Origin of the sequence: Saccharopolyspora oryzae, from assembly GCF_027853915.1 — a bacterium.
GTDB classification, from domain to species: Bacteria; Actinomycetota; Actinomycetes; order Mycobacteriales; family Pseudonocardiaceae; genus Saccharopolyspora; species Saccharopolyspora oryzae.
Window position 1 is genome coordinate 1 of record NZ_JAQGLA010000011.1, and the last position, 168177, is coordinate 168177.

The window sequence follows — 168177 nt, forward strand, 5'->3', positions numbered from 1 at the left end:
CGCCGGGCCAGCCCGGCGAGATCGGCCTGGACCTGAACGCCACCTCGGTGACGCTCCCGGTCGTCGGCGGCCTGCCCGCGGTGACCTCGGCCGGGACGGCCAAGCCGACCGTCCGCCCGGGCCACGTCCCGCCGCGGCCGGACGTCCAGCTCAACCGGGACTGACCGGAACCGTGCCGGTGGCGCGCGCCACCGGCACGGCCGGATCACGGTGCCACGTCGGCGTACTCGGTGCCGATCTTCAACGCGTCGATCTCGTTGACCACGTCGTCGCCCTCGGCGCCGTAGACGCCCCACTTCGGGTGGTTCTCGCTGTCGAAGGTGCGGCACGCCCAGCGGTGGGATCCGTCGGTGAACGTCTGCTGCTCACCGTCGAACCAGAACTCCACCCAGCCGCCGGTGGTCTCGTCGGACAGGTGCAGGCCGAGGACGATGCTGTGCCACTCGCCCGCTGCGATCGGGCGCTCCCAGATGATGCGGGTCTCGTCGGGTTGGCGTTGCAGCAGCGACAGCTTGCCGTCGATGACCTTGAGGACGACCGGGTAGTTCTGGACGTGGCTGCCGTAGGACTTCCACTGGAAGGTGGCGTTGTTGTCGACGGTGCTGGACAGCTTGCTGCGCCAGCCCAGGTAGTAGGTGGAGCCGTTCTCGAAGTCGTACTCCTGGCCGTCGACGCTGATGCCGCGGCTCTCGCACCGCCGGAGCCCGGCGGGCTTGTCGTAGCGCCAGATCGCGCCCTGCTCCGGGTCGTCGACCGCCGTGACGCTGCCCGGATCGGCGCATTCGGAACCGATGTGCGCGAAGACGCCGGTGCCGTGCGAGGCATCGCCGTCCCACATGACCGCCGCGGACGCCGGAGGCGCCGACGCGAGCAGGAACGCCGCCGCCACCAGGGCCACGGCGGGAGTTCTCCCGACCATGATCGTTCCCTTCCGGCGGCGGAAGGCCAGATCTACCGGAACTCCAGGTCCGGCGTCCAGAGGTGTCACCCGAATCGCGCTGGCCAGGACCCGTGAGCACTTTGGGTCGCTATAACAACCCAAAGTGCTCACGGGCGCCCATCAGGCCTAACCCGTGACGAGGCTGAGGCCGTAGGCGTTGAGCGCTTCCTGGACCGGCTGGAAGTAGGTCGTACCTCCGCTGGAGCAGTTGCCGGAGCCGCCCGAGGTCGTGCCCTGGGCCTGGTTGCCGCTGATGAACGAGCCGCCCGAGTCACCCGGCTCCGCGCAGACGTTGGTCTGGGTCAGCCCGTAGACCGTGCCCTCGGCGTAGCGCACGGTCTGGTTCATCGCCTGCACGGTTCCGCAGTGCCAGCCGGTGGTCGAACCCGAGCGGCAGATCGACGAACCGGTCGGCGCCACCGACGCGCCGGAGACCACGCGGCCGTAGCCGTTGTACATGTTCACCAGCCCGCGCGGCGTCCAGTTGGAGTTGGCCGAGACCCAGGCGTAGTCGTCACCGGGGAACGACGAGCCCTGGAAGGTGCCCATCGAAACCTGGTTGTAGCCGGAGACCGCGGTCCCCGGACGGCCGCAGTGCCCGGCGGTGACCATGCCCGCAGCGCCGGAGGAGGTCCGCACCGGGAAGCCGACCGAGCATCGCCCGCCACCCATGTAGTAGGCGTCCCCGCCGATGAGGTCGTAGAGCGGCCGCGGCGCTTCGGCGACCTCTTCCACCCGCACCGAGTCGTCGAGGCTCCGCGCCTCGGCCAGGAAGTCCTCGGTGGCGGCGTCGCGCTGCGTGCGGTCGACCGACACCACGACGGAGTTCGACCGCACGTCCACGCGCCAGCCCGTGACCGACCGCGGCGCGGACGCGTCCATGCTGTCCAAAGTGGACTTCGTGGCGTCGAGGTCCCGCTCGCTGTTGGACACCACCACGGCGTCCGCGCCGGCGGCGCGCGCGGCTTCCGCCGCACGTCCGTCGGTCACCGCCGCGACGAGCTTGCCGCGCGCCGCGTCGAAGTAGGAACCGGCGAAGGCCCCGCCCGTGCTGCCGCGCACGGCCTGGTCCAGCCGGATCGCCTCCGCTTCCCGCGCCAGCCGGTCGTGCGCCTGCTGCTCGGTCAGCCCGAAGTCCCGCTGCATCGCGGCGAGCAGTTCCGGGGACACCTGTTGCTCCGCGGGTGCGGCGGTGGAGGGCACCGCCAGGGCGGCGAGCGTGCCCGCCGCCAGCACCGCTGCACCCAACAACCGGGTGGTTCTGCCTCGACTCATGGTCGACTCCCTCGATCCGTTTCTGGGCAGGGATCACCCGCGCACGACCGATCGGGCCGCGATGCGCGGGAGCTGGAGCCCCGGCGTCCACCGCCGGGGACGAACGCCCGCCCGAAGAGCAGGGCGGGTGGAGCAGAGGAAGGAATGAGCCCGAACCGACCGCAGACCGCGACGATTCGTGCGAAGGACATTTAAAGAGACCGTCGCCGCAGCGGACACCACCTTTCGGGGCATCCTTGACACCTGAATCCCGCTGCAGGACGGGCTTTTCGGCGCGGAACCGCCAGCAGCAGCACTGGCCGATGGGCCGAGCGGGGCGAAGGCGGTTCGTCGCTTCGAGCCGGGAGCGGAGCCGGCGCGGGGCGGTCTCTACCATCGGCGGCGTGCGCTTCGTGCTTGCTTCCGCGTCCCCCGCCCGCCTCTCGGTCCTGCGCTCCGCCGGCATCGAGCCGCTGGTGCGGGTTTCCGGCGTCGACGAGGACGCGGTGACCGCTTCGCTGGGCGACCCCTCGCCGACCGAGCTGGTCACGGCGCTGGCGCAAGCCAAGGCCGACGCGGTCGCCGCCGAGATCGGCGCCGAGGAGCCGGACGCGGTGGTCGTCGGCTGCGACTCGATGCTGCTGATGGCGCACGGCGAGATCGTCGGCAAGCCCGGCACGCCCGAGGCGGCCGCCAAGCGCTGGGCGCAGAACGCGGGCAGCAGCGGTGAACTGCTGACCGGGCACGCGATCGTCCGGCTCCAGGGCGGCGAGGTCATCGCGCGCGCCAACGGGCACCTGGGCACCACCGTGCGGTTCGGGGAGCCCAGCGAGGCCGAGCTGGAGGCCTACGTCGCGACCGGCGAGCCGCTGCACGTCGCGGGCGGGTTCACCCTCGAAGGCTTCGGCGGCTGGTTCGTCGAGGGTGTCGACGGCGATCCGTCGAGCGTGCTCGGGATCAGCCTGCCGCTGACCCGCAAGCTGCTCGCCGAGGTCGGCGTCAGCGTCGTGACGTTGTGGAGCACCCCGACTGCGGAGTGAGATCGGGCATCCGGCGCCCGAGTGAATACGAACACAATTCGGTTACCCCTGGATGGGTTTCGCCGCGCGGCTGGTTACAAATGTTCGCGATGGACACCCTCCGACGGCTGTATCTGACTTCTCGCCTGCACGTCGATCTTCGACGGCAGGCCAGCTCCGTCTGTCTGTGATCGAGCGCGGCACGGCCGCTTCCTGAGATCCGCGCGCCCTCGTCTCGCGCGCGCCGCTCGAATCCGAACTGCCTTCGAACCCCACTCCGCGAATCCGGGAGACCCCTGTGTCCACCTCCGCTGGGCGATCGCGCCTGCGCTTCAACCCCAAGCTGTTCGCCGTGGCCGTCGTCGCGTCGCTGGTGCTCGGCGCTCTGCTCGGCTACATCGCCAAGCAGACCGGCGCCGAGTGGCTCACCACGACGCTGGACACCATCGGCACGACCTTCACCAAGCTGCTCACCTTCACCGTGCTGCCGCTGATCTTCACCGCGATCGTGGTGGGCATCAACAGCCTCCGCGGTCTCGGCGGCGGCCGGACCGCGGCGCGCCTGGGCGGCAAGACCGCGCTGTGGTTCGCCATCACCTCGCTGATCGCGGTGGTGATCGGCCTGGCCGTCGGCTCGGTGTTCCAGCCCGGCAAGGGCCTGGTCATCGAACCCGACCCGGAGAAGCTGCAGTCCATCGGCGAGAAGACCCACGGCTCCTGGCTGGACCTGGTCAACGGTCTGGTGCCCAGCAACCTGATCAGCGCCTTCTCCGAGGGCGAGACGCTGCAGGTCGTGTTCATCGCGCTGATCATCGGCGCCGCCACCTACAGCCTCGGCGAGAAGGCCGCGCCGTTCGTCGAGTTCAACAAGGCCGCCTTCGAGGTCATCCAGCGCGTGCTCGGCTGGATCATCAAGCTCGCCCCGATCGGCACCCTCGGCCTGATCGGCAACGCCGTGGCCAGCTACGGCAACGAGTTCTTCGCGCCGCTGCTGAAGCTGATCGGCTCCACCTACGTGGCCTGCGCGCTGGTGCTGTTCGTGGTCTACCCGCTGCTGCTGGGCCTGGTCGCCAAGGTCAGCCCGGTGCGCTTCTTCGCCAAGTCCTGGAACGTGCTGCAGTTCGCGTTCGTCTCCCGCTCCTCCAGCGCGAGCCTGCCGCTGACCCGGCAGACCACCGAGGACCTGGGCGTTCCGGCGTCCTACGCGAACTTTGCGGTGCCGCTGGCCACGACCACCAAGATGGACGGCTGCGCCGCGATCTACCCGGCGGTCGGTTCGATCTTCATCGCGAACCTCTTCGGCATCAGCCTCGGCCCGGTGCAGTACCTGACGATCGTCGCGGTCGCGGTGTTCGGCTCGATCGCCACCGCCGGCGTCACCGGCTGGTTCACCATGCTGACGCTGACCACCGCCGCGCTGGGCTTCCCGCCCGAGGTGGTCGCCACCGGCATCGCCATCGCCTACGCGGTGGACCCGATCATGGACATGATGCGCACCGCCACCAACGTCGCGGGCCAGATCGTGGTGCCGACCGTGGTCGCCCGCAGCGAGGGCCTGCTCGACGACGAGGTGCTGGCCAAGCCGAGCACCCCGCTGGTCGAGAGCAAGGCCGCCGACGAGACCGAGCTCGTCAACGCCTGATCCGCTCCGCTCGGAGGGCCCCGTCGACACCGGTCGGCGGGGCCCTCCGACGTTTCGCGGAACAGAGCCGGAACCCTCCGCTCACCCGGCTCGAACGGGGGTCCGCCGACCGTAGGATGGGGGCGTGGAGAAGGGACGGCGGGGCAAGGACCTCCGCATCGGCGACCCCGAGCGCGAAGGCGCGATGCGGCTGCTCGGCGAGCACTTCGCCGTCGGACGCCTCGACGTCGGCGAGTACGACGAGCGCTGCCGCCAGGTCGCCGCGGCCCGGTTCAGCTCCGAGATCGAGGCGCTGTTCGAAGATCTGCCCGATCCCCGGCCGATCCGCGTGCCCCAGACGCCCGAGCCCCGCCCGGTGGGGATGAAGGTCGCGCTCGCGGTCGGCGTGGCGGTGCTGGCCGTGCTGCTGCTCGTCGTCGCCCGGCAGGCCGCGCTGATCGTGCTGATCCCGCTGATCGCCGTCCTCTGGTTCACCTGGCGCCGCTGAAGATCACTCGGTTCATCTACCAGGACCGCGCCGCCTCCGACCACGCTTCGTTACGGTGATGGCATGCACAGCTCGCGGATCACCGGAGCTCGGCGGTTGAGCGCGCTGCTCGCCGCCAGCACGCTCGCCCTCACCGGGTGCAGCCTCTGGCAGTCGCAACCGACCGCGGACACCGCGGCCCCACCACCGATGCCGCTGCCCACGACGAGCACCCAGCCCCCACCGCCACCACGGCCCTACGAGCTCGGGCTCGACGGCGTCGCGGCGTGCACGCTGCTCACCACCGCCCAACGCAACCAGCTCGGCTTCGACCGCGACCCGATGCCCGACTCCGAGGCGGGTTTCGGCAACGCGGCGACCTGCAGCTACCGCAACACCACCGCCAAGGTGGGCGCCCGGCTGGCGCTGATCACCACCGAGGGCATGAGCGTGTGGACCGACGACACCGCGCAGGTGGAGGCCACCCAGGTGGTCGTCGGCGGATTCCCGGCGCTGGTCATCAAGACGCCCGGGCTCGACCTGTCCTGCAACGTGGCGGTGGACGTCGCCGAGGGCCAGCACCTCGACGTCCTGTACCGCGACGACGGCGGGCAACCGCCGTCACCGGTGGACCAGCTGTGCGCCGGAGCCCAGCGGGTCGCGGAGGACGCGGTGGTCACCCTGTCCTCGCCGGAGACCTCGGAACCCACGCAGACCAGGCAGACCACCCAGCCGCGTTGATCACGCAGTGCGATCAGTTGCCCAATGCAAAGAGTGATACTCACCGCTTATGGAGCACTCCCCAGCGTGACGATTGGTGACTACAGTGTCCGCTGGACGTTTAGTAGCTTGAGCGCTCGGGCGTTCCGCTCACCGGCCAGGTGCCCGCACAACACCTGACCCGGCGCGCGGCCCCGCACAACCGCGCGTTCGAGCACGAGGGCCTGCACCCGCGATCAGGGCCCTTACCTGTGGGAGGGAAAACGTGCCGCTAACTGCTCCGTGGGGCGACAGCTCGACCGAAGCCCTGCCGGGAGTGTCCGGCGGCTCGATGCAGGTCGAGCCCGCCGCCATCCCCCGGCTGGTCAACGCGCTGCAGGAATCGCTGGACGCGGTGGGCCTGCAGATCGAGCACGCCATCACCGAACTGCGCATCCGACCGTGGGCCGGCGACCCGGTCAGCGCCGACGCCGCCGAGGAGTTCAACAAGCGCTCCCTCGGCGGCGGCGACGACGCGCTGACCGCGTTGTGCGGTTACCGCGACCAGCTGCAGGCCGCCGCCGAGTCCTTGGAGCGTGCCAACCGCCAGTACTCGACCATCGACGGCGAGACCGCGATGGGCATCGGAGGCTGCTGACCAGCGATGAGCGACCACCGGTGGCAGGGGTACCGACACCCCGAGCTGTACGCGCAGATCAACGAAGGCCCGGGAGCCGACGGCTCGACCAGCAGCGTCCGGCGCTGGAGCGAGCTGACCCGCGCGCTCGGCGACATCGACGCCGGGCTGGCTTCCGTGCTGACCTCGGCGATGGCCGGGTGGAGCGGAGCCGCCGCCGACAGCGCCCACGACGGGCTGCGGCCGCTGGGCAACTGGGCCGCGCTGGCCCAGGAGGCCACGAGCGTGATGCGCGAGCGGGCCGAGGAGCAGGCGGAGTTCATCGCCAAAGCCCGCCGCGACATGCCGCCGCCGGTGCAGGTCAGCGCGGAGGAACCGAGCGGCGCGGAAACCCTGCTGACGCACCTCTTCGGCGGGCAGACCGACTACGAGGTCCAGGAGGCCAAGCAGCACGCGGCCGAGCAGCGCGCGTTCGACGTGATGCGCACCTACGAGGCGTCGACGCAGACCAACACGACGTCGCTGGCCTCGTTCACCCCGCCGCCGCAGGTCGTCGTGGACGTCCCGCCGAGCGGGGGTTCCCACGTCTCCGCCGGTCAGCAGAACGTGACCATCAGCTGGGGTCCGGCGAACGTGCCCGCACCGCGCGGATCGACGAGCGCGACGCAGCGCACCGGCCAGCCGATCACCACCAGGTCCGGCACCACCTCGACGCGGGGCGGTGAAGGCCGGTCCGCCGGTGCGGGGCGGCCGACCGGCAACGAGCGTTCCGGCGGTGGTGGACGCGGAAAGCGGGAGCAGCGCGACGAAACCGTGGACCAGAAGGTCACGGAGAAGGTCGGCAACCGCGGCGGGTTCTTCGACCTGGCGGAGTCGCCGTCGCGACCGGTGATCGGCGGCGAACCCGGACAATGACGTTCCCCGCGACCGCCCGGCAGCTGGTCCTGTCGGCGCTGGAGTTCGACGTGCTCGTCGAGCACCTCGAGCTCGAAACCATGCCGCTGGTGCTCAAAGTCCCGTCCCCCGGCCGCACCCACACCGAACGCGCCGAGCTCGTCGACTCGGCGTGGCGCTCGCTGCACGGGCGCGGTCTCGGGCGGCCGACCGACGTCGACGCCGACCTGGAGCGGATGCTGCGCCTGCTGGCCCACCCGGACCGCGAGGTCGACGGGCGGCTCTGGCTGGACCGCAGCGTGCGGGTGCTCGCCGCGGCGAAGGGCGACGAAGCGGTCCTGGTCGTCAAGGACGGGGATCAGCTGACCTTCCGCTCGGCGTCGGCGAGCGGTTTGCCGCGCGAAGCGATCTCGGTTCTGCCTGCGCTGCCACCAGGTCCCGGGCGCTCGGTCTCGCTGCGCAGCAGCGACTTGGATTCCGCGGCGGAAGAAGCCGGCAACAACGTCGAGCAGCTGACCAGTGCTCTGCAACGTCGAGGCCTCCGCCCGGACGACGCGGAAGCCCTGACGGGCATGGTTTCCGGCGTCGGCGCTCGCGGTCAGTTCGGCGCAGCGGCCCGAGACCGCTTCGGCCGCCGGGTCCGTGCAGATCGGGTCGTCGGCTTCTTCGACACGACCCACGGCCGCTACGCCCAGCTGCGCCGGGAATCCCCGTCCGGCGACGTCTGGAGCACGATCGCCCCGGTCGACGCCCGCCGCCTGACGGCCCACCTCGAAGAACTCCTCACCGAAGCGACCACCGACCGCTGAGCCCGCCGCGAACCGCAGTTTCAATTGAAACTGCGATCCGCCGTGCCTGGGTTCCGCAGTTTCAATTGAAACTGTGGTTCAGTACCACCCGCACCGAACCCCGGAACCACGACCCGACGACCCACCGCAGGACACCGGGGTCAGGTCCCGAACCGCCAGGTGCCCCGGGCCGTGTCCGGTGGGTGCTCCGTGACGGGCGCAAATTCAATGGAAATCGGAGGTCCGATTTCCATTGAATTTGCGTTGGCCCGCAACGAGATCCGGCGCCGATGCGCCGGGGAGCGGCACATCGACGCCGGGGTCAGGAGCGGTGGAGGAGGGTCAGACCAGCGGTTCTTCGATGCGCTTGCGGGCCTCCGGGGCCGCCGAGCGCTTCGCGTCCGCCGCCTGGTCGTCGGGCTGGGTCTGCGAGTCGCGCTCCGCCTCGACGCGCTGGGTGTAGACCTCGACCTCGCGCGCCACCTGCTCCTCGTCCCAGCCGAGGACGTCGGCCATCAGGCGGGCCACCGGCTCGGCGCAGTCGACACCGCGGTGCGGGTACTCGATCGAGATGCGGGTGCGCCGGGTGAGCACGTCCTCCAGGTGCAGGGCACCCTCCGCGGTGCACGCGTAAACCGCCTCGGCCTGCAGGTAGTTCGGCGCGGCCGGGATCGGCTTGAGCAGCTCCGGGCGGTCGGCGGCCAGCGCCAGCACGTCGTGGATCTCCGAGCCGTAGCGGTCCAGCAGGTGCCGGATCCGGTACGGGTGCACGCCGTGCTCAGCGGCGAGCTGGTCGGCCTGGTTGATCAGCGCGTGGTAGCCGTCGGCGCCGAGCAGCGGGACCTGGTCGGTGCACGAGGGGGCCATCCGGCCGGCGATGTCCGGGGACACGGCGTCGACCGCGTCGGCGGCCATCACCCGGTACGTCGTGTACTTGCCGCCGGCGATCGCGACCAGCCCCGGGGCGACCCGCGCCACCGCGTGCTCGCGGGACAGCTTCGAGGTCTCCTCGCTCTCCCCGGCCAGCAGCGGGCGCAGACCCGCGTAGACGCCCTCGATGTCCTCGTGCTTCAGCGGAGTCGCCAGCACCGTGTTGACGTGCTCGAGGATGTAGTCGATGTCGGCCTTCGTCGCGGCCGGGTGCGCCAGGTCGAGGTTCCAGTCGGTGTCGGTGGTGCCGACGATCCAGTGGTTGCCCCACGGGATGACGAACAGCACCGACTTCTCGGTCTGCAGGATGATCCCGGACTCGGCGACGATGCGGTCGCGCGGGACGACGATGTGCACGCCCTTGCTGGCGCGCACCCGGAACCGGCCGCGGCCGCCCGACAGGTGCTGCAGCTCGTCGGTCCAGACGCCGGTCGCGTTGATCACGGCCTGCGCGCGGACCTCGGTCTCGGCACCGGTCTCGACGTCGCGGACCCGCACACCGGCGATCCGGTCGGCTTCCCGGATGAACCCGTTGACCTGCGTGGAGGTCATGACCACCGCGCCGTAGCGGGCCGCGGTGCGGGCGACCGTCATGGTGTGGCGGGCGTCGTCGGCCTGCGCGTCGTAGTAGCGGATGCCGCCGATCAGCGCGCTGCGCTTCAACGCGGGCACCATCCGGAGCGCACCGGCGCGGGAGAGGTGCTTCTGGCCCGGGACCGAGCGGGCGCCGCCCATGGTGTCGTAGAGGAACAGACCGGCCGCGGTGTACGGGCGCTCCACGAACCGCTTGGTCAGCGGGTACAGGAACGGCACCGGCTTCACCAGGTGCGGCGCGATCCGGGTGAGCATCAGCTCGCGCTCCCGGAGGGCCTCGCGGACCAGCGAGAACTCCAGCTGCTCCAGGTAGCGCAGGCCGCCGTGGAACAGCTTGCTGGAGCGGCTCGACGTGCCGGCGGCGAGGTCGCGGGCCTCGACCAGCGCGACCTTGAGGCCGCGGGTCGCGGCGTCCAGCGCGGCGCCGGCACCGGTCACCCCGCCACCGATCACCACCACGTCGAACTCGTCGGCGCCCAACCGCCGCCAGTTCTCGGCCCGCTCGGCCGGTCCCAACGTGCCCTTCAGCCGGTTCTCGGTCTTGTCTTCGGACACCGCGTCCTCCTCGCTCGAATCGCGTCCCACCAGGTCTTTCAGCGGCGGCGGAAGCCGCGCGCGGGGTGGGACTCAGCTTGCTCCGCTGCGTGCACTCGCAGGCCTTCGCTCGAGGACTACCCCGGGCCGGGAAGGCGATCGCGGGGCACTGCCCGCGCCACCGCGCAAGTCACTTGCAACGCACTTTCCAACGCCCACCGCCGACGCGGGAACCGGACCTTGACGAATGGTCATCATGCCCGACCAGCACGGTCCGTGCCCGGTGCGACACCACGCGCATTTCCTGCCTGCTCGACCAGCGCACCGCGGTCCCGCAGCACCTCGATGTCGGCGCTGCTGGTCTTGGAATCGACGATGACGATGTCGAAGTCCTCGACCGGCGCGACCGCGTGCAACGCCCGCCGCTCGAACTTGGTGTGGTCCACGTAGAGCACCCGGCGCTGCGCGGAGGCGAGCATCGCCTTCTTGATCTGCACCATCTCCTGCTGGGGGTAGCAGCAGATCCCGTCGGTGACCGCGGAGACCGACATGATCGCCAGGTCCACCCGCAGGTTGCGCAGCGCGTCCAGCGCCATGCCGCCGACGAAGGCGTCCGCCCACGGCAGGTAGTCGCCGCCCACGCAGATCAGGCTGATGCCCGGCGCGTTGCGCAGCTCGTCGAACACGCCCCGGTGGTTGGTGACCACGGTCAGCGGCGCCCGCTCGGGCAGCAGCCGGGCCAGGTAGACACCGGTCGTCGAGTCGTCCAGCACCAGCGCCTGGCCGGGTTCGACCAGCTCGACGACGGCGCGGGCGAGCTCTTCCTTCTCCGCCTGGTTCTGCGGCAGCCGGTATTCCGACGCCGCTTCGTAGAGCAGTGACGACGCGGCGGAGACGTTGCCCCGGTTGCGGTGCACCAGGCCCTGCGACTCCAGGTCGGCGAGGTCGCGGTAGACGGTCATCGCGCTGGCACCGATGGTCGCGACCAGGTCGTCGATGCGCAGGGTGCCCTCGGCCATCACCAGCTCGGTGATCTTGCGCCTGCGGTCCTGCTGCTTCTCGGACGGACGCCGAGCGGACATCGTCGTCCTCCCTCTCGCTCCCACACCAAGCAACTCGATAAAAACACCATCAGAGGTGCCTTGCAACGTTGTTTTCCCCAAGTCTAATGTTACCGCAGAGTACGGAGCGGCGTCGGGTCGCGCTGCTGCCAGAACCGGGGCCGATCAGCACCCGCGCGGTCGATCCAAGGCGTTGGGCGGGACGGAGCAACCCGGTACCCACGACTGGCAGCATGCATGGACACGTGTTCACATGCGGCAGTACCGTCCCGACTCGCTCCATGTCGGACAGTCACGAAATCCCGCCTGTGCCAACGGCGGCATGAAGAGGGGACGTCAAGGATGACGACCAGTCTCGGGGAGATCTTCCTCTGGGAGTTGATGGGGACAGCGGTACTGACGTTGATGGGCTGCGGCGTCGTGGCCAACAACGTGCTGCGCAAATCAGCCGGGCACAACGGCGGTTGGTTGCTGATCAACTTCGGTTGGGGGTTCGCGGTCTTCGCCGGCGCGAGCATCGCTGAACCCACCGGCGCGCACATCAACCCGGCAGTCACCCTGGGGTTGGCGATCAACGGCCAGACGCCCTGGTCGGAGGTGCCGGTCTACATCATCGCGCAGATCATCGGCGGCACGCTGGGCGGCATCCTGTGCTGGGCCGTCTACAAGCTGCAGTTCGACACCCACGACGACCCCGCCAACACGCTGGGCATCTTCTCCACCGCGCCGACCGTGCGGAACTACCCGTGGAACCTCGTCACCGAGATCATCGGCACCTTCGTCCTGGTCTTCTGGATCATCCTCAGCCCGCAGGCGGGACCCTCCGGCGCGGACGGCGTGCCCACCTTCGGCAACTCGGCGCTCGGCTACGCCGCGGTCGCCTTCATCGTGATCGGCATCGGCAACTCGCTCGGCGGCCCGACCGGCTACGCCATCAACCCGGCGCGCGACCTCGGTCCGCGCATCGCCTACGCGATCCTGCCGATCCGCGGCAAGGGCTCGGCCGACTGGGCCTACTCCTGGGTGCCGATCGCCGGCCCGATCATCGGCGGTGTGCTGGCGGGTGCGTTGGCCCTCGCACTGCCCATCGCCAGCTGACCAGATTCGTCCACATAGGAAGGTAGAAGGACAGATGGCTTCTTATGTCGCCGCCATCGACCAGGGCACGACCTCGACCCGGTGCATGATCTTCGACCACTCCGGCCGCGTCGTCGCCGTCGACCAGGTCGAGCACCGCCAGATCTTCCCGAAGGCCGGCTGGGTCGAGCACGACCCGATCGAGATCTGGACCAACACCCGGCAGGTCTGCGCCGGTGCGCTGGCCAAGGCCGACCTGGTGTCCTCCGACGTCGTCGCCGTCGGCATCACCAACCAGCGCGAAACCACCGTGGTGTGGGAGAAGGCCACCGGCAAGCCGGTGTACAACGCGATCGTCTGGCAGGACACCCGCACCGACGAGATCGTCAACGCCCTCGCCGCAGGCGAGGACGGGCAGAACCGGTACCAGCGCAAGACCGGTCTGCCGCTGGCGACCTACTTCTCCGGTCCCAAGGTGAAGTGGATCCTGGACAACGTCGAAGGCACCCGCGAGCGCGCTGAGCGCGGCGAGCTGCTGTTCGGCAACATGGACACCTGGATCCTGTGGAACTGCACCGGCGGCCCGGACGGCGGTCTGCACGTCACCGACCCGACCAACGCCTCCCGCACGATGCTGATGGACCTCGAGCGGCTGGACTGGGACGCCGACATCTGCGCCGAGCTCGGCGTGCCGATGGCGATGCTGCCGGAGATCCGCTCCTCCTCCGAGGTGTACGGGAAGTTCCGCGAGCGCGGCGTTTTCGCGGGCATCCCGATCGCCGGCATCCTCGGCGACCAGCAGGCGGCCACCTTCGGCCAGGCCTGCCTGTCGCCCGGCGAGGCCAAGAACACCTACGGCACCGGCAACTTCGTGCTGCTCAACACCGGAACCGAGCGAGTGATCAGCGAGAACGGGCTGCTCACCACGGTCGGCTACAAGATCGGCAGCAACGACACGGTGTACTGCCTGGAGGGTTCGATCGCGGTCACCGGTTCGCTGGTGCAGTGGCTGCGGGACAACCTCGGCATCATCTCCGACGCCCCGGAGATCGAGCAGGTCGCCAGCACCGTCGAGGACAACGGCGGCGCCTACTTCGTGCCCGCTTTCTCCGGTCTTTTCGCACCGCACTGGCGTTCCGACGCCCGTGGCGCGATCGTCGGCCTGACCCGCTACGTCAACCGCGGCCACCTGGCCCGCGCGGTGCTGGAGGCGACCGCGTTCCAGACCCGCGAGGTGATCGAGGCGATGAACGCCGACTCCGGTGTTCCGCTGAAGTCGCTGAAGGTCGACGGCGGCATGGTGAAGAACGAGCTGCTGATGCAGTTCCAGGCCGACGTCCTCGGCGTGCCGGTGATCCGACCGGTGGTCGCGGAGACCACGGCGCTGGGCGCGGCCTACGCGGCCGGCCTCGCGGTGGGCTTCTGGACCAGCGAGGAGGACATCCGCTCGAACTGGGCCAAGGACAAGCAGTGGGACCCGCAGATGCCGGCCGAGCTCCGCGAGAAGGAGTACAAGAACTGGCAGAAGGCGGTCTCCAAGACCCTGAACTGGGTCGAGTGAGAAACCTTCTCGCCTGACGGCGAATCAAACGACGGCGCGGCCCGTACCTCTGCTCGAGGTGCGGGCCGCGTCTTCTTCGGTCTGCTGCGCGAAGTTCCCGACGTGGTTCCCTCCGGGGTGGATCGGAGGGAACCACGCTTCGGGAGGGGCGGAGCGCCCTGCCCCAGCGCTGCTCGCCCTCGGCAGCGCCGGACGGCGAGCCGAGGGGTGCTCGCCACCAGGAGGTCGGTCGCCGCCGCGAGATCGCTGCCCTTCGATCTCGTCCCTGCCGGTAAGACGTCCGGCCGACCCCGGGGTTGCTTCCCGGATCCGGAAATCTCGGCGGAACCGTTCTCGATCTCGTTTCGTCCTACCTCCAGCTCGACACCCGCAACCGGAATCGCCGTCGAGCTCTGGGGTTTCTCTTGCTGGCGTTTTCCCACTGCGCGCGCGAAAATCCGGTTCGCCCGATTTTCGTCCATAGTGGACTTCAATGTGGCGCCCGGGCTCGAACCGCTGGCGGTGGCCACCTCGACGTCCGGGCAGATCGCCCACCTCGACCAGACCCAGGAAGGCTACGTCCTCCGGGTCCGCGAAGCCGCTTCCGGCGACGAGGTCTGGAGCAGCACGCCGTGGAAGGCGCCCGACCTGACCAAGTCCCAGCTGGCAGGTGATCCGGAGTCGTGGGGCAGCGATAGGCCGATGACCGTGCCCCGGGTCATACTTCGCCGTGCTGGCCTACGGCGAGAAGCGCGCGGACCAGCTGCACGAGGCCGAAGAAGGCGTCTCGGTGTCCTTCTACCCGGCCGACAGCTCCGGTGACTCGGTCGCCCCGGTCTCCTCCGCCGACCTGATCTCGGTCGGCGACGACGGCACCGCCTACGGCTGGGCCGAAGGCGATGACGACGACTCCCCCAAGACCCCGGTCTCGGTCACCGCGCAGGGCAGCACCGCGCTGCCCCCGGAGACCCGGATCCCGGCCGCGGTGCTCGGCGACACGGGCGTCTTCGCCTCCGACCCCGGCCAGGACGCCGCCGGCTTGGTCGTCATCTCCAAGAACGGCTGATCGGTCGAGGTCGGGCGGCATCCCCGCTCGACCTCGCCGTGCTCAGCTGAAATCGCCGACGTGGTCGGCTGCCCACTCGGGGAAGGTCCGGGCCGGGCGCCCCGTCACCTGCTGCACGGTCGGCACCGGTGGGGCCGGGTTCTGCCCCGCTGTCGCCCGGTAACCGACCAGGGTGTCCGCAATTGCTTCCGGCGTCCCCTGGGCGACCATGCGGGCCTTCGCCTGCTCCGGGGTTTCCTCCTCGAAGCGGACGTCCCGGCCGATCGCGTCCCCGATCGCGCGCACCTGGTCGGCGAGGCTGATCAGCTCCGGTCCGGTCAGCGGGTAGGCCTTCCCGGCGTGCCCGTCCTCCAGCAGTGCGGTGACCGCGACCGCGGCGATGTCGTCCTCGTGGATGGGCGCCTGCAGCGCCCCGGGGAACGGTTCCCGGACCGCGCCCTCCGAACGGATCGACTCCGCCCAGGCCAGCGCGTTGGTCGCGAACGCACCCGGCCGCACGAACGTCCACTCGAAGCCGTTGTCCTCGATCGCCTGCTCGATCAGCCGGTGGCGCTGACCGATCGCGTTCTCCTCGCCGAACTCCACCGCCAACGACGACAGCAGCACGACCCGCCGGACACCAGCGGCCTTGGCCTGCTCGACGAACGTGGCGGTGCTTTCCGGAACCGGGAACAGGAAGACCCGGTCGACCCCGTCGAGCGCCTCGCGCAGCGGCTCCGCATCGCCGAGCCCGCCGCCGAACACCTCCACCCCGGCCGGCAGCCCGGCGGTTTCCGGATTCCTGGTCAGCGCGCGCACTTCCGCGCCGGAGGCCAGGAGCCGATCGACCACGCGGCGCCCGACGTTCCCGGTCGCACCCGTCACCAACACCGTCATCAAGTTCTCCTCAACCGATCGGATCAGGGCGACCACGCTAGGACCTCGAGCGCGCTGGAGGTCAAGCGCCCGGCAGCGACATGCCGTCCGGCAGCAGCCCGGCCTCGACCAGTTCCGCCCACACCGCGGACGGCACCGGCCGGTCGAAAAGCGCTGCGTTGCGGTGGACTTCGCCGGCCGACCTGGCTCCGACGACGACGCTGGCCACGGCCGGGTGCGCGCGGGTGAAGGCCATCGCCACCTGCGGCAGGCTGGCGCCGTGCCGGTGGACCACGTCCGCGATCCGTGCGACTTTCGCGCGCAGCTCCGGGGAGGCGGGCGCGTAGTCGAACATCGCCTCCGGGCCGAGCTCGTCGGTGGCCAGGACACCGCCGTTGAACACCCCGGCTGCCAGCACGGAAACGTTGCGGCGCAGGCACGTCGGCAGCATGGTGCCGGCGGCGGACTGCTCGAGCAGCGTGTAGCGCCCGGCGAGCATCACCGCGTCCAAGTCGGTCTCGGTCGCGAACCGCTCCAGCATCCGCCACTGGTTCATCCCGACGCCGATCGCACCGACCACGCCTTGGGTTCGCAGCTCGTGCAACGCCGGGTACGCCTCGTCGACCGCCTGCGCCCAGTGGTCGTCGGGGTCGTGGATCAGCACCAGGTCCACGCGGTCCAGGCCGAGCCGCCGCAGGCTGGTCTCCAGCGATCGCCGCACCCCGTCGGCGCTGAAGTCCCACACCCGCTCTCGGTCCGCGGGCACGTCGAAACCCGCCGGATCGCGGGTATTCGCGGTTCGCGGGCTCGGCACCAGCAGCCTGCCGACCTTGGTGGACACGACCAGCTCCGACCGCGGCTGCCCGGCCAACGCGGTGCCGAGACGGCGTTCGGCCAGGCCGAGCCCGTAGTGCGGTGCGGTGTCGAAGTAGCGGATCCCCGCGTCCCACGCCGCGTCCACCGCGCCGAGCGCCGTTTCCTCGTCGACCGCGCGGTAGAGGTTCCCGATGACCGCGCCGCCGAATCCGAGCGGGGACACCTCGACGTCCGAGCCGCCGAGCTTCACAGCAGCTCCCACACCTGCCGGAGACCGGTGTCCGCACCGGAGTAGTCGTCCTCGACCGCCAGCAGCTCCGACATCCGCGCCTGCCAGGCCACGTTGGCCGGGTGGTCGCGCAGCGCCCGCCGCATCGCCTGGTAGTCCTCGACCTCCACGACGTGGAACAGGTCCTGGCCGTCGCGCCAGATCCGCCAGCTGTGCACGCCGGCTTCGCGCAGCGCCGCGTCCAGCTCGGCCGGGATGACCGCGTGCACCTGCTCGTACTCGGCTTCCCGGCCCGGTGCCAGCTTGGTGCGCAAGGCGATTCGCTGCATCCGCTCCCCTTCCCTCACCCGCCGGCCCACACCGGCCCGTCGGGGTAGCTGTGCTCGCGCAGCGCCTCCGGGCGCAGCTGCGCGGAGAAGCCCGGACGCCGCGGCGCCTGGTAGTGCCCGTCCCGGATCACCACCGGGTCCACGAAGTGCTCGTGCAGGTGGTCGACGTACTCGACGACGCGGCCATCGGTGGAACCGGACACCGCGACGAAGTCGAACATCGCCAGGTGCTGCACCAGTTCGCACAGCCCGACCCCACCCGCGTGCGGGCACACCGGGACCCCGAACTTCGCCGCCAGCAGCAGGATCGCCAGGTTCTCGTTGACCCCGGCCACCCGCGCCGCATCGAGCTGCAGGAAGGACAACGCCTTGGCCTGCAGGAACTGCTTGAACACCACGCGGTTGGCGACGTGCTCCCCGGTGGCCACCCGGACCGGTGCGACAGCCGAAGCGATCGTGGCGTGTCCCAGCACGTCATCCGGGCTGGTCGGCTCCTCCACCCACCACAAGCCGAAGGGCGCGAGCTCGCAGATCCAGCTGATCGCAGTGGACACGTCCCAGCGCTGGTTGGCGTCGACGGCGATGCGGACGTCCGGGCCGACCTCTTCGCGCGCGATCCGCATCCGCCGCACGTCGTCGTCGAGGTCCGCGCCCACCTTCAGCTTCAGCAGCGGGAAACCCCGGTCCACCGCTTCGCGGCAGAGCCTCCGGAGCTTCTCGTCCGAGTAGCCCAACCAGCCCGGGCTCGTGGTGTACGCCGGATAGCCGTCGCGGAGGAGTTCCGCGGTTCGCTCCGCGCGGCCGGGCTCCGCACCGCGGAGGATGTCCAGCGCTTCCTCGCGGGTCAGCGCATCGGTCAGGTAGCGGAAGTCGACCAGGTCGACGATCTGCTCCGGGGACAGCTCGGCGAGCAGCTGCCACAGCGGTTTCCCGGCCCGCTTGGCCTTCAGGTCCCAAAGCGCGTTGATCACGGCGCCGATCGCCATGTGCGCCACGCCCTTCTCCGGGCCGAGCCAGCGGAGTTGGGAGTCGTGCACGAGTTCCCGCCACACCGAGCCGAGATCGTCCAGCACCTCGCCCAGCTGACGACCGACCACGAACGGCTCCAGCGCCCGGATCGCCGCCACCTGCACGTCGTTGCCCCGGCCGATGGTGAACGCGAACCCGTGGCCTTCGAGCCCGTCGTCGGCGTCGGTCTCGATCACCGCGTAGGCCGCCGAGTAGTCGGGGTCCGGGTTCATCGCGTCCGAACCGTCCAGCTCCCGCGAAGTCGGGAACCGGACGTCGCAGGTCCGCAGACCGGTGATCAGCGCAGTCATCGGGCCACCTCGCTTCCGCGCCAACCACCAGGTATAGCGGTCCGCGCAGGTGATGCCAAGATCACCGGGACCGCTCAGGTGAAGGTCTCCAGGAAGGTGTGCCGGGCGTCGGACGTGATGTGGGCCGACCAGAGCGCCTGCAGCGGTACCTCGATCGGCGGGGTGAGCTCGATGACCCGGACCTTCCCGTTCGCCGCCGGGCCCGGGGCAGCGGTCACGAACGCGACGTGCTCGGTTCCGAGGACCGCGGTGACCGGCGGGGTGCCCTGGATGGCGTTGCGGTGGGTGCGCGGTTCGAAGCCCGCTTTCCGGCAGCTCTCGATGAGCAGATCGGTGTACCCGGAGCGGCCCGGGTGGCCCCACACGACGATCTGCTCGTCGGCCAGTTCGGACAGCTCGACCACGTCCCGGTCGGCGAGGCGGTGCTCCGCGGCAACGGCGACCTGCAACCGCTGGTGGACCAGGGTGGCGCGGTTGAGGCCGTGAGCGGGTGCCATGGCCCGGCACAGCCCGAGGTCGAGTTCCCCGGCGAGCAGCTGCTTCTCGAGCTCGGCGGGGTAGCGCTGGTTGACGTCGGTGGCGAGGTCCGGGTGCTCCGCGTGCGCCTCGCGCAGCAACGCCGTGACTTCGTCGCCGGTGACGGCCGGGGTGTGCCCGATGCGCAGCACCTCAGATTCACCGCGACCGATCCGCCGCGCGCGCTTCAACGCGGAGCGGGCCACGCCGTCCAAAACTCGGGCGTCGGAGATCAGCGCCTCCCCGGCCGGCAGCACGGCCACCCCGGTGGTGGTGCGCTCGAGCAGGTCGACGCCGACTTCGCGTTCGAGCGCGCGGATCGAGGTGGACAGCGCCTGCTGGGACAGGTGCAAGCGCGCCGCGGCGCGGGTGAAGCTGCCCTCCTCCGCCACCGCGACGAGATGTCCCAGCTTGTGCAGGTCCAAGCCCACGTCACGCCCTGCTTTCCACGCCCGATCCGGCGCCGCGGCAGTTGACGACCAACGTCACGACCAACGCCGCAGCCATGCCCACCACAGCACCACCCAGACCGATCAGCGGAGCGCTGAACGGCAGTGCCAGCACCACGACCGCACCCGCCACGACGAACCCGAAGTTCCGCATCGCGCCGGTCCCCGCGAGACGGTGCAGCAGGCCCAGCGCGACCAGCACCAGCGCGGCCGGCACCGCGATCGCGAACGCCGCCGACTGGTCGCTGATGTGCGAGTGGTGCCCTGCCGTGTCCACCGCGACTTCGAGGCCCGAGCCCAGCGCGGCGATCGCGGCGAACACCACGAAATGACCGTAACCCCAGGTCAGCGCGACGCGCAGACTGTGGAGCCGCGGTTCGCCCGCGGCGAAGTAGGTCCACCACACGACGAAGACCAGCACGAGACCACCAGCGGCGATCATGATCAACGCCGGCGAGAGCCCGAACTCGGCGAACGCGGACTGCACCGCGGTGAGCGCACCGAGGATGACCTCGCCGAGCACGATGATGGTGAACAGGCCGTACCGCTCGGCGATGTGCTCCGGGTGCCAGCGAGTGGGCCGGTTCGATTCCGCCCACACCGGAACGGCCAGCTCGGCGAGCACCATCACCACGAAGGTGACGTACACCCACGTCCCCGGCGCCCACAGCCGCGCGATCCACCCCAGCTGGACCACCGCGATCCCAATCGCGAAGCGCCGCGCGGTGGCCCGGCCGGCCGGGTCCTCGACGGCGGCCCGCACCCAGTGGCAGATCATCGAGATCCGCATCAGCACGTAGCCGATGGTCACGACGGTGAAGTCGTAGTCCTGGAACGCGGCGGGCACCCCGGCCGCCAGCACGAGCACCCCGGACATCTGCAGCAGCGTGAGCACCCGGTAGAGCACGTCGTCGGTGTCGTAGGCCGAGGCGAACCAGGTGAAGTTCACCCACGCCCACCAGATCGCGAAGAACACCGCCGCGTACCCGGCGAGCCCACCGCCGAGATGTCCCTCGTCCAGGGTGTGGTGCAGCTGCGCTGCGGCCTGCCCCACCGCCACCACGAAGCACAGGTCGAAGAACAGCTCGAGCGGGGTCGAGACGCGGTGCTCCTCCTCCGGGTCGCGCCCCCGCATCGCCTGCCAGCCGATCCTCGCCAGGTTGACCACCGCTATCTCCTCCACACCGGCAACCAGAGCTGCCCCGATCATGCTCCGCTGCTTCGGCGCGGCAGGCGGCCGCCCCTCCTGACCACCTGCCGCACCGGAGGCGGTCACCTGGTGGTGTAGCCGCCGTTCGGGAACATCGTCTGCCCGGTGAACCACCATCCGTCGGTGGCCAGGAACCGGATCACCGGCACGATGTCCTCGATGTGGGTGAGCTGGTTGCCCATGCCCTGGGACTTGTGGAACTCGACCCGCTCCGGGGTCTCCTGCGGGTAGAAGAACGGCGTGTCCATCGGACCGGGCGCCACCACGTTCACCGAGATGCGGCGGTCGGCGAACTCCTTGGCCGCGGCGCGAGTGAAGTGCTCCAGCGGAGACTTGCCCCCGGCGTAGGTGGAGTAGCCGTCGGTGAACGCCGCGAGCAGCGAGGTGCCCAGGCTGATGATCTTGCCGTCGTCGTTGAGCCGGCGCCCGGCCTCCTGGATGAAGAAGTACGCCGCCTTCGCGTTGATCGCGAACATGCGGTCGAAGTCGTCCTCGGTGGTCTCCAGGATCGGCTTGCGCAGCACCATCCCGGTCGTGTTCACCGCGACGTCGACCCCGCCGAAGGTGTCCACCGCCGTGTCGAACAGCCGCCGCACCTCGCTGACCTGCGTCAGGTCGCCCTGCACCGAGATCGCCTCGGATCCGGCTTCCCGCACCGCGTTGACGGTCTTCTCCGCCTCGGCCGCGGAGGAGTCGCTGTTGTAGTGCACGACGACCTTCGCACCCTCGTCCGCGAACGTCGTCGACAGCAGGCCGCCGAGGTTCTTGCCCCCGCCGCCGATGACCGCGACCTTGCCCCGCAGGCTCCGCTCCGCCATGGTTCTCCCGTTCCTTCCGGCATCGCTGCTGGTCGTCGACCTCGTCGAGGTCGCATCCCGACCGTAGGAAGCGGGAGCGGGCCGCGGGAAACAGAACATCCGGGTACCACCACAAGCACCGTGGATATGCCCAGCTCGGGCGGTTCGCGCGGGTTCGAGCGCACCACCCGCCGGAGTGATCCGGCAGGTGGTGCGCGGAGGGACTACAGCATTCCCTCGACGATCTCGACGGCCCGCGCCAGACCACCGGCTTCTTCGATCTCGCGCCGCATGTCCGCCAGCCGGTTCCGGATCCCCTCGTCCGAGGTGACCTTCTCCAACGCAACGCGCAGCTGCTCAGGTGTGGCGGTGGCACCGTCCAGCTGAACGCCCAGGCCGAGTTCCTCGATCCGGGCCGCGTTCATGAACTGGTCGGCGGCCTGCGGAACCGCGATCAGCGGCACGCCGTGGCTCAGGCCCTCCATCGTGCCGCCCATGCCTGCGTGCGTGATGAACGCGCTGGCCTGGGACAGCATCCGGAGCTGCGGAATCCACCGGTGCACTTCGAAGTTCGCCGGGACCGCGCCGAGCTCGGCCGGATCGATCGCCGTCCCGACCGCCAGCACCACGTGCCAGTCGAGATCGGCGAAGGCGACCAGGCATCGCCGGTAGAAGTCCAAGCGGTCGTTGTAGGCCGAACCCAGCGAGATCACCAGGACCGGCCGGTCGTCCGGCGCCTGCCAACTCCCCTGGGACGCCCGTTCGGTCAGCATCGGGCCGACGAACGCGTACGAGTCCGCCGCCTGGTCCCCGAAGTACTGGAAGCTCCGCGGGATCGTCACGATGCAACGACGCGGATGCAGGAGGTCGTGGTTGGTCAAGGCCACGCCCTGCTCCGCGAAGTACTCGTCGTAGGCCTCCTCCACCGCTGTCGTCTCCGGGGTCGGCGTCAGGTCCAGGACCGACTCCAGCCCTTCGGTGTAGACGTGGGTCGGGCACAGCTGGAGCGCGGGCACGCCCCACTTCTCGGCGAGGACGAGGAAATCTCCGAGGTCGTAGACCACGAGATCCGGCCGATCCCCCGCGAACGCCTCTTCGAGCTGCGGCACGACGGACCTGGTCTCCTCGAGGAACATCCAGCGCGCTTCGGTCCCCTCCGACGGCCACTCCTGCCGGGACGCGTTCGGCGACCCCGGCAGCATCGAGTCGTAGCGGACCGGTGTCGCCCCGGCCTCGGCCACCTGGTCGGCGAACGGCTCGGTCACCGCGTAGCTGACGCGGTGACCGCGGTTCACCAGCTCGGTGATCAGCCCGAGGGTCGGGTTGATGTGACCGTGAGCGGGAATGGTGAAGAACGCGATGTGCGCGGGCCGGGTGCGGTACGCGTTCTGGGCAGAGTTCGTCATCTGCTGGGACTCCTGATCGAAAACAGCCTCGATGCAACGAGGAACGGGAAAACAGGTCGCTGAGCGCGCCCGGAAACCGAGCCCCACCTCACTGCGACCGCGAACGCCCGAAGACGACTCGCGATGTGCGGGCAAGGGACTGCCGGGATCAGCGGGCGGAACGCACCGCCCCGCCGAATCGATGCGGGCGCGTGGAAGGGCACGACGAAGCAGGCGACACGAAGTCGCCGCACCATGCCCTCATCGGGAGCTCGATCAGATGTAGAGCTGCAACTGCACCATGCGGGTCAGGCTAGCCCAGCCCGCTCGCCGTGTCGCACCATTTTCCGGCGGGCGACCGGCGGCCGAGCCGTTCGCCCGCGACGAAACCGCCCGCGGCAAGCTGATTCGCGCCTACCGTGCAGCTATGGACGTCGACCTCATCGCGCCCGGCCTGTACTTCCTGCGCCCCGAGTTCGGCCAGGCGTACCTCTGGCTCGAAGGACGCTCCGCGACCCTCGTCGACACCGGGATCGCCGGATCCGGCCCGGCCATCACCGCACTGCTGGCCGAGCTCGACGTCGAGCTGGAGCGGATCGTCATCACCCACGGCCACGAGGACCACGTGGGATCCGCTGCGGAGCTCCGCGCGGCCACCGGCGCACCGGTGCTGGCGCACGCCGGGGACGTGGCCGTCATCCAGGGTGAACGGCCGCGCCCCGACCCGGTGCTGCTCGACTGGGAACGACCGCTGTTCGACAGCATCGCCCCGAACGTTCCCCCGCACCCGCCCTGCCCGGTGGACCAGGAGATCGCCGAAGGCGACGTGCTCGACTTCGGCGGCGGAGCCCGCGTGCTGTCGATCCCCGGCCACACCGACGGAAGCATCGCTCTGCACTTGTCAAAGAGCAAAACCCTGTTCACCGGGGACACGATCGCCAACGTCGGCGAGGTCATGCTCGGCACGTTCAACCTGGACCGGGCGAAGACGATCGCATCGTTCCGCCGCCTCGCCGAACTGGACACCGAAGTCGCCTGCTTCGGCCACGGCGACCCGATCACCCGCAACGCCGGAGCAGAACTCCGCACAACAGCAGCGGAACTCACCAACTGACCACTCGCGTCGGTCCCGGCTGACGACAGTGGACGTGGACCTTCATCGGGTGCCCGCCGTAGCCCTGCGTCTTCAACCACGACTCGTCCCCGACGTGAAACAGCAGTTGCAGCGGCGCACCTGGACGCAATGCTCGGTGGAAGTGCCCGAGTACTGCAGGAATCTCGTCGTCGGGAACGTGGATCAACGATTGCCAAGCGAGCGCACCACCCACCGAGGCGGCGGGCAGGTCCAGAGCAGTCATCGAGCCCACTTCGAACCGCAGACCCGGGTGGTTGCGGCGGGCCACCTCGATCATCCCGGGCGAGAGATCGATGCCGAAGGCATCGACACCGAGCTCGTTGAGGTGAGCTGCGACCTCCCCGGACCGCAACCGACGTCGACCACCGGTCCACCGCCGGCAGCTCGCACGCTTTCGGCGAACAACGCCGAAGCCGCGCGCAGGTACTGGTTTCCGGCGCTGGCACCGCGCACCCGATCAACGTAGCTGACCCCGACCTGGCGGCCGGGCGAACCTCGGGTCAGGCCACCAGTTCGAGGAGGTCGTCGAGCGCGTCCTGGACCATCTTCCTGGTGTGGCGGAGTTCCTGGGAGTCCAGCGTGTCCAGGAGGGCCAGCAGGGCGCGCTCGGTGGCTGGTCGTGGTCGGCCGAGCTTGTCGCGGCTCTTGATCAAGCCCAGTTCGGCCAGCGCCGCACCGCGCGGTTCGTTGATGGCGCGGAACATCTTCTGCGCTTCCTGGTAGGTGCGGACCGCTTCGCCGTACCAGCAAGCCCGGAACAGGATGTTGCCGCGCATCTTCCGGTTGTAGGCCAGGGCGCTGGACAGATCCATCCGGCGGCAGATCTGCTCGCCCCGCGACAGCAGGTGCAACGCTTCGTCGTGCTCCCCGCGCAACGACAGCACGTCGGCCATCCCCCGCAACGCCCAGGCGAGACCGCGCTCGTCGCCGCCCTCCTCGGCGATCTGCGCGGCTTCGGCGAAGCGCTCCCACGCCGCGTCCAGATCGCCCGCGTTGCGGTCGAGCTGGGCGAGCCCCTCGAGCGCCCACACCGTGTGCCGGCACTCGCCGCGCTTGCGGGCTTCGGCGAGCAGCTCCACGTGGAGCTCGCGGGCCTTCTCGTAGTCACCGCGGATCCGCAGCGTTTCGGCGATTCCGGCGACCGAGTACCCGAGCGCCACCACATCGCCCGCCTTAGTGGCCATGTCACGAGCGAGCTCGAGCCAGCGCAGCGAAGCCGTCATCTGTCCACATTGGCGGGCCAGCGTGCCGCCGTTCCACAGCGCCCACGCCATCGAACCCGGCGCGTCCGCCTTCCTGGCCGCCCGGTAGCTGGCGCGCCAGGCCACGTTCGCCTCGGCGATCTCGCCCACTCGTCGGCACGCCTCGGATTCCAGCAACTTCGCCTGGGCGAGCGCCAGATCGTCGCCTTCCTCCATCGCGCGAGCGACTTCCTCACGCGCCTCGGCCAACGCCTGCACGTAGTTCGTGTTCACCGACATGCTCCGGAACTTCCCCTGGAACTCCGGCGCGAACGCCTGGCTGCTCATCTCGGCCACCTCGCATCTCGAACCGCGTTGGTGCCAAGACGCACCAATCTCGCTGAGGGCCGGTTCTCCCCGTCGATCCCCTGAGAACGGGGAGGAACCGGCCTGTTGAACCCCCGACGCCATCCAAGTTATGGCGCGACGAGGGGCCAGCGGATCAGCCGATGTGTCAGGCGAAGTCGACCGATCGGCCAGGAAGGCGAGGGGCCTTCTCGTACTTTCGGCCGAGATCTAAAGGATCAGGAACGGTCCGAACGGCCCGGACGTTGTTCATCCGGCAGTCGGCACGCCGGGGTACCGCCGGGCAGCCGGTAGCGGTTCGCGGCGATCGCCCGGTAAGCCCACCCGGCCAGCGTCCGCAACACCGGCGCGGACAGCGCGAAACCGGCCACCGGCCAGGGCGCGCGGCAGCTCTTGAGCAGCTCGGCGACGGCGTCCGCACCGCCGAAGACCCGGCCGGACGGCGCCACCCACAGCACCTCGTGGCGCGCCCGGTCCGGGGTGGTCCGGTAGGCGGCGAGGTCGGCCTCCTGCCACGTCAGCACGCGCATCCGCACCGGCAGCCGCTCGGCCAGCCGCACGCTGCGCGTGCAGAAGCCGCAGTCGCCGTCGTAGATCAGCACCGGAGGTTCGATCATGACCACTCCTCCCGGCCGGGAACCCGGCGAGCCGCAGGCTGGGAGGCCTGCGAGGTCAGTCCAGGTCGTCGTGGCGCATCAGCAGCCGGCCGGCCTCGGTGAGCGAGCCGGACAGCGACGGGTACACCGAGAACGTGTTGGCCAGGTTGTCCACGGTCACCTGGTTCTGCACGGCGAGCGCGATCGGCAGGATCAGCTCGCTGGCGTTCGGCGCCACCACGACGCCGCCCACCACCACACCGGTCTGCGGCCGGCAGAAGACCTTGAGGAAACCGCGGCGCAGGCCCTCCATCTTCGCGCGCGGGTTGGTGGCCAGCGGCATCATCACGGTCCGCGCCGGCACCTCGCCGCTGTCGATCGCCTGCTGGCTGATGCCGACGGTGGCGATCTCCGGGTGGGTGAAGACGTTCGCGGCGACCGTCTTGAGCTTGATCGGGGTGACGCCTTCGCCCAGCGCGTGCCACATCGCGATCCGGCCCTGCATGCCCGCCACCGAGGCCAGCAGCAGCAGGCCCGTGCAGTCGCCCGCCGCGTAAACGCCCGGCACGGACGTCCGCGACACCCGGTCGACCGGGATGTAGCCGCCGCGGTCGGGCTCGACGCCGATCCGGTCCAGCCCGATGTCGGTGGTGTTGGGGACCGACCCGACGGTCATCAGCGCGTGGCTGGCCTCGACCTGGCGCCCGTCGGCCAGGTGGATCAGCACGCCGGAGTCGGTGCGCTCCACCTTCTCGGCGCGGGCGTGCTTGACGACCTCGGTGCCGCGCTCGGCGAACACCTCTTCGAGCACCGCCGCGGCGTCGGCGTCCTCGTGCGGCAGCACGCGGTCGCGGCTGGAGATCATGGTGACCTTGACGCCCATCTCGGTGTAGGCGGAGGCGAACTCCACACCGGTGACGCCGGAACCGATCACCGCCAGGTGCTCGGGAAGTTCGGGCAGGTCGAACAGCTGCCGCCAGGTGAGGATCCGCTCCCCGTCCGGCTCCGCTCCCTTGAGGACGCGCGGCGTGGCGCCGGTGGCGATCAGCACGACGTCGGCGGTCAGCTCCTCGTAGCCGCCGTCGGCGAGGTCGACGCCGACCTGGTGCACGGCCATGCCCTTGGCCGGGTTGGTGAAGCGGGCTCGACCGGGCAGGATCTTCACACCTTCGCGGCGGACCCGGGAGCGGATGTCGGCGGACTGCGCGAGCGCGAGGCCCTTCACCCGGCCGTGCACGACTGCCACGTCGACGTCGGAGTCCTCGGTCTTCGCGCGGATGCCGAGCTCGCGGGCATCGCGGTACGCCGAACGCGCGCCCGCGGAGGCGATGAAGGTCTTCGACGGCACGCAGTCGTAGAGCACGCAAGCCCCGCCCAGGCCTTCGGGCTCGACCAGCGTGACCTCCGCCCCGTTCGACGCGGCGACCAATGCCGCCTCGTAGCCCGCCGGGCCGCCTCCCATGATCACGATGCGGGTCACTTCGCGTTCCTCCCCGATGCCTGCCTGTGGGCGCCACGCTCACCGTACGCTGCGAGTAGCCCGGTCAATTCGGGTGGTGTCGCCCGAATTGGCCGTCGTGGCGCGCCCCACAGCGCCACCATGACCGAGCGTCACCGCTCCGGCGCGTCGGCGGTGCGAGCCGTGACGACGACCGGTTCGGTCTGCACCCACTTTTGTGACGCGTCCGCTCCGCCGCTTGAGCTGTCGATCGCTACCCTGTTGGGCGTGCCTCTGTACGCCGCGTACGGGTCCAACATGGATCCGGCCCAGATGACGAAGCGCGCCCCTCACTCGCCGCTGGCGGGGACGGGCTGGCTGATGGACTGGCGGTTGACCTTCGGCGGGGAGGACTACGGCTGGGAAGGCGCCCTCGCCACCATCGTCGAACACCCCGGGGAGCAGGTCTTCACGGTGCTCTACGACGTCAGCCCGGAGGACGAGCGGCAGCTCGACAACTGGGAAGGCGCCGAGCTGGGCATGCACAAGAAGCTCCGGCTGCGGGTGCAGACGCTGGACGGTCCGGTGCTGGCCTGGCTGTACGTGCTCGACGCCTACGAAGGCGGGCTGCCGTCCGCGCGCTACCTCGGTGTGATGGCCGATGCTGCCGAAGCCGCCGGTGCGCCCGAGGACTACGTCGAGAAGCTGCGAAAACGGCCGTGCCACAACGTCGGGCCCGGCTCTCCACGTGATATCTGACCCGAACATCACGCCGCACGTGTGATAATCACTCCGGTTGCACACGTGGTCGCTCGTCGCTGCGCACGTGCCGGGTGAGATCTGCCCGCGGCACCGGGCGGCGACGGGCTCTGAGGTGAGGGGTTCGGCGTGGCCGAGGCGGGCGGCACACCGGTCAGCCAGCAGGGGCGGCGCGAGGAGATCCGCCAGGAGGTGCTGGCCAGCGGGTTCGTGCGGATCGAGGAACTCGCCGCCAAGCACGGCGTCAGCGGCATGACGATCCACCGCGATCTGGACGTGCTGGAGCAGCAGGGTTGGCTGCGCAAGGTCCGGGGCGGTGCGACTTCGACGCCGACGGCGCTGCTGGAGACCTCGGTGCGGGCGCGGATCGCCGACGCCGCCGAGGACAAGGCGCGCATCGCCGAGCACGCCGTGCGACTCGTCACCCCCGGTCAGGTCGTGGCCTTGGACGACAGCACCAGCGCGCTGGCGGTCGCGGAGCGGTTGCCTGCGCTGGCCCCGCTGACCGTCGTGACGAACTTCCTGTCGGTGATCAACCTGCTCAGCGGCGAGCCCGGCCTGCACCTGATCGGGCTCGGCGGCGACTACCAGCCGTCCTACGACGCCTTCCTCGGGCTGCACACCGCCAAGTTGGCCCGCACCATGCGCTCGGACGTGCTGTTCATGTCCACCACCGCCGTCGTCGACGGGCACTGCCTGCACCGCTCACAGGAGACGATCCAGGTCAAGCGCGCCCTGATGGAGACCACGGGCAAGCGCGTGCTGCTGCTGGACCACTCCAAGTTCGACCGGCGCGCGGTGCACGAGCTGGCGCCGCTGACCGAGTTCGACCTGGTCATCGTGGACGCCGGAACACCGGCCCCGCTGCTCGACGAGCTGCGGGCGGCGGGAGTCGCGCTGGAGGTCGCCGAAGGCTGACCACCCGCGTTCAGCCTGGTGCCGTGCCGTAGATGCGGTTCAGCGCATCGAGCGTGGCGGTGATCCGTTCGCGGAGTTCAGCAGGGGCGAGGATCTCGGCGTCGGCACCGAGTTTCAGCAGTTCGGGGAGGGCCTGGTCGATGGACTCGATGGGGATCGTCACCCGGGTCCAGCCGTCGGTACCGGGGCCTTCCGCGGTTCGTCGACCGCTACGTCGCCGTGTGGAACGAGTCCGACCCGTTGGCTCGGCGCACCGCCGTCTCCGCCCTCTGGGCCGAGGACGGCGTCGAGGTGATCGAGTCGGCGCAGCACCGGGGTCGCGACGAGATCGAAGCCCGGATCACCGCCGCCCACGACGAGTTCGTGCGGGGTGCCGGTTTCGTCTTCCGGTCCGCAGGCGACGCGACCGGTCATCACGACACGATCACCTTCACCACGCACATGGTGCCGGCCGGGGGCGGCGACATCGCCTGGACCGGTCGTGCCTTCGTCGTCCTCGGCCCGGACGGGCTGATCCGTTCCGACCACCAGTTCACCGTGCCGACCGGAGACACCCGGTCCACTGTGGAGGACTTCCTGCGCCGGCTCGCGGAAGGCGATCCGGACCGGATCGCCGAGGTGTTCGCCGAGCAGGTCGACTGGGTGCTGGACTGGCCGGCCGAAGGCCATCCGGCGGTGCCCTGGATCCGCCCCCGCTCGACCCGGGCCGACGTCGCCGACCACTTCCGCACGATTGCCGAGTTCCACGTGCCTGGAGAGGCGGCCGGATCCGCGGCACGGATCCTCGTGGAAGGCAACGAGGCGGTAGTGCTCGGCGACATCCGCCAGACGGCGAAGGCCACCGGCAAGGCGTACACCGCGCTCTGCGCACTGCACCTGGTCGTCGAGGACGGCCTGATCACGCGTTATGCCGTCTACGAGGACAGCCTCACCGTCGCGGAAGCCCTCTCCTGCTCCTGATCACGCCGCGAGCCAGCCGCGGGTTCGGAGTTCGGCGAGGAATCGCTGGTAGCTGGCGTCCAGCGGGGAGACCTCCGAGCGCACCGGCTCGACCAGTTCGCCCTCCGGGACCATCGCGGCTGCCGCTGTGCTCAGGTCCGGGTGGATCGAACCGCTGGCCGCTAGCAGAGCTGCCCCGAGCGCGGTGCCAGCACCTTGGACGCGCAGGACCGGGCGGTCCAGGATCGACGCCCTGATCTGGCACCAGGCGAGGCTGCGCGCGCCGCCACCAGCAGTACGCACCGGACCTGCTGCCGGCGCACCGAGTTCGGCCACCCGCTCCAGCGCGAGCCGTTCGCAGAAGGCGACACCCTCGAGGCGGGAGCGGTATTCGTCCACCCGGTCCTCCGGCGTGCCGAGCACGAACTGGGTGGCCTGACGCGCCAGGAACGGGAACCGCTCACCTTCGCCGCGCAGCGGGTAGTTAACCACGCTCGCCGGGCCGCGTTCGGTGGCCGCTTCGTCCAGTCCCGCCAGCTCCGCGGTGTCCACATCGGACAGCGCGGAGCCGCCGATGTTGGCCGCGCCGCCGGGCAGCCACACTCCGTCCGGGTGCAGGTGGCTGTACACCGCACCGGCCGGGTCGTGCACGAGCTCCTTCGACACGCCCTTGAGCACCAGCGTCGTGCCCAGCACGGTCACGAACTGCCCGACGTCGACGGCCCCGCACGCCAGCTGGCCTGCGCAACCGTCGGTCATCCCGGCGCGCACCTCGCAGCCCTGCGGCAGACCGGTCTCCGCCGCAGCTGCCGCGTCGACCACGCCGAGGACCGCTGTCGGACGCACGACCTCCGGGAGCAGCCGGGACGGCACCTCCAGCGCGTCGAAGACCTCGGTCGCCCATTCCCCGGCCACTGCGTCGTAGCCGCTCTTCAGGGCATGGCTGGTGTCGGTCGCGACCGGGCGCCCGACCAGCTTCCGCGCGATGACGTCCGGGGTGTGGCAGACCAGCGCGGTCCCCTCCGGGAGGTGCCGCGCCAGCCAGCCGATCCTGGCCAGGCCCGATCCGGCCGACGGGGTGATGCCGGTCCGCTCCCAGCGCGGTGCGCCGACCTCGACCGCGGTTCGGGCCTCGGTCTCGGCGCGCCGGTCGTCGTACATCAGCGCCGGACCGAGCGGATCGCCGTTGCCGTCGACCGCGACCACGGTGCCCGAAGTCGCCGAGATCGCCAGCGAGGTGATCTCGGAGCTGCGCGCGCCCAGCGCGGCCGTGCACTCGGCCAGGCAGTCCCGAACCGCGGGCCACCAGGCGCTCGCGTCCTGCTCGGAACGGCCGCCGGACGAGCGCACCGGCTGCGGCAACGGGCGGGAAGCCGCGGCCACCACCGCGCCGGCCTGGTCGTGGACCTGCACCCGAACGTTCGCGGTCGCGATGTCGACCCCTGCGACGAGCTCTCCCATCAACACCCCTCCCCGGAGCGTGCACCGCTGGTCATCCGGCGGCCTGCAGCTTCTCCAACGCCTCCGGCAGTTCGGCCATCGAGAACACCGCGATGTCCGGCTCGGCGAGCAGCTCGGGCGTCGGGTTCGGAGGGGCCTCGCCGCTCACCACCCACACCGTCCGCAGGCCGACCCGCTGGGCACCGCGCACGTCGGTGTCCAGCCGGTTGCCGACGTGCACCGCGTTCTCCGGTCCGACACCGGCTTCGCGCAGCGCGTGCTGGAAGATCCGCGGGTCCGGCTTCTCCGCGCCGCCGACCTCCGAGATCGCCCAGATGTCCACGAAGTCGGACACGCCGTCGCGGCTCAGGGCGTCCACGACCACCGCGCGCTGGTTGGCGACGATCGCGATCTTGTAGCGGCCGGCGAGCTTCTGGAGCGTCGGCAGCACGTCGTCGTGCAGGGCCGACACCGGGTACTCCCAGTACTGCTCGGCGCGCTCGGACAGGCGCTGGCGGTCCTGCGCGGTCAGGAACCGCTCGGCGACCGCGGTCCGCAGCGAACCGCCCTGGGCCTGGCGGCGCTCGTCGTAGACCTGCTGGAACTCCGCCTCGTCGATCTCGCGGCCGTCCACGGCAGCGAGATCGCGCGCGGCGCGCAGCAGGGCGTCGCGGTAAGCGCTGTCGTCGTAGACCGGGCCGCCGTCGTCGAGCAGCACCAGGTCGATGCGGCCGGTTCCGGACTCGGTGGGTTGAAGCGGCACGTCGCGTCCTTCCGGTGGCGGTCCACTCCCGGGACCGCGGTGTCACATCCCACGGCCAACATAACACCCATCTTGAAATTTTTAACACTCGATGCTGTGATGTTCTCGGGTCGAGCACTGGCGCCGACCCGCCAAGCGGGATCTGGAGGGAACACCCGTGATCACCATCGGCATCGACGCCGGCACCTCGGTGGTGAAGAGCGTCGCCTACGCCGCGGACGGAACCGAGCTGGCGGTCGCCCGCCGCCCGACCCGAGTCGAGCATCCCCGCCCCGGCTGGGCCGAGCAGGACATGCTCGAGGTCTGGGGTGCGGTCGCCGACACCGTCGCCGAGCTCATCGCCGCGACGGGTTCTGACGTCGCGGCGCTCGCGCTCACCGCGCAGGGCGACGGGTGCTGGCTGGTCGACGACGCCGGCCGACCGACCGGTCCCGCGCTGCTCTGGAACGACGCCCGCGCCTCCGAGATCGCCGCCGACTGGGCCGGGTCCGGAGTCCTCGCCGAACTGTTCAAGATCAACGGATCGGTCGGCTTCGGCGGTCTGCCGCACGCGCAGCTGCGCTGGCTCGCCGAGCACGAGCCCGACCGGATCGAGCGCTCCGCGAAGGTGCTGACCTGCGGCGGCTGGCTGTTCCACTGCCTGACCGGACGTCTGGCCTGGGACGTCTCCGAAGCCTCCAACCCGTTCCTCGACGCGCGGACCGGGCAGTACTCCCCCACCGTGCTCACCGAGCTCGGGCTGAACTGGGCGCAGCCGCTGCTCCCCGACGTGGTCGACGGCCAGGAGCGGATCGCGCCGCTGCACGACGCTGCGGCCGAACGCCTCGGCGTCCCGGCGGGCACGCCGGTGGTGCTCGGGGCCTACGACGTGATCTCCACCGCCATCGGTGCCGGTGTCACCGAACCCGGTCAGGCGTGCACGATCCTCGGCACCACGATCTGCACCGAGGTGATCAGCGACGACCCGCGGCTCGAACGCACGCCGGTCGGCATGTCGCTGCGCACGCCGACACCGGGGCGCTGGATGCTCGCCAGCGCCACGCTGTCGGGCACCGAGGTGGTGGAGTGGGCCTGCCGGATGCTCGGACTGCCCAACCCGGAGAACCTCACTGACCTGGCAGAACAGGCCGAACCCGGCAGCAAGGGCCTGCTGATGCTGCCCTACCTCTCGCTGGCAGGGGAACGCGCGCCCTTCTACGACCCGGCGGCGCGCGGCAGCCTGCACGGCCTGAGCCTGGAGCACGGTCCGGCCGAGATCGCCCGGGCCTGCCTGGAAGGGCTCGCCATGGCGATCCGGGACTGCCTGCGGGCCTCCGCCGCGCAGCCCACCGAGCTCCGGCTCACCGGCGGCGGTTCGGCGAACCGGCTGTGGCGCCAGGTGATCGCCGACGTGACCGGCCTGCCGGTCGTGCGCACCACCGACGAGCAGGCCGGGGCCCGCGGCGCGACGGTGACCGCGCAGTCGCTGCTGACCGGCCGCAGCATCACCGAAGTGGCCGCCGAGCTGGTCGGGACGTCGGAGCCGCTGCAGCCGATCGAGGCCAACCGCGCTGTCTACGACGATGCCTACGCGCGGTTCATCGCGGCTCGCGAGGCAGCCCAGGCGGCCAACTGGTTCCAGCGCTGAGAGCGTCATCGCGCACCACCGATCCCAGCGCTCAGCGCGCTGTTCGGCTTTGGCCAGGCCAACCCGAGCAGCGCGCTCGCGCGTCGGGTGCCGCGACGGTCCCGGCGGCGGGCTACCCGCTCGGCCACCAGCTCCCGGAAGTGCTCCGCGTGCTCGCCGAGCTGCCCGAGCGCCTGCTCCAGGCAGTCCAAGGCCTGCCGCTGGTCACCGGTGCACAGCAGCTCGGTGATCGCGAAGTCCAGGGCTTGGGTACGCAGGCCGTCCAGCTCGACGACATCGCACTCCCGGACCCACGCCTGGTGGACCGTCAGGTCTGGCTGCGACCGCACCTCGCGGTCGTAGGGGATGGTCACGTCCACGACCTCGTCGGCCGGGCCGCAGCCGTGCATCGCGACCGCGGTCGGACCGGACAGCACCGAGTACGGCCCGGCGCGCAGCAGCGCAGCCGCTGCCCGGGTCATCGGATCGTGCGCGCGGGCTGCCGGGACCACCACACCGTGCCAGGGCTGCACCCACTCGCCGTCGTCCAGCGCCGCGGACAGCTCGTCCGGGCCGAGCAATCGTTCGGCATCAGCCCTGGTCATCGCACCGTGCCGGGCTGAGGGAGGCCATTCCGCAGTGCTGGTCGGGATTCGCTCTTCGAGGCAGATGATGTTCGTCGTCATACCTATACAGAGGAGCGAACCCCGCCCACAGATACAGCTGCGAGTGGATACACCTCGATCAGGTGGAACCGCCGAGCAGCTAGTCCTGCAGCGTCAGCAGCGCCGTGTGGACCATCGCCCGGACCCCCACCAGCAAGGCCCGCTCGTCCAGCGCGAACGTCGGTTGGTGCAGGTCCTTGACCCGTCCGGAACCGGAGTGCACGCCCAGCCGCGCGAACGAACCCGGCACGTGCTCCAGGTACCAGCCGAAGTCCTCACCGCCCGAGGACTGCGGGGTGCTCGCGAGCGCTTGCTCGCCCAGCCCGGCCTCGATGCCCGCGCGGAACAGCTCGGTGCTCTCCGCGTCATTGACCACCGGCGGCACGCCGCGGCGGTGGTGGAGGTCGAAACCGACACCGAGCGGCGAAAGCAGGCTGTGCACCAGCTCGTGCACCAGCGGCTCCAGCTTCGCCCAGGTGTCGCGGTCGCCGGTGCGCAGCGTGCCGGTGAGCACCCCGTCCTGCGGGATGGCGTTCGGCGCCTCCCCCGCGTGCACCGCGCCCCAGGTCAGGACCGTTCCGGTGCGCGGGTCGACGCGGCGCGACAGCAGCGTCGGCAGGCCGGTGATGACGGTGCCCAGCGCGTGCACCAGGTCCGCGGTCAGGTGCGGCCGCGAAGTGTGCCCGCCCGGCGAGGTCAGGCGGAGTTCCAGCAGGTCGCTGGCCGAGGTGATGGCGCCGACGCGGGTGCCGATCTGCCCGACCGGGAGCCGGGGGTCGCAGTGCAGGCCGAAGATCCGGTCCACCCCGTCGAGAGCTCCGGCGGCCAGCACGTCCAGGGCGCCGCCGGGCATCACCTCCTCGGCGGGCTGGAAGATCATCCGCACTCGACCGGGGAGTTCCGGCGCGGCGGCCAGCGCCAGCGCAGCACCCAGCGCGACCGTGGTGTGCGCGTCGTGACCGCAAGCGTGCGCGACTCCGTCCACAGTGGAGGCGTACGGCAGTCCGGTGGCCTCGGTCAGCGGCAGCGCGTCGATGTCCGCGCGCAGCGCCACCGTGCGCGTGCCGGGGCGGTGCTCGCCGATGTCGCAGACCAGCCCGGTGCCCACCGGCAGCACCTCCGGCTTCAGGCCGGCGCGGGTGAGGCGTTCGGCCAGGAAGGCCGTGGTCTCGTGCTCGGCGCGGGAGAGCTCGGGGTAGGCGTGGATGTGCCGCCGCCAGGCGACCACCCGCTGCGCGTTCTCGGCCAACCAGGAGTCCAGCCAGGACGGCCCGCGACCTGCACCCAGGTCCACCACCCCGGCCCCGACGCTGGTGTCCACGCTGGACATGGTGCTGCCGATCGGGGTGGACGGCTCGCCCACGCCCGGCGCGAGGAGCGTGCCCGGCGCAGCGGAACGCTCCGCCGCGAGCCAGTCCGCTTCTTCCACCGCCGAACCGCCGTTCGAGCGCCGGCCCGGTTCCGAGCCACGAGAATCCACCACGGTCACGCCATTCCTCCAGTGTGTAGCGGGGTGCCCGAACCCGGTCCGCAGCACGGGCGAGGAGCGGTCAAGCACCGCTCACGCCACGCCTTCGGCGTCCTGCTCGGCACCCGCACCCGGGCCGCGGCTGGTGACGCCGCCTCCCGACGTGCAGAACTCTTCCGACGAACTCCCAGCGGAGCGCTCGCGCAACGCCGCCAGGAGGCGGTTCCGCTGCGCACCGTCCACTGCGGCGGCCACCGCCGTCCAAGCCATCGCCAACGCCCCGTCGAGCACCGCCCGGTCGGCGGTCGGGGTCGCGCAGGCCGCGGCGAACTCCGCCTGGTGGTTGACCGCGTCGCCGCAGTCGATCGCGATCATCGGGTGGATCGCGGGCAGGAACCTGGTCACGTTGCCCATGTCGGTGCTGCCGATGACATGGCCCTGCTCTGCACCTCGGTCGAGCGGTTCCCGCCCGAGCTCGGTGATCGCGCGGCGGTAGGCCTCCGACAACCAGCCGTCGGGGTCCAACTCGGCGTAGATCGGGGAGATCTGCACGACCTCGTGCGTGCAACCGGTCGCCGTCGCGCCCGCCTCGAAGCAGGCCCGGATGCGGTTCTCCAGGCGCTGCAGGGAACGCGCTTCGGCAGCGCGCAAGTTGTAGACCGCCGCGGTGCGCGCGGGAACGATGTTCGGCGCCGCGCCACCTGCGGTAACGATACCGTGCACCATCTGGTGCGGCTCGAGGTGCTGGCGCAGCAGGCCGATCGCGACCTGCGCGACGGTCAGCGCGTCGGCCGCGTTGAGGCCCAGCTGCGGGGCCGAAGCGGCGTGCGCCTCGCGGCCGGTGTAGCGCACTTCGAGATCGTTGATGGCCAGCGAGGTCGGGCGGCAGACCTCCGCCGGACCCGGGTGCACCATCATCGCCATCGCCACGTCGTCGAAGGCGCCGCGCTCCAGCATCAGCACCTTGCCGCCGCCGGTCTCCTCGGCGGGGGTGCCGATCAGGCGGACCGAGATGCCCAGGTCATCGGCGACGTCGGCCAGCGCCAGGGCGGCACCGACCGCGGCCGCGGCGATGACGTTGTGCCCGCAGGCGTGCCCGACCTCGGGCAGCGCGTCGTACTCGGCGCAGACCGCGACGGCCAGCTCACCGCTGCCGGACTCGGCGACCAGCGCGGTGTCCAGGCCGGCCACCGGCGTGCTGACCACGAAGCCGTGGCGGGCGAGCAGGTCCGCGACCTTGGCGGCGCTGCGGTGCTCGGCGAAGGAGAGCTCCGGCTCGGCGTGGATGCTGCGGGAGAGTTCGACCAGCTCGCGCTCGTGGCGTTGCACCGAGGCGCGGCAGCGAGCGCGCGCGGCGGCGGCACGATCGTGATCACGGTGCGGAGCGGGAACTGTACTCATTTGGCCCTATCCTGCACCATCGCGATGGTCTAGCGGGCGCCAACCGGCGAACACCGAGCCCACCGGTACGCCCCCTGCGACGAACGGGCGGTCTCGATTCAGCGCGACCGAAGAATTGTTTTCAACGCGCATTGATTTCACGTTCAACCGAGCGGAAACACCCACCACCAGCGCATTCCGCCGGATTGGTGATCGTCGGACCAGAGCCGATGGTTGAACGGGCAACCAGAACGGAGTTCGCCGAACGGGTGCGGACAAGGGTGTGGGTTGGCACCGGTCGGGGGGCTTCCCGGTGCCAACCCACGTCTGAGGGGGCTCTCGCCCCGGACCCGCACGTCGGACGCTTGTCGCTTCCTGGGGCTTGCGCCTACGCACGTAGTCAGTTGTGAAAATCCCACAGGTTCGGCGCCAGGTCTAGTCCATGGCGAGAATTGGCAGTGAAATTATTTCGCAAAGGGGTCGGTCACCCGGTTCGCCCGGGAACTCACGACTTTTTCCACGTGACGAACAAGACCGGCTTCTTGCGCAGGCGGCGCGACAGCAGCACCGCACCGATCAGCACGAGACCGCCGATGCCGATCGCCATGCGCTGGCGGGTGTCGACGCCCGGGTCTTCAGCCGGCGGAGCGGGCGGCTGGTCTTGCGCCAGCACGACCACCTGCGGAGGCGCGACGGCCTCTCCCGCCGAGGCCACCGCAGTCGGAGCCAGGAACAGGGACAGCGCGATCGCGAGGCCAGCGAGCACGCGGCCGGTCCGCCACATGATGGCTCCACATCCTTCTGCGCCGCGTCGGACTACCGACACTTTCGTGGTCACCCGTACAGGACCATTTGATCATAGTCGGCGCGGAGTGTGACCAGACGCGTTCAAGATGTGCCGGATCGGATCAGCGGACCCGGCGCTCCCGCTCGATCCGGTCCCCCATCTCGTCCACCACCAGGGTGTCCCGGCGGATGCTGTCCGCGCGGTAGGCCGCCCGGCCCACCAGCTGCGCCATCACCGGCGCGGTGAGCATCTGGAACAGCCCGACCAGGATCAGGCCCGAGGCGTAGATGAAGTCCAGCTGCACCGCGGTGCCGATCAGGATCAGGATCAGGCCCAGCGTCTGCGGTTTGGTGGCGGCCTGGAGGCGGGCCAGCACGTCGGGGAAGCTCAGCAGCCCGATGGCGCCGAGCAGGCAGGACAGCGCACCGCCGATGAGGCACACCGCCGAGAAGACGTCCAGCAGGCTCATCGGTACGGCTCCTTCTTCTCGACCAACCGGGCAGCGCTGACCGACCCGATGAAGGCCAGCAGCGCGAAGGCGGCCAGCAGCGCGATGTTCGAACCGTCCTGCAACCAGCCCATGCCGACGCACGTCCCCGCGATGATCATCGTGACGAACACGTCGACCGACACGATCCGGTCCAGCGTGCTGCGGCCCAGGATCAACCGCACCAGGACCAGCAACCCGGCCACGCACAGCAGGCCGAAGGTCACCAGGAAGACCCAGGTCATGCTCGGTCCCGCCTCTCCGCGATCTTCAGTGATGGTTGCGTTCGGGAGTGATCTCGCGTTGTGGGGGTTTCTTGTGGCTGGGTTGCATCACGGTCCCCTGAGGTGCGGTCGAGCAGAACTCCGGTTGACACAAGAGATGTCATGCGCGTCCCTCTGTTCCGCTGACCAGCGCCACGTCGTTCGCCGAGCCGACCGCCCGCACCACCCGGCGCTCCAGGGCCAGCACTTCCCGGCGCACCGACTCGGCGTCCTCGACCTGCATGCCGAGCGCGTAGACGTAGCAGATCCGGTTGACCCGGTCGATCTGCAGCACGAACTTGCCCGGCGCCAGCGACAGCGCGTTGGCCACCATCGCGATGATGTGGTCGGAGTCGGTCCGCAGCGTCACCGCCACGATCCCCGCCGTCGCCCGCGGCCCGCGGGTCACCGCCTGCCAAGACACCCGCGCGGTGGAGATCACCAGGTCCCAGGCCAGGTAGCCGACCAGCGCCAGCAGGCTCAGCGGGCGCACCGACATGTTGGTGTTGATGGTCGGCGTCGGGAACAGCGTCGCGACGAACACCGCCACCACCAGGCCGAAGAACAGCGTGCCCAGGTCGAAGGTGCCCCACAGCATCACCCAGACCACGGTCAGCCAGGCCACCAGCGGCAACCGCCGCACCAACCCGCCGCGCCGTGCGATCCGCTCACTCACCGGCGGCACCTCCCAACACCGCGCTCCGGTAGGTCTCGCCGTGCATCAGGTCCGTCGCGGCCCGCCCGCTGACCTCCGCCAGCGGACCCGCGACCAGCGCGATCACCACGCTGGCGGCCACCAGCACCCCGCTGGCCACCACCATCGGGCGGTTCGAGTCGGCGGTGCCGACCACCAGCTCGTCGGTCGGGTCCGGGTCCTGCTCGGGAGCTTTGACCTGGCCCCAAAACGCCCGCGTCCACACCCGCGCCATCGCGTACAGGGTGAGCAGGCTGGTCAGCACCGCGCCGCCGGTCACCACGTAGGCGGGCCAGGTCGCGGCGCCGACACCGGCCTGCAGCAGCGCCAGCTTGGCGACGAAGCCGGAGAACGGCGGCACCCCGGCCAGGCTCAGCGCGGGCAGCGCGAACAGCACCGCGATCAGCGGCGCGGCCTTGGCCAGCCCGCCCATCCGGGTCAGCGCCACGGTGCCGGTGTGGCGCGTGATCAGACCGCTGACCAGGAACAACGTCGCCTGCACGGTGATGTGGTGCACTACGTAGAGGATCACGCCGGTCAGGCCGATCACGTCGTAGACGCCGAGCCCGAACAGCATGTAGCCGATGTGGCTGACCAGCAGGAACGACAGCAGCCGGTTCAGGTCGTTCTGGGCCAGCGCGCCGAGCGCGCCGACGATCATGGTGATCAGCGCGATGCCGAGCATCAGGTTCCAGCTCTCGGCGTGGCTGAACACCAGCGTCTGGGTGCGGATCAGCGCGTAGATGCCGACCTTGGTGAGCAGCCCGGCGAACACCGCGGTGACCGGCGCGGGCGCGGTCGGGTAGCTGTCCGGCAGCCAGAAGTGCAGCGGCACCATCGCCGCCTTCACCCCGAAGACGATCACCACCAGCAGCGCCAGGGCGCTCTGCAGGCCCTCCGGCAGCTCGTGCACCTTCTCGCCGAGGTCGGCCAGGTTCACCGTGCCGGTCGAGGCGTAGACCAGCGCAATCATCGTGATGAACAGCAGCGAGGACGCCAGGCTGACGATCACGTAGGTCATGCCCGCGCGGATGCGGGTGGCGGTGGTGCGCCGGGTGATCAGCACGTACGACGAGCTGAGCATGATCTCGAAGGCGACGAACAGGTTGAACAGGTCGCCGGTGAGGTAGGCCAGCGAGACACCGGCGCACAGCACCAGGTACATCGGGTGGAACGTGGTGCTGGAGCGCTCCCGGCCGTAGTCGGTGATGCGCTGGCCGATCGAGTAGATCAGCACCGCGAAGGTCACCACCGAGGAGACCAGCAGCAGCAGCGCCGAGAGCCGGTCGGCGACCAGCGTGATGCCCATCGGGGCCGGCCAGGCGCCCATCTGCAGGACGACCGGGCCGGAGGTGTCGGCGACGTGGAGCAGCACCGCCGCGTCCGCGATGATCGCGCCGAGCACCAGGATCCCCAGCGCGCGCTGGAAGTCCGCGAAGCGCCCGAGCGCCAACGACAGACCGGCCGCGAGCAGGGGGAGCAGTACGGGCAGGGCGACGAGAACCGTCACTGAGTGGCCTCCTTCGCCAGGTCCTCGGCGCTGTCCTCTTCGGACTCGGCCAGCCGGCGCTCCAGCCGCTGGATGCGCCGGTCCTCGATGTCGTCGCGGACCTCGTCGTGGCCGAGCAGCGTCCACGAGCGGTAGGCCAGGGCCAGCAGGAACGTGGTCAGCGCGAAGGTGATCACGATCGCGGTCAGCGCCATCGCCTGCGGCAGCGGGTCGGCCATCTGCGCCGGATCGGTGGTGCCGATCATCGCGGCCCCGGCAGGCGGCCCGCCCGCGGTCTGCAGCAGCAGGTTCGAGCCGTGCCCGAGGATCACGATGCCCAGCAGGATGCGCATCAGCGAGCGCTGCATCAGCAGGTAGAAGCCGACCGAGTACAGCACCGCGAGGACCACGGCCATGGTCAGGTTGATCGTCATCGCTGCCCCCGCTCCGCCGCGTCGACGTCGGCCTCGATGCCCGAGCCCAAGGTCCGCAGCAGGTCCAGCACGACGCCGACGATCAGCAGGAACACCCCGCTGTCCAGCAGCACGCTGGTGACGAACTTGATCTCGCCGAGCGGCGGCACCGCGAACTTGTAGATCGCCGTCTCCAGCAGCTCGCCGCCGAACAGCAGCGGTAGGAACGCGGAGGCGGTGGCGATGGTCAGGCCCAGGCCGATCAGCACCGGCGGCCGCATCGAGACGATCGCGCTGTCGTCCATCCGGCCACCGGCGAGGTAGCGCAGCACGAACGCCTGCCCGGCGACCAGGCCGCCGCTGAACCCGCCGCCGGCCCGGTCGTGCCCGGCGAACAGCAGGTAGATCGACAGCACCAGCACGGTCGGGAAGGCGATGCGGGCGACGAGCTCGAGCAGCATGGTGCGCTGCTTGCCGTCGCGGCAGAAACCGGACAGCAGCCAGCGTTCGGTCGGCGCGTCCCAGGTCGTCCAGGACGGGCGCTTCACCGGCGTCGTCGTCATTCGCGCACCTCCTCCGGCTGCTTGATCGTGGTCTTGGCGGTGATCGGCGGTACTCGCGTGCTGCGTTTCCGCCGCTCGTGGCGGGAGGCCAGGATCAGGCTGGCCACGCCGGTGGCGGCCACCGCGAGCACCGAGATCTCGCCGACGGTGTCGAAGGCGCGGAAGTCGACGATGATCGCGTTGACCACGTTGGTCGCGCCCGCGCCCTTCTCGGCGTTGGCGATGAACTCGGCGCTGGCCTCCGGTGGCGCGTGGCGCGCGCCGCTGAAGATCACCGCGGCCAGCGAGATGAAGATCCCGGCGGCACCGGCGATGATCGCCCGCGGCGCCCGCAGCGCTGTGGTGTCGGACTGGGTGAAGCGCACCGGCAGGCGGCGCAGCACGAACACGAACGCCACCAGGGTCAGCGTCTCCACCAGGAACTGCGCCAGCGCCAGGTCCGGGCCGCCGTCCACGATGAACAGACCACCGATGCCGTAGCCGACGACGCCGACCAGCAGCACCGCGGTCAGCCGCCGGCGGGAGCGCAGCACCGCGATCGCCGCGACGATCACCACGATGGCCAGCGGGATCTGCAGCAGGTCGTCGTAGCTGCGCAGGTCGTCCGGCAGGTCGGTGCGCAGCAGCAACGCCGAGCCCGGGACCGCCAGGACGGTCAGCAGGATGATGCCCAGGTAGGTCGGCAGCGAACCGACCTGCAGGCGACCGGTGACGCCGACCGCCACCCGCTCCAGCAGCGCCATGATCCGCTCGTAGCCCCGCTGCGCGTCCAGCGGCCGCGGCAGCCGATTGCGCATCGCCGTCAGCTGAACCCGGCTGAGGTGCAGCGCGACACCGCCGGCGACGGCGATCGCGGACAGCAGCAGCGGCAGGTTGAAGCCGTGCCAGAGCGCCAGGTGGTACGGGTCGACGACGGGCGTGAACGCCTCGGCGTAGGAGCTGGCCAGCGTGTCGGCCACCGGGTAGCCGAGGCCGAGCACGACGCCCACCACCGCGGGGACCGCGGCCGGCAGCACCGCCTGCAAGCCGGGCTTCTTGGCCTTGGTCGCCGGCACTCCCGGCTTGTCGGCGAACGCGCCGAACAGCATCCGCAGGCTGTAGGCGACGGTCAGCATCGAGCCGAGCACCAGCACCACGTCCACCAGCAGGTCCGGTCGACCGCCGGTGAGGAAGGCGCTGAACGCGGCTTCCTTGCCGATGAAGCCGAGCATCGGCGGAAGTCCGGCCATCGAGGCGACGCCGAGGACGGCGATCATCGCCAGCCACGGCATCCGGCGCCCCAGCCCGGACAGCTCGCGGATGTCGCGGGTGCCCGCCTGGTGGTCGATGATGCCGACGACCAGGAACAACGTCGCTTTGAACATGCCGTGCGCGAGCAGCATCGCGGCACCGGCCATCGCCCCGGTGTGGGTACCGGCGCCGAACAGCACCATCAGGAACCCGAGCTGGCTGACCGTGCCGTAGGCCAGCAGCTTCTTCAGGTCGTACTCGTGCAGCGCGCGCCAGCCGCCGAGCAGCATCGTGGCCAGGCCGAACAGGATCGCGGGCAAGTACCACTGCGGCACGCCCAGGAACACCGGCGCGAGCCGGGCCACCAGGAACACACCGGCTTTGACCATCGACGCGGCGTGCAGGTACGCGCTGATCGGGGTGGGCGCGACCATCGCTGCGGGCAGCCAGTTGTGGAACGGGATCTGCGCGGACTTGGTGAACGCGCCGACCAGGATCAGCACCGCGGCGACCGCGGTGGCGGTGCCGCCCGGCGGGTGCTCGACCAGCTCGGAGATCCGGTAGGTGCCCGCGGTCTCGCCCAGCACCACGAAGCCGAGCAGCATGACCAGCCCGCCCAGGCTGGTGATCATCAGCGCCTGCAGCGCCGACCGGCGCGATTCGCGGCTGAGCCCGGCCTGCCCGACCAGCAAGAACGAGCAGATCGTGGTCAGTTCCCAGAAGACGTAGACGGTGATCAGGTCGTCGGAGAAGATCAGCCCGAGCATCGCCCCGGCGAAGGCCAGCAGCAGCGGCGCGGAACGCCGGGCGTCGCCGCCACCGCGGGTGAAGTAGGAGTCGGCGTAGACCAGCACCACCGCGCCGAGACCGGCCACCAGGACGGTCATCAGCAGCGACAGCGCGTCCAGCCGGAAGGCGAACTGCAGGCCTATCAGCGGTGCCCACTCGACGGTCTCGCTGATCGTCTGCCCGGACAACACCGGTCCTGCCTGCGACAACACCCAAAACAGAGCCGCAGCCGGGGGAACGGCTGCGGTCAGGAATGCGGCTCGGGTGCTGCGCCGGGCGAGGAACGGTAGCGCCAGGGCCACCAGCAGGTGCACGACGACGAAAGCGAGCAAGGGCACCTCCTCGACGCCGATTGGTCGTGGTCAGCTCGACCCGCCGACACCCGATCACCGGGGATTGTTCGCCACCGTCATCGCGGACGCACCACAAGCGGATATGCTGCTCGTTCCGGCGCGCGACGCTGCGAGTATCGGCGTTGAGAAGGCTCGGGCCAGCGAGGTCCGATCGGCGTCCAACTTATCCGAAACACACGAGTCCGAGCCAATCCGCGATCTTGCGACCGGTAGCAGATCGACACCGGTTTTTCCGTTGCGGCGGAATGACCTTGGCCGCGCTGACCACGCCTTTCGGGCGACTTCGCAGGTGGGATTACTCACGTTGTGTAACGCCGATACGACCGATTCGCGCTGATCACCCGGGAGGCAAGGGGGCGTCCCAGCTGAGCAACGATCGGCGGTTTCGCCCTCGCGCGGTCGGTTCGCTGTGGAGAATGTCCTCCGTGCCCGCGAACGACAACGACATCCTCACCGGTGCCGGCCGGCTGATCGGCGACCGGTACCGCCTGGACCGCAAGCTCGGTGGCGGTGCGATGGGCACCGTGTGGGCCGGTACCGACGAACTCCTGCGCCGCCCGGTGGCGGTCAAGGAGGTCAAGCTGCCGCCGGGGATGCCCGACGAAGAGGCCGCCGAGATGCGCGAGCGCGCGCTCCGGGAGGCCCGGGCCATCGCCGTGCTCTCGCACCCCAACGTGGTGACCCTCTACGACGTCGCCCGCGAGCACGGCGAGCCGTTCGTGGTCATGGAACTCGTGCCGTCGCAGAGCCTCGCGGCGATCCTCGGCGAGCACGGCGAGCTCGACGACCACCAGATCGCGATGATCGCCGAAGGCTGCGCGGCCGGGCTGGACGCCGCGCACCGGGCAGGCATCGTGCACCGCGACGTCAAGCCGGGCAACGTGCTGATCGGCGACGACGGCCGGATCAAGGTCAGCGACTTCGGCATCTCCCGCAACATCGCCGAGCACACCATCACCAGCACCGGAATCCTGCTCGGCACCCCGGCGTACATCGCGCCCGAGGTCGCGGCGGGCGAGGGGGTCACCGCGTCGGCCGATCTGTGGGGACTGGGCGCGACGCTGTTCGCCGCTGCCGAGGGGCGCTCGCCCTACGACGTCGGCGACGACCCGCTGGCCACCGTGACCGAGGTGGTGCGCGGCCCCGTGCCGCGGGTGAGCCGCCCCGGTCCGATCGGCGAGATCATCACCGCGCTGATGGTCAAGGACCCGACGCGGCGGATGCCGCTGACCGAGGTGCGCCGCCGGGTGCAGCACCTGCTGCCGGAGCCGGGAGCGCGTCCGTTCGCGATGCTGCTGGACCCGGAAGCACCGACGGTGCGCGTCCGCACGCTGGTCCCGGCGACGCCGTCGAACCCGGTGGTTCCGCCTCCCCCGCAGACCAAGCACCCCACGCTCAACTCCCAGGCCGGGCAGCTGGCGAGAGATCCCGGGCTGCCGCCGTTCGAGCTGAAGGACCCGCCGCCGCCCCGCCGCTCGCCGTGGGCCGCGGTGGCGCTGACCGCGGCCGCCGTCGTGCTCTTCGCCGGTGCGGTGGGCGGTGGCTTCGCCGCCAGCCGGGTGATCATGGGTCGCGACGTCCTGCCGCACTCCGGCACCCCGCAGGGCGTGGCGACGGAAACCCACGTGGCCGACCAGATGGACCTGGTCGGGCGCGCCGACAACGCCAAGCACACCGCCGCGCCCAACGGCGGCGAGTTCAGCATCCTCACGCCCAACGCCCAGGGGTGGCGGCGGTTCCACAGCGAGCGCACCGACATCGCCAACAGCCTCGTGGTGTCGAACGTGTCCCCGGACGGACGCATCGAGATCGCCGTGCAGCGCTACGGCAACTACTTCAACTCGGGCTACACAGTCGACGACTACCTGAGCCAGCTACCGAAGACCGCGGGCGAAGGCGGCCAAGTCGCCGCGGAGCAACCGGTCGACAACAGCACGGGCAAGCGGCTGAGCTACACGACGACGGTGGCACCGACGCTCGGCACGCAGGGGGCCACGGCCGAGCGCTTCTCGCTCGCCGACCTGACGCGACGCGGCAACGACCTGTGGATCGTCCGGGTCACCGGCCCGGCCGGGACCTACGTGGAGAACCAGAAGATCCTCGACCAGATCTCCCCGAGCCTGCAGACCAGCAGCTCCTGACGCGGGAAAGCCCCGGACGATTCCCGGAGCAGCTACTAAGCTGCGCGGCTGTGACGTCTAGTACTGCTCCCGACCCGTCCGCCGCCGCTTCGGCCGCCGCCGCGAAGCTCGCCGAGGCCACCGGCGTCGACCGCCACGACCTGGTCGTCGTGCTCGGCTCCGGCTGGCAGCCCGCCGCTGAGGAGATCGGCGCTCCCGCCGCCGAGATCGGCATGGCCGAACTGCCGGGCTTCGCCGCGCCGGGCGCGATCGGGCACAGCGGCAAGATCAGGTCCGTGCCGGTGGGCGACAAGCGCGCGTTGGTGATGCTCGGCCGCACGCACCTCTACGAGGGCAAGGGCATCGACCCGGTGGCGCACGGCGTGCGCACCGCGATCGCCGCCGGTTGCCGCACGGTGGTGCTGACCAACGCGGCCGGTGGGCTGCGCGAGGGCATGCAGGTCGGGCAGCCGGTGCTGATCAGCGACCACATCAACATGACCGCGCGATCGCCGCTGGTCGGCGCGAACTTCGTGGACCTCACCGACCTGTACTCGCCGCGGCTGCGGGACCTGGCGCGCAGCATCGATCCGACGCTGGAGGAAGGCGTCTACGCGGGTCTGCCGGGTCCGCACTTCGAGACCCCGGCCGAGATCCGGATGCTGAGCACCCTCGGCGTCGACCTGGTCGGCATGTCGACGGTGCTGGAGGCGATCGCGGCGCGCGCCGAGGGCGCCGAGGTCTTCGGCCTGTCCCTGGTGACGAACCTGGCGGCGGGCCTGAGCGGCGAACCGCTGAACCACGAAGAGGTCCTGGAAGCGGGCCGCGCATCCGCGAGCCGCATGGGCAAGCTTCTTCGCTCCGTCGTCGAAGCGTCCTGATGTCGTGAGTGCGTAACAGTGTTCGAACACTGTTACGCACTCACGACCCCTTTGCTGGGCACACCTGGGTGTATCGGAGGCCGCGTGAGCGAATCGGTGGTTGGGTCCGGGACTGATGTGCGGGCGGCGGCTCGGCGGTGGATCGCCGAGGACGTCGACCCGCGCGCGCAAGCGGAGTTGCAGCAGCTGGTCGACGCCGATTCGCCGGAGCTCGCGGACCGGATGTCCGGGATGCCGCGGTTCGGCACCGCCGGTCTGCGCGCCGAGGTCCGCGCCGGGGCGAACGGCATGAACCGCGCGGTGGTCGTGCGCACCACCGCCGGGGTCGCCGAATGGCTGGCCCGGCACGGCTGCGGCGGTGGCGTCGTGGTCGTCGGCCGGGATGCCCGGCACGGGTCGGAGGACTTCGCCACCGATGCCGCCGGGGTGCTGGCAGCAGCGGGTTTCGACGTGCGGCTGCTGCCCGAACCGCTGCCGACGCCGGTGGTCGCGCACGCCGTGCGCGCGTTGGACGCGGTCGCCGGCATCCAGATCACCGCCTCGCACAACCCGCCGCAGGACAACGGGTACAAGCTGTACCTGCGCGGCGGCATCCACCTGGTGAACCCCACCGACGGCGAGATCGAGGCCGCGGTGGCCGCGACGCCGGCGGCGAATTCGGTGCCCCGGGCGCAGACCTGGACGATCCACGAGTCCGCGTTGGACGACTACCTGGACCGGGTCGCGACCTTGCCGCGCGGCAGTGCCCGCGGCCTGCGCATCGCGGCGACCGCGCTGCACGGTGTCGGCGCACGACCGCTCCGGGAAGCGTTGCGCCGCGCGGGTTTCGCGGACGTGCACCTCGTCGCGTCCCAGGCCGAACCGGATCCGGACTTCCCCACCGTCGGGTTCCCGAACCCCGAGGAGCCCGGGACGACGGACGCGCTGCTGGAGCTGGCCGCCGAGGTCGACGCGGACCTGGCGATCGCGCTGGACCCGGATGCCGACCGGTGCGCGCTGGGCGTGTTGGTGGACGGCACCTGGCGGATGCTCCGCGGCGACGAGACCGGCGTCCTGCTGGCCTGGCACATCTTGTCCACTTTGGATCGCACGGCGACGCCGGATCCGCTGGTGGCCACGACGATCGTGTCCGCGACCATGCTGCGCTCCATCGCCGCGGAGTTCGGCGTCCGCTACGACGAGACGCTGACCGGGTTCAAGTGGCTGGTGCGCGCCGGGGACGGCGCGGGGACAGGACTGGTCTACGCGTACGAGGAAGCGCTGGGCCACTGCGTCGACCCGGATTTCGTGCGCGACAAGGACGGCATCTCCACCGCGGTGCTGGCCAGCGACCTGGCCGCCACGCTGAAGGCCACCGGACGCAGCCTCCCGCAGCTGCTCGACGAGCTGTCCACCGCGCACGGCCTGCACCGGACCGGGCAGATCTCCGTCCGCGTCTCGGACCTGGACATGATCCCGCAGATCATGCAGCGCCTCCGCGAAACGCCGCCGACCCGGCTCGCTGAGACCACTGTGGACGTCCAGGACCTGCTGCCGGACACCGATGCCTTGATGATCACCGGCGCCGGAGGTCTGCGCGTGGTCATCCGGCCGTCCGGGACCGAACCGAAGCTCAAGTGCTACTTGCAGGTCGTCGAGCAGGTCGATGCGCTGCCCGCCGCCAAGCAGCGCGCCGCGGACCGGCTCGCCGCGCTGGAGCAGGCCGTTTCCGAACTCGTGCGAGGAGGCTGAATGCCCCGCCTGCTGATCGTGCACCACACGCCGTCGCCGGGCATGCAGGCGATGTTCGAGAAGGTCGTCGAGGGCGCGACGACCGACGAGATCGAGGGCGTCGAGGTGGTGCGCCGCGCGGCGCTGAGCGCCACCGCCTCCGACGTGCTCGAGGCGGACGGCTACCTGCTGGGCACCCCGGCGAACCTCGGCTACATCAGCGGCGCGCTCAAGCACTTCTTCGACACGATCTACTACCCGTGCCTGGACTCGACCGCGGGTCGCCCGTTCGGCTACTACGTGCACGGCAACGAGGGGGTCGAAGGCGCACAGCGCGCGATCCGCTCGATCACGACCGGACTCGCCTGGCAGCAGGTCGCCGAGCCGGTCACCGTGCTTGGCGCGCCCGAGAAGTCCGATTTGGCGGCCTGCTGGGAGCTCGGCGCCACCGTCGCCGCCGGGCTCATGGACTGATCGGCCCTCGTGAGCACTTCGGGGTGCTCTAACGCCCCGAAGTACTCACGACCCATGAGCAGCTTTCGCTTGCGGGACAGCAGAAGAACCCCAGTTGATCTTGGTCCGGGAGGGCCTTGTAACCTGATCGTGTCGTCGGGGCGCGCCCCTTGACGACAGGGGCGCCCTGGGCAAAGCCCGCCTTCCCTCATCAACGTGCGATGTTCGGGGCGCCCTCCCTCCTCGCACTCGGTAACCGGCCGAATCCCGCTCAACTGCCCCGTTCGGCCCACACCGGTGCATCCATGCAGGGACTCCGACAGCATTTGCATGGCCGGAGGGGTTACGCTGCGACAGTGAGTGAGGAAACGATCCGACTCGAACTCGACGATTCCGGCGTCTCGGTGGATCTTCCACAGCCCCCTGGTTCACACGATCAGGTTCAGGGCGTCCCCTACCGACCTGTCGAGTTCCGCGACAACGACCTACCGGCCGCTTTGGAGCGTTCCGCCAAGTGGCTACGCGAAGCCCAGGAATGGCTGGGTGAACCCGTCGACGTGATCGCAGTCCACCTGGATTACGACGACGGCGAAGGCGCCCCGTACTACAACCTGAAGTTGCTCTGCAACGAAGAGGACCTGGCGGGCGCGCCGATCGCAATGCGCAAGCTGCAAGGCGGCCCCGTCGGCTGACCACCACCCCAACCGAAGCACGAACTCGGTGGCCCGGCCGGAAATCCCGACCGGGCCACCGCTCGCCCGGCGAGCACCGGGGTTCTGGAGCGTTTCAGAAACCGCTCCCCCGGCGCGCACGCGGACTCAAGCCTTCGGCTTCGCCCAGGACTCCAGGAGAGCGGCGACATCGGGGAGCTCTCGCTGGTCCCGGCCGACCTCCCGGACCAGGTCCAGGGCCGCGTCGTCGCCGGCTTCCACCCACCAGCCGTTGAGATCGCACATCGCCACTGCGGCCACCCAGGCCAACCGCCAGTTGCCCTCGACCAGCGGTCGGGTGCGGACGATCGAGTCCAGCAGCGCGGCGGACTTCAACCACAACGTCTCGTAGGCGGGAACGCCGAACATCTCGGCGTGCGGGCGGTACGCCGCCGCGTCCAGCAGGCCGCCGTCCCGCACCATCAGGTCGCCGTCGGTCACCGCCGTGGCGAGCAGGAGCAGGTCCGACGTGTCGAGGTAAACGATCACGCCGTCAATGGTCGATCATGCGCTGCCGAGCTTGTCCAGCAAGCCCTGGTAGCGAGGCAGCACCCGCTGCACGACCTCGTCGAGCTGCTGCTCCTTCTGCTGCCGCGCCCAGCGCTCGGCCAGCGCACTGCGCACGACCTCCTGCTTGGACCGGCCTTCAGCCGCCGCCAGCTCGGCGAGCCGCTGGTTCTCTTCCTCGGTGAGGCGCAGGGTCATGGCCATGCGCTAGATGGTATCGCGCTGATACCACTCGTTGAAGGCGATAGTTTCTGGCAATGGCTAGACCGCGAGCGCACGACGACGCCCTGCGCACCCGGTTGCTGGACCGGGCGGGCGAGCTGCTGTCCGCGCACGGCCCCGAAGGGCTGGGCCTGCGACGGCTGGCCGCGGACGTCGACACCTCCACCACCGCGGTGTACTCGCTGTTCGGCGGCAAGCCCGGACTCGTCCGGGAGCTGTACGTGGAGGGCTTCCGGCGGCTCGGCGACCGGATGGAGCAGGTGCCGCGCACCGGCTCCCCGGTGGAGGACCTGTGCGCGCTCGGGCTGGCCTACCGGGAGAGCGCGCTGGCCAACCCGCACTTCTACTCGATCATGTTCGGCCGGGCGGTGCCCGACTTCGTCCCGGACGAGGAGGCCGCGGCCACCGCGCTGCGCAGCATGGGGCCGCTGCAGGAGACCGTCGCGCGGGGCATCGAGCAGGGCGAGCTCGTCGACACCGATCCTGACGAGATCACCTTCGCCGCCTGGTCGCTGGTGCACGGCCTGATCTCGCTGGAGCTGCTCGGATCCGCGGTGGCCGGGAACGCCAGCAGCGCCCGCTACGAACGGGCGCTGCGGAACGGGATGGCCGGCTGGATGCGCTGACCCCGGAGCGACGGGGGGTTCCTCCGGGGCCAGCGCGTCGTGTCCGATCTGGCGGGTCTCACCACACCGACCACGACAGCTCGCGGTGTCAGCCGAGCGCGTTGTGGATGGCGGTCATCAGCTCGCCCTCCGGGGTGTCACCGTCCATCGACCAGACCATCGCACCGCCGAGACCCTGCTGCTTCAGGTACTCGACCTTGCGGGTGATCTCGGTGGCGTCGTCGAACGTCCAGAACGTGGTGCCGTCGAAGAGCCAGGCGAATCCGGCCTTGTCGTCGCGGTGCAGGGTGAACTGGCCGGCCTTGGCCTTGAGCACCTTGTAGTCCTCGATGCCCGCCTCGTAGGTGGCCGGGGCGGGGCCGGTCGAGTTCTGGAACAGCCCGTTGTTCTCGTTGGTCACGCCCGTCCAGCCGCGCCCGTAGAACGGCACGCCGAGCACCATCTTGTCGGCGGGCGCCCCGGCATCGCGCCAGGCCTTGACGGTCTGGTCGATGCTCCACTTCTCCGGCGACGGGTCGCCGTCCGGGCTGAGGATCGCCGACTGGTGGTTGGTCGTCGGGTCGTAGGCGCCGTGCAGGTCGTAGCCCTGGATGGTGCCGAAGGTCAGCAGGTCGAAGACCTTGGGCACCTCGTAGCCCGCCTCGATCTTGGCCGGGTCGGCGGGCAGGAAGGCGCTGATGTCGTAGTTCTTGCCGAGCTCCTGGCCGGCGGCGTCGAGCTGCGTGCGCCACTCCTGCAGCAGCGCGGTGTAGTTCTGCTTGTCGGCCGGGTCGACGACGTTGCCGGGGCCGCCTTCGGACGCGGGCCACTCCCAGTCCAGGTCGACGCCGTCGAAGATCCCGGCGGCCACGCCCTCACCGCCCTGCGGCTCGCCGATCTGCGGCAGGTTGCCGCGGAACCACATGTCGATGCAGGACTTCACGTGCGCGGCGCGCGATTCGGGGGTCGCCGCCGCGGCGTGGAAGTTCTTCGACCAGGTCCAGCCGCCGAAGGAGATGTAGACCTTGAGGTTCGGGTACTTCTCCTTGAGCTGCTTGAGCTGGTTGAGGTTGCCCGCCAGCGGCTGGTCGTAGGCGTCGGCCTGGCCGTTGACGCTCTGCTCAGCGGTGAAGCGGCGCTGGTAGTCGGCCCAGGCGTCGCCCTCGCCCGCCTGGTTGACCTGGAAGCACTGGCCGGAGGCGTCGAGGTTGCCGAAGGCGTAGTTGAGGTGGGTCAGCTGGCCTGCGGCGCCGGAGGTGTCGAGGTTCTTGACGAAGTAGTTGCGGTCGTAGATCGACCACTGGGTGAAGTAGCCGACCTTGCGGGCGGCGGCCTGCGGTTGGGGGTCGGCGGGGGTGTCGGTGGCACCGGCCGGGGAGGCCAGGACCGGCAGTCCCAGCGCGAGGACCGCGGCGAGCAGCACCGGGAGCCGGAACGGGAACCGTCGTCTTCGACTGGACATGGCGACTCCTGCTTCATCGGGGGGATCGCTCCATGTGTGGTATAGACCATATTCCGATCAGGTCTAGACCAGCCATCGCCCGTCCAGCCGAACCCGCTTGCTCCCCGAAAAGCGCCCTTCACCGTTCACACCGCCGCGTGCTGCGCCCAGAAATGCGAAAGGATCCCGATTTCGGGGAAATCGGGATCCTGCTGCGGTGGAAATGTGGGAACGGGTCAGACCGCGCCGTACTCGCGGTCCCCCGCATCGCCGAGGCCCGGGACGATGTAGCCCGACTCGTTCAAGCGCTCGTCGACGCTCGCGGTCACGATGCGCACCGGAAGACCGGAGTCCTCCAGCTTCCGGACGCCTTCCGGGGCCGCCAGGGTGCAGATCGCCGTGACGTCGGTGGCGCCGCGCTCGACCAGGATCCGGATCGTGTGGACCATCGAGCCGCCGGTGGCCAGCATCGGGTCGAGCACCAGCACCGGACGGCCGGACAGGTCGGCGGGCAGCGACTCCAGGTACGGCGTCGGCTGCAGGGTGGTCTCATCGCGCGCCAGGCCGACGAAGCCCATCTGCGCCTCCGGGATCAGCCGGTGCGCCTGGTCGGCCATGCCCAGCCCAGCCCGCAGCACCGGCACCAGCAACGGCGGGTTCGCCAGCCGGTAGCCGTCGGTGCGCGCCACCGGCGTGTGGATCGGCTCCACCGCCACCTCGGCATTCCGCGTCGCCTCGTAGATGAGCATCAGGGTGAGCTCTTGCAACGCGGCGCGGAACGCGGCGCTGTTGGTGCGCGCGTCACGCATGGTGGACAGCCTTGCCTTCGCCAGGGGGTGGTCCACGACCCGAACATCCATGACCGACAACAGTAACGGCCACCCACCGCATCCACGTCGCAGCTGCTCGACAACGTGTCGCCGATCGCAACCACCCGCTGCGCAAAGTCAAGCACCGATCACCAGGCGCCACACCTCCGCCGTCCCGAGGTCCGCAGTTTCAATTGAAACTGCGGACCCCACCCACGGCGGATCACAGTTTCAATTGAAACTGCAGACCCACCCGGACACGGCACCGGCGTGTCAGACACCGACACACCGGGCTTGTGGACAGGTCGTCCGGGTTGTGGAGAACTTCCGCAATTTCCATGGAAATCGGAGGTCTGATTTCCATTGAAATTGCGTTGATCTTGGTCAGCGGGGGGTGGTGGCGAGGCCCCGGACCAGGAGGTCGAGGCCGAATTCGAAGCGGTCTTCGTCGGTGCCGTCCATCAGGACCGGGAGGAGGGCCGTGATCGTCGGGAAGCGCTCCGGCGGGAGCTGGGCGAAGTACTGGCCGACCTGGGCGAAGCGCTCGTCGCGTTCGGCGTCGGTGAGGCCGAAGTCCGCGGTGCGCTCCATCGCCACCGCCGTGCCGTAGAGGGCGAGGATGTCCACGGCGAAGGCCACCGTGCGGTCCGGCATCCCGGCCGAGCGCAGGACCGCCATCATCGTTTCGCTGACGACCAGCGCGTTCGGACCGGTCGGCGCTGGCGTGCGCATGACGACCTGGGCGATGCCGGGGTGGGCGCTGAGCACCGCGACCTGCTGGCGGATCAGCTCCTTGATCTGCTCCTGCCACTTCTCCGGGTCGGGTTCCGGCAACGCGATCTCGCCGATGACCAGGTCGAGCATCAGCTCGTGCAGCTCGTCCTTGTTGCGGACGTAGGCGTACAGAGAGGCCGCGCCGGTGCCGAGCCGCTGCGCGACCTTGCGCATGCTGACCGCGTCGAGCCCTTCGGTGTCGAGCAGGTCGAGCGCGGTGCGCACGATCAGCTCCAGGCTCAACGGCTGCTTCACCGGCCGCTCGCGCACAACGCGCTGCCGCCAGGGCGGGACGGGCACGGACATCGGTCTCCACTTCTCCGGTCGCTGCTACGAACACCGTACTTGACGCGAACACCGTTCGAGCGTAGAACAGCGTTCGTCACACGAACACTGTTCGCGAAGAGGGGTCACCGAGATGTCCGAACGCACTCCCGTCCTGATCGTCGGCGCCGGCTTGGCCGGTCTGTCGACCGCCGTCTTCCTCGGCCTGCACGGCACTCCGTCGCTGGTGGTCGAGCGCCACCCGACGACCTCCACCCAGCCGAAAGCACGAGGCCAGCAGCACCACGTGATGGAGGCGTTGAACTACGCGGGCCTGGCCGATGCCATGGTCGGAGCATCGCCGCGGGACACGGGGTTCCAACTGCGAATAGCGGAAAGCGCGAGCGGCCCGGTGTTCCGCGAGATCTTGCACGACACGTTCATCCCGCTCGACGAGCTGACGCCCTGCCGCTCAGCGGATGCCAGCCAGGCCAGCGCGGAGCGCATCCTCGCCGAGCGCGCCCGCGAACTGGGCGCCGAGATCCGCTTCTCCACCGCGCTGGAGTCGTTCGAGCAGGACGAATCCGGGGTGCGCGCAGTGCTCTCCGACGCCGGCGGAACCCACGCGGTGCACGCGGACTACCTCGTCGCCGCCGATGGCCACCGCAGCCCGATCCGCGAGCGGCTCGGCATCGGCACGCATGGCCGCGGCGCCCTGTGGCACTCGGTCCTCTGGCTGATCCGCGCCGACCTGGCGCCCGTCGTGGGTGACCGCCAGGTCCTGTACAACCTGCAGAACCCGCAGCTGTCCGGAGGCATGGGCTTCCTGGTCAGCACCGACCGGCCGGACGAGTTCGTGGCCGGGGTCGGCTACGACCCGCAGCGCGAAGACCTGGCCGATTTCCCGGAAGAGCGCGCGCTGGACCAGATCCGGATGGTCATCGGCAAGCCCGACGTGGAGCTGGAGATCCTCAACGCCGACACCACGACCGCCGGCATGCACGTCGCGGACCGGTTCTCCAGCGGCCGGGTGCACTTGGTCGGCGATGCCGCCCACACCATGCCGCCGCAGGGCGGGATGGGCGGCAACACTGCGGTGATGGACGGCTTCTACCTGGCGTGGAAGCTCGCCGCCGTGCTCCGCGGCGAAGCCGGTCCGGGCCTGCTGGACAGCCACGACGTCGAACGGCGCCCGGTGGGCGAGCTGATCGCGAAGAACCAGTACATGAACGCCATCGTGCGCAGCATGCCGCACCTGATGCGGCCGGACGACACCCCGCCGATCGAGGACGCCGCCGTGCTGATGTTCGGCTACCGCCACAACAGCGCGGTCGTCGCGGAACCCGGCGACGAGGGCGAACTCCTGGAGGAGCCGCGCAATCCGACCGGCCGACCGGGCTCGCGAGCTCCGCACGTCCGACTGTCCACACCGGACGGAGAGCGGTCCACGATCGACCTGTTCGGCCGGGAGTTCGTCCTGCTGACCGAATCCGAGACCTGGGCCGAGTCGGCCGAGAAGCTGGCCGAGGACCTCGGAATCCGCCTGCGCGCGCAACTGCTCGGCGGCGAGGTGACCGGCGACTGGACCGGCAAGTACGGCGTCACCGCCGACGGAGCCGTCCTGGTCCGCCCGGACCGCTTCATCGCCTGGCGCGCCAAGGGCGCCGGCTCGGCCGCCGATCTGGAGAACGCCCTCCGCGCGGTCCTCGACCGCTGAGAACAGGGTGCGCGGTTCCAGCTGGAACCGCGCACCCGCACCATCAGCTCGCGGCCAGTTCGCCGAGCAGCTTCCAGGTCCGGCGCTCGTCCTCGGCCGAACCGATCGAGGTCTGGACGTAGATGAGCTCGGTCGCGCCCGCCTCGAAGTACTCGGCGACCTGCTTCGCGATCATCTCCTCGTCCCCGATCGCGACGAGGTCGACGGGGTTGTCGATCCCTTCGCGATCCAGCGCCGCGCGGTAGGACGGGATGTTCCCGTAGGGAGCGATGAGTTCCTCGGCGCGAGCTCGGGCACCTGCGACGTCGGCGGTCACCACGCCGGGGACGATCACGGCGATCCTGGGGTCCGGCCGCCCGGCGGCTTCGGCGTAGCGGCGCAGGGTCGGGACGGTGTACTCGGCCAGCGTCCGCGGCCCAGACAGGATCGGCAGCGCACCGTCGGCGAGTTCGGCGGCCGCGCGCAGGGTCAGATCACCGGCCGCCGCCACCAGCACCGGCACCCGCGGCCGGGCTCCGAGCACGCTCGCGGGCATCGCCGTTCTGGCGACCAGCGTGTCCCCGACCAGGTCCACCGACCCCGATTCGAACAGGTCGCGCAGCGCCGCCAGGAATTCGCGGAGGTGCCGGACCCTCGGGTGCGGGATAATCCCGTAGGCGTGCTCGACGAACGACTTGATCGACATCCCGACGCCGAGGGTGAAGCGGCCGTGGCCGGCGGCCTGCGCCGTTTGGGCCTGCATCGAGAGGGCTATCGGATGCCGCGGGTAGATCGGCACCACCGCGGTGCCGACGTCGATGCCGGGGACCTCCCTCGCGGCGAGGGCGGCCACCGTGGTCGCGTCGAAGTCGAACCGCTGGGTGAACCAGGCTGCGTGCAGCCCGGCGTCGGCGAGCTCTTCCACCTGGCCGATCAGGGCGTCCACGGAGTTCGCTTCGCTGGAGACCCCGGTGGTCTCGCTGTGCAGTGCAACGCCGATGCGCATGAAGTGCTCCCATCATTCGCGGAGCACAAAGCTTAACCGAGTTAAAAAATTTACCAAGTAATCATCCGTGCTAGCCTCGGTGACGTGGCAGAACGAGTCGGTCTCCGGGAGCGGAAGAAGCAGCGAACCCGGGCCGCGATCGCGGACGCGGCGATCGCGATGTTCCTCGAATCCGGCTTCGACGAGGTCTCCTGCGCTGACGTCGCCGCGCGGGCCGAGGTGTCGAAACCGACCCTGTTCAAGTACTTCCCGGCGAAGGAAGACCTGGTGCTGCACCGCATCGCCGACCACGAGGGCGAAGCGGCGGCGGCGGTCCGGGAACGGGCCGCGGGCGAAGATCCGCTCGCCGCGCTGCGGCGGCACCACCTGGCAGCGCTCGCCGCGCGCGATCCGATCACCGGCCTGAACGACAGTCCGGAAGTCCGGGGCCTGCACCAGTTGATCGAGAGCACGCCCGCCCTGTCTGCCCGCATGCTCGGTTTCGCCGAACGCCGCGCCGAAGCGCTGGCGGACGCGCTGGTCGAAGCAGGTGCGCCGGCGGGAATCGCGACTCGCATCGCGGCGCACCAAGTGGTGACGGCACAGCGCGTGCTCGCGGAGGAGAACGTCCGCCAGCTCTCGAGCGGCCGCTCCCCCGACGAGCTCTACCCCGAGGCCGTCGCCGCCGCCGAGTGCGCCTTCGACATGCTGCGCACCGGCCTCGACGGGATCTGCGGCGACCTCCGGGCGGAAGGTGCAGGGCGCCTTCCGCCGAAATGATCAGCGCCCTGCACCTGAGCAGGTCGTCACGGGTGGAGGACGACCTTGGTGTAGCCCTCGATCCGCTGGTCGAACTTGCGGTAGGCGTCCGGGGCGTCGGAGAGGGACAGCTCGTGGGAGACCACGAAGCTCGGCTTGGCCCTACCCGCGATGATCATGTCGCGCAGCTGCCGGTTGTAGCGCTTGACGTTGCACTGACCGGTGCCGATGACCTGGCCCTTCTCGAACATCCGGCCGACCGAGACCAGCAGCATGCCCTTCTTCGCCTCGTCCGTCGGACCGCCGGGGTCGGAGGGCACGTACAGGCCCGGCACGCCCAGCCGCCCGGTCGGGCGGACCGTGTCGATCAGCGAGTTCAGCACCACGGCCGGTTCTTCCTTCTCGCCGGAGCCGACCTGCGCCTGGTAGCCGACCGCGTCGACACCCTTGTCCGTGCCCTCCCCGTCGGTCTGATCCTTGATCATCTGGACCGGGTCGCCCTTCGAGAAGTCGATCGGGATGGCGCCCATCTCCTCGGCCTTGGCCAGCCGCTCCGGAACGCGGTCGACGCTGAACACCCGCGCGGCCCCGCGCAGCAGCGCCGAGTAGGCGGCCATCAGCCCGACCGGCCCGGCCCCGTACACCACGACGCTCTCGCCCGGCGCGACCTGCGCGAGCTCGCAGCCGTGGTAGCCGGTGGGGAAGATGTCGGCGAGCAGCACGAAGTCGGCCTCGTGGCTGCCGTCGGCGGGCAGCTTCAAGCAGTTGAAGTCGGCGAAGGGAACCCGCAGGTACTCGGCCTGCCCACCGGTGTAGGGACCCATCGCGACGTAGCCGTAGGCCCCGCCGGCGAAACCGGGGTTCACGGTCAGGCAGAACCCGGTGTTGCCGGCCATGCAGTTCTTGCAGAACCCGCAGGCGACGTTGAACGGCATCACCACGCGGTCACCGCGGTTCAGGCTCGTCACCCCGGAGCCGAGCTCCTCGATGATGCCCATGTTCTCGTGCCCGAACACGATGCCCGGCTCGGCGGCCGTGCGGCCCTCGTACATGTGCAGGTCGGAGCCGCAGATGGCGGTCGAGGTGACCCGCACGATCACGTCGTTGGGGTGCTGGATCGATGGCCGGTCCACTTCGTCGACGGCCACCGAGAACGGCTCCTGGTACACGACTGCCTTCATGGCAGACCACCTCCGGGTGAAGACGCGCGTTTCCCCCTGTCCGTGCCGCCTCGGGACTACCCCGTACCGGGCCAAACAAGACACGGATGGCGGTCACCCGAACGAGGGCACTCGAAAATCGGCCACCCGGCGGCGTCGACCAGATCCACACCGCGCGAGGAATCGACGCACAGCTGCCGCTCGGCCATTCGGGGGCCAACGCTGGTGTTTCGCCGCAGCGGACGGTCAGGATGGGGGTCCGCCGCCGACGGACTGAAGGGAGTCGTTGTGCGGCGTCGTTCTTTTCTTCGGGCTGCCGTGATCGGTGGCGGGGTTGCCGCTTTCACCGGTGGGTTGTGGACCGGGGCCGCTGTGGGCGGGCCGGTCCGGCGGGTTGCCGAAAGTCCCTACGGGCCGCTGCTGGGCGCCGATGACAACGGGATCGAGCTGCCGGAAGGCTTCACCAGCCGGGTCATCGCGCACTCCTCCGACAAGGTCGCGGGCACCGACTACACCTGGCACGACGCACCCGACGGCGGGGCGTGCTTCGTCGACGGGGACGGCTGGATCTACGTGTCGAACTCCGAGGTCGAGCCCGGCGGCGGGGTCGGGGCGATCAAGTTCGACGCCGGCGGCAACGTCGTCGACGCCTACCGGATCCTCGAGGACACCCGGCGGAACTGCTCGGGCGGCGCAACTCCTTGGAACACCTGGCTCTCCTGCGAGGAGGTCAGCTACGGGTACGTCTTCGAGACCGACCCGTGGGGGCGCAACGAGGCCGTTCGGCGGGATGCGATGGGCAGCTTCAACCACGAGGCTGCGGCGTGCGACCCGGTGCGCAAGGTCATCTACCTGACCGAGGACGAGCCCGACGGCTGCTTCTACCGGTTCCGGCCCAACAACTGGGGCGACCTGGGCGCGGGCGGACTGCTGGAACTCCTCGTCGCCGGGGACGAGACCTCGGGCAAGGCCAGCTGGGTGGAGGTGCCGAACCCGACGCCGTCCGAGGGCGACACCCCGACGCGCGAGCAGGTCGACGGCGCGAAGCACTTCGACGGCGGCGAGGGCTGCTACTACGCCGCCGACCGGTGCTGGTTCACCACGACCGGCGACACCCGCGTGTGGCAGTTCAACGTCGCCGACGACACCTTCGGGCTCGCCTACGACGGCGGCGGGGACCTGGGCGCCGTCGACAACATGACCGGCAGCTCGTTCGGCGACCTCTACGTCGCCGAGGACGGCGACAACATGGAGATCTGCATCATCACGCCGGACGACGTGGTGGCGCCGATGCTTCGGGTGAACGGGCACGACTCGTCCGGGCTCACCGGGCCGGCGTTCAACCCGGCAGGCGACCGGATGTACTTCTCCTCGCAGTACGGCCCTTCGGGCGAGTTCTCCGACGGCTACACCTACGAGATCAGCGGACCGTTCCGGAAATAGCGGCCGTGCGAGTGCTTTTCGGTCCTGCTGCGCCGAAAAGCACTCGCGGTCCCGGTGATCGCCCGGCCACGGCCCACCTTGCTCCGCCTGATACCGGTCAGGCGCTGGCTCGTGAGTACTTTGGGGCGTCCTGGCACCCCAAAGTACTCACGTGACCTGACCAGGGAAAACCTGGCCCAGGTGGAGATCGACCGGGCACTGAGGATGCTCGTCGACGTTCCACCGCAGCCGATGTCGACCCACGTACTCGACGACCTGCTCCTGCGGCCACTGCACTTCTTCCGGCCGCAGCTCGTGATCCGCAATTTCCGTCGAAACCGCAGTTTCAATTGAAACTGCGGGAAGCACCGGCCCTGGAGGACGGGACTGAGGCCGGCAAGTGTGCTCTCAGCGACACGAAAGACCGCGCCGGCGGGACCCTCCGCTCAGCCGGGCTCAGTGGGCCGGGGTCTTGGCTGCTGTTCGGCGATGTGGCTGAGGTTGCGCCACAGGAGCGTGTAGCGCCAGAAGAGGCGGCGGCGGAGCACTGATCCTGGGAGGGTTTTCGCTGCTGCTGCGCGGATTTCCGACAGGGTGTCCGTCGGGTCTTTGACCGGCATGCCCTTGTCGTGGGGTTTGCCCGCGCGCCCCCGCGCGGCCTTGTAGGCGCCGACCGCTGCGTTCGCCGGGAGCGTCAGCGCGTCCAGGGCGAAGTCCGCCCGGGTCGCCTTCCGGTAGTGGCCGACGACGGCGAGGACCCCACCTGGCCGCACCAGCTCGGACAGCCTGGTCAGCACCAGGTCCAAAGGCATGTGGTGGACGCTCGAAATGGCCGTCACCGCGTCGTACCCGGACGGATCGAGCTCCAGCTCGGGATCGAGCAGGTCACCGCACAACCACCGGACGTTCATCGCAGTCGATGCGCTGCTGGCGTGCTCGATCATCTCGGCCGAGCGGTCCACCGCGTCGACGTGCTCCGCCCGCTCCGCGAGCTGCCGGACCAGCGCACCGGTTCCGCATCCGACGTCGAGGACCTTCGCGCTCCGCGGTGGCAACTGCCGCAGCAACCACGGGTGGTAGTGCGCGTTGTGGTCCCACAGCAGCGCTTTCGGTAGCTGGATCACCTGGACCTCCGAGCCCCAGCGAACCCCGGTGCGGTACCGGGGTCGTGAGTGCGGATGGTGGTAAGAACGCGGTTACGCACTCACGACCCGTTCTACCAGGATCAGCTTCAGCCGAGGGCGTCGAGCGGGACGGGGAAGACGCGAACCCGTTGAACGCGCCTTCCCGCTCCGCGCTCGCCCGCGTCAGTCCGCGGCGTAGAGGTCGGGGTTGTCGGAGAGCGCGGCCACCATCGCGGCGCGCGATCCCACGCCGAGCTTGGTGAAAATCCGTCGCATGTGGGCGGAAACCGTGTAGAGGCTGATGTCCAGGACGGCGGCGATGGCTCGGTTGGTGTAGCCCAGACCGACCATCCGCGCGATCTCCCGCTCCCGCGGGCTGAGCAGTTCGTCGACCTTCGGCGCAACCGGCACCAGGAGGCAGCGCACGCCGAGATCGGTGATGTCCAGCAGCGGTTTTCGCACGCCCCGGTTCGGTCCGGCGATCTCGCCGACGCGGCGCACCAGCGCCCGCACCAGGTGTTGGACCAGTTCGTCGGAGTGCAGGTCAGGACTGCGCCGGGTCGGCTCCGGCAGTTCGCGTCCGACGTGCGGAATCGGCGTTGCAGTCGCGTCTTTCGTCAATGCAACCGGCCTCCCCAGAACCAGTTCGGGCGGCGGGTCGCGCCGCCTCGGAGTGGCCCCGCGCCCCCACGCCGGGCCGATGCGGCGTCCACCGCGCGTACCAGCAAAGCCAACATCGTCCATCCGCGCATCGTCGATTCGTGTGACACGCGGGCTGACTAATCCTTCAAATCGGCATCAGAACGTGTGACTACCACCCGAATGCCGCTTGAACTGGACTGTTCGCACGCGCTCACCGACGACCGGCCGACAACTCCGCCGGCCGCGGTGCAGGACAGGAGGACCCACCATGAGTCGCTACCGAGCGGTCGACGGGGAGCTGGAGGACGAGCTGGCCCGCGAGCTTGAGGACGAGCTGGAAGGCGAGTTCGAGGACGAGTTCGAAGACGAGGACTTCGCCCGGGAGCTCGAGGACGAGATGGAGGACGAGTTCGAAGACGAGCTCGAGGACGAGCTGGAAGGCCTGGTCCAGGAGCTGGAGGACGAGCTCGAGTTCGAATTCGAGGACGAGGACGAGTTCGAGGACGAAGACGAGGACGAGCTGGAAGCGGAGTTCGAGCAGCTGGTCCGCGAGCTGGAAGCGGAGTTCGAGGACGAGTACGAGTCCTTCGCCAACCCGGTCAGCCGGGTCTACTCGGACGCCGAAACCATGGCCAAGCTCGCCTTCGAGGCCGAGCGCGCCGAGTCCGAGGCCGAGGTCGAGGGATTCCTGGGCGCACTGGCACCGATTGCGATGAGCCTGGCGCCGAAGGTCGCGCCGCTGGCCAAGAAGTTCGCCCCGAAGATCATCAAGGGCGTCAAGTCGGTCGGCAAGAAGTTGTGGCGCAGCCCGGTGACCCGCCGCGCGGTCCGCCAGGTACCCAAGATCGCCGGCCGCACGGTCCGGGACATGGGCCGCCGCTACGCGCGGGGCCAGAAGGTCACCGGCAAGCACATCGCGCGCTCGCTGGCCGGGCACACCGCCAACGCCGTCGGCCGCAGCAAGGCCGTGCGCGGGCGCCGGCGTCCGACCAAGCGCCGCGTGACCGCGCCGAAGAACCGCCGCGCCATCCAGGCCCGGCGCGCAGCCCAGATGCGGAAGGCCCGCGTCGCCAGGGGCCGGGCGAAGGCGCCGCGCCGGAGCAAGGGCCGTGGCCGCCGGCGTTGAGCTGCGGTCGGCCGCGGCGCGCACCCGGCGGCCGGCGCAGCCGATCGACCGCGGAACCGCGCGCCTGCTGGCGACCTGGGTGCGCACCCAGGCCATCAGCAGCGAACGCCACCTCGCCGCGCTCCGGCCGTTCAGCTGGTCGGAGTTCGGCGACCCGGCCACCGGCCCCAGCCGAGCGCACCTGGCCGCGGTCAACGAGACCATGGCCGGTCTCCGCGAACCCCTCCACGAAGCCACCCGCGACCTGCGCCGCGTCGCCGAACAGGCGGCCCGGCAACCGGATTCGCAGCGGGTGCGGACCGTGCTGCGGGCGAAGTCCAAGACCTACCGGCTGGTGCGCGACACCGAGCGGATCTGGGACTTCTACCTGGAGCTGTTCAACCAGCGGCAGAGCTCGTTCGCCCCGTGGCTGGTCGCCGCGGACCGGATCGCGCTCGACTGCTACCAGTACGCCTACCTGGGGATCGGGAAGTGGCGCTCGATCCCGACCCCGCCGCCGTTCTGCTACCTGGAACCCAGCCACGGGCCGGCCACCTCGCGCCGCGGCATCCCGCTGCAGCGGCTGAGCCACCGGATCAACCCGTTCCCGCTGATCCAGCTGCCGTTCCACCGGCTGATCAACCCGTGGACGCTCGGCGCCGTGCTGCACGAGGTCAGCCACAACCTGCAGAACGACCTCGGGCTGGCCAAGGCGGTGCCGATGCAGGTCGCGGCGCGGGTGACCGAGACCGGGGTGCCGCCGGCGAGCGTGTCGCAGTGGGTGCGGTGGAACCGGGAGACCTTCGCCGACCTGGCCGGGCTGCTGCTGGGCGGGCCGATGATCGTGGGCTCGCTGTTCGACGTGATCGCCCGGGATCCGCGCGCCGCCTCGAAGTTCCGCGCGCGGGACCCGCACCCCTCGTCCTACCTGCGCGGGAAGCTGAACATCGAGCTGCTGCGGCGGATGGGTTTCCCGAAGCGGGCCGAGCAGCACGAGCGCGCGTGGCACGCGATGTACCCGCGGCCGAAGCTGATCGGCGCACCGCCCGCGCTGCTGGCCACCGCGAACAAGGCGGTCCCGGCCGTGGTGCAGGCGATGTGCTTCACCTCGTACCCGACGCTGGGCGACCGGAAGCTGGCGCAGGTCCTGCGGTTCGAGCCGAAGGAGCAGCGGATGGTCGAGGAGGTCGCTGAGCGGCTCGCCTGCGGGGTGTCCCCCGGCGTCGCGCCGGAGCGGTTCCTGATCGGCGCCGTCCGGTACGCGCTGGAGCAGCGGATGGCGCCGCCGAAGCGCTTGGCGAGCTTCTTCGTGGAAGAGCTGGGGAGGCGGGCGCGGTGACCTTGCGCGGCGAATTCCCAGTGCTGGCCCGGAAGTTCCGGCAGCTCGCGGCGGCGTGGCGTGCGCTGGAGGTGAGCGTGGTCGAGGACCTGCCGAGCGGTGAGCGCCCGGCCGCCTCCGACCGGCTCGCCGAAGTCGTCACCGACGGCACCGCGGACCTGCAGCCGGCGCTGCGTGCCATGGACGCAATTTCAATGGAAATCGGACGTCCGATTTCCATTGAAATTGCGGACTCCTTGCACGCCGCCGCGTTGGCGCTGCTGCGCACGCAGCGGCGGCTCGACGACGAGTTCCGGTGCCACCGCGCGGCCACCGAGCTGGCGCGGGCCGTGCAGGGGCGCGGCCCGCGCTGGATCGGCTGGGCCCGCAGCATCCGGTCCGGTGTGGACGGATGCGTGGATTCGTTGCGCAGCACGGAGAACACCATGCTGCGGTGTTGGCGCGAAACCGCCGAACTCGCGATGCGGTTCGGCATCGAGGAAGGCAGCGAGGGCAGGCGATGACCATCAACGACGACCGCCAGCGCGACGCGGAAGAGGACCGGGGCGCCGCACTCCCCCAAGCCCAGGACATCGACAGCGCATATCCGCTGGTCACACGGCATGAACCACCTTGCCCGCCGTGGTGGGCGCATCCGGGGAAGGTGGCGAACAAGGCGATCAGCGACGTGCTCGGCTGGAAGTGGCGCAACGGCGACACCAAGGCCTTCACCGCCGCGCTGACCGGCAGCTTCGAGCTCAAGCGCGTCGAAGGGCACACCGAAGCGCGGTGGACGCCGCGCGGCTACGCGGTGCAGGCCGACCTGGGTGCGGTCACCGGTGGCCAGGCCTCGCTGGCCGCCCGCGCGCGCAGTGCCATCAAGGACGCGACCGAGCTGCTGGACTCGCTGAAACCGCTGCGCCCGGGCGCTGATCCGGACAACTGCGAAGGATTCCGCAGCCTGGTCCGGCACGACCTGGAGGAGATCCGCAAGGAGCTCGAGTGCGCTCTGCTCCGCGTGCCGCGCGTCGACCAGCTCTTCCTGCTGCTGCTCGGCAGCCCCTCCGCCGCGGTGGACCCGGACCGGGTGCGCGGTCACCTCGGGATGCTGCGCGACGAGTTCGGCATGGTCGGCGGCCTGGTCAACACCATCGAGGAAGAACGCATCCAGACCTCGTTCATCACGCTGGTCGACTGGGTGCTGTCGCTGTACCGGGGCTGGCTGGACTCGCGGGACCGCATCGACCCGTTCGCGCAGCCGGAGAACGGCCAGCCGTTCTTCGGGCCGGCCGTGACCGCGTTGTCCCAGCTGCTGTCGGCGACCGCGGTGCAGGTCGAGGAGCTCGTCGGGGCGCTGAAGTCGGTGCACATCCACCGCGGCGACCGGGAGGTCCTGCGGATCCCCGATCCCGAGGGCGGCTCGATGGCGCTGGGCGGTCTGCTGCGCTGGGTGCACGACTTCGCCTGCTTCGAAGGCCGCACGCTGATCGAATCGGCGGGCAAGGACGGCGTGGACAGCGCATTCCTGCAGGTGGTGACGCGGTTGACGCGGATCGTCGGCGCCCTGCCGCGGCGCGACGAGGGCGGCACCGAGGACGTGCACGGCAACTACCGCGCGACGCTGCCTGCCGGGTTCTTCAGCTCCCGCGTGCAGCGCGCGATCGACGAGCTGCACGACCACCTCCAGGAGATCGTGCGCGTCGCCAAGCCGATCCGGCACGGCGCGATGCCCGAAGACCCGCCTGGTCCACCAGCGCCGCCGAACCCCGGACCGATGCCCCCGCCGGACGCGGGCCCGACACCACCCCCGGCTCCCGCACCACCGCCGGGCGCCGGGCAGCCGACGCCGGTGGTCAGCGCCTCGGTGGAACCGGTCGTCGCGGAGCCCGATGCCGCGACCAAGCGGCGGACACGCAAGCCGCGACCCGAGCCCAAGCCCGCCCCGCGGCCGGAATAGCGGTCCGCCCGCGCCCCGCACGGAGGAATGATGGCCACCGAAAAGCAGTACCGGGAACTGTTCGACCGGGTCGCCGCGCTGCGCAGGGAAGTCGCCGGCAACCTGTCGAACGAGCTCGGCAGCAACCCGCAGGTCGGCGAGGCGCTGCTGAAGCAGATCGACGACATGCTCTTCGCCGTTGAGACCGAGGACCAGAGCGAACCCCGACCACCGGACGGCGGTCTCGCGCAGCTGGTCGGCATCGGCGGCGAGTCGGCCGGGGACATGGGCTCGACCCGCATGCCGCACGGCATCGAGAACTACGACGAGACCATCGCGTCCGAGCGCATCATCGCCGTCGCCGACATGTACTACCTGTACCAGCACGAGCGGATGGGCATGTTCCGCGTGGTGCAGAAGCTGCGGGAGCTGTTCGAGCGCGGCGCGATCCGGTTGTTCGACGGGGAAGGCGCGTTCGGGCTGTACCGGTTCGACCGGCGGGACGTGCTGCGCTACACCAAGCGCGACCGGATCAACGCCTACCGCCGGGTGCTCGGCTACGGCCGCGGCCTGGGGTCGGGCCACTCGCGGCCGAACACCGACTTCCACCGGCTGTTCACCCAGTTCAACAACCAGACCGCGCTGTTCTGGCGGGACAAGCGGGTTTCCGACGTGATCCGGGAGCGCGCGCACGACCCGTCGTTCGGCAGCATGGCGGTGGTGCGGCGCAGCGGGCTGGACCTGCGCAACAACCTGAAGTTCACCTCCTACGGCCACCTGAACGTGCTGCGGGTGGAGGTCATGCAGCTGCTGGACGAGTGCTTCCGGATCCTCGACGCCGAGGACGTGAAGGACCTGTTCGGCGCGGCCAACGCGTGGGACGTGATGGACGAGGTGCTGGTCCGCTACTTCGGCGAGCAGCTGGTCACCTCGCCGCGCCAGCGGATGGCGGTGACCGGCCGGAAGGTCCTGCGCTGGCTGGCGGCTCCGCACATCCTGGAGACGACCCGCTCGGAGTTCGAGGCGCTGCTGCTGGAGATCGCCGAACCGTCGGAGGAATGGCTCACCTCGGCCCAGTCCCTCCGCCTGGCCGACCGCAGCAGCTCCAAGCAGCTCCTCCCCTGGGACCGCCAGCAAACGGCAGGAGTCACCACCCCCAACCGAGGAGACCGCCAACCAGCAACAACCCGCCGCGCCCGCAGGTGACCGAGGGATCCGCAAATTCCATTGAAATCGAACCTCGAAATTCAATGGAATTTGCGGATCCCCCAGTCCCGTGAGCACTTTGGGTCGCTATGACAGCCCCAAAGTGCTCACGGGAGGATCAGCACGCGGATCGTGAAGGCGTCCACCAGCACCGCCACTGCGAAGGTCAACAGCAGCAGCCAGGACTGCCGAGTACCGGTCCGATGCGCGACAACCACGGGTGGGACCCGCAGGTGTCGCGAATCGCCTCGGCCAACCACCTCCGCTGCTCAGCACCGAGCAGCGGCAGCAGCGCGGCGAAGTCGGTCTCGTCCTTCGCCCGGGTGTTCTTCGCCTTGTAGAACAGCAAGATCTCGGGCGCGAGGTAGGGGATGCCGCCCTCGCCGATGCGGCCGATCGACCGGACGCTGCGGCGCACCCGCGGGTTGCGCCGCGACGTCCAGCACTCACCTTCGGACTCGTCGACCATGATCTGGATCCGCCACGGCTGATCAGCGGCCGGGCGGCACCAGACGTCGCAGACCCCGGCAGGCAGAACCTCCCCGGCGCGCCAAGGGCGCAGCGCTCCCGGCGGATCGGCGGCCCACAACTCCCACCCGCGCAGGACCTCCTGAACAGCCAGGTGATCGCGTCGGAGCACCAGCACGTCGATGTCGCCGTGCTCGCACAGCGAATGCCCCAGCGCGAGCTCGACGGCGAAGCCACCGGCCAGCCACCACGGCGCCGGGAATTCGGCGAACAACTCGTGCACATCGGCCGGTGCAGCCGGCTCCCAATCACCCCACGGGGTGTGCGTGCGAGCCACCTCCCCAGCATGCCGCAGCTGTGATCCGCACCATCGTGGGTTGACCTTCAAACCGGTTTGAGGCCATAGCGTCCTCGCTGAGCCCGGACGGGTGAGAAGCACGAGCTTGGGAGATGGGCATGACCTCTTACGTCGTTCAGCGCAACGGCCGGGAAGCCACCGCCGAGGAGTTGGCGCCGCTGGCCTTCGCCGGCTTCGCCCACATGACCGCGATGCAGGTGCGGGACGGCGGGGTGCGAGGCCTCGACCTGCACCTCGAGCGGCTGCGCACCGCCTCGCTGGCGATGTTCGGGCAGGCGCTGCCCGACGACCAGGTGCGGTCCTACCTGCGAACGGCCGTCGGCGGTTCGCCCGCCGACCATTCGTTGCTCGCCAACGTGTTCTCGGGAGCGGGCGAGTTCACCGCGGCCGACCACCCGCTCAACGTCCTGGTCCGCACCTCCCCGGCCACCAGCGGACCCACCGGGCCGCTGTCGCTGGCGGCGGTCGAGCACGAGCGGATGCTCCCGGAGCTGAAGCACGTGGGCGAGGTGGCCAAGACCTACTACCTGCGGCAAGCCGTGGCGCGGGGTTTCGACGACGCGGCCTTCGTCGACCGCCGCGGCCGGTTCAGCGAAGCGTCGATCTGGAACCTGGCGTTCTGGGACGGCGAAGCGGTGGTGTGGCCCGAAGCCGAGATGCTGGGCGGCATCACGATGACCATCCTCCGCAGGCAGCTGGAGCAACTCGGCGTTCCCCAGCGCACCGCGGAGATCACGCCCGATGGCCTCCCGGGTCTGGCCGGAGCGGTGGTCATGAACTCCTGGACGCCGGGCGTCGCGGTGCACCGGATCGACACCACGCCCATCACCGCGGCACCGGAGTTCGTGGAGCTGCTGCACGAGGCGTACGCGGCCGAACCCCTCGTCGCGCCGTGAATCAGGACTTCTCGAGGTATGCGGCGAGGTTGCTGCGGCTGCGCTGGAGTTCGGCGATCCGCTCCTCGGCGATCGCCAGCTCCCGGTCCATGATGGCCCGCACGTCCACGCACCACTCGAACTCCGGCAGCTCACCGCGGACGCACGGCAGCACCGCGCGGATCACCTCGGTGGACAGCCCGGCGTCCAGCAACGCGCGAATCTGCCGCACGACGACCACCGCGTCCTCGTCGTACTCGCGATAACCGTTCGCACCCCGGCGCGGTTCGAGAAGTCCCTGCGCCTCGTAGTACCGCAACAGCGGCGCGCTCACCCCGCTGACCTGCGCCAGCTCCCCGATCAGCACGTGCACCACCCCGTTCGGTCCCGGACCAGTATGCCGAGTCGGCCGATCAGCTGGCGTGATCGCTCCAGGCCCGGCGGTTCGGGAGGCGTGCCGCTTAGACTCCCGGTATGGCACAGTCGCCGACTTCGTCCGAGCTCGCCGATGCGGTCCGGGATGACCGGTCGCTGCGGCGGTTCCTGCACGGCTTGCCCGGTGTCGACCAGGTCGGGCTGGAGCAGCGGGCCGCCGGGCTCGGCACCCGGAGCATCAAGAAGGACGCCAAACTCCAGGCGATCGACACCGCGATCTCGATGGTCGACCTGACCACGCTCGAAGGCGCGGACACCGACGGCAAGGTCCGCGCGCTGTGCGCCAAGGCGCGCCGCCCGGACCCGGCGCGACCGGACACCCCGCAGGTCGCCGCCGTCTGCGTCTACTCCGACCTGGCCGCGACCGCAGTGCGGGCGTTGGAAGGCACCGGCATCCACGTCGCCTCGGTCGCCACCGCGTTCCCGGCGGGCCGCGTGGCGCAGGCCATCAAGCTGGCCGACGTGGAGCACGCGGTGGCCGCCGGAGCCGACGAGATCGACATGGTGATCGACCGCGGCGCGTTCCTGTCCGGCCGGTACGGGCAGGTCTTCGAGGAGATCAAGGCCGTCAAGGCCGCCTGCGGAGACGCGCACCTGAAGGTCATCCTCGAGACCGGCGAGCTGGCCACCTACGACAACGTGCGGCGGGCGTCCTGGCTGGCGCTGCTGGCCGGCGGCGACTTCATCAAGACCTCCACCGGCAAGGTCTCCCCGGCCGCGACCCTGCCCGTGACGCACCTGATGCTGCAGGCGGTCCGCGACTGGCGCGACACCACCGGCGAGCTGCGCGGCGTCAAACCGGCGGGCGGGATCCGCAACACCAAGGACGCGATCCGCTACCTGGTGGCCGTGCACGAGGTCGCCGGTCCGGAATGGCTCACCCCCGAGCTGTTCCGCTTCGGCGCGTCCAGCCTGCTCAACGACCTGTTGATGCAGCGGCGCACCCAGCTCGACGGCCACTACAGCGGCCCCGACTACGTGGCGGTGGACTGATGATCGAAACCCCGTGGGAGTACGCGCCCGCCCCCGAGTCGCGGGACATCGCGAACCTCAAGCCCAGCTACCGGATGTTCGTCGACGGCGAGTTCGTCGACGGCGGCGGTGAGCCGCTCAAGAGCATCAACCCGGCCACCGAGGAGGTGCTCGCCGAGGTCGCCGGCGCTGATCAGTCCGATGTGGACAAGGCGGTGCGGGCGGCGCGGCGGGCCTTCGACCAGAGCTGGTCGACGATGCCGGGCACCGAGCGCGCCAAGTACCTGTTCCGGATCGCCCGGTTGATCCAGGAGCGCGGCCGCGAACTCGCGGTGCTGGAAACCCTGGACAACGGCAAGCCGATCAAGGAGTCCCGGGACTCCGACATCCCGACGGCCGCCGCGCACTTCTTCCACCACGCCGGCTGGGCCGACAAGCTCTCCCACGCCGGTTACGGCCCCGACCCGCGCCCGCTCGGCGTGGCCGGGCAGGTCATCCCGTGGAACTTCCCGCTGCTGATGCTGGCCTGGAAGATCGCCCCGGCGCTGGCCTGCGGCAACACTGTGGTGCTCAAGCCCGCCGAAACCACTCCGCTGAGCGCCCTGGTGTTCGCCGAGATCTGCCAGCAGGCCGGGCTGCCGCCGGGTGTGGTGAACATCGTCCCCGGCGCCGGGGACATCGGTGCCGCGCTGGTCGCCCACGACGGCGTCGACAAGGTGGCGTTCACCGGATCCACCGAGGTCGGCAAGCAGATCCAGCGCACCGTCGCCGGTACCGGCAAGAAGCTGACGCTGGAGCTCGGCGGCAAGGCCGCCAACATCGTGTTCGACGACGCGCCGCTGGACCAGGCCGTCGAGGGCATCGTGAACGGGATCTTCTTCAACCAGGGCCACGTCTGCTGCGCGGGCTCGCGGCTGCTGGTGCAGGAGTCGATCGCCGACGAGCTGCTGGAGAAGCTGCAGGCGCGGGTGCAGACGCTGCGCGTGGGCGACCCGCTGGACAAGAACACCGACGTCGGCGCGATCAACTCGGCCGAGCAGCTGGCCAAGATCACCGAACTGGCCGACAGCGGCGACGCCGAGGGCGCGCAGCGCTGGACCAGCTCGTGCCCGCTGCCGGAACGCGGGTTCTTCTTCTCCCCCACGGTGTTCTCCGACGTGCAGCAGTCGATGCGGATCGCCCGCGAGGAGATCTTCGGCCCGGTGCTGTCGGTGCTGACGTTCCGCACCCCGGCCGAGGCCGTCGCCAAGGCGAACAACACCCCGTACGGCCTGTCCGCCGGGATCTGGACCGACAAGGGCTCGCGGATCCTGTGGGCGGCGCAGCAGCTGCGGGCCGGGGTGGTGTGGGCGAACACCTTCAACCGCTTCGACCCGACCGCCCCGTTCGGCGGCTACCAGGAATCCGGATTCGGCCGGGAAGGCGGCCGGGCCGGTTTGGAGGCGTACCTCGATGTCTGACACCTCGGAGCGGCTTGCCGTGGCCAAGACCTACAAGCTCTACATCGGCGGATCCTTCCCGCGCTCGGAGTCCGGCCGGGTGTACCCGGTGCGCAGCGCGGACGGCGAGTTCCTCGCCAACGCCGCGCACGCGTCCCGCAAGGACGTCCGCGACGCGGTCGCCGCCGCGCGCAAGGCGTTCCCCGGCTGGTCCGGCGCGACGGCCTACAACCGGGGCCAAGTGCTGTTCCGGATCGCCGAGGTGATGGAGGGCCGGCGCGACCAGTTCGCCGCCGAAGTCGCCGCCGCGGAAGGCGTTTCGGCCGATCAGGCGCAGTCCATCGTGGACACGGCGATCGACCGGGTGGTCTGGTACGCGGGCTGGACGGACAAGATCTCGATGGTCCTCGGCGCGGCGAATCCCGTGGCGGGACCGTACTTCTCGTTCAGCGTCCCGGAACCGACCGGCGTGGTCGGCGTGCTCGCGCCGCAGGAATCCGCGCTGCTCGGCCTGATCAGCGTGGTGGCGCCGGTGCTCGCGGCCGGCAACACCTGCGTGGTGGTGGCCAGCGCGGACCGACCGCTGCCCGCGGTGACCCTCGCCGAGGTGCTGGCCACCTCGGACGTCCCCGGCGGCGTGGTCAACGTCCTGACCGGTCAGGCGGCCGAGCTCGGCCCGTGGCTGGCCTCGCACGCCGACGTCAACGCCCTGGACCCGACCGGCGCCCCGGCGGACCTGCGCGCGGAACTCGGGCGCGCGGCGGCGGAAACGGTGAAGCGGGTGCTCCCGGTCCGCGGCGAGCCGGACTGGACCCGCGAGCCGGACATCCAGCGCCTCCGCGCCTTTACCGAGGTCAAAACCGTCTGGCACCCCGTCGGCACCTGACCCCGGCTCCTGGACTTCCGCAAATTCAATGGAAATCGGACGTCCGATTTCCATTGAATTTGCGGAAGTTCTCCACAACACCCACGACCTGTCCACACCCTCCGGCGTGTCCGGCACCCGGCACACCTCGTGGGACCACAGTTTCAATTGAAACTGTGTTCAGTCGTGACTGAAACATCTAGCCGCGGTGGACATCGCTGGGTTCGGCGGAGTCAGCTGACCTTCGGGTAGACCACTCGACCTCGACGGGCCGCACGGACCATGAAGGCGATGGCCCCTGCGAGCGCCAGCGCACCGAGGACGCCTGCGCCCCAGCGCGGCAGCTCGTACAGCGGGGTCACGTCGTCGAAGAACTGGCCGGCGAGGTACTGGGCCAGGATGCCCAGCCCGAACGCCGCGATCGCCGCAAACCCGAAGGCCTTGTTCGCCGCCTTCGCCGTGTACGCCTTGAACACCAGCAAAGTCCCGGCAACGAACAGCACCAGCAGGGACAGCAGGGCCACGGTGTCCTTCAGCGTGTAGGCGATCGAGTCGGTTCGCTCAAACAGCGCGTCCAGCAGGAAGTCCGAGCCGAACATGGTCAGCGCTGCCGTCGCCAGCACGCTGATCGCGATTCCCAGCGTGGACGACTTGCCCGCGCCGTCCAGCTGCTCGGCGACCTGCGCGGCGTACTCGCGGGGCTTCCCGAAGGCTTCGGCCGGGTCCTCCCCGGTCTCCCGGACGTGCGCCTCGACCTCGGCCAGCACCTCTCCGACGTACTCCCCGGAGATCTCGTGCATCCGCAGCGCGAGCAGCAGCTCGTCGCGGTACTTCTCGTCAAGCGCCATCACGACTGCACCCCTCGTTCCACAACGGAGATCGAGTTCTTCGCGAACTCGACCCACTTGGGCCCCTGTTCGGCGAGCACCGCGCGCCCTTCGTCGGTCAGCGCGAAGAACTTCCGACCGGGCCCGCCTTCCCCAGCCCGCCACTCAGCGCTCAGCAACCCATCGGCCGCAAGCCGGTTGAGCAGCGGATAGAGCGTCCCTGCCTTCATCCCCGGCAAACCGGCCTCGGCGAGCCGCTGCAGCAACGTGTACCCGTACCCCTCGCCGCCCTCGGCCAGCAGTGCCAGCACAGCGAGGTCGAGCACGCCGCGCAGCCACTGCGCCTGCCGCCCGGAGACCGTCCTGTCCGCCATGCCAACACTGTAGCGCCAACTAGTAGGCGCCACAAACTAGTCGGCGACATGGACCCCAGGTCCGATCAACACGCCCCTGCCCAAAAGAGCTAACCCGCACCGAGGCTCCCCTCGGGCGCACGCAGCCTCGGGACCTGCAGTTTCAATTGAAACTGTGATCCGCCGTGCCTGGGATTTACAGTTTCAATTGAAACTGCGGTTCTGTACCAGACCTCACCTGGCGACGGAGCAGCAGTTGATGTCACCTGGAAGTGAGCGGTTGGGCGATCAGCGGATTTGCCAGTCGAGGCGGCCGTCTTCGGTGATCGTCGGGTAGCTGTGGCCCGCCGGGACTCCTTCGGCCAGGGCTCGGCGGACGTCGGACAGCATCGCCGCGACACCCTTCCACTCGGGGCGGAGAACCTGGGCCGCTTCCTGCTCCCACTCCAGGACGCAGCCGTGCAGCGGCCCTGGGCGCAGGTCCACCACCAGTTCGTCGGCGAAACCGTCGCCGGCGATCGGGATCCAGGCAGGGTGGAAGCTCGAACCCGGCGAGCCCGCGTAGTAGTCGCAGGCCGGGCGCTCCCACTGAGCGGCCCAGTGTTTGCGGTGATCGCGCCACGCCTGGAGAGCTTCGGCCGCGCTGTAGGGCGTGTAGAACGGCGGCAGGACGTCAGCGAGCACGTCCGCGTCGGTACCCCCGCAGGACAGCCACAGCTCGCGGAGTTCGGCCGGGATCTCGACGGCGAACTCCCCCTCCAGCTCGGCCAGGTCCGGGGGCACGGGCGGGCGCAACGACGCTGCGGTGACCGGCGCGTGCTCCGACAACCAGCGCACGATCTCGGTCCACAGCTCCGTGACGTCCATTCCGATCATGATCGCCCGGCGGACGTCGGAGGGGTACCGCCAAAGGTGACCTCGAGCCCCGCTGCGCCGAACAGCCCAACCGCGTTGGGACGCATCCACCACACCGACGACTGATCGTTACGAATTGTTCCGTCGACCGTTGCACTCCCCGGGCTCGATACGGTGACAGCTGGACCGGGGAACACGCAGCGAACGGACAACCCGTAGGCTTCCGCGAGGTCTGGTTCGGTGACCGGAGGTAGAGAGATGGCGCACGACATCGTCCCCATCGAGCTCGGGCTGCCGCAGGGCGACGTCGTCACCCTGTGGGCGCCGCGCTGGCGCGAGGACGGCGAGGAGTGGGAAGCGTTCCTCGGACACGAGGACGACCTCTACGCGTTCCCCGACGCCGCGCACCTGGCAGCGTTCGTGCGCACCGCGAAGGAGCACGACCTCGACGACCACCCGGCGTGGCACGTGGTGCCCCAGCTCGCCGCCGAGGACCTGAACCCGGACGAGGACCACCAGTACGACCTGGTGGGCGTCCCGGAGCTGGTGGCCGAGCCGCTGGACACCTGGACCGTCGGCGAACTCGCCGACATCGTCGAGATCGCCCGCTCGCTGGCCGACGTCTGCGAGCTGGACGCGGTGCACGAGGTGCTGGACTCGGCCGACGGCTTCGCCATCCTCGACCAGGGCACCTTCGCCTTCTCCGGCAAGGACGGGCAGCGCCGCTGGACCGAGCTGTGCAAGGTCGTCGTGGAGCGCTGGGACGAGGTCCTGGACGCCATCGACGCCGTCGTCACCACCCCGGAGGTGCCGGCCGACGCGGTCGCCGCCGCCGAGACCGAGCTCGCCGAGTCCTTGGAAGCCGACACCGAGGAGGAGGCGGACACCTCCGACGAGTCCGACGTGGACGAGATCGAAGAGGTCGAGCTCGGCTTCTGGAGCGAGGTCGGCATCGACCCGATCCGCATCATCACCAGCACCGGCGAGCACTACTCGCTGCGCTGCTACCTCGACGACGACCCGGTCTTCCTGGGCAGCGGCGGGAAGATCGACGTGTTCCCGAGCGCCCGCGCGCTGGCCCGGTTCGTCGCCGACGACGACGCGGTGTCCGGCACCGACCTGGAGCGGGTCTCGACCTGGTCGCAGGTGCGGGACAAGGCCACCGCCGGTGAGCTCGAGGTCGAAGTCGACGACGACAACACCTACGTGCTGACCGGCCTGGACGCCGACCTCGGCAGCGGTCCGTCCGATGTGGACCCGACGCAGCTGGACCTGGCCGAGGAACTGCTGATGGACGCGGCGGCCTGGGCCGGCGACACCAGCGTCGAGCAGGCGCTGCAGCCGTCGGAGCGGCTCGGCTGGCTGGTCTCGTTCATCCTGCGCCCCAGCCCGAACCGGCTGCCCCCGAGCGGCCCGTTCGACACCGAGGTCGAATCCTGGCGCAAACTGGTCGAAGACCTGGAGGAGCGTTTCCGCTCGCACTGACCCGAACTCGAGAAAGCGCGCACTTCTTCATCGGAGGTGCGCGCTTTTTCGGTTTCCGGGTTCGAACGGGGATCAGGCGGCGGCCAGGAGTTCGCCGGGGGCGGCGAGGCGGCGCTGGGCCGGTTCGCCGCGGCAGACCTGGGTGTAGGCCTCGCGCAGGCCCTTCCGGGCGCGGTAGGTCAGCGCTGCCGCGCTGTTCCGGCTGATCCCGAAGTACCTGCCGACCTCCGCCGGGGTCTGCTTCTCCACCTCCACGCACCACAGCACGTGGCGCCAGCGGCGCGGGAGCCGGGAGAAGGCCTGCTTGACCAGGTTGCGCTCCAGCTCCGCCACCGCGGGATCGACGAACGGCAGGGTTTCGTCCAGGTGGGAGCCGTCGAGCTCGGCGGCCAGGAAGACGCGCCGATCACGGCTGCTGGCCGCGGCCGCGAGGTTCCGGATGGTGGTGAGCAGGTAGGCGCGGAAGGCGGTGACCGGTCCAGCACCGCGCTGGAGGACGTCGAGGATGTTGGCGAACGCCTCGGACACCAGGTCGTCCACATCGGCGGGGGTCGCCGCGACCTGCTTGGCCATGGTCCGCGCTGCGGCGCGGTGCCGGGCGTAGAGCTCGGCGAACGCTGCGGACGAGCCGGATCGAACCGCTTCGAGCAGTGTTCCGTCGTCGCCCGCGTACATGGTTCCCCTCAGCCTTTGCACCGGTGAGGGGCGCCGCCAAGGGGGTGGTCAACGCCCCTCACCGAATACGCCCCCGCTGCGAAAGATGTTCGCGAAACCGCTGGCATAGGACAAGATGGAATATTTCAGATAGTGATTCCTCCCAGGTGGGAAGGATTTCCGCGCTCGAAAGTCACCCGACCGTGGGAAAGTCGCCGACGACCGCGACCGTCCTGGAGATCTCCCCGGCAGCCGTGCGCAACGGGTTCTCGAAGGAATCGGTGGCGGTGAGCTTGCGCGCCGGGAACGAAATCGCCAGCGTCATCGGCGAGGCGGTGCCCACGACCGGCGCGGCCATGCACGCCGTGCCGAGCGAGTACTCCTCCGAATCGGTGACGACCGCGTTCTCCGGACCGTCAATCAATTCGTGGGTCCGGGTGATCGTGCGCGGGGTGAGGTCCGCCGGCGGGTAGCGGTCGAGGTGGTCCGCGCGCTCTTCCCGGCTCAGCCCGGACAGCAGGCACTTCCCGATCGCGGTGGCGTGCGCGGCTTCCTTGAAAGCGGCCCAGGTGTCCACCCGCGGGTTGCGCGGGCTGTCGACGATGTCGGCCACGACCACGTCACCCTCGTGGTAGTGGGCCAGGTAGACCGCCGCGTTCAAGTCGTCGCGGAGCTCGGTCATCACCGAGCGGATCCGGCTGCGCAGGACCTGGTCCTGCGCAGCCGAATGCAGCCCGGCGACCTGGGAACCGACGATGAACGCGCCGTCGTCCAGCTTCTCGAGGTAGCCCTCGTGGGCCAGGGTGCGCAGCAGGTGGTACGTGGTCGGCAGCGCAGCGCGATCCCGGTCCGCCTGGACAGGTTCTTCGCCGTGGTGCCGGACGGCTGCTCGCTCACGGCCTCCAACAACCGAAGCGCGCGCTGCACCGACGTGATCAGCGTTGGCTCGCCACCCCGTGCCACCGTGTCCCTCCCCGGGAGTCCCCGGCGCCGCTGTCCTCGCGCCTACCACGAATCGCGTTCAGGACTGGCAGTATCCAATGCCGCCGATCCGAACGCAGCACCTTATGCGCAAAAAGCGATGCAGCAATTAGTCCAGCAGTGCTGCGTAGCCCGGCTTGATCACGTCGTTGATCAGCTCGAGGCGCTCGTCGAAGCCGAGGAACGACGACTTCATCGCGTTCACCGTGAACCACTGCATGTCCTCCCAGCCGTAGCCGAAGGCCTCGTGCAGCGCGGCGAACTCGCCCGACATCGAGCAGTGGCTCATCAGCCGGTTGTCGGTGTTCACCGTGACGCGGAAGCGCAGCTTCGCCAGCAGCCCGATGGGGTGCTCGGCCATCGACTCGGCCGCCCCGGTCTGCAGGTTCGACGACGGGCACATCTCCAGCGGGATCCGCCGGTCCCGGACGTAGGACGCCAGACGGCCCAGGTGCACCGAGCCGTCCTCGTCGACCTTGATGTCGTCGACGATGCGGACGCCGTGCCCGAGCCGTTCCGCGCCGCAGTGCTGGATGGCTTCCCAGATCGACGGAAGCCCGAACGCCTCACCAGCGTGAATCGTGAAATGCGCGTTCTGCTGGCGCAGGTATTCGAACGCGTCCAGGTTCCGGGTGGGCGGGAATCCCGCCTCCGGTCCGGCGATGTCGAAACCGACGACTTCCGCGTCCCGGTACCGGACCGCGAGCTCGGCGATTTCCAGCGACCGCGCATTCTGCCGCATGGCGCACAGCAAGGTACCGATTCGGATACGTTTTCCGGCGGCGGCTACGCGGCGTTCACCTTCCCGGAATCCGTCCTGGACGGCCTGCACGATCTGGTCGAGCGTCAGCCCGCCGTCCTGGAAGAGCTCCGGGGCGTAGCGCACCTCGGCGTAGACCACGCCGTCCTCGGCCAGGTCCTCGACGCACTCGGCCGCGACCCGGATCAGCGCCTCCTCCGTCTGCATCACCGCGACGGTGTGCGCGAAGGTCTCCAGGTACCGCTCCAGCGAGCCCGAATCCGCCGCAGCTTCGAACCATCGTCCCAGTTCAGCGGCGTTGTCGTGGGGCAGCTCGGAATACCCGGCAGCATGCGCCAGATCGATCACGGTCTGGGGCCGCAGGCCACCGTCGAGGTGGTCGTGCAGCAGTACCTTGGGCGCCTGCCGGATGGAGTTCAGGTTCACCGGAGTCGACATGCATCCACGTTACAGGGCGCCGATGGCCGCACCACGGACAGCTACCAGCGACAACCCCGCGAAAACTTCGGGAACAGCGGGTTTCCGGGGCGCACCGAACCGGACAACCGTCCCGCAAAACTCACTCGGACGGATCCCGAATACAACGCTTATCGCAGTGAACGGCGAGTCGGCTGGACTTTTCGGCGGAACAATGCTGCTCCAAATGGATCCATGCCCCGTCGGGTAATCACGCAATGTATCGGGGGGCGCCTGGGAACGCTGGAACAGAGTGGCTAGGCTCGGCGAGTCCTCATCCCCCCTCGACGAAGGACGCCCCTAGCCGTGACCGAGAACATGTCGTTCGACCGCATGCGCAACATGCTCACGCGTGCGGCTGAGATCCGCGAGAGCGAACAACAGCAGATCTTCGACGCACTGGACGAGATCCACGCCCGGCTCTCCCCGCTGGAGTCGCTGGGTTCCGTGCGGAAACGCCTGAGCGAGCTGCCGGACCGCACCGAAGTCAGCGTGCTGGCCGAACGACTCGACGAAGCGCTGGCCAAGCTCGAGGCGCACGACGGCTCGCTGCTCGAGCTGAAGGGCTCCGTCGACGGTCTGGTCGACAAGCTCGCCAAGCCCTTCGCCCAGCTGGACGGTCGGCTCGACGGAGTCGGCGGGCGGATGGACGGCGTGGTCGGCCGGATGGACGGCCTGGAGGACAAGCTCGGCCACATCCACAAGCGCCTGGACGAGCTGGGGCTGCACCTGGACAAGCAGGACGGCCGCCTCGAGTCGCTGCCCGCGACGGTGCACGGCCCGGTCCGCGAGCGCATCGACTCGCTGGAGACCAGCCTGCGCGGCCGCTTCGCCGAGATCGACGAGGGCGTCCACGAGCACCTCGACGGCACCCGCGAGGCCCTGCAGCGCGCGGTCACCGAGTCCACCGGCAACGCGCAGAACGCGCTGTCCGACGCCGTGGCCGGCACCCGCGACCAGATCGACGCCAAGCTGGACCAGCTCGCGGCCCGCCCGGCGGTGGACCCGACCGACAAGCTGGACAAGCTGGCCGACCGCCTGGGGCAGCTCACCGACCGGCTGGACCAGGTCACCGCGCGCCTCGACCAGGTCGAGGACAACGTCAACACCCGCATCGACACCGTCGAGCAGGGCTTCACCAACCGCCTCGACACCGTCGAGGAAGGCGTCAAGACGGGTCTGGGCGACCTCGGCGGCACGCTGTCGAAGAACCTCACGCAGCTGTCGGGCACGCTCGCGTCCCGCCCGGACAGCGACTCGCTGAACGCCCTGGTCCGCGAGGCCAACGAGGAGAGCGAGCGGCGCCACGCCGGGCAGCTCGACGAGGCCATGGCCACCTTCGCCGAGCTGATCCTCGGCGGCAGCGCGCCGTCGGCCCCGCCGCCGCCCACCACGCTCCCCCGCCAGCAGCGCCGCGGCCGCTCCAAGAGCGCCAAGCGCGACACCACGGACAAGGCTCTGACCGACGGCGAAGAGGACTTCACCGCCGAGAGCGCCTGATTCCAGGCTCTGCGCGGCGGCGCGGGTAGTGCCCGAGCCGCCGCGCATCAGCTGAGTCAGCTGTTCGCAGCCACTCGATCCAGGATCAGCGGCGTCGACGTCCGGTCGGCGCCGCTGATTTCGTATGCGCCGGCCAGTGCCTCTCTGGCGCCCGCGACGGTTTCGGGCCGGTCGGTGTGCAGTTCCAGCAGCGGCTGGCCAGCGCTGATCCGATCGCCCGGCTTGGCCAGGCACAGCACCCCGGCGGTGTGCTCGACGTCGTCCTCCTTGCGGGCCCGTCCCGCACCCAGCCGCCATGCCGCGATGCCCACCGCGAACGCGTCGAGCTCGGCGAGCACACCGCCCTCCGGCGCGGTGATCACGTCGACGTGCCGCGCGCGTGGCAGTTCCGCTTCGGGATCTCCGCCCTGGGCCCGGATCATCCGGCACCACGAGTCGTAGGCACGACCATCCGACAAGACCTCCGCGGGGTCCACATCGGACAGTCCAGCGTGGTCGAGCATCTCGCGGGCCAGAGCGAGGGTCAGCTCCACGACGTCCGGTGGACCACCACCGCGCAGAACGTCCACTGCCTCGGCCACTTCCAGCGCATTGCCGACCGCGCGCCCCAACGGGACGGACATGTCGGTGATCAGCGCGCTGGTCCGCAACCCGTTCGCGGCACCGATCTCCACGAGCGCGGTGGCCAGGTCCCGCGCCTGGCCGGGTTCCTTCATGAAGGCGCCGGAGCCGCACTTGACGTCCAGCACCAGCGACTGCACGCCCTCGGCGATCTTCTTGCTCATGATGGAGCTGGCGATCAGCGGGATCGACTCGACCGTGCCCGTCACGTCCCGCAGGGCGTAGAGCTTCCGGTCGGCCGGCGCCAAACCCTCCGTCGCCGCGCACACCACCGCGCCGACGTCGTCGAGCTGCGCGCGGATCTCCTCGTCCGAGAGCTGCGCCCGCCACCCGGGGATCGACTCCAGCTTGTCGAGCGTGCCGCCGGTGTGCCCCAAACCGCGCCCGGACAGCTGCGGCACGGCGGCACCGCACGCGGCGACCAGCGGGGTCAGCGGCAGGGTGATCTTGTCCCCGACGCCACCGGTGGAATGCTTGTCCACAGTGGGTTTTCGCACCCCGTCGAGCGCTAACACCTCACCGGAAGCGACCATCGCGGCGGTCCAGCGCGCGGTCTCCGCCGCCGTCATGCCGCGCAACAGGATGGCCATCGCCAACGACGCCATCTGCTCGTCGGCGACCTGGCCGCGCGTGTAGGCGTCGACCACCCAGTCGATCTGCTCATCGCTGAGCCGCCCACCATCGCGCTTCGCCCGGATCACATCAACCGCGGAATGCATCCCAGCCACCTCCAGCTCGAAGAAACCCCTCGCATGTATAGAGGCGCGAACCCCTCCCACAGATACATCCCGAACGAGTGATCTCCCCAGAAGTCCTGGTCAGAGCGGCAAATTCTGCCGCGCCTACAACTCGAAGGCGTCGGGGAGGACTTCGGTCATCGGGAGGATTCCTCGCGGGGTGTCGACCAGGCAGTCCGGGCCGCCCAGCTCCTGGAGGACCTGGCGGCAGCGGCCGCAGGGCATCAGGAGGTCCCCGGTGCCGCTCCGGCAGGCCACCGCGACGAAGCGGCCTCCTCCGGTCAGGCGGAGCTGACCGGCCATCGTGCACTCCGCGCACAGGGTGACGCCGTAGGAACCGTTCTCAACGTTGCAGCCGGTCACGACCCTGCCGTCGTCGCACAGGGCCGCCGCACCCACCTGCAGGTTCGAGTACGGGCAGTACGCCATCGATGCGGCCTTCACCGCCTCCGCGCGCAGCAATTCCCAGTCCACTGCGGTCACTAGTCCGCCCCTCTGCGGTACTGCAAGCCGTTCGCCGCAGGTGGTCGCAGCCGCTGCGATGCTGCGCCCAGCACCACCAGCGTCACCAGGTGCGGGGTGTAGGCGGTGAGCTCCTCGGGCAGCGAATCGGTGTACCAGTACACCGAGTACATCACCGCCGCGGCGACCAGCGCGATACCGGCGGCGAACCAGCTGCGCCGCCACACCTGCACCGCCGCGACCACCACGAGCAGCAGCGTCGCACCGTAGAACAGCGCGTGCACGCTGGTCTCGCCGCTGCGCAGCTGCAGGCCGTCGGAGTAGCCGAAGAGCGCCGCGCCGCCGAGCAGACCGCCCGGGCGCCAGTTGCCGAAGATCATCGCGGCCAGGCCGATGTAGCCGCGGTTGTTGGTCTGGCCCTCCAGGTAACCAGCCTGGCCGGGGTTGAGGATCAGCGCCGCACCACCGATCCCGGCCAGCGCGCCGGAGATGATGACCGCCAGGTACTTGTAGCGGTAGACGTTGACGCCCAGGGATTCGGCCGCGACCGGGTTCTCCCCGCAGGAGCGCAGGCGCAGGCCGAACGGCGAGCGCCACAGCAGCAGGTAGCTGGCGGGCACCAGCAGGTACGCCAGCATCGTCAGCGGCGAGACCTCGGTGACCAGACCGCCGAGGATGCCCGCGAGGTCCGAGATGCCCACCCGCTGCATGTCTTCGAGCTGTTCCAGCCAGGTGCCCAGCGGTTGCGCGGAGTAGGTGTCGAACTTCGGCACCATGGGCGATTCCCGCGGGTTCCGCGAGATCGGCTCGAACACCAGCGTCGACAGGTACTTCGCGATGCCCGCGCCGAGCAGGTTGATCGCCACACCGGACACGATGTGGTTGACGCCGAAGGACACCGTCGCGATCGCGTGCACCAGGCCGCCCAGCGCGCCGAACACGGCCGCCGCGACGAGCCCGGCGAGCGGTCCCCACTGGTAGCCGGCCCAGGCGCCGCCCCAGGTGCCGAGGATCATCATGCCCTCGAGGCCGATGTTGATGACCCCGGCGCGCTCGGCCCACAGGCCGCCCAGCGCGGCCAGCAGGATCGGGATGCCCAGGCGCACCGCGGACTGCACGGTGCCCGACGAGGTCAGCTGCGGCACGCCGGTCTGGTACGAGGCGATCGCCACCGCCGTGAACGCGACGACCACCCAGAGCACGACGCGCGCCCAGCCGGGCATCGGGCGTCGAGCCGCCTTGTGCGAAGTCTTCTCCGGTTCGGTGCTCAGCGCGGTCGTCATGCCCGCTCACCTCCGGTGGCGACCGGCTCGCCGGTCCCCAGCGCGCGGCCGACCCGCCGCTGCTCGGCGGCGAGTTCGCGGCGGCGCACCAGCTCGTAGGCCACGACCACGGACAGCACGATGGTGCCCTGCAAGATGGTCACGATCTCCTTCGGCACCCCGATGTTGTCCAGCGTCAGCGAGCTCTTGTCCAGGAAGGCCCACAGCAGCGCGCCGAACGCGATGCCGATCGGGTGGTTGCGGCCCAGCAGCGCGATGGCCAGGCCGGCGAACCCGTAGCCGATCGGGAAGTTGACGGTGAAGGTGTGGTCGCGGCTCAGGATCTCCGGCAGCCCGGCCACCCCGGCGATGGCACCGGAGATCAGCATCGCCGACATGATCATGCGCTTGGAGTCGACGCCGCCGGCCCGCGCGGCGGTCGGCGACAGGCCCGATGCGCGCAGCTGGAAGCCGTAGCGGGTGCGGTCGACGAGCACCGCGTACCCGACGCCCACCGCCACCGACAGCAGCACCAGCCCGAACACCGTCCCGGCACCGCCCAGCGGAATCCCCGGCACCCAGCCGGATTCCGGGATGATCGCGGTGCCCTGCATGTTGCCGCGCATCTCGCCGAAGTCCTGCACGAGGTAGGCGATGAGCCCGATGGACAGGGTGTTGAGCATGATCGTGGAGATCACCTCGGACACCCCGCGGTAGACCTTCAGCACGGCCGCGATCCCGCACCACAGCGCACCGGTGACCGCGCCGACCACGACGACCAGCAGCGCGTGCAGCCCGAACGGCAGGCTGACCGCGCCGCCGACGATCGCCGCCACGCAGGCGCCCAGCCGGTACTGGCCCTCGATGCCGATGTTGAGCAGGTTCATCTGGAACCCGATCGCGGCGGCGATGGCGACCAGGTAGTAGCTGCCCGCGGTGTTGACCACGTCCACCGCAGTCGTCCCGCGGCCGACCTGGGTGACCATCTCCAGCAGCGTGTCGACCGGGTTCGCGCCCGAGAACACCAGCACCGCGCTGCACAGCACGGTCGCGAAGACGATCGCCAACGCCGCGGGGAGCAGGCGTGTCCGCCAGTTGTTCATGCGCATTCCGCCTCTCCGCGATTCACAGTGGTGGTTGCCTCCGAAAGCGACCTCACGTTTCGCGGTTTCCTGTGGCTGAGTCGCGTCACGTTCCCCTGAGGTGCGGTTGGGCACGAACCCACTCCTGCGGCAGTTCCGCCTTTCCGTGGTTCCCCTGAGGTGCGGTCGGGCACAGAGCGACTCATGCGACCTCACCGTCCCTGGCGCCGGTCATCGCGGCGCCGAGTTCTTCCGGGGTCACCGAGGTCGGGTCCGCTTCGGCGACCAGACGGCCGCCGAACATCACCCGGATGGTGTCGGACAGGCCGATCAGCTCGTCCAGGTCGGCGGAGATCAGCAGCACCGCCAGTCCTTCCGCGCGGGCGGCGCGCAGGTGGTCCCAGATGACGGCCTGGGCGCCGACGTCCACGCCGCGGGTCGGGTGCGCCGCGATCAGCAGCACCGGGTCACCGGAGAGCTCCCGGCCCACCACGAACTTCTGCTGGTTGCCGCCGGAGAGCGCGGCCGCGTCGACCTCGATGCCCGGGGTTCGGACGTCGAACTGCTCGACGATGCGCACCGAGTCGGTCCTCGCGCCCTGCCGGTCCAGCCACTTGCCGCGGGCGACCGGGCGGCGGGTCTGGTGACCGAGGATGCGGTTGTACCAGAGCGGTTCGTCGAGCAGCAGGCCCTGCCGGTGCCGGTCCTCGGGCACGTAACCGATGCCCGCTTCGCGGCGGGCCAGCGTGGGCAGGCCGGTCAGGTCGCGCTCGCCGAGGGCGATCCGGCCCGAGTCGACCGGGCGCATGCCCATGATCGCCTCGACCAGTTCGGTCTGGCCGTTGCCCTCCACCCCGGCGATGCCGACGACCTCACCGGCCCGCACCACCAAGTCCACGTCGGACAGCACCGCCCGGTCCTGCTCCGATGCGGACAGTCCGGAGAGGACGAGCACTTCGCGATCGGTCACCGTGGACTCGCCGCGCTCGGGCACCGGGAGCTCGCTGCCGACCATCATCTCGGCCAGCCGCTGGCTGGTGACCTCGCCGGTGGGCACGGTGCCGACGGTGGTGCCGCGGCGCAGGACCGTGATCGTGTCGGCGATCGCGCGCACCTCGTCGAGCTTGTGCGAGATGAACAGGAACGTGAAGCCCTGCTCGCGCATGGTGCGCAGGGTCGCGAACAGCTCGTCGACCTCCTGCGGCACGAGCACCGCGGTGGGCTCGTCCAGGATGATGATCCGCGCGCCGCGGTAGAGGACCTTGAGGATCTCGACGCGCTGCCGGTCGGCGACGCCGAGGCGTTCGACCAGCACGTCCGGGCGAACTTCGAAACCCGCCCGGGAAGCCAGTTCCCGCACCTCGCGGCGGGCTTTCGCGCCGATGCCGTGCGCGCCCTCCGCGCCGAGCACGATGTTCTCCAGCACGGTCAGGTTGTCGGCCAGCATGAAGTGCTGGTGCACCATGCCGATCCCGGCGCGGATCGCCTCGGCCGGGGTGCGCAGCCGCACCTCCTCGCCGCGGACCCGGATCGTGCCGGAGTCCGGGGCCTGCATGCCGTAGAGGATCTTCATCAGGGTCGACTTGCCGGCCCCGTTCTCGCCGCACAGCGCGTGGACCTCGCCGGCGCGCACCGACAGGTTCACGTCGGAGTTGGCGACCACGCCGGGGAAGGCCTTCGTGATGCCGGTCAGCTCGACGGCCGGCGGATCACCGGATTCCGGTTCGGTGGCGGTGTTCATGGCGCTCCAGGGGACGTCGTCTCGCAGCGGCGAAGCGAACGGACGCTCAACAATGGACGGTTTCGGCCCCGGCGCAACCTCGTTGGCGCGAAACCGCCACCGCCCGGGTGAAACCTCCGCGCGGCGGTTCCGCGCGGGACCCGCGCGGAACCGCCGTCGAACGTCACGGCTTGTCGGAGACCTTGATGTCGCCGTTGGCGATGGCGTTGCGGTAGGCGTCCACCACCGGCACCAGGTCGTCGACCTTGCCGCCGGACTTGGAGTAGCCGACGCCGTCGATGGCCAGGTCGAACTTCTTCGGCAACGAGCCCAGGTCGTCGCGGGCGACCGCGGAGATGTAGTCGTACACCGCGAGGTCGACGCGCTTGAGCATGGACGAGATGATCACGTCCTTGGACTCGGCCACGGTCGGCTGGTTGTACTGGTCGGAGTCCACGCCGATCGCCATCGCCCCGGACTGCTTGACCGACGAGAACACGCCCTTACCGGAGGCGCCCGCGGCGTGGTAGATCACGTCCGCGCCCTCCTCCAGCTGGCCGGTCGCGATCTCGGCGCCCTTGTTCGGGTCCTGGAAACCGCTGAAGTCGCCCGCCGGGGTCAGGTACTTGCTGTCGATCTTGATCGACGGCGCGGCGGCCTTGGCGCCCGCCTCGAACCCGGCCTGGAACTTCTGGATCAGCGGGGTCCGCACCCCGCCGACGAAACCGACCTGGCAGTTCTTCGACCGGTGCGCGGCGATCACGCCGACCAGGAACGAGCCCTGCTCCTCGGCGAAGACCAGCGGGGTGACGTTGGGAACGCCGTCGACCTGCTCGTCGATGATCGCGAACTTGGTGCCGGCGTACTCCGGCGCGACGGCCTTGATGGCGTCCGCGTAGGCGTAGCCGACGGCGATCACCGGGATGTAGCCCTCGCGCGCCAGCTGCCGCAGGCGGGTCTGCTTGGCGTCCTCGGACTCACCGGCACCGGCGTCGAGCTCCTTGACGTCGGAGAAGCCCATCTCGGACTTCGCCCGGTCCAGCCCGGCCACCGAGGCGTCGTTGAACGAGGCGTCGCCGCGCCCGCCGATGTCGAAGGCCAGCCCGACCCGCATGTCCTTGGCGTTCGGCGGGGCCGGCGGCGGCTGCGGCGGGTTCGGCGCCGGGGCTCCGGCCGGCGGCGCGGTGAGCTGACATCCCTGACCGCTGGCGTTGTTCCCGCCACCCCCTCCGCTGTCCTTCGCGCAGCCGGAGAGCGCGAGCGCTCCGGTGAGCAGCACGGCCACCGCGGTGGCCGTTCGTGAACGTCCGGCACCCGAGCGCCTCCATGTCGGCGTCCGCCGCATGCCGTTCCCCTTTCCTGTTGGTCCCACCGCGACGCCCCCAACCGCGCCCCTCCGGCATGCCGGAGAGATCCGGTTCCGGTAGAACTCCACTCGATGGTGTCGTCCTCGGTGGATTGTTCTTCCGGTTCGCGGCGCACGCCATTCGGTGACGTGGCTCTCGAAATTAAGTCTTGACGCCACCGAGTGGACATTGCTCGCGTGTCACGAAATGATTTCTACATCGATCAACCGGACCGGCCGGCTTGTCTGGTCGATCACAGAGAGCGCGGGCGAGTAGGCCTGGGTGTTTGGTCGGGTCTAGCATCCGATGCGTCAAGGCCCCTGTTCGTGGCCGGTGACGGGCGTGCACCCAATACCCATTGGGACCAACTGCGACTCGGGAGCCGGTCGCTCCTGTTCCCGAACGGGGCCGTCAGTCCACCAGCGAGGTTGGAGGCCTTCCACCATGGCCAGCACCACCGCCTCCGCGGCCGACGCACCGGAACGCGCCACCGAGGTGCGCGCCAAGGGGCGTCTCTACCGCGGCGATCTGGGCATGTGGTCGTGGGTCGCCCACCGGATCACGGGCGTACTCACCTTCTTCTTCTTGTTCGTGCACGTTCTGGACACCGCCCTGGTGCGGGTCTCGCCCAACGCGTACGACACGGTCATCGAGACTTACAAGCACCCGGTGATGATCCTCTTCGAGCTGGGTCTGCTGGCGGCCGTGATCTTCCACGCGTTCAACGGCATCCGCGTGATGCTCGTCGACTTCTGGTCCAAGGGCACCAAGTACCAGAAGCCGATGCTGTGGACCGTCCTGGTGCTGTGGCTCGTCCTGATCGTCCCGGCCGCGATCAGCCTGCTCAGCCGCGCCGTCAACGAGTTCTTCGGGGGTTGAGGGCAATGACCGTCACCGACGCACCGCTTTCCGTGGAGAAGCCGCGCTCCTCCTCCCGGCCCGCCGCCCGCCGCAACAACTTCGAGCTCTACAGCTGGTTGTTCATGCGGCTGTCGGGCGTGGTCCTGCTGTTCCTGGTCCTGGGCCACCTGCTGATCATGCTGTTCCTGGACGGCGGCGTGCAGCGGATCAACTTCGCCTTCGTCGCGGGTCGCTGGGCGTCCCCGTTCTGGCAGATGTGGGACCTGACGATGCTCTGGCTGGCCGGCCTGCACGGCGGCAACGGTCTGCGTACCGTCATCAACGACTACTCGCGCAAGGACGGCACGCGCTTCTGGCTGAAGATGCTGCTGTACGTCTCGGTCTTGCTGACCGTGGGTCTGGGCACCTTCGTCCTCTTCACCTTCGACCCGAACATCGGCTAGCCGCAGACGACCACATCGCGGCGAGGTCGTCGCCCGACCACGGACCTCGCCGCCGCCCGAGGAGGCGACCATGCAAATCCACAAGTACGACGTGGTCATCGTCGGCGCAGGAGGCGCCGGGATGCGCGCGGCGATCGAGTCCGGGCAGCGCGCCCGCACCGCCGTGCTGACGAAGCTCTACCCCACCCGTTCGCACACGGGCGCCGCCCAGGGCGGCATGTGCGCGGCGCTGGCCAACGTCGAAGAGGACAACTGGGAGTGGCACACCTTCGACACGATCAAGGGCGGTGACTACCTGGTCGACCAGGACGCCGCCGAGATCATGGCGAAGGAGGCCATCGACGCGGTCCTGGACCTCGAGAAGATGGGTCTGCCGTTCAACCGGACCCCCGAGGGCAAGATCGACCAGCGCCGGTTCGGCGGCCACACCCGCGACCACGGCAAGGCGCCGGTCCGCCGCGCCTGCTACGCCGCGGACCGCACCGGCCACATGATCCTGCAGACGCTGTACCAGAACTGCGTCAAGCACGGCGTGGAGTTCTACAACGAGTTCTACGTCCTGGACGTGATGCTCAGCGAGGGCCCGGACGGGCAGCAGGTCTGCACCGGCGCCATCGCCTACGAGCTGGCCACCGGCGAGATCCACGTCTTCCACGCCAAGGCGGTCATCTTCGCGACCGGCGGCTTCGGCAAGGTCTTCAAGACCACGTCGAACGCGCACACCCTGACCGGTGACGGCATGGGCATCGTCTACCGCAAGGGCCTGCCGCTGGAGGACATGGAGTTCTACCAGTTCCACCCGACCGGTCTGGCCGGCCTGGGCATCCTCATCACCGAGGGCGTCCGCGGCGAGGGCGGCATCCTCCGCAACGCCGACGGCGAGCGGTTCATGGAGCGCTACGCCCCGACCATCAAGGACCTCGCGCCGCGCGACATCGTCGCCCGGTCGATGGCCCTGGAGGTGCTGGAAGGCCGCGGTGCGGGTCCGAACAAGGACTACGTGCTGCTGGACGTCACGCACCTCGGCGAAGAGCTGCTCGAGGCGAAGCTGCCGGACATCATGGAGTTCTCCCGCACCTACCTGGGCGTGGAGCCGACCGAGGAGCCGGTGCCGGTCTACCCGACCGCGCACTACGCGATGGGCGGCATCCCCACCAACGTGGAGGGCGAGGTCCTCCGGGACAACGACAACGTCATCCCCGGCCTCTACGCCGCCGGTGAGTGCGCCTGCGTCTCGGTGCACGGCTCGAACCGCCTGGGCACCAACTCGCTGCTGGACATCAACGTGTTCGGCCGCCGGTCCGGCATCGCCGCCGCGGAGTACGCGAAGGCCCACGAGCACGTCGAGATGCCGGAGAACCCGACCAAGCTCGTCGAGGGCATGGTCGACCACCTGCGCACCGCGCACGGCGGCGAGCGGGTCGCCACGATCCGCACCGAGCTGCAGCAGACGATGGACGCCAACGCGTCGGTGTACCGCACCGAGGAGACGCTGAAGACGGCGCTGTCGGACGTGCAGGCGCTCAAGGAGCGCTACGGCCGGATCTCCGTGCACGACAAGGGCAAGCGGTACAACTCCGACCTGCTGGAGGCCATCGAGCTGGGCTTCCTGCTCGACCTGGCCGAGGCCCTGGTCAACGCCGCGCTGGCCCGCAAGGAGTCCCGCGGCGGGCACGCCCGCGAGGACTACACCGCCCGCGACGACGTCAACTTCATGCGGCACAGCATGCAGTACAAGGTGCTGCCGGAGAAGGAGGACCCGGACGCCCCGCTGGGGCTGACCGGTTTCCAGTCCGACATCCGGCTGGACTACAAGCCCGTCGTCGTCACCCGGTACCAGCCGATGGAGCGTAAGTACTGATGACCGCCGCCACCACGAACAACGAGACGACCCAGCTCCCGGACGACGCACCGCCGATCCCGGACGACGCCACGATGGTGACCGTCAAGATCCTGCGGTACAACCCGGAGACCGACGAGGAACCGCACTTCGAGGCGTACCGGATCCCGGCGCTGCCCTCGGACCGCGTGCTGAACCTGCTGCACTACATCAAGTGGTACGTCGACGGCTCGCTGACCTTCCGCCGGTCCTGCGCGCACGGCGTGTGCGGGTCCGACGCGATGCGGATCAACGGCGTCAACCGGCTGGCCTGCAAGGTCCTGATGAAGGACCTGCTGGTCAAGGGCGGCGAGACGACCCTGACCATCGAGCCGATCAAGGGCCTTCCGCTGGAGAAGGACCTGGTCGTCGACATGGAGCCGTTCTTCGAGGCCTACCGGTCGGTCAAGCCGTACCTGATGACCTCGGGCAACGAGCCGACCCGCGAGCGGGTGCAGTCGGTGGCCGAGCGGGCCCGGTTCGACGACACCACCAAGTGCATCCTGTGCGCGGCGTGCACCACGTCGTGCCCGGTGTACTGGTCGGACGGGAACTACTTCGGCCCGGCGGCGATCGTCAACGCGCACCGCTTCATCTTCGACAGCCGTGACGAGGGTGCCGAGGAGCGCCTCGACATCCTCAACGACGTCGACGGGGTGTGGCGCTGCCGCACGACCTTTAACTGCACGGACGCCTGCCCGCGCGGCATCCAGGTCACCAAGGCGATCCAGGAGGTCAAGCGCGCGCTGATGTTCCGGCGCCGCTGACCTTCCCGGCAAGAGCGGAACCGGCGCTCACCCCTCGGGGTGGGCGCCGGTTTTTCGTGCTCGGCGGACCGGTCTGCAGCTGGTCAGGACCCGTGAGTCTTTTGGGCTGTCCTGGCGTCCCAAAAGACTCACGGGTGCTGATCAGGTGGAACGGAGCGTCAGGCCTTGGTGTTCTGGTCGGTCGTCTTGCGGGTGGCCCGGAACGCGCGCCAGCCGATGACGCCGATGATCGTGCCCAGGACCAGGGAGACCACCGCGATCACCAGGTGGACGATCAGGTAGCTCGTCGGGGAGCCGTCCGCCCAGGACCGGTCGCTGTTCCAGATGTTGCGCACGAAGTTGGGCCACAGCAGGTAGGACCACACGCCGAAGGCCAGCAGGAACAGCGCAACACGTCGGGAAATCGTCACGGGGCCAGTATCCGCTGTAACCGGCCTCACCCACCGGTCCGGGTGGACTCTGCCCGGACGCGGGCGTTCCGGATTGGCTAGCCTGCTGCGTGTGCCTCGACGTGCCCGCGGTTCGGTAAGCCTGCTTCGCACCAAGATCGCCATCTGCGCTCTCGGCGTGGCGCTCCCGCTCATGGGTGGCACCGCGCACGCGCAGGACGGTTGCCCCGCTGCCGCGGCGCCTCCGCCGCCGGTGGACACCTCCGAGGTACCCGCGCCCGGCCAGCCCGTCCCGGAGCCCGTGCCGGTGCCTGAGACGCCCGTGGGCGGCGACCAGATGAGCGGGTGCGGGTTCGTCGCCCCGCCCGGCGCGCCGGCTCCGCCGCCGGAGGTCTCGGCGGCCAGCTGGGTGCTCGCCGACCTGGACTCCGGCGAGGTGCTGGCCGCGCACGACCCGCACGCCCGGCACCGCCCGGCGTCCACCATCAAGGTCCTCACCGCGCTGACCGCGATCCGCGAACTCCGCCTGGACGACACGATCGTGGTCACCCAGGAGGACGCGAACCAGGAGGGCAGCCGGGTCGGCCTCGAGCCCGGCGTCACCTACTCGGTCCAGCAGGTGCTGACCGGCCTCATCCTGCGGTCCGGCAACGACGCCGCGCACGCGCTCGCGATGAAGATGGGCGGCGTGGAGACCACCGTCCAGAAGATGAACGCGTTGGCGGAATCGTTGGGCGCCTTGGACACCCGCACCGCGACACCGTCCGGTTTGGACGGTCCGGGCATGAGCACGTCGGCCTACGACCTGGCGACCATCTTCCGGGTCGCGATGCAGGAGCCCGCCTTCGCCGCGATCGCCGGCACCCACCAGGCCTTCCTGCCGGGCGCGCCGGGCGGTCCACCGCTGGAGGTGTGGAGCGACAACCAGGTGCTGCGCGCCTACCCCGGCGGGATCGGCGGCAAGACCGGGTTCACCGACGACGCCCGGCACACCTTCATCGGCGCCGCCGAGCGCGACGGGCGACGGCTGGTCGCGGTGCTGATGCGCGGTGAGAACGAGCCGATCAGGCAGTCCGCGCAGACCATGCACCTGCTGGACTACGGATTCGCCCTGGGCGATGCGAGCGCCGTCGGCGAGCTGGTGACCACTTCCCCGGGCGCACCCACCGAGACCCGGGCGGACGGCCAGCCGGTGCAGGCCCAGCCGGAAGCCGCCTCGATTTTCGGCACGGTCGGCGGACCGCTGGCGCTGCTGGCCGCGGCGGTCGTCGCCATCGCCGCCGCGATCGTCGTGCAGCGCCGCCGGGCTGCCATCGCCCGCCGTCGGCGCCGCGGCGGCGACGACCACCCCTGATCCGAAAGGCCCTACCGGTCGGCCGCCGGCCGTGGTCTTATTAGTTAACGGACCCGTACCGTTAATCAATTGGAGCGGACGATGGGCGTTCTCGTGGTGGGGGCAGGTCCGACCGGACTGGCGCTGGCGTGCGGCTTGCGCGCGCACGACGTCCCGGTTCGAGTCGTCGATCGAGCCGCCGGACCCGCGACGACCTCGCGGGCGAACATCCTGCACGCACGTGGCGTCGAGGTGCTGAACCGGCTCGGCGCTCTCGGCGACCTGCCCGACCGCGCGCACCGGGCCATGCAGATCACCATGCACGCCGGGGACAAGACCCTCGCCACCATCAGGTTCGGCGAGGTCGAGGGCGAACAGCTCTCCGCGCTCGTGGTGTCGCAGGCCGAGGTGGAGGCCGAGCTGCGGCGGCGGTTGACCGAGCTCGGCGGCACCGTCGAGTGGGACCGCGAGCTCACCGACCTGGTGCCAGACGCCGGCGGAGTGACCGCGACGATCTCCGGCGAAACGACCCGCGCGGACTACGTCGTGGGCTGCGACGGCGCGCACAGCGCGGTCCGCAAGCTCACCGGCATCGGCTTCCCCGGCGCGCAGCTGGTGGACCAGTGGCTGCTCGCGGACGTGGACGCCGACTGGGACCTGGACCGGCGCGGCTCGTCGAGCTGGTTCGCCCGGGACGGGATGTTCATCGCGATGCCGATGCGGAGCGGGACCGACGACCGGTGGCGGCTGATGGCCGACGTCGAGCACGCCGAGGACGACGTCCTCACCCAGCTGCGCCGCCTGCTCCCCGAGCGCACCGGCCGGACCGACGCGCGGCTGCGCGGGGCCACCTGGACCTCGGCCTTCCGGATCCACCGCCGGCTGGCCGACAGCTACCGCTGCGGGCGGGTCCTGCTGGCCGGGGACGCCGCGCACATCCACAGCCCGTTCGGCGGTCAGGGCATGAACACCGGCATCGGTGATGCCGAGAACCTGGCGTGGAAGCTCGCGCTGGTGCTGCAGGGCCGTGCGGCTGCTGCGCTGCTGGACACCTACCAGGCCGAACGACGGCCGCTGGCCGAGAGCGTCCTGCGCGGTACCACGGCGAACACCAAGCTCATGCTGGCCGAGGGCGTCGTCGGCAGATCGGTGCGCAACCTGTTCACGCGGGTGGCCAGGCTCGGACCGTTCCAGCGGCGCGGGACGTGGCTGGCGTCCCAGCTGTGGGTGAACTACCGCAACGGCCCGCTCGGCTCCCGGCGCGGACCTCGCCCGCGTCCCGGCGACCGAGTGCCGGACCTGGTGTGCCGGGACGGCAGCGGACGGCGGACCCGCTTGCACTCCGAGCTCGGTGGCCGCTGGGCGGTGCTTTCCAGCCAGGAAATCCCGACCCCGATCGGCCATGCCGTCGTGCACCTGGTGCCCGAGAACCCGCGTCGCGAGATCTGGTTGGTGCGCCCGGACGCCCACCTCGCGTGGCGCGGGACCAGCGCGGCAGAGCTCTCGCGCTGGCTCGGGACGACCTTGCGAACCGGGAGGGCCGCATGACCGGAACGCGCGGGCGACCCCGCAACCCCGAAGCGGACCGGGCGATCCTCCGGGCCGCGCTGGACCTGTTCGTCGAAGGCGGCGTCGAGGGCACCAGCATCGAGCAGATCGCCAAGCGGGCCGGGGTCGGCAAGCTCACCGTCTACCGGCGGTGGGACTCCAAGGAGGCGGTGCTGGCCGCCGCGATCGAGTCCGCCCGCGACGAGATCCCCGAAACCGCACCGACCGACGTCGCCGACGTGCCGGTGGCGACGCTGATCCGGCAACTCCTGCCCGGTCTCGCCGAGGCGATCGCCGAACCGCGGCTGCGCGCGATGATCGCCCGCGTCTTCGGGGCGAGCGTCAGCCACCCGGAGCTGATGGCGACCTACTGGGAGAACTACGTCCTGCCCCGGCGGCGGATCACCCGGGCGCTGCTGGAGCGCGCGCAGGCCGAGGGAACGCTCGCCGCCGACGCCGACCTGGACGTGCTGATCGACATGATGGTCGGCGCGGTGCTGTTCCGGCTGGTCCAGCCCGAACCGCTCGATGCCGCGGGGGCCCGCGCCTACCTCGAATCGGTGTACCGCAGCGCCGGACTCCTCGGCGGTCCGGAGTAGCTGTCGGACCTGGCCCCTACTGTCCGGAGGCATCCGAAGGACGAGGAGCGACGATGGCGACGTTCGTGCTGGTGCCCGGTTTCTGGCTCGGAGCCTGGGCTTGGGAGGACGTGACGCGGGAACTGCGGGCGGCGGGGCACGACGTGCACCCGGTGACGCTGCCCGGGCTCGCGGACCGCGTTGACGAAGCCACCCCGGAGGTGGACGTCGAGACCCACATCGCCGACCTGGTGCGGCTCGTCGAGGGCGACGACCTGCGCGAGGTCGTGCTGGTCGGGCACAGCGGCGCGAACGTGCCCGTCACGGCCCTCGGCGACCGCATCCCGGAGCGGATCGCGCGCGTGGTCTACGTCGACGCCGGGCCGATGCCGGCCGGGGCATCCGTGCTCGACTCCAATCCGCCGGAAGTCCAGGACGCGTGGCGCAAGAGCGTCGCGTCCGACGGCGACGGCTGGCGCCTGCCGCTCCCCGACTTCGGCCCGGAGGACCTCGCCGGGCTCGACGACGGGCAGCTGGCCCGCATGCGCGCCATGAGCACCCCGCAGCCGTTCGGCACCCTCACGCAGCCGCTGCGGCGGCCCGACGTCCTCCCGGACGTGCCGCGCTCGGTGATCGCGACGACCTTCACCCCGGAGGACGTGCGAGCCATGGTCGACAGCGGCGATCCGAAGTACGCGGTGATGGCCGGAGTCGACGTGCACCACCTGCCGACCGGCCACTGGCCGATGTTCTCCCGCCCCACCGACCTCGCCGCGCTGCTCGCCGACCTCGCCACCTGATCCGGCACGCCCCGGCATGTCGTCTCCCGACACGCCGAAACATGGGGACAGCTCCGGGCTCCTGTGGAGAACTACCTCAATTTCAATGGAAATCGGACCTCCGATTTCCATTGAATTTGCGGATCAACGGCGGCGGCGCCAGGCCCAGCCGGCGAGCGCGCCCAGGCTCACCAGGCCCGCCGTGGTGCGGGCGCCGATGCGGTTGCCGCGGACCTGGACGATCGGGCGGATGATCGCCGGGCCCGGCGGGGGCGGTGGCGCCAGTTCCATGTTCTCCGGGGCGCAGGCCGTCCAGGCGGTGACGAACAGGATGAACCGCGAGGTCAGGTTGGCGAACACCAGCAGACCGAGGATCGGGCCGAACGCCGCCCCGGCCGGGGAGGTGGTGACGCTGTTCAGGTAGATCACCGCGACCTGCTTGAGGACCTCGAAGCCGATCGCGGCGAACAGCGCGCCCCACACCGCGCTGCGCAGCGTGACCGGTTTGCGCGGCAGCCTGGCCAGCACCCACAGGAACACCAGCCAGCTCGCCGCCAGCGACAGCAGCGTGGTCAGCCCCTGCAGCACGAGCAGGGCCACCGCGGTGTGCTCTATCCCGACCAGTTCGAACAGCCGCAGCCCGAGACCGCCGAGCGCGCTGATCCCGATCGAGACCGCCATCGCCGCGCCGAGACCGATCAGCGACAGCAGGTCCGAGACCATCCGCCGCAGCATCGGCTGCTGGTCCGGCACCTGCGTCCACTGCGCCGTGAGCGCCTCGCGGAGGTTGGTCATCCACCCCAGCCCGGAGTACAGCGCGGTGAGCAGACCGATCACCCCGACCGCCCCGGCCTGCCGGATCGCCTGGTCGACGACGCCGGTCAGCATCTGGCTCATCGCCGGGCTGGGCACGGCCGTGGTGATCGAGGCCTGCAGCCGCCCGAGCAGCTCCGGGTTGCCCGCCAGCACGAAACCGGCGACCGCGAAGGCGATCATCAGCAGGGGCACCATGGCGAGCACGCTGAAGTAGGTGATCGCCGCGGCGTAGTAGTCGCCGTACTGCTTCTGGTACCGCTCGAACGCCCGGATCAGCCGGTCCAGCCACCCGTGCTTGCGGCGCAGCAGCGCCAGCCGCCCCGGTTTCTCCTCCTGCTGCCCGGTCACGGTGCACCTCCCGCCGCAACGGCTTCCCCCGAACGGTGGCAGGCTACCCGGAGTTGATCAGATCAGCCCATCGGTCGAAGGAAGCCCACTCGATCGAAGACGGTGCGCAGCGTTTCGCCCGCCACCTCGCGGGCGTGCTCGGCGCCGCGGTGCAGGACCTTGTCCAGCTCCGCCGGGTCGTCGAGGTAGCCCTGGACCTTGTCCTGGAACGGCGTCACGAACTCGACCACGACCTCGCCGAGGTCCTTCTTCAGGTCGCCGTAACCCTTGCCCTCGTAGGCGGTTTCGAGCTCCGGGACGTCGCGCCCGGTCAGCGCCGAGTAGATCGCCAGCAGGTTGCTGATGCCCGGCTTGTTCTCGACGTCGTAGCGGATCTCGCGCTCCAGGTCGGTGACCGCGGAGCGGATCTTCTTCGCCGAGCGCTTCGGCGACTCCATCAGCTCGACGACCCCGGCGGGCACCGACTTGCTCATCTTGGAGGTCGGGTCCTGCAGGTCGTAGATCTTCGCGGTGCCCTTGGGGATGTGCGCGGCCGGGACCGTGAAGGTGTTGCCGTAGCGGGAGTTGAACCGCTGCGCCAAGTTGCGGGTGAGCTCCAGGTGCTGGCGCTGGTCCTCGCCGACCGGGACCGCATCGGCCTGGTAGAGCAGGATGTCCGCGGCCTGCAGCACCGGGTAGGTGAACAGCCCGACGCTGACGTGCTCGGCTTCCTGCCGGGCGGACTTGTCCTTGAACTGGGTCATCCGGCCGGCCTCGCCGAAGCCGGTCAGGCACTCCATCACCCAGCTGAGCTGGGCGTGCTCCGGGACGTGGCTCTGCACGAACAGCGTGGAGCGGTCCGGGTCGATGCCGAGGGCCAGCAGCTGGGCGGCGGAGAGCCGGGTGCGCTGGCGCAGCTGCTCCGGGTCCTGCTCGACGGTGATGGCGTGCAGGTCGACGACGCAGTAGAAGGCGTCGTACTCGTCCTGCATGACGACCCACTCCCGCAGGGCGCCCAGGTAGTTGCCGAGGTGGAACGAGTCGGCGGTCGGCTGGATGCCGGACAACACCCGCGGCCGGGCCGCGGACTGGCTGTTCTGGGGTGCGGTGTCGCTGCTCACGTGCTGATTCTCGCAAGCCGCGCGCCGCCGGTGGGAACGACCTCCGGCAGCACTCGCGGGGGTGCCGGTTTTGCCTGGACCGACCGGGCGCCGGGACGCTGGTTCCGGGCTGAACCGACCGTCGCCCGGGAGGCTCAGGAGGTCTTGCGCTGGTTCTCGGGCGTGACCTTCTTCTTGCGGAACACCCCCGCGACCATGCCGGCCACACCGAGCCCGACTGCGGTGAGGCCGACCGGCGTGGCCAACGAGTCCATCGGTCCGCTCACGGCCATCGCCCGCGGGTCGGCAGCGGCCGCCGTGGCGGTCACCAGCGACGCCGCTCCGGCGGCAGCGCAGAGCACGGAGACTCGCGTGGCCACGCGAGATATTCGGCTACGCACGAGCGCGCCTCCCTAACGACAGTTGACCCGATCGGGTCAGCATTCGTCCGAGTCTGGTGGCGGACCGTACCGGTCGGCCGTTACGCGCGTGGTCGCTTTGCGTAAACCGACCACGACGGAATGATCATATTTTCCCGAGAAATGCGCCTGAATTCGGGTCTGTTGATCTTTGAACGACGCAGGTGGACGGCCGGTTTCCCAGCGTTCACAGCCACTCGATCCGGTTAAAGCCGTGAGATGGGACACACTCGAACGGGTCAGGACTGGCTGATGCCCAGCTGCACCCGCCCCGCGCGGCCGTAGGTGGTGGTCCGCTGCCGCGCCGGACGACCCGCCCGACCAGCCAGTTCGTGCAGCTCCTCGACGCTGCGCTCCGAACCGTGCTCGGACCCGGCCATCCGGCTGATCGTCTCCTCCATCAACGTCCCGCCGACGTCGTTGGCCCCGCCGTTGAGCACCTCGGTCGTCCCGGTGTCGCCGAGCTTGACCCAGGAGCACTGGACGTTGTCGATGCGACCGTGCAGCAGCACGCGCGCCATCGCGTGCACCGCGCGGTTGTCCCGGTGCGTGGGGCCCGGGCGGGCCAGCCCGGCCAGGTAGATCGGCGCGTTGCGGTGCACGAACGGCAGCGGCACGAACTCGGTGAGCCCGGCGTTGCCGTGCTCGGCCGCGGTGTCCTGCACCCCGGCCAGCGTCCGGAAGTGGCCCAGCCAGTGCTCGGGCGTGTCGACGTGGCCGTACATCATCGTCGACGAGGACGGGATGCCCAGCCGGTGCGCGGTGCTGACGACCTCGATCCACTCGGCGGCCGGCAGCTTGCCCTTGGTCAGCACCCAGCGCACCTCGTCGTCGAGGATCTCCGCCGCGGTGCCCGGGATGCTGCCCAGCCCGGCTTCCTTCAGCTCGGCCAGCCAGTCCGCGACGCCCACCCCGGCCTTGGCCGCGGCGCTGACGATCTCCATCGGGCTGAACGCGTGGACGTGCATCTCCGGCACCCGCTGCTTGATCGCCCGCACCAGGTCGGCGTAGCCGGACACCGGCAGCCGCGGATCGATGCCGCCCTGCATGCAGATCTCGGTGGCGCCGGCCCGCCACGCCTCGTCGGCGCGGTCGGCGACCTCCTCCGGCGAGAGCCGGTAGGCGTCGGCGTCGCGCTCGCGCTGCGCGAAGGCGCAGAACCGGCAGCCGACGTAGCAGATGTTCGAGAAGTTGATGTTGCGGTTGACCACGTAGGTGATGTCGTCCCCGACGACCTCCCGGCGCAGCTCGTCGGCGATCCGCGCGAGCTCGTCCAGAGCGGCTCCGTCGCAGGTCATCAAGGCCATTGCCGCATCGTGGTTCGCTTCGTCGAGCAGTGCCGCGGGGTCCGACCCGGCCAGCTCGAGCCCAGCCCGCACGTCGGCGTCGAGCCGCTCCGGGGCGGCGTCGGCGGGCACCTGCGCGCGCAGCTCGTCCCAGTCGCCGTAGACGGTGTCGAAGTCGCCGCGGCGGTCCTCGGTGCGACCCGAGGTGTCGATGCTGCGGTGCAGGTCGGTGCGGCCGATGGACTCGAACCCGCCGTCCGGCTCCTGCCACTCGCGGCCGACGATCTCCGCGTCCGGCAGCCGCAGGCCGTCCTCGGCGGCCAGCGCCGCGACGTGCCCGGCCACCCGCAGGTCCAGCCACTGCGTGCTGTCGCCCGCGAGCCCGGCGCGCACGTAGCGCGGGTAGGCGGTGAGCCGTTCGCGCAGCTCGAACCCGGCTTCCGCGGTGGTCGCGGCGAGGTCGTCCAGCTGGGGCCAGGGGTGCTCGGGGCTGACGTGGTCCGGGGTCACCGGGGAAACCCCGCCCCAGTCGTCGATCCCGGCGCGCAGCATCAGCAGCTGCTGGTCGCCGACCAGGTTCGGCGGCGCCTGCACGCTGACCCCGGAGGGCATGAGCAGCCGCGCGACGGCGACGGTGGCGGCCAGGTCCTGCAGATCGGCGTCGGGCACGTCGCGCATCGCGGTGTCCGGCTTGGCCCGGAAGTTCTGCACGATGATCTCCTGCAGGTGCCCGTACTGCCGGGCGACGCTGCGCAGCGCGAGCAGCGATTCAGCGCGTTCGGTGCGGTTCTCGCCGATGCCGATGAGGATTCCGCTGGTGAACGGCACCGCCACGCGCCCGGCGTCCTCCAGCGCTCGCAGCCGGACCGCGGGTTCCTTGTCCGGGCTGCCGAAGTGCGGTCCGCCCTTGTCCCGCCACAGCCGCTCTGCGGTGGTCTCCAGCATCATGCCCATGCTGGCCGCCACCGGCTTGAGCCTGGTCAGCTCGGACCAGGACAGCACGCCGGGGTTGAGGTGCGGCAGCAGCCCGGTCTCCTCCAGCACCGCGATCGCGCAGGACCGCACGTAGTCCACAGTGGAGGAATAACCGCGCGACTCGAGCCACTCCGCGGCCGCCGACCAGCGCTCCTCCGGCCGGTCGCCCAAGGTGAACAGCGCTTCCGTGCACCCGGCCGCGGCGCCCTGCCGGGCGATCTCGACGACCTCCTCGCGCTCCAGGAACGCCGACTCGACGCGGTGCGGCACGGTGGCGAAGGTGCAGTAGTGGCAGCGGTCCCGGCACAGCCGGGTCAGCGGGATGAACACGTTGCGGGCGTGGGTGACCACGCCGGGCCGCCCCTCGGCGACCAGGTGCGCGTCCCGCGCGCGGCCCGCTGCGGCCAGCAGTTTCTCCAGGTCGTCGCCCCGGGCGTGCAGCAGCACGGCGGCTTCGGCGGCGTCCAGCGAAACGCCGTCGGTGGCTCGGCGGAGAGCTCGGCGCATGGCCGATTCGCTCGGGGTGGGCTCCGGCTGGGCGAGTTGCAGATCTACGACCGACACCAGGCGACTCTATGGCCGATGCGGGGCGTCGCGCAGCCGCCGAAGACGTGGCCCAGCGCTCACTTTCGGCAAGGCAATTACTCCGTTTCGCCCTATCAGGGGTCGTCAGAACAGGCGCAGAATCCGACGGATACCTGGGTGGATCACACACTCTGTCTCCATAGGAGGGACACGTGTCACGCAAAGGACTGAGTGGCAGAACTGCGCGCATCGCCGGTTCCGCCCTCGCGCTGGCCCTGTTGGTGCCGGCCGGAATCGTCAGCGCGGCTGCCCCCGCGCCGGCGACCACCGCCGCGCCCGCGCACTTCGTCGTGGTCGGACCGACCGGTGACGGCCTGCGGCAGACCGAGGACTCGGTCCGCGCGGTCGGCGGCGCGGTCGTGCAGAGCTGGCCGCAGATCGGGGTCGTGGTGGCGACCTCCACCGATCCCGGATTCGCCGCCGCCGTGCGAAACCAGCCCGGCGTCGAACAGGCCGGGAACAGCCGCAACCTCGCCGAGCAGCTCCCGCCGGCGCAGTCGATGCGGCTGGAATCGCTCGAAGGCACCACCAGCGCCACCACCTTCGCCGCGCAGGCCGACCAGGAACCGCTGGAAGCCGAGCAGTGGGACATGCGGCAGATCAAGGCCGACCAGGCGAACGCGATCTCCCAGGGCAGCAAGGACGTCACCGTCGGCGTGCTGGACTACGGCATCGACCCGACGCACCCCGACCTCAGCCCGAACCTGGACCTGTCCAAGTCGGTGAGCTGCGCCAACGAGGGCGTTCCGGACACCCGCCAGGAGGCCTGGCAGCCGAAGGACGAGACGCAGGCCCACGGCTCGCACGTGGCGGGCACCATCGCCGCGGCGCGCAACGGCGTCGGCATCGCCGGTGTCGCACCGGACGTCTCGCTGGCGTCGGTGCGGGTGATCGACGACGGCGGCTTCATCTACCCCGAGTACGCGATCTGCGGTTTCATCTGGGCCGCCGAGAACGACATCGACGTCACCAACAACTCCTACTTCGTCGACCCCTGGTACCTGTGGTGCGACTCCGACCCGGACCAGAAGGCCGCGGCCGAGGCGGTGCGCCGGGCGGTCGACTACGCCAACGGCAAGGACGTCGTGACCGTGACGTCGGCGGGCAACAGCAACTGGGACCTGTCCAAGCCGATCCGCGACACCAACAGCCCGAACAACGGCGGCCCGACGCAGGACCGCATGACCGGCAACGACTGCCACGTCCTGCCGGGCGAGCTGCCGGGCGTGGTGTCGGTGTCCGCGGTGGGCTCCGACGCGGTGAAGTCGTACTACTCCAACTACGGGCTGGGTTCCATCACGGTGACCGCCCCGGGCGGTGACAAGAACCAGATCCCGGACACCCCGTCGCAGAACGGCCGGGTGCTCTCCAGCGTGCCCGGCGGCGGCTGGGGCTGGATGCAGGGCACGTCGATGGCCGGTCCGCACGCGGTCGGCGTGGTCGCGCTGCTGCGCAGCAGCCACCCGGAGTGGAACGCCCAGCAGACGATGGGCGCGCTGGCCAACCAGGCGGACGCCCTGAAGTGCCCGACGAACTACGACCCGGACGGCGACGGCAAGCCGGACGCGGTCTGCGCGGGCGGCAAGAGCGGAGCGGGCTTCTACGGCGCAGGCCTGATCGACGCCCTCGACGCGGTCCGGTGACCCCCGGGGACCGCAGTTTCAATTGAAACTGCGGATCTCCCCCACGGCGGATCACAGTTTCAATGGAAACTGCGGATCTCGGACCCCCGAACAGGTGATGAGCGAAGGGCCCCTCCGACCCGGTCGGCCGGAGGGGCCCTTCGCCGCTCTGGGTTGCCGGACCGAACCCGGGGACCGACGCTCGGTGCCAGTGGAAACCGGTGGGAGCGAGGTCGGCCGTGGGCGATTCGGAGAGGTTCGTGATCGTGGGCGCCGGGATGGCCGGGGCCAAGGGCGCTGAGGCGCTGCGGGAGCTGGGGTTCGACGGGCGGATCTCGCTGTTCGGCGACGAACCGCACCGCCCCTACGAGCGACCGCCGCTGTCCAAGGACTACCTGCTGGGCAACGCCGGGTTCGACGCCGCCTACGTGCACGACGAGAACTGGTACGCCGACAACCGGGTGGACCTGCAGCTCGGGATGACGGTGCAGCGCATCGACCGGTCGCTGCGCCAGGTCGAGCTCACCGACGGCACCCGCATCGAGTTCGACAAGCTCCTGCTCGCCACCGGCGCGCACCCCCGGTCCCTGCCGGTGCCCGGCGTCGACGCCGAAGGCGTGCTGTACCTGCGCCGGGTCGAGGACTCCGACCGCATCAAGCAGACCTTGGCCGAGATCGATCGGCTCGTCGTGATCGGCGCGGGCTGGATCGGCCTGGAGGTCACCGCCGCGGCCCGCGCCGCCGACGTGGCCGTGACCGTCGTCGAGACCACCGAACTGCCGCTGCTGCGGGTGCTCGGCTCCGAGGTCGCCCAGGTGTTCGCGGACCTGCACCGCGCGCACGACGTCGACTTCCGCTTCGGCTCCGCGGTCGACGAGATCCTCGTGACCGACGGCCGCGCGACCGGTGTCCGCCTGACCGACGGCACCGACCTCCCCGCCGAAGCGGTGCTGGTCGCCGTTGGTGCGGCCCCGGACGTCGCGCTGGCCCAGCAAGCCGGCCTGCGAGTGGACAACGGCGTCCTGGTGGACGCCTCGCTGCGCACCCCGGACCCGAACATCGTGGCGGCCGGCGACGTGGCCAACGCCTTCAACCCGTTGCTGGGCAAGCAGATCCGCGTGGAGCACTGGGCGAACGCGCTGAACCAGCCGGCGACGGCAGCGGCCTCGATGCTGGGCCGGGACGCGGAGTACTCGGAACTCCCCTACTTCTTCACAGATCAGTACGACCTGGGAATGGAGTACCTCGGCTACGCCGAACCGGGCGACTACGACCAGGTGGTCTTCCGGGGCGACGTGCCGAACCGGGAGTTCATCGCCTTCTGGCTCGACGGTGGCCGGGTCCTGGCGGCGATGAACGTCAACATCTGGGACGTCCAGGACCAGCTGAAAACCCTGATCACCTCGGGAACGACGGTCGACGCGAAAGCGCTGGCCAACCCCAGCACTCCGCTGAACGACCTGATCGCCCGCTGACGTCGTCCAGCGCTCGGGTCAGGTGGCGAGGGAGCGGTTCACGAAGGTGGCGATGAGGTCGTTCTCGTCGAAGTCCGCCAGGACTTCGGGGACCGTCAGGTGTTCCAGGATCAGGCCCGTCATCGCGTAGTAGAGCAGGACCGTGGTCATGTCGTCGCCGGGGATGCCGGACGCGCGGTGGCCTTCGACGTTCATGTTCAGGTTGTCGCGGAGGGTTTTCGTCAGCGCCGCTTGGAGTTCCGGGCGGCGGGTGGCTTCCAGGCGGAGTTCCAGCAGCGCGAGCCAACCGGTGCGGTCGCGGGAGATGTGGTGGTAGAGCGCGCGCATCAGCTCGGTGAGCAGTTCCGGTGACGGCGGCAGCTGGGCTGATTCGACGCCCGCCGGGTCGAGCGTCAGCCGGTGGTGGATGTGCGCGCCGACCTGGTTGAGCAGGTCATCGCGGTTGGCGAAGTAGTTCGACGCGGTGCCCTTGGGCACGCCCGCCTCGGCGTCTACCGCGCGGAAGGTCAGGCCCCGCGCGCCGTCGCGCGCCAGCACCTCGATCGCCGCGTCGACCAGCGCGATCCGCCGCTCCTGGTTCTGCACCATCGCTCCTCCAGAAATTGCCGGTTGACAACCACTACGGCCATAGTACTACATTTGAAGCACTACATACGCAGTGGTTTCTCGGAAGGAACAGATGCGAAAGCTCACCTACTTGATCGCCTCGACCATCGACGGCTTCATCACCGGCCCGGACAACACCGCTCCGGACTTCTTCCTGCACGAGGGCGACCACGCCCAACCGACCCGCGACGAGTTCCCGGAGATCATGCCGACGCAGCTCCGCCCGCTGCTCGGCCTCGAAGACGCGCCGAACAAGCACTTCGACACGGTCCTGCAGGGGCGCAGCACCTGGGAGGTCGGCGTGCGCGACGGCATGACGAACGCCTACCAGCACCTGCGCAACATCGTGTTCTCCCGCACGATCACCGAAAGTCCCGATCCCACGGTGGAATTCGTCGCCACCGACCCGCTCGAGCACGTGCGGAAGCTCAAACAGGAGGACGGGATGGGCATCTGGCTCTGCGGTGGCGGAAAGCTCGCGGCAACGCTGCGTCCGGAGATCGACGAGCTGTTCGTCAAGCTGCACCCGGTCGTCGCCGGGGCCGGAATCCCGCTGTTCGACGGGGAATTCGGCCCCGAGCAGTTCGACCTGACCGACACCCAGGTCTTCGACAGCGGCGTCGTCCACCTGACCTACGCCAAGCGCTGAACCCCGGAGGAAGCACCTTGCGAAAGCTCACCTACTGCGCCGCCATGACGATCGACGGCTTCATCGCCGCCCCGGACCGCTCGGACCCGAGCACCACCGGGCTCATGGCGCCGACACCCGAGTACATCCCGGCACTGCTAGCCGAATTCCCGGAAATCATCCCGACCCACCTGCGCGAACCGCTCGGCATCGCCGACGTCGAAGCGAAGCACTTCGACACGGTCGTCGAAGGCCGCAACTCCTACGAGATCGGCCTGCAAGCGGGAGTGACCAACGCGTACGCGCACCTGGCGCACTACGTGTTCTCGCGAACGATGGCCGAAAGCCCGGACCCCGGAGTGCAACTCGTCGCGACGGACCCGCTCGAGAAGGTCCGCGAGCTGAAAGCCGAACCGGGCAAGAAGATCTGGCTGGTCGGCGGCGCGAAGCTGGCGGCAACCCTGCGCCCGGAGATCGACGAACTGATCATCAAGCTCAACCCGGTCGTCGCCGGAGCCGGAATCCCCCTGTTCGACGGCGAATTCAGCCCGGACCACTTCGACCTGACCAGCGCCGACCCCAAACCAGGAGGAGTCGTCCACCTGACCTACCAGAAACGATGACGGCCCCACCGCCCGAGCCGCAGCAGATCAGCGGCTCGGGCGCACGAACTCAGACGTCGAAGGTCACTGTGACCGGGGCGTGGTCGGACCAGCGCTGGTCGTAGGTCTCGGCTCGTTCGACCACCGCCGACGTCGCCTTCTCCACCAGGCCAGGGGTGGCCACGTGGAGGTCGATGCGCCAGCCCGAGTCGTTGTCGAAGGCCTTGCCCCGGTAGGACCACCAGGAGTACGGGCCGGGGCCTTCCGGGTGGAGGTGGCGGACCACGTCGGCGTAGCCGCCCTCGTAGAGGCTGGTCAGCCAGGCCCTCTCCTCCGGGAGGAAGCCCGCCGCCTTGCGGTTGGCCTTCCAGTTCTTCAGGTCGACCTCCTGGTGGGCGATGTTCCAGTCACCGCACGCCAGCACCTCGCGCCCCTCGGCCGCGGCGCGCTCGCGGAGGCCGTCCAGGTACGCGCGGAACTCCTTCATGAAGCGTTCCTTCTCGTCCTGGCGCTCGGTGCCCACCTCGCCGCTGGGCAGGTAGAGGCTGCCGATCACCAGCCCCGGCAGGTCGATCTCCGCGTACCGGCCGCTCTCGTCGAACTCCGCGGAGCCGAAACCGATGCGCACCGCTTCGGGCTCGGTGCGGCTGTAGATCGCGACGCCGGCGCGGCCCTTCGCCGCGGCCGGGGCGAGCAGGGTGTGCCACCCCTCGGGTTCGCGGACGGCGGCGGTGAGCTGGTCGGGCTCCGCGCGCGTCTCCTGCATGCAGATGACGTCGGCTTCGGCGGCGGCCAGCCACTCCACGAAGCCCTTCTTGGAAGCGGCGCGCAGGCCGTTGACGTTGACGGTCGACACAGTCAGCACGTCTGCGAGCGTAACCACCACCCCTGACGATCACCCCATGTGGTCGCACCGACTCCGGCCACCCCAAGGAGCGCGCGTTTCCGCTGGTCAGGGGCCGTGAGTACTTTGGGGTGCTATAGCGACACAAAGTGCTCACGGGTCTTGACCAGGGACGACTCGACCTCAGCCGGGCTCACCGATGCGGGCGGGTGCGGCGGCGGTCGCGGCGGCGGGTCTGCCGAGGTGCCGCCGGGCGCTGCCAGAGCCACATGCAGACGCGGGCTCCGCCGAGGCTCGAGCGGTCGACGGCGAGGCGGCCTCCGGTCGACTCCGCGACCCGGCGCGCGATGTCGAGGCCCAGCCCGGTCGAACCGGCGCTGCTGCGACCGCGCTGCACGGCCTCGGACAGCTCCGCCACGCCCGGCCCCGCGTCCTCCACGATCACGCCGACCACGCCATCGTTGCGCTGCAACGACACCACGAACTGGGTGGCCTCCGGGGTGTGCCGGAAGACGTTGCCCACCACGGCGTCCACCGCCGCCGCCAGCTCCGCGCTCGGCACCGGAACCAGGACGGACCCGTCCGCACCGCGCAAGCCCCACGGCCGTTGCTGGTCCTCGGCCAGCGCCGACCAGAACTCGAGCCGTTCGCGCAGCAGCGCCGCGACGTCGCAGTCCGCGTCCTCCCCCGGACCTGCGCGGCGGGCGCTGGTGATGACCAGGTCCACCTCGCGCTCCAGCCGGTCGATGGCGATCCGGGTCTGCTCGGCGGCTTGATCGCGGCCCAGCGCTTCGGCGTTCAAGCGAAGCGCGGTCAGCGGGGTGCGCAGCCGGTGCGACAGGTCCGCCGCCATCTCCCGCTCCGCGGCGAGCAGCTGGCGCACGCGGTCGGCCATGGTGTTGAAGGCCCGCCCGGCCGCCACCAGCTCCGGCGGACCGCTCGGATCCACCCGGACGCCGAGATCTCCCGCCCCCAACGCCGAGGAAGCATCGGCCAGCCGGATCGTCGCGCGCACCATCCGCGCCGCCAACCGGTCCGCGACCAGCAGAGAACCGAGCACCAGCAACAACCCGACCGCGCCGAGGATCAGCCAGGACCGCAGCACCCCGCGGGTCTGATCGGCCTCCGGGACGAAGACCTCCGCGATCGCCGTGCGCCCGCCGTCGAGCGCGATCGGCTGCACGAACGCCGCCCCGCCCGGCACCTCGAGGGTCGAGGTCCGCGCATCGGCCAACGCCAGCCGAACCTCCCCGGCCCGGCTGGTCCCGATCACGCCGCCGTCCGGCAGGTGCACCGCGAGACGCCCCAGCTGGCCTGCTCCGGTGCTGGCCACCGCCTTGCCGATCAGCCCGTGGTCGTCGGTGGTCGCCAACACCGGCGCCAGCGCGACGGCCTGCCGCTCGGCGTTGGAGATCGCCTGGTCCCGGGCCATCTCGCGGACCACCAGGCCGAGCGGGATGAGGAACGCCAGCGCGACCATCGAGGTCACCGCCAGCGCCACCAGGACGACCGTGCGCCTCATTCCGGTTCCACGAGCTTGACCCCGACACCGCGCACCGTGTGCAGGTACCGGGGTTCGGCCGCGCTCTCCCCCAACTTCCGGCGCAGCCAGGACAGGTGGACGTCGATCGTCTGGTCGTCGCCGTAGGACTGACGCCACACCTGGGACAGCAGCTCGCGGCGCGGCACCACCCGTCCCGGCCGCGAGGCGAGGTAGGTCAGCAGGTCGAACTCCCGGCGGGTCAGCTCCAGCTCGACGTCGTCGAGCACGACCACCCGGCTCTCCGGGTCGATGCGCAGCCCGCCGACGGTGATCAGCTGCGCCGGCTGCGCACCGCGGGCACGGCGCAGCACGGCTTCGATGCGGGCGTTGAGGTGTTCGCTGGAGAACGGCTTGACCAGGTAGTCGTCGGCGCCGGCGCGCAGCAGGCGGACGATCTCGGTCTCGTCGTCGCGGGCGGTCGCGACGATGGTCGGCACGTCGGAGACGCCGCGGATCATCTTGAGGGTCTCGCCGCCGTCGAGGTCGGGCAGCCCGAGGTCGAGGATGATGACGTCCGGCGGGTGTTCGGACACTTCGCGCAGCGAGTCGAGGGCTGTGCCGACGCTGCGGACCACCCAGTCGCGCGCGGTCAGGTCCCGGATCAGCGCAGCGCGCACCACCGGATCGTCCTCGACAACCAGCACCACAGCCATGGCGGGCACCATAACGGGACGGTGAGAGACATTCGTGTTTCGGTGGACCTCCCCACCCCGCCGGCAGCGGTGCGGGTTCGGCTGGTTGCGCGGAGTCGGCGCGGACGTGGATGATTGCGCTCCCGTGCGCATCCATCGAGCATTCACCTACGCAGGCGTGTGGCTGGCGGCGACCGCTGCTGCCGTCACGGTGACCTGGCTCGGCGTGCGCGACGTCATCCACGGCGCGGTGTTCGACCGACCGGATCCGCCACCGGTGGCCCGCGCCGTCACCGCGACATCGACGGAGCCGCCGCCTCCTCCCGAGCCACCGCCACCGCCGCCGCCCAGCGAGCCGCCGCCGACCACCACCCCAGAACCCACCACAGTGGACACTCCGACGCCCGAAGCCACCACGGCGACCGAGGAACCGGACGGCGCCGAAGACGTGCGCACCTACGACGTCGCCGGCGGCACGGTGGTGCTCGAAGTGCTCCCCGAACGCGCAACGCTGATCTCGGCCACCCCGCGCGCGGGGTACACGGTGCAGACCTGGGAACAGCCCGGCTGGCTGCGCGTCGAGTTCACCACCGACGGCGCAGCGTCCTCGCTGATCGCCACCTGGCACGACGGCCCGACGTCGGTCCAGACGTTCGAGAACTGAACCGCTACTGCGAACGCAGGGTATTTGCTCGATTTCTCCAGGTTACGGGCCGGTAGGTGCGTCCGATCCGGGCAAGCCGCTCGACCTGGGCACGGATTCCACTACTATCCCCTCGCGTAACGTTCCACAGCTGGATCACGACTAGCTGTCGTAGTGTTCCCCCCTCAGGAGGTCTCGCGTGGCCCCGGACAGCGCCACGAGCAGCGGTCCCACTGCGCGCCGCCTCGTGCTCGGCAGTCAGCTGCGCCGGTTGCGCGAAGCGAGCGGGATCTCCCGCGAGGACGCCGGGTACGCCATCCGCGGCTCCGGTTCGAAGATCAGCAGGCTCGAGCTCGGCCGGGTCGGCTTCAAGGAACGCGACGTCGCCGACCTGCTGACCCTGTACGGCGTCAGCGACGGCGTCGAACGCGAGTCCTTTTTGGACCTGGTCCGCCGCTCCAACGAACCGGGCTGGTGGCACCGCTACAACGACCTGATGCCGTCCTGGTTCCAGGACTACGTCGGCCTCGAGGAGTCGGCCTCCCGGATCCAGACCTACGAGATCCAGTTCGTGCCGGGCCTGCTGCAGACCGAGCGCTACGCCCGCGCGGTGGCCACCCAGGGGCGTCCGGAGTTCACCGAGGACGAGCTGGACCGCCGGGTGCGGCTGCGGATGCAGCGGCAGAAGCTGTTCAGCCAGCCGAAGGGGCCGCGGGTGTGGGCGGTGATCGACGAGTCGGTGCTGCACCGGCCGATCGGTGGCCGCGAGGTGCTGCGCGAGCAGATCGAGTTCCTGCTCGAGGCGACCAGCCTGTCGTCGGTGACGCTGCAGATCCTGCCGTTCGAGCTCGGCCGGTCGGGCGCGGAGGGCGCGTTCACCATCCTGCGCTTCGCCGAGCCGGAACTGCCGGACATCGTCTACCTCGAGCACCTCTGCGGCGCGCTCTACCTGGACAAACCGGACGACGTCGAGGTCTACAGCAAGGCCAGCCACCGGCTCGCGGTCGACGCCCAGACGCCGGAGCAGACCCGCAAGACCCTCAAGGCCGCCCTGCAGCAGGCCTGAGCGGGACCGCCCGCCCGGACGGGCGCTGACCACTTTTTGCCGTTTTCAGCACTGAGCGACGTCCGCCCACACACCGCTCCGCCTTCGCGCCGAACCTACGGCGATCATCAAAACGCGCTGCTCACAGCGGTTCTGCGCGCCCGAATCGCGACTTCCGGGCGGAGCCCAACGACGCCGCGTTCGCCCGGTTACGGCCCCGATGTCGACCATGATCAACATCACACCAGCGTGCACGTGCATTTAATCGTGCATCTGCACCTGCTAACTTGAGTGCACGATCAACTGCACGTGCAGATGGTCGTGCAGCGTTAGTTCGGGGGAAAGTGGGGTTCGGATGCCGAACATCCAGAACGGCATGCCTGCCAAGCAGGTTCCCAACGCGACGTGGCGCAAGAGCCGTCACAGCGGCGCGGTGGGCAACTGCGTGGAGCTTGCACCGGTCGACGGCGGAGTGGCGGTTCGGAACTCCCGCTTCCCCGAAGGGCCTGCACTGGTCTACAGCCGGGACGAGCTCGCCGCCTTCCTCCACGGAGCCAAGGACGGCGAGTTCGACGACCTGATCGCCTGAAGGGCGAAGGCCTCGCGCCGAGCGGGGTCGCAGCCCTCACGACGGATATCGGTGGCGCCATGTACGACATTACGAACGGCCTGAGAGCACTGGTCGCGCGCGACTTCCAGTTCGCGCATCCGCGTGATGCCGACGGTGGTCTGGTCGCCGTGGTCGGCATCCGGGTGCACCGCGGCGTCTTCGACATCCTGCAGCTGTTCGGCGAGACCGACGCCGACGCGGCCCGAGTGCCCGGGGACGAGGCGGACGTGCTGTTCCCGAGCAAGGTCCTGTGGCGCACCACCGGCCCGGCCCACGACGTGATCAACGAGCTGCTGGCGCTCAGCGACCCGGCCCCGGACATGGGATCACCCGCCGCGGGCTGCTGGATGCCGACCCACGCCGGCCGTTCGGCCTGGCTGGCCGCCTCCGCCTGAGCCCAGCACCCCCAGGACCCCGCCCCGACCCCGGCGCCGAGCCCCTCCGCGGACTCGAAGCACCGGGAACCCCGAAGAGATCGAGTTCCCGCGCCACCCCCGACATGGCGCGGGAACTCGGTCGGGGCGGAAGATCCGGAAACCGCTGGCCAGAGCCGCTCTTCGAACAGCGGCGACTATCGCCAGCGGGTTCCAGGGATTATTAATAGCGATTCGGCCGCGCAGTTCAGTCCACTTTGTACATCGGGTTGGGGAGCTTGACGCCCAGTTCGGCGTGGCCGCCGTCGAGGTCGGAGTTCTGGTCGCCGACGTTCAGCACGATCCGGTAGCCCTGGCGTTCGATGTCGGCCCGCGCTCCGCTCTTGTACGGCACCACCGACGGGTCGTGGTCGTCGGCCGGCCGCAGGTAGAGGGCTCCGAACTCCGAGTAGCCCTCCTCGCGGAGGTCCTGCTCGGTGGCCGTGCGCATCTCCGGGGCTTCCCGGCGGCCGGTGACGAAGAAGACCGCGACGCCGTTGGAGTTGGCGAACCGCACCAGGTCGCGCGTCGCGGCGATCGCGGTGGGCTGGCGGGACAGCACGTACTCGTCGAACGCGGCCTTGTCGTAGCCGAAGTCGTGGTCGGTCTCGTAGCCGTAGGTGGACAGGCTCGTCTCGTCGATGTCGAGCACGATCGCGGGCTTGTCCACGCCCTGCTTCAGCCGCTGGGCCAGGTAGTGCTGGCCGCGCTCGTCCTCGCGGGCGATGTCGGCGTCCCAGCGACCGGACTCGTGGTAGTCCACAATGGACTTCTTGAGGTCGGCCAGGTTCGGGAGCGGGTCGGCCGGTCCGGCGCCCTGCGCCGTGGCGCAACCGGAGACGAGCGCGCCCAGCAGGGCGATTGCGGCGAACGATCTGATGCGCACGTGCGGAACCTCCTGGTGAGAAACCACGTCAGCAGCCTCGGAGAACCCGGTGTCGATTTCGTGCGAAATCGACAGTCCTCCGCTGCGAGCCGGAGTTTCGCACGCTCGGCACGCCTGCGCCGGGGCCTTGCCGAACTCGGCGGTTTCACGCCGCGCCAGTTGTGCCCAAAACTGCTCCCTGGCCGGTTTTGGGCACAACTGTCACCCGATCACGCGGCGCCGCGGGTCTCCTCCGCGCCGCAGAGGCGCTCGACCAAGCGCTCGCCGAAGGTGCGGTCGGTCTTCAGGACCACGCGCACGGTCGCGCTGGCGTCCGCCGGGAAACCGCGGTACTGGCCGCGGAGGTCGGCGACCGTCGTGCCTCGGGCCGGTCCGTCGCCGGTTTCGACGTCGACCGGGACGATCGGGGCCAGCAGCGGCTCGACGTCGCCCACCGCGATCGCCGCGGCCAGCGGGTCGTGGCAGGCGGCCTTGCGCTCGCCGAAGGCGTTCTTCGCGTAGAAGTCCAGGTACAGGTCCAGGATCGCGGCGGTGAAGGTCGTGACCGGGGAGCCGAAGTCGGCCAGCCGCTGCCGCTGCTCCTCGGTGATCGCCTCGGTCATGGTGGCGTCGAGCGGGACCAGCGTCACCGGCCAGCCGGCCCGCAGCACGATCCGCGCCGCTTCGGGGTCGTTGCTGATGTTCGCCTCGGCGGCCGGGGTGACGTTGCCCGGGTGCATCATCGCGCCGCCCATGATCGTGACGTGCTTGACCAGGCGGGGCAGTTCCGGTTCCAGCTCCAGCGCGGCGGCCAGGTTCGTCAGCGGACCGACCGCGAGCAGGTGCACGGCGCCGGGGTTCTCCCGCGCCGTGCGCACGATCAGCTCGGCCGCCGGTTCGCCGATCGGCGCGACCGCCGGGACCGGCAGGTGCGTGTTGCCCAGGCCGTCCTCGCCGTGCACGTCCGGGGCGAGGTGCCGGTTGCCGCGCAGGTTGTGGGGCGCTCCGATGGCCACCGGGATGTCCGGGCGGCCGGCCAGCTCCAGCACCCGCAGCGTGTTCAGCGCCGCCGTTTCCGGATCGGTGTTGCCGAAAACCGTTGTCACCGCCCCGATCCGCACGCTCGGATCGGCCAGCAGGTACAGCAGTGCCAGCGCGTCGTCGATGCCGGTGTCGCAGTCGACGATCAGGATTTCCTCGGACGCCATCGGTTGCGCGCCTTTCTGCTCTCGGTGCTCATCGGGATTGGCGCACCGGGATGCCGGGTGCGCCGCTGGGCAGCGCGTACTTCGCCGCGATCAGCGGAGTTCGCTCGACCGACACGACCTGGGTGATCAGCACGACCGGGGTGTCCGGTGACCGCCCGAAGACCTCGCCGCGGCGTCGACCGAGCACGGTCGCGGTCACCGAGCTGGCCCCGCTGAGCGGCAAGCCCGGATCGAGGGCGGAGGCCGCGTGCAGCATCGTGCGAGCTCCGCCTGCCGCCAGCGCCTCGGGAAGTGCCTGGTCGACGGCGGCCAGCGCCTCGTCGGGCACGCACCACTCCTCCACCAGGCAGCTCGGCACGCCGTCGACGGCGACCAGGCTCTCCCAGAAGCGGACTTCGCAGCGCGCCGGGACCAGCAGGTGCTGCATGACCAGGTCGGTCGGTTCCTCCACCGCCCTGACCAGTGACCGGACCTCGACGTCGTCGGCGCCGAGCAGTTGCTCGATCGGTTGCAGCCGTTCGAAGCCGCGCCGGGCCGGGCGGTCGTTGACGGTGCGCCCCACGCCGCGCCGGACGGTGATCACGCCGTCCTCCTGCAGCAGGATCAGCGCTTCGCGCAGTGCCGGCCGGCTCACCCCGAGGTCGGTGGCGAGCTCGGGTTCGGAGGGCAGCGTCGAGCCCGGCGGGTAGGTACCCCGCCGGATCGCCTCGACGATCCGCTCGTAGAGGTCCACGACCGGTCGTCGTTGCGGGCGCCTGGCCACCATGCCGAACTCCCTCGCTGTTGTCAGACAAGCTAGGAGGGCTGGAGCCGCACGTCAAACCTTCTATGTGCCAAATCACCACGAACGCCGTCGACTTGTCAGACAGGGTGTGCGCAACCGGACGAATCTTCGGCCTCGACCGATGAGATTCCGGTCCGGAGCTGGTCCAACTGGACGGACTGGCCTCGCGAGGTGCGCGCGAACGGAGTATGCAGTACCTCCGAGTGGTCGTCCCAAGCCCGGAAGCAGGCCGACGAGCTCGGCCGATGAGAACAGGAGCTAGCGATGAGCCGCGTCCGAGTACTCGTCGGCACCCGCAAGGGTGCGTTCATCCTGACCGCAGACGGCAAGCGGCAGGACTGGGAGATCAGCGGGCCGCACTTCGGCGGCTGGGAGACCTACCACCTCAAGGGCTCCCCCGCCGACCCCGACCGGCTCTACGCCGCGCCGTCGCTGGGCTGGTTCGGCCAGCAGGTCCAGCGCTCCGACGACGGCGGCCGGACCTGGCAGCCGGTCGACAACCACTTCTCCTACGAGGGCACGACCGGCACCCACCAGTGGTACGACGGCAGCCAGCAGCCGTGGAAGTTCACCCGCATCTGGCACCTCGAACCGTCCCCCACCGACCCGGACACCGCCTACGCCGGGGCCGAGGACGCCGCCCTGTTCCGCACCACCGACGGCGGGCAGAGCTGGCACGAGCTGCCCGGCCTGCGCCAGCACGGATCGGCGTCCGGCTGGCAGCCCGGCGCCGGCGGCATGTGCCTGCACACGATCATCCAGGCCCCGGACGACGAGAACCGCTTCTACACCGCCATCTCCGCGGCGGGCGCCTTCCGCACCGACGACGGCGGCCAGACCTGGAAACCGATCAACCGCGGCCTGCACTCGCAGGGCATCCCGGCACCGGAGGCCGAGGTCGGCCACTGCGTGCACCGCCTGGCGCTGCACCGGAACCGGCCGAACGTGCTGTTCATGCAGAAGCACTGGGACGTGATGCGCAGCGACGACGCGGGCGAGTCCTGGTACGAGATCAGCGGCGATCTGCCCACCGACTTCGGCTTCCCGATCGACGTGCACGCGCACGAACCGGACACCGTCTACGTGGTGCCGATCAAGAGCGACGAGCAGCACTACCCGCCGGAGGGCAAGCTGCGCGTGTACCGCAGCCGGACCGGCGGCGGCGAGTGGGAGCCGCTGACCACCGGACTGCCCCAAAGTCATTGCTACGTCAACGTTCTGCGCGATGCGATGGCGGTCGACTCGCTCGACGAGTGCGGCGTCTACTTCGGCACCACCGGCGGTCAGGTGTACGCGTCGGCCGACGCCGGGGACAGCTGGCAGCCGATCGTCCGCGACCTGCCCGCGGTGCTCTCGGTGGAGGTGCAGACGTTGCCATGATCCGCGTCCGATTGCCCAACCACCTGCGAACGCTGGCCAGGATCGAGGACCGCGAGGTCGTCCTGGAAGTCGACGGCGAACCGACGCAGCGCGCGGTGCTCGACGCGCTGGAAGCGCGGTTCCCGGTGCTGCGCGGCACCGTCCGCGATCACGAGACCAAGCAGCGCCGGGCGTTCATCCGGTTCTTCGCCTGCGAGCAGGACCTCTCGCACGAATCGCCGGACGCCCCGCTCCCGCCCCAGGTCACCGCCGGAGCGGAGCCCTACCTGATCGTCGGGGCGATGGCCGGCGGCTGATCCGGCTACGCATAGCGCGCACAGTTAACCGAAAGTGTGGTCGGCCAGCACGTCCCGGCGTGTTGGCCGTGCGCTCGACGGCGCCGGTGGAAGGTTTGCCGCGTCTCAGCGGCCGGGCCGCGAAAGCTCTGGCCCGCAGCCGTTTCGAGACCGAATGGCAGGCAGTCAGATCGGAGTTTCCGAAGTGCGTAACACGATTCGTTTCCTCCTGGCCGGAGCAGCTGCGACCGGGGTGCTCGCGATGGGCGCCGGCCCGGCGCTCGCCGCGAAGGACAAGAAGTCCGACGACGACTCGGTCGTCACCTCCGCGTCCCAGGGCGGCAACGGCGGCCAGGGCGGCAACGGCGGTTTCGGCGCGAACGTCTGCCCGGCGATCGGCATCCTGGCCAAGGGCCAGGCCGAGTGCGGCGCGGGCAACGGCGGCGCGGCCAACGGCGGCGACGCGGAGTCGTACGCCGAGGACGACGGCCAGGACACCGAAGAGGAGTGAGCCGGTCAGCGGCACGAGATCCAGGAACGGAGCAAGAGTGATCACTTCTTTCCGCCTGCTCGGCAGCGCCGCCGTGCTCGGTCTCGGCGTGCTCGCCCCGAACGTTCTCACCATCCCCGCAGCAGTCGCCGACACCTCCGCCGACGCCACCCGCGGCACCGCGGGCGAGTCCGGAGAGGAAGGCAGCGGGACCAGCCTGTGCCGACCGATCTCGCTCACCGGCGGCTCGCTGGTCGCGCAGTGCTCGGCCGGGCCGAACGGTGCGAGCGCGGACGGTTCCGAGTCCGCCACCGCCGCGGGCGACGACGAGGGCTGAATCCTCGAGCACCAGCGCGAAAACGGGTCGGCTCCCGCTGCGGGAGCCGACCCATTTCGTTGCGGCGGCCAGGAGGGAGCAAATCTCCTGGCGCAGCGCTCACTTGTGGCGCTTGTACACCTTGTCGTGACTGTCGTCCTCGGCGTACGAATCCGCGTCTCCACCGTTCGCGCTGCCACCGTTGCCCGCGCCGCACTCCGCCGTAGCCGGAGCCAGCACACCGATCGCCGGGCAGATGTTGACGCCGAAACCACCGTTGCCGCCAGTTCCCCCGGCGCCACCCTCAGAAGCCGCGGTGACCGTGGAGTCGTCGTCGGACGACTCCTTGTCCTTCGCCGCGAACGCCGGGGACGCTCCCATGGCGAGCACGCCGGCCACGGAGAGGCCGGCGAACAAGGCACGCACAGTACTGCGCACTGCAGACTCCAATCAGGATTGGGAACCACTGCTGTCCGGCGCCCCGCACCGAAATCCGCGGAAGACGCCGTGATCAACGCGGGAACCCTCCCACCGGAACCTGCTGCGCTCCCCCAACGACATGCCGTCCGCGCTCCCGATCACCCGTAGGTGCGAACCAAATCCATTGCCGTCGCAACGAAAACCCGGAGAACTTCAGGAAAAATGAAATGTGCCGACCCGCGGAACGGATCGGCACACTTCATCAACTGCGCATCACGGCGATGGTCGCCTCAAGGTCGCGTCAGTCGTTACCTGCGACGGAGGAGGCGTCGCCGCCGACACCGTTGCCGCCGTTACCGGCCGAAGCGTTCCCGCCGTCACCGCTCGACAGGACGCTCAGACCGCTGAGCACGTTCACACCCAGACCACCGTTACCACCGGTGCCGTTACCACCGGCTGCTTCGGACGTCGCGTTGTCGCCGTTGTCCTTTCCGTGCCCACCACTGGCGAACGCAGGCGAGCCGATGGCCAGCGCAGCGGCGCAAGCAGCGGTGACACCGATAAGACGAAGCGAAGTACGCATCCTTTGACTCCCATCCATGATCGGATCATCGCCAGGTCGGCAGTATTTCCCGGAATTTTCCGGTATTTGGGGGTGCGCCGACCGGCAGGACATACGTTGCCATCCATTCCTCGAGTTCCGCATTTCCAGCCACACCAAAGAGGACCTCCGTCCCCCCATGCGGCCAATCGATCACCCTGCGTCGTTCATGCGGCATATTCACGAGAGCGCGGATGGACTGATCAGATGATGAAAGCGTCCTGCCGCAATAAGGATCACGAAGTAAGATCCCGCTCCCGATCACGGGATGATCAAGAACCGGACACCGCCGAATCTCGTCCAGGCAAGGGACTTTCCCGCGGATCGACGCGCCCACCGGTGAACACCGAGGTCGACGATGTTCGCCGTGCGCGACGAGCGGTCCGGCTCTAGCGTTCATCAGCGATCCCGCACAGAAGTCCTGCAGGAGGCAGATCATGGGAATTCGCCGCGAGGCAGCGGTTCTGCTGGCCGCGTTGGGAACGCTGGCCGCCGGCAGCTCGGTCGTCGCCGCGACGGCCTGGGCCGGGCCGCCGCTGAACGTGGAGGTCGGTGAGGCGCAGTGCCTGCACGCCGACTCGCCGCTCATCCCCGCCCCGCTGAAGGGGGCCTATCCGATGGTCACGTTGAAGATGAGCAGCACGGCCAAGGAGAACGAGCGGACCGACTACTCGGTCGCGGTGAACGGCACCGAGCGCGCATTCGGCACGGTCGCCGGTGGCGGAACGGCCGTCAACAGCATCAGCGTGGACAACGGCAAGCCCTCCCGGGTCGTCGTCACCAGCGGGAAGTCCATCGTCCTCGACCGGATGGTGACCGGCCGCTGCTGATCGGGCCGACGGCGAACGAGAATCGGGGAGCAGACCACCGGTCTGCTCCCCGATTCCCTTTGTGACCGGGCAATTCCTGTTTTCCCTCCGAGCTGATGCCCGCTCGGACTGGAGGTGGTGGCTCCACCGAAACGAATCCGGTGAAGCCACCGAGAACGCGACGCAGGCAGCTCGCCGGGCCGAGTCACGCCCAGCACCCGAACCCGCCTTGGCTCCGAACCCGTGGAGTGCGCGAGGGGGGCCACGAGATCGGCGACTTTCACGCCACATTCCTTGCCTGCAACGGCAAGTCTTGAATCCGCTCCGACAGCGGGATCAGAAGTCGAAGAACGCTCCGGTGCGGGCCTTGAGCTCGCAGGGGTTGGGAGCCGAGAGCTTGATCTCCACCGGCTTTCCGCGCCAGTTCCCCTTCGCCTCGGCGTTGACGTCCCGGCGGTCCTTGGTGCAGTTGTTCCCCGCCCGGGCGTCCAGGCGCTGGAGGTTGCCGTTGACGAGCTGGAGCTGGTTGCACGCCGCGGCCGCCTGCGGGTGGTTCCCGCCGACCGGATCGCAGTTCAGCGTCACCGTCCTGGTCTGCTGGTTGGATTCGGTGACCGTCAACGTGAAGGCGCTCTGCTCCGCGCTGTTGTCCGTTGCTGCCGCAGCGGCTCCGGGGACCAGCACTGCCACCGCGCACGCAACACCCGCTGCGGCCCGGCCGAGCAACCGAATATCGGACATTTCGCGTCATCCTCCGTCCGAGCGGAAAAACAAACCCGTGTCTTCTTTACCGCACGGCAGACGATCTCTCCTGGCGAGCAAGGGATGATCACTGATCGGGCGGACCCGAACAGGTAATCGCAACGCACCGCTGAGCACGAAGCTGATCTGCGCGCTCGCGCGTAATCCCGCAGAACGTCGATCTCCACTATCCGGCGGCAACATCGACATCCGGCGCGACGGCCGGTGATCACGAGTAACCCGATGGCGGCATGCCCTCAGGAATCCGACAGGATTACCCGGCTCCAGCTCGAACGGAGTGCGGGAGCGCAAGTCGAATCCGCGCGGCATCCGGCTAACCCACAGTGATCTCACGGCCCACCTGCACGGTGATCGAGCGCCGATCGCCTGACCCGGCATCTCGGCGCCGCTGAGGATCAACTGCGGAACGCCAGCGGCTCGCCCCTGACGGCGGTAATCATCGACGAACGATGCCAGGGCAATTCGAGTTCTCGATCACCGCATGAGGTGAGGGCGAACAATTCCGGGTTGCACGCCGCTCTCCGGCAGCTAATGTTCCGGGTGTTCCCGCCGACCGCGGGATATCCCAGAAATCCCTACCAGGACCCGCGCTTTCACATGCTCGCGCATTGGCGCGCGGATTGATCCGGCACTACTCACCATTTGCAGGAAAGGTATTTCTGATATGCGTTCTGTCAAGCGCGTCATTGCCGCTACCGCTCTCGGCCTGCCGATCATGTTCGGCGCCCCGGCAATGGCGTTCGCCGGTGGTCACGAGAACAGCGACGACCAGAGCCAGGTCCAGGACCAGGACGCCTCCACCGAGCAGTCGAACTCCAACGTCTCGCCGATCTACCAGTTCCACGTGGGCAGCAAGGGTGAGCAGAACGCCGTGAACGCGGTCGACCAGGACAACAACGCCTCCACCGAGGAGAACGCCGGCGCGTCCCAGAGCGACGAGGACTGAAGTCGCACCACCGCTGATCAAGCCCAGCGGTGAAAGATGCTCGGCCCGGCGACGTCGTCGCCGGGCCGAGCATCTTTTCCGGAGCTAGTCGTGCGGGCCCGTCACTCCTCGTCCTGGAAGGCGCCCTCGTCCTGCTCCGTGTCGTTGGTGTTGCCCTGCTGGGTCCAGGTCATCGCGTTCTGCTCGCCCTTGCCGTTGTTGACCTGGGTGACCGGCGAGACGTTGATGTTGTTCTGGACCGTGTGGTTCTGCGCGTCCTGCGACTGGAGCTGCTTCACGATCTCCGAAGCCTTCGGCGGCTTCGACGGCCCCTTACCGTTGGCGGCCAGCGCCGGGCTCGCGATCCCCAGCACCAGTGGCAGTCCCAGCGCCGCCACGGTGAGCGCGCGCTTAGCAGTACGCATCAAATGCTTCCCTTCATTGCACTTCCGAGTTCCCGGAGCGGAGCCGCGAGAACGCGCAACTCGAGGTCCGGGCTGCCCAACCGGCGAAACGGGCAGCCGGAACCTATCGGGAAACACCGCGCACGCCCGGGCAACGACACCAGCGATCACCCCAACCGGTGATCGCGGACGTGGCGAAGCCCGTTGGTCCGGCACGACCGCGCCGGACCAACGGGCTTCAGAGCCGTTCAGGGGCGGATTTCGGGAGCGCCCCGGGAAATTCAGAACCTGAAGCTGAACACCGCGTTGGGCGTGTCGGAGTTGCCGCCGGTGTCCAGCGGCCGCTGACCGAGCATCAGCTCCGGCCCGCGGTAGTACTGGTCGGCGACGACCGCGAGGCCGGGCCGGCTCTGCGGCGTGATGACGAAGCCACCGTGCGGGCTGCGCACCAGGTCCCACTTCTGGCCCTGCTTCCACACCGCGCACGGCGCGGTGAAGACCGGCCCGTTGGCCTGCATGGTGGACTCCGCGCACTCGTTAGTCGCCCGGTTGCGGAAGACGGTCGAGCCGTCCTGCTGCTGTTCGAGCGTCCACGAGCCCCACGGCCCGGTCGCCTCGGTGGTGGTCTCGATGTTCTGGCCCGCGCCCGGGGAAACCCAGTGCGTCCCGTTGCCGACGTTGGTGATTTCCGTGGAGTTTCCCCAGTCGGCTTGCGCCGAGGCGGGTAGAGCGGGTGCCATCGCGAGCGTAGCCATGGCACCAAGGGCACCCAGCGTCCAGCGAGCGCGCATCATAACTACTCCTCCATGCAAGGAAATTTCAGATGTGGACGTCCTTTTCGTCCGCCCAAATAGATCTCTACCAGCGTCGGCGGAAAATCTCGCACCGAGTCACTACAACGGGTGGCAGTGAAGTGCGAGCGGTGATCGAATTCCCCACGACGCTCGGATTATTCCAATCTGGACAGACCCGAAGCGAAGGTGGCTACCGTCCCGAACCCCTTGCAGGCAGCAGGAAACATGACGAAATGTTGAGGGCGCGGCTACCCTTTCCAGATGATCGTCCTCTTTGGACATTGGCAACCGAGGAAAGTTAGACGCTCCCGCGTGAACGTGAATTCCTTGCCATTCTTTTCACTCCCCGTTTCATTCAGGAGCCGCACTGGGAGAATCCCGCGCCATGTTCATCAATGTGCGTGATCGCTGAAGATGTCGGCTAACGGAACCGGGCTTGAATTCGATGAACAGTGCCACTGGCCGACCGCCGAAGATCGTCCACAGGGGACGCTGCGGTCCCAGCCCGAAAGGCAGAAGCCCCGGCTGGGGTCAGCCGGGGCTTCGTCTGGTGCGCGATACTGGGATTGAACCAGTGACCTCTACCGTGTCAAGGTAGCGCTCTCCCACTGAGCTAATCGCGCGGAGCGGTGTTCGTCCGCGTGCCCCCAAAGCTTAGCGGAGGCCCGATCGCGGCTTCACACCACCCCGTTGTTGTCAGGGTGCGCAGGCACTACCCGGCGCGGGCAGCAGGTACTGCTGGGCGGCCCACCGCCCGTCACCGAGGTCGCGGAAGCCGTCCACGACGTTCGGCAGCGCGTTCACCTGATCGCCCTGCCGGAGGGTGTCGACCTGGTGCTCCGCCGGCCCGGGCCCGGAGCGGACGTTGAGCACGTCGGCGGCGACGTGGAACGAGCAGTGCTGGGGCGGGTCGGGAGCACTGCCGACCTCGTGGGTGCTCGTCAAGTAGAGCGCGCCGATCGCACCGGCGCCGATGAGCAGCAGTGAACGGGGCACGAAGAACACGGCGAACCTCCTGGTCGGGCGCGGCAACCCCAGCTTCGGCGCCGCGGCCCGGCAGCGGGAACCCGGAGCACCCGTCAGCACGCCCCGTTCAACACCTCGGGTGTCGCCCACAGGTGCTCGTGCGCGCCCCGTGACGTCCCAGGGAAAGCAGAACGCCGCCCCCTCGTGGGGAGCGGCGTCCTCAGACCTCGCGGAGGAAGATCAGCTGTTGGCCATCTTCTTCTGCAGGTTCTCGTCCAGCGTCGCGAGGAACTCCTCGGTGGTCTGGAACTGCTGGTCGCCGCCGACGAGCAGCGCCAGGTCCTTGGTCATCTTGCCGCTCTCGACGGTCTCGATGACGACCTGCTCCAGCTTCTCGGCGAAGCCGATGACCTCGGGGGTCGAGTCCAGCTTGCCGCGGTGCTGCAGGCCGCGGGTCCAGGCGAAGATCGACGCGATCGGGTTCGTCGAGGTCGGCTTGCCCTGCTGGTGCTGGCGGTAGTGGCGGGTGACCGTGCCGTGCGCGGCCTCGGCCTCGACCTTGCCGTCGGCGGTCATCAGCACGGAGGTCATCAGGCCCAGCGAGCCGAAGCCCTGCGCCACGGTGTCGGACTGGACGTCACCGTCGTAGTTCTTGCAGGCCCAGACGTAGCCGCCCTCCCACTTCAGGGCGCTGGCGACCATGTCGTCGATCAGGCGGTGCTCGTAGGTGATGCCCTTGGCGTCGAACTCGGCCTTGTACTCGGCGTCGAAGATCTCCTGGAACACGTCCTTGAACATGCCGTCGTAGGCCTTCAGGATCGTGTTCTTGGTCGACATGTAGACCGGGAAGCCGCGCTCGAGGCCGTAGCGGAACGACGCCCGCGCGAACTCCTCGATGGACTTGCGGTAGTTGTACATGCCCATCGCGACGCCGCCGTCCTCACCGAACTTGGCGACCTCGAACTCGATCGGCTCGCTGCCGTCCTCCGGCGTGTAGGTCATCGTGACGGTGCCCGGGCCGGGGACCTTGAAGTCGCTGGCCTTGTACTGGTCGCCGTGCGCGTGACGGCCGATGACGATCGGCTTGGTCCAGGTGGGGACGTAGCGCGGGATGTTGGAGATGACGATCGGCTCGCGGAAGATGACGCCGCCGAGGATGTTGCGGATCGTCCCGTTCGGGCTCCGCCACATCTTCTTGAGGCCGAACTCGTCGACGCGCGCCTCGTCCGGGGTGATGGTGGCGCACTTGACGCCGACGCCGTGCTTGGCGATGGCGTTCGCGGCGTCGACCGTGACCTGGTCGTCGGTGGCGTCCCGGTGCTCGATGCCCAGGTCGTAGTAGTCGAGGTTGATGTCCAGGTACGGGTGGACCAGCTTGTCCTTGATGAAGGACCAGATGATCCGGGTCATCTCATCGCCGTCGAGCTCGGCTACGGTGCCCTGAACCTTGATCTTACCCATGTGGCGGGGTGCTCCTCTCGCGAGAATGCAAGCGGTACGAGCGTACTGCTATCGCGTTCGATTGTGCCCTCTACCCTGCATCGACCACCAGCCGTTCCGACGCGCGATGCGCCACTGTTCGGCGCGTCGACCTCGTGTCGTGATCTTCTTCTAGGCTCGACCCGACACAGGTGATCATTCGACCGGACGATCTTGGAGGGGGCTCGTGTCGACCGGACCTACCCACGCGATGAGCGGTTTGGCCTTGTGGGCGGGCGTCACCGCCCTGGCCGACACGCACGCGCTCGGGCAATTATCCCCGAAGACCTGGGTGGTGGGGGCCACGCTGTGCTCCGGCGCTGCGCTGCTGCCCGACATCGACCACCCGAAGTCGACGGTGGCCAACACCTTCGGCGCGGTGTCGCGCGGCATATCGGCCGTGTTCAGCGGCATCAGCGGGTTCCTCTACCGCCTCACCCACACCAAGCGCGACGGCAAGCGCGAGGGCACGCACCGCGCTTTCACGCACACCGTGGTGTTCGCGGTGCTCGCCGGGCTGATCACCACCGCCATCGCGCAGACCGGCAACGACACCGCGATCGGCATCCTGATGTTCTTCTTCGCGGCGCTCGCGGTCCGCGGCCTCATGCACGTCAAGTCCTCGCGGATGGACGCGCTGGTGATCGCGGGGGCCTCGCTCCTGCTCACCGTCGCCTGCTGGGCGTGGGCGGGCGACCAGCCGACCAACCCGGCGGCGTTCGGGGTCGCGGTGATGCTCGGCTGCGTCGCGCACTTCCTCGGCGATGCGATCACCGAGCAGGGCTGCCCGATGCTGTGGCCGGTGCCGCTGGCCGGCCAGACCTGGTACCCGATCGCCCCGCCGAAGGCGATGCGGATGACCACCGGCGGCAAGGTCGAGATGGCCCTGGTCGGCCCCGCCCTGACCATCGCGGCCGTGGTGCTGAGCTCGGTGGTGCTCTACCGGATCGGTGCGGCGCCGTGGATCGCCCAGCTCGACCTGCCACCCGAGATCATGGCCTGGATCAACCCGTAGCCGATCCATCCGGCACGGCAGTGCAAAAACTCCGAATCGATCTCGGATCACCTCGGAAACGACATTTCACCCATCTCGTCACCGAGGCCCGATAGGGTACAAGAGCGGCACCACCCCCCGGTGCCGCTCCTAGCCCCGGAGGGACGATGCGAGCTCGGAAGAAGTTCGTGGCAGCAGCGCTGTTAGTGCCGCTGCTGACCGGCTTGGCGGCGTGCGGCCAAGCCCAGGAAGCGACGCAAGGCCTGGACCGGGCCAGCGAGCAGCTCCAGGACGCGAAGCAGGGCTTCGACACCTGCTTCCACGCCCTCAACGCCGCGAGCTTCATGCCCAACTTCGCGGATCCGGAGAAGGCCAAGGCCGATGCCCAGGCCAAGGTCGACGAGCTCCGCCAGCTCGCCGACAAGACCGCCGACCAGACGCTGCGGCAGAACCTGCTCGACGTGCAGCAGTCCGTCCAGCAGGTCGCCGACGGCGAGATCAGCATGGACTCCAGCAACGACTGGACGACCGCCCAGCTGGAGAAGTACCAGCAGGTCGTGACGACCTGCTCCCGACAGGGCGGCTGAGCTCCGCTGCGAAGTGTGGCCCCGGTCACTTAGTCTGGGCCTGCGGAGGTGATGGGCATGAGAGCAGCCGTGGGTGACCAACTGCACGTGCACAGCAAGCACGTCGACGAGGCCGATCAGGTCGCCGAGATCCTGGAGGTTCGCGGCCAGGACGGGGCGCCACCGTACTTCGTGCGCTTCAAGGACGGGCACGAGAGCCTGGTGTACCCGGGCGGCGACTGCGAGATCGAGGCCCACGTGCCCCGCCAGGGGCGCTGACCCGCAGCTACCGCCGCGGCCGGCGCGGCCCTCCCACCCCGGGCCGGCCGCAGGCGGGGCCCTCACTCCCAGGGCTGGTCGAGCACCGACGCCACCTCAGCCCGGAACAGCGGCTCGGGGTCGATGCCCATCGCGGTGAACTGGCCCTCGACCTCGAGGCTGACCAGCCCGTGCATCCGCGTCCACGCCTGCAACCCCCGCTGCACCACCGCGGGCGGCATGGCTTCCGCACCGCGCATCGCCCGCCACTCGACCAGTTGCCGGTCCAGCTCGGTGCGCGCCGCGGGCAGGTCCGCCGGGGCGAGCTCGGCCAGCGCGTCCAGCAGCGGCTGGATGGCCCGGTCGGCGAGGGCGAGCGTGAGCTCCGGCGCGCTGAACCCGGGGACCGGGGTGCCGAACAGCAGCAGGTAGCGGTGCGGCTGCTGCACGCCCCACGCTCGGAACGCCGCGGCCAGCTCGCGGAACCTGCTCGCCGGGGCTTTCCGCCGGTGCTCGTGCGCCGCGTCGCGGATCGCGTCGCCGAGGTCGCGGTAGGCGTCCACCACCAGGTCGGTCAGCAGCGCGTCCCGGTTCTCGAAGTACCGGTACAGCGCGGGTCCGGTGATGCCCATCCGCTTGGCGATCGCGTTCACCGATATCCCGGCAGGCCCCGACTCGGCGAGCTGCTCGAGCGCGACCCGCTTGGCCTCGTTGCGGGTCTGCTCCCGGAACCGCTCGCGCGGGCTGCGCGGCGCTGCGTCCATCCCGGTTCTCCCCTTCCCTTGACAGCCCCACCGTAACAGCCTCATATTTGTGTTAGAACTTGTAACTAACATTTGAACTTCTAGCGGAGGTAGTCATGGCGATGCCCGACAGCGGCGTCGAGGTCGTGTTCACCGAGCTGGGCGGCACCGAGGTCGTCGCCACCCGCTCCAGCGCGCTCCAGGCGCCGGGCCCGCACCGCGTGCTGGTACGCACCGAAGCCGCCGGAGTCGCCTTCGCCGAGGTCCAGATGCTGCGCGGGCGCTACCCCGCGCAGCCGAAGAACCCGTTCGTCCCCGGTTACGACCTGGTCGGCGAGGTCGTGGCGGTCGGCCCCGAGGTGACGGCGTGGCGGGTCGGGCAGCGCGTGGCGGCGCTGCCGGTGACCGGCGCGTGGGCCGAGTACGTCGAGCTCCGCGACCAGGACCTGGTCGCCGTGCCGGACGAGCTGGACGCCGCGGAGGCCGTCGCGGTGGTGCTCAACGGGGTCACCGCCCAGCAGCTGCTGCGGGCTGGAAACGTCCGGAGTGGACAGACGGTCCTGGTGCACGGCGTCGGTGGCGGTGTCGGGATCCTGCTCGCGCAGCTCGCGGTGAACGCCGGGCTGCGGGTGATCGGGACGGCGTCGGCCAGCAGGCACGCCGCGCTCGCCGACCTCGGCATCGAGCTGGTCGACCACCGCACCGCCGACGTCCGCAGCGAGATCGCCGAACTCGCGCCCGGCGGGGTGGACGCGATCTTCGACCCGCTCGGCCCGACGAGCCTGGACGAGTCGTGGCGGATGCTCGCGCCCGGCGGCACCCTGGTCAGCTACGGCAGCTCCCGGACGCTGCACGACTCCGGGCCGTGGTGGAAGCCCTACCTGAAGGTCGTCGGCAAGCTCGCCAAGTGGCGCCTGCTGCGGCTGATCGGCAGCACCGGCGACCGGCGGGCCCGGCTGTACTACATCAAGTCCGACGCCCGGTTCCGCGCCGACCTGGCCGAACTGTTCGGGATGGTCGCGAGTGGACGGTTGCGCCCGCTGATCGCCGCGCGGTTCCCGCTGGAATCCGCGGCCCAGGCCCTGGACCTGCACATCTCCGGCCGGGAGACCGGGCGCATCGTGCTCGTCCCCGGACTTTCCGCCGAATAGAGCACAACTCCCTCGCGCGAAACGGCTACGCCCCGTACCCTCCCTCGTCGCGCCACGCGATGGGCAGCCCGGGGCAGGCTCTAAGGTGGTCGCGATGAGGGGTGCTTGGCAAGGAGGCGGTGAGGAAGTGTTGTACGACCAGGAGGCGGGGGCACCGGGCGATCTGTCCGCGGTTTTCGGCACCGGAGTGTCCGTTTCGCTGCCACCTGGCGAGATCCTCACCGAGCAATCGGCCTTGTCCGGCAACCCCACGCCGCTGTGCTGGATCAGCGATGAGCCGCCGGCGCCGCAGCTGGTCGCCACGTTGCGCGCAGAGCACCCGCAGAGCGGGTTGTGGCCGTTGCTGCTGTGCGACAGCGACGAGGTCTACGGCGAGCGCTGCACCGTCGGCGTCGTGCCGCCGGAACCGCTGGAGCACATCGACCGGTGGCGGGTCGTCGACGTGATGGCCCGGATCTGGGACGGCCTGGTGCAGGCCGACGACGAGCTCGGCCCCGCCTACGACCTGGAAGTCCTGGCGCCGTTCGACTACCACTGCCCCGGCCCCGCGCGCGCCGGGAACCTGCTGGCGGACCCGGACATCCTGGCCACCCAGCAGCTGCCGAAGTTCATCGACGACGACATCCGCCTAGCGCTGATCCCGGTGCGCCGGGGCGCGGACGTGCTGACCGCCCTGGGCTGGTCCGGCGCGTCCAACCACGTCTCGCGCACCGCGGGTCTGTCCGCGATGGCGCGCAGCTGGGAAGAGCGCTTCGGCGCCCGGATCCTGCGCCTGGGACCGGACCGCCTCGACCTCAGCGTCGCCGCACCGCCCCAGGACGACGACCACGCCGCGGCGGTCGCGGCGGAGCACTGGACGTTCTGCCCGGACCGGATCCTCCAGGAGACCGGCACCATCGCGGCCTACGCCCAGGAGATCCGCGGCCGCCGCACCTGGTCCTTCTGGTGGGAGTGACGGGTCAGGCCTCCGGCGGCAGGTGGACGGTCATGATCAGCCGGCAGGTCCCGGTTCCCGCACCGCGGTAGGAGTGCGGGACGTCGCCGTCGAACGTGGCGGTCTGCCCGGCGTCGACGGCGTGCTCCACGCCGTCGACGACCAGGGTCATCCGACCTTCGACGACGCTGACGGTTTCCACGACCCCGGCCTGGTGGGGGCTGCTGGGGTACTCCTCGTCCGGTTCCAGCTGCCAGCGCCAGATCTCGACCGGCGCCGCCCCGGACGTCGTCAGCACGAGCCGGGCCTCGCCGCCCCGCTCCCCCGTCCACAATGGATTCGCGGTGTCGGCGGCCACGACGCGGACCCGCCCCTCGGGCGATCCCTGCACCAGGGCGGACACCGAGATGCCGAGCGTGTCCGCCAGCCGGACCAGGGTGGCCAGGTTCGGATTCCCCTGGGCCTTCTCCAGCCCCACCAGAGCACCCTTGCTGACCTGGGCCCGCCGACTGAGCTCGTCCAGGGAGAGGCCGGCGCGCATCCGGGCAGCCCGGACGTTGTGCGCCACTGCCCGCAGCGCCGCGGCCGTCTCGGCCATCTGATCACCATCCTCGCAACCAGGTCATTCTAATGCACCGTTCGGTCGGCACATTGACACCAGTCGGTCGGTCTGATGTACAGTTCGGTCGTTCGAATGCCCTGGTGCTCCGGCCGAGGTCCGAGCGGCCCGCGTACGCGATGCACCTCGCAAGCAAGGAACGGAAAACCCGCCCATGCCCGTCTTCCGCCTCGACCCCGCCGTCGCGGACGGCTTCCCCGACGCCCGGATCGCCTTGGTGACCGCCGATGGCCTGCGCGGCCACGAGCCCTGGCCCGCCACCGCCACCGCCTTGGCCGCGCTGGAGGACCAGCTCGCCGACGGCACCTGGTCCCCCGCCGACGAGACCGACCCCCGGATCGAGTCCTGGCACACCGCCTACCGGTCCTTCGGCACCAATCCCCGCCGCATCCGGCCCAGCGTCGACGCGCTCGGCCGCCGCCTCGCCAAGAAGGGGACGTTGCCGCGCATCAACCCGGCCGTCGACTCCTACAACGCCGTCTCGGTCCGCCACGGACTCCCGGCAGGCGCCTTCGACCTGGACCACGTCACCGGTGATGCCGTCATCCGCCACGCGGACGGAACCGAGTCGTTCACGCCGCTCGGCGAACCCGACACCGTCGAGCACCCCAAGCCCGGCGAGATCATCTACGCGGACACCACCGGAGTGCTGACCCGCCACTGGAACCACCGCGACGCCCACCGCACCCGCGTCACCGAGGACTCCAAGCACGTCGTCTTCGTCCTGGAGACCCTCGATGCGCCCCGGGACGGCCACCTCCTGGACGCCGCGGCGGAGGAGTTGCGGAGCTTGCTCGCGCCGCACGCCGAACTGACCGCCGTGCACCACATCAGCCCGGCACAACCGCAGCTCACCGTTTGAGTGCTTGCCTGAAGCACTCGCTTTGCGTGGCGGCGCCGGTGGCGGAACCTCAGCGCCCGCCTGGACTGCGGGTGCCAACCCTTCTGTATGCCAGCGAGCGCCTGGTCAGCGGACCACTCGGCGGAGCCAGATGGCCAGGAGTTCGACGAGCATCACCACGGCGAAGGTCAGGACGAGAACCGTTGTGACCACGCCGAATTCGAGCACTCGCGAGGCGTTGAGCAGGTAGTAGCCGATGCCGCCCGCGCCGACCAGGCCCAGCAGCGTCGCCGAGCGCAGGTTGGTGTCCAGCTGGTAGAGGACGTGGCCGACGAAGGCCGGGGCCGCCTGCGGGACGGTCGCGGCGAAGAACACCTGGAGCCGGGTCGCACCGGCCGCGCGCAGCGCCTGTTCCTTGCCGCGGTCCACCTCCTCCAGGGAGTCGGCCACGAGCTTGCCGAGCAGACCGACGGATCCGACGCCGAGCGCGAGAGCTCCCGCCACCCCGCCGAGGCCCGTGATCACCACGAACACGATGGCCAGCACCAGTTCCGGGACTCCGCGGACGGCCAGGACCACGCCCCGGAAGAACTTCGCGACCGCCGGGTTCGGGGCCACGTTGTTCGCCGCCAGCGCGCCCACCGGCAGCGCGAGCACCGCGCCGATCAGGGTTGCCGCCAGCGCGATCTGGATGGTGACCAGGAGTTCGGCCAGCAGCTCGGCGAGGACGCCGCCGGTTTCCGGCGGCCAGAACAGCGCCAGCGTCGGGCCGAAGTCGGTGATGGCGCGCTGGAACTGGTCGAACGAGATGTCCGCGCCCCAGATCGAGGCGGCCACGACCAGCGCGGTCAGCAGCCAGTACCCGCTGCGCCGCACCCGCGCGGGAGTCCACGGTGGACTGATGGGTCGTGAGGGCGAAAGCCGGTTGGAACCGGTTTTGCCGCTCACGACCCCTTCTTCGCGCGGAGCAGGCACCTGCACCCGCCGCCGGAGCGGGCTCCGGCGTTCCTCCCGCACGCCGAGGAGGCCGCGGCGGATCGCGCCGGACACCACCTCGACCAGCACGCACAGCAGGAACACCACCGACGCCAACGCCATGCCGCGCTGGTAGTCGAGGGTGCGCAGGGCATCGGAGATCGCCTGGCCGAGACCGCCGACGCCGACGAAGCCGAGCACCACCGATACCCGCAGGTTGATGTCCAGCCGGTGCAGCGAAGTCGCCACGAACGACGGCATCACCTGCGGCAGGACCCCGCCGACCAGCTGCTGCAACCGGGTTCCGCCCGCCGCGCGGATCGCGGTGCGCGGGCCCTCGTCGATCTGCTCGATGGCGTCGGCGTAGAGCTTTCCGATCATGCCGATGGAGTGCAGGCCCATCGCCAGCACACCGGTCAGGCCGCCGAAGCCGAACATCCGGAAGAACACGATGGCCAGCACGACGTCCGGGATCGCCCGCGCCACCACGATGATCACGCGAGCACCGAGCCTGCTGGTGCCGCCCAGCGAGGTGTTGCGCGCGGCGAGCACCGCCACCGGCGCGCTGATCAGCGAAGCGAGCAGGGTCGCGCAGACCACGATCGCCAGCGTCTGGCCGCACAGCGCCAGCAGTTCGCCGAGCGGCGGGAAGTCCAGCGGCACGGTGCGGGCGGCGAAGTCGACCGCGTTGGCCGCGCCGTCGACGAAGGTCGCGACGTTGAGCCGCAGCGAGACGAACGCCCAGATCGCCGCGCCCAGCAGGGCGAGCACGACGACGGCAGCGGCGGATCCCGCCGGCGTGGGGCGGGCGAGCGTGCGCCGCGGCTGCTCTGCCGTGATGGTCAAGGTGTCACCCCACCGCTGCGAGGTCGGCCGAACCGACCTTGGCGTAGATCGACATCGCCGCGTCCCGGTCCAGGCCCTCCACCGGGGTGTCCAGCACGACCCGGCCGGAGCGCAGCCCGATGATCCGGTGGCCCCAGCTCAGCGCCAGGTCCACCTGGTGCAGGCTGCACAGCACGGTCAGCCCGTCCTCCCGGCCGATCTCGGCGATCAGGTTCATCACCTGCGCCGCCGAGTCGGGGTCGAGCGAGGCGACCGGCTCGTCGGCGAGCAGGACCTCCGGCTTCTGCAGCAGCGCCCGCGCCACCGCGACGCGCTGCTGCTGCCCACCTGAGAGCGTGTCCGCCCGCTGCATGGCCTGGTCGACCAGCCCGACCCGCTCCAGCTGCTCCATCGCGGCGAACCGCACGCGCTTGGGGTAGCTGAACAGCCCGAGCCGCGGGCCGCGCAGGCTGCCGAGCGCGCCGGTGCACACGTTCTCCAGCACGGTCAGCGAACCGACCAGGTGGAACTGCTGGAACACGAACCCGACCCGGCGCCGCAGCGCGCGCAGACCGGATCCGCGCAGCGCACCGACGTCCTCGCCGAGCACCCGCACGGTGCCGGAGGTGGCGCGCTGCAACCCGTCCACGTGCCGCAGCAGCGTCGACTTGCCCGATCCGGACAGGCCGAGCAGCACGGCCACCTCACCGGGCTCCACGTCGAGGGAGATCTCGTCGAGCGCCCGCACGTCGCCGAAGGACTTGGCGACCCGGTCGAAGCTGATCACTGGCATTGCTTGTCCCTGGTGGTCGCGCAGACTTCGCGGATGCCGTCGTAGAAGGAGTCCTCGACCGGCTTGAACCCGTACCCGTCGACGTCGCCGATCTTGCACTCCCCGCTGCAGAACCCGTTCTCGCGCAGGTAGTCGCTGTTGGCCTTGTCCCGCAGCGCGGCGGTGAGCTTGTCCTTGACCGCGGGGTCGAGGCTGTCGGAGAGGGCGACCGGGTCGCCGGGGATCGTCGCCGACTTCCACACCGTGCTGAGCTGCCCGGGCTTGAGCTGGCCCTTCTCGATCAGCTGGCGGTCGACCATGCTGTCGTAGGCGAAACCGGCGTCGCAGTCGCCCTTGGCCACCGCGATCGCCGAAGCGTCGTGCCCACCGGCGAAGATCGCCTGCACGTCGGTGTCCGGGTTGATGCCCTCCTTCAGCAGCCCGGCCTTCGGGTACAGGTAGCCCGAGGTCGAGGTTGGGTCGACGAAGCAGACCTTCTTGCCGCGGAAGTCGGCCAGCGAGCGGATCCCGGTATCCGGGCGGGTGATGGCGTAGGAGGTGTAGCCGGGCTCGCCGCCCTGCTCCTCGACCTGGCCGGCGACGGCGGTGGCCGCCACGCCCTTCTGCTTGGCCAGCACGTAGGAGAACGGCCCGTACTTCGCGATGTCGATCTTGCCGGCGCGCTGGCCCTCGATGATCGCGGCGTAGTCGGTGGCCTTCTGGAAGGTGATCTTCTTGCCGGTCTCCTTCGCGAGCATGTCCAGCACCGGCTGGAAGTCCTGCTGCAGGCTGGCGGATTCCTCCGACGGGACGGCGGCGAACACCAGCTCGTCGCGGTCACCGCCGCTCTGCTGCGCGGCGCTGGGACCGCATCCCGCGAGCAAGCTCAAGGCGGCCAGACCGACGAGGGCTCTGCTGATCCGTTTCACGACTGATCATCCTTTGTGGACAGGAGGGCGGGGAGGTCTCGGACGGATTCGATGACGTGGGTGGCACCGGCGCCGGTGAGCGCGTCGCGCTCGTGCGCGCCGGTGAGGACGCCGGCCACGACGGACGCCCCGGCGCGGAGCCCGGACTGGACGTCGTAGACGGTGTCGCCGGCGGTGGCGACCTCGCGCACGTCGTCGATGCCCAGTCGCAGCAAGGCGGTGAGCACCATGTCCGGGTGGGGACGGCCGCGGCCCGCCTGGGCCGGGGTGAGGGTGAGGTCGGTCAGGTCCTCCCAGCCCAGCGCGGCCAGGATCTGGCGCTGGGTGGTCTCGGAGAACCCGGTGGTCAGCGCGACCTTCACGCCGCTGTCGCGGAGCTGCCGGATCGCGTCCTCGGCGCCGTCGACCGGTCGGCACTCGCCGTCGGCGACGCGTGCGGCGTAGGCGCGCTCGAAAGCCTTGTTCGCTTGCTGCGCAAGGGATTCGTCGCCGTCGAAGAGGTACCGGAAGACGGTGATCTTCGATTCGCCCATGGTGCGGCGGACGTGGTCGAGCATGGCCGGGTCCTCTGCGACGCCGATGTCGGCGATGGCCTGGGTGAACGCCCGCTCCACCAGGCCGTCGTCGGCGACCGTGGTTCCGGCCATGTCCAGCACTGCCAGCTTGATCATGCTTCGACCTCCTGCCAGGTGTCGGCGGCGATGGCGGGCGAACAGGTCATGCCGCGGCCGCCGGGTCCGGTCACCAGCCAGACACCGGGCAGCACCTGCTCGCGGTGCACGGGCAGCGACTTGTCCGCGGTCTGCGCGTAAACCCCGGCCCAGCGGCGCAGGATGCGCGGCAGCGGACGGCCGAGCAGCTCCTCGGCGCGCTGCCGCAGGTGCTCGTAGGGGTCTTCGTGCACGTCGAAGGGGAATGGGTCTTCGTACTCGTGGGTGTCGCCGATGGTCAGCCCGCCGTGCAGTCGCTGGACCAGCAGCAGCTGCATGCCGTTGTCCGCCGCGACCGCCGGCTGCGGTTCGGCGGCGTTGAGGGCGTCCAGCTTCTCGCCCTGGTAGCCGGGGTAGTAGCGCATGCTGTCGCCGTCGGCCAGCGACGTGGTCAGCTGCTCGTCGAGCGGCTCGGTCTGCATCATCTGCAGGCGCACCCGGCGCACCGGCAGCTCCGGGCGGAGCTCCTTGACCAGACCGCTCAGCGCGGCACCGGTGCAGAGCACCACCAGGTCGCCTTCGTGGCGCTGGCCGGTGTCGTCGCGCACCCAGCCCTCGCCGACGTCGCGGACCTCGCGGCCGGGCAACCAGGTGTAGCGGCCGGTCTTCGCCATGTGCGCACGCAGCGCGGGCTGCGCCGTCCGCGACTCGACGGCACCGTCCTGCTCGCACCAGAGCGCGCCGAGCATTTCGCCGCGCAACGCGGGATTCAGCGCCCGGGCCTCAGCGGCGTCGAGGAGCTTCGTGCCGCGCTCGGCGGCGTCCGGGCGGGCGACGAACTCCTCCGCAACCGCCATCTCACCGGGCGTGCGGAGCACGGTCAGCGAACCGTTGCCCCGGAAACCGAGGTCCGGCACGTCCGCGGCGATCCGCTCCCAGTCCCGCCTGGCGCGCATCGCCACCTCGAGGTCGTGGCCGGGCTCCCGGCCGCTGACCCAGATCAGCCCGAAGTTCCGGACCGAAGCACCACGCGCCTCGGCTTCCCGTTCCAGGTGGACAACTTCGTGGCCCCGCTCGAGGGCCCGCAACGCGTGCATGCTGCCCAGCACGCCGCCGCCAACAATCAGAACTCGCACGCCGCACACGCTCGCCGCCGCCCGCGAACCGCCAGTGGAGCCCGACCGAACCCCAGGTGAACAACCACCGAAGGACTAGATCAGTTATCGTTCTGTTACTTTTTGCTCCGCGTCGCCCAGCGGTGATCAGTCGCGGAGGCGGGTGATGAAGCTGAAGCGGTCGCCGCGGAAGAGGGAGCGGACGCGCTCGATCGGTTCGCCTTCCGGCGTCCACGACCGGCGGTGCAGCAAGATCATCGGGGTCGCCGGGTTGGTGCCGATCAGCAGCGCTTCGCGCGGCGTCGCCAGCACCGTCTCGATGCGCTCCTCGGCTTCGCCGAAGGTCACGCCGAGCTTCTCCTGCAGGAACGCGTACAGCGAGCCCGTCGGGTCGAACTCCCCCAGGAGTTCCGGAAACCGGCGCTTGGGCAGGTAGCTGGACTCCAGTCCGACGCGCTCGCCGTCGGCGAGCAGCACGCGCTCCAGGTGCACGACCTCGTCACCGGGCTCCACCCCGAGATCCGCCGCCAGTTGTGCGTCGGCGGGCCGGGATTCGATGTCGATGACCGACCGGCCGGGCTCCAAACCCTGCTTGCGAACGCTCTCGGTGTAGCTGGCCAGCGCCAGCGGCTGCACGAGCTTCGGCGGCGCGACGACGGTCCGGCTCCCCTGCCGCCGCATCAGCCGGCCCTCCAGCATCAGCTCGGTGACCGCCTGCCGCAGCGTCACCCGCGACACCTCGAACCGCTCGGCGAGCTCCCGCTCGCTCGGCAGCGCGGAGCCCTCGCCGAGCTCCTCGAGCAGGTCGAGGAGCTCGATCTTCACCGCGTAGTACCGCGGAATCCGGCCGTGCTCGGGAATCCCGGCGCGAACCGGCTGATCCGCCCGGTGTTCGATGCGCACGAACCAACCCTACTGCGCCGAATCCCCCGACATCCCCACCGCGAAACCCCGCCCACTCCCCTCAGCCCCGCCGGGGGACGCAAATTCAATGGAAATCGGAGGTCCAATTTCCATTGAAATTGCGGAAGTTCTCCACAGGTAGGACGACTTGTCCACAGGTGTCGGCGTGTCGGGGTCCAGGGGGCGGGGTCCCGACACGCCGGGGTCCCGACACGCCCGGGTGTGCAGTTTCAATTGAAACTGTAAAACCCAGGCACGGCGGATCACAGTTTCAATTGAAACTGCGGGTGGGGACGGGACCGGTCAGCCGAAGACTCCGCCTTTGATCGTCATTGCGACGGCGAGGATCACGACGCCGAAACCGCTGTAGAGCAGGACGTCCACGGCGCGGCTGCGGATCGCCAGCAGGCCCACCCGGTCCGGCGAGATCACCGCGCGCAGAACCGCCGCGACCAGCATCGCCAGGGCGAGCAGGACCGCGCCGCGGCGCCAGTGCTGCATCGCCACCAGCAGGAATCCGACCAGTGCGATGAGCAGCACGAGGCCGAACGGCACGTGCATCGACAGGCGCGACTTTCCGCCGAACTGCTCGCTCACGTTCCTCCTGTCGGGTCCGGGCTTCGTGAGCGGCGACGGTGGCTCCCACCACCACCGCCGCTCACGAGGAGGCTCAGCGCTCGGCGGCCTCGACGACGTTGGTCAGCAGCATCGCGCGCGTCATCGGGCCGACGCCGCCGGGGTTCGGCGAGATGAAGCCGGCGACCTCCGCGACGTCCGGGTGCACGTCGCCGGACAGCCCGTCCTCGGTGCGGGTCACGCCGACGTCTAGCACCGCCGCGCCCGGCTTGACCATGTCCGGCGTGATCAGGTTCGGCTTGCCCGCCGCCGCGATCACCACGTCCGCGCGGCTCACCTCGGAGGCGAGGTCCTTGGTCCCGGTGTGGCACAGCGTGACGGTGGCGTTCTCGCTGCGCCGGGTGAGCAGCAGCCCGATCGGGCGGCCGACGGTGATGCCGCGGCCGACGACCGCGACCCGCGCACCGTCGAGCGGCACGTCGTAGCGGCGCAGCAACTCGATGATGCCGCGCGGCGTGCACGGCAGCGGCGCCTCCTCGCCCAGCACCAGGCGGCCGAGGCTGATCGGGTGCAGCCCGTCGGCGTCCTTCTCCGGCGCGATGCGCTCCAGCAGCGGACCGGCGTCGAGGTGCTTGGGCAGCGGCAGCTGGACGATGTAGCCGGTGCAGGCCGGGTCGGCGTTGAGCTCGTCGAGCACCGCTTCGACCTCGGCCTGGCTGACGTCAGCGGGCAGGTCCTTGCGGATCGACTTGATGCCGACCTTGGCGCAGTCGTTGTGCTTGGCGCGCACGTAGGACTGCGAACCGGGGTCGTCGCCGACCAGCACGGTGGCCAGTCCGGGGGCCCTGCCCTGCTCGGCGAGCCGGGCGACCCTGGGCCGCAGCTCGTCGAAGATCGCTTCCTTGGTGGCCTTGCCGTCCAGAATCGTCGCGCTCACGGCTGTTCATCGTGGCAGACGTCGCACACCCCGTCCCGCCCGGTCCGGCATTGCCGCCACGCCCACGGCCACCAGCGTGAGCAGCACGCCGACCACCGTCGACGTCGCGATCCCCTCCGCGGTGGCCGGGGCGAACACGTCCAGCAGCAGCGCCCCGATCAGCTGGCCGGAGATCATGCCGAGGCTGAGCATCAGCACCCCGGTGTAGCGGACCAGCGCGACCGAGCCGCCGATCACGAAGATCCCGAGGAAACCACCGGTGTAGAGCCAGCCCTCGGCGGGGAACTCGGGCAGGCCGCGGACCAGCACCTCGACCGCGAAGGCCAGGGCCAGCGCCGTCATCCCGACCCCGAAGTTGACCATCGAGGCGAACACCGCCGAATCGGCCGCCTGCTTCATCCGGCCGTTGACCGCCGCCTGCCAGCCCAAGCCGATCCCGGCCAGCGCGGGTAGCAGCACCAGCCAGCTCGCGTGCGCACCGCCCAGCTGCGCGGACACCGAGACCAGCACGGCCACCACGGCGAGCGCAGCACCGAGCAGCCGGGTCGCGGTCACGTGCTGCGGCCCGGCCGGGCCCAGACCGAGGCGGTCCACCACCAGTCCGCTGCTCACCTGCCCGGCCACCACCGCGACCGTGAACATCGCGACGCCCAGCGCCGTGGCGGCCATGCCCTGGGTGAACACCAGGTACCCGCCGCACACCCCGCCGAGGCACTGCCATGACCGCAGGCCGTCCGGCTCGCGCAACGCCGCGGCCAGGTTCTTGAAGCCGCGGCGAGCGCGCGGGATCACCAGCGAACCGGCGAGCAGCACGACGAACCCGCAGCAGAACGAGATCAGCCCGGCGGCGATCCCGTCGTCCATCCGGGCCCCGAGCGTGCCGTTGATCCGGGCCTGGATCGCCAGCAGCACACCCACGCCAGCCGCACCGACCATGCCGAGCACGCGCTGGCGGACTTTCGGACCGGAAGGTTTCACTGGCGAAAGAGTCACGTGACCGCACTCTCCTCCGCCTCCCGCGCGACGCGCGACGCCCTGGCGTTGTGAGATGCGACAAGTCCGGCGGCCAGCAGGGCCAGCCCCGCGGCCGCCGCAGCTGCCGCCGCCGGACCGGCCAGGTCGAGCATCATCCCGGACAGCGGTGCGGCCAGCGCTCCGCCGAACATGGTCGCGCTGGCCATCCAACCGAACGCCTCGTTGCGCCGCTCCGGCGGCGCGATGTCGGCCAGGCGCCCGTTGCTGGCGGCCAGCGTCGGGGCCACCGCCGTCCCGCCTATCAGCAGGATCGCCCCGACCAGCAGCGGCGAACCCGGTTCGACGATCGGCGGCAGCACCGGGATCAGCGCGACCAGGCCGAGCGCGGCCAGCGACGCCCGCAGCCAGAGCCGGGGACGTCGCGCCGAACCGCCGAGCACCAGCCCGCCGAGCAGCGAACCGACCGCCCACACCATCGCCAGCACGCCGGCCAGCTCCGGCTCACCGCGTTCGCGCGCCCACCCGACCAGCACCAGGTCCATCGAGATCAACCCGCCGACCAGGAAGGCGAAGAAACCGAGCAACGAGACGAAACCGGGCGTGCGGAACAGGGATCCGGACTTTCGCCCGCTCTGTCCTCTTCCTCCCAGACCTTCGGTGAAACCCGCGCGCCACAGCGCAACGGCGAACAGCACCGCACCGGCGGCCGCCCACGCGGCGCAGGCGGACATCGCCACCACCGGACCCCAGATCGCCACCACGAACGCGGCGAGCATCGGCGCCATCACGAACAGCAGCTCCTGCAGCGTCGCCTCCACCGCGAACGCGGCCTCCCGCGCCGGACCGTCCGCCAGCAGCGGCCAGATCCCCCGTCCGATCTGGGTGATCGGCGGGTGCGACAGCCCGGTGCCCAGCGCCACCGGGAGGATCAGCCACCAGTGCGCCGGATCGACCCAGCTGGTCACGGCGATGATGGCGACCATCCCGAGCCCGGAACCCAGGCCGGTCACCACCAGCAGCCGAGGCGGTGAGCTGCGGTCCGCCGCCCGCCCGCGCAGCGGCCCGGCGATGGCCTGCCCGACCGTGATCGTCGCGCCGATCACGCCGCCGATCGCGTAAGAACCGGTCCAGTCGACGGCCAGGAACGCCAGCACCATCCCCAGCGCCGGCATGTGCAGGCGTCCCAGCAGGGCGAAGAACATCAGGTTCGGGGCGTGCGGCACCGCCGCCAGAAGTCGGTAAGGACGCAGCACGTCGTCCACTGTCTCTTCTGGCACGGGTGTACCGCTACCGAATTTCACCGACCGCTGACCGCCGACGACGCACCGCTGAACCAATCCACCTGGTGGTGTGATGTTCATCCGGACGAGAAACCGGCAGGCTCTCGTGACGAGATCACCGCACGCGGTGACATGGATCTTGAACGCGCGCACGTGTCCTGGATCAACGGAACCGAAGTCATACACAGCGCACATGTCACGGCCCGCGTCGAGTAGCGTCTTGGCGGGGTGGAGTCGGGTTGCCTCGTCGAGAGGGGGAGGATGTCACCCATGTCGCGTCCGACAGCGATCAGTCCGGAAGAACAGGAGCAGATCGCCCGCAAGATCGGTGTTCTGCTGTTACAAGGGGCTCCTGAGGACTGGCAGGAGATCACGGTGGAGTACCGCGCCACCGGCGAGTACCACGACCTGCTGGGTGAGGTGACCGCGCAGGACGGCAGTTCCCGGTCGCTGGAGCCTCCGGTAGAGCTGCGGGAGATCTTCGAGAGCCTGCGCGAGGGCATGTACCGGCCGGACGTCGGTACCTGGCTGAGCGCGCTGTACGTGGTCGAGCGCCCGTCCAGCTACCGCATCGACATCAACTTCGACACCGAGCCCGGCTGGCAGCGCCCGCTGCCGCGGGCGGCCTACGTCGACGAACTGCGCCGCTACCCGCGCGCCGAGGAGAACATCCCGGACTGGATGCGGGACCGGATCGACGGTACCGGTCCGGTGGCCGAGGCCCCGGTCAACGGCGCGCCGGTCGCCCAGTCGCCGGTGGCCGAGCCCCCGACCGCCGAGCAGGACGCCGTGGAGCCGCACGACGTCGAGCCGCCGGTCGCCGAGCCGTCCGCCGCCCAGTCGTCCGTCACCGAGCAGGCCCCCGCCCCGGAGCCCGAGGTCGACGAGCCGACCGGGTTCCAGGTGGCCAACGCCTTCGACGACTTCGACGAGCAGGGCCGCCCGGTCGTCGCCGACCGCGAGCCGGTCCCGGCCGAGGAAACCGCCCGGCTGCGCCAGTACCTGGAGAACGCGCCGGTCGTGCTCGCCTCCCGCGAGGACGAGGAGGACCAGCTCGACCCGGAGCGCCCCGCCGTCGTGCCGGGCACCTGGCACACCGACGGCACCTGGCTGTGGCCGGGCGCGATCGCGTTCTACCTGGCCCAGTACGGCGTGCCGCCGGAGCCCGAGCTCGTCGCGCACGTCCGCCGCCGCGGCTTCCAGCTGACCGAGGTCGACGACGCCACCCGCGACGCCGCGGTCAGCGAGCTCATCGACCAGCCGGCCGACTCCGACGACGAGCCGGCGGACTTCGACGACGAGCCGCAGAGCTCCGCCGTCGAGGTCCCCGAGGTCGCCGACGCGGAGCCGGTGATCGCCGACGAGACCCCGAGCTACGCCGACGAAGCGCAGGACTTCGACGACGAGCCGCGCGGTTTCACCGAGCCGGACGCCGCAGAGGCCCCTGCCCCCGCAGTCGTCGAGGACGACGAGGTCGAGCAGACCGGCGGATCGCGGCACGTGCTGGACGACGAGGAAGAGCTGCCCGACACCGAGTCCGTGCTGGGCAAGCTGCACGACCGGCTCACCGAGTTCCAGGTGGACGGCAGCAGCTACCGGATCGGCAGCATCAGCGAGAACGCCCGGTGCCTGGTCCAGGAGGGCCCGGACTGGATCGTCACCGCCGAGCAGGGCGAGGACGTCCGGTTCGCCCGGGTCGACCACGCCGCGGCCTACCTGCTCGGCAGCCTGCTCCTGGAGGAGCCGGCCGCCGACGCCCCGCAGGTGGCCGAGCAGGCGGAAGCGGACCTGTCCGATGACGAGTCCGACCTCCCGCAGCGCACTCCCGAAGCGGACCTGCCGCAGCGGACGCCGGAGGCCGGTCTGCCGCAGCGTCCGGAGCCGGAACTGCCGCAGCGCACCCCGGAACCGAGCCTGCCGCAGCGCACGCCGGAATCTGGTCTGCCCCAGCGCACGCCCGACCTCCCGCAGCGGGCCGCCGAATCCGACCTGCCCCAGCGGGCACCGGAATCGGACCTGCCCCAGCGGGCACCGGAATCGGACCTGCCGCAGCGCACGCCGGAGGCCGGTCTGCCGCAGCGCACGCCGGGCGACGCCCTGCCGCAGTCGCAGCGGGCACCGGAGCCGGAGCTGCCCCAGCGCGCGCCGGAACCGTCGGCCGCCAACCCGCTGTTCACCGCGAACCAGGAGCCGCCCGCTCAGCCCGAGCCGCCGGTTCAGCCGGAAGCGGCCCCGCCCGCGGCGCAGCCGAACGAGGAGGCGACCCGCCTCCAGCAGGCACCGCAGCTGGACCGCCCCGCAGCCGCGGGTCCGCCGTCCCCGCCGGTCGGCCAGCCCGTCCAGCAGCCGCCGGTCGGTGGACCGGGTGCACCACCGCCGCTGCCCAAGCGCCAGCCGCGTCAGGGCGGAAACCCCGCGCCGCAGGGTGCTCCGGGCCCGGTCGGTGGCGCGGAACGCCGTCCCGGCCCCGGTGGCCCGGGCATGGCCGGTCCGCACCGGCAGGGTCCGCCGCCCGGACCGCCGCGTCCGCCGCAGGGCGGTGGCCAGCAGCCAGGCGGCCAGGCAGGCCCGCCGGGTGGCCAGCAGATCCAGCCGCTCAACGGCGAACCGCCGCTGACGCTGTACCGCGACCGGCGCGTGATCATGCTCCAGCCCGGTACCGAGCTGGACCGCTTCGGCGAGCCGAACGGCAACGTGGTCTACGCGATGCGCACGCCGTACACGCACCGCTCGCTCCCGCCGCAGTGGTCGAACCGCTCGTACTTCGCCTACCGCATCCAGCGCCCGATCCAGGCGATGCGCGGCACGGCGGTCCCGTGGTTCGAGCAGCCGGGCGGTGGCACGGCGTTCGTGCTCCCGGCGTCGATCAGCGAACTCCTCGCGGACGGCACCCTGGCGGAGATGCCCGCCACGGAACGCCCGCCCATGGAGTAACCGCAACCGAGCAGCGAGGGGCACCCGCGATTTCCGCGGGTGCCCCTCGTGCTTTTCCGGCCCCGCCTCGAAAACGGCGCTACCGCAGCAGAACCCGACCGCGCGGGCGGAAAACGATGGCTTCGCGCGCGGTTCGACGTCACGATGGGCACGTGCTGATCGATCACTTCCCGCTCGTCGGGCTCAAGCTGACGACGCCGCGCCTCGAAGTGCGTCTGCCTTCGCCCGACGAACTCGGCGAGCTGGCGGAGCTGGCCGGCAACGGCGTCCACGACCCGGACCTCATGCCGTTCACCGAGGCGTGGACGGACGGCACGCCCGACCAGGTCGCGCTGAACGTCATCCAGCACTACTGGCGGCATCTCGGCAGCTGGACTCCGCAGCACTGGTCGCTGAACCTCACCGTGTTCCACGACGGAGCCGTCGTCGGCCAGCAGAGCATCGGCGCCCGGGACCTGGCCATCACCCGCGAGGTGAGCACCGGCTCCTGGCTCGGGCAGCGCTACCAGGGCCGCGGGATCGGCACCGAGATGCGCGCCGCCGTGCTGCACTTGGCTTTCGCCTGCCTCGACGCCGAAGAAGCCGTCTCCTCAGCGATCGAGCACAACGTCGCTTCCCGAGCTGTCTCCCGGAAACTCGGCTACCAACCCGATGGCAGCCACCGCGAGGCCGTCCGCGGAGACCTGGCGGTCGTGCACCGGCTGCGGCTGACCCGCGCGGATTGGGAACGGCACCGCACCGTCCCGGTCGAGGTCGAAGGGCTCACACCCTGCCTCCCCCTGCTCGGGGTCGACGTGCCGTAGCCGTCCCCTGGTCAGAGCCAGTCGTGTTCGCGGGCGTAGCGGGCTGCTTCGTGGCGGGTTTGGGTCTGGGTCTTCTGCATCGCGTTGGAGAGGTAGTTGCGGACCGTGCCCGGTGCGAGATGGAGCTGGGTGGCGATGTCGGCCGCGGAGTAGCCCTCGCCGGTCGCGCGCAGCACGTCGAGCTCCCGGTCGGTGAGCGGGCAGTCGTCGACGAGAGCGAGTGCGGAGACGTCCGGGTCGATCCAGCGCTTGCCCTCGTGCAGGACACCGATCACCGAGGTGATGTGCGCTGGTTCGGCGGACTTGCTGACGAAGCCTTGGACGCCGAGCTTGAGGGCCTTGCGGAGCACACCGGGTTTGGCGTGCCGGGTCAGCATGAGGATGACCTGGTCCGGGTGGGTGCGGCGGATCTCCGCGACGGCGCCGAGTCCGTCCACACCGGGCATCTCCAGGTCGATGACGAGCACGTCGGGCCGGTGCCGCAGGGTGGCCTCGACGGCCTCCGCGCCGTTCTCCGCTTCGGCGAGCACCGCGATGTCGCCTTCGAGCGGGAGCAGCGCGGCCATCGCCTTGCGGAGGAGCGCTTCGTCGTCGGCGAGCACCACGGTCGTCATCGGTCTGCCTCCGCTCGTCGGTTCGGGAACGCCGCTGCTGTCCGGAATTCGCCATCGTGCTGGTCGACCGACAGCTCACCACCCTCCGCGGCGACGCGTTGGGCGAGCGCTGCCAATCCCCTGAGTTCGGTCACCGGAGCGCGCTGGGCGCCGTCGTTGACGATGCTGATGCTCGACGCCGACAGCGTTATCCGCACCTGGGTCGCCTGGGCGTGCCGCAAGATGTTGGTGGTCGTCTCGCGGAGGACCTGGCCGAGCAGTTCGCCCACGCGCTGGTCCACGTCGGCCTCCCGGTCGACGCGCACGTCGATGCCGGCCGCTTCGAAGAGGTTCCGCGCGTTCTCCAGCTCGGCGGAGAGGTTCAGCCGCCGCTGCGCGTAGGCGAGTTCCTTGGTCTGGGTGATGGTTTCGCTGACCAGGTCGTGTATCTCGCGCAGTTCCTGCTCGGCCCGTTCGACGTCGCTGCCCACCAGCTTCTGCGCGAGCGCTGCCTTCAGCTTCACCACGTGGAGGGTGTGCCCCTGGATGTCGTGCAGATCGCCGGCGAAGCGGACGCGTTCGCGGATGACGGCCAGCTCCGCTTCCCGCTCCCGCGCCTCCTCCAGCTCCGCGACGATGTCGTAGAACCGCTTGTTGGGGAACATCAACCCGACCAGCACCACGGTGACCCCGGTGGGGATCAGGACGTACCGGATCAGGACTTCCGGCGCCTCCTGGTGCGAGACGAGCAGCCTCGCCGCGCCCACCGCGGCGACGTAGCCCGCCAGCACCACGGCCGCCCAACCCCGCCAGCGCGACAGCCGGGGGACGACGAGCGCACCCACGAAGGAGATGCCGAAGAACGCCATCCGCCCGTCACCCACCAGCGCCCCGAAGGCCCAGACGGCAGCCGTGGTGGCCACGGTGGCGGGTGCGACGCGCAGGAGGTCGTCGGCCGCCCACCGGACGAACGCCACCAAGGTCGCCACCACACCGGCGGCCAAAACGGCGGCCTCCCACCAGTTCCGGGCGTCGAAGGCGACCGTCACCGCACCGACGACGGCCAGCACCGGACCGAACATCGTGAGGTTCGTCTTGCGGAGCTGCACCCTCGCCCGCGTTCGACGTGCGTGTTGCCGCATCAGCCTCGCCCGCGATCAGCGGCGTCGGGCAGCGGTCTGGTGTTCACGAGTGCTTCTCCGGAGTCGCACGGCGGGTTCGTTCAACACTATTGCTCCGATCGCGCGGCGAGCACCAGTGACACAGCGTCATGCCTTCCCGCCAGGAATGTCACGGCGGGTTCCTGACGCGGCGGCACTGGGCGCGGCGGCCCCGGGCCGCTGGAATCGGAGTCATCGACATCCGAGCTCACCGTCGCTGGGAATCCGCTGCCGCGACAGCACTCCCAGAGATGTCCATTGTGGAGCTGCTCAGAGGAGAGCTGATGCGCAAACCCGCGTTGACCGTCCTCGCCGCCGCGGTGGTGGCGACCCTGACCCCGATCTCAGCGTCGGCGACTTCCGGCCGGCTCGACTGGGGCGCGTGCCCCGAGGACGTCACCAAGCCCGGCCTGGAGTGCGCCACGCTCGACGTTCCGCTGGACTACCGCGATCCCGGCGGTCAGACGATCACGATCGCGATCTCCCGCCTGGCCAGCACCAACCCGGAGAAGCGCCGCGGCGTGCTGCTGACGAACAGCGGCGGTCCGGGCGGGTCCGGGCTGGACTTCCCGGCCGCCCTGCGCGACCTGGGGATGCCGCAGGACGTGCTGGACAGCTACGACGTGATCGGGATGGACCCGCGCGGGGTCGGGCGCAGCACGCCGGTGACCTGCGACCTGACGCTCGCCGAGCAACCGACCAACATCCCGATGTACGCCCGAAACCCCGCCGCCGTCGAGGAGGAGGCCGAGCGGGTGGCAGCGGTCGCGGAGAAGTGCGGATCGTCGCCGACGGCGCCGCTGCTGCCGCACATCACCACCGCCAACACCGCTCGCGACATGGACCGGGTCCGCGAGGCGCTGGGCGAGCCGGCGGTGTCCTACTTCGGCATCTCCTACGGCACCTACCTCGGGTCGGTCTACACCGCGATGTTCCCGCAGCGCAGCGACCGGTTCCTGATCGACAGCGCGACCGGCCCCGACGGCTGGGACTCGGAGTTCTCGAGGTCGTTCGGGCAGGGCTTCGAGGACAGGTTCCCGGACTTCGCGGAGTTCGCCGCGGCCAACCCCGAGTACGGCCTCGGCGAGACCCCGGAGCAGGTGGCGGCGAAGTACTTCGAGCTCGCCGCCCGGCTCGACGAGACTCCGAGCCCGGACGGCTACAACGGCCAGGCGTTCCGCTTCGCCACCTTCGCCGCCCTCTACTACGACCGGGAGCTGCCGCGGCTGGCCGAGACCTGGCATGCCCTCGACACCGGCACTCCGGTACCGGCGCCCGATTCCAGCGCCGTCGCTGCTGCTGCACCCGCGGACAACTACCAGGCCAGCCAACTGCACGTGATCTGCAACGACTCCGACTGGCCGGAGGACGTCCGGACCTACCAGCGCAACGTCGAGGTCGACCGGTTCCGCCACCCGATGTTCGGCGCGGCGGGCGCCAACATCACGCCGTGCGCGTTCTGGCCGTCCGAGCCGGTCGAACCGCAGGTGGAGATCACCGACGAGGGCCCGTCGAACGTGCTGATCATCCAGAACCTCCGCGACCCGGCGACACCGCTGGCCGGTGCCCGGAAGCTGCGGGAGGCGTTCGGCGACCGGGCCCGGATGGTGACGGCCGATCAGGGCGGCCACCTGGCCTACCTGTTCCTGGACGACCAGTGCGTCCACCGCATCGCGACGAACTTCCTGGTCAACGGCGAGCGTCCGGGACACGACCTCGCCTGCGGGAAGCCCTGAGCCCAGGGCCGGCGCAGGAGCACGAGCTCGGGGGTCTCGTGCTCCTGCGCACTTCTAATCCTTGCGGCCCGTCGCCGCGATGGAGACTCCGAGCCCGATCATCGCGAGTCCGCCGACACCGCCGACCGTGGCGAGCCGCCGCGGCGAGCTGGCGAACCAGTTCCGCGCGGTGGCGGCGGCGATCCCCCACACCGTGTCGCAGAACAGCGCGAGGGCGTTGAAGATCAGGCCGAGCAGCAGCATCTGCACCGCGACGTGGCCCTGATCGCGGTCCACGAACTGGGGCAGCACGGCGGCGAAGAACACCATCGTCTTGGGGTTGGCCACGCCGACCGCGAAGCCCTCCCACAACGTGCGCAGGCCACCGCGCTCAGGCCCACCTCCGGTGAACGCAGCCTGCAACGCCTTGCGCTGCCGGATCGCCTTGATGCCCAGGTACACCAGGTACGCGGCGCCCACCAGCTTGAGGACCGTGAACACCAAGGCCGAACGCTCCACGACCGCCCCGATCCCGAACGCCACGGCGATGACGAGCACGTAGCACCCGAGCGTGTTGCCCACGACCGTGGTGAGCGCGGCGCGGCGGCCCTGGGCCAGGGCCCGTCCGACGACGAACAGCACGCTCGGACCGGGGATCACTATCAGCAGCAACGACATCGCGACGAACGCGAGCAATCGATCGGCGGAGACCATTCCACCATGCAACCACGGGTCCGCCTCCAGCTGAAGCGGTTTTCCGGCGCGCTGATCAGCGGAAACGGCCCGTTCTCAGTCGATGCGGAGGCCGTGGGCCGCAGCGAAGGCGATGGCGAGCATGGTGTCGACGCGGGCTCCCTTGAGGTTCGCCTGGACCAGGGCGTCCGCGTCGATGCGGGCTTCGCGGAGGTCCGACTCGGCCAGGCGGGCGCCGAGGAGGCGAGCACCGGTGAGGTCGGCTTCGCGGAGGTCGCAGCGGCGCAGGTCGCACTCGACCAAGTTGGCTTCGCGGAAGCGGATTCCGCGCAGGTCCAGACCTCGCAGGTCGGCCCGGCCCATGCCGACCAGCGTCAGGTCCGTCTCGCGCAGCTGCCACGCGCGCAGCCGGCAGTCCACGAAGCTCGACCCCAGCAGGCTGCACCCGTCCAAAGTGGACTTGCCGAACACGGTGCGCTCGAACTTGCAGGAGCGGAACGCGGTGGCGAAGTGGCGCGAGCCGTTGAGGTCCGTCCCGGTGAAGACGCAGTCGGTGAACACGCAGTTCCGGGTGTTCAGACCGGTCAGGTCGGCGTCGCTGAAGTCGCAGCCCTCGAAGGAGCGCCCCTCCCACTCCTGGTCCGTCAGCACCGCGTCCTGGAAGTCCTCACCCACCACTTCAGTCATCGGCCCAGCCTGCCACGCCCGCCCGACAGGGCCGTTTCCCGCTCCGGCCGCGATCACCCGATGAGGGTCAGGGCACCACGACCACGGGGCGGACCGCCTCGACCACCAGCGTCGCGGGCACCGTGCCCAGCAGGCCGCCGCGGCGCCGGGAGCGGCCCACCACGATCAGGTCCGCCCGGTACTGCTCGGCGACCTGCTCCAGGCCCACCGCCGGGTCGCCGCGGTGGTGCACGAAGTCCCAGTCGATGTCCACCCACTTCAGGTGCGACACGACCTCCTTCTTCAACTCCTCCACCAGGCTCTCGGCCGCCTCGCTGGCGACCGCGACGCCCATCGGCGACCAGTAGGCGACGCCGCCCACCGCCTCGACGTAGACCAGGACCAGGCGGGCGCGCTCGCGCCGCGCCAGGCCGGCGGCCCAGGCCGCGGCGTGGAAGCTCGCCGGGCTGCCGTCCATGCCCACGACGATGCCGCCCAGACCGTCCTTGCCGATCTCGAATTCCCGCTCGGTGTTGTCGCTGTCGCCTTCGGCCACGCGGAGATGGTAGTGGGCGCGGCCCGGGACGTTCGACGCATGCGACACACTCGAAACGTGGAAAGCGCTCACACCCCCTCCGACCTCGAACGTCGCGCGCTCGACGCGGTGGACCTCGACGGTGTCCTGAACGACCTGCGCGAACTCGTCGCCATCCCCAGCGTGGGCGGCACCAGCGGCGAGCACGACGCCCAGCAGTGGTGCGCCGACCGGCTGGGCGCGCTCGGGCACCAGGTGGACCACTGGCGCATCGACGTCCGCGAGCTCGCCGAGCAGGACGGCTTCCCCGGACAGGAAGCCGAGCGCGACGTCGCCTACGGCTGCGTCGGCGTGCGCGGTGATGGCCCGGAGCCCGCGCTGATCTTCTGCGGGCACACCGACGTCGTACCGCCCGGCGACCTCGACCGCTGGCCCGACCGCGACCCGTACGCGCTGCGCGTCCACGACGGCATCGCCGCCGGCCGGGGCACCTGCGACATGAAGGGCGGGCTGGCCGCGATCTTCGGCGCGCTCCAGGCCCTGCGCACGGCCGGGATCGAACTCGCCCGCCCCGTGGCGGTGCACACCGTCGTCGGCGAGGAGGACGGCGGGCTCGGCGCGTTCGCCACGCTGCGGCGCGGGCATCGCGGAGCGGCATGCGTGCTGGCCGAGCCGAGCTCGGGCACGATCGTGGCGGCCAACGGCGGGTCCCTCACGTTCCGCCTCGAGATCGCTGGTCAGAGCACGCACGGTTCCACCCGCTACCGGGGCGTGAACGCGCTGGACAAGCTCGCCGACCTGCTGCCGGCGCTGCGCGAGCTGGAAGCCCGCCGCAACGCGGACCCCGACCCGCTGGTCGCCCACCTGGAAGTGCCGTACCCGCTGTCCGTCGGCATGGCGCGGGTCGGCGACTGGGCCAGCACGGTGCCGGACCTGGCGATCGCCGAAGGCCGCTACGGCGTCCGGATCGGCGAGTCGGTCGAGTCCGCGAAGGCCGAGTTCACCGACGCCATCGCACGGGCCTGCGCCGCCGATCCCTGGCTGGCCGAGCACCCGGTCCAGGTCAGCTGGCCCGGCGGGATCTTCGCCAGCGGACGGCTGCCCGAGGGCCACGAACTGCTCGGCCAGACCCAGGACGCGGCAGCCGCGGCCGGGGCTCCCCGCCCGACGGCACTGGGTGCGCCGTACGGCACGGACCTGCGGCTCTACTCGGGCGCCGGAATCCCGACGCTCCAGTACGGCCCCGGCGACATCCGCTACGCCCACGCCCACGACGAGCACGTCGCGATCGAGGAGCTGGAGCAGGCCACCCGCGCCTACGCCCTGCTGGCGATCCGCCGCTGCGGCATCGCCTGACTCACGACGCCTTCTTGAAGACCTCGAACACCGCCAGGTAGTTCTCGTCCCGGTGGCCCGCGTCGAGCGCCTGCTCGGCGATCGACGCCAGGTGCCGGGCCTGATCAGCGTGCACGCCCTGCTCCACGCAGGTCCGCACGATGTGTTCGAGCGCGTTCAAGTTCATCTGCATGGTGCCGAGATCACCCGGGTAGCGGGCCGCGTCCAGATCGGCTGCCTGCGCGAGGAGAGTCGAGTCCACCACGGTCGGCATGAACCAGTTGATGGCGAGGTCTGCGAACTCGACCGCCGGGACGTTCGCCGAACCCACCAGGGCGGCGGCGTGCATGAAGCCGTTCATGGTCGCGTACATCATGCCGAGCAGCGCCGTGTTGTGCAGCACCGCCAGCCCCGGGTCGGCGCCGAGGAAACGCGGCGCCCCCATGCTCGCCAGCGTTTCCCGGTGTTCGCTGAAGACTTCTTCCGAACCGCTGTACAGGAAGGCGGAATCGGGGTGCCCGACGAGCGGCGGCGGCACCATGATCGCGCCGTCGAGGTACGCCACACCGTTCTTGGCGGCCCAGCCGGCTGCTGTGATGGCCTCGCTCGGCGTTCCGGAGTTCAGGTTGACCAGGACCCGCCCAGGCAGGACATCAGCGGCGGAGCCGAGAACTCCGTACATGGTCTCGTAGTCCTTGAGACAGATGATCACGACGGGACTCGCCGACACCGCCTCCGCGACGCTCTCCACGCGATGGGCTCCCTTGGTGACGACGCCGTCCGCCTTCGCCGGAGTGCGGTTCCAGACCGTTGTCGGGTGGCCGCGATCCAGGAGTGCTTCGGCGAGCGCGAGGCCCATCGGGCCGAGTCCGACGACAGTGACCGGTGCGTTGTGCGGAACTGCTCCTCGCTGATTCGTCATGCGGGCTAGGCTCCGGTGTCACATCGATGTGAGAGTCAACCCGGAGTGGCGGTCATCACGTGCGCATGGGGGAGTTCTCCCGGCTGACCGGGGTCAGCCAACGCCTTCTTCGCTACTACGAAGAGCAGGGACTGCTCGCGCCCTCGCGGCTGCCGAGCGGGTACCGCGAGTACTCGGAAGCGGACGTCGCCACGGTGCGGGGCATCCGAATGCTGCTCGCAGCAGGGCTCGGCACCGCCACCATCGCCGAGCTGCTGCCGTGCATGGCCGATGACGGAAGTTCCCTGGCCCCGGCCTGTTCCGGCATGCTGCCGGACCTGAACCGGGAGCGCGAACGGCTCGACGCAGCGGTGGCCGACCTGCTGGCCGCGCGCGACGCGCTGGACGACATCATCGCCGCCACGGAGTCGACCGGCGTCGCCGATCCGGAAGCCTGTGCCGCGCTCGGCGTCCCGAAGTGATCGGTCGAAATCGGCGCGGCTGAACGAGATTTCCGTTCAACGCCTGGTTCTCCGCTAGCGCAAGGTTCCGAAGAACGCCCGGATGTCGTCCACCAGCAGATCCGGGGCTTGCAGCGAGGCGAAGTGCCCTCCCGCGGGAAAGCTCGTCCAGCGGGTGATCTTGTGGGAGAGCTCCGCCAAACCTCGAAGCGCCCCGTCACCGGCGAAGTTCGCCACGCCGGTCGGGACCGTGGTGCGCTCGGGGCGCCGGCCCCACCCGTCGGCGGACTCCAGGTAGAGCCGCGCCGCCGAACCGGCCGTTCCGGTCAACCAGAAGATCGTGACGTTGGTCAGGATCGCGTCCCGGTCGATCGGGGTCTGCTCGGTGCGCGCGGGATCCCAGTCGACGAACCACTCCAGGTTCCACGCCAGCTGACCGACCGGAGAATCGTTGAGCGCGTAAGCCAACGTCTGCGGACGGGTGGACATCTGCACCGCATAGCCGGAATGCCCGTACCAGAGCGCCTGGTTCCGCTCGGCCTGCGCACGCTCCTCCTCCGACAACCTCGCCAAATCGCTGGGACCGCTTGCCACCGAGGCGTCCACGAGCGCGTTCACGTGCACGCCGAGAACGTTCTCCGGTGCGATCCGGCCGAGCTCCGGCGACACGATGCTGCCGAAATCGCCGCCCTGCGCCCCGTAGCGCTCGTACCCGAGACGCCGCATCAGCTCGGCCCAGGCACACGCGATCCGATTCACTCCCCACCCCGTCCGCGTGGTCGGCCCGGAGAAGGCGAACCCCGGCAACGAAGGCGCGACCACGTGGAAGGCGTCCGCCGGATCCCCACCGTGCGCACGCGGGTCGGTCAGCGGCCCGATGACGTCGACGAAGTCATAGACCGTGCTCGGCCAGCCGTGCGTGATGATCAGCGGTGTCGCGTCCGACTCCGGGGAACGGACGTGCAGGAAGTGCACCCGCTGATCGTCGATGACCGTCGTGAACTGCGGGAACGAGTTGAGGCGAGCCTCGTGCCGACGCCAGTCGTAGCCCGTGCGCCAGTGCTCGACCAGATCGGCCAGATAGTCCTGGTGCACGCCGTACGACCAGCCGACTCCGGGGAGTTCCCCCGGCCAGCGGGTGCGGGCCAGCCGCTCCTGCAGATCGTCCAGGGCTTCCTGCGCGACATCGATCCGAAACGGCTCTGGTGCGTTCATTCGGACAGGATTGCGTTGGAGTAGGACAGTTTCGGTCCTGCTCCTCTGGCAGGGTGGGCGGATGCTGGCAACACCCGCTCGTCTGCTCCGGCTGCTGTCGTTGCTGCAGATGGGCCGCGACTGGTCCGGCACGGAGCTCGCCGAACGCCTCGAGGTCACCACCCGGACCGTGCGGCGAGATGTCGATCGCCTGCGCGACCTGGGCTACCCGGTGCACACCACGATCGGCCCTAACGGCGGGTACCGGCTCGGTTCCGGCGCGGCGCTGCCGCCGCTCCTGCTCGACGACGACGAAGCGGTCGCTGTCACGGTCGGCCTGCACACGGCAGCAGCCGGTCACGTCACCGGGGCCGAAGAAGCCTCGCTGCGGGCCCTGGCCAAGCTCGAACAGGTCCTGCCGTCCAGGCTGCGGCACCGGGTCACCACGCTGAAGAACGCAGTCGTGACCGTCTCCCCCGGCAACGAGCCGGGAGTTCAGGCTGCGGTGCTCACCGCGGTTTCGGCCGCCGTCCGGGCTGCTGAAACACTGCGGTTCGACTACCTCGACCGCAACGGCACCGCGTCCCGGCGCAACGTCGAACCGCACCGCCTCGTCTGCTGGGGCCGGAAGTGGTACCTGGTCGGCTGGGACGTCGAACGAGCCGCCTGGCGCACCTTCCGGGTCGACCGGATGACCCTGCGCACCCCCAACGGACCGCGCTTCGCGCACCGCGAACCACCGGACGGTGATGTCGCGGCATACCTGCGCAGAACCATGGGGTTCGAGATGTGGCCACTGCGCTCGCAGCTGCTCGTGCACGCGCCCGCAGCGGATATCAGCAGCCGAATCGACGGCATCGTGACCCCGGTGGACGACAGCACGTGCCGACTGGAGCTCGCCTCGGACTCGTACGACCTCGTCGCGCTCGTGGTGGGCATGCTCGATGTCGACTTCGAAGTCGAATCACCTCCAGAACTCGCTGAACACCTGCACAAACTGGCCACTCGATTCACCAATGCGATCCCCCGGGACCCGGGTGGGCGCACCTGAACTCCGGTGGGTCCGGACGCGGCGACGGTGGGTTCGCCGCGCCCGGACCCCGGCGTCGTTCGATCGCCCGCGCACTGGCCGGAGGCAACACCCTGGGAGGGAGTGGTGTTTCGTCCGCTGCCGGCCGGGCCGGTCGACGCCGAGTTGTGTTGGCCGCTAGTGGAAGTCGCGCGAGGTCGAGGGGATGCGGACCTCCAACTTCTGCAGCCGGTCAGCTCTGAGATTGATCACCCCCTCCGCCCTCTCGACGATTCCGCGCACCAGCAATGCCGCGCTGGAGCGCCCGACTTTGCGGTACCGCGCCCACAAACCCGGCGAGCACATGACGTTGACCATGCCCGTCTCGTCCTCCAGGTTCAGGAACGTGATCCCGCCCGCGGTGGCTGGTCGCTGCCGGTGCGTCACCGCACCACCGACCAGCACCCTGGTCCCGTGCTCCACTTCGGACAGACGGTCGGTCGGAAGCGCGCCCATCGAGTCCAACCTGGCGCGGACGAACTGCAGCGGGAAGCTGTCCGGGGAAACCCCGGTGGCCCAGACGTCCGCCGCAGCCACGTCGACGCCGTCCATGCCCGGTAGCGCCGGAGCAGCAGAAGAAGCCGTGGTTCCTGGCAACCGGTCCGGTCGGTCCCCGGCTGCGGCAGCGGCGTTCCACAGCGCCTCGCGCCGGGACAGCCCGAAGCAGCCGAACGCGCCGGCCGTCGCCAGCGCCTCCATCTGCGCTGCGGTCAACCCCACGCGTCGAGCCACATCGGCCATGCCGGTGTACGGACCACGCTCCGCACGTTCGGCGACCAACTTCTCGGCGCCGTCACCGATTCCGCGCACCGAAGCCAGCCCGAGCCGCACCGCCTGCCGCCCCTCGCTGGCGGCATCGGGTTCCAGATCGGCCTCCACCCGGCTTGCGTTGACGTCCGGGCCGCGCACCCGCACACCGTGCCGCCGGGCGTCCGCGACCAGCGACTGCGGCGAGTAGAAGCCCATCGGTTGCGCCTTGAGCAGCGCCGCGCAGAAAGCCGCCGGGTAGTAGTGCTTGAACCACGCGCTGGCGAACACCAGCAGCGCGAAGCTCAACGCGTGGCTCTCCGGGAAGCCGTAGTTGGAGAAGGCCAGCATCCGCCGGTAGATCTGCTCGGCCAGTTCACCGGAGATGCCGTTGGCCGCCATCCCCTCGAACAGCCGCCCCTTGAGCCGGGCCATCCGCTCTTCGGACCGCTTGGCCCCCATCGCCCGGCGCAGCTGGTCGGCCTCCGCCGGGGAGAACCCCGCGACGTCCACCGCCAGTTGCATCAGCTGCTCCTGGAACAGCGGAACCCCGTAGGTCTTCGCCAGCGCGCCTTTCATCAGCGGGTGCTCGAAGTCCCACTCCTCCTCGCCGTTGCGGCGCCGGATGTAGGGGTGCACCGAACCGCCCTGGATCGGCCCCGGTCGGATCAACGCCACCTCGACCACCAGGTCGTAGAACTTCCGCGGCTTCAACCTCGGCAGCGTGGCCAGCTGGGCCCGGCTCTCCACCTGGAACACCCCGACCGCGTCCGCTCGGCGCAGCATCTCGTAGACCGCGTCGTCGGCCAGGTCCAGCTCGCCGAGATCGACCTCGCGACCGTGGTGCTCGCGGACCATCTCGGTGGCGTAGCGCAGCGCCGAGAGCATGCCCAGCCCCAGCAGGTCGAACTTGACCAGACCGACCTCGGCGCAGTCGTCCTTGTCCCACTGCAGGACCGTGCGGCCGGGCATCCGCGCCCACTCCACCGGGCAGACCTCGCCGACCGGCTGGTGGCAGATCACCATCCCGCCGGAGTGGATGCCCAGGTGCCGGGGGAACCCCATCAGCTCACCGGCCAGCCCCCGCACCGGTGCCGGGATCTCGGAATCCTCCGGCAACGGACCCCAGTGCTCGATCTCCTTGCTCCAGGCGTCCTGCTGTCCGGGCGAATAGCCGAGCGCGCGGGCGACGTCGCGCACCGCGGACCGCGGCCGGTAGCTGATCACGTTCGCCACCTGGGCGGCGTGCATCCGGCCGTACTTGCGGTAGACGTACTGGATCACCTCTTCGCGGCGGTCCGACTCGATGTCCAGGTCGATGTCCGGCGGCCCGTCCCGCTCCGGCGCCAGGAACCGCTCGAAGAGCAGCTGGTAGCGCACCGGGTCCGCGTTGGTGATCCGCAGCGCGAAGCACACCGCCGAGTTCGCCGCCGATCCCCTGCCCTGGCACAGGATTCCCCGGCTGCGGCAGAACTCCACGATGTCGTGCACGATCAGGAAGTAACCGGGGAAGTCCAGCTCCTCGATCACCGCCAGCTCGTGCTCGATCTGCCGGTACGCAGCGGGGTTCTGCTGCGGCAGGCCGTACCGCTGCAGCGCGCCCCGGTAGGTCTGCTCGCGCAGCCAACTCGCCTCGGTGCGCCCGTCGGGCACGCTGAACGGCGGCAGCTGCGGAGCCACCAAGCGCAGGTCGAAGGCGCACTCCTTGCCGAGCTCGGCAGCTCGCTGCACGGCCCCCGGGTACCGCGCGAACATCTCGGCCATCTCGGCCCCGGAACGCAGGTAGTTGCCCGCCCAAGCGGGCAGCCAGCCGTCCATCTCGTCCAGGCTGCGACGAGCCCGGATCGCAGCGACCACACCGGCCAGCGCGGCCCGATCCGGCCGGGCCAGGTGCGCACCGGTGCTGGCCACTGTGGACACACCGGCGCGGTCGGCGAGCTCGGCCAGCGCATCGTTGCGCTCGGAATCGGCGGGAAGTCCGTGGTCGGTCAGCTCCACCGCCACGTGGTCCCGGCCGAACAGCGCGACCAGCCGGTCCAGTTCCGCCGCAGCCGCGTCGAACCCGCCCGCCGCGAGCGCGGCCGGCACCGCTCCCTTCCGGCAGCCGGTGAGCACCTGCCAACGCCCTTCGGCCGCGCCGGCGAGCTTCTCCAGCTCGTAGACCGGACGCCCCTTCTCCTCACCGGCCAGCTGCGCCGTGCTGATCGCCCGGCACAAGCTCGCGTAACCGTCCAGATCCCGGGCCAGCACCAGCAAGTGCCGCCCCTCCGGATCGGCCATCCCGTTCTGAGCCCCGGAGAGCCCGAGGCTCAGCTCCGCGCCGAACACCGTGCGCACCCCGTGCTCGGCGGCGGCCTCGGCGAAGCGCACCACCCCGTACAGCCCGTCGTGATCGGTGAGCGCGATCGCCTCCAACCCCAGCCGCGCCGCTTCCGCCACCAGCTCCTCCGGATGGCTCGCCCCGTCCAGGAAGCTGAAGTTGGAATGCGCGTGCAGCTCCGCGTACGGGACCGACGGCACCGCGGGAACGACATCGGCCCGGTACTCGGCACGCCGCCGGGTCCACGCCGGGCTGTCGTTCCCGTCGCCGGGGTTCCGCTCGTCGCGCGGACCCCGCCCATCGGCGGAAGCGGGCCGGCCGGAAAGCGCGGTCTCCAGTTCCGACCAGGTCTGGGGCGGGTTGAACCAACTCATGACAACCAGTGAACTCCTGTTCGATTCGGCGATGCCACCGAAATACCGACCAACCACTCGAACGAGTGTTCGTCGCTATCGATAGGCGCCCTGAACCCACCAACGGCCCTGCTCGTGCACCAGCAGCAGGGCCACCTCACCCGCCTCGAGCTCAGCGCCCGGCGCTCCCGGCTCAGCCGTGCTGGAGTCGGCTTCGAGCACCACCTGGACCCGCACCAGCGACCGCGGCGGCACCTGCGTCGCCGGGGCCGTCTGCCCGGCACCATCGGCCAGCAGCTCCACCCACCAGCGCTCGGTCACCGGCCACGGCCCGGCCCAGCCGGACACCGCGCGGGACCGGCCACCCGCCACCTCGACGCGGCTCGGCGCCGCCGTCAACCGATCCCGGTCGGTGACCTCCACCGGCCGCCCCTCGACGTCGAGAACGACTGCGGGCCAAGGCGAATCCGGCACCACCGAGGGCGACGGGGACGGGATCCGCCCCGGCCACGGGTGGTCCGGTGCCAACGCGGGGCGGCGCTCGTCGCCCCACGGCACGAACCGCACCTGATCGCGCAGATCACGACCGCCGTCGAGCACCCCGGTCAGCACCGCCTCCGGTCCGAGCATGCCCTGCACCCGGGCGAACGCGCGGCCGGCGCGGGCATCCGCCTCGCCGGTCGCGGCGCTGAGCAGGTCGAGCTGCAACCCACCCGCTCCGACGACCTCCTCCGGCCGGAGGCTCAGCACGCTCACCCCGGCCGTCGGGCGCTGCGACCCGCTGCGGCCGTTCAGCCAACCGTCGAGCTGCCAGCGCACCCGATCCGCGGTGGCCGCCGGGGTCAACGGCTCCGCGCACCGCCACACCCGATCCAGCTCCTCGCCGTGCTCGGTCCGCGCCGAAATCCCCAGCCGCGTGCACGCCAGACCGAGATCGCCGAGCCTGGCGTGCAGCCGGTCCGCCAGCACCTTGGCCGCGAAAGCCGCCCGGTCCACCCGGTCCACCGGCGGATCGAGCTCCTCGGACACCACCAGGTCCGGCGGGACCTGCCGCCGCAGCACCGGCCGCTCCTCCCGGCCCCCGGCCGCGCGGTGCATCACCAGCGCGGACCGGCCGAACCTCGTCGCGACGTCCGACGGATCCAGCGCGGCGAACTCGCCCAACGTGCGAATTCCCAAGCGCCGCAGCAGATCCACCAGCTCCGCCCGCTGCGCGACCTGCCGGCCGGTGAGTCGGTCGGCGAGCTGGTCGATCTCGTCGACGGCCAGCGGCGCGAGGAACTCCGGGCTCAACCCGGGCGCGACCAGCTGGCCGCGCCGAGCGGCCAGGACCGCCGCGAACAGCCCGTCCGCGATGCCCACCTGGCACTCGACCCCGACCTGCGCGTCGATCTTGTCGATCACCCGCTCAGCAGCGCCCGCCTCTGATCCGAAGTAGCGCGCAGGCCCCCGCGCCGGAACCGCCACCAAGCCCGGGCGCACGATCTCCACCCCCGGCATCATGTCCTCGACCGCGGCCACGACCGGCTCGAACAACCGCGCATCCCGATCCGGATCGTGTTCGCAGACAACGAGATCCGGGCAACGGCTCTGCGCCTCGCGGCGGCGCATGCCGCGGCGCACCCCGCCATCGCGGGCCGTCGCGGAGCAGGCCACCACCCGGTTGGCCGCGAACACCGCGGTGGGCACCAACGAACCGAGTTCGGCCGCGCGGGCGGCGGCGACCACCGGCCAGTCCGGGCACCACACGACGAGTCGACGAGGGGGCATCACGAGCACCCCACCACCGGACGCAGCCGCGGCCGCGTGATCTCCACGGGCTCGTCCGCCGGAACTCCGACAGCTCCGCTGCGCGCCGGGAGGAGGAGCCGGCTCGAACGCGGCCGGGACGCCGCACCACGTCCGCCCGCGTGCACCGTGACAGCACGTTCCCGCAGGTAGCCATGGCCCTGACCGAGCCCTCGCCAGCTGGCGTCAGCACAACGCAGCTGCACCTCGGCACCCGCCCACGGGCCGAACGGCAGCAGCACCGAACCGCGGTTGCGCGCTCTCGCCGACAGCCGTCGAGCATCCGAATCCGCGATCCGCCGAGTACCACCGACAGCGACCAGGTCCACCCCGTCGAGCAGCGCGGCGACCACACCCGCCGGGTCGCCGCCCGGCCGCGGAACCACCGCGAGCCTGGAGAGCTCCACACCGGCTTCAGCCGCGGCGACCAGGCTGATGCCGGCCAGCCCCACCACCGCGGCCCACGAGCCGTTGGCGGTCGCTTCGGCGAGCAGCGCGAAGAGGAGGGAAACAGATCCGTGCACCGCCACCGTGCTGCCACGGCGCAAACCTGGCCATGGCAGCACGGCAGCGAGCTCCGTCCGCGTGGGCAGCACCCGGCCCGCACCAGGAACACCACCCGCTTCGACCACCGGCACACCCACGGACACCCCGTAAACCGCGGACGCGCCCGGCGACGTCGAAGACGCCATCGCGGACATCGCTGCCTCCCCACATCGTGCGAGTGGATGCCCGACCCCGGCGCGGGCACCCACCAAGCCGCTGTGGGGAAGACAGCGGTGGAACCAGCACTGCGCCTGCACCCGAACGCAGCGCCGGTTCCAACGGATCAGTCGACCCCGACATCGCCTGATCCGAACTCGAACCTCAGTTCGAACAAGACAAGTAAACCCCGGCCAGAGCTCCGCGTCAAGGCCCGTAGCCAGATTGGGTGAACATTTGTTCGATCGCCCGAAATTCGGCTGAGCGAAGGGGAAAAAGCCGCTACAACTCGATCGACGACCGCGTTCCCGGGCCCACCCGGACGGCCGCCCGGACCGCCCAGCAGCGGTCCGGGAACAGCCTCACCGAGCTCGCCGGGCCGGGGCTCCACGCCCCGACACCACCCGCCGGGCCAGCCGCGCGGCGAACGGATCCCACATGCTCCAGGAGGTTTCCCATGCGCACGTCCCGAACGGGCCAGACCCACCAGCACACCGCCGCGCTCGACAGCCCGGAAAAGCGAGCGGCGCGGACGACCGTGGTCGTCCGCGCCGCTCGAGGCAATCCCGGGTCAGTGCGCGAAGTGGCGCGTCCCGGTGAAGTAGAGCGGCACACCGGCCGCCTCCGCCGCCGCGATGGTGTCCGCGTCCCGGACCGAGCCACCCGGCTGCACGATGGCGCGCACCCCGGCGTCCAGCAGGACCTGCGGACCGTCGGCGAACGGGAAGAACGCGTCGGACGCGGCCACCGAGCCCTTCGCCCGGTCACCCGCGCGGGAGACCGCCAGGCGCGCCGAGTCGACCCGGTTCACCTGGCCCATGCCCACGCCGACCGTGGCCCCGCCGTCGGCCAGCAGGATCGCGTTGGACTTCACCGCGCGGCAGGCGCGCCAGGCGAACTTCAGGTCCGCCAGGGTGGCCTCGTCCACCGGCGAGCCGGCGGCCAGCGTCCAGTTGGCCGGGTCGTCGCCCTCGGCGTCGATGGCGTCGGAGCCCTGCACCAGCATGCCGCCGGAGATCGCCCGCATCTCGATCCGGCCGCTCTTGGGCGGCTGCGCGGTCAGGATCCGGATGTTCTTCTTCTTGCTCAGCACGTCCACCGCGCCGTCGGCGTAGCCGGGCGCCACGACGACCTCGGTGAAGATCTCGGCGACCTGCTCGGCCATCGCCACCGACACCTCGCGGTTGGTCGCGATGACACCGCCGAACGCGCTGACCGGGTCGCACTCGTGCGCCTTGCGGTGCGCGGCGGCGATGTCGTCGGCCACCGCGATGCCGCACGGGTTGGCGTGCTTGATGATCGCCACGCACGGCTCGTCGTGGTCGTGCGCCGCGCGCCAGGCCGCGTCGGAGTCGACGTAGTTGTTGTACGACATCTCCTTGCCGTGCAGCTGGGCCGCGGCCGCGAGACCGGTGGCCTCACCGCCGGAGACGTACAGCGCGGCGGGCTGGTGCGGGTTCTCCCCGTAGCGCAGCGCGGAGCGGCGCTCCCAGGTCTCGCCGATCCAGCCGGGGAACACCGAGTCGTCCCCGGTCGGCACCTTGCTCATCCAGGACGCCACCGCGACGTCGTAGGAGGCGGTGTGCCGGAACGCAGCAGCGGCCAGCTCGACCCGGTCGGACTGCGTGAAGCCGCCCTCCCGGACCTGCTCCAGCACCCACTCGTAGCGGTTGGGGTCGACCACGACCGCGACGTTCGCGTGGTTCTTGGCCGAGGCTCGCACCATCGCCGGACCGCCGATGTCGATCTGCTCGATCACCTCGTCCTGCGCGGCGCCCGAGGCCACCGTCTGCACGAACGGGTAGAGGTTCACCACCAGCAGGTCGAACGGGGCGATGTCCAGCTCGCGCAGCTGGTCGGCGTGCTCCGGGCGGCGCAGGTCGGCCAGCAGCCCGGCGTGCACCCGCGGGTGCAGGGTCTTGACCCGGCCGTCGAGCGCCTCCGGGAAGCCGGTGAGCTCCTCGACCGGGGTCACCGGCACGCCCGCGGCCGCGAGGGTGCGGGCGGTGCCACCGGTGGACACGATCTCCACACCGGCCGCGTGCAGCCCGGTGGCCAGCTCCAGCAGGCCCGACTTGTCCGACACGCCGATCAGCGCGCGGCGAACTGCGCGCCGCTCCTGCGAGTTCGCGGTCACGGGATACTCACCTTCCGTCCCTGCACGGTCCAACCGTGCAACGCCAGCTGTTCCAGGGTGTCGACCAGCAATCGCCGCTCGACTGCCTTGATCCGCTCGTGCAAGCTCGCCTCGTCGTCGTCGGGCCGCACCTCGACCGCTTCCTGCGCGAGGATCGGTCCGGTGTCCACCCCGGCATCGACCACGAACAGCGTGCAGCCGGTGACGCGCACGCCGTACTCCAGCGCGTCGCGCGCGCCGTGCATGCCCGGGAAAGAGGGCAGCAGCGCCGGGTGGCTGTTGAGGTACCGGCCGTCGAAGCGGGCCAAGAAGTTCGCGCCGACCAGCTTCATGAACCCGGCGGAGACCACCAGGTCGGGTTCGTGCTCGGCGCAGGCGTCGGCCAGTGCGCGGTCCCAGTCGTCGCGGCTCGGGTGGTCCTTGACCCGGCGGACGAAGGTCGGCACCCCAGCGCGCTCGGCCCGGGCGAGCCCTTCGATGCCGTCGCGATCCGCTCCGACCGCGACCACCTGCACGGGGTAGTCGGGCGAGCTGGTCGCGTCGAGCAGGGACTGCAGCAGAGTTCCGGAGCCGGACACCAGCACGACCACGCGTGCCGGATCGGCGGTGGTGAACCGGGCGGGCGACGCAGCGGTGTTCGACGGGTCGGTCGTACTCGGATTCAGCGTTCGCTCCTGACGTGCCTGGGCGCGATCTCAACCAGCAGCGTAAGCGCTGCTGGAGGGTCTGACGCGGCCAGGGCCCCAGGAGTGGCGCAACCCTCACCGCGAACAGCGCCGAGGCGGCACCACCCGGGGCGCAACCCACCCGAAACGGGCAGATCTCCCGCACCCGAGCGGTCGGGAGCTAGTCGGCCCGGTTCTGGCCGCCGTCCCTGGTCCAGGCCTCGCGCCGGGCCTCGTCGACGGTCCAGTCCGAGCCGGTGTCACCGTCGAACTCGCTGGGGTCTATCTCGGAGTGCGCGCTCCTGGTCGAGGAGAGCGGTTCGCGCGCGTGCGGGATCTCCGGGTCGAAGTCATCGGGATCGACCGCGTCCGCTTCGGGCTCGGCGTCCACGTCCGAAGTGGACGGCTGTTCGCCATCCGCATCTGCCGGGGATTCCGCGTCCTCGGCGGAGTCCTCGTTCACATCGTCCGCATCAACCGGAAGGGAGTCGGTTTCCGACGCATCAGCGTCCGCAGCCGGGTCTGCCCCCTCGGCGGTGTCTCCGCCTGCGGGCACGGGCTCTTCGAAGTCGACCGGGCCAGCGAGCCAGGTCACGGCGGCTGCCGGGATGCCGATCCAGCACATCGTCATCGCAGCCAGCTCGAGCGGTCGCAGCGACACCGGGCTGAACTGCCCGCCACCGAGGTCGCCGCCGGCGACCTGGGCGAGGACCAACGTGCCCAGCGCCGCGACGCAGGCCGCCACACCGACCGCCAGCAACCGGTGCGACACGCCGCCGGAGACCCGGCGGCAGGCGAAGCCGACGAGCGCGCCGGCGGCGAGCGGCAGCACCAGCGCCGCGGCCGACCAGCCCGGCCCCTCCTGCGACGGCAAGATCGCGAGCAGGGGAAGGTCGGGCACCGGCCCAGGCGTGGCGTGCAAGGGCTGCACCGTCAGCCCGCCCAGCGACAGGCCGGTGCCGGCGGCGAAGGCCCAGCCCGCCAGCACTCCGTTCGGCAGGTACAGCAGCGACAGGAGGGAGGTTCCGATCGCGTCACCGGCAGCGCCGGATCGCGCCATCGAGGCGACCATGTCCGGCGCCGAGGCGCAGATCCCGACCAGCAGCACCACACCGCCGGCGGCGACCACCGCAGAGAGTGCGAGCAGACCGATGCGCAGGCCTGACCACACCTCGGCCTCGACCCGTTCCCAGACCAGGTAGATGAGCCCGCAGCGGTTCGCCACGCCTGCCGCCGAGGCAGCGGTGGCGGTCAAGCCGCAGCTCAGGAAGGCATCGACCGGGACGGCGCGGAACGGCCCGGCCAGCACGAGGGCGATGGCCGCGCCGACGAAGGCGTGCACCAGGCCCATGGTCGCGATGACCGGCCACGCCTGGTCCGGTCGTCGCAGCCTGGAACGCCGCGCCACCCAGGCCGAGGCGGCCGCGATCAGCAGCATCACGGCCGCGGTCGGGAGCAGCGGGAGCACGCTCAGCGGTGCGCCCGTGATCGTCAGCGCGGACTGGTGCAGGACCAGCCACCCGGGCAGCGCGGCCAGCAGCACCACGAGCGGGCTGAACCCGGCGTTGCTGGCGGTGGCCGTCACCAGGGCGATCAGTCCGGCCGACAGCAGGTAGCCGAGGACCAGGACGGTGCAGGTCGCGCCGATGAGCAGCCACCAGCGGAGGCCGAGACTGCGCTCGCGGGGGCCGTCGGCGATGGCGTGGGGAATCGACTCGAGCACGGACACGTTGCCGAATGTCGCACCACAATTCCGCCGAACGGGTCACAACACGCCGCCACCTCCACCCATCGGGCGACATCGAACGTCCATTTAGGACGCTCCCGCGGCCTGTCCCACCGCCCTGCTTCACCGAAAGAAAGCACGGGCGGCCCGCAGGCCACCCGTGCTCGATCGATCTTCAGCTATCAGAATTCCTGCCGGTTGAGGCCGGGGTGCGGCATCTGCTGGGTGCCCTGCGGACCGCTGCCCTGGCCACCTTGACCGGACTGACCGGCAGCTCCCTGGTTCGGCGGACCGTCCTGCCCGGCGGAACCACCCTGACCGGCAGGAGCACCCTGACCAGCGGGAGCGCCCTGACCGGTGGGGGCGCCGCCCTGACCGGCGAAGCCGGGCTGACCGGCGGGACCGGACGGGTTCGGGGCCGGGGAGCCACCCGAGGACGGGTTCCAGCCGCCCGGCTGCTGCGGCTGTCCACCGGTGGCCGGGCTCCAGCCGCCGCTCGCCGGCGCGAACTGCCCGGGCTTGGCGGGCGGCGCCGCGGGGTTCCACCCACCGGGGCCACCGGGCTTGCCGGGGCCGCCCTGCTGACCGGGCTGGAACGGGCCGGGCTGGCCACCCTGACCGGACGGGCCGGACGGGGGCTTGCTGGCCGAGTCGGAGCTCTGCGGCACGTTGATGATCCCGCCGTCGATCAGCAGGTTCCCGACCACACCGGCGAGCTGCGCGATGGCCAGCAGCAGGAGCAGCACGACGATGCCGCCGGAGGTGCCGCCGATGAGGTCCTGCAGCAGCGCGAGGGTGGCGTAGGCGGACAGCGGCGCGGCGGCGACCAGCAAGTTCGGCGTCTTCGGCACGAAGCGCAGGCCGGCCAGCGCTGCGGAGGTGATGATGGAGAATCCGGCCAGGCTGCCGACGAGCACACCGGCGATCTCGCTGAAGAAGCCGATCAGGTAACCGACCAGACCGGCCCCGGCCGCCACCAGCGCCAGGATCTCCTTCAAGCCGAGTGCGGGCCCGGCCGAGCTGGACTTCCGCGACGGGGGATACGGGGCGGACATGCTGTGGTGACACTCCTCAATAGGCGTTCGGGGAACGAGGACGGGCCAGGCCGACGGTGTCCGCCGACCGAACCCAGTGTGCCGGAAAACGCTGGCACCGGTGTTCGAACGCAGTGCGCATCGGGGGTCGCGCACTCCAGGACCAGGTGACCAGCGGTTCGGGCTCGACGAGCTCTGGCGAGAACGAGCCGCCGAAACACGTGCTACAAGCCGTCGGGGGCGGGGC

169 protein-coding genes and 1 tRNA gene are annotated in these 168177 nt (G+C 70.2%); 71 read left to right on the top strand and 99 right to left on the bottom strand.

What is annotated here, in order from left to right; all coding sequences use genetic code 11:
- Window positions 1–205 precede the first annotated feature (205 nt).
- Both OU415_RS09865 and OU415_RS09870 read right to left on the bottom strand, forming a co-directional pair.
- Entirely contained in the window at window positions 206–919 is a 714-nt protein-coding gene (locus OU415_RS09865) for a heparin lyase I family protein (RefSeq protein ID WP_270948321.1), read from the bottom strand.
- 147 nt (window positions 920–1066) lie between these two features.
- The gene (locus OU415_RS09870) at window positions 1067–2215 is read right to left on the bottom strand and encodes a S1 family peptidase (protein ID WP_270948322.1); all 1149 of its coding nucleotides are present in this window, start codon (window positions 2213–2215) and stop codon (window positions 1067–1069) included.
- Between the two features lie 383 nt (window positions 2216–2598).
- On the opposite strand from OU415_RS09870, the gene OU415_RS09875 reads away from it, so the two are divergent.
- From OU415_RS09875 to OU415_RS09905, 8 genes are all read left to right on the top strand, one after another.
- Window positions 2599–3234: a Maf family protein gene (locus OU415_RS09875; protein ID WP_270948323.1), complete on the top strand. Its 636-nt coding sequence runs from the start codon at window positions 2599–2601 to the stop codon at window positions 3232–3234.
- 89 nt (window positions 3235–3323) lie between these two features.
- The gene (locus OU415_RS38320) at window positions 3324–3404 is read left to right on the top strand and encodes a putative leader peptide (protein WP_408641833.1); all 81 of its coding nucleotides are present in this window, start codon (window positions 3324–3326) and stop codon (window positions 3402–3404) included.
- A 107-nt stretch (window positions 3405–3511) separates the two neighbouring features.
- Complete coding sequence (locus tag OU415_RS09880; protein WP_270948324.1) at window positions 3512–4855, top strand: dicarboxylate/amino acid:cation symporter; 1344 nt, start codon at window positions 3512–3514, stop codon at window positions 4853–4855.
- Window positions 4856–4979: 124 nt separating this feature from the next.
- A complete protein-coding gene (locus tag OU415_RS09885; protein ID WP_270948325.1) occupies window positions 4980–5342 on the top strand; it encodes a DUF1707 SHOCT-like domain-containing protein in 363 nt (120 codons plus the stop codon).
- Window positions 5343–5405: 63 nt separating this feature from the next.
- On the top strand, window positions 5406–6062 hold the full coding sequence (locus OU415_RS09890; RefSeq protein ID WP_270948326.1) for a DUF3558 domain-containing protein: 657 nt from the start codon (window positions 5406–5408) through the stop codon (window positions 6060–6062).
- A 244-nt stretch (window positions 6063–6306) separates the two neighbouring features.
- Entirely contained in the window at window positions 6307–6678 is a 372-nt protein-coding gene (locus OU415_RS09895; RefSeq protein ID WP_270948327.1) for a hypothetical protein, read from the top strand.
- A 6-nt stretch (window positions 6679–6684) separates the two neighbouring features.
- Complete coding sequence (locus OU415_RS09900) at window positions 6685–7572, top strand: PPE domain-containing protein (RefSeq protein ID WP_270948328.1); 888 nt, start codon at window positions 6685–6687, stop codon at window positions 7570–7572.
- On the top strand, window positions 7569–8360 hold the full coding sequence (locus OU415_RS09905; protein WP_270948329.1) for an ESX secretion-associated protein EspG: 792 nt from the start codon (window positions 7569–7571) through the stop codon (window positions 8358–8360). The genes OU415_RS09900 and OU415_RS09905 overlap by 4 nt, the downstream gene beginning before the upstream one ends.
- Before the next feature lie 321 nt (window positions 8361–8681).
- Here the strand turns inward: OU415_RS09905 and glpD are convergent, their stop codons facing one another.
- Both glpD and OU415_RS09915 read right to left on the bottom strand, forming a co-directional pair.
- Window positions 8682–10418 (bottom strand): glycerol-3-phosphate dehydrogenase, encoded by a 1737-nt coding sequence (gene glpD, locus OU415_RS09910; RefSeq protein ID WP_270948330.1) that lies wholly within the window; start codon window positions 10416–10418, stop codon window positions 8682–8684.
- A gap of 233 nt (window positions 10419–10651) precedes the next feature.
- On the bottom strand, window positions 10652–11479 hold the full coding sequence (locus tag OU415_RS09915) for a DeoR/GlpR family DNA-binding transcription regulator (protein ID WP_270948331.1): 828 nt from the start codon (window positions 11477–11479) through the stop codon (window positions 10652–10654).
- Between the two features lie 321 nt (window positions 11480–11800).
- Between OU415_RS09915 and OU415_RS09920 the strand changes: the two genes are divergently transcribed.
- From OU415_RS09920 to OU415_RS09930, 3 genes are all read left to right on the top strand, one after another.
- Entirely contained in the window at window positions 11801–12556 is a 756-nt protein-coding gene (locus OU415_RS09920) for an MIP/aquaporin family protein (protein WP_270948332.1), read from the top strand.
- 34 nt (window positions 12557–12590) lie between these two features.
- On the top strand, window positions 12591–14096 hold the full coding sequence (glpK, locus tag OU415_RS09925; protein WP_270948333.1) for a glycerol kinase GlpK: 1506 nt from the start codon (window positions 12591–12593) through the stop codon (window positions 14094–14096).
- A 709-nt stretch (window positions 14097–14805) separates the two neighbouring features.
- Window positions 14806–15141: a hypothetical protein gene (locus tag OU415_RS09930; protein ID WP_270948334.1), complete on the top strand. Its 336-nt coding sequence runs from the start codon at window positions 14806–14808 to the stop codon at window positions 15139–15141.
- A gap of 42 nt (window positions 15142–15183) precedes the next feature.
- On the opposite strand, the gene OU415_RS09935 is transcribed toward OU415_RS09930, so the two are convergent.
- The 8 genes from OU415_RS09935 to OU415_RS09970 form a co-directional block, all read right to left on the bottom strand.
- Window positions 15184–16017: an NAD(P)H-binding protein gene (locus OU415_RS09935; RefSeq protein WP_270948335.1), complete on the bottom strand. Its 834-nt coding sequence runs from the start codon at window positions 16015–16017 to the stop codon at window positions 15184–15186.
- A 61-nt stretch (window positions 16018–16078) separates the two neighbouring features.
- Window positions 16079–17062, bottom strand: a complete 984-nt coding sequence (locus tag OU415_RS09940; protein ID WP_270948336.1) for an aldo/keto reductase — start codon at window positions 17060–17062, stop codon at window positions 16079–16081.
- Window positions 17059–17370, bottom strand: coding sequence for an L-rhamnose mutarotase (locus tag OU415_RS09945; RefSeq protein ID WP_270948337.1), 312 nt, complete (start codon window positions 17368–17370; stop codon window positions 17059–17061). The genes OU415_RS09940 and OU415_RS09945 overlap by 4 nt, the downstream gene beginning before the upstream one ends.
- Window positions 17371–17384: 14 nt before the next feature.
- Window positions 17385–18689, bottom strand: a complete 1305-nt coding sequence (locus tag OU415_RS09950) for an L-fuconate dehydratase (protein ID WP_270948338.1) — start codon at window positions 18687–18689, stop codon at window positions 17385–17387.
- Between the two features lie 74 nt (window positions 18690–18763).
- Complete coding sequence (locus OU415_RS09955) at window positions 18764–19636, bottom strand: LysR family transcriptional regulator (RefSeq protein WP_270948339.1); 873 nt, start codon at window positions 19634–19636, stop codon at window positions 18764–18766.
- A gap of 1 nt (window position 19637) precedes the next feature.
- Window positions 19638–20864 carry a low temperature requirement protein A gene (locus OU415_RS09960; protein WP_270948340.1) on the bottom strand — a complete coding sequence of 409 codons (1227 nt, stop codon included), beginning with the start codon at window positions 20862–20864 and terminating at the stop codon, window positions 19638–19640.
- 62 nt (window positions 20865–20926) lie between these two features.
- On the bottom strand, window positions 20927–21682 hold the full coding sequence (locus OU415_RS09965; protein WP_270948341.1) for an SDR family oxidoreductase: 756 nt from the start codon (window positions 21680–21682) through the stop codon (window positions 20927–20929).
- A gap of 203 nt (window positions 21683–21885) precedes the next feature.
- Window positions 21886–23067, bottom strand: coding sequence for a macrolide family glycosyltransferase (locus OU415_RS09970; protein ID WP_270948342.1), 1182 nt, complete (start codon window positions 23065–23067; stop codon window positions 21886–21888).
- A gap of 406 nt (window positions 23068–23473) precedes the next feature.
- On the opposite strand from OU415_RS09970, the gene OU415_RS09975 reads away from it, so the two are divergent.
- Window positions 23474–24160 carry an MBL fold metallo-hydrolase gene (locus OU415_RS09975; protein WP_270948343.1) on the top strand — a complete coding sequence of 229 codons (687 nt, stop codon included), beginning with the start codon at window positions 23474–23476 and terminating at the stop codon, window positions 24158–24160.
- Here OU415_RS09975 and OU415_RS09980 read toward each other — a convergent pair.
- The 4 genes from OU415_RS09980 to OU415_RS09995 all read right to left on the bottom strand — a co-directional run bounded on the left by OU415_RS09980 (window position 24150) and on the right by OU415_RS09995 (window position 27804).
- Complete coding sequence (locus OU415_RS09980) at window positions 24150–24533, bottom strand: class I SAM-dependent methyltransferase (protein WP_408641828.1); 384 nt, start codon at window positions 24531–24533, stop codon at window positions 24150–24152. The two genes, OU415_RS09975 and OU415_RS09980, sit on opposite strands and share 11 nt — an antisense overlap.
- A 148-nt stretch (window positions 24534–24681) precedes the next feature.
- Entirely contained in the window at window positions 24682–25710 is a 1029-nt protein-coding gene (locus tag OU415_RS09985; protein WP_270948344.1) for a tetratricopeptide repeat protein, read from the bottom strand.
- A 236-nt stretch (window positions 25711–25946) separates the two neighbouring features.
- On the bottom strand, window positions 25947–26345 hold the full coding sequence (locus OU415_RS09990; RefSeq protein WP_270948345.1) for a thiol-disulfide oxidoreductase DCC family protein: 399 nt from the start codon (window positions 26343–26345) through the stop codon (window positions 25947–25949).
- 55 nt (window positions 26346–26400) lie between these two features.
- A complete protein-coding gene (locus OU415_RS09995) occupies window positions 26401–27804 on the bottom strand; it encodes an NAD(P)H-quinone dehydrogenase (RefSeq protein ID WP_270948346.1) in 1404 nt (467 codons plus the stop codon).
- Between the two features lie 246 nt (window positions 27805–28050).
- On the opposite strand from OU415_RS09995, the gene OU415_RS10000 reads away from it, so the two are divergent.
- Window positions 28051–28521 (top strand): gamma-glutamylcyclotransferase, encoded by a 471-nt coding sequence (locus OU415_RS10000; protein ID WP_270948347.1) that lies wholly within the window; start codon window positions 28051–28053, stop codon window positions 28519–28521.
- Between the two features lie 129 nt (window positions 28522–28650).
- Window positions 28651–29439, top strand: coding sequence for a DeoR/GlpR family DNA-binding transcription regulator (locus tag OU415_RS10005; protein WP_270948348.1), 789 nt, complete (start codon window positions 28651–28653; stop codon window positions 29437–29439).
- A 10-nt stretch (window positions 29440–29449) separates the two neighbouring features.
- On the opposite strand, the gene OU415_RS10010 is transcribed toward OU415_RS10005, so the two are convergent.
- Window positions 29450–29602, bottom strand: a complete 153-nt coding sequence (locus tag OU415_RS10010; RefSeq protein ID WP_456300260.1) for a WCX domain-containing protein — start codon at window positions 29600–29602, stop codon at window positions 29450–29452.
- Window positions 29603–29679: 77 nt separating this feature from the next.
- On the opposite strand from OU415_RS10010, the gene OU415_RS10015 reads away from it, so the two are divergent.
- Complete coding sequence (locus OU415_RS10015; protein WP_270948349.1) at window positions 29680–30399, top strand: nuclear transport factor 2 family protein; 720 nt, start codon at window positions 29680–29682, stop codon at window positions 30397–30399.
- On the opposite strand, the gene OU415_RS10020 is transcribed toward OU415_RS10015, so the two are convergent.
- Window positions 30400–31839, bottom strand: a complete 1440-nt coding sequence (locus OU415_RS10020; RefSeq protein WP_270948350.1) for an FGGY-family carbohydrate kinase — start codon at window positions 31837–31839, stop codon at window positions 30400–30402.
- Between the two features lie 31 nt (window positions 31840–31870).
- Window positions 31871–32581 carry an HAD family hydrolase gene (locus tag OU415_RS10025; protein WP_270948351.1) on the bottom strand — a complete coding sequence of 237 codons (711 nt, stop codon included), beginning with the start codon at window positions 32579–32581 and terminating at the stop codon, window positions 31871–31873.
- A gap of 157 nt (window positions 32582–32738) precedes the next feature.
- On the opposite strand from OU415_RS10025, the gene OU415_RS10030 reads away from it, so the two are divergent.
- Window positions 32739–34208 carry an FGGY-family carbohydrate kinase gene (locus OU415_RS10030; RefSeq protein WP_270948352.1) on the top strand — a complete coding sequence of 490 codons (1470 nt, stop codon included), beginning with the start codon at window positions 32739–32741 and terminating at the stop codon, window positions 34206–34208.
- Between the two features lie 5 nt (window positions 34209–34213).
- On the opposite strand, the gene OU415_RS10035 is transcribed toward OU415_RS10030, so the two are convergent.
- The 11 genes from OU415_RS10035 to mbhE all read right to left on the bottom strand — a co-directional run bounded on the left by OU415_RS10035 (window position 34214) and on the right by mbhE (window position 44747).
- Entirely contained in the window at window positions 34214–34792 is a 579-nt protein-coding gene (locus tag OU415_RS10035; RefSeq protein WP_270948353.1) for a hypothetical protein, read from the bottom strand.
- 160 nt (window positions 34793–34952) lie between these two features.
- The gene (locus tag OU415_RS10040; RefSeq protein ID WP_270948484.1) at window positions 34953–36182 is read right to left on the bottom strand and encodes a M20 family metallopeptidase; all 1230 of its coding nucleotides are present in this window, start codon (window positions 36180–36182) and stop codon (window positions 34953–34955) included.
- A gap of 231 nt (window positions 36183–36413) precedes the next feature.
- Window positions 36414–37721, bottom strand: a complete 1308-nt coding sequence (locus OU415_RS10045; protein WP_270948354.1) for a M20 family metallopeptidase — start codon at window positions 37719–37721, stop codon at window positions 36414–36416.
- Window positions 37722–38205: 484 nt separating this feature from the next.
- On the bottom strand, window positions 38206–38484 hold the full coding sequence (locus OU415_RS10050) for a hypothetical protein (RefSeq protein WP_270948355.1): 279 nt from the start codon (window positions 38482–38484) through the stop codon (window positions 38206–38208).
- A gap of 124 nt (window positions 38485–38608) precedes the next feature.
- Window positions 38609–38956, bottom strand: a complete 348-nt coding sequence (gene mnhG / locus OU415_RS10055) for a monovalent cation/H(+) antiporter subunit G (protein ID WP_270948356.1) — start codon at window positions 38954–38956, stop codon at window positions 38609–38611.
- Window positions 38953–39219 (bottom strand): monovalent cation/H+ antiporter complex subunit F, encoded by a 267-nt coding sequence (locus OU415_RS10060; RefSeq protein ID WP_270948357.1) that lies wholly within the window; start codon window positions 39217–39219, stop codon window positions 38953–38955. Before OU415_RS10060 ends, mnhG begins: the two co-directional genes overlap by 4 nt.
- 139 nt (window positions 39220–39358) lie before the next feature.
- The gene (locus OU415_RS10065) at window positions 39359–39913 is read right to left on the bottom strand and encodes a Na+/H+ antiporter subunit E (RefSeq protein ID WP_270948358.1); all 555 of its coding nucleotides are present in this window, start codon (window positions 39911–39913) and stop codon (window positions 39359–39361) included.
- Entirely contained in the window at window positions 39906–41441 is a 1536-nt protein-coding gene (locus tag OU415_RS10070) for a Na+/H+ antiporter subunit D (protein WP_270948359.1), read from the bottom strand. Before OU415_RS10070 ends, OU415_RS10065 begins: the two co-directional genes overlap by 8 nt.
- The gene (locus OU415_RS10075; RefSeq protein WP_270948360.1) at window positions 41438–41854 is read right to left on the bottom strand and encodes a Na(+)/H(+) antiporter subunit C; all 417 of its coding nucleotides are present in this window, start codon (window positions 41852–41854) and stop codon (window positions 41438–41440) included. The genes OU415_RS10070 and OU415_RS10075 overlap by 4 nt, the downstream gene beginning before the upstream one ends.
- Entirely contained in the window at window positions 41851–42396 is a 546-nt protein-coding gene (locus tag OU415_RS10080) for an MnhB domain-containing protein (protein WP_270948361.1), read from the bottom strand. The genes OU415_RS10075 and OU415_RS10080 overlap by 4 nt, the downstream gene beginning before the upstream one ends.
- A complete protein-coding gene (gene mbhE, locus OU415_RS10085; RefSeq protein WP_270948362.1) occupies window positions 42393–44747 on the bottom strand; it encodes a hydrogen gas-evolving membrane-bound hydrogenase subunit E in 2355 nt (784 codons plus the stop codon). Before mbhE ends, OU415_RS10080 begins: the two co-directional genes overlap by 4 nt.
- Window positions 44748–45193: 446 nt before the next feature.
- Between mbhE and OU415_RS10090 the strand changes: the two genes are divergently transcribed.
- The 5 genes from OU415_RS10090 (at window position 45194) to OU415_RS10110 (ending at window position 50624) form a co-directional block, all read left to right on the top strand.
- Window positions 45194–46909: a serine/threonine-protein kinase gene (locus OU415_RS10090; protein ID WP_408641829.1), complete on the top strand. Its 1716-nt coding sequence runs from the start codon at window positions 45194–45196 to the stop codon at window positions 46907–46909.
- 50 nt (window positions 46910–46959) lie between these two features.
- Window positions 46960–47769: a purine-nucleoside phosphorylase gene (locus OU415_RS10095; RefSeq protein ID WP_270948364.1), complete on the top strand. Its 810-nt coding sequence runs from the start codon at window positions 46960–46962 to the stop codon at window positions 47767–47769.
- 84 nt (window positions 47770–47853) lie between these two features.
- The gene (locus OU415_RS10100) at window positions 47854–49500 is read left to right on the top strand and encodes a phospho-sugar mutase (protein ID WP_270948365.1); all 1647 of its coding nucleotides are present in this window, start codon (window positions 47854–47856) and stop codon (window positions 49498–49500) included.
- Window positions 49501–49953, top strand: a complete 453-nt coding sequence (locus OU415_RS10105; protein WP_270948366.1) for a flavodoxin family protein — start codon at window positions 49501–49503, stop codon at window positions 49951–49953.
- 335 nt (window positions 49954–50288) lie between these two features.
- Complete coding sequence (locus OU415_RS10110; RefSeq protein WP_270948367.1) at window positions 50289–50624, top strand: hypothetical protein; 336 nt, start codon at window positions 50289–50291, stop codon at window positions 50622–50624.
- A 126-nt stretch (window positions 50625–50750) separates the two neighbouring features.
- Here the strand turns inward: OU415_RS10110 and OU415_RS10115 are convergent, their stop codons facing one another.
- Together OU415_RS10115 and OU415_RS10120 are read right to left on the bottom strand one after the other, a co-directional pair.
- Window positions 50751–51131, bottom strand: a complete 381-nt coding sequence (locus OU415_RS10115; RefSeq protein WP_270948368.1) for a type II toxin-antitoxin system death-on-curing family toxin — start codon at window positions 51129–51131, stop codon at window positions 50751–50753.
- 15 nt (window positions 51132–51146) lie between these two features.
- On the bottom strand, window positions 51147–51353 hold the full coding sequence (locus tag OU415_RS10120; protein ID WP_270948369.1) for a type II toxin-antitoxin system VapB family antitoxin: 207 nt from the start codon (window positions 51351–51353) through the stop codon (window positions 51147–51149).
- A gap of 53 nt (window positions 51354–51406) precedes the next feature.
- Here OU415_RS10120 and OU415_RS10125 point away from each other — a divergent pair, with 53 nt between their 5' ends.
- On the top strand, window positions 51407–51997 hold the full coding sequence (locus tag OU415_RS10125; RefSeq protein ID WP_270948370.1) for a TetR/AcrR family transcriptional regulator: 591 nt from the start codon (window positions 51407–51409) through the stop codon (window positions 51995–51997).
- 88 nt (window positions 51998–52085) lie between these two features.
- Here the strand turns inward: OU415_RS10125 and OU415_RS10130 are convergent, their stop codons facing one another.
- The 3 genes from OU415_RS10130 to OU415_RS10140 form a co-directional block, all read right to left on the bottom strand.
- On the bottom strand, window positions 52086–53438 hold the full coding sequence (locus tag OU415_RS10130) for a glycoside hydrolase family 18 protein (protein WP_270948371.1): 1353 nt from the start codon (window positions 53436–53438) through the stop codon (window positions 52086–52088).
- Window positions 53439–53653: 215 nt separating this feature from the next.
- Window positions 53654–54277, bottom strand: a complete 624-nt coding sequence (gene upp / locus OU415_RS10135) for a uracil phosphoribosyltransferase (protein ID WP_270948372.1) — start codon at window positions 54275–54277, stop codon at window positions 53654–53656.
- Window positions 54278–54610: 333 nt separating this feature from the next.
- A complete protein-coding gene (locus tag OU415_RS10140) occupies window positions 54611–55306 on the bottom strand; it encodes a TetR/AcrR family transcriptional regulator (RefSeq protein ID WP_270948373.1) in 696 nt (231 codons plus the stop codon).
- A 112-nt stretch (window positions 55307–55418) separates the two neighbouring features.
- On the opposite strand from OU415_RS10140, the gene OU415_RS10145 reads away from it, so the two are divergent.
- Window positions 55419–56981, top strand: a complete 1563-nt coding sequence (locus OU415_RS10145; protein ID WP_270948374.1) for an FAD-dependent monooxygenase — start codon at window positions 55419–55421, stop codon at window positions 56979–56981.
- Between the two features lie 43 nt (window positions 56982–57024).
- Here OU415_RS10145 and OU415_RS10150 read toward each other — a convergent pair whose 3' ends face one another.
- Complete coding sequence (locus tag OU415_RS10150; RefSeq protein ID WP_270948375.1) at window positions 57025–57966, bottom strand: TIGR03564 family F420-dependent LLM class oxidoreductase; 942 nt, start codon at window positions 57964–57966, stop codon at window positions 57025–57027.
- Window positions 57967–58050: 84 nt separating this feature from the next.
- Here OU415_RS10150 and OU415_RS10155 point away from each other — a divergent pair, with 84 nt between their 5' ends.
- Window positions 58051–58725, top strand: coding sequence for a TetR/AcrR family transcriptional regulator (locus OU415_RS10155; protein ID WP_270948376.1), 675 nt, complete (start codon window positions 58051–58053; stop codon window positions 58723–58725).
- Between the two features lie 26 nt (window positions 58726–58751).
- Here OU415_RS10155 and OU415_RS10160 read toward each other — a convergent pair whose 3' ends face one another.
- Window positions 58752–59885, bottom strand: coding sequence for a glutathione-independent formaldehyde dehydrogenase (locus tag OU415_RS10160; protein WP_270948377.1), 1134 nt, complete (start codon window positions 59883–59885; stop codon window positions 58752–58754).
- 267 nt (window positions 59886–60152) lie between these two features.
- Here OU415_RS10160 and OU415_RS10165 point away from each other — a divergent pair, with 267 nt between their 5' ends.
- Window positions 60153–61307 carry an alkaline phosphatase PhoX gene (locus OU415_RS10165; protein WP_270948378.1) on the top strand — a complete coding sequence of 385 codons (1155 nt, stop codon included), beginning with the start codon at window positions 60153–60155 and terminating at the stop codon, window positions 61305–61307.
- 180 nt (window positions 61308–61487) lie between these two features.
- The gene (locus OU415_RS10170; RefSeq protein ID WP_270948379.1) at window positions 61488–61640 is read left to right on the top strand and encodes a hypothetical protein; all 153 of its coding nucleotides are present in this window, start codon (window positions 61488–61490) and stop codon (window positions 61638–61640) included.
- Between the two features lie 92 nt (window positions 61641–61732).
- On the opposite strand, the gene OU415_RS10175 is transcribed toward OU415_RS10170, so the two are convergent.
- Window positions 61733–62410, bottom strand: a complete 678-nt coding sequence (locus tag OU415_RS10175) for a class I SAM-dependent methyltransferase (RefSeq protein ID WP_270948380.1) — start codon at window positions 62408–62410, stop codon at window positions 61733–61735.
- A gap of 183 nt (window positions 62411–62593) precedes the next feature.
- Window positions 62594–63031 (bottom strand): helix-turn-helix transcriptional regulator, encoded by a 438-nt coding sequence (locus OU415_RS10180; RefSeq protein WP_270948381.1) that lies wholly within the window; start codon window positions 63029–63031, stop codon window positions 62594–62596.
- A gap of 289 nt (window positions 63032–63320) precedes the next feature.
- Here OU415_RS10180 and OU415_RS10185 point away from each other — a divergent pair, with 289 nt between their 5' ends.
- Genes OU415_RS10185 through OU415_RS10205 form a run of 5 tightly spaced genes read left to right on the top strand, consistent with a single transcriptional unit; the run spans window position 63321 to window position 68617 of the window.
- On the top strand, window positions 63321–64178 hold the full coding sequence (locus OU415_RS10185; protein WP_270948382.1) for a hypothetical protein: 858 nt from the start codon (window positions 63321–63323) through the stop codon (window positions 64176–64178).
- Window positions 64162–65496, top strand: coding sequence for a hypothetical protein (locus tag OU415_RS10190; protein WP_270948383.1), 1335 nt, complete (start codon window positions 64162–64164; stop codon window positions 65494–65496). The genes OU415_RS10185 and OU415_RS10190 overlap by 17 nt, the downstream gene beginning before the upstream one ends.
- Window positions 65493–65999 carry a hypothetical protein gene (locus OU415_RS10195; RefSeq protein WP_270948384.1) on the top strand — a complete coding sequence of 169 codons (507 nt, stop codon included), beginning with the start codon at window positions 65493–65495 and terminating at the stop codon, window positions 65997–65999. The genes OU415_RS10190 and OU415_RS10195 overlap by 4 nt, the downstream gene beginning before the upstream one ends.
- The gene (locus tag OU415_RS10200; protein ID WP_270948385.1) at window positions 65996–67432 is read left to right on the top strand and encodes a hypothetical protein; all 1437 of its coding nucleotides are present in this window, start codon (window positions 65996–65998) and stop codon (window positions 67430–67432) included. The genes OU415_RS10195 and OU415_RS10200 overlap by 4 nt, the downstream gene beginning before the upstream one ends.
- A 30-nt stretch (window positions 67433–67462) precedes the next feature.
- Window positions 67463–68617, top strand: a complete 1155-nt coding sequence (locus OU415_RS10205; RefSeq protein WP_270948386.1) for a hypothetical protein — start codon at window positions 67463–67465, stop codon at window positions 68615–68617.
- A 166-nt stretch (window positions 68618–68783) separates the two neighbouring features.
- On the opposite strand, the gene OU415_RS10210 is transcribed toward OU415_RS10205, so the two are convergent.
- The gene (locus OU415_RS10210; protein ID WP_270948387.1) at window positions 68784–69422 is read right to left on the bottom strand and encodes a nucleotidyltransferase domain-containing protein; all 639 of its coding nucleotides are present in this window, start codon (window positions 69420–69422) and stop codon (window positions 68784–68786) included.
- 119 nt (window positions 69423–69541) lie between these two features.
- On the opposite strand from OU415_RS10210, the gene OU415_RS10215 reads away from it, so the two are divergent.
- Window positions 69542–70339, top strand: a complete 798-nt coding sequence (locus OU415_RS10215) for an aminotransferase class IV family protein (protein WP_270948388.1) — start codon at window positions 69542–69544, stop codon at window positions 70337–70339.
- A 1-nt stretch (window position 70340) separates the two neighbouring features.
- Here OU415_RS10215 and OU415_RS10220 read toward each other — a convergent pair whose 3' ends face one another.
- On the bottom strand, window positions 70341–70685 hold the full coding sequence (locus OU415_RS10220) for a MerR family transcriptional regulator (protein WP_270948389.1): 345 nt from the start codon (window positions 70683–70685) through the stop codon (window positions 70341–70343).
- 107 nt (window positions 70686–70792) lie between these two features.
- Here OU415_RS10220 and deoC point away from each other — a divergent pair, with 107 nt between their 5' ends.
- Genes deoC through OU415_RS10235 form a run of 3 tightly spaced genes read left to right on the top strand, consistent with a single transcriptional unit; the run spans window position 70793 to window position 74050 of the window.
- A complete protein-coding gene (gene deoC, locus OU415_RS10225; protein ID WP_270948390.1) occupies window positions 70793–71746 on the top strand; it encodes a deoxyribose-phosphate aldolase in 954 nt (317 codons plus the stop codon).
- Window positions 71746–73185 carry an aldehyde dehydrogenase family protein gene (locus OU415_RS10230; RefSeq protein ID WP_270948391.1) on the top strand — a complete coding sequence of 480 codons (1440 nt, stop codon included), beginning with the start codon at window positions 71746–71748 and terminating at the stop codon, window positions 73183–73185. The genes deoC and OU415_RS10230 overlap by 1 nt, the downstream gene beginning before the upstream one ends.
- Entirely contained in the window at window positions 73178–74050 is an 873-nt protein-coding gene (locus OU415_RS10235) for an aldehyde dehydrogenase family protein (RefSeq protein ID WP_270948392.1), read from the top strand. Before OU415_RS10230 ends, OU415_RS10235 begins: the two co-directional genes overlap by 8 nt.
- 212 nt (window positions 74051–74262) lie before the next feature.
- On the opposite strand, the gene OU415_RS10240 is transcribed toward OU415_RS10235, so the two are convergent.
- The 3 genes from OU415_RS10240 to OU415_RS10250 all read right to left on the bottom strand — a co-directional run bounded on the left by OU415_RS10240 (window position 74263) and on the right by OU415_RS10250 (window position 76076).
- The gene (locus tag OU415_RS10240; RefSeq protein WP_270948393.1) at window positions 74263–74880 is read right to left on the bottom strand and encodes a hypothetical protein; all 618 of its coding nucleotides are present in this window, start codon (window positions 74878–74880) and stop codon (window positions 74263–74265) included.
- Window positions 74877–75230: a PadR family transcriptional regulator gene (locus OU415_RS10245; protein WP_270948394.1), complete on the bottom strand. Its 354-nt coding sequence runs from the start codon at window positions 75228–75230 to the stop codon at window positions 74877–74879. Before OU415_RS10245 ends, OU415_RS10240 begins: the two co-directional genes overlap by 4 nt.
- A gap of 267 nt (window positions 75231–75497) precedes the next feature.
- Window positions 75498–76076: an SMI1/KNR4 family protein gene (locus tag OU415_RS10250; RefSeq protein WP_270948395.1), complete on the bottom strand. Its 579-nt coding sequence runs from the start codon at window positions 76074–76076 to the stop codon at window positions 75498–75500.
- A 246-nt stretch (window positions 76077–76322) separates the two neighbouring features.
- Here OU415_RS10250 and OU415_RS10255 point away from each other — a divergent pair, with 246 nt between their 5' ends.
- The gene (locus OU415_RS10255) at window positions 76323–77549 is read left to right on the top strand and encodes a primosomal protein (RefSeq protein ID WP_270948485.1); all 1227 of its coding nucleotides are present in this window, start codon (window positions 76323–76325) and stop codon (window positions 77547–77549) included.
- A gap of 72 nt (window positions 77550–77621) precedes the next feature.
- On the opposite strand, the gene OU415_RS10260 is transcribed toward OU415_RS10255, so the two are convergent.
- The 3 genes from OU415_RS10260 to OU415_RS10270 all read right to left on the bottom strand — a co-directional run bounded on the left by OU415_RS10260 (window position 77622) and on the right by OU415_RS10270 (window position 80382).
- Entirely contained in the window at window positions 77622–78224 is a 603-nt protein-coding gene (locus OU415_RS10260; RefSeq protein WP_270948396.1) for an RNA polymerase sigma factor, read from the bottom strand.
- A 172-nt stretch (window positions 78225–78396) separates the two neighbouring features.
- A complete protein-coding gene (locus OU415_RS38440) occupies window positions 78397–79215 on the bottom strand; it encodes an IclR family transcriptional regulator (RefSeq protein WP_270948397.1) in 819 nt (272 codons plus the stop codon).
- Window positions 79216–79293: 78 nt separating this feature from the next.
- Complete coding sequence (locus OU415_RS10270) at window positions 79294–80382, bottom strand: adenosine deaminase (protein WP_270948398.1); 1089 nt, start codon at window positions 80380–80382, stop codon at window positions 79294–79296.
- A 324-nt stretch (window positions 80383–80706) separates the two neighbouring features.
- On the opposite strand from OU415_RS10270, the gene OU415_RS10275 reads away from it, so the two are divergent.
- A complete protein-coding gene (locus OU415_RS10275) occupies window positions 80707–81900 on the top strand; it encodes an Mce/MlaD family protein (RefSeq protein WP_270948399.1) in 1194 nt (397 codons plus the stop codon).
- Between the two features lie 56 nt (window positions 81901–81956).
- On the opposite strand, the gene OU415_RS10280 is transcribed toward OU415_RS10275, so the two are convergent.
- The 6 genes from OU415_RS10280 to OU415_RS10305 all read right to left on the bottom strand — a co-directional run bounded on the left by OU415_RS10280 (window position 81957) and on the right by OU415_RS10305 (window position 89129).
- On the bottom strand, window positions 81957–83240 hold the full coding sequence (locus OU415_RS10280; RefSeq protein ID WP_270948400.1) for a thymidine phosphorylase: 1284 nt from the start codon (window positions 83238–83240) through the stop codon (window positions 81957–81959).
- Between the two features lie 123 nt (window positions 83241–83363).
- A complete protein-coding gene (locus OU415_RS10285; RefSeq protein ID WP_270948401.1) occupies window positions 83364–83741 on the bottom strand; it encodes a cytidine deaminase in 378 nt (125 codons plus the stop codon).
- The gene (locus OU415_RS10290; protein WP_270948402.1) at window positions 83741–85003 is read right to left on the bottom strand and encodes an ABC transporter permease; all 1263 of its coding nucleotides are present in this window, start codon (window positions 85001–85003) and stop codon (window positions 83741–83743) included. Before OU415_RS10290 ends, OU415_RS10285 begins: the two co-directional genes overlap by 1 nt.
- A complete protein-coding gene (locus tag OU415_RS10295) occupies window positions 85000–86085 on the bottom strand; it encodes an ABC transporter permease (protein WP_270948486.1) in 1086 nt (361 codons plus the stop codon). Before OU415_RS10295 ends, OU415_RS10290 begins: the two co-directional genes overlap by 4 nt.
- Before the next feature lie 181 nt (window positions 86086–86266).
- Window positions 86267–87805, bottom strand: a complete 1539-nt coding sequence (locus OU415_RS10300) for an ABC transporter ATP-binding protein (RefSeq protein WP_270948403.1) — start codon at window positions 87803–87805, stop codon at window positions 86267–86269.
- A gap of 163 nt (window positions 87806–87968) precedes the next feature.
- Window positions 87969–89129 (bottom strand): BMP family lipoprotein, encoded by a 1161-nt coding sequence (locus tag OU415_RS10305; protein WP_408641832.1) that lies wholly within the window; start codon window positions 89127–89129, stop codon window positions 87969–87971.
- Between the two features lie 445 nt (window positions 89130–89574).
- Between OU415_RS10305 and sdhC the strand changes: the two genes are divergently transcribed.
- From sdhC to OU415_RS10325, 4 genes are all read left to right on the top strand, one after another.
- Window positions 89575–90009, top strand: coding sequence for a succinate dehydrogenase, cytochrome b556 subunit (gene sdhC / locus OU415_RS10310; protein ID WP_270948405.1), 435 nt, complete (start codon window positions 89575–89577; stop codon window positions 90007–90009).
- 5 nt (window positions 90010–90014) lie between these two features.
- Window positions 90015–90434 carry a succinate dehydrogenase hydrophobic membrane anchor subunit gene (locus OU415_RS10315; RefSeq protein ID WP_270948406.1) on the top strand — a complete coding sequence of 140 codons (420 nt, stop codon included), beginning with the start codon at window positions 90015–90017 and terminating at the stop codon, window positions 90432–90434.
- A gap of 70 nt (window positions 90435–90504) precedes the next feature.
- On the top strand, window positions 90505–92295 hold the full coding sequence (gene sdhA / locus OU415_RS10320; RefSeq protein ID WP_270948407.1) for a succinate dehydrogenase flavoprotein subunit: 1791 nt from the start codon (window positions 90505–90507) through the stop codon (window positions 92293–92295).
- The gene (locus tag OU415_RS10325; RefSeq protein ID WP_270948408.1) at window positions 92295–93080 is read left to right on the top strand and encodes a succinate dehydrogenase iron-sulfur subunit; all 786 of its coding nucleotides are present in this window, start codon (window positions 92295–92297) and stop codon (window positions 93078–93080) included. Before sdhA ends, OU415_RS10325 begins: the two co-directional genes overlap by 1 nt.
- Before the next feature lie 158 nt (window positions 93081–93238).
- Here OU415_RS10325 and OU415_RS10330 read toward each other — a convergent pair whose 3' ends face one another.
- Window positions 93239–93490: an SCO4848 family membrane protein gene (locus tag OU415_RS10330; RefSeq protein ID WP_270948409.1), complete on the bottom strand. Its 252-nt coding sequence runs from the start codon at window positions 93488–93490 to the stop codon at window positions 93239–93241.
- 91 nt (window positions 93491–93581) lie between these two features.
- Between OU415_RS10330 and OU415_RS10335 the strand changes: the two genes are divergently transcribed.
- The 4 genes from OU415_RS10335 (at window position 93582) to OU415_RS10350 (ending at window position 97728) form a co-directional block, all read left to right on the top strand.
- Entirely contained in the window at window positions 93582–94823 is a 1242-nt protein-coding gene (locus OU415_RS10335; RefSeq protein WP_270948410.1) for a D-alanyl-D-alanine carboxypeptidase family protein, read from the top strand.
- A gap of 81 nt (window positions 94824–94904) precedes the next feature.
- Entirely contained in the window at window positions 94905–96350 is a 1446-nt protein-coding gene (locus OU415_RS10340; protein ID WP_270948411.1) for an FAD-dependent monooxygenase, read from the top strand.
- Window positions 96347–96949 carry a TetR/AcrR family transcriptional regulator gene (locus OU415_RS10345; RefSeq protein ID WP_270948412.1) on the top strand — a complete coding sequence of 201 codons (603 nt, stop codon included), beginning with the start codon at window positions 96347–96349 and terminating at the stop codon, window positions 96947–96949. The genes OU415_RS10340 and OU415_RS10345 overlap by 4 nt, the downstream gene beginning before the upstream one ends.
- 53 nt (window positions 96950–97002) lie before the next feature.
- Complete coding sequence (locus OU415_RS10350; RefSeq protein ID WP_270948413.1) at window positions 97003–97728, top strand: alpha/beta fold hydrolase; 726 nt, start codon at window positions 97003–97005, stop codon at window positions 97726–97728.
- 123 nt (window positions 97729–97851) lie between these two features.
- On the opposite strand, the gene yhjD is transcribed toward OU415_RS10350, so the two are convergent.
- The 4 genes from yhjD to OU415_RS10370 form a co-directional block, all read right to left on the bottom strand.
- Complete coding sequence (yhjD, locus tag OU415_RS10355; protein ID WP_270948414.1) at window positions 97852–98871, bottom strand: inner membrane protein YhjD; 1020 nt, start codon at window positions 98869–98871, stop codon at window positions 97852–97854.
- Window positions 98872–98933: 62 nt separating this feature from the next.
- Window positions 98934–99971, bottom strand: coding sequence for a tryptophan--tRNA ligase (gene trpS / locus OU415_RS10360; RefSeq protein ID WP_270948415.1), 1038 nt, complete (start codon window positions 99969–99971; stop codon window positions 98934–98936).
- A gap of 134 nt (window positions 99972–100105) precedes the next feature.
- Entirely contained in the window at window positions 100106–100330 is a 225-nt protein-coding gene (locus OU415_RS10365) for a hypothetical protein (RefSeq protein ID WP_270948416.1), read from the bottom strand.
- A gap of 278 nt (window positions 100331–100608) precedes the next feature.
- Window positions 100609–103194, bottom strand: a complete 2586-nt coding sequence (locus tag OU415_RS10370) for a bifunctional FO biosynthesis protein CofGH (RefSeq protein WP_270948417.1) — start codon at window positions 103192–103194, stop codon at window positions 100609–100611.
- Between the two features lie 173 nt (window positions 103195–103367).
- On the opposite strand from OU415_RS10370, the gene OU415_RS10375 reads away from it, so the two are divergent.
- Complete coding sequence (locus OU415_RS10375; RefSeq protein WP_270948418.1) at window positions 103368–104858, top strand: S8 family peptidase; 1491 nt, start codon at window positions 103368–103370, stop codon at window positions 104856–104858.
- Between the two features lie 218 nt (window positions 104859–105076).
- Entirely contained in the window at window positions 105077–106312 is a 1236-nt protein-coding gene (locus OU415_RS10380) for an NAD(P)/FAD-dependent oxidoreductase (RefSeq protein WP_270948419.1), read from the top strand.
- 18 nt (window positions 106313–106330) lie between these two features.
- Here OU415_RS10380 and OU415_RS10385 read toward each other — a convergent pair whose 3' ends face one another.
- Entirely contained in the window at window positions 106331–106900 is a 570-nt protein-coding gene (locus tag OU415_RS10385) for a TetR/AcrR family transcriptional regulator (RefSeq protein WP_270948420.1), read from the bottom strand.
- A gap of 91 nt (window positions 106901–106991) precedes the next feature.
- On the opposite strand from OU415_RS10385, the gene OU415_RS10390 reads away from it, so the two are divergent.
- Together OU415_RS10390 and OU415_RS10395 are read left to right on the top strand one after the other, a co-directional pair.
- Window positions 106992–107567 (top strand): dihydrofolate reductase family protein, encoded by a 576-nt coding sequence (locus OU415_RS10390; RefSeq protein WP_270948421.1) that lies wholly within the window; start codon window positions 106992–106994, stop codon window positions 107565–107567.
- A 17-nt stretch (window positions 107568–107584) separates the two neighbouring features.
- Window positions 107585–108169, top strand: a complete 585-nt coding sequence (locus OU415_RS10395) for a dihydrofolate reductase family protein (RefSeq protein WP_270948422.1) — start codon at window positions 107585–107587, stop codon at window positions 108167–108169.
- Between the two features lie 49 nt (window positions 108170–108218).
- Here OU415_RS10395 and OU415_RS10400 read toward each other — a convergent pair whose 3' ends face one another.
- The 3 genes from OU415_RS10400 to OU415_RS10410 form a co-directional block, all read right to left on the bottom strand.
- A complete protein-coding gene (locus OU415_RS10400) occupies window positions 108219–109013 on the bottom strand; it encodes an exodeoxyribonuclease III (RefSeq protein WP_270948423.1) in 795 nt (264 codons plus the stop codon).
- A 172-nt stretch (window positions 109014–109185) separates the two neighbouring features.
- A complete protein-coding gene (locus OU415_RS10405) occupies window positions 109186–110514 on the bottom strand; it encodes a sensor histidine kinase (RefSeq protein WP_270948424.1) in 1329 nt (442 codons plus the stop codon).
- A complete protein-coding gene (locus tag OU415_RS10410; RefSeq protein WP_270948425.1) occupies window positions 110511–111188 on the bottom strand; it encodes a response regulator transcription factor in 678 nt (225 codons plus the stop codon). The genes OU415_RS10405 and OU415_RS10410 overlap by 4 nt, the downstream gene beginning before the upstream one ends.
- A 124-nt stretch (window positions 111189–111312) precedes the next feature.
- Here OU415_RS10410 and OU415_RS10415 point away from each other — a divergent pair, with 124 nt between their 5' ends.
- The 4 genes from OU415_RS10415 (at window position 111313) to OU415_RS10430 (ending at window position 113860) form a co-directional block, all read left to right on the top strand.
- Entirely contained in the window at window positions 111313–111831 is a 519-nt protein-coding gene (locus OU415_RS10415) for a hypothetical protein (protein WP_270948426.1), read from the top strand.
- 178 nt (window positions 111832–112009) lie between these two features.
- Entirely contained in the window at window positions 112010–112876 is an 867-nt protein-coding gene (locus OU415_RS10420) for a helix-turn-helix domain-containing protein (protein ID WP_270948427.1), read from the top strand.
- Window positions 112877–113210: 334 nt separating this feature from the next.
- Window positions 113211–113444 (top strand): DUF397 domain-containing protein, encoded by a 234-nt coding sequence (locus OU415_RS10425; protein WP_270948428.1) that lies wholly within the window; start codon window positions 113211–113213, stop codon window positions 113442–113444.
- A 59-nt stretch (window positions 113445–113503) separates the two neighbouring features.
- The gene (locus OU415_RS10430) at window positions 113504–113860 is read left to right on the top strand and encodes a hypothetical protein (protein WP_270948429.1); all 357 of its coding nucleotides are present in this window, start codon (window positions 113504–113506) and stop codon (window positions 113858–113860) included.
- Window positions 113861–114086: 226 nt separating this feature from the next.
- Here the strand turns inward: OU415_RS10430 and OU415_RS10435 are convergent, their stop codons facing one another.
- The 3 genes from OU415_RS10435 to OU415_RS10445 form a co-directional block, all read right to left on the bottom strand.
- Window positions 114087–114764 (bottom strand): HAD family acid phosphatase, encoded by a 678-nt coding sequence (locus tag OU415_RS10435; RefSeq protein ID WP_270948430.1) that lies wholly within the window; start codon window positions 114762–114764, stop codon window positions 114087–114089.
- A 209-nt stretch (window positions 114765–114973) separates the two neighbouring features.
- On the bottom strand, window positions 114974–115951 hold the full coding sequence (locus OU415_RS10440; RefSeq protein ID WP_270948431.1) for a nucleoside hydrolase: 978 nt from the start codon (window positions 115949–115951) through the stop codon (window positions 114974–114976).
- Between the two features lie 28 nt (window positions 115952–115979).
- Complete coding sequence (locus OU415_RS10445) at window positions 115980–116717, bottom strand: GntR family transcriptional regulator (RefSeq protein WP_270948432.1); 738 nt, start codon at window positions 116715–116717, stop codon at window positions 115980–115982.
- Window positions 116718–116999: 282 nt separating this feature from the next.
- Between OU415_RS10445 and OU415_RS10450 the strand changes: the two genes are divergently transcribed.
- The 4 genes from OU415_RS10450 to OU415_RS10465 all read left to right on the top strand — a co-directional run bounded on the left by OU415_RS10450 (window position 117000) and on the right by OU415_RS10465 (window position 119217).
- Window positions 117000–118115 (top strand): WD40/YVTN/BNR-like repeat-containing protein, encoded by a 1116-nt coding sequence (locus OU415_RS10450; RefSeq protein WP_270948433.1) that lies wholly within the window; start codon window positions 117000–117002, stop codon window positions 118113–118115.
- Window positions 118112–118411 carry a MoaD/ThiS family protein gene (locus OU415_RS10455; RefSeq protein ID WP_270948434.1) on the top strand — a complete coding sequence of 100 codons (300 nt, stop codon included), beginning with the start codon at window positions 118112–118114 and terminating at the stop codon, window positions 118409–118411. The genes OU415_RS10450 and OU415_RS10455 overlap by 4 nt, the downstream gene beginning before the upstream one ends.
- A gap of 184 nt (window positions 118412–118595) precedes the next feature.
- Window positions 118596–118901 carry a hypothetical protein gene (locus OU415_RS10460; protein WP_270948435.1) on the top strand — a complete coding sequence of 102 codons (306 nt, stop codon included), beginning with the start codon at window positions 118596–118598 and terminating at the stop codon, window positions 118899–118901.
- A gap of 37 nt (window positions 118902–118938) precedes the next feature.
- Complete coding sequence (locus OU415_RS10465; RefSeq protein ID WP_270948436.1) at window positions 118939–119217, top strand: hypothetical protein; 279 nt, start codon at window positions 118939–118941, stop codon at window positions 119215–119217.
- Window positions 119218–119316: 99 nt separating this feature from the next.
- On the opposite strand, the gene OU415_RS10470 is transcribed toward OU415_RS10465, so the two are convergent.
- Window positions 119317–119634 (bottom strand): hypothetical protein, encoded by a 318-nt coding sequence (locus tag OU415_RS10470; protein ID WP_270948437.1) that lies wholly within the window; start codon window positions 119632–119634, stop codon window positions 119317–119319.
- Window positions 119635–119917: 283 nt separating this feature from the next.
- Window positions 119918–120199, bottom strand: a complete 282-nt coding sequence (locus OU415_RS10475; RefSeq protein ID WP_270948438.1) for a hypothetical protein — start codon at window positions 120197–120199, stop codon at window positions 119918–119920.
- Between the two features lie 455 nt (window positions 120200–120654).
- Here OU415_RS10475 and OU415_RS10480 point away from each other — a divergent pair, with 455 nt between their 5' ends.
- Window positions 120655–121047 carry a hypothetical protein gene (locus OU415_RS10480; protein WP_270948439.1) on the top strand — a complete coding sequence of 131 codons (393 nt, stop codon included), beginning with the start codon at window positions 120655–120657 and terminating at the stop codon, window positions 121045–121047.
- A 315-nt stretch (window positions 121048–121362) separates the two neighbouring features.
- On the opposite strand, the gene OU415_RS10485 is transcribed toward OU415_RS10480, so the two are convergent.
- Window positions 121363–121767: an SSI family serine proteinase inhibitor gene (locus OU415_RS10485; protein ID WP_270948440.1), complete on the bottom strand. Its 405-nt coding sequence runs from the start codon at window positions 121765–121767 to the stop codon at window positions 121363–121365.
- Between the two features lie 685 nt (window positions 121768–122452).
- On the opposite strand from OU415_RS10485, the gene OU415_RS10490 reads away from it, so the two are divergent.
- Window positions 122453–122734, top strand: coding sequence for a hypothetical protein (locus OU415_RS10490; RefSeq protein WP_270948441.1), 282 nt, complete (start codon window positions 122453–122455; stop codon window positions 122732–122734).
- A 101-nt stretch (window positions 122735–122835) separates the two neighbouring features.
- Here the strand turns inward: OU415_RS10490 and OU415_RS10495 are convergent, their stop codons facing one another.
- From OU415_RS10495 to OU415_RS10515, 5 genes are all read right to left on the bottom strand, one after another.
- Complete coding sequence (locus OU415_RS10495; RefSeq protein WP_270948442.1) at window positions 122836–123138, bottom strand: hypothetical protein; 303 nt, start codon at window positions 123136–123138, stop codon at window positions 122836–122838.
- A gap of 260 nt (window positions 123139–123398) precedes the next feature.
- On the bottom strand, window positions 123399–123872 hold the full coding sequence (locus OU415_RS10500) for a hypothetical protein (protein ID WP_270948443.1): 474 nt from the start codon (window positions 123870–123872) through the stop codon (window positions 123399–123401).
- A gap of 587 nt (window positions 123873–124459) precedes the next feature.
- Window positions 124460–124534: transfer RNA gene (locus OU415_RS10505), tRNA-Val, on the bottom strand.
- A gap of 73 nt (window positions 124535–124607) precedes the next feature.
- Window positions 124608–124997 (bottom strand): SH3 domain-containing protein, encoded by a 390-nt coding sequence (locus OU415_RS10510; protein ID WP_270948444.1) that lies wholly within the window; start codon window positions 124995–124997, stop codon window positions 124608–124610.
- A gap of 120 nt (window positions 124998–125117) precedes the next feature.
- Complete coding sequence (locus tag OU415_RS10515) at window positions 125118–126338, bottom strand: NADP-dependent isocitrate dehydrogenase (protein ID WP_270948445.1); 1221 nt, start codon at window positions 126336–126338, stop codon at window positions 125118–125120.
- Window positions 126339–126543: 205 nt separating this feature from the next.
- Here OU415_RS10515 and OU415_RS10520 point away from each other — a divergent pair, with 205 nt between their 5' ends.
- From OU415_RS10520 to OU415_RS10530, 3 genes are all read left to right on the top strand, one after another.
- The gene (locus tag OU415_RS10520) at window positions 126544–127371 is read left to right on the top strand and encodes a metal-dependent hydrolase (protein WP_270948446.1); all 828 of its coding nucleotides are present in this window, start codon (window positions 126544–126546) and stop codon (window positions 127369–127371) included.
- 146 nt (window positions 127372–127517) lie between these two features.
- Window positions 127518–127937 (top strand): hypothetical protein, encoded by a 420-nt coding sequence (locus tag OU415_RS10525; RefSeq protein WP_270948447.1) that lies wholly within the window; start codon window positions 127518–127520, stop codon window positions 127935–127937.
- A gap of 57 nt (window positions 127938–127994) precedes the next feature.
- Window positions 127995–128195 (top strand): DUF1918 domain-containing protein, encoded by a 201-nt coding sequence (locus OU415_RS10530; protein ID WP_270948448.1) that lies wholly within the window; start codon window positions 127995–127997, stop codon window positions 128193–128195.
- A 62-nt stretch (window positions 128196–128257) separates the two neighbouring features.
- On the opposite strand, the gene OU415_RS10535 is transcribed toward OU415_RS10530, so the two are convergent.
- Window positions 128258–128938 carry a TetR/AcrR family transcriptional regulator gene (locus tag OU415_RS10535; protein ID WP_270948449.1) on the bottom strand — a complete coding sequence of 227 codons (681 nt, stop codon included), beginning with the start codon at window positions 128936–128938 and terminating at the stop codon, window positions 128258–128260.
- Window positions 128939–129033: 95 nt separating this feature from the next.
- Between OU415_RS10535 and OU415_RS10540 the strand changes: the two genes are divergently transcribed.
- Together OU415_RS10540 and OU415_RS10545 are read left to right on the top strand one after the other, a co-directional pair.
- On the top strand, window positions 129034–130068 hold the full coding sequence (locus OU415_RS10540) for a zinc-binding dehydrogenase (RefSeq protein WP_270948450.1): 1035 nt from the start codon (window positions 129034–129036) through the stop codon (window positions 130066–130068).
- Between the two features lie 127 nt (window positions 130069–130195).
- Window positions 130196–131023 carry a DUF4253 domain-containing protein gene (locus OU415_RS10545; RefSeq protein ID WP_270948451.1) on the top strand — a complete coding sequence of 276 codons (828 nt, stop codon included), beginning with the start codon at window positions 130196–130198 and terminating at the stop codon, window positions 131021–131023.
- Window positions 131024–131027: 4 nt separating this feature from the next.
- Here OU415_RS10545 and OU415_RS10550 read toward each other — a convergent pair whose 3' ends face one another.
- Window positions 131028–131600 carry a helix-turn-helix domain-containing protein gene (locus OU415_RS10550; RefSeq protein WP_270948452.1) on the bottom strand — a complete coding sequence of 191 codons (573 nt, stop codon included), beginning with the start codon at window positions 131598–131600 and terminating at the stop codon, window positions 131028–131030.
- 175 nt (window positions 131601–131775) lie between these two features.
- Between OU415_RS10550 and OU415_RS10555 the strand changes: the two genes are divergently transcribed.
- Entirely contained in the window at window positions 131776–132483 is a 708-nt protein-coding gene (locus OU415_RS10555; RefSeq protein WP_270948453.1) for a B3/B4 domain-containing protein, read from the top strand.
- A gap of 105 nt (window positions 132484–132588) precedes the next feature.
- On the opposite strand, the gene phnE is transcribed toward OU415_RS10555, so the two are convergent.
- The 10 genes from phnE to OU415_RS10605 all read right to left on the bottom strand — a co-directional run bounded on the left by phnE (window position 132589) and on the right by OU415_RS10605 (window position 142396).
- Complete coding sequence (gene phnE / locus OU415_RS10560; RefSeq protein ID WP_270948454.1) at window positions 132589–134283, bottom strand: phosphonate ABC transporter, permease protein PhnE; 1695 nt, start codon at window positions 134281–134283, stop codon at window positions 132589–132591.
- Window positions 134284–134287: 4 nt separating this feature from the next.
- Complete coding sequence (phnC, locus tag OU415_RS10565) at window positions 134288–135055, bottom strand: phosphonate ABC transporter ATP-binding protein (protein WP_270948455.1); 768 nt, start codon at window positions 135053–135055, stop codon at window positions 134288–134290.
- Window positions 135046–135963 carry a phosphate/phosphite/phosphonate ABC transporter substrate-binding protein gene (gene phnD / locus OU415_RS10570; RefSeq protein ID WP_270948456.1) on the bottom strand — a complete coding sequence of 306 codons (918 nt, stop codon included), beginning with the start codon at window positions 135961–135963 and terminating at the stop codon, window positions 135046–135048. Before phnD ends, phnC begins: the two co-directional genes overlap by 10 nt.
- Entirely contained in the window at window positions 135960–136634 is a 675-nt protein-coding gene (locus OU415_RS10575; RefSeq protein WP_270948457.1) for a phosphonatase-like hydrolase, read from the bottom strand. Before OU415_RS10575 ends, phnD begins: the two co-directional genes overlap by 4 nt.
- A complete protein-coding gene (locus OU415_RS10580) occupies window positions 136631–137749 on the bottom strand; it encodes a TIGR03364 family FAD-dependent oxidoreductase (protein ID WP_270948458.1) in 1119 nt (372 codons plus the stop codon). Before OU415_RS10580 ends, OU415_RS10575 begins: the two co-directional genes overlap by 4 nt.
- Window positions 137750–137875: 126 nt before the next feature.
- Window positions 137876–138631: a GntR family transcriptional regulator gene (locus tag OU415_RS10585; RefSeq protein ID WP_270948459.1), complete on the bottom strand. Its 756-nt coding sequence runs from the start codon at window positions 138629–138631 to the stop codon at window positions 137876–137878.
- A 303-nt stretch (window positions 138632–138934) separates the two neighbouring features.
- Window positions 138935–139228 (bottom strand): DUF3017 domain-containing protein, encoded by a 294-nt coding sequence (locus OU415_RS10590; RefSeq protein WP_270948460.1) that lies wholly within the window; start codon window positions 139226–139228, stop codon window positions 138935–138937.
- A gap of 73 nt (window positions 139229–139301) precedes the next feature.
- Window positions 139302–140144, bottom strand: a complete 843-nt coding sequence (locus OU415_RS10595; protein ID WP_270948461.1) for a bifunctional methylenetetrahydrofolate dehydrogenase/methenyltetrahydrofolate cyclohydrolase — start codon at window positions 140142–140144, stop codon at window positions 139302–139304.
- Between the two features lie 6 nt (window positions 140145–140150).
- The gene (locus OU415_RS10600; RefSeq protein ID WP_270948462.1) at window positions 140151–141122 is read right to left on the bottom strand and encodes a DMT family transporter; all 972 of its coding nucleotides are present in this window, start codon (window positions 141120–141122) and stop codon (window positions 140151–140153) included.
- Between the two features lie 11 nt (window positions 141123–141133).
- Window positions 141134–142396 (bottom strand): MFS transporter, encoded by a 1263-nt coding sequence (locus OU415_RS10605; protein WP_270948463.1) that lies wholly within the window; start codon window positions 142394–142396, stop codon window positions 141134–141136.
- A 273-nt stretch (window positions 142397–142669) separates the two neighbouring features.
- On the opposite strand from OU415_RS10605, the gene OU415_RS10610 reads away from it, so the two are divergent.
- Window positions 142670–145333 (top strand): glycohydrolase toxin TNT-related protein, encoded by a 2664-nt coding sequence (locus tag OU415_RS10610; protein ID WP_270948464.1) that lies wholly within the window; start codon window positions 142670–142672, stop codon window positions 145331–145333.
- 152 nt (window positions 145334–145485) lie between these two features.
- Window positions 145486–146136 carry a GNAT family N-acetyltransferase gene (locus OU415_RS10615; RefSeq protein WP_270948465.1) on the top strand — a complete coding sequence of 217 codons (651 nt, stop codon included), beginning with the start codon at window positions 145486–145488 and terminating at the stop codon, window positions 146134–146136.
- Between the two features lie 11 nt (window positions 146137–146147).
- Here OU415_RS10615 and OU415_RS10620 read toward each other — a convergent pair whose 3' ends face one another.
- Together OU415_RS10620 and OU415_RS10625 are read right to left on the bottom strand one after the other, a co-directional pair.
- The gene (locus OU415_RS10620; protein WP_270948466.1) at window positions 146148–146750 is read right to left on the bottom strand and encodes a response regulator transcription factor; all 603 of its coding nucleotides are present in this window, start codon (window positions 146748–146750) and stop codon (window positions 146148–146150) included.
- Complete coding sequence (locus OU415_RS10625; RefSeq protein WP_270948467.1) at window positions 146747–147811, bottom strand: sensor histidine kinase; 1065 nt, start codon at window positions 147809–147811, stop codon at window positions 146747–146749. Before OU415_RS10625 ends, OU415_RS10620 begins: the two co-directional genes overlap by 4 nt.
- Before the next feature lie 329 nt (window positions 147812–148140).
- On the opposite strand from OU415_RS10625, the gene OU415_RS10630 reads away from it, so the two are divergent.
- Window positions 148141–149625: an alpha/beta hydrolase gene (locus OU415_RS10630; RefSeq protein ID WP_270948468.1), complete on the top strand. Its 1485-nt coding sequence runs from the start codon at window positions 148141–148143 to the stop codon at window positions 149623–149625.
- 54 nt (window positions 149626–149679) lie between these two features.
- Here the strand turns inward: OU415_RS10630 and OU415_RS10635 are convergent, their stop codons facing one another.
- The 3 genes from OU415_RS10635 to OU415_RS10645 form a co-directional block, all read right to left on the bottom strand.
- On the bottom strand, window positions 149680–150318 hold the full coding sequence (locus OU415_RS10635) for a LysE family translocator (RefSeq protein WP_270948469.1): 639 nt from the start codon (window positions 150316–150318) through the stop codon (window positions 149680–149682).
- Window positions 150319–150393: 75 nt separating this feature from the next.
- Window positions 150394–150984, bottom strand: coding sequence for a pentapeptide repeat-containing protein (locus OU415_RS10640; protein ID WP_270948470.1), 591 nt, complete (start codon window positions 150982–150984; stop codon window positions 150394–150396).
- A 67-nt stretch (window positions 150985–151051) separates the two neighbouring features.
- Window positions 151052–151519: a universal stress protein gene (locus OU415_RS10645; protein ID WP_270948471.1), complete on the bottom strand. Its 468-nt coding sequence runs from the start codon at window positions 151517–151519 to the stop codon at window positions 151052–151054.
- A gap of 57 nt (window positions 151520–151576) precedes the next feature.
- On the opposite strand from OU415_RS10645, the gene OU415_RS10650 reads away from it, so the two are divergent.
- Window positions 151577–152854 (top strand): ArgE/DapE family deacylase, encoded by a 1278-nt coding sequence (locus OU415_RS10650; RefSeq protein ID WP_270948472.1) that lies wholly within the window; start codon window positions 151577–151579, stop codon window positions 152852–152854.
- A 1-nt stretch (window position 152855) separates the two neighbouring features.
- Here the strand turns inward: OU415_RS10650 and OU415_RS10655 are convergent, their stop codons facing one another.
- Window positions 152856–153755, bottom strand: a complete 900-nt coding sequence (locus OU415_RS10655; RefSeq protein WP_270948473.1) for an NAD(P)-dependent oxidoreductase — start codon at window positions 153753–153755, stop codon at window positions 152856–152858.
- A gap of 65 nt (window positions 153756–153820) precedes the next feature.
- Between OU415_RS10655 and OU415_RS10660 the strand changes: the two genes are divergently transcribed.
- Window positions 153821–154216 carry a MerR family transcriptional regulator gene (locus tag OU415_RS10660; protein WP_333777483.1) on the top strand — a complete coding sequence of 132 codons (396 nt, stop codon included), beginning with the start codon at window positions 153821–153823 and terminating at the stop codon, window positions 154214–154216.
- A gap of 54 nt (window positions 154217–154270) precedes the next feature.
- On the opposite strand, the gene OU415_RS10665 is transcribed toward OU415_RS10660, so the two are convergent.
- On the bottom strand, window positions 154271–155410 hold the full coding sequence (locus OU415_RS10665) for an epoxide hydrolase family protein (RefSeq protein ID WP_270948475.1): 1140 nt from the start codon (window positions 155408–155410) through the stop codon (window positions 154271–154273).
- 61 nt (window positions 155411–155471) lie between these two features.
- Here OU415_RS10665 and OU415_RS10670 point away from each other — a divergent pair, with 61 nt between their 5' ends.
- Window positions 155472–156440, top strand: coding sequence for a helix-turn-helix transcriptional regulator (locus OU415_RS10670; protein ID WP_270948476.1), 969 nt, complete (start codon window positions 155472–155474; stop codon window positions 156438–156440).
- A 156-nt stretch (window positions 156441–156596) separates the two neighbouring features.
- Here the strand turns inward: OU415_RS10670 and OU415_RS10675 are convergent, their stop codons facing one another.
- The 7 genes from OU415_RS10675 to OU415_RS10705 all read right to left on the bottom strand — a co-directional run bounded on the left by OU415_RS10675 (window position 156597) and on the right by OU415_RS10705 (window position 167951).
- Complete coding sequence (locus OU415_RS10675; protein ID WP_270948477.1) at window positions 156597–159899, bottom strand: error-prone DNA polymerase; 3303 nt, start codon at window positions 159897–159899, stop codon at window positions 156597–156599.
- Window positions 159900–159974: 75 nt separating this feature from the next.
- Window positions 159975–161648 (bottom strand): DNA polymerase Y family protein, encoded by a 1674-nt coding sequence (locus OU415_RS10680; RefSeq protein ID WP_270948478.1) that lies wholly within the window; start codon window positions 161646–161648, stop codon window positions 159975–159977.
- On the bottom strand, window positions 161648–162367 hold the full coding sequence (locus OU415_RS10685) for a hypothetical protein (protein WP_270948479.1): 720 nt from the start codon (window positions 162365–162367) through the stop codon (window positions 161648–161650). Before OU415_RS10685 ends, OU415_RS10680 begins: the two co-directional genes overlap by 1 nt.
- 572 nt (window positions 162368–162939) lie before the next feature.
- Window positions 162940–164505, bottom strand: a complete 1566-nt coding sequence (gene purH / locus OU415_RS10690; RefSeq protein ID WP_270948480.1) for a bifunctional phosphoribosylaminoimidazolecarboxamide formyltransferase/IMP cyclohydrolase — start codon at window positions 164503–164505, stop codon at window positions 162940–162942.
- The gene (gene purN / locus OU415_RS10695) at window positions 164502–165095 is read right to left on the bottom strand and encodes a phosphoribosylglycinamide formyltransferase (RefSeq protein WP_270948481.1); all 594 of its coding nucleotides are present in this window, start codon (window positions 165093–165095) and stop codon (window positions 164502–164504) included. The genes purH and purN overlap by 4 nt, the downstream gene beginning before the upstream one ends.
- A gap of 256 nt (window positions 165096–165351) precedes the next feature.
- The gene (locus OU415_RS10700) at window positions 165352–166899 is read right to left on the bottom strand and encodes a cell division protein PerM (RefSeq protein WP_270948482.1); all 1548 of its coding nucleotides are present in this window, start codon (window positions 166897–166899) and stop codon (window positions 165352–165354) included.
- A 179-nt stretch (window positions 166900–167078) separates the two neighbouring features.
- Entirely contained in the window at window positions 167079–167951 is an 873-nt protein-coding gene (locus OU415_RS10705; protein WP_270948483.1) for a DUF5336 domain-containing protein, read from the bottom strand.
- Window positions 167952–168177: the final 226 nt, after the last annotated feature.

What these genes read in the sequence shown, in the direction of transcription:
- OU415_RS09865 (WP_270948321.1), bottom strand. Translation starts at nt 919, where the DNA reads ATGGTCGGGAGAACTCCCGCCGTGGCCCTGGTGGCGGCGGCGTTCCTG.
- OU415_RS09870 (WP_270948322.1), bottom strand. Translation starts at nt 2,215, where the DNA reads ATGAGTCGAGGCAGAACCACCCGGTTGTTGGGTGCAGCGGTGCTGGCG.
- OU415_RS38320 (WP_408641833.1), top strand. Translation starts at nt 3,324, where the DNA reads ATGGACACCCTCCGACGGCTGTATCTGACTTCTCGCCTGCACGTCGAT.
- OU415_RS09890 (WP_270948326.1), top strand. Translation starts at nt 5,406, where the DNA reads ATGCACAGCTCGCGGATCACCGGAGCTCGGCGGTTGAGCGCGCTGCTC.
- OU415_RS09900 (WP_270948328.1), top strand. Translation starts at nt 6,685, where the DNA reads ATGAGCGACCACCGGTGGCAGGGGTACCGACACCCCGAGCTGTACGCG.
- OU415_RS09905 (WP_270948329.1), top strand. Translation starts at nt 7,569, where the DNA reads ATGACGTTCCCCGCGACCGCCCGGCAGCTGGTCCTGTCGGCGCTGGAG.
- OU415_RS09915 (WP_270948331.1), bottom strand. Translation starts at nt 11,479, where the DNA reads ATGTCCGCTCGGCGTCCGTCCGAGAAGCAGCAGGACCGCAGGCGCAAG.
- OU415_RS09920 (WP_270948332.1), top strand. Translation starts at nt 11,801, where the DNA reads ATGACGACCAGTCTCGGGGAGATCTTCCTCTGGGAGTTGATGGGGACA.
- glpK (WP_270948333.1), top strand. Translation starts at nt 12,591, where the DNA reads ATGGCTTCTTATGTCGCCGCCATCGACCAGGGCACGACCTCGACCCGG.
- OU415_RS09935 (WP_270948335.1), bottom strand. Translation starts at nt 16,017, where the DNA reads ATGACGGTGTTGGTGACGGGTGCGACCGGGAACGTCGGGCGCCGCGTG.
- OU415_RS09945 (WP_270948337.1), bottom strand. Translation starts at nt 17,370, where the DNA reads ATGCAGCGAATCGCCTTGCGCACCAAGCTGGCACCGGGCCGGGAAGCC.
- OU415_RS09950 (WP_270948338.1), bottom strand. Translation starts at nt 18,689, where the DNA reads ATGACTGCGCTGATCACCGGTCTGCGGACCTGCGACGTCCGGTTCCCG.
- OU415_RS09960 (WP_270948340.1), bottom strand. Translation starts at nt 20,864, where the DNA reads ATGATCGGGGCAGCTCTGGTTGCCGGTGTGGAGGAGATAGCGGTGGTC.
- OU415_RS09965 (WP_270948341.1), bottom strand. Translation starts at nt 21,682, where the DNA reads ATGGCGGAGCGGAGCCTGCGGGGCAAGGTCGCGGTCATCGGCGGCGGG.
- OU415_RS09970 (WP_270948342.1), bottom strand. Translation starts at nt 23,067, where the DNA reads ATGACGAACTCTGCCCAGAACGCGTACCGCACCCGGCCCGCGCACATC.
- OU415_RS09975 (WP_270948343.1), top strand. Translation starts at nt 23,474, where the DNA reads ATGGACGTCGACCTCATCGCGCCCGGCCTGTACTTCCTGCGCCCCGAG.
- OU415_RS09985 (WP_270948344.1), bottom strand. Translation starts at nt 25,710, where the DNA reads ATGAGCAGCCAGGCGTTCGCGCCGGAGTTCCAGGGGAAGTTCCGGAGC.
- OU415_RS09990 (WP_270948345.1), bottom strand. Translation starts at nt 26,345, where the DNA reads ATGATCGAACCTCCGGTGCTGATCTACGACGGCGACTGCGGCTTCTGC.
- OU415_RS10020 (WP_270948350.1), bottom strand. Translation starts at nt 31,839, where the DNA reads ATGGGAGAGCTCGTCGCAGGGGTCGACATCGCGACCGCGAACGTTCGG.
- OU415_RS10035 (WP_270948353.1), bottom strand. Translation starts at nt 34,792, where the DNA reads ATGACCAGGGCTGATGCCGAACGATTGCTCGGCCCGGACGAGCTGTCC.
- OU415_RS10040 (WP_270948484.1), bottom strand. Translation starts at nt 36,182, where the DNA reads ATGTCCAGCGTGGACACCAGCGTCGGGGCCGGGGTGGTGGACCTGGGT.
- OU415_RS10045 (WP_270948354.1), bottom strand. Translation starts at nt 37,721, where the DNA reads ATGAGTACAGTTCCCGCTCCGCACCGTGATCACGATCGTGCCGCCGCC.
- OU415_RS10050 (WP_270948355.1), bottom strand. Translation starts at nt 38,484, where the DNA reads ATGTGGCGGACCGGCCGCGTGCTCGCTGGCCTCGCGATCGCGCTGTCC.
- mnhG (WP_270948356.1), bottom strand. Translation starts at nt 38,956, where the DNA reads ATGAGCCTGCTGGACGTCTTCTCGGCGGTGTGCCTCATCGGCGGTGCG.
- OU415_RS10060 (WP_270948357.1), bottom strand. Translation starts at nt 39,219, where the DNA reads ATGACCTGGGTCTTCCTGGTGACCTTCGGCCTGCTGTGCGTGGCCGGG.
- OU415_RS10075 (WP_270948360.1), bottom strand. Translation starts at nt 41,854, where the DNA reads ATGACGATCAACCTGACCATGGCCGTGGTCCTCGCGGTGCTGTACTCG.
- OU415_RS10080 (WP_270948361.1), bottom strand. Translation starts at nt 42,396, where the DNA reads ATGACGACGACGCCGGTGAAGCGCCCGTCCTGGACGACCTGGGACGCG.
- OU415_RS10105 (WP_270948366.1), top strand. Translation starts at nt 49,501, where the DNA reads ATGCCCCGCCTGCTGATCGTGCACCACACGCCGTCGCCGGGCATGCAG.
- OU415_RS10120 (WP_270948369.1), bottom strand. Translation starts at nt 51,353, where the DNA reads ATGGCCATGACCCTGCGCCTCACCGAGGAAGAGAACCAGCGGCTCGCC.
- OU415_RS10125 (WP_270948370.1), top strand. Translation starts at nt 51,407, where the DNA reads ATGGCTAGACCGCGAGCGCACGACGACGCCCTGCGCACCCGGTTGCTG.
- OU415_RS10130 (WP_270948371.1), bottom strand. Translation starts at nt 53,438, where the DNA reads ATGTCCAGTCGAAGACGACGGTTCCCGTTCCGGCTCCCGGTGCTGCTC.
- upp (WP_270948372.1), bottom strand. Translation starts at nt 54,277, where the DNA reads ATGGATGTTCGGGTCGTGGACCACCCCCTGGCGAAGGCAAGGCTGTCC.
- OU415_RS10140 (WP_270948373.1), bottom strand. Translation starts at nt 55,306, where the DNA reads ATGTCCGTGCCCGTCCCGCCCTGGCGGCAGCGCGTTGTGCGCGAGCGG.
- OU415_RS10145 (WP_270948374.1), top strand. Translation starts at nt 55,419, where the DNA reads ATGTCCGAACGCACTCCCGTCCTGATCGTCGGCGCCGGCTTGGCCGGT.
- OU415_RS10150 (WP_270948375.1), bottom strand. Translation starts at nt 57,966, where the DNA reads ATGCGCATCGGCGTTGCACTGCACAGCGAGACCACCGGGGTCTCCAGC.
- OU415_RS10160 (WP_270948377.1), bottom strand. Translation starts at nt 59,885, where the DNA reads ATGAAGGCAGTCGTGTACCAGGAGCCGTTCTCGGTGGCCGTCGACGAA.
- OU415_RS10185 (WP_270948382.1), top strand. Translation starts at nt 63,321, where the DNA reads ATGAGTCGCTACCGAGCGGTCGACGGGGAGCTGGAGGACGAGCTGGCC.
- OU415_RS10200 (WP_270948385.1), top strand. Translation starts at nt 65,996, where the DNA reads ATGACCATCAACGACGACCGCCAGCGCGACGCGGAAGAGGACCGGGGC.
- OU415_RS10205 (WP_270948386.1), top strand. Translation starts at nt 67,463, where the DNA reads ATGGCCACCGAAAAGCAGTACCGGGAACTGTTCGACCGGGTCGCCGCG.
- OU415_RS10215 (WP_270948388.1), top strand. Translation starts at nt 69,542, where the DNA reads ATGACCTCTTACGTCGTTCAGCGCAACGGCCGGGAAGCCACCGCCGAG.
- deoC (WP_270948390.1), top strand. Translation starts at nt 70,793, where the DNA reads ATGGCACAGTCGCCGACTTCGTCCGAGCTCGCCGATGCGGTCCGGGAT.
- OU415_RS10230 (WP_270948391.1), top strand. Translation starts at nt 71,746, where the DNA reads ATGATCGAAACCCCGTGGGAGTACGCGCCCGCCCCCGAGTCGCGGGAC.
- OU415_RS10235 (WP_270948392.1), top strand. Translation starts at nt 73,178, where the DNA reads ATGTCTGACACCTCGGAGCGGCTTGCCGTGGCCAAGACCTACAAGCTC.
- OU415_RS10245 (WP_270948394.1), bottom strand. Translation starts at nt 75,230, where the DNA reads ATGGCGGACAGGACGGTCTCCGGGCGGCAGGCGCAGTGGCTGCGCGGC.
- OU415_RS10250 (WP_270948395.1), bottom strand. Translation starts at nt 76,076, where the DNA reads ATGGACGTCACGGAGCTGTGGACCGAGATCGTGCGCTGGTTGTCGGAG.
- OU415_RS10255 (WP_270948485.1), top strand. Translation starts at nt 76,323, where the DNA reads ATGGCGCACGACATCGTCCCCATCGAGCTCGGGCTGCCGCAGGGCGAC.
- OU415_RS10260 (WP_270948396.1), bottom strand. Translation starts at nt 78,224, where the DNA reads ATGTACGCGGGCGACGACGGAACACTGCTCGAAGCGGTTCGATCCGGC.
- OU415_RS10270 (WP_270948398.1), bottom strand. Translation starts at nt 80,382, where the DNA reads ATGTCGACTCCGGTGAACCTGAACTCCATCCGGCAGGCGCCCAAGGTA.
- OU415_RS10280 (WP_270948400.1), bottom strand. Translation starts at nt 83,240, where the DNA reads ATGCATTCCGCGGTTGATGTGATCCGGGCGAAGCGCGATGGTGGGCGG.
- OU415_RS10290 (WP_270948402.1), bottom strand. Translation starts at nt 85,003, where the DNA reads ATGACGACCGCGCTGAGCACCGAACCGGAGAAGACTTCGCACAAGGCG.
- OU415_RS10295 (WP_270948486.1), bottom strand. Translation starts at nt 86,085, where the DNA reads ATGAACAACTGGCGGACACGCCTGCTCCCCGCGGCGTTGGCGATCGTC.
- OU415_RS10300 (WP_270948403.1), bottom strand. Translation starts at nt 87,805, where the DNA reads ATGAACACCGCCACCGAACCGGAATCCGGTGATCCGCCGGCCGTCGAG.
- OU415_RS10305 (WP_408641832.1), bottom strand. Translation starts at nt 89,129, where the DNA reads ATGCGGCGGACGCCGACATGGAGGCGCTCGGGTGCCGGACGTTCACGA.
- sdhC (WP_270948405.1), top strand. Translation starts at nt 89,575, where the DNA reads ATGGCCAGCACCACCGCCTCCGCGGCCGACGCACCGGAACGCGCCACC.
- OU415_RS10315 (WP_270948406.1), top strand. Translation starts at nt 90,015, where the DNA reads ATGACCGTCACCGACGCACCGCTTTCCGTGGAGAAGCCGCGCTCCTCC.
- sdhA (WP_270948407.1), top strand. Translation starts at nt 90,505, where the DNA reads ATGCAAATCCACAAGTACGACGTGGTCATCGTCGGCGCAGGAGGCGCC.
- OU415_RS10325 (WP_270948408.1), top strand. Translation starts at nt 92,295, where the DNA reads ATGACCGCCGCCACCACGAACAACGAGACGACCCAGCTCCCGGACGAC.
- OU415_RS10340 (WP_270948411.1), top strand. Translation starts at nt 94,905, where the DNA reads ATGGGCGTTCTCGTGGTGGGGGCAGGTCCGACCGGACTGGCGCTGGCG.
- OU415_RS10345 (WP_270948412.1), top strand. Translation starts at nt 96,347, where the DNA reads ATGACCGGAACGCGCGGGCGACCCCGCAACCCCGAAGCGGACCGGGCG.
- OU415_RS10350 (WP_270948413.1), top strand. Translation starts at nt 97,003, where the DNA reads ATGGCGACGTTCGTGCTGGTGCCCGGTTTCTGGCTCGGAGCCTGGGCT.
- OU415_RS10385 (WP_270948420.1), bottom strand. Translation starts at nt 106,900, where the DNA reads ATGGTGCAGAACCAGGAGCGGCGGATCGCGCTGGTCGACGCGGCGATC.
- OU415_RS10390 (WP_270948421.1), top strand. Translation starts at nt 106,992, where the DNA reads ATGCGAAAGCTCACCTACTTGATCGCCTCGACCATCGACGGCTTCATC.
- OU415_RS10405 (WP_270948424.1), bottom strand. Translation starts at nt 110,514, where the DNA reads ATGAGGCGCACGGTCGTCCTGGTGGCGCTGGCGGTGACCTCGATGGTC.
- OU415_RS10410 (WP_270948425.1), bottom strand. Translation starts at nt 111,188, where the DNA reads ATGGCTGTGGTGCTGGTTGTCGAGGACGATCCGGTGGTGCGCGCTGCG.
- OU415_RS10425 (WP_270948428.1), top strand. Translation starts at nt 113,211, where the DNA reads ATGCCGAACATCCAGAACGGCATGCCTGCCAAGCAGGTTCCCAACGCG.
- OU415_RS10430 (WP_270948429.1), top strand. Translation starts at nt 113,504, where the DNA reads ATGTACGACATTACGAACGGCCTGAGAGCACTGGTCGCGCGCGACTTC.
- OU415_RS10440 (WP_270948431.1), bottom strand. Translation starts at nt 115,951, where the DNA reads ATGGCGTCCGAGGAAATCCTGATCGTCGACTGCGACACCGGCATCGAC.
- OU415_RS10445 (WP_270948432.1), bottom strand. Translation starts at nt 116,717, where the DNA reads ATGGTGGCCAGGCGCCCGCAACGACGACCGGTCGTGGACCTCTACGAG.
- OU415_RS10450 (WP_270948433.1), top strand. Translation starts at nt 117,000, where the DNA reads ATGAGCCGCGTCCGAGTACTCGTCGGCACCCGCAAGGGTGCGTTCATC.
- OU415_RS10455 (WP_270948434.1), top strand. Translation starts at nt 118,112, where the DNA reads ATGATCCGCGTCCGATTGCCCAACCACCTGCGAACGCTGGCCAGGATC.
- OU415_RS10475 (WP_270948438.1), bottom strand. Translation starts at nt 120,199, where the DNA reads ATGCGTACTTCGCTTCGTCTTATCGGTGTCACCGCTGCTTGCGCCGCT.
- OU415_RS10480 (WP_270948439.1), top strand. Translation starts at nt 120,655, where the DNA reads ATGGGAATTCGCCGCGAGGCAGCGGTTCTGCTGGCCGCGTTGGGAACG.
- OU415_RS10485 (WP_270948440.1), bottom strand. Translation starts at nt 121,767, where the DNA reads ATGTCCGATATTCGGTTGCTCGGCCGGGCCGCAGCGGGTGTTGCGTGC.
- OU415_RS10490 (WP_270948441.1), top strand. Translation starts at nt 122,453, where the DNA reads ATGCGTTCTGTCAAGCGCGTCATTGCCGCTACCGCTCTCGGCCTGCCG.
- OU415_RS10495 (WP_270948442.1), bottom strand. Translation starts at nt 123,138, where the DNA reads ATGCGTACTGCTAAGCGCGCGCTCACCGTGGCGGCGCTGGGACTGCCA.
- OU415_RS10500 (WP_270948443.1), bottom strand. Translation starts at nt 123,872, where the DNA reads ATGGCTACGCTCGCGATGGCACCCGCTCTACCCGCCTCGGCGCAAGCC.
- OU415_RS10515 (WP_270948445.1), bottom strand. Translation starts at nt 126,338, where the DNA reads ATGGGTAAGATCAAGGTTCAGGGCACCGTAGCCGAGCTCGACGGCGAT.
- OU415_RS10525 (WP_270948447.1), top strand. Translation starts at nt 127,518, where the DNA reads ATGCGAGCTCGGAAGAAGTTCGTGGCAGCAGCGCTGTTAGTGCCGCTG.
- OU415_RS10530 (WP_270948448.1), top strand. Translation starts at nt 127,995, where the DNA reads ATGAGAGCAGCCGTGGGTGACCAACTGCACGTGCACAGCAAGCACGTC.
- OU415_RS10535 (WP_270948449.1), bottom strand. Translation starts at nt 128,938, where the DNA reads ATGGACGCAGCGCCGCGCAGCCCGCGCGAGCGGTTCCGGGAGCAGACC.
- OU415_RS10540 (WP_270948450.1), top strand. Translation starts at nt 129,034, where the DNA reads ATGGCGATGCCCGACAGCGGCGTCGAGGTCGTGTTCACCGAGCTGGGC.
- OU415_RS10550 (WP_270948452.1), bottom strand. Translation starts at nt 131,600, where the DNA reads ATGGCCGAGACGGCCGCGGCGCTGCGGGCAGTGGCGCACAACGTCCGG.
- OU415_RS10555 (WP_270948453.1), top strand. Translation starts at nt 131,776, where the DNA reads ATGCCCGTCTTCCGCCTCGACCCCGCCGTCGCGGACGGCTTCCCCGAC.
- phnC (WP_270948455.1), bottom strand. Translation starts at nt 135,055, where the DNA reads ATGCCAGTGATCAGCTTCGACCGGGTCGCCAAGTCCTTCGGCGACGTG.
- OU415_RS10575 (WP_270948457.1), bottom strand. Translation starts at nt 136,634, where the DNA reads ATGATCAAGCTGGCAGTGCTGGACATGGCCGGAACCACGGTCGCCGAC.
- OU415_RS10610 (WP_270948464.1), top strand. Translation starts at nt 142,670, where the DNA reads ATGTCGCGTCCGACAGCGATCAGTCCGGAAGAACAGGAGCAGATCGCC.
- OU415_RS10620 (WP_270948466.1), bottom strand. Translation starts at nt 146,750, where the DNA reads ATGACGACCGTGGTGCTCGCCGACGACGAAGCGCTCCTCCGCAAGGCG.
- OU415_RS10625 (WP_270948467.1), bottom strand. Translation starts at nt 147,811, where the DNA reads ATGTTCGGTCCGGTGCTGGCCGTCGTCGGTGCGGTGACGGTCGCCTTC.
- OU415_RS10630 (WP_270948468.1), top strand. Translation starts at nt 148,141, where the DNA reads ATGTCCATTGTGGAGCTGCTCAGAGGAGAGCTGATGCGCAAACCCGCG.
- OU415_RS10635 (WP_270948469.1), bottom strand. Translation starts at nt 150,318, where the DNA reads ATGGTCTCCGCCGATCGATTGCTCGCGTTCGTCGCGATGTCGTTGCTG.
- OU415_RS10640 (WP_270948470.1), bottom strand. Translation starts at nt 150,984, where the DNA reads ATGACTGAAGTGGTGGGTGAGGACTTCCAGGACGCGGTGCTGACGGAC.
- OU415_RS10655 (WP_270948473.1), bottom strand. Translation starts at nt 153,755, where the DNA reads ATGACGAATCAGCGAGGAGCAGTTCCGCACAACGCACCGGTCACTGTC.
- OU415_RS10660 (WP_333777483.1), top strand. Translation starts at nt 153,821, where the DNA reads ATGGGGGAGTTCTCCCGGCTGACCGGGGTCAGCCAACGCCTTCTTCGC.
- OU415_RS10665 (WP_270948475.1), bottom strand. Translation starts at nt 155,410, where the DNA reads ATGAACGCACCAGAGCCGTTTCGGATCGATGTCGCGCAGGAAGCCCTG.
- OU415_RS10670 (WP_270948476.1), top strand. Translation starts at nt 155,472, where the DNA reads ATGCTGGCAACACCCGCTCGTCTGCTCCGGCTGCTGTCGTTGCTGCAG.
- OU415_RS10675 (WP_270948477.1), bottom strand. Translation starts at nt 159,899, where the DNA reads ATGAGTTGGTTCAACCCGCCCCAGACCTGGTCGGAACTGGAGACCGCG.
- OU415_RS10680 (WP_270948478.1), bottom strand. Translation starts at nt 161,648, where the DNA reads ATGCCCCCTCGTCGACTCGTCGTGTGGTGCCCGGACTGGCCGGTGGTC.
- OU415_RS10685 (WP_270948479.1), bottom strand. Translation starts at nt 162,367, where the DNA reads ATGTCCGCGATGGCGTCTTCGACGTCGCCGGGCGCGTCCGCGGTTTAC.
- OU415_RS10705 (WP_270948483.1), bottom strand. Translation starts at nt 167,951, where the DNA reads ATGTCCGCCCCGTATCCCCCGTCGCGGAAGTCCAGCTCGGCCGGGCCC.